Annotated in this window: 206 protein-coding genes and 1 tRNA gene (2 of these 207 running past the window's edge); 103 read left to right on the forward strand and 104 right to left on the reverse strand. The window is 63.5% G+C overall.

The genetic code is table 11. From position 1 onward, the window contains the following. A protein-coding gene (locus tag Q8L25_RS22910) for a LysR family transcriptional regulator (RefSeq protein WP_308921595.1) crosses the window boundary here: on the forward strand, positions 1–435 show its 3' end. 489 nt of this gene lie to the left of the window's left edge; only the last 435 of its 924 coding nucleotides appear in the window; its start codon lies beyond the left edge, outside the window; it ends in the stop codon at positions 433–435. Positions 436–456: 21 nt separating this feature from the next. On the opposite strand, the gene Q8L25_RS22915 is transcribed toward Q8L25_RS22910, so the two are convergent. After that, positions 457–2880: a DNA internalization-related competence protein ComEC/Rec2 gene (locus Q8L25_RS22915; protein WP_308925779.1), complete on the reverse strand. Its 2424-nt coding sequence runs from the start codon at positions 2878–2880 to the stop codon at positions 457–459. 126 nt (positions 2881–3006) lie between these two features. On the opposite strand from Q8L25_RS22915, the gene Q8L25_RS22920 reads away from it, so the two are divergent. Next, positions 3007–4995: a helicase-related protein gene (locus tag Q8L25_RS22920; protein ID WP_308921596.1), complete on the forward strand. Its 1989-nt coding sequence runs from the start codon at positions 3007–3009 to the stop codon at positions 4993–4995. On the opposite strand, the gene Q8L25_RS22925 is transcribed toward Q8L25_RS22920, so the two are convergent. Further along, a complete protein-coding gene (locus Q8L25_RS22925; protein WP_308921597.1) occupies positions 4992–5465 on the reverse strand; it encodes a T6SS effector amidase Tae4 family protein in 474 nt (157 codons plus the stop codon). The two genes, Q8L25_RS22920 and Q8L25_RS22925, sit on opposite strands and share 4 nt — an antisense overlap. Next, positions 5462–5797, reverse strand: a complete 336-nt coding sequence (locus Q8L25_RS22930; RefSeq protein WP_308921598.1) for a Rap1a/Tai family immunity protein — start codon at positions 5795–5797, stop codon at positions 5462–5464. Before Q8L25_RS22930 ends, Q8L25_RS22925 begins: the two co-directional genes overlap by 4 nt. Positions 5798–6006: 209 nt before the next feature. Between Q8L25_RS22930 and Q8L25_RS22935 the strand changes: the two genes are divergently transcribed. From Q8L25_RS22935 to Q8L25_RS22945, 3 genes are all read left to right on the forward strand, one after another. Beyond that, complete coding sequence (locus Q8L25_RS22935) at positions 6007–6534, forward strand: sigma-70 family RNA polymerase sigma factor (protein ID WP_308921599.1); 528 nt, start codon at positions 6007–6009, stop codon at positions 6532–6534. A gap of 7 nt (positions 6535–6541) precedes the next feature. Further along, positions 6542–7585 (forward strand): FecR domain-containing protein, encoded by a 1044-nt coding sequence (locus Q8L25_RS22940; protein WP_308921600.1) that lies wholly within the window; start codon positions 6542–6544, stop codon positions 7583–7585. Positions 7586–7672: 87 nt separating this feature from the next. Then, complete coding sequence (locus Q8L25_RS22945; protein WP_308921601.1) at positions 7673–10111, forward strand: TonB-dependent siderophore receptor; 2439 nt, start codon at positions 7673–7675, stop codon at positions 10109–10111. 3 nt (positions 10112–10114) lie between these two features. Here the strand turns inward: Q8L25_RS22945 and Q8L25_RS22950 are convergent, their stop codons facing one another. The 5 genes from Q8L25_RS22950 to Q8L25_RS22970 are packed head-to-tail and all read right to left on the reverse strand — an operon-like array spanning position 10115 to position 15460. Next, on the reverse strand, positions 10115–11335 hold the full coding sequence (locus Q8L25_RS22950; RefSeq protein ID WP_308921602.1) for a PQQ-dependent sugar dehydrogenase: 1221 nt from the start codon (positions 11333–11335) through the stop codon (positions 10115–10117). Continuing rightward, entirely contained in the window at positions 11328–12137 is an 810-nt protein-coding gene (locus Q8L25_RS22955; protein ID WP_308925780.1) for a TatD family hydrolase, read from the reverse strand. The genes Q8L25_RS22950 and Q8L25_RS22955 overlap by 8 nt, the downstream gene beginning before the upstream one ends. Positions 12138–12149: 12 nt before the next feature. Continuing rightward, positions 12150–12869 (reverse strand): lipoprotein-releasing ABC transporter ATP-binding protein LolD, encoded by a 720-nt coding sequence (gene lolD, locus Q8L25_RS22960; RefSeq protein WP_308921603.1) that lies wholly within the window; start codon positions 12867–12869, stop codon positions 12150–12152. A 16-nt stretch (positions 12870–12885) separates the two neighbouring features. Then, positions 12886–14145, reverse strand: coding sequence for a lipoprotein-releasing ABC transporter permease subunit (locus Q8L25_RS22965; RefSeq protein ID WP_308921604.1), 1260 nt, complete (start codon positions 14143–14145; stop codon positions 12886–12888). A gap of 37 nt (positions 14146–14182) precedes the next feature. Then, entirely contained in the window at positions 14183–15460 is a 1278-nt protein-coding gene (locus tag Q8L25_RS22970) for a lipoprotein-releasing ABC transporter permease subunit (RefSeq protein WP_308921605.1), read from the reverse strand. Positions 15461–15630: 170 nt separating this feature from the next. Here Q8L25_RS22970 and Q8L25_RS22975 point away from each other — a divergent pair, with 170 nt between their 5' ends. From Q8L25_RS22975 to Q8L25_RS22995, 5 genes are all read left to right on the forward strand, one after another. Beyond that, positions 15631–16683 (forward strand): hypothetical protein, encoded by a 1053-nt coding sequence (locus tag Q8L25_RS22975; RefSeq protein WP_308921606.1) that lies wholly within the window; start codon positions 15631–15633, stop codon positions 16681–16683. Continuing rightward, on the forward strand, positions 16680–18380 hold the full coding sequence (gene recJ / locus Q8L25_RS22980; protein ID WP_308921607.1) for a single-stranded-DNA-specific exonuclease RecJ: 1701 nt from the start codon (positions 16680–16682) through the stop codon (positions 18378–18380). Before Q8L25_RS22975 ends, recJ begins: the two co-directional genes overlap by 4 nt. A 269-nt stretch (positions 18381–18649) precedes the next feature. Continuing rightward, the gene (locus Q8L25_RS22985) at positions 18650–19087 is read left to right on the forward strand and encodes an MbcA/ParS/Xre antitoxin family protein (RefSeq protein ID WP_308921608.1); all 438 of its coding nucleotides are present in this window, start codon (positions 18650–18652) and stop codon (positions 19085–19087) included. Between the two features lie 2 nt (positions 19088–19089). After that, positions 19090–19788, forward strand: a complete 699-nt coding sequence (locus Q8L25_RS22990) for an RES family NAD+ phosphorylase (RefSeq protein WP_374694194.1) — start codon at positions 19090–19092, stop codon at positions 19786–19788. A gap of 196 nt (positions 19789–19984) precedes the next feature. Then, positions 19985–20305: a DUF2288 domain-containing protein gene (locus Q8L25_RS22995; RefSeq protein ID WP_308921609.1), complete on the forward strand. Its 321-nt coding sequence runs from the start codon at positions 19985–19987 to the stop codon at positions 20303–20305. A gap of 6 nt (positions 20306–20311) precedes the next feature. Here the strand turns inward: Q8L25_RS22995 and Q8L25_RS23000 are convergent, their stop codons facing one another. After that, complete coding sequence (locus Q8L25_RS23000) at positions 20312–22441, reverse strand: TonB-dependent receptor domain-containing protein (protein WP_308921610.1); 2130 nt, start codon at positions 22439–22441, stop codon at positions 20312–20314. Between the two features lie 157 nt (positions 22442–22598). Between Q8L25_RS23000 and Q8L25_RS23005 the strand changes: the two genes are divergently transcribed. Further along, a complete protein-coding gene (locus tag Q8L25_RS23005; protein WP_308921611.1) occupies positions 22599–23273 on the forward strand; it encodes a hypothetical protein in 675 nt (224 codons plus the stop codon). Here the strand turns inward: Q8L25_RS23005 and Q8L25_RS23010 are convergent. The 4 genes from Q8L25_RS23010 to Q8L25_RS23025 all read right to left on the reverse strand — a co-directional run bounded on the left by Q8L25_RS23010 (position 23252) and on the right by Q8L25_RS23025 (position 28101). After that, positions 23252–23974 (reverse strand): ABC transporter ATP-binding protein, encoded by a 723-nt coding sequence (locus Q8L25_RS23010; protein WP_308921612.1) that lies wholly within the window; start codon positions 23972–23974, stop codon positions 23252–23254. The two genes, Q8L25_RS23005 and Q8L25_RS23010, sit on opposite strands and share 22 nt — an antisense overlap. Positions 23975–23984: 10 nt before the next feature. Next, positions 23985–25925: a branched-chain amino acid ABC transporter ATP-binding protein/permease gene (locus Q8L25_RS23015; RefSeq protein ID WP_308921613.1), complete on the reverse strand. Its 1941-nt coding sequence runs from the start codon at positions 25923–25925 to the stop codon at positions 23985–23987. A 7-nt stretch (positions 25926–25932) separates the two neighbouring features. Further along, positions 25933–26823, reverse strand: coding sequence for a branched-chain amino acid ABC transporter permease (locus Q8L25_RS23020; protein ID WP_308921614.1), 891 nt, complete (start codon positions 26821–26823; stop codon positions 25933–25935). 120 nt (positions 26824–26943) lie between these two features. Continuing rightward, the gene (locus tag Q8L25_RS23025) at positions 26944–28101 is read right to left on the reverse strand and encodes an ABC transporter substrate-binding protein (RefSeq protein WP_308921615.1); all 1158 of its coding nucleotides are present in this window, start codon (positions 28099–28101) and stop codon (positions 26944–26946) included. A gap of 312 nt (positions 28102–28413) precedes the next feature. On the opposite strand from Q8L25_RS23025, the gene Q8L25_RS23030 reads away from it, so the two are divergent. Next, entirely contained in the window at positions 28414–29322 is a 909-nt protein-coding gene (locus tag Q8L25_RS23030; RefSeq protein WP_308921616.1) for a hypothetical protein, read from the forward strand. Positions 29323–29338: 16 nt separating this feature from the next. Continuing rightward, a complete protein-coding gene (locus Q8L25_RS23035; protein ID WP_308921617.1) occupies positions 29339–29755 on the forward strand; it encodes a hypothetical protein in 417 nt (138 codons plus the stop codon). Here the strand turns inward: Q8L25_RS23035 and Q8L25_RS23040 are convergent, their stop codons facing one another. Both Q8L25_RS23040 and Q8L25_RS23045 read right to left on the reverse strand, forming a co-directional pair. Next, positions 29756–30247, reverse strand: a complete 492-nt coding sequence (locus Q8L25_RS23040) for a hypothetical protein (RefSeq protein ID WP_308921618.1) — start codon at positions 30245–30247, stop codon at positions 29756–29758. 23 nt (positions 30248–30270) lie between these two features. Beyond that, on the reverse strand, positions 30271–32283 hold the full coding sequence (locus tag Q8L25_RS23045; protein WP_308921619.1) for a bifunctional 2',3'-cyclic-nucleotide 2'-phosphodiesterase/3'-nucleotidase: 2013 nt from the start codon (positions 32281–32283) through the stop codon (positions 30271–30273). A 103-nt stretch (positions 32284–32386) separates the two neighbouring features. On the opposite strand from Q8L25_RS23045, the gene Q8L25_RS23050 reads away from it, so the two are divergent. From Q8L25_RS23050 to lysS, 4 genes are all read left to right on the forward strand, one after another. Then, complete coding sequence (locus Q8L25_RS23050) at positions 32387–33337, forward strand: hypothetical protein (protein WP_308921620.1); 951 nt, start codon at positions 32387–32389, stop codon at positions 33335–33337. Positions 33338–33653: 316 nt separating this feature from the next. Continuing rightward, positions 33654–34758 (forward strand): peptide chain release factor 2 gene (gene prfB, locus Q8L25_RS23055; RefSeq protein ID WP_308921621.1). Its coding sequence is split into 2 segments (ribosomal slippage): positions 33654–33734 and positions 33736–34758, totalling 1104 coding nucleotides; the frame shifts between segments, so codons are not numbered across the junction. Between the two features lie 2 nt (positions 34759–34760). Further along, positions 34761–35441, forward strand: coding sequence for an HAD family phosphatase (locus tag Q8L25_RS23060; RefSeq protein ID WP_308921622.1), 681 nt, complete (start codon positions 34761–34763; stop codon positions 35439–35441). 22 nt (positions 35442–35463) lie between these two features. Then, entirely contained in the window at positions 35464–36993 is a 1530-nt protein-coding gene (gene lysS / locus Q8L25_RS23065) for a lysine--tRNA ligase (protein ID WP_308921623.1), read from the forward strand. Between the two features lie 206 nt (positions 36994–37199). On the opposite strand, the gene ppnN is transcribed toward lysS, so the two are convergent. Beyond that, a complete protein-coding gene (ppnN, locus tag Q8L25_RS23070; protein WP_308921624.1) occupies positions 37200–38570 on the reverse strand; it encodes a nucleotide 5'-monophosphate nucleosidase PpnN in 1371 nt (456 codons plus the stop codon). A 311-nt stretch (positions 38571–38881) separates the two neighbouring features. On the opposite strand from ppnN, the gene Q8L25_RS23075 reads away from it, so the two are divergent. The 4 genes from Q8L25_RS23075 to Q8L25_RS23090 all read left to right on the forward strand — a co-directional run bounded on the left by Q8L25_RS23075 (position 38882) and on the right by Q8L25_RS23090 (position 43481). Then, positions 38882–40387, forward strand: coding sequence for an oligopeptide:H+ symporter (locus Q8L25_RS23075; protein WP_308921625.1), 1506 nt, complete (start codon positions 38882–38884; stop codon positions 40385–40387). 102 nt (positions 40388–40489) lie between these two features. Then, positions 40490–41167: a UPF0149 family protein gene (locus tag Q8L25_RS23080; protein WP_308921626.1), complete on the forward strand. Its 678-nt coding sequence runs from the start codon at positions 40490–40492 to the stop codon at positions 41165–41167. Positions 41168–41317: 150 nt separating this feature from the next. Further along, entirely contained in the window at positions 41318–41677 is a 360-nt protein-coding gene (locus Q8L25_RS23085) for a DUF6232 family protein (protein ID WP_308921627.1), read from the forward strand. Positions 41678–41789: 112 nt separating this feature from the next. Then, positions 41790–43481 carry a hypothetical protein gene (locus tag Q8L25_RS23090; RefSeq protein ID WP_308921628.1) on the forward strand — a complete coding sequence of 564 codons (1692 nt, stop codon included), beginning with the start codon at positions 41790–41792 and terminating at the stop codon, positions 43479–43481. Between the two features lie 98 nt (positions 43482–43579). On the opposite strand, the gene Q8L25_RS23095 is transcribed toward Q8L25_RS23090, so the two are convergent. Beyond that, positions 43580–45844, reverse strand: a complete 2265-nt coding sequence (locus Q8L25_RS23095) for an OPT family oligopeptide transporter (RefSeq protein WP_308921629.1) — start codon at positions 45842–45844, stop codon at positions 43580–43582. A 187-nt stretch (positions 45845–46031) separates the two neighbouring features. Between Q8L25_RS23095 and Q8L25_RS23100 the strand changes: the two genes are divergently transcribed. After that, on the forward strand, positions 46032–48359 hold the full coding sequence (locus Q8L25_RS23100; protein WP_308921630.1) for a PBP1A family penicillin-binding protein: 2328 nt from the start codon (positions 46032–46034) through the stop codon (positions 48357–48359). Between the two features lie 47 nt (positions 48360–48406). Here Q8L25_RS23100 and Q8L25_RS23105 read toward each other — a convergent pair whose 3' ends face one another. Continuing rightward, positions 48407–49099: a TetR family transcriptional regulator gene (locus Q8L25_RS23105; RefSeq protein WP_308921631.1), complete on the reverse strand. Its 693-nt coding sequence runs from the start codon at positions 49097–49099 to the stop codon at positions 48407–48409. A 317-nt stretch (positions 49100–49416) separates the two neighbouring features. On the opposite strand from Q8L25_RS23105, the gene Q8L25_RS23110 reads away from it, so the two are divergent. Together Q8L25_RS23110 and Q8L25_RS23115 are read left to right on the forward strand one after the other, a co-directional pair. Next, positions 49417–50334 (forward strand): triacylglycerol lipase, encoded by a 918-nt coding sequence (locus Q8L25_RS23110; protein WP_308921632.1) that lies wholly within the window; start codon positions 49417–49419, stop codon positions 50332–50334. A gap of 10 nt (positions 50335–50344) precedes the next feature. Beyond that, positions 50345–51253 (forward strand): lipase secretion chaperone, encoded by a 909-nt coding sequence (locus tag Q8L25_RS23115; protein ID WP_308921633.1) that lies wholly within the window; start codon positions 50345–50347, stop codon positions 51251–51253. Positions 51254–51261: 8 nt separating this feature from the next. Here Q8L25_RS23115 and Q8L25_RS23120 read toward each other — a convergent pair whose 3' ends face one another. The 4 genes from Q8L25_RS23120 to Q8L25_RS23135 all read right to left on the reverse strand — a co-directional run bounded on the left by Q8L25_RS23120 (position 51262) and on the right by Q8L25_RS23135 (position 58563). After that, positions 51262–54024, reverse strand: coding sequence for a winged helix-turn-helix domain-containing protein (locus tag Q8L25_RS23120; RefSeq protein ID WP_308921634.1), 2763 nt, complete (start codon positions 54022–54024; stop codon positions 51262–51264). 95 nt (positions 54025–54119) lie between these two features. Further along, positions 54120–54896: an EAL domain-containing protein gene (locus Q8L25_RS23125; RefSeq protein ID WP_308921635.1), complete on the reverse strand. Its 777-nt coding sequence runs from the start codon at positions 54894–54896 to the stop codon at positions 54120–54122. After that, positions 54896–56536, reverse strand: coding sequence for a methyl-accepting chemotaxis protein (locus Q8L25_RS23130; protein ID WP_308921636.1), 1641 nt, complete (start codon positions 56534–56536; stop codon positions 54896–54898). Before Q8L25_RS23130 ends, Q8L25_RS23125 begins: the two co-directional genes overlap by 1 nt. A gap of 314 nt (positions 56537–56850) precedes the next feature. Then, a complete protein-coding gene (locus Q8L25_RS23135; RefSeq protein WP_308921637.1) occupies positions 56851–58563 on the reverse strand; it encodes a methyl-accepting chemotaxis protein in 1713 nt (570 codons plus the stop codon). Positions 58564–58902: 339 nt separating this feature from the next. Here Q8L25_RS23135 and Q8L25_RS23140 point away from each other — a divergent pair, with 339 nt between their 5' ends. From Q8L25_RS23140 to serB, 3 genes are all read left to right on the forward strand, one after another. Then, positions 58903–59835: a 5'-nucleotidase gene (locus Q8L25_RS23140; RefSeq protein WP_308921638.1), complete on the forward strand. Its 933-nt coding sequence runs from the start codon at positions 58903–58905 to the stop codon at positions 59833–59835. A 255-nt stretch (positions 59836–60090) separates the two neighbouring features. Continuing rightward, a complete protein-coding gene (gene mfd / locus Q8L25_RS23145; RefSeq protein ID WP_308921639.1) occupies positions 60091–63534 on the forward strand; it encodes a transcription-repair coupling factor in 3444 nt (1147 codons plus the stop codon). Between the two features lie 43 nt (positions 63535–63577). Then, entirely contained in the window at positions 63578–64420 is an 843-nt protein-coding gene (serB, locus tag Q8L25_RS23150; RefSeq protein ID WP_308925782.1) for a phosphoserine phosphatase SerB, read from the forward strand. Positions 64421–64429: 9 nt separating this feature from the next. Here the strand turns inward: serB and Q8L25_RS23155 are convergent, their stop codons facing one another. Continuing rightward, positions 64430–65887, reverse strand: a complete 1458-nt coding sequence (locus Q8L25_RS23155) for a mechanosensitive ion channel family protein (RefSeq protein ID WP_308921640.1) — start codon at positions 65885–65887, stop codon at positions 64430–64432. 174 nt (positions 65888–66061) lie between these two features. Here Q8L25_RS23155 and Q8L25_RS23160 point away from each other — a divergent pair, with 174 nt between their 5' ends. From Q8L25_RS23160 to Q8L25_RS23175, 4 genes are read left to right on the forward strand one after another with little or no spacing between them, the layout of a single operon-like run. Continuing rightward, a complete protein-coding gene (locus Q8L25_RS23160) occupies positions 66062–66790 on the forward strand; it encodes a hypothetical protein (RefSeq protein ID WP_308921641.1) in 729 nt (242 codons plus the stop codon). Beyond that, the gene (locus Q8L25_RS23165) at positions 66787–67704 is read left to right on the forward strand and encodes a TIGR04222 domain-containing membrane protein (protein WP_308921642.1); all 918 of its coding nucleotides are present in this window, start codon (positions 66787–66789) and stop codon (positions 67702–67704) included. The genes Q8L25_RS23160 and Q8L25_RS23165 overlap by 4 nt, the downstream gene beginning before the upstream one ends. Beyond that, positions 67694–68533: a DUF692 family multinuclear iron-containing protein gene (locus tag Q8L25_RS23170; RefSeq protein ID WP_308921643.1), complete on the forward strand. Its 840-nt coding sequence runs from the start codon at positions 67694–67696 to the stop codon at positions 68531–68533. Before Q8L25_RS23165 ends, Q8L25_RS23170 begins: the two co-directional genes overlap by 11 nt. Beyond that, the gene (locus Q8L25_RS23175) at positions 68530–68787 is read left to right on the forward strand and encodes a hypothetical protein (protein ID WP_308921644.1); all 258 of its coding nucleotides are present in this window, start codon (positions 68530–68532) and stop codon (positions 68785–68787) included. The genes Q8L25_RS23170 and Q8L25_RS23175 overlap by 4 nt, the downstream gene beginning before the upstream one ends. Positions 68788–68798: 11 nt before the next feature. Here the strand turns inward: Q8L25_RS23175 and Q8L25_RS23180 are convergent, their stop codons facing one another. After that, positions 68799–70655 carry a serine hydrolase domain-containing protein gene (locus Q8L25_RS23180; protein WP_308921645.1) on the reverse strand — a complete coding sequence of 619 codons (1857 nt, stop codon included), beginning with the start codon at positions 70653–70655 and terminating at the stop codon, positions 68799–68801. A gap of 85 nt (positions 70656–70740) precedes the next feature. On the opposite strand from Q8L25_RS23180, the gene Q8L25_RS23185 reads away from it, so the two are divergent. After that, positions 70741–71100 carry a hypothetical protein gene (locus Q8L25_RS23185; protein ID WP_308921646.1) on the forward strand — a complete coding sequence of 120 codons (360 nt, stop codon included), beginning with the start codon at positions 70741–70743 and terminating at the stop codon, positions 71098–71100. Between the two features lie 45 nt (positions 71101–71145). Here the strand turns inward: Q8L25_RS23185 and Q8L25_RS23190 are convergent, their stop codons facing one another. From Q8L25_RS23190 to phaC, 4 genes are all read right to left on the reverse strand, one after another. After that, a complete protein-coding gene (locus tag Q8L25_RS23190; RefSeq protein ID WP_308921647.1) occupies positions 71146–72312 on the reverse strand; it encodes a cystathionine beta-lyase in 1167 nt (388 codons plus the stop codon). A gap of 96 nt (positions 72313–72408) precedes the next feature. Then, a complete protein-coding gene (rimO, locus tag Q8L25_RS23195; protein ID WP_308925783.1) occupies positions 72409–73764 on the reverse strand; it encodes a 30S ribosomal protein S12 methylthiotransferase RimO in 1356 nt (451 codons plus the stop codon). A 172-nt stretch (positions 73765–73936) separates the two neighbouring features. Continuing rightward, on the reverse strand, positions 73937–74503 hold the full coding sequence (gene phaR / locus Q8L25_RS23200) for a polyhydroxyalkanoate synthesis repressor PhaR (RefSeq protein WP_094445143.1): 567 nt from the start codon (positions 74501–74503) through the stop codon (positions 73937–73939). A 223-nt stretch (positions 74504–74726) separates the two neighbouring features. Beyond that, positions 74727–76469 carry a class I poly(R)-hydroxyalkanoic acid synthase gene (gene phaC / locus Q8L25_RS23205; RefSeq protein WP_308921648.1) on the reverse strand — a complete coding sequence of 581 codons (1743 nt, stop codon included), beginning with the start codon at positions 76467–76469 and terminating at the stop codon, positions 74727–74729. An 80-nt stretch (positions 76470–76549) separates the two neighbouring features. Here phaC and Q8L25_RS23210 point away from each other — a divergent pair, with 80 nt between their 5' ends. Further along, positions 76550–76759, forward strand: a complete 210-nt coding sequence (locus Q8L25_RS23210; protein ID WP_374694195.1) for a hypothetical protein — start codon at positions 76550–76552, stop codon at positions 76757–76759. Positions 76760–76785: 26 nt separating this feature from the next. On the opposite strand, the gene pgeF is transcribed toward Q8L25_RS23210, so the two are convergent. Together pgeF and Q8L25_RS23220 are read right to left on the reverse strand one after the other, a co-directional pair. Further along, positions 76786–77568, reverse strand: coding sequence for a peptidoglycan editing factor PgeF (gene pgeF, locus Q8L25_RS23215; protein WP_308921649.1), 783 nt, complete (start codon positions 77566–77568; stop codon positions 76786–76788). Continuing rightward, on the reverse strand, positions 77568–78581 hold the full coding sequence (locus Q8L25_RS23220; protein WP_308921650.1) for an RluA family pseudouridine synthase: 1014 nt from the start codon (positions 78579–78581) through the stop codon (positions 77568–77570). Before Q8L25_RS23220 ends, pgeF begins: the two co-directional genes overlap by 1 nt. Positions 78582–78682: 101 nt before the next feature. Between Q8L25_RS23220 and Q8L25_RS23225 the strand changes: the two genes are divergently transcribed. Then, positions 78683–79486 carry an outer membrane protein assembly factor BamD gene (locus tag Q8L25_RS23225; protein WP_308921651.1) on the forward strand — a complete coding sequence of 268 codons (804 nt, stop codon included), beginning with the start codon at positions 78683–78685 and terminating at the stop codon, positions 79484–79486. Between the two features lie 38 nt (positions 79487–79524). Here the strand turns inward: Q8L25_RS23225 and yaaA are convergent, their stop codons facing one another. After that, on the reverse strand, positions 79525–80295 hold the full coding sequence (yaaA, locus tag Q8L25_RS23230; RefSeq protein WP_308921652.1) for a peroxide stress protein YaaA: 771 nt from the start codon (positions 80293–80295) through the stop codon (positions 79525–79527). Positions 80296–80324: 29 nt separating this feature from the next. On the opposite strand from yaaA, the gene Q8L25_RS23235 reads away from it, so the two are divergent. The 5 genes from Q8L25_RS23235 to Q8L25_RS23255 all read left to right on the forward strand — a co-directional run bounded on the left by Q8L25_RS23235 (position 80325) and on the right by Q8L25_RS23255 (position 83723). Next, the gene (locus Q8L25_RS23235; RefSeq protein ID WP_308921653.1) at positions 80325–80762 is read left to right on the forward strand and encodes a putative toxin-antitoxin system toxin component, PIN family; all 438 of its coding nucleotides are present in this window, start codon (positions 80325–80327) and stop codon (positions 80760–80762) included. A 25-nt stretch (positions 80763–80787) separates the two neighbouring features. Continuing rightward, entirely contained in the window at positions 80788–81966 is a 1179-nt protein-coding gene (locus Q8L25_RS23240) for a pyridoxal phosphate-dependent aminotransferase (protein ID WP_308921654.1), read from the forward strand. A 101-nt stretch (positions 81967–82067) separates the two neighbouring features. Next, positions 82068–82643 (forward strand): hypothetical protein, encoded by a 576-nt coding sequence (locus Q8L25_RS23245; RefSeq protein WP_308921655.1) that lies wholly within the window; start codon positions 82068–82070, stop codon positions 82641–82643. Further along, positions 82633–83256 (forward strand): type II toxin-antitoxin system MqsA family antitoxin, encoded by a 624-nt coding sequence (locus Q8L25_RS23250; RefSeq protein ID WP_308921656.1) that lies wholly within the window; start codon positions 82633–82635, stop codon positions 83254–83256. Before Q8L25_RS23245 ends, Q8L25_RS23250 begins: the two co-directional genes overlap by 11 nt. A 2-nt stretch (positions 83257–83258) precedes the next feature. Beyond that, on the forward strand, positions 83259–83723 hold the full coding sequence (locus Q8L25_RS23255; protein ID WP_308921657.1) for a hypothetical protein: 465 nt from the start codon (positions 83259–83261) through the stop codon (positions 83721–83723). A 240-nt stretch (positions 83724–83963) separates the two neighbouring features. Here the strand turns inward: Q8L25_RS23255 and Q8L25_RS23260 are convergent, their stop codons facing one another. Further along, positions 83964–85070 (reverse strand): AAA family ATPase, encoded by a 1107-nt coding sequence (locus Q8L25_RS23260; protein ID WP_308921658.1) that lies wholly within the window; start codon positions 85068–85070, stop codon positions 83964–83966. 125 nt (positions 85071–85195) lie between these two features. Here Q8L25_RS23260 and Q8L25_RS23265 point away from each other — a divergent pair, with 125 nt between their 5' ends. Both Q8L25_RS23265 and Q8L25_RS23270 read left to right on the forward strand, forming a co-directional pair. Next, entirely contained in the window at positions 85196–86041 is an 846-nt protein-coding gene (locus tag Q8L25_RS23265; protein ID WP_308921659.1) for a histidine kinase, read from the forward strand. 106 nt (positions 86042–86147) lie between these two features. Then, a complete protein-coding gene (locus Q8L25_RS23270; protein ID WP_308921660.1) occupies positions 86148–86945 on the forward strand; it encodes an alpha/beta hydrolase in 798 nt (265 codons plus the stop codon). Between the two features lie 7 nt (positions 86946–86952). Here the strand turns inward: Q8L25_RS23270 and Q8L25_RS23275 are convergent, their stop codons facing one another. From Q8L25_RS23275 to Q8L25_RS23355, 17 genes are all read right to left on the reverse strand, one after another. Beyond that, the gene (locus Q8L25_RS23275; protein ID WP_308921661.1) at positions 86953–87291 is read right to left on the reverse strand and encodes a hypothetical protein; all 339 of its coding nucleotides are present in this window, start codon (positions 87289–87291) and stop codon (positions 86953–86955) included. 50 nt (positions 87292–87341) lie between these two features. After that, complete coding sequence (locus Q8L25_RS23280) at positions 87342–87509, reverse strand: hypothetical protein (RefSeq protein ID WP_308921662.1); 168 nt, start codon at positions 87507–87509, stop codon at positions 87342–87344. Positions 87510–87660: 151 nt separating this feature from the next. Next, a complete protein-coding gene (locus Q8L25_RS23285; protein ID WP_308921663.1) occupies positions 87661–88755 on the reverse strand; it encodes a tetratricopeptide repeat protein in 1095 nt (364 codons plus the stop codon). 14 nt (positions 88756–88769) lie between these two features. Continuing rightward, positions 88770–89669 (reverse strand): AAA family ATPase, encoded by a 900-nt coding sequence (locus Q8L25_RS23290; protein ID WP_308921664.1) that lies wholly within the window; start codon positions 89667–89669, stop codon positions 88770–88772. Continuing rightward, positions 89670–91445 carry a pilus (MSHA type) biogenesis protein MshL gene (mshL, locus tag Q8L25_RS23295; RefSeq protein WP_308921665.1) on the reverse strand — a complete coding sequence of 592 codons (1776 nt, stop codon included), beginning with the start codon at positions 91443–91445 and terminating at the stop codon, positions 89670–89672. Between the two features lie 16 nt (positions 91446–91461). Continuing rightward, positions 91462–91821, reverse strand: coding sequence for an MSHA biogenesis protein MshK (locus Q8L25_RS23300; RefSeq protein ID WP_308921666.1), 360 nt, complete (start codon positions 91819–91821; stop codon positions 91462–91464). Next, positions 91818–92555, reverse strand: coding sequence for a hypothetical protein (locus Q8L25_RS23305; protein WP_308921667.1), 738 nt, complete (start codon positions 92553–92555; stop codon positions 91818–91820). Before Q8L25_RS23305 ends, Q8L25_RS23300 begins: the two co-directional genes overlap by 4 nt. Next, positions 92552–93361, reverse strand: a complete 810-nt coding sequence (locus Q8L25_RS23310; protein WP_308921668.1) for an MSHA biogenesis protein MshA — start codon at positions 93359–93361, stop codon at positions 92552–92554. The genes Q8L25_RS23305 and Q8L25_RS23310 overlap by 4 nt, the downstream gene beginning before the upstream one ends. Next, positions 93358–94299: an agglutinin biogenesis protein MshI gene (locus Q8L25_RS23315; RefSeq protein WP_308921669.1), complete on the reverse strand. Its 942-nt coding sequence runs from the start codon at positions 94297–94299 to the stop codon at positions 93358–93360. Before Q8L25_RS23315 ends, Q8L25_RS23310 begins: the two co-directional genes overlap by 4 nt. Before the next feature lie 169 nt (positions 94300–94468). Next, positions 94469–94906 carry a PilX N-terminal domain-containing pilus assembly protein gene (locus Q8L25_RS23320; protein ID WP_308921670.1) on the reverse strand — a complete coding sequence of 146 codons (438 nt, stop codon included), beginning with the start codon at positions 94904–94906 and terminating at the stop codon, positions 94469–94471. Then, positions 94903–95802 carry a prepilin-type N-terminal cleavage/methylation domain-containing protein gene (locus tag Q8L25_RS23325; protein ID WP_308921671.1) on the reverse strand — a complete coding sequence of 300 codons (900 nt, stop codon included), beginning with the start codon at positions 95800–95802 and terminating at the stop codon, positions 94903–94905. The genes Q8L25_RS23320 and Q8L25_RS23325 overlap by 4 nt, the downstream gene beginning before the upstream one ends. Beyond that, entirely contained in the window at positions 95799–96389 is a 591-nt protein-coding gene (locus Q8L25_RS23330) for a prepilin-type N-terminal cleavage/methylation domain-containing protein (protein WP_308921672.1), read from the reverse strand. The genes Q8L25_RS23325 and Q8L25_RS23330 overlap by 4 nt, the downstream gene beginning before the upstream one ends. Next, positions 96379–96882, reverse strand: a complete 504-nt coding sequence (locus Q8L25_RS23335) for a Tfp pilus assembly protein FimT/FimU (protein ID WP_374694196.1) — start codon at positions 96880–96882, stop codon at positions 96379–96381. The genes Q8L25_RS23330 and Q8L25_RS23335 overlap by 11 nt, the downstream gene beginning before the upstream one ends. A 222-nt stretch (positions 96883–97104) precedes the next feature. Then, on the reverse strand, positions 97105–97557 hold the full coding sequence (locus Q8L25_RS23340; protein WP_308921674.1) for a type II secretion system protein: 453 nt from the start codon (positions 97555–97557) through the stop codon (positions 97105–97107). 75 nt (positions 97558–97632) lie between these two features. Continuing rightward, on the reverse strand, positions 97633–98157 hold the full coding sequence (locus tag Q8L25_RS23345; RefSeq protein WP_308921675.1) for a type II secretion system protein: 525 nt from the start codon (positions 98155–98157) through the stop codon (positions 97633–97635). Between the two features lie 8 nt (positions 98158–98165). Then, entirely contained in the window at positions 98166–99398 is a 1233-nt protein-coding gene (locus Q8L25_RS23350; RefSeq protein ID WP_308921676.1) for a type II secretion system F family protein, read from the reverse strand. A gap of 1 nt (position 99399) precedes the next feature. Further along, entirely contained in the window at positions 99400–101103 is a 1704-nt protein-coding gene (locus Q8L25_RS23355) for a GspE/PulE family protein (protein WP_308921677.1), read from the reverse strand. Positions 101104–101310: 207 nt separating this feature from the next. Here Q8L25_RS23355 and Q8L25_RS23360 point away from each other — a divergent pair, with 207 nt between their 5' ends. The 14 genes from Q8L25_RS23360 to Q8L25_RS23425 all read left to right on the forward strand — a co-directional run bounded on the left by Q8L25_RS23360 (position 101311) and on the right by Q8L25_RS23425 (position 115573). Continuing rightward, positions 101311–102039, forward strand: a complete 729-nt coding sequence (locus tag Q8L25_RS23360; protein WP_308921678.1) for an ABC transporter ATP-binding protein — start codon at positions 101311–101313, stop codon at positions 102037–102039. Further along, positions 102036–102965: an AAA family ATPase gene (locus tag Q8L25_RS23365; protein WP_308921679.1), complete on the forward strand. Its 930-nt coding sequence runs from the start codon at positions 102036–102038 to the stop codon at positions 102963–102965. Before Q8L25_RS23360 ends, Q8L25_RS23365 begins: the two co-directional genes overlap by 4 nt. Before the next feature lie 198 nt (positions 102966–103163). Next, positions 103164–105113 carry a pilus (MSHA type) biogenesis protein MshL gene (gene mshL, locus Q8L25_RS23370; protein ID WP_308921680.1) on the forward strand — a complete coding sequence of 650 codons (1950 nt, stop codon included), beginning with the start codon at positions 103164–103166 and terminating at the stop codon, positions 105111–105113. Next, positions 105110–106480: a tetratricopeptide repeat protein gene (locus Q8L25_RS23375; protein ID WP_308921681.1), complete on the forward strand. Its 1371-nt coding sequence runs from the start codon at positions 105110–105112 to the stop codon at positions 106478–106480. The genes mshL (Q8L25_RS23370) and Q8L25_RS23375 overlap by 4 nt, the downstream gene beginning before the upstream one ends. 6 nt (positions 106481–106486) lie before the next feature. Then, entirely contained in the window at positions 106487–108190 is a 1704-nt protein-coding gene (locus Q8L25_RS23380; protein WP_308921682.1) for an ATPase, T2SS/T4P/T4SS family, read from the forward strand. Continuing rightward, positions 108190–109395 (forward strand): type II secretion system F family protein, encoded by a 1206-nt coding sequence (locus Q8L25_RS23385; RefSeq protein ID WP_308921683.1) that lies wholly within the window; start codon positions 108190–108192, stop codon positions 109393–109395. The genes Q8L25_RS23380 and Q8L25_RS23385 overlap by 1 nt, the downstream gene beginning before the upstream one ends. 7 nt (positions 109396–109402) lie before the next feature. Beyond that, positions 109403–110977, forward strand: coding sequence for a hypothetical protein (locus Q8L25_RS23390; protein ID WP_308921684.1), 1575 nt, complete (start codon positions 109403–109405; stop codon positions 110975–110977). Next, complete coding sequence (locus Q8L25_RS23395; RefSeq protein ID WP_308921685.1) at positions 110974–111651, forward strand: hypothetical protein; 678 nt, start codon at positions 110974–110976, stop codon at positions 111649–111651. Before Q8L25_RS23390 ends, Q8L25_RS23395 begins: the two co-directional genes overlap by 4 nt. Further along, complete coding sequence (locus tag Q8L25_RS23400) at positions 111648–112040, forward strand: hypothetical protein (protein WP_308921686.1); 393 nt, start codon at positions 111648–111650, stop codon at positions 112038–112040. Before Q8L25_RS23395 ends, Q8L25_RS23400 begins: the two co-directional genes overlap by 4 nt. Beyond that, a complete protein-coding gene (locus tag Q8L25_RS23405; protein WP_308921687.1) occupies positions 112037–112732 on the forward strand; it encodes a hypothetical protein in 696 nt (231 codons plus the stop codon). The genes Q8L25_RS23400 and Q8L25_RS23405 overlap by 4 nt, the downstream gene beginning before the upstream one ends. Beyond that, positions 112729–113442 carry a type II secretion system protein gene (locus Q8L25_RS23410; RefSeq protein WP_308921688.1) on the forward strand — a complete coding sequence of 238 codons (714 nt, stop codon included), beginning with the start codon at positions 112729–112731 and terminating at the stop codon, positions 113440–113442. Before Q8L25_RS23405 ends, Q8L25_RS23410 begins: the two co-directional genes overlap by 4 nt. Further along, positions 113442–114209, forward strand: coding sequence for an ABC transporter permease (locus Q8L25_RS23415; protein ID WP_308921689.1), 768 nt, complete (start codon positions 113442–113444; stop codon positions 114207–114209). Before Q8L25_RS23410 ends, Q8L25_RS23415 begins: the two co-directional genes overlap by 1 nt. Further along, positions 114209–114943, forward strand: a complete 735-nt coding sequence (locus tag Q8L25_RS23420; RefSeq protein ID WP_308921690.1) for a hypothetical protein — start codon at positions 114209–114211, stop codon at positions 114941–114943. Before Q8L25_RS23415 ends, Q8L25_RS23420 begins: the two co-directional genes overlap by 1 nt. 57 nt (positions 114944–115000) lie before the next feature. Next, on the forward strand, positions 115001–115573 hold the full coding sequence (locus Q8L25_RS23425; RefSeq protein WP_308921691.1) for a prepilin-type N-terminal cleavage/methylation domain-containing protein: 573 nt from the start codon (positions 115001–115003) through the stop codon (positions 115571–115573). 30 nt (positions 115574–115603) lie between these two features. Here the strand turns inward: Q8L25_RS23425 and Q8L25_RS23430 are convergent, their stop codons facing one another. From Q8L25_RS23430 to Q8L25_RS23460, 7 genes are all read right to left on the reverse strand, one after another. Beyond that, on the reverse strand, positions 115604–116071 hold the full coding sequence (locus Q8L25_RS23430) for a hypothetical protein (protein WP_308921692.1): 468 nt from the start codon (positions 116069–116071) through the stop codon (positions 115604–115606). Positions 116072–116153: 82 nt separating this feature from the next. Continuing rightward, on the reverse strand, positions 116154–116609 hold the full coding sequence (locus Q8L25_RS23435; RefSeq protein ID WP_308921693.1) for a MaoC family dehydratase: 456 nt from the start codon (positions 116607–116609) through the stop codon (positions 116154–116156). Continuing rightward, positions 116602–117084, reverse strand: a complete 483-nt coding sequence (locus tag Q8L25_RS23440) for a MaoC family dehydratase (RefSeq protein WP_308921694.1) — start codon at positions 117082–117084, stop codon at positions 116602–116604. Before Q8L25_RS23440 ends, Q8L25_RS23435 begins: the two co-directional genes overlap by 8 nt. Then, on the reverse strand, positions 117081–118226 hold the full coding sequence (locus Q8L25_RS23445; protein WP_308921695.1) for an acyl-CoA dehydrogenase family protein: 1146 nt from the start codon (positions 118224–118226) through the stop codon (positions 117081–117083). The genes Q8L25_RS23440 and Q8L25_RS23445 overlap by 4 nt, the downstream gene beginning before the upstream one ends. 25 nt (positions 118227–118251) lie before the next feature. Further along, entirely contained in the window at positions 118252–119442 is a 1191-nt protein-coding gene (locus tag Q8L25_RS23450) for an acyl-CoA dehydrogenase family protein (RefSeq protein WP_308921696.1), read from the reverse strand. A 142-nt stretch (positions 119443–119584) separates the two neighbouring features. Next, positions 119585–121174 carry a TrkA C-terminal domain-containing protein gene (locus tag Q8L25_RS23455; RefSeq protein ID WP_308921697.1) on the reverse strand — a complete coding sequence of 530 codons (1590 nt, stop codon included), beginning with the start codon at positions 121172–121174 and terminating at the stop codon, positions 119585–119587. Positions 121175–121623: 449 nt separating this feature from the next. Then, on the reverse strand, positions 121624–122658 hold the full coding sequence (locus Q8L25_RS23460) for a LacI family DNA-binding transcriptional regulator (RefSeq protein ID WP_308921698.1): 1035 nt from the start codon (positions 122656–122658) through the stop codon (positions 121624–121626). A gap of 354 nt (positions 122659–123012) precedes the next feature. Between Q8L25_RS23460 and araD the strand changes: the two genes are divergently transcribed. From araD to Q8L25_RS23545, 17 genes are all read left to right on the forward strand, one after another. Next, entirely contained in the window at positions 123013–124680 is a 1668-nt protein-coding gene (gene araD, locus Q8L25_RS23465) for an L-arabinonate dehydratase (protein ID WP_374694325.1), read from the forward strand. Between the two features lie 43 nt (positions 124681–124723). Continuing rightward, a complete protein-coding gene (locus Q8L25_RS23470; protein ID WP_308921700.1) occupies positions 124724–125536 on the forward strand; it encodes an aldolase/citrate lyase family protein in 813 nt (270 codons plus the stop codon). A gap of 62 nt (positions 125537–125598) precedes the next feature. Further along, a complete protein-coding gene (locus Q8L25_RS23475; protein WP_308921701.1) occupies positions 125599–126702 on the forward strand; it encodes a sn-glycerol-3-phosphate ABC transporter ATP-binding protein UgpC in 1104 nt (367 codons plus the stop codon). Between the two features lie 43 nt (positions 126703–126745). Then, complete coding sequence (locus tag Q8L25_RS23480; RefSeq protein ID WP_308921702.1) at positions 126746–127993, forward strand: ABC transporter substrate-binding protein; 1248 nt, start codon at positions 126746–126748, stop codon at positions 127991–127993. An 80-nt stretch (positions 127994–128073) separates the two neighbouring features. Continuing rightward, a complete protein-coding gene (locus Q8L25_RS23485) occupies positions 128074–128988 on the forward strand; it encodes a sugar ABC transporter permease (RefSeq protein WP_308921703.1) in 915 nt (304 codons plus the stop codon). Continuing rightward, positions 128985–129815 (forward strand): carbohydrate ABC transporter permease, encoded by an 831-nt coding sequence (locus Q8L25_RS23490; protein ID WP_308921704.1) that lies wholly within the window; start codon positions 128985–128987, stop codon positions 129813–129815. The genes Q8L25_RS23485 and Q8L25_RS23490 overlap by 4 nt, the downstream gene beginning before the upstream one ends. A gap of 3 nt (positions 129816–129818) precedes the next feature. Beyond that, positions 129819–130706, forward strand: a complete 888-nt coding sequence (locus tag Q8L25_RS23495) for an aldose 1-epimerase (protein ID WP_308921705.1) — start codon at positions 129819–129821, stop codon at positions 130704–130706. Continuing rightward, entirely contained in the window at positions 130699–131631 is a 933-nt protein-coding gene (locus Q8L25_RS23500) for an SMP-30/gluconolactonase/LRE family protein (RefSeq protein ID WP_308921706.1), read from the forward strand. Before Q8L25_RS23495 ends, Q8L25_RS23500 begins: the two co-directional genes overlap by 8 nt. Next, a complete protein-coding gene (locus Q8L25_RS23505; RefSeq protein WP_308921707.1) occupies positions 131628–132413 on the forward strand; it encodes an SDR family oxidoreductase in 786 nt (261 codons plus the stop codon). Before Q8L25_RS23500 ends, Q8L25_RS23505 begins: the two co-directional genes overlap by 4 nt. Before the next feature lie 27 nt (positions 132414–132440). Then, on the forward strand, positions 132441–133895 hold the full coding sequence (locus Q8L25_RS23510) for an NAD-dependent succinate-semialdehyde dehydrogenase (protein WP_308921708.1): 1455 nt from the start codon (positions 132441–132443) through the stop codon (positions 133893–133895). Between the two features lie 88 nt (positions 133896–133983). After that, on the forward strand, positions 133984–135402 hold the full coding sequence (locus tag Q8L25_RS23515) for a porin (RefSeq protein ID WP_308921709.1): 1419 nt from the start codon (positions 133984–133986) through the stop codon (positions 135400–135402). A gap of 19 nt (positions 135403–135421) precedes the next feature. Then, positions 135422–137443, forward strand: coding sequence for an alpha-glucosidase (locus Q8L25_RS23520; RefSeq protein ID WP_308921710.1), 2022 nt, complete (start codon positions 135422–135424; stop codon positions 137441–137443). A gap of 7 nt (positions 137444–137450) precedes the next feature. Next, positions 137451–138212 carry a TSUP family transporter gene (locus tag Q8L25_RS23525; RefSeq protein ID WP_308921711.1) on the forward strand — a complete coding sequence of 254 codons (762 nt, stop codon included), beginning with the start codon at positions 137451–137453 and terminating at the stop codon, positions 138210–138212. 30 nt (positions 138213–138242) lie between these two features. After that, positions 138243–139802: a glycerol-3-phosphate dehydrogenase gene (gene glpD / locus Q8L25_RS23530; protein WP_308921712.1), complete on the forward strand. Its 1560-nt coding sequence runs from the start codon at positions 138243–138245 to the stop codon at positions 139800–139802. After that, positions 139799–141289: a glycerol kinase GlpK gene (gene glpK, locus Q8L25_RS23535; protein ID WP_308921713.1), complete on the forward strand. Its 1491-nt coding sequence runs from the start codon at positions 139799–139801 to the stop codon at positions 141287–141289. Before glpD ends, glpK begins: the two co-directional genes overlap by 4 nt. 171 nt (positions 141290–141460) lie before the next feature. After that, on the forward strand, positions 141461–141886 hold the full coding sequence (locus Q8L25_RS23540; RefSeq protein WP_308921714.1) for a DUF6088 family protein: 426 nt from the start codon (positions 141461–141463) through the stop codon (positions 141884–141886). After that, a complete protein-coding gene (locus Q8L25_RS23545) occupies positions 141849–142901 on the forward strand; it encodes a nucleotidyl transferase AbiEii/AbiGii toxin family protein (RefSeq protein ID WP_308921715.1) in 1053 nt (350 codons plus the stop codon). The genes Q8L25_RS23540 and Q8L25_RS23545 overlap by 38 nt, the downstream gene beginning before the upstream one ends. Before the next feature lie 168 nt (positions 142902–143069). Here the strand turns inward: Q8L25_RS23545 and alaC are convergent, their stop codons facing one another. After that, on the reverse strand, positions 143070–144290 hold the full coding sequence (alaC, locus tag Q8L25_RS23550; protein ID WP_308921716.1) for an alanine transaminase: 1221 nt from the start codon (positions 144288–144290) through the stop codon (positions 143070–143072). A gap of 301 nt (positions 144291–144591) precedes the next feature. Between alaC and Q8L25_RS23555 the strand changes: the two genes are divergently transcribed. Further along, positions 144592–145275, forward strand: coding sequence for a pentapeptide repeat-containing protein (locus tag Q8L25_RS23555; RefSeq protein ID WP_308921717.1), 684 nt, complete (start codon positions 144592–144594; stop codon positions 145273–145275). Between the two features lie 167 nt (positions 145276–145442). On the opposite strand, the gene Q8L25_RS23560 is transcribed toward Q8L25_RS23555, so the two are convergent. Further along, complete coding sequence (locus Q8L25_RS23560) at positions 145443–146672, reverse strand: MFS transporter (protein WP_308921718.1); 1230 nt, start codon at positions 146670–146672, stop codon at positions 145443–145445. Positions 146673–146794: 122 nt separating this feature from the next. Between Q8L25_RS23560 and Q8L25_RS23565 the strand changes: the two genes are divergently transcribed. Next, positions 146795–147718: a LysR family transcriptional regulator gene (locus Q8L25_RS23565; protein WP_308921719.1), complete on the forward strand. Its 924-nt coding sequence runs from the start codon at positions 146795–146797 to the stop codon at positions 147716–147718. A gap of 1 nt (position 147719) precedes the next feature. Here the strand turns inward: Q8L25_RS23565 and Q8L25_RS23570 are convergent, their stop codons facing one another. The 3 genes from Q8L25_RS23570 to Q8L25_RS23580 all read right to left on the reverse strand — a co-directional run bounded on the left by Q8L25_RS23570 (position 147720) and on the right by Q8L25_RS23580 (position 151370). Further along, entirely contained in the window at positions 147720–147953 is a 234-nt protein-coding gene (locus Q8L25_RS23570; protein ID WP_308921720.1) for a hypothetical protein, read from the reverse strand. Between the two features lie 9 nt (positions 147954–147962). Beyond that, positions 147963–148811, reverse strand: coding sequence for a hypothetical protein (locus Q8L25_RS23575; RefSeq protein WP_308921721.1), 849 nt, complete (start codon positions 148809–148811; stop codon positions 147963–147965). A 291-nt stretch (positions 148812–149102) separates the two neighbouring features. Then, positions 149103–151370: a carboxy terminal-processing peptidase gene (locus Q8L25_RS23580; protein ID WP_308921722.1), complete on the reverse strand. Its 2268-nt coding sequence runs from the start codon at positions 151368–151370 to the stop codon at positions 149103–149105. A 548-nt stretch (positions 151371–151918) separates the two neighbouring features. Between Q8L25_RS23580 and Q8L25_RS23585 the strand changes: the two genes are divergently transcribed. From Q8L25_RS23585 to Q8L25_RS23600, 4 genes are all read left to right on the forward strand, one after another. Then, the gene (locus tag Q8L25_RS23585; protein WP_308921723.1) at positions 151919–153889 is read left to right on the forward strand and encodes a Cache 3/Cache 2 fusion domain-containing protein; all 1971 of its coding nucleotides are present in this window, start codon (positions 151919–151921) and stop codon (positions 153887–153889) included. Between the two features lie 57 nt (positions 153890–153946). Next, on the forward strand, positions 153947–154219 hold the full coding sequence (locus Q8L25_RS23590; protein WP_308921724.1) for a putative signal transducing protein: 273 nt from the start codon (positions 153947–153949) through the stop codon (positions 154217–154219). A 40-nt stretch (positions 154220–154259) separates the two neighbouring features. Next, positions 154260–154496: a hypothetical protein gene (locus Q8L25_RS23595; RefSeq protein ID WP_308921725.1), complete on the forward strand. Its 237-nt coding sequence runs from the start codon at positions 154260–154262 to the stop codon at positions 154494–154496. Positions 154497–154564: 68 nt separating this feature from the next. Beyond that, positions 154565–155713, forward strand: coding sequence for an IS5 family transposase (locus Q8L25_RS23600; RefSeq protein WP_308921726.1), 1149 nt, complete (start codon positions 154565–154567; stop codon positions 155711–155713). 137 nt (positions 155714–155850) lie between these two features. Here Q8L25_RS23600 and Q8L25_RS23605 read toward each other — a convergent pair whose 3' ends face one another. Both Q8L25_RS23605 and Q8L25_RS23610 read right to left on the reverse strand, forming a co-directional pair. Then, complete coding sequence (locus tag Q8L25_RS23605; RefSeq protein ID WP_308921727.1) at positions 155851–156081, reverse strand: hypothetical protein; 231 nt, start codon at positions 156079–156081, stop codon at positions 155851–155853. A 114-nt stretch (positions 156082–156195) separates the two neighbouring features. Further along, the gene (locus Q8L25_RS23610; RefSeq protein ID WP_308921728.1) at positions 156196–156600 is read right to left on the reverse strand and encodes a transposase; all 405 of its coding nucleotides are present in this window, start codon (positions 156598–156600) and stop codon (positions 156196–156198) included. Between the two features lie 738 nt (positions 156601–157338). On the opposite strand from Q8L25_RS23610, the gene Q8L25_RS23620 reads away from it, so the two are divergent. Together Q8L25_RS23620 and Q8L25_RS23625 are read left to right on the forward strand one after the other, a co-directional pair. Next, positions 157339–157947 (forward strand): hypothetical protein, encoded by a 609-nt coding sequence (locus Q8L25_RS23620; protein ID WP_308921729.1) that lies wholly within the window; start codon positions 157339–157341, stop codon positions 157945–157947. Then, positions 157947–159422, forward strand: coding sequence for an NAD(P)-binding protein (locus Q8L25_RS23625; RefSeq protein WP_308921730.1), 1476 nt, complete (start codon positions 157947–157949; stop codon positions 159420–159422). The genes Q8L25_RS23620 and Q8L25_RS23625 overlap by 1 nt, the downstream gene beginning before the upstream one ends. A gap of 147 nt (positions 159423–159569) precedes the next feature. Here Q8L25_RS23625 and Q8L25_RS23630 read toward each other — a convergent pair whose 3' ends face one another. Then, on the reverse strand, positions 159570–160088 hold the full coding sequence (locus Q8L25_RS23630) for a thymidine kinase (protein ID WP_374694197.1): 519 nt from the start codon (positions 160086–160088) through the stop codon (positions 159570–159572). A gap of 291 nt (positions 160089–160379) precedes the next feature. Between Q8L25_RS23630 and Q8L25_RS23635 the strand changes: the two genes are divergently transcribed. Beyond that, entirely contained in the window at positions 160380–161774 is a 1395-nt protein-coding gene (locus Q8L25_RS23635; protein ID WP_308921732.1) for a cystathionine beta-synthase, read from the forward strand. After that, positions 161771–162952, forward strand: a complete 1182-nt coding sequence (locus Q8L25_RS23640; RefSeq protein ID WP_308921733.1) for a PLP-dependent aspartate aminotransferase family protein — start codon at positions 161771–161773, stop codon at positions 162950–162952. The genes Q8L25_RS23635 and Q8L25_RS23640 overlap by 4 nt, the downstream gene beginning before the upstream one ends. Before the next feature lie 6 nt (positions 162953–162958). Here the strand turns inward: Q8L25_RS23640 and Q8L25_RS23645 are convergent, their stop codons facing one another. Next, entirely contained in the window at positions 162959–165163 is a 2205-nt protein-coding gene (locus tag Q8L25_RS23645) for a penicillin acylase family protein (RefSeq protein WP_308921734.1), read from the reverse strand. Positions 165164–165179: 16 nt separating this feature from the next. After that, entirely contained in the window at positions 165180–166019 is an 840-nt protein-coding gene (locus tag Q8L25_RS23650; protein WP_308921735.1) for a hypothetical protein, read from the reverse strand. Between the two features lie 111 nt (positions 166020–166130). Between Q8L25_RS23650 and Q8L25_RS23655 the strand changes: the two genes are divergently transcribed. The 3 genes from Q8L25_RS23655 to Q8L25_RS23665 all read left to right on the forward strand — a co-directional run bounded on the left by Q8L25_RS23655 (position 166131) and on the right by Q8L25_RS23665 (position 167488). Then, entirely contained in the window at positions 166131–166574 is a 444-nt protein-coding gene (locus Q8L25_RS23655) for a DUF2939 domain-containing protein (RefSeq protein WP_308921736.1), read from the forward strand. A 140-nt stretch (positions 166575–166714) separates the two neighbouring features. Beyond that, positions 166715–167224, forward strand: coding sequence for a DUF2939 domain-containing protein (locus Q8L25_RS23660; RefSeq protein WP_308921737.1), 510 nt, complete (start codon positions 166715–166717; stop codon positions 167222–167224). A gap of 51 nt (positions 167225–167275) precedes the next feature. Then, positions 167276–167488: a hypothetical protein gene (locus Q8L25_RS23665; RefSeq protein ID WP_308921738.1), complete on the forward strand. Its 213-nt coding sequence runs from the start codon at positions 167276–167278 to the stop codon at positions 167486–167488. Between the two features lie 7 nt (positions 167489–167495). Here the strand turns inward: Q8L25_RS23665 and Q8L25_RS23670 are convergent, their stop codons facing one another. Beyond that, the gene (locus Q8L25_RS23670; RefSeq protein ID WP_308921739.1) at positions 167496–168926 is read right to left on the reverse strand and encodes an HD domain-containing phosphohydrolase; all 1431 of its coding nucleotides are present in this window, start codon (positions 168924–168926) and stop codon (positions 167496–167498) included. Between Q8L25_RS23670 and Q8L25_RS23675 the strand changes: the two genes are divergently transcribed. After that, a complete protein-coding gene (locus Q8L25_RS23675) occupies positions 168925–169308 on the forward strand; it encodes a hypothetical protein (protein ID WP_308921740.1) in 384 nt (127 codons plus the stop codon). The two genes, Q8L25_RS23670 and Q8L25_RS23675, sit on opposite strands and share 2 nt — an antisense overlap. Positions 169309–169419: 111 nt before the next feature. Beyond that, positions 169420–171693 (forward strand): TonB-dependent receptor domain-containing protein, encoded by a 2274-nt coding sequence (locus Q8L25_RS23680; RefSeq protein ID WP_308921741.1) that lies wholly within the window; start codon positions 169420–169422, stop codon positions 171691–171693. A 57-nt stretch (positions 171694–171750) separates the two neighbouring features. On the opposite strand, the gene Q8L25_RS23685 is transcribed toward Q8L25_RS23680, so the two are convergent. Beyond that, the gene (locus Q8L25_RS23685) at positions 171751–171903 is read right to left on the reverse strand and encodes a hypothetical protein (RefSeq protein WP_308921742.1); all 153 of its coding nucleotides are present in this window, start codon (positions 171901–171903) and stop codon (positions 171751–171753) included. A gap of 360 nt (positions 171904–172263) precedes the next feature. On the opposite strand from Q8L25_RS23685, the gene Q8L25_RS23690 reads away from it, so the two are divergent. Next, positions 172264–172464 carry a hypothetical protein gene (locus Q8L25_RS23690; protein WP_308921743.1) on the forward strand — a complete coding sequence of 67 codons (201 nt, stop codon included), beginning with the start codon at positions 172264–172266 and terminating at the stop codon, positions 172462–172464. Positions 172465–172933: 469 nt separating this feature from the next. Here Q8L25_RS23690 and Q8L25_RS23695 read toward each other — a convergent pair. After that, positions 172934–173020 (reverse strand) — tRNA-Leu (locus Q8L25_RS23695). Positions 173021–173242: 222 nt separating this feature from the next. On the opposite strand from Q8L25_RS23695, the gene Q8L25_RS23700 reads away from it, so the two are divergent. Both Q8L25_RS23700 and Q8L25_RS23705 read left to right on the forward strand, forming a co-directional pair. Continuing rightward, complete coding sequence (locus Q8L25_RS23700) at positions 173243–173554, forward strand: hypothetical protein (RefSeq protein WP_308921744.1); 312 nt, start codon at positions 173243–173245, stop codon at positions 173552–173554. Positions 173555–173661: 107 nt separating this feature from the next. Beyond that, a complete protein-coding gene (locus Q8L25_RS23705; protein ID WP_308921745.1) occupies positions 173662–174084 on the forward strand; it encodes a hypothetical protein in 423 nt (140 codons plus the stop codon). 16 nt (positions 174085–174100) lie between these two features. Here the strand turns inward: Q8L25_RS23705 and Q8L25_RS23710 are convergent, their stop codons facing one another. From Q8L25_RS23710 to Q8L25_RS23790, 17 genes are all read right to left on the reverse strand, one after another. Continuing rightward, positions 174101–175492, reverse strand: coding sequence for a nucleobase:cation symporter-2 family protein (locus tag Q8L25_RS23710; protein ID WP_308925785.1), 1392 nt, complete (start codon positions 175490–175492; stop codon positions 174101–174103). Positions 175493–175762: 270 nt separating this feature from the next. Beyond that, on the reverse strand, positions 175763–175993 hold the full coding sequence (locus tag Q8L25_RS23715) for a hypothetical protein (RefSeq protein WP_308921746.1): 231 nt from the start codon (positions 175991–175993) through the stop codon (positions 175763–175765). Then, positions 175990–176295 carry a hypothetical protein gene (locus Q8L25_RS23720; protein WP_308921747.1) on the reverse strand — a complete coding sequence of 102 codons (306 nt, stop codon included), beginning with the start codon at positions 176293–176295 and terminating at the stop codon, positions 175990–175992. The genes Q8L25_RS23715 and Q8L25_RS23720 overlap by 4 nt, the downstream gene beginning before the upstream one ends. Further along, positions 176292–176792 (reverse strand): glycoside hydrolase family 19 protein, encoded by a 501-nt coding sequence (locus Q8L25_RS23725; RefSeq protein WP_308921748.1) that lies wholly within the window; start codon positions 176790–176792, stop codon positions 176292–176294. Before Q8L25_RS23725 ends, Q8L25_RS23720 begins: the two co-directional genes overlap by 4 nt. Before the next feature lie 11 nt (positions 176793–176803). Next, the gene (locus Q8L25_RS23730; protein ID WP_308921749.1) at positions 176804–177232 is read right to left on the reverse strand and encodes a hypothetical protein; all 429 of its coding nucleotides are present in this window, start codon (positions 177230–177232) and stop codon (positions 176804–176806) included. 67 nt (positions 177233–177299) lie between these two features. After that, entirely contained in the window at positions 177300–178592 is a 1293-nt protein-coding gene (locus Q8L25_RS23735; protein WP_308921750.1) for a hypothetical protein, read from the reverse strand. A gap of 4 nt (positions 178593–178596) precedes the next feature. Further along, a complete protein-coding gene (locus Q8L25_RS23740) occupies positions 178597–179169 on the reverse strand; it encodes a hypothetical protein (protein ID WP_308921751.1) in 573 nt (190 codons plus the stop codon). Continuing rightward, positions 179166–179447: a hypothetical protein gene (locus Q8L25_RS23745; protein ID WP_308921752.1), complete on the reverse strand. Its 282-nt coding sequence runs from the start codon at positions 179445–179447 to the stop codon at positions 179166–179168. The genes Q8L25_RS23740 and Q8L25_RS23745 overlap by 4 nt, the downstream gene beginning before the upstream one ends. 7 nt (positions 179448–179454) lie before the next feature. Continuing rightward, the gene (locus Q8L25_RS23750; RefSeq protein ID WP_308921753.1) at positions 179455–180171 is read right to left on the reverse strand and encodes a hypothetical protein; all 717 of its coding nucleotides are present in this window, start codon (positions 180169–180171) and stop codon (positions 179455–179457) included. A gap of 280 nt (positions 180172–180451) precedes the next feature. Beyond that, positions 180452–183178, reverse strand: a complete 2727-nt coding sequence (locus Q8L25_RS23755) for a hypothetical protein (protein WP_308921754.1) — start codon at positions 183176–183178, stop codon at positions 180452–180454. Continuing rightward, on the reverse strand, positions 183175–184650 hold the full coding sequence (locus Q8L25_RS23760; protein WP_308921755.1) for a hypothetical protein: 1476 nt from the start codon (positions 184648–184650) through the stop codon (positions 183175–183177). Before Q8L25_RS23760 ends, Q8L25_RS23755 begins: the two co-directional genes overlap by 4 nt. Then, positions 184647–187853: a hypothetical protein gene (locus Q8L25_RS23765; protein WP_308921756.1), complete on the reverse strand. Its 3207-nt coding sequence runs from the start codon at positions 187851–187853 to the stop codon at positions 184647–184649. The genes Q8L25_RS23760 and Q8L25_RS23765 overlap by 4 nt, the downstream gene beginning before the upstream one ends. Before the next feature lie 50 nt (positions 187854–187903). Continuing rightward, complete coding sequence (locus Q8L25_RS23770; protein WP_308921757.1) at positions 187904–188071, reverse strand: hypothetical protein; 168 nt, start codon at positions 188069–188071, stop codon at positions 187904–187906. Between the two features lie 176 nt (positions 188072–188247). Continuing rightward, positions 188248–188691 (reverse strand): hypothetical protein, encoded by a 444-nt coding sequence (locus tag Q8L25_RS23775; protein ID WP_308921758.1) that lies wholly within the window; start codon positions 188689–188691, stop codon positions 188248–188250. Positions 188692–188765: 74 nt separating this feature from the next. Further along, positions 188766–189971 (reverse strand): phage tail tube protein, encoded by a 1206-nt coding sequence (locus Q8L25_RS23780; protein ID WP_308921759.1) that lies wholly within the window; start codon positions 189969–189971, stop codon positions 188766–188768. Positions 189972–190316: 345 nt separating this feature from the next. After that, positions 190317–190859, reverse strand: a complete 543-nt coding sequence (locus Q8L25_RS23785) for a hypothetical protein (protein WP_308921760.1) — start codon at positions 190857–190859, stop codon at positions 190317–190319. A gap of 16 nt (positions 190860–190875) precedes the next feature. After that, the gene (locus Q8L25_RS23790; RefSeq protein ID WP_308921761.1) at positions 190876–191295 is read right to left on the reverse strand and encodes a helix-turn-helix domain-containing protein; all 420 of its coding nucleotides are present in this window, start codon (positions 191293–191295) and stop codon (positions 190876–190878) included. A 147-nt stretch (positions 191296–191442) separates the two neighbouring features. Between Q8L25_RS23790 and Q8L25_RS23795 the strand changes: the two genes are divergently transcribed. Next, on the forward strand, positions 191443–192156 hold the full coding sequence (locus Q8L25_RS23795; RefSeq protein WP_308921762.1) for a S24 family peptidase: 714 nt from the start codon (positions 191443–191445) through the stop codon (positions 192154–192156). Positions 192157–192159: 3 nt separating this feature from the next. Here the strand turns inward: Q8L25_RS23795 and Q8L25_RS23800 are convergent, their stop codons facing one another. The 12 genes from Q8L25_RS23800 to Q8L25_RS23855 form a co-directional block, all read right to left on the reverse strand. After that, positions 192160–192735 (reverse strand): hypothetical protein, encoded by a 576-nt coding sequence (locus Q8L25_RS23800; protein ID WP_308921763.1) that lies wholly within the window; start codon positions 192733–192735, stop codon positions 192160–192162. Further along, positions 192732–195146: a caspase family protein gene (locus Q8L25_RS23805; protein ID WP_308921764.1), complete on the reverse strand. Its 2415-nt coding sequence runs from the start codon at positions 195144–195146 to the stop codon at positions 192732–192734. The genes Q8L25_RS23800 and Q8L25_RS23805 overlap by 4 nt, the downstream gene beginning before the upstream one ends. 13 nt (positions 195147–195159) lie before the next feature. Beyond that, positions 195160–195864 (reverse strand): M12 family metallopeptidase, encoded by a 705-nt coding sequence (locus tag Q8L25_RS23810; RefSeq protein ID WP_308921765.1) that lies wholly within the window; start codon positions 195862–195864, stop codon positions 195160–195162. Between the two features lie 175 nt (positions 195865–196039). Further along, positions 196040–197929, reverse strand: a complete 1890-nt coding sequence (locus Q8L25_RS23815) for a propionate--CoA ligase (RefSeq protein ID WP_308921766.1) — start codon at positions 197927–197929, stop codon at positions 196040–196042. A 29-nt stretch (positions 197930–197958) separates the two neighbouring features. After that, on the reverse strand, positions 197959–199170 hold the full coding sequence (locus Q8L25_RS23820) for a hypothetical protein (protein WP_308921767.1): 1212 nt from the start codon (positions 199168–199170) through the stop codon (positions 197959–197961). Between the two features lie 9 nt (positions 199171–199179). Continuing rightward, positions 199180–200703, reverse strand: a complete 1524-nt coding sequence (locus tag Q8L25_RS23825; RefSeq protein WP_308921768.1) for an MBOAT family protein — start codon at positions 200701–200703, stop codon at positions 199180–199182. A 134-nt stretch (positions 200704–200837) separates the two neighbouring features. Further along, positions 200838–202019, reverse strand: coding sequence for a 2-methylaconitate cis-trans isomerase PrpF (prpF, locus tag Q8L25_RS23830; protein ID WP_308921769.1), 1182 nt, complete (start codon positions 202017–202019; stop codon positions 200838–200840). Positions 202020–202131: 112 nt separating this feature from the next. Next, the gene (acnD, locus tag Q8L25_RS23835; RefSeq protein ID WP_308925786.1) at positions 202132–204726 is read right to left on the reverse strand and encodes a Fe/S-dependent 2-methylisocitrate dehydratase AcnD; all 2595 of its coding nucleotides are present in this window, start codon (positions 204724–204726) and stop codon (positions 202132–202134) included. 11 nt (positions 204727–204737) lie between these two features. Beyond that, on the reverse strand, positions 204738–205892 hold the full coding sequence (prpC, locus tag Q8L25_RS23840) for a 2-methylcitrate synthase (protein WP_308921770.1): 1155 nt from the start codon (positions 205890–205892) through the stop codon (positions 204738–204740). A 19-nt stretch (positions 205893–205911) separates the two neighbouring features. Then, a complete protein-coding gene (gene prpB / locus Q8L25_RS23845) occupies positions 205912–206802 on the reverse strand; it encodes a methylisocitrate lyase (RefSeq protein WP_308921771.1) in 891 nt (296 codons plus the stop codon). A 324-nt stretch (positions 206803–207126) separates the two neighbouring features. Beyond that, positions 207127–207375 (reverse strand): hypothetical protein, encoded by a 249-nt coding sequence (locus Q8L25_RS23850; protein WP_094444960.1) that lies wholly within the window; start codon positions 207373–207375, stop codon positions 207127–207129. Positions 207376–207491: 116 nt separating this feature from the next. Next, positions 207492–207734: a hypothetical protein gene (locus tag Q8L25_RS23855; RefSeq protein WP_308921772.1), complete on the reverse strand. Its 243-nt coding sequence runs from the start codon at positions 207732–207734 to the stop codon at positions 207492–207494. A gap of 173 nt (positions 207735–207907) precedes the next feature. On the opposite strand from Q8L25_RS23855, the gene Q8L25_RS23860 reads away from it, so the two are divergent. The 3 genes from Q8L25_RS23860 (at position 207908) to Q8L25_RS23870 (ending at position 212486) form a co-directional block, all read left to right on the forward strand. Then, complete coding sequence (locus tag Q8L25_RS23860) at positions 207908–208765, forward strand: MBL fold metallo-hydrolase (RefSeq protein WP_308925787.1); 858 nt, start codon at positions 207908–207910, stop codon at positions 208763–208765. Positions 208766–208882: 117 nt separating this feature from the next. Next, positions 208883–211021, forward strand: a complete 2139-nt coding sequence (locus Q8L25_RS23865) for a hypothetical protein (RefSeq protein ID WP_308921773.1) — start codon at positions 208883–208885, stop codon at positions 211019–211021. Beyond that, positions 211014–212486, forward strand: a complete 1473-nt coding sequence (locus Q8L25_RS23870; RefSeq protein WP_308921774.1) for a virulence factor — start codon at positions 211014–211016, stop codon at positions 212484–212486. Before Q8L25_RS23865 ends, Q8L25_RS23870 begins: the two co-directional genes overlap by 8 nt. An 11-nt stretch (positions 212487–212497) precedes the next feature. Here Q8L25_RS23870 and Q8L25_RS23875 read toward each other — a convergent pair whose 3' ends face one another. After that, positions 212498–213931: a M20/M25/M40 family metallo-hydrolase gene (locus Q8L25_RS23875; RefSeq protein WP_308921775.1), complete on the reverse strand. Its 1434-nt coding sequence runs from the start codon at positions 213929–213931 to the stop codon at positions 212498–212500. A 168-nt stretch (positions 213932–214099) separates the two neighbouring features. Between Q8L25_RS23875 and Q8L25_RS23880 the strand changes: the two genes are divergently transcribed. The 9 genes from Q8L25_RS23880 (at position 214100) to Q8L25_RS23920 (ending at position 224096) form a co-directional block, all read left to right on the forward strand. Next, entirely contained in the window at positions 214100–214639 is a 540-nt protein-coding gene (locus Q8L25_RS23880; protein ID WP_308921776.1) for a GNAT family protein, read from the forward strand. Between the two features lie 119 nt (positions 214640–214758). After that, positions 214759–215217: a glycine zipper 2TM domain-containing protein gene (locus Q8L25_RS23885; protein ID WP_308921777.1), complete on the forward strand. Its 459-nt coding sequence runs from the start codon at positions 214759–214761 to the stop codon at positions 215215–215217. Between the two features lie 164 nt (positions 215218–215381). Further along, the gene (locus Q8L25_RS23890) at positions 215382–216311 is read left to right on the forward strand and encodes a protein phosphatase 2C domain-containing protein (RefSeq protein ID WP_308921778.1); all 930 of its coding nucleotides are present in this window, start codon (positions 215382–215384) and stop codon (positions 216309–216311) included. A 97-nt stretch (positions 216312–216408) separates the two neighbouring features. Next, positions 216409–217266 carry a class I SAM-dependent methyltransferase gene (locus Q8L25_RS23895; protein WP_308921779.1) on the forward strand — a complete coding sequence of 286 codons (858 nt, stop codon included), beginning with the start codon at positions 216409–216411 and terminating at the stop codon, positions 217264–217266. A gap of 228 nt (positions 217267–217494) precedes the next feature. Then, positions 217495–219069, forward strand: a complete 1575-nt coding sequence (locus tag Q8L25_RS23900; protein ID WP_308921780.1) for an FHA domain-containing protein — start codon at positions 217495–217497, stop codon at positions 219067–219069. 359 nt (positions 219070–219428) lie between these two features. Next, entirely contained in the window at positions 219429–220028 is a 600-nt protein-coding gene (locus tag Q8L25_RS23905; protein WP_308921781.1) for a metal-dependent hydrolase, read from the forward strand. Positions 220029–220093: 65 nt separating this feature from the next. Then, the gene (locus Q8L25_RS23910; RefSeq protein WP_308921782.1) at positions 220094–220603 is read left to right on the forward strand and encodes a sigma-70 family RNA polymerase sigma factor; all 510 of its coding nucleotides are present in this window, start codon (positions 220094–220096) and stop codon (positions 220601–220603) included. Beyond that, positions 220600–221553 carry a FecR domain-containing protein gene (locus tag Q8L25_RS23915; protein ID WP_308921783.1) on the forward strand — a complete coding sequence of 318 codons (954 nt, stop codon included), beginning with the start codon at positions 220600–220602 and terminating at the stop codon, positions 221551–221553. Before Q8L25_RS23910 ends, Q8L25_RS23915 begins: the two co-directional genes overlap by 4 nt. 110 nt (positions 221554–221663) lie before the next feature. Next, a complete protein-coding gene (locus Q8L25_RS23920; RefSeq protein ID WP_308921784.1) occupies positions 221664–224096 on the forward strand; it encodes a TonB-dependent siderophore receptor in 2433 nt (810 codons plus the stop codon). Positions 224097–224099: 3 nt separating this feature from the next. Here the strand turns inward: Q8L25_RS23920 and Q8L25_RS23925 are convergent, their stop codons facing one another. From Q8L25_RS23925 to Q8L25_RS23945, 5 genes are all read right to left on the reverse strand, one after another. Continuing rightward, complete coding sequence (locus tag Q8L25_RS23925) at positions 224100–224996, reverse strand: pirin family protein (protein WP_308921785.1); 897 nt, start codon at positions 224994–224996, stop codon at positions 224100–224102. Further along, positions 224993–225391, reverse strand: coding sequence for an OsmC family protein (locus Q8L25_RS23930; protein WP_308921786.1), 399 nt, complete (start codon positions 225389–225391; stop codon positions 224993–224995). Before Q8L25_RS23930 ends, Q8L25_RS23925 begins: the two co-directional genes overlap by 4 nt. Positions 225392–225473: 82 nt before the next feature. Continuing rightward, positions 225474–226199, reverse strand: a complete 726-nt coding sequence (locus tag Q8L25_RS23935; RefSeq protein ID WP_308921787.1) for an SIMPL domain-containing protein — start codon at positions 226197–226199, stop codon at positions 225474–225476. A gap of 46 nt (positions 226200–226245) precedes the next feature. Further along, complete coding sequence (locus tag Q8L25_RS23940; protein WP_308921788.1) at positions 226246–228585, reverse strand: SUMF1/EgtB/PvdO family nonheme iron enzyme; 2340 nt, start codon at positions 228583–228585, stop codon at positions 226246–226248. Positions 228586–228604: 19 nt separating this feature from the next. Next, a protein-coding gene (locus Q8L25_RS23945) for a hypothetical protein (protein ID WP_308921789.1) crosses the window boundary here: on the reverse strand, positions 228605–229963 show its 3' portion. 942 nt of this gene lie beyond the right edge of the window; the window shows 1359 of its 2301 coding nt (coding positions 943–2301); its start codon lies beyond the right edge, outside the window; its stop codon occupies positions 228605–228607.

Here is a 229963-nt window from a genome sequence, read left to right on the forward strand (position 1 = left end):
CGCCGCCACATGTACGCCGCGCCGGACTACGTGGCCCGCATGGACGCGCCAAGCGAGCCGGAAGAGCTGGCCGGCCACGACATCATCATGCACTCCGCCCCGCGCATCCTGCGCGACTGGCACTTTGTTTCCGGTGAACGCAATGTGCGCTACCAGGTCCAGCCGCGCTTTCGCTTTACCTCCGGCATCGCCACCTTCCAGGCCGCGCTGGAAGGCGCCGGCATCGCCCGCCTGGCCAGCTGGCTGGCCGAGCCGGCGGTGGCCAGCGGCAAGCTGATACGCGTGTGCCCCGCTTACCGCCTGACTTCGTCAAAAGAACTCGATCCCAGCATGCATGCGGTGTATGGCACGTCGAGGATGGCCAAGGGGGCGCGGTTGTTTCTCGAGTATGTGAAGAAGAAGGGGTTGGAGATTCCGGATGAGCGGGTGGCATGAAGCACATCGTCATGACACGATTCAGTGCCGCTGCCAGTACCGACGGTGCGTGCTGCGATACTTGTCAGCACCGAATTCGGCGCCAAATTTCATCATCACCGCCCCCTCCACATCCGTGCGCAGCCGCGTGATCCCCATCGTGCCATAGCGCTCGTACACCTCCGCCTTCGGATGCCGATACCGGTTCCGGTGCCCCACCTGGAAAATCGCCAGCGACGGATGGACGGCATTCAGGAATGCCTGCGTCGACGAGGTGCCGCTGCCATGGTGGGGCGCCAGCAGCACGTCGGCCGCCAGCGACTCGCGCGCGCGCACGAACAGCTCGCCCTCCTGCGCCGCTTCGATATCGCCGGCCAGCAGAATCGCGTGCTTGCCGGCCGTGATTTTCACGGTGCAGCTGCGGGCATTCGGTTTCAGGGTGATGTCGTGATGGGCTTCGGCCAGCGGATGCAGCATCTCGAAATGCACGCCTTCCCAGCTCCAGCGCTGGCCCGCCACGCAGCGCAGGTAAGGCTGGCCAAGCTTGCGCTGGAAGTCGACGGCCGGGTGGCCATCGGGCAAGGACGATGACAGCCAGCCCACCGGCACGTTTTCCAGCAAGGAGATGGCGCCGCCCGCGTGGTCGGTATCGCTGTGCGAGATGATCAGACCATCGAGCTTGCCGATGCCGCGTGCACGCAGATACGGCACGATGACCCTGCTGGCGCCGTCGGAATCGAGGCCGTAGGCCGGGCCCGTGTCGTACAGCAAGCGGTGCCGGTGCGTTTCCACCAGCAGGGCCATGCCCTGGCCCACGTCGAAGGCCGTGACCCACAGCTGGCCCGGTGGCGGGCTCGACGGCATGGCCGTCAGCAGCGGAATCCAGCTCAGCATGCCAGCCCAGCGGTGCGGCCAGCCGCGCGGCGCCAGCAGCCACAGGGTGCCGACAGCCGCCCAGCAAAAGCTCCAGGCCGGCGGTACGGGCGCGGTCCAGACGGCAAAGCGGCGCGCACCGAGCCAGTCCAGCACCTGCGCCAGCACCTGCACCAGGAAATGCGCCAGCAGCAGGATCCAGTCGCACAAGGGCGCGGGCAGCACGCTGCCCAGCAAGGACAAGGGCGTGACCAGCAGGCTGATGACGGGTATCGCCAGCGCATTGGCCACCGGTGACACCAGGGACACCTGCGCGAACAGCAGCATGGTGAGCGGCACCAGACCCACCGTCACCACATATTGCGTATGCGCCCCCAGCGCAATGGCGGCCCTGGCCCGCTGCCAGCGGCTGGCATCCACTTCCGGATGACTGGCCATGCGGCCGACGGTCGCATACAGAATCGTGGCGACCGCGCCGAACGACAGCCAGAAACCGGGCCACAGCACGGCCCACGGGTCGAGCAGCACCACCACGCCCAGCGCAAGGCACAGCACGTGGGTAATGCTGGTGATGCGGCCCAGACACAGGGCCAGCGCCACCACGATCAGCATATACAGGGTGCGCTGGGCCGGCACGCCGAAGCCGGCCAGCAGCACATACAGCAAGGCGGCCAAGGCGCCGGCCAGCGCGGCCACTTTTTGCGCCGGCAGGAACAAGGGCAGCTGGCGGTCGGTGAAAAAGGAGCGCCGCCACAAGGCGCCCGCGCCCAGCGCGAACATGCCGGCGATCATCGTGATATGCAAACCCGAAATGGAAATCAGGTGGCTGACACCGGTGCGGTTGAACACCTGCCAGTCCGACTGGGGAATCGCGCGCTGGTCGCCCACCACCAGCGCCACGATCACGCCCGCATACTCCTTGCCCCGCAGGCTGCGCAGGATGCGCGCGCGCAGTGCCGCGCGGCTGGCCTGCACCACATTGCCGAAGCCGGGTGCAAAGCTGTCCAGCCGCAGGTTCGGTGTATCCACTCTCGGCGCCGGCCGCACATAGCCGGTGGCGCGCACGCCCTGCTCCAGCAGCCACACCTCGTAATCGAAACCGTGCGGATTCGCGTTGCCGTGCGGCCGTTGCAGGCGCACCGTCAGCTGCCAGCGCTCGCCCGGCTGCACGTCACCCACCTCATTGGTGACTTCATCGCGAAAGCCGGCATACCAGGACAAGGCGATCAGCGGCGGCACCACGTCGCCGCCGGCGCTTTCGACGGCAAAATTGAAGCGCACGCCCTGCTGGAATCGATACGGCAGGCTGGCGACGGTGCCGATTATCGTGATGTCGCGGCCCTCGTCGGCCAGCGCCAGCTGGGGTGCGAGCGCCAGTTGCGCCAGCCACGCGGCCCAGTAAAAACCCAGCGCCAGGCCGCAGGCCAGCGCAGCCACCGCCTTCACGGCCAGGTGGCGCCGCCGCAGCAACAGCAGCGCGCCCAGGCAGACTGGCAGCAGCAATATCAGCACCAGCCCCGGGTGCCGCGGCAGGCTCGCTTGCATCTGCAGCCATGCGGCGCCAAAGGCAAAGGCAAGGAGGACGATGCGCATATCGGTGGGCGGCAGTTGCATGGCAAGTCGTTCAATATAGCCTTGCCGGACAAGCCTGGTTTGCGCCAGATCATCCCTGCCCGGCACGGTATAATCGGTGCTGCATCCTCCACACCCAGGCATTCCATGACTTCCTCCGCACCACCCGCCAGCACTCCTGCCGACAGCAACGACCTCGCCGAAGACAATAACGACGCCACCCTGGTGGCGGAACTGGGCGAACTGGCCGAGCATGTGCGGCTGGTGAAGATGGAAGGCCGCGTGTTCGTGCGCTTTTCGGGCGAAGTTCGCGCGGGCGGCTTGCGCGTGCCGTATGCGCTGGTGCCGAGCCAGGGCGTGCTGGCGCGGCCGGCCAAGTGGCGCAAGATGGACCGCGAGGCCAAGCTGGCGCTGGTGCGCGAACGGGCCGGGCAAGCCGTGTTTGACGAGCTGCGCCAGCATGTGATCGATTTCGTGGCCGATATCGCCGGCCAGAGCGAGGACGTCGACGCCGACCCGATGCTGTTCCTGCATACCCTGGCCGACATGCAGACGTCGGAGCCGGCCGGCATGGTGTTCGACCGCATCCGCCAGCGCTTCAACCACGCCATCGAGCGCCAGCAGGAAGAACAGCATGCGGCGCGCACGCGCCAGAGCATCAACCTGGCCGAATATCCGGCCTCGTTCGAGATGGCGCGCCGGCTGCCGCGCCGCTTTGTCGCGCTGCTGGGTCCCACCAATTCCGGCAAGACGCACCGCGCGATGGAAGCGCTGGTAAAAGCGAAAAACGGCGTCTACCTGGCGCCACTGCGCCTGCTGGCGCTGGAAAACTACGAGCGCCTGCAGGAGGCACGGCCACACGGCAAACCGCTGGCGGTCAACCTGATCACGGGCGAAGAGCGCCGCACGGTGGACAACGCCACCCACGTGGCCAGCACGGTGGAGATGCTGGACACGAAAACCGTGGTCGAGGTGGCCGTCATCGACGAGATCCAGATGCTGGCCGATCCGGACCGGGGTGCGGCCTGGACGGCGGCCGTCTGCGGCGCGCCGGCCCACACCGTCTACCTGGTGGGCGCACCGGAAGCGCGGCGCGCGATCGAGGCGCTGGCCGAACGGCTGGAGTGTCCGCTGGAGGTGCATGTGCTGAAACGCATGGCGCCGCTGTCGATGGAGCCCACCGCCGTGCGCAAGGTGCGCAACCTGCGCCGTGGCGACGCGGTGATCGCGTTTTCGCGCCGCGAAGTGCTGATGTGGCGCGACATGATCACGGAAACCGGGCTGTCGGTGGCCACCGTCTACGGCAATCTGTCGCCCGAAGTGCGGCGCGCGCAGGCGCAGCGTTTTCGCGACGGCACAGCCGATATCGTGGTCGGCACCGATGCGCTGGCGATGGGCCTGAACATGCCGATCGCGCGCATCGTGATGACCACCAGCGTCAAGTACAACGGGCGCGAAGAGGAAGAGATTTCGGCCGCGCTGGCGCGCCAGATCGCCGGGCGCGCGGGCCGCTATGGCGTGCATGAAGAAGGACTGGTGGCCGGCTACGACAACGAGACGCATGAAGTGATGCGCGCCCTGCTCAAGGAAAAGCTGCACCCGCTGAATACCAGCGGCTTTGCCGTGGCGCCGTCGCTGGAACACTTGCACCGGATTTCGTCGGTGACGGGCGAGCAGTCGCTATCAAAACTGCTGCGCCGCTTTATCCACAATATCGACGTGCCGGACGGCTTTTTCTTCCCGCGCATTACCGAAGACCAGAAGGAACGCGCGCTGTGGCTCGACACCCTGCCCTTGTCCGTGGCCGACAAGTTCACCCTGTCGCTGGTGCCGATCTCGAGCAAGGTGCCGTCCTTGCAGACGGCGTGGGAACACTGGTCGAAGAATCTGTCGCTCGGCAAGACCAGTACCTTGCGCCAGCATGCCTACGGCGGCGGCACGCAGAATTTGCAGCAGGTGGAAGACACCTGCCGCTACTACTCGGCATATGCCTGGCTCAGTTACCGCCTGCCGGAATTTTTCCCCGATATTGCGGTGGCGCAGAATCTGTCGCGCGATGCGTCGGAACGGGTCGACTCCATCCTGCGCGCACACAATGCCGCCTCGCGCGGAAAATCGAAGAAATTCCGCAGTTAACGCAGCTCCCAGAACCAGACTTCACCGCAGGTCCAGTAGCATTCCGAGCCGCACACCTTGACGCCGGTGGACGGCAGCAGGATGTCGATATGGCCGCCGGCGCCGCCCAGGTAGCCGGGAATGCGAAAAAACGCCACGATGCCCTTGCGGTTGCCGATGCCGTCGATGGCCGCGTCCCTGGCGAATTTTTCGGGCGCACCCAACAGCGAGGGGCTGGCGAGCATATGCGCCAGCTTGGCCTGGCCCGGCTCGATCAGCGCGCCCTTGAACGGGCCCTTGTTGATCGCCATGCGGCCCTTGAGCTTGATACCGGACTTGATCAGGGCCAGGCTGATGCGGATGGCGCAGGTGTTGATGAAGCTGTCCTTGCCGATCAGGTCTTCCCAGCCGATTTCGCCGAACAGGGCCGCCTGGTCGACGGCCGCCACGCTGTAGTAGTTTTCACGCAGCTTGATGAATGCAGGTTTCATCTCAACCTCCCGTTTTTTGGTGGATGGGGACAGGGGAAACGGCTGGCCAGGATGGCCACGGCCAGGCGCGCCGCGTCGCCCTGGCGTGCCGGCTCAGGCAGCGCCTTGATGCCGGCGATCACGATGCCGTCGAGCTCCACAGATTTGACACGGCCCGTGTCGCACCACAGCCGGCCTTGCGCGGCATCGGCCACGCCGGCCAGGTAGCCTTTGGCGTAGCGCGGGTCCTGCTGGGACTGGGCCAGCAGCTGCGCGCCGCTCAGGCGCGGCGCCGTGGGAAAGGCGTGGGCGCACGATAAAGAGAGGACGAAAAGGAAGAAAAGTGGGCGCATGGCGGGCCTGGCAAAGGGGCATCCGCCGATTGTAGGCGGCGCCCATCACCCCGCACTGAGCGAGGTCAAGCATGGACGGGATGGTCTTGCAGCCTGTAGAATCAGGGCCGCCGCAAAAAACAAGGGGGTATTCCCGCGCCCCCGGGTCAGCCAACGTAGCAAAGCCAGCCTGCAAGTTACATGCGCCCTACCCCCGGCTTTGGATATTTGTGCTCACACGCTATTACCGAGAACTGTTGAATTTCCTGTCGCGCGCGGTCAACGACCGCCATGCGGCGGCCGACCTGGCGCAGGAAAGCTATGTGCGCGTGCTGGCCCTGCAGCAGTCGGGCGAGCACGTGGCCGAACCGCGCGCCCTGCTGTACCGCACCGCGCGCAACCTGGTGATCGACCGGCACCGGCGCGGCGCCGTGCGCGGCCAGGCGATTGATACGGACCCTGGCGATGAAGCCGGCGCCGATTTCGACACCCTGTCCGCGCCCGCCGCCAGCGAACCGGAAACGGCCGCCATGTCGGCGCAAGGCGTCGAGGCCATGCTGGCCGTGATCGGTGAACTGCCGCTGCGCTGCCGGGAAGCGTTTATCCTGCATAAATTCGACGGCCTGCCGCAAGCGGAAGTGGCGCGCCGGATGGGCATTTCCGTCACCATGGTGGAACGCCATATCAAGCTGGCCATGCAGGCCTGCCGCCGCTGCCAGGACGCCCAGGATGGCGCGTCCCCACCTTCGAGCCCGTGAGCCAGACATGAACCAGCCATCGCCATCCGACCAATCCCTCAGCGACCTTGAGCAGCAGGCGCTGGACTGGTTCGCGCGCCGCGAGCGCAGCTTGAGCACAGCGGAAGCGGCACAGTTCAATGCCTGGCTGGCGGCCAATCCCGCCCATGGCGAGGCCTATGCGCGCTGGCATGGCGACTGGGCCCGCCTGGACGCCTTGCCGGCCGCCGGCGTCGACCAGCTGCGCCGCCGGCTGGCCGCCGACAAGGCCATCGCCGCGGCGCCGCCGTCGCCGGCGCGCCGCCACTGGCTGGCCGCGCTGGCGCCAAGGGCGGCGCTGGCCACCCTGGCGCTGTCGGCGTCGGGCGGCGGCATCCTGGCCTGGCAACACTGGCGGCATCTGCCCGTGTACGAGGCCAGCTTTGCCACCGCGCGTGGCCAGCAGCAATCCGTTACCCTGCCCGACGGCAGCGTGCTGCGGCTCGACACCGCCACGCGCGTGGCCGTCACCCTGTACCGCGAGCGCCGCGTCGTGCGGCTGCTCGATGGCCAGGCCGTGTTCCAGGTGCAGGGTGATGCAAAACGCCCGTTCGACGTGCTGGCCGGCGCCGTGCGCATCACGGTGATCGGCACACGTTTTTCGGTACGCCATACCCCTGGCATGGCCTGCAAGGACGATGTGCGGGTCGAAGTCGAGGAAGGCCGGGTCAGCGTGGTGCGCAACGCGGCGCCCGATGGCGCGCCGGCCATGCTGCTCACCGCCGGCCAGCGCATCGGTGCCGACAACAGCGGGCGCCTGGGGGCCATCGGCCAGGTGGCGGCCCGGGGCATCGCGCCGTGGCGCGAGGGCCGCGTCAGTTTCGACGACACGCCGCTGGCGCAGGTGCTGGCCGAATTCGAGCGCTATGGCGCGACCAGGCTGGTGGTGCGCGACGCGCAGGTGGCGCAACTGGGCGTGACGGGCACGTTTGACCCGCTGCGGCTCGATAATTTCATGCGCGTGCTGCCGCGCGTGCTGCCGGTGGCGCTGCGGCGCGACGGCGCCGTGACGGAAATCGTCGCGGCGCGCTGAAAATAATTTTACGAACAGGGTTGGGGATCGCTACCGGCCATGCGTCTGCATGAGAAGGATTCTTGTTTACACCTCTCTGGAGATTGCATGTCACGCTTTCGCTTTATCCCCGCCCCCTTGATCATGGCCATGGCCGTCGCCCTGGCGTTTGCACCGGTCGTCCAGGCCCAGGTCATCAGCGCCGCCACACCTTCCATCGAGATCCGCATCGCCGCCCAGCCGCTGGCGCAGGCGCTCGACGCGTTGGCGCGCCAGAGCCGGCTTGACCTGATGGTGCAGCCATCGCTGGTGGCCGGCAAGACGGCGCCCGCCGTGACGGGCCGCATGACGCCGCGCGACGCGCTCGAGCGCCTGCTGGCCGGCAGCGGCCTCGCGGCCGAGATCGAGGGCACGGCCGTCACGGTGCGTCCCCGGGGTCCCGAGCAGGCCGCCGAACAGACCATGGCCCCGGTAACCGTCAGCGCCGCGCCCGTGATCGGCGCCACCACCGAAGGCAGCGGCGCCTACACGACGCGCGCGGTTACCATCGGCAAGGGCGAACAGGCATTGAAAGATATACCGCAATCGGTCAGCGTGGTCACGCGCCAGCTGCTCGACGAGCAGAACCTGACCACCGTCTATGACACCCTGGCCAGCACCACCGGCATGACCATCCAGCAAAGCCCGCAGGGCGGAAAATATATTTATGCGCGCGGCTTCGACCTGACCACGGTGCAGTATGACGGCGTGCCGCTCAATCGCGGCATGTACGGCCGCGCCAGCAATTTCTCGGCCGGCACGGCCATTTACGACCGGGTGGAAGTGCTGCGCGGCGCAGCCGGCCTGCTGCAAGGCGCGGGCAATCCGGGCGGCGCCGTCAACCTGGTGCGCAAGCGCCCGCTGGCCGACAACGCCACCACCGTGATCGCCAAGGCCGGCTCGTGGGACAGCTACGGCTTGCAGCTGGACGCCAGCCGCGTGCTGAACGACGCCGGCACCCTGCGCGGCCGCGTGGTGGCCGACTACGAAGACAAGCATTCCTTTATCGATTACGTGGAACGCCGCAGCCCGACCCTGTTCGCCACCCTGGAATACGACCTGTCGCCGCAAACCCAGGTCAACCTGGCCATGAGTTCCGAACAGGTCAAGGGCCTGCCCTTCCTGAACGGCCTGCCGCGCTACAGCAATGCGCGCGACCTGGACCTGCCGCGTTCCACCTTTCTCGGCGCGAGCTGGAACCGCCAGGATAACTCCAACCGCGGTGCCTACCTGGACCTGTCGCACCACTTCAACGACGACTGGACGCTCAAGGTCAGCAGCGCTTATGTCAAGGAAAAGAACGACATGAAGTATGCCGGCTCGGGCCTGGCCATCAACCCGCTCACCAACCGGGGCGCCTTGCGCGCGTCGACCACGGTGGCCGAGAACGAGCTGTCCGGCATCGACGCCAATATCACCGGCAAGTTCGACGCGATCGGGCGCCAGCATGAAGTGGTGTTTGGCGTCAACCATGCGCGCGCCACGGCCCGCACCGTATATGGCGTCAGCAGCAATTACCATACCTTCGACATCAACAACTTCAGCGCCGATTTTCCCGAGCCGACCGATGCCTTTATCAACAGCAACCTGCGCGAAGCGCGGGTCGGCAGGTCGCGCGAAACCGGGGCTTACGGCACCGTGCGCATGCAACTGAGCGACCCGCTCAAGCTGATCGTCGGCGGCCGCCTGGGCTGGTCGCGCACCGTCTGGGATACCGACACCACCGGCCGCAGCCCGTCGGTGTCGACCACCAATCAGGGCGAACACGCCAAGCTGACGCCGTACGCGGGCCTGGTGTATGCCATCAATCCGCAATGGTCGGCCTACGCCAGCTATGCCGAGATTTTCTCGCCACAGTACGAACAGAAGGAATCGGGCGAGGCCCTGAAACCGCTGACGGGCGCGAATATTGAATTGGGCGTGAAGGGTGAACTGATGGACGGCCGCGTCAATACAGCGCTGGCGCTGTTCCGCGTTGACCAGAAAAACCGCGCGCAGGAAGACTACAACAGCAGCGACACCTGCCGCAGCGACTACTACTGCTATATCGATACGGGCAAGGTGCGCAGCGAAGGCGTCGACCTTGAACTAAGCGGCAAGCTGGCCACGGGCTGGAATGTGTTTTCCGGCTATACCTTCAACCGCACCAGATATGTGGCAGACGTCAACAGCGGCGGTCTGTCGTTCAACACCTACACGCCCAAGCACATGCTGCGCATCTGGAGCACGTACCAGCTGCGGGGCGCGCTGCGCGATGTCACCTTGGGCGGCGGCGTCAACAGCCAGAGTTCGAGCTACCGGACGGTGGGCCTGCTGACGGCCGATGTGAGCGGGCGCGCGGTGTGGAACGCCATGCTCAAGTACCAGATCAATCCGCGCTGGTCGGCCACCCTGAACGTCAACAATGTATTCGACAAGCGCTACTACAGCACCCTGTCGAGCTTTGTAAACGCCAACTACTATGGCGACCCGCGCAATGTGGTGCTGACACTGCGCGGTTCACTGTAAAACTTACCTGGCCGGCGCCTCGTAATGGAGCTTGAGCACCAGTCCATTGTGATCGTCGGCCAGGTAGATGTCGCCGTCCTGGCCCTGCTTGACATCGACCGGTGCGCCCCTGCCCTGCTTGCCCTTGCGCTCCCAGCCGCCGATCAGCTCGACCGACTTGCCCAGCGGCGCGCCGGCAGCATCGGGCAATAGCGCCACCAGGCGGTGGCCGTTGGCACGGTAGCCGTGGTAGCCGATGATCAGGCTGTTTTTATAGGTGGCCGGGAAGCGGCTGGCCGTATAAAAGGTCATGCCCAGCGGCGCGGCGTGACCGGGCAGCAGGCGCTGTGGCGCCGTGTATTTGGCGGCGCAATCGGTCTTCGGGTATTCGGGGCTGGCGACATTGCTGTCGTAGCAGTAGGGCCAGCCGTAATGCTGGCCGGCCTTGATCAGGTTCAGTTCTTCATGCGGCAGGTTCTCGTCGCTTTTCAGCTGCGGCATGGCGGCCTGGATCGCGTCGCGCGCATTTTCCGCCTGCCACAGGGCGCCGGTGGCCGGGTGAAACGCCAGCGCCATCGAATTGCGCAAGCCGTGCGCATGGGTGCTCCAGCTGGTGACCGTGCCGGCCGGCCAGGCCATCTTGTATTCGCGGATGGCGCCCAGCGCTTCCTTGCCTTCGGCCGTGGCGCACGGTTTGCCCGCGTCCGGCGCCTTGCCGTCCTTGCCTTCGCAATGGTCGGTGCTGGACCCCACGTTGACATACAGGTCGCCTGCGGGACTGAAGCGCATGGTGGTCAAGAGATGCAGGCCCAGGCCCGGCAGGCCCGGCGTTTTCGCGGTGCCGCCGATCACGTCGGTGAGGGAGGCCGGGTCGCGCAGGTCGAAGCGGAAGATGCGCCCCACCACGCCCACGTAGACCATGCCGTCCGGCCCCTGCACGATGCCGTTCGGGCGATCGAGCTTGTCGAGCAGCAGCTTGCGTTCGAACTTGCCACCGGCCTGGCGCTTGAGCAGCCACAGCTTGCCCTGGTTCGCCGTCCAGCCGGCCATGTCGGTGACCAGCACGTCGCCATTGGTCAGCGGCAGCACGCCACGCGGAAATTTCATGCCGTCGCCCAGCACGCCGACGCAAAAGCCGGCCGGCGTGGTGACGTTCAGGCGGGGCAAGCCGTCACACAGGTCGGCCGCCATGGCGGGTGCCGCCAGGGAGCTGAGCAGCGCGGCAACGAGTATCTTCTTATTCATGTGGGCTTTCCATCAAGGGTAGACGCGGCATCACCGCGCGGGCGTTGGCGCTGGTCTGCGCCGCCACGTCGGCAAGGTCGATGCCGCGCAGTTCGGCCAGCACGGCGCCGATGCGGGGCAGCTGTTCCGGGCTGTTGCGGCCAGGGTGGATCCAGGCAGGGGAAATATCGGGCGCATCGGTTTCCAGCACGATGGAACTCAAGGGCAAATCGGTGGCCATGCGGCGTATCTGCAAGGCGCGCGTAAACGTCATGGCGCCGCCGAAGCCGAGCTTGAAACCGAGGTCGATATAGCCCTGCGCCTGTTGAAAACTGCCGTTGAAGGCGTGCGCGATGCCGCCGTTCGGGCGGATCTGGCGCGCATGTTTCAGGACGATGTCCTGCGAACGGCGCACATGGGCCAGCACCGGCAGGTCGAAATCACGCGCGATTTTCAGCTGCTCGCGCAGGAAGTGTTCCTGCTTGGCGCGCATGGCCGGTTCCGCCAGCATGGGAATAAAGAAATCCAGGCCGATCTCGCCGATGGCGACAAAGCGCGGGTCCGTCATCGCCACGGCCACAGCCTCGCGCAGCGCCAGCAGATCGTCCTCGGTGGCGTGCGGCACGTAGATCGGGTGGATGCCCAGCGCATAGCAGCCGTTGGGCGCGCCGTGCGCCAGCTCGCGCACGATGGAAAAATTCGCCTTTTCGACGGCGGGAATGACGATCATGGCCACGCCCAGTTCCCCGGCGCGCTGCGCCACCGGCAGCGATTCGTTACCGAATTCGTGGGCGTCCAGGTGGCAGTGCGTATCGATCCACAGCATGGCGAGACCTCAGTACTGGTAGGGTTGCAGCCCTTCGTCGGTCAGGCGCAGCACGCGGTCGCAGCGCCTGGCCAGTTCGATATCGTGGGTAACGATGACGAAAGCCGTGCCCAGGGTGCGCGACAGTTCCAGCATCAGGTCAAAAATCTGTTCAGCCGTGGCGTGATCGAGATTGCCGGTCGGTTCGTCGGCCAGCACGCAGGCCGGCTGCGTGACGAGGGCGCGGGCCAGGGCCACGCGCTGGCGCTCGCCGCCCGACAGTTCGCCGGGCGTGTGCGTGACGCGCTTGGCCAGGTTGACGCGCGCCAGGATCTGCTGCGCCAGGTCGGTGGCCGGCGCGCGCTTCATGCGCCGTATCATCAAAGGCATGGCGACGTTGTCCAGCGCCGAAAATTCCGGCAGCAGATGGTGGAACTGGTAGACAAAACCGAGCGAGGCATTGCGCAAGTCGCCGCGCGCCTTTTCGCTGAGGGTGGCGAAGTCTTTCCCCAGCAAGGTGACGCTGCCGGTGGTCGGCGTATCGAGGCCGCCCAGCAGGTGCAGCAGGGTCGACTTGCCGGAACCGGAAGCGCCGACGATGGCCACGCGCTCGCCGCGATGGATGTCGATATCGATGCCGGCCAGTACCTGCACCTTGTAGCTGCCCTGGGTGAAAGTCTTGCCCAGGCCACGGCAGGACAGCACGGCGGCGGTGGTGGATGTGGCGGCGTTTTTATTCAGATCGGTCATGGTCATGGTCTAATGATTATTCGTAGCGCAGGGCTTCGGCCGGCTTCACGCGCGCGGCCCACCAGCTTGGATACAGGGTCGCCAGAAAGGCGAGGATCACGGCCAGCACGCCGATTCTGGTGACGTCGGGCCAGCGCAGGTCGGACGGCACGGTGCTGATGAAATAGATGTCCTTGGACAGGAACTGCACGCCCAGCAGGTGTTCGATAAACGGCACGATGACGTCGATATTCATCGCCACCAGCACGCCGCCGCCAACGCCGAGAATGGTGCCGAGAATGCCGACCAAAGCGCCCTGGATCATGAAGATTTTCATGATGGAGCCAGGCGAGGCGCCCAGGGTGCGCAGGATGGCGATATCGGCCTGCTTGTCGGTCACCGTCATCACCAGGGTCGACACCAGGTTGAAGGCGGCCACCGCGATGATCAGGGTCAGGATAATGAACATCATGCGCTTTTCGGTCTGCACGGCGGCAAACCAGTTGGCGTTCAATTGCGACCAGTCGCGCAGGCGCAGGTCGCCCGGCATGGATTTTTTCAGTTCTGCCGCCACCTGCGGCGCGCGGTTCATGTCGACCAGGCGCAGGCGCAGGCCGGACGGGCCTTCCAGGCGCAGCAGCCGCTGGCCGTCCTCGATATTGATGAACGCCAGGCCGGCGTCGAATTCGTTGTGGCCGGCCTGGAAGATCCCGCTGACGGTAAAACTGCGCATGCGCGGCAGCACGCCGGCCGGCGTGACCTGGCCCTGGGCCAGCATCAGCGTGACTTTTTCGCCGAGATTGACGCGCAGCGCGCGCGCCAGCTCGATGCCCAGCACGATATTGTAGGTGCCCGGCTGCAGCGCCTTGAAGCTGCCCATGCGCGTCTGGCCGGCCACGTCGGACACGTTCGGTTCTTCTTCCGGCAGCACGCCGCGCACAATGGCCGGGCGCAGCGCATCGTCGCGCAGCAGCATGCCCTGGGTTTCGACGAAAGGCGCCGCGCCCTTGACGGCTGGATTCTTGAAGGCCTGGGCCTTTTCCGCGCGCCAGTCGGGCATGCTGCCGCTGTTGTCGAATACCTCGACGTGGGCCAGCACCGACAGCATGCGGTCGGTGACTTCCTTCTGGAAGCCGTTCATCACCGACAGCACGACGATCAGCGCCGCCACGCCCAGGCCGATGCCGGCCATGGAAATGAGCGAGATAAACGAGATAAAACTGTTGCGGCCACTGCGCTTGCCGGCCCGCGTGTAGCGCAGGCCGACCAGCCATTCAAAAGGCAAATTCTTTAACATTCTTGTGCTTCCGGCGGATTTAATCGGTATTTCGTTTTTACTCGTAGCGCAGCGCTTCGGCCGGCTTCACGCGCGCCGCGCGCCAGCTCGGATAGATGGTCGCCACCAGCGCCAGGCCAAAGGCGATCAGGCCGATCTGCGCCACGTCCAGCCAGTGCAGGTCGGACGGCACGGCGCTGATCTGGTAGATCTCTTTCGAGATGAAGTGCAGGCCGAAAATGCCTTCGATAAAGGGCACGATCACGCCCACGTTCAGCGCCAGCAGCACGCCGCCGGCCACGCCCAGGGCGCTGCCCAAGAGGCCCACCAGCGCACCCTGGATCATGAAGATCTTCATGATGGAAAACGGCGAGGCGCCCAGGGTGCGCAGGATCGCGATATCGGCCTGCTTGTCGGTGACCGACATCACCAGGGTCGAGACCAGGTTGAAGGCGGCCACCGCGATGATCATGCTGAGAATAATGAACATCATGTTCTTCTGGCTTTGCACCAGCGCGTACCAGCTGGCACTGGCGCGCGACCAGTCGCGCATCCACAATTCGCCCGGCATCGAGGCCTTGAGTTCCCGCGCCACCTGCGGCGCCTGGTTCATGTCATGCAGGCGCAGACGCAGGCCGGACGGGCCGTCGAGCATCAGCAGCTGTTCGGCGTCCTGCATGTTGACAAACGCCAGGCTGGCGTCGAGTTCATTGTGGCCCGCCTCAAAAATGCCCGAGACCTTCAGCGCCCGCATGCGCGGCATGACCATGCTGTTGAGGGAATCGCCGGCGCGCGGTTCGCGTTCCAGCATCAGGGTCACGTTCTGGCCCACCGTGACGCCCAGCGCCTTGGCCAGGTCGATGCCCAGCACGATATGGTAGGAGTCCGGCGTCAGGGACGCGAACTGGCCCTCTTTCATCTGCCCTGCCACGCTGGAGACCTTGGCTTCCTGCTGCGGCAGCACGCCACGCACCACGGACGGGCGCATGGTTTCGTCGTTGAGCAGCATGCCCTGGGTTTCCACGAACGGTGCGACGGCCTTGACTTGCGGGTTGGCGTAGGCGGCCTTTTCCTGCTCCTGCCAGTTCGGCATGGCGCCGCGCGTGTCGAACACTTCCACGTGGGCCAGCACCGACATCAGGCGGTCGGTGACTTCCTTCTGGAAGCCGTTCATGACGGACAGCACGACGATCAGCGCCGCCACGCCCAGCGCGATGCCGGCCACGGAAATCATGGAGATAAAGGAAATGAAACTGTTACGACCGCTGCGTTTGCCGGCGCGCGTGTAGCGCACGCCGACCTGCCACTCGTAAGGAAATTGTTTGATGATGCTCATTTGATACTTATGCGCTCCCGCGACAACGATGATAGGCGAGCGCGCAGTGTGCCACATAATCATCATTTCATGCGTGAAACACGCCACGCTGGCGTCAGATAGATAGGCAAGATCCCACGGAAGGCGCCGTATCCTGTTCGCACCTGGCCACAATGGCCTACAATCTCGGCATGAATCAACTTACCCTCGTTCTTCCCTATGCCCTGCCGCATTCAGCGCTGGCCGGCGACCTGATCAAGGCGCTGCAGACTCCGGCGCTGGCGGCGCTGATATCGCGCACGTCGACCTCCACCTTGCATGAGTTTGACGGCACCACCCGCTTGCTGCCGCACGAAGCCTGGCTGGCGCATGCGCTCGAACTGGCGCCGCCGGCCGGCAGCGATGACGCCGCGGCACCGTTTGCGGCGGCGGCCATGCGCGGCTTTGGCCTGACGCCGGAGCCTGGTGCGCGCTATTTCCTGATCCACCCCGTGCATATTGAAATTACGCGCAAGCACCTGACGATGGACGACTTGCGCCAGCTGCAACTGAGCGAGGCCGACAGCCGCACCCTGTTCGAGCTGGCCCGGCCCTATTTCGACGAGCTGGGCCAGCCCCTGTATTACGGCGACGCCCATACCTGGTTCATGCGCGCCGATGGCTGGACCGATCTGCGCTGCGCATCACCGGACGCGGCCGCCAGCCAGAACCTGGCCGACTGGATGCCCGAGGGCGAGCATGCGCGCGCCTCGCGCCGGCTGCAAAATGAAGTGCAGATGCTGTGGCATGAACACCCGGTCAACGCCGCGCGCGAGGCGCGCGGCCTGAAAACCATCAATGGCTACTGGTTGTGGGGCGCGAACGACGCCAAGGCCAGAGCGCCTGCCTGCGCCGACGCCCTGCATGTGAGCGCCGCGCCCGGCTGGCTGTCGGCGCTGGCCGAACCGTCGCGGCGCGATGCCGCCCCGGCCAGCATCATCGCCGGCCAGTCCGATGCGCTGGTGGTGTATGCCGGCCTGGTCGAATCGGCCATGGCGCAGGACTGGGGCACCTGGCTGGCGCAGCTGCAGGAACTGGAGCAGCACTGGTTTGCGCCGCTGCTGGCGGCCATCAAGGAAGGCCGCCTGGGCCAGTTGCGCCTGGTGCTGAGCCACCGCGACGCCTGGCTGGACTGCGCCACCAGCAAGAATGCGCAGCGCAAATTCTGGCGCGCCCACACCCTGAACACATTGAGCTCATCATGACACGCACCCGTATCGCCACCCGCCCCTGTCCGTACCGCGAATCCGAACTGCTGCGCCAGGGCGGCATTCACCCCGTGCTGGCCCGGTTGTACGCGTCGCGCGGCCTGTCCAATGCGGCCGAACTGTCGATTGAGGCGAAAGACCTGATTCCGCCAGCCGGCCTGCTGCACGTCGATGCGGCAGGCGTATTCCTGGCCGATGCGATTGCCGCCAACAAACGCCTGGTGATCGTCGCCGACTACGATTGCGACGGCGCCACCGCCTGCGCCGTGGCCCTGCGCGGCTTGCGCGCGATGGGGGCGAATGTCGACTTTATCGTGCCGAACCGTTTTGAATACGGCTATGGCCTGACACCCGAGATCGTCGAGCTGACGGCGCGCGAAAAGTCCCCGGACATCATCATTACGGTCGACAACGGCATCGCCAGCATCGACGGCGTGGCCGAAGCGAACCGGCGCGGCATCCAAGTGGTGGTCACCGACCATCACTTGCCGGCCGACACCCTGCCCGACGCGGCCGTCATCGTCAACCCGAACCAGCCCGCCTGCGGCTTTCCGTCGAAGCACCTGGCCGGCGTGGGCGTCATGTTTTACGTCTTGCTGGCCTTGCGCGCGGAAATGCGCCGGCGCGGCGCCTACGAGACGCAGCCGCAACCCAAGCTGGACAATCTGCTCGACCTGGTGGCGCTGGGCACCGTGGCCGATGTGGTGCGCCTCGACACCAACAACCGCATCCTGGTGGCGCAGGGCCTCAAGCGCATGCGCAAGGGCAATATGCACACGGGCGTGGCTGCCCTGTTCCGCGTGGCCGGCCGCGAAGCGCGCAGCGCCACGCCATTCGACCTGGGTTTTGCGCTGGGGCCGCGCCTGAATGCGGCCGGGCGCCTGCAGGACATGTCGCTCGGCATCGAATGCCTGATCACCGACGACGAAGGCCGCGCCTGGGCGCTGGCCCAGCAATTGAACGACATCAACCTGAAACGGCGCGAGATCGAGGCGGAAATGCAGGATACGGCCCTGCTGCACCTCGATCATTTCGAGCCGGCCAACAGCAGCACCATCAGCGTGTTCGACGAGTCCTGGCATCAGGGCGTGATCGGCATCGTGGCCTCGCGCCTGAAGGAAAAATTCTACCGCCCGACGATTACCTTCGCACCGGGCGCCGACGGCTGGATCAAGGGTTCCGGACGGTCGATCCCCGGTTTTCATTTGCGCGACGCGCTCGACCTGGTCTCGAAACGCGCCCCCAGCCTGATCGACAAGTTCGGCGGCCACGCGATGGCGGCCGGCCTCACCATCCGCGCCGACGCCTTTGACGCCTTTTCGCAGGCATTCGAAGCGGTGGGACAAGCCTGGCTGAGCCAGCAGCAGCTGGAAAGAGTGGTGGAAACGGACGGCCCGCTGGAAGACGCCTACTACACCACCGCCTTTATCGAGCTGATGGACGGCCAGGTATGGGGCCAGGGCTTTGCGCCGCCCGTGTTCTGCGATGAATTCCGCGTCGTCAGCCAGCGTATTCTGAAGGAACGCCACCTGAAACTGCTGCTGGAAAAGAACGGCGTGCGCTTCGATGCGATCTGGTTCGGGCATACGGATGCGCTCGGTGAACGCACGCGGGTGGCGTTCCGGCTCGACGCGAATGAATACAATGGCACGACCAAGGTGCAACTGATGGTGGAGCATGCGGAGCCGGCGTGATAGCCGCAGATTATTGCCGCATCTCAATCCCTGTTTCGATAGCCAACATTTCCCCTGAGTAAAGGTGTATCAATCAAGTAAGTCGCGGCCAGCAAGATTCATGGCAGGCACCATCGTTGTGAAGGCGAAGTCGGTGGCGGCTCGGGAGGTTCCCATAGCCAGCCCCATGCCCTGACCGCCCCAATTGCAGCAGCACGCCGCACACCATTGCCACGCGCCCTGTTAATTTTCCAAAAATGGAGTAATATTAATCCATATAAGGAGCGATCATGAATCTTGCCTATGCTTATCCGAAGAGCCGCTTTGAACCGGCTGTCCTTGTCGACCTGAACGCCAGGGCCGAGCGCGAGCGCTTGTCGCAGGCGGCGCTGAAAGGGTTTTTCAAGCTGGCCACCGCCTGGAAACTGCGCGACGACGATGCACGCGAATTGCTGGGCGGTTTGTCGAGCAGCGCCTGGTACGAGTGGAAAAAGAATCCGGACCGGGTGCTGGAAGTGGATCGCATCACGCGCATTTCCTATCTGCTCGGTATCTACAAGGCGCTACATATTCTTTACGGCGACCAGCTTGCCGATGAATGGGTCAACCTGCCGAACAAGAACGCCATCTTTGGCGGGCGCACGCCCCTGTCCCAGATGCTGGCCGGTGGCCTGCTGGCGATGCAGACGGTCAGGAAGCTGCTCGACGCGCGGCGCGGCGGGTTGTAAGCGTGACGCGCCTGCTGCCTGACGGCCTGCCGCCGCGCTCGGCGCTTCGGCAGATCGATACCTGCCGCCTGATCCCCTCGCGCTTTGCCGACATGGAAGACTCCGTGCTGGCGCCGCTGGCCGACAACGACGACCACCTGGCCCAGCTGTTCGAACTCGACAACGCCACCAATGCGCGCCTCATCGCCGAGTACGGTGGCACGCCAGGAATTGGCGTGGACGAGCTGGTTTTTGGCGTACCCCATTTCCGCATCATCAACGCCGCCTACACCTATGCGCGGCCGGAAGGGGCGCGTTTCAACGATGGCGAACGAGGCGCGTGGTATTGCGCCTTTGACATGGAAACGGCGCTGGCCGAGATCATCTTCCACAAGACGGTGGAGTACCAGGAGATCGATTACTTCACCGACAGCGTCAGCTACCAGTCGCTGCTGGCGGACTTTTCCGCCACCTTTCACGACCTGCGCGGCCAGCCCCGTTTCGAGGCTTGCCTGGACCCGGTCAGCTATATCGCCTCGCAGGAACTGGCGGCCACCCTGCTCGACGCGGGATCGATGGGCGTGATCTTTCCCAGCACGCGGCGCGCCGAGGGCACCAACCTGGCCTGCTTTCGCCCCGCCCTGGTGGGCAATGTTCGCAAAGGCGCGGCCTATCGGTTAACATGGCGGGGTACGCCCGTGCCAAATGTCGAAACGCTTTAAGTAACCCCCAATAAATTCTTGTGATTTCTGACTTCCATAACCGGCGCTCTGCTGTGTTGCCAACTGCTAGCAGTGCTCGCACTGCGTCGCAGTTGGCGCCTTGCATAGCATCCGGTTCTGTTCGTCATAACTTCACAATAATTTCCTGACGATTACTTAGCGGCCAGGCATCTTCCCTATCAAACAGATTATTCGCATGCAAACCAACCCTGAAAAAGACACCGACCTGCGCCTCAAAGTGAACAGCGAAACGGCCCGCCTGCCCTGGCGCGAGCTGGAAAAGCATTTCGCGCAAGGCAATGTGGTGTGGATCGCCAATGAGCTCGACCTGGTCGAGGTCGCCGTGCGCATCTCGCACGACGACAAATCGACCATCACGCAATGGATGGCCGATGGCCAGCTGGCCAAGGTATCGGACCAGCAGGCGCTGGACTGGCAGGCGGCCGATGCCTCGCTGTGGGCGGTGGTGGTCAGCCCGTTTATCCTGGTGCAGCAGGACAAGCCCACCAAGCACTGACCTGCGCTACAAGCTGTGCTCCAGCATCAGCCGCAGCGATGAGCTACCCGGCGTGGCGGTCATGCTGTCGCGGCGACCTTCCTCATCGGCATACGACAAGCCCTGCGTTTGCCGCTGATGCAGCAGATTGGCCAGCGACAGCCGTAGGCGCGTCTTGCCATCGGGCTGCCACAGGGCGTAGGCGTCCAAGGTGCGGCGCACACCGGTGTAACTGCCGGCCTGCGCATCCTGCCGCGCCCAGCCACCCGTTTGCAGATGCACATTGCCGCCCACGCTCGCCAGGGCCGACAGGCGGTAGTCCACTCCCAGGTTCAGGGTGGCCGGCACCTGGCTGGCCAGGCGGTTGCCCGGTCCCGGCACCGCCTCGACCGTCGACCAGTTGCGCGCGGCATTGGCGCGAAGGTCGATCTCGGGCGCGCCGATAAACCAGGTACGCAAGGGAAACTTCAGGTCCATCTCGATGCCGCGCACCTGCGCCACGCCGTTGTTGAAGGGGCTGGTGATCCATACACCATCCTGTAAATACAGATACTGCACAGTGACGTCGCCGATACGCCGCGCGAACGCCGACATGCTGGCCACGCCGCTCTTGCCAAAATAATGTTCATAGGCCACGTCGAGCCCCCACGCCAGTTCCGGGCGCAAGGCGGGGTTGCCCTGGAAATCCGGATTGGTGGCGCTGTTGGCATTGTTGACGGTATAGCGGCGCGGCACCAGGCTGCGCGTGGTGGGCGCCTTGTAGCTGCGCGCCAGCGCCAGGCGCAACTGGTCGCGCGCGGTGCCGGGCAGCTTCCACAGCAGCTGCGCCACCGGACTCCAGACGCTGGAGCGCGTTTGTACTTCGCGCAAGGTGCGCCCTGCGGTGGCGGTGCGCAGCCCTTCCCAGCGCACGCCCGCATACATTTGTACCTGCGTCGTCATCTCCCACTCATCCTGCGCAAACACGGCCAGCCGAGCCACGTCGGCCGTATAGTCCTCGTCGAGCGCATACGGTGGCGTGCTATCAAAGAAGGTGTCGCGCTGGCGGCGTGCTTCGCTGCGGCGGATCGCGCTGCCATCCCAGCCCACGCTCAAGGCATGGCCTGCCGCCAGGCGTGCCAGGTATTTGCCGGTGCTCGTCACGCTGTCATCGATGGCGTCGGACACCACGGCGCGCAGCAGCAGCGGCGCATTATCACCGCCATTGCCGTGAAAGGCGTAGTCCGTGTCGCGCCGGTTGTGGTTCACGCCCAGCTTGGTCGTCAGCTTGCCGGCCGCGCCGAACGCATGCACCCAGCTGATATCGCTGCGCGCCGAAAAAATGCGCGCCTGCGACGTGATGCGGTTGCGTGGATAGTCGCTTCCTGGCCCCTGCGTTACGGTTTCAAACGAGGCGCCGTCGAAACCGGTGCGATACCAGTCCAGCAAACTCAGCCAGGTAAGCGTGTCGCCATTATCCAGCGTCCAGTTCAGGCGCGGCGTGAGGCTGGCCTTGTTGACGAAAGAGGCATTGCGCGACTGCATGCGGCGCAAGGCCAGCACTTCGCCCTGTGGACCAACCGCGCGCTCGGTCGTCAAGGGTGAGGTATCGTCCGCCGTGCGGTCCAGCGCGCTAGTGACCGCATACGCAAACCCGGGCGACTTGTCGGCCAGGCGCAGCGAGGCGGACGGGTTCCAGCGATCATCGACCCGGCCGGTGCCCAGCTTCCACTCGCGCTCGGTGCGGCTGGCGCCCTTGCGCAATACCAGATTGATGCTGCCGGCCACCGCCTGCATGCTGTATTCGGCCGTCGCGCTGCGCATGATCTCGATGCGCTCGATCATCTCGGGCGCCATAGCCTCGATGGAAAAGCCGGGTGGCGCCGGGTCGCCATTGATCAGGATCTGCGTATAGCCGGCGCCCAAGCCCCGCATGCGCACTTCATTGCCGACGACCGATACGCCCGGCTGGCGTTTCAGGACAGCGGCGAGATTGTTGTCGCCATACTGGCCGATATCATCGCGGCCGATAATGATTTTGGCCGCCGTATCGGCTTCGCGCTGCGCCGTGCCGCTGGCGGCGGACACTTCCACTTTTTGCAGCGCGTTATCGTCGGCGCAAGCCATGCCGGAGAGCAGCAATAACGCTAGGGGGCAATACCTGAAGTTGCTGCGCATAAGGCCTGTTCTACACGACGTGAGGGAGCGCGCAGTGTAGAGGATTTGACAAGACTAAGCCAGCTTGTTATTCGAGCTTGCTGGCGGACAGTGTATTCAAAATGTGTGGCCTATCGGCTAACATGGCAGACACTCACTGATAAGCAACTGATTTCGCATGCAAACCAAACCGGATATTCCAACTCTACAACTGCGCACGCTGATCGACGCGGCCGCCCTCGAACGCATGGCGCCCGAGCTGGAAGAGGTGTTCCTCGCCAGGCTGCTGGCGAACCGGGTGCGCGGCGGCGTCGAGCAACGGCTGCAGGCCAGCGAGCGGCAGATGCACGAGGCGTTTGCGCGGTCGCCCAGGCTGCACGCCTTGACCGTATGGGCCAGCGGGCTTGGCCTGTTGATCGCACTGGCCTTTGCAGCGCGTGGCGGCCTGGTTCTGCGCGGCCATCGGCTCGATATCATTTTTCTGGGGTTCTTCGGCGTGATTCTGGCCCTGCTGGTGCTGCTGCCGCGCGTGATCGTCTGGCAACGGCAGCCGTGGGAAAAACTATGGCGAGCGATCGCGCGGCGCATCGTCAACAAACAGCTGAAAAGCGCGCGGGCGCTGGCGCCGTTCGAAGCGCAATACGATTTTGACGGCAGGCAGGTCACCTATACGCGCATCACCAGGGCGTCCAGCATGGTCAGATGGACCCGCATCCTGGCGGAACCAGGAATTTTCGGCAACGGTTACACCCTGTTCCTTGATCCCGCCCCTTCGCTGAAGTGCGTGCTGCTGTTGCACGCACCCGATGCGCGCCTTGAGCAACTGTTCGCTCAGTGCCCGCCGCCCAGGTAGGCCGCAATCACCTTCGGATCGGTTTTGAGGCTCTCGGCCGGTCCGTGCACGGAAATGCTGCCGTTTTCCAGCACATAGCCATAATCGGCCACGTTCAGGGCGGCGGCGGCAAACTGCTCCACCAGCAGCATGGTCACGCCCTCGCCTTTCAGGCGCGTGATGATGCGGAATACTTCCTCGACCAGGATGGGCGCCAGGCCCATCGACGGTTCGTCCAGCAAGATCACTTCCGGGTTCAGCATCACGGCGCGCGCCATCGCCAGCATCTGTTGCTCGCCGCCGGACAGGGTGCCGGCCAGCTGGTGCTGGCGTTCCTTCAGGCGCGGAAACAGTTCCAGCGCTTTTTCCAGGTCGCGCTTGATATCGCCCTTCGGCCGCGCCCGCGTAAAGCGGGGAAACGCGCCCAGCAGCAGGTTGTCGGTGACCGACATCGAGGCGAACACGCGCCGCCCTTCCGGCGAATGGGCCAGGCCGGCGCGGGCGATCTTGTGCGAATCGAGGCCCGTCACGTCCTTGCCGCCCAGGGTGACGCTGCCCGACTTGGGTTTGATCATGCCGGAAATGGCGCGCATGGTGGTGGTCTTGCCGGCGCCGTTCGAGCCGATCAGGGTCACCAGCTTGCCCTTCGGCACCTCCAGCGAAATGCCGTGCAGGACTTCGACTTTGCCGTAGGCGGCGTGCAGGTTATTGATGGTCAGCATGGTGTTCCTCTCAGTGCGCCACAGGCGCCAGGGTTTCGTCGCTGCCGCCCAGGTAGGCTTCGATCACTTTCGGATCGCTCTGCACCGCGCTCGGGATGCCTTCGGCAATCTTCTGGCCGAAGTCCAGCACGGTCACCACGTCGGACAAGGCCATCACCACGTCCATATGGTGCTCGATCAGGATAATGGTGATGCCGTGCTCGCGGATCTTGCGGATAATCGCCATCAGCTCCTTGATATCGGGCGCGGTGAGTCCGGCGGCCGGCTCGTCGAGCAGCAGCAGGCGCGGATTGAGGCCCAGCGCGCGGCCGATTTCCAGCAGCCGTTGCTTGCCGTACGGCAGGTTGCGCGCCTCCTCGTTGGCCAGGTCCGCCAGGCCAACGAATTCCAGGATGCTGGCCGCCCGCGCGCGCGCCGCCTTTTCCTCACGCCTGTAGCGCGGCGTCTGCAGCATCACGTCCAGCACGTTCGACTGGAAAGTATTGTGCAGGCCCACCAGCACGTTTTCGGTGGCCGTCATTTCGCCGAACAACTGCACATTCTGGAAGGTGCGCGCCACGCCGCCCAGGGCGATTTCGGAAGGCGTGCGCCCGGAAATCACGGCGCCGGCGAATTCCACCTTGCCGGCGGTCGGCTTGTAGATGCCGGTCAGCACATTCATCATGGTGCTCTTGCCCGAGCCGTTGGGACCGATCAGGCCGTGGACAGAACCCTGCGTGACGTTCAGGTCGACCTGGTTCAGTGCTTTCAGGCCGCCGAACTGCATCAGCGCCTGGTCAACCCGCAGCAAGGTGGCGCCCTGCTGTCCACCCTGGGCATGGTCGAACGGCGCCACGCCACTGGCAGCCACCGCTTGCACATGGCGCCGGCCCTTGCCGACAAAGCTCATCAAAAAGCCGACGATGCCGTCCTGCAGGTAATACACGACGAACAGGGTCATCAGGCCGAAGATGGTCAGCCGCCAGTCGACCATATTGTCGAGCTTGTAGGAAAACGCGGCCAGGCCGATGGTGGCGATCACCGGCACGATCACGCCGCGCACGGTGGTGCGCTTCCTGGCCAGCATGAAGATGGATCCGATCACACCCAGCACGGCGGCGGCCACCGCAATCTTGCGGAAGAGCTCAATATCGGACAGCAGGCTGGGCAGCATCACGACGATCAGCGCGCCGATCAGCGAACCGGAGCGCGTCTTGCGCCCGCCCATGATCACGGCCAGCAGGAACAGAATGGTCAGCTCGAAGTTGTAGGTATTGGGCGAGATATATTCTTCCGAATACGCATACAGACTGCCGGCCAGGCCGGCGAAACCGGCGCTGATCACGAAGGCATACACCTTGTAGCGGTAGACCGACACGCCCATGCAGTCGGAGGCGATCGGGCTGTCGCGCAGCGCCTCGAAGGCGCGCCCCAGGTTCGATTTCAGGATGCGGTGCACGACGATCAGCGAGATCACCATCAGCGCCGCCACCATATAGTAGTACTCGACCTCGGACAGTTTATGGCCGAACATCGACGGCTTGTGGATCTTGATGCCCATCGGGCCTTCCGTCAGGAAGCTCATTTCATTGATCAGGATTTGCACGATGGTGCCGAAGGCCAGAGTCACCATCGCCAGGTAGGGCCCGGTCACGCGCAGGGCCGGCAGGGCCAGGATGGCGCCGAACACGGCCGCACCCACGATGCTGGCGGGCATGGCCAGCCAGAACGGCAGGCCCAGCTTGAACACCAGCACGCCGGTGGCGTACGAGCCGATGCCGAACAGGCCGGCGTGGCCCAGCGACACCTGGCCCGTGTAGCCGACCACGATATCGAGGCCGAACAGCAGAATGGCGTAGATCAATATGGTTTCGGCCAGGTGGATATAGTAGGGATTCGGGATAACGACCGGGAACAGCGCGAGCACGGCCAATCCCGCCGCGCACAGCGCCAGCTTGGTGAGTTTGTTCATGGTTCCCTCAGACTTTCTTGATCGCGGCTTTGCCGAACAGGCCGGACGGCTTGATGGCCAGTACCAGCAGCAGCAACAGCAGGCCCGGCACTTCCTTGTAGCCGGTGGAGATGTAATAACCGGTGGTGGTCTCGGCAATGCCCAGGATCAGGCCGCCGACGATGGCGCCCACGCCCGAGGTCAGGCCGCCGATAATCGCCACCGCAAACGCCTTCAGGCCCAGCGAGGCGCCCATGGTGGCGCCGGTCAGGGTCAGGGGCGCGACCAGCACGCCGGCAAACGCGGCCGTGGCGGACGACAGCGCATACGAAAACGTGATCACCATGCCGGTGTTGATGCCCATCAGCCCGGCCGCGTCGCGGTCGTTGGCGGTGGCGACCACGGCCTTGCCGTAGATCGACTTGCGGTTGAACAGCTCGACCGCCAGCATGATGGCCAGCGCGCCGATGATCACGGCCACCTGCATCTGCTGCACATTGGCGCCAAATAGCTGGAACGGCGCGGAACTGAGTGGCGAGGGAAACATCAGGTCATCCTTGCCCCAGATGTTTTCCGCCACATTCTTGAAGATGATGGCCAGCGCGATGGTCGACATGATCCAGCCGAATTCGGACTTGATCTTGATCGCGGGGCGCACGCCGATCCACTCGACGAACACGCCCTGCAGCGCGCCGAAGGCGATCACGATGGGGATCATCAGCAGGTAACTCATGTAGGGGCCGCCGTGGATGCTGCCCACCAGGGACAGGCCGACGAGCGCGCCCAGCATCAGGGATTCGCCCTGGCCGAAATTGAGCGTGCCGGAAGTGGCAAAGGTGAGTTGGTAGCCAAAGGCGATGACGGCGTAAATCATGCCCAGTGCTACGCCGCTGAAGACTAGCTGCAGGAAGATTTCCATGGTATTCCCCGTGTGGCGGCAGGGAGCTCACTGCCGACGGACGATAAAAGAATGGCCAGGCTTGAGTCACTCGGGAGAGTTACTCAGGGCTGGCCACAGGGCAAGTCAAGCGCGGCGTGCTTATTTCGCCTGCACCACCTTGCCATCCTTGACTTCGCCAAACACGGTCAGGTCGGCGGTGATCGCCTCATGGTCGGTCTTGCTGAACGGTTTATCGTAGGTGGTGACGGCGCCTTCCACTTTTTCCGTCAGGTTTTCCAGCGCGGCGCGCACTTTCGGGCCGTCCGTGCCGCCGGCCTGCTTGAAGGCGGCGGCCAGCAGGTAGATGGAATCGTAGCCTTGCGCCGCCGACACGGCCGACGGCATGCGGCCGCCCGACGGTTTGTAGGTGGCCACATAGGCGTCGATAAAGGCCTTGCGCTTGGGCGTGCTGGCATCCTGGATAAAGGTTTGTGGCATGCGCGTGCCGTTGCCGTTCTTGCCGGCGTTATCGATGAAGTTGCCCATGGCCAAGGTCCAGCTGCCGATCAGCGGCACTTTCCAGCCCAGTTTTTCCATGCCGTTGGCGATCTGCGCCAGTTCAGGGCCGATGCCGTAGGTCAGCACCACTTCCGCGCCCGCCTGTTTCGCCTTCAGCAATTGGGCCGTCATGTCGACGTCCTTGATATTGTATTTCTCGACCACCACCGCTTTCAGGCCTTTTTTATCGAGCGCTTTTTCCAGGTCTTCGCGGCCCAGCTGGCCGTAGTTGGTGGAGTCGGCCAGGATTGCCACTTTCTTGAAGTTGCGGCGCGTGACGGCTTCCTCGACGATCATGTGCGACTGGATCTGGTCGTTGGCGGCGTTGCGGAAGATATAATTTTCAGGCTGGTCGGCAAACTGCTTGGTGACGATGGAGCCGGTGGCCACATTGTTCATCACGGGGATCTTGGCTTCCTGGTAGAAGCGCTGCGAGGCCAGCGCCACGCCCGTGTTGATGTAACCGACGGTGGCGGCGACTTTTTCCTTGTTGATCAGTTCCTGGGCGATCTGCACGCCGCGTTCGTTCTTCGCTTCGTCGTCGCGCTCGATCAACAGCAGCGAGCGGCCCAGCACGCCGCCCTTGGCATTGATTTCCGCCACGGCCAGCTTGACGCCGTCGCGCATCGACACGCCCATCGGCGCGGAACCGCCGGTAAACGGACCGGACACGCCGATCTTGATGGGGTCGGCTGCCACGGCCGCTTGCGAGAAACCCAATACCAAACTTGCCACGAGCAATTTCTGTTTGAACTTCATTTTGTCATCTCCTCTGATACAACGTTTTTGAGCCACTTATTTTTATAGTCGTACGCTGGATAACCGCCCCATCGATAAATCATTGTAGGGTAGTAATGTGGCACCAGCAACAACTACATATGACGCGTCGCAACATATCAAAAACAACATATTTCGCCGTTGGCTGTCAGTATTCTGTAAGGAATCTATGGCGCAAACCAGGCGGACCGGAGCTCTCGAAACGATCTGATCTGGCGCAAAGTCACGCCATGCGGCCATGCTAAGGTCAGCCATGCCAGCGCCCGTGCGCGGGCTTGTCCACCTGGAGGCCGTATGCAATCCCCTTCATTTTCAACGTCACGCCCCGCGTCGGCCGGCCTGCTGGCGGCCTTGCTGCTGAGCGGCTGCGCCAGCAATCTCGCGCCGGTGCGCAGCGTCGGCGAGCAGACGCAAAAACTGTCCGCCGCGGCCCACCCCATGCTGGCCGGCGCCGCCGACAGCTGCATGGCCAAGGCCATGCGCCAGCAACTGATCATGGCAACCCGTTTCGACGCGCAAGGCAGCGAACTGGCGGCGCGCCAGCGCTGTATCCTGGAAGAGGAAATGAGTCCGCGCCTGCTGGCGCTGAACGAGGTACTGATCGCCTATGGCAAGGTACTGGTCGACACTGCCGACGGCAAAGTGTCATCGTACCAGGAACAATTCAAGGGCCTGGGCGATGCGCTGGGTGGACTGGAACAGCCGGGCGCAGGCGCGCCTGTGCTGGACGCGGGGCAGCTGTCGGTGGTAATGAAACTGGCGCAATACCTGAGTACGCTGGCAACCCGGCGCATGCAAAAAGCCAACCTGCGCGAGCTGCTGGCGCACCAGCAAGCCGTCGACATCACCAGCAACGCGCTCAAGAATTACGCGCTCAATATCCACCTGCCCAATCTGCGCGAGGAGGCGCGCGAAGTGGACCAGTTGCGCGGCGCCGTCGGGGCCATGTCAGGCGCGGAACCGTTGGCGGCCAACTATGTCGGCACCCATCTGTACCAGGAGCGCAAGCTGCTGGCGCAGCGGCAGGCGGCCGCCACCGCCTATGCGCAGGCGATCGACGCCATGCAGCAAAGCCTGGCCGGCCTGGCCACCCACCTCGACCATCCGCAGGATGCGCAATGGCAGGCGCAGGTCGACGCGTTTGCGCAGCGCGTCGCGGTGATGGAACGCGAGGCCGCCCTGCCCTCGCCCGCGCGCTGGTAACTGACAGGAGAACCCCATGGCCACGCCCCTAGCCTTGACGAAAGAAGAAACCTATATGATCGCCGACAGCCTGGCCCAGGCCTCGAGCCTGGTGCTGGACTTGCGCATCCGCCAGCGCGCCACCTTGTCGCAGGAAGAACAGCAACTACTGGAAAAACATGAAAATCACCTGGACATGCTGGTCTCGCTGTTTCGCGCCTACGGCATTTATCTGATCACCGAGGATGCCCGGCAAGCCAGCGGCGAGCTGATGCAGGCGATCGACAAGGGCAAGGCCAGGCTCAAGCGCATTACCGACATCAAGGCCGGCATCGAGACGGCGGCCAGGCTGGTCGACCTGGGTGCCGCCATCCTGTCGCGCGATCCCGTGGCGCTGGTGGAAGCGGCCGCCAGTCTGCGCAGCAAGCCGAAGAAAGACGACGCGCCAGCCTGATTAAGGCTCCGGCTGGCGGTGCCCCATCGCGTGTTCCGCCATCTTGAAGTACAAGGCGGCCTGCTTCTGGTCGCGCGCATGGCCCATCGTTCCCTCCTGCAAGGCGATGGCCTTTTGCATCAAGGCCTCCGGGTATTCCAGCGCGCAGGCAGCGTCGAGCCAGTGGCGCGCCTGGTCCATATCACTGCTGGCCAGCATGTTTGCCGCGATAAACATGGCCGGCGCCACCTGCCGCCGCGCCGCCAGCTCCAGCCAGCGCAAGGCGGCAACGCTGTCCGGTTCGCCGCCCATGCCGTTCTTGCGCATCAGCCCCAGATAGTAGGCGGCCACACCGCTGCCCTCGCCAGCCGCCTGTTCGAACAGCAGCCGTGCCTGCGCTGCGCCCGCCTCGCCCGAACGCATCAGCACTTTCGCCTGCGCCACCGTTTCGGTGATGCTGTCCGGCGCTTGCGCACCGCATGCGCCGGACAGCGTCACCGCGGCAAATATCACCGAGGCAAGCGATGCCTTGAACCTCACTTCGACAGATCGAGCTGGTACAACGCAAAGCCCTTGCCCGCGCCATCATCTGCTTTCAACAAGGTCACATTGTCGATGCCGGCCGCTTGCGCCAGCTCCAGCACCTTGGGCGCCGTATGGAACACCACCGGGCCCCTGGTGGCGGCCTTGGCAAAGCGCCAGCTGCGCGCCGCGCCGTTTTTCGCGCGCGTCAGCTGCTTTTCCTGCGTGATATAGGCGATCAGCAATTCGCGGTTGTTGTCGGGCGAAGCGAGCACCGTCTTGCTGCCGTCCAGGCCGGGAAAATTGCCGCCGCCGCTGGCGCGGTAGTTATTGGTGGCGATCAAGAATTCCTGTTGCAGGTCCACCGGTTTGCCTTGGTAAGTCAAGCGCTTGATGCGCTGGCCGGGCGTCTGCGTCACGTCGATCTCGTAGCTGATATCTTTGCTCGTGATGGTATCGAAGTTGTAGCTGGGATGGGCTGTATTGATCAGCTCCTGCGGCCCCATCTTGTTGGGGTCGATGGTATTGAAACGCTGGGCCGAATGTTCCAGCCAGGCCTTCAGTTCCGCGCCCGTCATCTTGACGCCGTACAGGGCGTTCGGATACAGGTACAGGTCAGCCGCGTTATTGAGCGCCACATTGCCGGCCTTCACATCGGTAAAATCGGAGACGCCGGCCGAGCCGCTCTTGAACGGCGACGACATCGACAGCACCGGCAAGTTCGCGTATTGCGGCAGATTGGCTTTGACATAGGCGGCCAGATAGCTTGTTTGCGCCTGGTTGACCACTTCGATGGCGCTGATATCGCCCACGTCGGCGAAATAGGTCGACATGCGGAAGTCGGTCGAGCCGACCGGCGTCTGCACATAGGCGATGGTGGCCGCGTGTTCGACGGCGACCAGTTTGGCGATCGCCGGATCGGCCTGGACATAACTCTTGTCGGCGTTCTGGATGCCGCGCGCCTCGACCGTCGTTTGGGTTTTGTCGATCACCCACTGCTTGCCATCGTGCCGCAGGCGCAGGCCGATCACGCCCAGGTGCTTGCCCCACAGATTGGCCATCACGGTCGGCACGCCATTGACCAGGCCACGGGCCTTGTCAACGCCAGGCAGATTGAATTGCGGCACGGTGCTGCTGGCGTTCGGGAACAGCTGGTGCGAGTGGCCGATCAGCATGGCGTCCACGCCCGGTACCTGCGACAGATAATAATTGCCGTTTTCCATAGTCGGCGAGTAGGGGCTGTTGTCCAGGCCGCCGTGCGAAATGGCCACCACCAACTCGGCGCCCTTGGCGCGCATTTCCGGGATGAATTTTTCCGCCGTTTCGCGCACGCCCTGGGTATATACGCGCCCTTCCAGCCAGCGCTTGTCCCACGACATGATGGTCGGCGGCGCAAAGCTGATGATGCCCACTTTCACCGTGCTGGTAATCAGCTTGCCATCGGCGCCCATCGCCGTGATTTTCTTGTCGATAATGTGAAATGGCGCGAACAACGGCTTGCCGCTTTTCACGCTGTAGACATTGGCCAGCACTTGCGGAAACTGCGGCCCCGCGCAGCGCGGCTTGGCCGCATCGACGCTGTCGACGTCGAACTGGTTGCCCGTCACCTGGCTCAGGAAGGCCAGGCCGTAATTGAATTCATGGTTGCCGATGCCGCCGCCATCGACCTTCAGCAAATTCATGGCCTTGTAAATGGCCAGGGTCTGGTCGCAGGCCAACGGCTTTACCAGCGCCTGGTAGTCGGCCAGCGCCGTGCCCTGGATGGTGTCGCCGTTGTCAAGCAGCAGGTTGTTCGGAAACTCGCTGCGCGCCTGCGCGATCAGGGCCGCCGTGCGTTCCAGGCCGATCGACGGCTCATCCTGCAGCTTGTAATAGTCATAACTGAGCACGTTGGCGTGCAAATCCGTCGTTTCCAGCAGGGCCAGGGTGGCGGTGCTGCCGACCGGGGTGGAGGCCGGCAAGGTGCCGCAGGCAGCCAGCAGGACGGGAGCGATCGGGAGTATGATCAGGCGCAAGGCAGTCGACATGGGCAGGGTCAGAATAAGTAAAACTGGCCATCATACGCGCCGCTCCCCTGGCACGCAATCGATGCGCCCAAGCATGGCGAACCGGCGCGCCGCAGGAAGGCAGATGGTGGATCTCTATCGGAAGTTCATCGATACGGCACTCGTCAAGGCCATCAGCGGCAATCCGGCGCTGGCCTTCCTGGTGCTGGGCAGCTTGCTGTTCTTTGCCAGCACGCGCGAACTCGTCATCTTCAATGTCGATATCGCCCCCTATCTGACCGATCTGGGCCGCACCATCGTGATTGCCGGCGTGTTTTCCGTGATTCTCAAGTCGGTGCAGTTTTCGGCCGTGTTTCGCGACATTATCATGGCCGCCATTTACAACCCGGCCCATATCGATGATGAACCCTTGCTGCTGAAAAACTGGCGGCTGATTACCGACGCGATTTTCTCCAGGTGGCTGCCAGCGCACTACCCGCGGCCGACCAGCTTGCTGAACAGCCGCTATATCGACAGCAAGGCGGACTACCACTTTACCGACTTCCAGATCCAGTACGACATCGATGTCCAGGCCGATGGCAAGGGCAGCGTGAGCAATACCTTGAAAGCCGACATCTTGCTTGCCCCCAAGCGCAAACAGCCGGTATTTGTGCAGACCATCGAAGGTGATGGCCCCACCAAACTGCTGTGGCTGCGCATCAATGACAAGACCTTCGAAACCTATGATTTCCAGGTCCTGCCGAATGATACCCGTACCAGGAAACTAACCCTGGACCTCGCCGAGCACATCAATCCGCATACCGGCAGCGCGCGCCTGGAACGCGCCTTCAAGACCGAGCAGAACGTGCACAGCGAACCGTTCATCAACGCCACGCTCACGCGTTTCATCAATGGCGCGGTGATCAAGACGCGCATCAGCAAGGGGTATCATATCCGCTTTATCAATGACAGCATCGAAATGGCCAATGACGATCCGGTGGCCGATACCGACGGCTATCTGCGCTGGGTGCTGGCGGTACCGGGCAAATTGCTTTTGCCCGGACAGGGGTATACACTGGTGATCGTCAAGGAATAAATCTCAAGGAGCTTGTCATGAAACTGGCGACCAAAGAAACCATCTGAACCTGGCACAGGATGCCCGCCAACATGGCAAGGCGGTTCTGTCGCATCAGCTTGATTGCCCCGGTGCTACGCGCATCGGGCAAAACGCGGCCCGCATGTCTTGCAGGCGGGCGCCGCGCCTCTCCGTGCCCCCTCCGTGTACCGATCCCATCGCCAGTATCGGCATTATCACCCACCATTAATTCTTGCGCGCCGCAGTGCGACGGCCGGCTTGTGTCCGCTCTAGCGTATAATGTGAGGTTTGATTACACTACTAAAAGACCAAAATCATGGAAGCCGAACGCATCAATATCATCTCCGCCCTGCTCTCCGACCTGACGGTCCGCGAAGCCGAACTTCGGAGGTATCTTTGACTTCACTGTCAAGTCGGAGAAACTAGAGCAAGTCAACGAAGAACTGGAAGACCCCACCGTCTGGAACGATCCCAAGCGCGCCCAGGATCTTGGTAAAGAGAAGAAGGCGCTGGAAGCCATCGTCTTTACTTTGACCCGCGCCGACGCAGACCTCAGCGATACCAAAGACCTGTTCGCCATGGCGCGCGAAGAAGGCGACGACGAGACGCTCGAAGCGATCGAAGGCGACGTGCAGGACATCCTCAAGGTCATCGAAAGCATGGAGTTCCGCCGGATGTTCAACAATCCGATGGACCCGAACAACTGCTTCATCGACATCCAGGCCGGCGCCGGCGGCACCGAAGCCCAGGACTGGGCCTCGATGCTGCTGCGCCAGTACCTGCGCTATTGCGAACGCAAGGGCTTCAAGGTTGAAATCCTGGAGCAATCCGACGGCGAGGTCGCCGGCATCAAGACCGCCACCCTGAAGGTCGAGGGCGATCACGCCTATGGCTTCCTGCGCACGGAAACCGGCGTGCACCGCCTGGTGCGCAAGTCGCCGTTCGACTCGGCCAATGGCCGCCATACCTCGTTCACGTCGCTGTTCGTGTATCCGGAAGTCGATGATTCGATCGAGATCGATGTCAACCCGGCCGATATCCGCGTCGACACCTACCGCGCATCGGGCGCTGGTGGTCAGCACATCAATAAAACCGACTCCGCCGTCCGCATGACGCACGCGCCGACCGGCATCGTGGTGCAGTGCCAGAACGACCGTTCGCAGCACCGCAACCGCGCCGAAGCGATGGAAATGCTGAAAGCCAAGCTGTACGAACACGAACTGCGCAAGCGCATGAGCGAACAGCAGAAGCTGGAAGACTCGAAGACCGACGTGGGCTGGGGCCACCAGATCCGCTCCTACGTGCTGGACCAGTCCCGCATCAAGGACTTGCGCACCGGTTTCGAGACGGGCAACACCAAGGGCGTGCTCGATGGCGACATCGACGAGTTCATTTCCGCTTCCCTGAAACAAGGCGTTTAAGAATGACTGCTTCTCAGCGTGCTCTGATCTTTGACATGGATGGCACCATCGTCGACAACATGGCTTTTCACACCAAGTCGTGGCTGGAATTTTTCCAGCGCCGCGGCCAGGTGATCGACCCGGATGCGTTTTTCCTGGCCACGGCAGGACGGCAAGGCCATGAAATCATGCGCAGCTACCTGGGCGAAGATGTCGACCATGTCAGCCTGAACGCCGAGAAGGAAGCACTGTACCGCGAGCTGTACGCGCCACACCTGGCCACCGTGCCGGGTTTCGACGCGCTGATCGCCAAGGCCGCCGCCGCTGGCGTCAAGCTGGTGGTGGGCACCGCCGCGCCGAACGAGAACATCGCCTTCACGCTCGATGGCCTGGACCTGCGCAGCAAGTTCGACGCCATCGTCGGCGCCGCCGATGTTGCGCGCGGCAAGCCGAACCCGGACGTGTTCCTGGCCGGCGCGGCAAAAGTGAACGTACTGCCGGAAAACTGCATCGTCTTCGAAGACGCGCCGCTGGGCGTGGAAGCGGCGCGCCGCGCCGGCATGCGCGCGGTGGTGCTGACCACCACCCTGCCCGCCTCGGCATTTGCCGAATTCGACAATGTGATCCGCATCGCCGCCGATTTTTCCCAACTCGATCTCGACGCATTGTTCGCCAGCACGCCTGCCATGGCAACCCCCATTTAATCAACAAGAACAGACCACAATCATGACCACGGACATCCAAGAACAAGCCGCCGCCCCCGATGAAAACAAAATCATCGCCGAGCGCCGCGTCAAGCTGGCCGCCCTGCGCGAACAAGGCATCGCCTTCCCGAACGATTTCCGCCCTGAACACAAGGCGGCCGATCTGCACGCGCAATACGGCACCAAGACGCGCGAAGAGCTGGAAGCCGAACCTGTCACCGTGGTGCTGGCCGGCCGCATGATGCTCAAGCGCGAAGCGGGCAAGAAAGCCGCGTTCGCCACCCTGCAGGACGCCTCCGGCGCCAAGGCCGATGGCCGCATCCAGATCTACGCCACCCTGGACCTGACCGGTGAAGCGGCCATGGCCGCCCTGCACCACTACGACCTGGGCGATATCCTGGGCGTGACGGGCACGCTGTTCAAGACCAAGACCGACGAACTGACCATCAAAGTCAGCGAACTGCGTTTGATCACCAAGTCGCTGCGTCCACTGCCGGACAAATTCCACGGCCTGGCCGACCAGGAAACGAAATATCGCCAGCGCTACGTCGACCTGATCATGAACGAAGAGACGCGCCGCACCTTCAAGGCCCGTACCGCCGCCATCTCGTCGATCCGCCGCTTCATGGAAAAGAACGAGTTCATGGAAGTGGAAACGCCGATGCTGCACACCATCCCCGGCGGCGCGGCGGCCAAGCCGTTCGTCACGCACCACAATGCGCTGGACATGGAAATGTATCTGCGCATCGCGCCCGAGCTGTACCTGAAGCGACTGGTGGTGGGCGGCTTTGACCGCGTGTTCGAAATCAACCGCAACTTCCGCAACGAAGGCGTGTCGATCCGTCACAACCCGGAATTCACGATGATGGAATTCTACGCGGCCTATACCGACTACAAATGGCTGATGGACTTCACCGAAGCGGTGATCCGCCAGGCCGCCATCGACGCCCACGGCACCGCCACCCTGACCTATGGCGGCCGCGAGCTGGACCTGGCAAAACCGTTCCACCGCCTGACCATCGTCGGCGCCATCAACAAGTACGCGCCGCACTACTCGACGGAGCAACTGGCTGACGCGGCCTTCATCAAGGAAGAGCTGAAGAAATTCGGCGTGAAGCCGTTCGCCACCGCCGGCCTGGGCGCGCTGCAACTGGCGCTGTTCGAAGAAACGGCCGAGGCCCAGCTGTGGGAACCGACCTACATCATCGACTATCCGGTCGAAGTGTCGCCGCTGGCGCGCGCCTCCGACACGGTGGCCGGTATCACCGAGCGCTTCGAACTGTTCATGGTCGGCCGCGAAATCGCCAACGGCTTCTCCGAGCTGAACGACGCCGAAGACCAGTCGGCCCGCTTCCTGGCGCAAGTGGCCGCCAAGGACGCCGGCGATGAAGAAGCGATGTTCTACGACGCCGACTATATCCGCGCGCTCGAATACGGCATGCCGCCAGCCGGCGGCTGCGGCATCGGCATCGACCGCCTGATGATGATCATCACGGACTCGCCGAATATCCGTGACGTGCTGCTGTTCCCGCACCTGCGCCGCGAAGAATGATGATGAACACCTGAAAAATCTACTGCGCGTCGCGATTTGCGGCCTGCGATGCTCACTGTGCTATAGCACAGCTGCGCTTCTTAGCCGCAACTCCCATCCGCTCGCTACGATTTTTCAGGCGTTCGATACTTCACTGCAAAAAAGCCGCCTGATCTTGCGATCAGGCGGCTTTTTTTACCCCAACAGCCATATCAGGATCATCGGGTTTATTGAATCACGGTATAGCACGGCACATACGCCGTGCCCGCCAGCTTCATGCGGTGCTGCGCCACGAACGAGGCCAGCAGCGAGTCCATCGGGCCCATGATGTCCTTGTCGCCGTGGATCTCGAAGTTGCCATGTTTTTCGATGGAGCGGATGCCGTCGTCCTTGACGTTGCCGGCCACCACGCCCGAGAACGCGCGGCGCAGCTGGGCGGCCAGCAAGTGCGTGGCCTGGTTCTTGTGCAGGCTCAGGTTGCGCATGTTTTCATGGGTCGGATGGAACGGCTTCTGGAACTCGTGATCGATTCTCAAGAGCCAATTGAAATAATAGGCGTCGCTGTGCGCCTTGCGGAATTCGCGCACCTGCTTGATGCCTTCGAGCATTTCGCGCGCCACCAGTTCCGGGTCGTCGATAATGATCTTGTAGCGCTGCTGCGCTTCCGGGCCCAGCGTGTCATGGATGAACTGGTTGATCTGCACAAAATATTCGCGCGAGGTTTCCGGCCCCGTGAAAATCAGCGGGAAAGGAATCTCGGCGTTTTCCGGGTGCAGCAAGATGCCCAGGATATACAGGATTTCTTCGGCCGTGCCGGCGCCGCCCGGGAACACGACGATGCCATGGCCGGCGCGCACGAACGCTTCCAGGCGCTTTTCGATGTCCGGCATGATCACCAGGTCGTTGACGATGGGGTTCGGCGATTCGGCGGCGATGATGCCCGGCTCGGTGATGCCCAAGTAGCGGCCGTTGTGCAGGCGCTGCTTGGCGTGGCCGATGGTGGCGCCCTTCATCGGACCCTTCATGGCGCCCGGACCGCAGCCGGTGCAGATATCGAGGCCGCGCAGGCCCAGCTGGTAGCCCACTTCCTTCGAATAATTGTATTCGGCGCGGTTGATCGAATGGCCGCCCCAGCACACCACCAGGTTCGGGTTGAGCTGGGTCTGCAGCACATTGGCGTTGCGCAGGATGTGGAACACGGCGTCGGTCACGCCTTCCGTGCTGTGCAGGTCGAATTTCGGATTGCCCGTCACTTCATCGCTGACGAAGATAATGTCGCGCAACACGGCAAACAGATGCTCGTGGATGCCCTTGATCATCTTGCCGTCGACAAAGGCGATCACCGGCGCGCCCTTGATGTCGAGCTTGATGCCGCGCTCGCGCTGGATGATGGAAATCTCGAACGATTCATAGCGTTCCAGCAAGGCGCGGCCATCGTCGATGGTGCTGCCGCAGTTCAGTACCGCCAGCGCGCAGCGGCGGAAGGTGTTGTACAGGCCGCCCTGGCTGGTGTCGAGCAGTTTGTTGACTTCGGTCTTGGAGAGCACGTCCAGGCGGCCTTCCGGTGAAACCAGAGCATCGATAACGTCGTGTTCCATAATGCGAAAAATCCCTTTAAAAATCGATCCTCGGATGTGTTGCAGCCTCAATATACGACAAGTCAGCCCGCTTGTGCTGCACCTTGAAAAAAACGCCGGCGTGCTTGCTTGTCCGCAAACCGGTTTGACCAATATGAAACAGTCATTCTTGCTAATGCAAATCGAAACCTTCGCTCAGCGCAATTTGTAGATTAGAATGCGTGCCTATTGGAATTCCCGTGCGGCTGCTACTTCACAAGAGTGTGGTGCGCATGCCGTCTTCCATATGGTTGTTTTATCGATTGACTATAATAATTTTCAGGAGGAACCGCATGAGCGGTGCGACTACGCCCAACAAGGAAGCCGTAATTCCCGAGTTCAAGCAGATCATGGGCCATCCTAGCCCACTGTGGATGTTGTTCATGACTGAATTCTGGGAGCGCTTCGCGTTCTACGGAGTTCGCTGGGCGCTGGTCCTGTATATCGTTGCCCAGTTCCATGGTGGCGATGCGTCGGGACAGGCTGCGGCCAACCTTACCTATGGTTCCTTCCTCGCGCTGGTGTATGCCGGCGCCCTGTTCGGCGGCTATATCGCCGACCGCGTGATCGGCTACCAGCGTTCCATCCTGCTGGGCGCCGTGTTCATGGCCGCCGGCCTGTTCTGCATCGCCGTGCCGAACCAGGATGTCTTCAACCTGGGCCTGGCCACCATGATTGTCGGTAACGGCATGTTCAAGCCGAACATCTCGACCATGGTCGGCAAGCTGTACACGACCGCCGATCCGCGCCGCGACAGTGGCTTCACGATCTTCTACATGGGCATCAACATGGGCGCCATGGTCGCTCCCGTGTTCACGCAATGGCTGGCCGAATCGATCTTTGGCACCGGCGGCATGCCGTCGTACAAGGTGGTGTTCATGGCAGCCGGCGTCGGCATGCTGATCAGCCTGGTTTGGTTCTATATCGGCCGCAACGCACTCAAGGGCATCGGCGCGCCGGAAGCGCAAGCGGCCAACCCGATGCGCGTGGTATACGTGGCGCTCGGTTGCCTGTGCGTGATACCCGTGATGTACTTCCTGCTGACCGTTGGCGCCGCCAACCTGCAGATCGTGCTGACCGTGCTGTTTGTTGGCCTGGCCATCATGCTGATGGTCGAAGGCATCCGCAACGGCAAGGTCGCGCGTGACAAGACCATCGCCATGCTGGTGATTTTCGCCTTCAACATCCTGTTCTGGATGTTCTTCGAACAGGCTGGCAGCTCGTTTACCTTCTTGGCCGAGAACATCGTCAACCGCGACCTGGGCTTCTGGATCTTCCCGACCGCCTACTTCCAGAGCGTCAATTCGGTGGCCATCATCGTCTTCGCACCGATCATCGCCGCCGTCTGGGTGTTCCTGGCGCGCCACAACGTCAACCCCTCGATCCCGCGCAAGTTCGGCCTGGGTTTGCTGGGCAATGCAATCGCCTTCGGCCTGCTGATCTTCGCACTGTCGAGCCTGGTTGGCGCCGACAACAAGATCCCGTTCTGGACCCTGTTCATGGTCTACGTGATCCAGTCGATCGGCGAGCTGTGCCTGTCGCCGATCGGCCTGTCGATGGTCACCAAGCTGGCCCCGGTACGCCTGGTCGGCATGGGCATGGGCGGCTGGTTCCTGTCGACCGGCATCGGCAACAACCTGTCGGGCATCTTCGCCAGCCACGTCAGCGGCGATAGCGGCATGACCGCCAATTCGGCACTGGCCGGCTACACCTTCGGCTTCTGGTCCCTGCTGGGCGCCGGCGTGCTGCTGTTCCTGATCGCACCGCTGATCAACAAACTGATGCACGGCGTGAAATAATCACGCAACGCCTCAACCGGACGGCGGCCTGCGGGCCGCCGTTTTTTATTGCCGGGTACAATACCCGCTCCCGGCCCCGTCCAACAAACACCATCGAAACCTATGTCCAGCATCTCCACCACCTCCCCTCTTTCCGACGACGAATACACCGAACTCGATACCCTGCTGGCCAGGCCAGAACTTGCAGGACGCGCGATGGACGTGTCGATGCTGGAGGGTTTCATCACCGCCGTGGCCCTCAGCCCGAACCAGCTTGCCAGCACCGTCTGGCTGCCGTGGATCTGGGACCATACCGGCGGCAACACCGCCTCCGCGCTGGATGACGCGGCCACCGCGCGCGCCGAAGCGCTGGCGCAGCGCCACTTCGAGTACATGGTCGAATGGCTGGCAAAAGACCCCGACAGTTTCGAGCCGATCTATGAATGCGGCCCCGAATGGAGCGTGCCCGGCTGGTGCGCCGGCTTCCTGCTCGGCACGGCGCTGGACAAGGCGCAATGGGCGTCGCTGGCCGTCAGCCACCCGGACTACCTGGCGCCCTTCAGGCACCTGGCCGTGGCCGCCGAGTTGGACGATGAAGCGGCCGAAGCGGCAATGGATGGCGTGACTCCTTCGGTGATCGCCATCAATGCAGCCTGGGCCCGCCAGCGCCATTTGAAAAGCCAGGCCCACAGCCAGGCCGGCAGCACGGTCTTGCGCGACGTGCCGAAGACGGGCCGCAACGACCCTTGCCACTGCGGCAGCGGCAAGAAATACAAGAAGTGCTGCGCCGACGGCGCGTGAGGCGTGTAAAGGCCCAAGCCAGAGGGACAACTAAAATGTTCCATGCGCGCCTTTTGTGACAATGTGTGAGTATTTATACTTTGCAACTGTGTATAGTAAAAAGATTGTTGAAATGCAACAATAATCATTTTTTATTACGACAGGAATCCCATGGAAGAGCGCACTTTTTTTGAACAAGGCGATGTCAAGGTCACCAATGCCCGCTTCATCAGCAAAGGCCAGACCTACGCGATGCGCAACGTTACCTCGGTCAAGCCGTTCGAGCAGAAACCGCCACGCGCACTGGGCGTGATCGTTGCCTTGATCGGTTTGGGCATCATGTTTGCCAGTCCTTTCTTCGGCCTGCTGGTGGTGGCGGCCGGCCTGGCTGTCCTGTTCCTGATGAAACCGATCTACCATGTGCTGCTGGCCACTTCCTCGGGCGAAACGCGGGCCCTCAAGACCAAGGACCGCAACTACGTCAACCAGGTGATCCAGGCGATCAACGACGCCATGGTGCACCGCGCCTGAACACCGGCGTGAGCGTGACCGCTACAACGCCGCCGCTGTTGTAGAATCGGGGAACGCTCCATGTGGAGCGTTCCCCGAGCCACTTTCAGGCGCTGCCGCCCTCCGTCGACCATTGCGCACTCTACTCTCTTCCCTGCTGCGCTTTCTCGGCCGCCACCTGCTCCAGTTCCTGTTGTTCGTCGCCCTGCTCGCCACCGGCCACGTGCTGCTGGAACAGGCGCGCCAGCTCAAGGCCGACCAGGTCCGGCTCGACACCATGCGTGGCGCCGAACGCCAGACTGGCGCGGCAAGGCAAACGCTGGTCCTGGCTGGGCAGGCGCGCATCAACGGCCTGCGCCGTGCCTCGGACGACGCCATCCTGGCCCGCCTGGCCCGGATCGACCTCGACCTGCGGCAAGCGCCCCCTTCTTTTTCCTTCGGACTGGCGCTGTCCGATACTGCCGGGCTGGGCAATGCCATTGCCGGGCAGGCGGAACGCCGCATCGAGATCGAACTGCTGAAACAGGAACGCGCTTACCTGCAAACGCTGCGCGCCGCGCTGGGCGCGGAAAACGCACGCCAGGCTTTGGGGCGCCTGCATCGCGAACACCACCGCGCGTATCGGCAACTGATGGATAACCTGGCACGGCAGGAGCGGCTGCGGCAGGCCCATCCATTGCGGGTCCATCTGCCGGGCAGCGCAGAGCAGGCGGCGATGGCCGCCCTGCAGACGGACGAAACAGGCTTGCGGGCCGCCAATCTCGACGCCTACCGGCGCCACGCGGCACAACAGGCACGCGTGCTGGCGCTACCGGCCGGCACCACCCCCGGCCCCTTCCAGCCCGACCAGCAAGGTCTCGACGCCGCGCTGCAGGACCTGGCAGGCGAAATCGCCCGCCTCGATGGCAAGCTGCGCAACAATATATGGCGCGCTGCGCGTCAATTACTGTCCGACTACGGCCCCACGGCTTCCCTGCTGGTGCTGTCCGCCATCCTGACACCGCTCGCCATCAAGGCCTTTTTTTACTTTGTACTGGCGCCACTGGCGTCGCGCCTGAAACCGCTGGCCATCGCGCCCGGGCTGCGTCCCGGCGCAGCCAGCGTGCCTCCGCCGCCAGCCGGCCAGCCGCGCATCTCCGGCGTCTCGCTGGCCTTGCCCCTGCATCCCGGCGACACCATGGTGATTCACCCCGCTTATCTACAATCGTCGCCGATCGGCACGCGCAAGCGCACGCAGTGGCTGCTGGACTGGTCCTATCCCTTCACCAGCCTGGCCGCCGGCATGGCGGCGCTGACCCGCATCACCAGCACGCAACCGGCGTCGGTGACGCTGTCGGCCAGCGACGACCCCTTGATGGAAGTGGCGGTGCTGACCCTGCCCGAAGGCGCGGCGCTGGTGCTGCAACCGCGCGCTCTGGTGGGCCTGGTCTATCATGGCGCCCGGCAGCCCGCCATCAGCAGCCACTGGCGCCTGGCCAGCCTGCATGCCTGGCTGACCTTGCATTTGCGTTTTATCGTCTTTCGCGGCCCCGTCACCCTGATCGTGCGCGGCACGCGCGGCGTGCGCGTGGAGCCGGCCGGCCAGGGCCGCAACATCAGCCAGGCCGCCACCCTGGGCTTTTCCACCGGCGTACTGTATTCGACCACGCGCAGCGAAACCTTCATCCCCTACCTGCGCGGCCAGCAGGCACTGCTGAACGACCGCTTCGATGGCGACGGCATCTACCTGTACGAAGAAACCCCGCGCCACGGCAAGCAGCCGGGCAAGGTGGGCAGCTGGTTCGAGGGGTTCACGGATGCGATTTTAAAAGTATTCGGGATCTGAATACCGCTGTCCGGTTTTGAGCGGGATGAAAAAAACCGCCCGTATCAAACAATGATGCGGACGGTTTTCGTGACAGCAGCAATGATTCAATTAACCCATCAATCCTGCACGCCCTTCTTCTTCTCGCGCGCCACCACATACAGCAACACGATCATCACCGCATACGGCAGCAGCGACAGCGCGTCCGAACTGCTACCCGCGTAGAACGGGTTGCCATGCTCGGCCCAGTCGGCCATCATCTGGTCGAAATGCGTCAGCACGCCAGCGGTAATGGCGATAATGATACCGGCCAGGGCGCCGCCGGCGATATAGCCGGAAGCGAGCAGCACGCCCGAGCTGCGGTCGCCGGCCAGCTGGCGCTCTTCCTCGTTCAGCTTCGCGTTGTGTTCCAGCTTGTTGTTGCGGCGGTCGGCCAGCCAGCGGATCACGCCGCCGACCATGATCGGCAGGGTCGACGACAGCGGCAGGTAGACGCCGACCGAGAACGCCAGCGAGGCGATGCCGGCCATCTCCAGCACCACGGCGATCATCACGCCGAACAGCACCAGGGTCCAGGGCAGCTGCTGGTCGAGGATGCCCTTGATAATGTAGGACATCAGCACGGCCTTCGGCGCATCGTATTTCTTCACTTCCGAACCGTCCGGGCGCTTGTTGTAGGCGCCGTTGATGCCCGGGTCGACCAGGTAGGCCAACTGGCCGTCGTCCGTGACGAAGTACTTGCCGGCCGGGCCGCCGACGGTATCGGTCTTCTGCCAGACTTTATAGGTGTTGTGGTCGGTTTCCGCTTGCGGGCCATGCAGCTCGCCCGTCACCGTCAGTTTGGAGGCATCGACCGTGAGGCCGGGCGCCACCTGCGCGGCTGGCACGTAGACGGTGCTGGCCTCGTTCAGTTTCAGCAGGATCGGGCCCAGGATCAATGCCGACGACAGGGCGCCTGCCAGGATCGCGTACTGCTGCAGGCGCGGCGTGGCACCGATCAGGTAGCCGGTCTTCAGGTCCTGCGAGGTGGTGCCGGCGTTGCTGGCGGCGATACAGACGATGGCACCGACCGACAAGGCGGTGACGTAATAGCGGCCACCCGTCCAGCCCATCAGCAAAAAGATCAAACAGGTAAACAGCAAGGTGGCCACCGCCATGCCCGAGATCGGATTCGACGAGGAACCGATCTCGCCGGTCAGGCGCGACGACACGGTGGCGAACAGAAAGCCGAATACCAGGATCAGCAGCGCACCGAGCAAATTCATGTGCAGCGGGGTGGCGAAGGTGATCACGGCGATAATCGCCAGGCAGCCGATCATCACCCATTTCAGGGGAATATCCTGCTCGGTGCGCAAGGTCGCATTGGCCTTGCTGCCCTTGCCGATGCCGGCCAGGCCGGCCGACAGGCTGCGCCAGATCATCGGCATGGCGCGCACCAGCGAAATCAGGCCGCCGGCGGCGACGGCGCCGGCGCCGATATACAGCACATAGGCGCTGCGGATATCGTCGGCGCCCATCGCGCTGATCAATTTGGTACCGGGCGACAGCACGGTGGTGAGGTTATCGCCGAAAAATTTGATCATCGGGATCAAGAGCAGATACGACAGCACGCCGCCGGCCGCCATGGTGGCGGCGATGCGCGGGCCGATGATGTAGCCGACGCCCAGCAGTTCGGGCGAAATCTCGGCGCCGATCGAGCCGGCCTTCAGCGGTGCGCCGAATTCCACGCCCGGCGTATCCTTCCAGCCCTTGAACGAGATATTGAACACTTTATACAAGAGGCCGACGGCGAAGCCGCCGAAGATGATCTTGGCGCGGCGCTTGGCGTCCTTTGCGGCGGCCGAATCGGACGCTATGCTTTCGCCGGCGGCGATGCGCGATTCATCGGTGGCGGCCGCTTTCAGCACTTCGGCGCAGGCCGTGCCTTCGGGGAATTTGAGTTCCTTGTGCTGGTCGACGATCATGGTGCGGCGCATCGGGATCATCATCAGGATGCCCAGCAAGCCACCCAAAATACCCACCAGCATCACGCGCGAGATTTCCAGGTCGAAGCCCAGGATCAGGATCGCCGGCATGGTCACGCCCAGGCCGAAGGCCAGCGATTCGCCGGCCGAACCGGCCGTCTGCGTGATGCTGTTTTCCAGGATCGACGAATCCTTGCCACCCACCTTCTTGGCCAGGCCGAACAGGGTGATCGCGATCACGGCGACGGGTATCGAGGCGCTGACGGTCAAGCCCACCTTGAGCACCAGGTACAGCGACGACGCACCAAATACCATGCCCAGGATGACGCCCATCAGCAGCGCGCGGAAGGTCATCTCGGGGAGCTGCGCGTCGGCCGGAATATACGGTTTGACCGTGCCCGGGTTTGCATCTTTCGCCATAGGTTCCTCGTTATCTATAAACCAAAACAGCCCGGATTGGCGCCCGGGCTATTTTCTTGAAGCCGTGACTATCGCACAGCCGCGTTTCCCTGAAAAGGTTTTTTGCGTCGGCAGCCCGGCGCAAAGCCGCCGCTGTCATGGTCTATAATCGCTGCCACCGTGCCCTGCACGCTCATGCGAGACTGACTTGACTGCTAACCGATCCGGCTTCCCCTGGCCATCCCGACGCGCCGTGGTGCGCGGCCTGCTCCTCACCGGCTGCGCCGCCCTGGCTTGCGCCATCGGGCTGGCCGTCTACCTGTTCCTGTATGTGAAACCGCGCCTGCCCGCGCTGGACGTGATTACCGACTACCAGCCGAAAATACCGCTGCGCGTCTACACGGCCGACAATGTGCTGATCGGCGAATTCGGCGAGGAACACCGCGACTTCGTGCCGATCGCGCAAGTGCCGGAAATGATGAAAAAAGCCTTGATGGCCATCGAGGACAGCCGCTTCTACGAACACAACGGCATCGACTTCGTGCGCGTCGGCGGCGCCGTGATGTCCAACCTGCGCCACGGCTTCGGCCACGGCGGCGGCTCGACGCTCACCATGCAGGTGGCGCGCAACTTCTTCCTCACGCGCGACAAGGTCGCCTCGCGCAAGCTCAATGAAATCATGCTGGCCCTGAAGATCGAGGCGGCGCTGTCGAAGGACCAGATCCTCGAGCTGTACATGAACCAGGTCTACCTGGGCCAGCGTTCGTTCGGCTTCGGCAGCGCGGCGCAGACTTATTTCGGCAAACCGCTGGGCGAACTGTCGATCGCCGAAATGGCCATGCTGGCCGGTTTGCCGCAAAACCCGTCGCGCCATAACCCGATCAGCAACCCGAAGCGGGCGCACGCGCGCCAGCAACTGGTGTTGAAGCGCATGCGCGACCTCGATTACATCAGCGACGGCCAGTACCGGCAAGCGCTGGCGCAGCCGCTGCGCTACAACACGCGCGGCAGCCAGGGCTTCGACACGCACGCCGAATACGTGGCCGAACTGGCGCGCCAGGCGGTGTTCGCGCAGTACAAGGAAGACAGCTACACCAAGGGCATCAGCGTCTACACCACCATCCTGAAAGCCGACCAGGATGCGGCCTATGCGTCCACCCGCCGCAACGTGATCGCCTACGACCAGCGCCACGGCTACCGCGGCCCGGAGACCTTTATCGAGCTGCCGCCGGAGCAGGAATTGCGCGACGACGCCATCGACGCGGCGCTGCAGAAACGCCCCGACAGCGACGGCCTGATCGCCGCCGTCGTGACCGATGTCGGGAATGGCAAGGTGACGGTCGACACCGGCGACGGCGAAGCAAAAGTCATCAGCGGCGCCGGCCTGCGCTTTGCCGCCCCTGCCCTGTCCGCCAAGGCGGCGGCCGGCATCAAGCTGCGCCCGGGCGCCGTGATCAGGGTCAGCAAGGATGCGAAAGACAACTGGGCCATCACCCAAGTGCCGCTGGTGGCCGCCGCTTTCGTCTCGCTCGACGCCGACACCGGCGCCTACCATGCCATGGTGGGCGGCTTCGACTACAACCTGCAAAAGTTCAATCACGTCACGCAGGCGTGGCGCCAGCCCGGTTCGGCCATGAAGCCCTTCGTCTATTCGGCGGCGCTGGAAAAAGGCTTTTCGCCGGCCACCCTGATCAATGACGTGCCCCTGGAACTGCCGGCCGGCGGCAAGATCTGGTCGCCGCAGAATGACGACTTCAAGTTCGACGGCCCGATCACCATGCGCTATGCGCTGGCGCAGTCGAAGAACGTGGCCTCGGTGCGCATCCTGCGCGCGCTGGGCGTGTCGTACACCCACGACTTCATGGAAAAATTCGGTTTCGATCCGGCGCGCCAGCCGAACAATCTGACCATGGCGCTCGGTACCGGTTCGGTCACGCCGGTACAGATGGCTGGCGCCTATGCGCTGTTCGCCAACGGCGGCCACCAGGTCGAACCGTATCTGATCGACCGCATCGTCGACGCCAAGGGCGTGGTGCTGATGCAGACCAAGCCGCCGGCGCCTGGCGACGACAAGACCCTGGCGCTCGATCCGCGCAATGCCTTCGTGATGGACAGCATGCTGCGCGAAGTGGCCCGCTCGGGCACGGGCGCGGGCGCCACCCGCAAACTGGGGCGCAGCGATATCGCCGGCAAGACCGGCACCACCAGCGACGCCGTTGACGGCTGGTTCGCCGGCTACAGCGGCGGCATCGTGGCGGTGGCGTGGATGGGCTACGACGAACCGAAGTCGCTGGGCGGCCGCGAATTCGGCGCCACCCTGGCCATGCCGATCTGGATCGACTACATGCAGACGGCCCTGGCCAGCCGGCCGCAAATCACGCGCGCCGTGCCGGCCGGCCTGAGCCAGATCGATGGCGAATGGATGTATGACGAATTCATCGACATGAACGCCGTCAGGACGCTGGACATGGACACCGAAACGCCAACCGATCCGGCGGCGGTGCCGGATGCGCTGCCGGTGGAAACGACGCAATAAATAAAAAGGCCGGGATCGCTCCCGGCCTTTTCAATGGCGCGCGCCGATTACGCCGCCACGCTCAGATATCCGCGCACCGTGCGCACCGTGCTGTCGGCAAAATCATCGACGCTGACCTTGGCCGCGCGGTACTTCCAGCGTTTGACATACCAGTCCTGGAACAGCGCCAGGCAGTGCGAGGCGAGCAAGGTCGCATCGCCCTGCGGCCGCGGGCTGATTTCAAGAATGGTATTGGCCAGCAAGGTCTGCACGTACAATTCGGACTGCTTGGCCATGCTGCGCTGCTCGACCTGCAGCACGCGCGAATCCATGTAGACAAAATAAAACCAGGGCTGCAGGATTTCGGACAGGTAGATCGACGAGCGTATCATCGCCTCTAACCGGTCCAGCGGCAACTTGACGTCGACGAACAGCTGCGGCAAGGCTTGCGTGGCGTGGCGCACCACGTCTTCGATCATTTCGGCCAGTTGATCCTTGCCGGTGATATAGCCATACAGGCCGCCCATCGACAGCCCCGTCTCGCGGCACAGGTCGCGCAAGCTCATGGCGCGAAAGCCCACGTCGTTGGCCAGCCTGAAGGTGGCGCCAAAGATGCGTTCCAGGTTTTCCAGCGCGGGCTTGCGGCGCTTGACGCCGATGCGGCCCGCATGGTGGTCGAGGATGTATTCCCAGATATTGACGCCATTCAAAGGCGTCATCTGCTGGAACTGTTCAAAGTTGAAATGGGTCGACAAGTGCATTCCCAAAAGACAGTGTAAAAACGGCGCCGCCTGGTACTGCAACCATGGCGGGTGCGCAAAGCGGCCCTGATTATAGCGCAGCAAAATCGCCCTTGGCCGTTTCAATCCGGCCACGCCGATGAATCGCAACATCCCGGCAACAACCGTGCTCGTCATATTGCACTGCAATATGGAATTGACAAGCTCTTCAGCCACGGCGGTGCTACATTTCAAAAACCGAGCGCTCGCTATATTAGCTGTAACACAGATTGCGGCGGATGGCGGCGCCGGTACCGCTACAGCATCGACATTTCCCATTAAAAAATAACGGAGACAAAATGAAGACTCGCTTCTGGCAATTGCTGTCCACCCTCGTCCTGGCCTGCTGCATCGGCCTGCCTGCCACCGCCGGCGCCGCCGGCTATACGCAAACCAAATATCCCATCGTGCTGGTGCATGGCCTGTTCGGCTTCGACAAGCTGGGCCCTGTCGAGTACTTTTACGGCATTCCCGCCGCCCTGCGCAGCGGCGGCGCCAATGTCTACCTGACCACCGTCTCGGCGGCCAACAGCACCGAAGTGCGCGGCGAGCAACTGCTGTCGCAGGTGCGGCAAATCCTGGCCGCCACCGGCGCAGCCAAGGTCAACCTGATCGGCCACAGCCACGGCGGCCCCACGGCGCGCTATGTGGCCTCCGTGCGGCCCGACCTGGTGGCCTCGGTGACCAGCGTGGCGGGCGTCAACAAGGGCTCGAAGGTGGCCGATATCCTGGCCGGCACGATACCCAATACCAGCGGCGCGCTGGGCACCGCCCTCGCCTCGCTGATCGGCATTATCTCCGGCAACCAGGGCGTGCCGCAAAACGCCGGCGCGGCGCTGGCCTCGCTGTCGAGCGCCGGTTCGCTGGCCTTCAACAGCCGCCATCCGCAGGGCGTGCCGACAACCGCCTGCGGCGAAGGCGCCTACCAGGAACGGGGCGTCCACTATTTTTCGTGGAGCGGCGCCCAGCCCTACACCAATGCGCTCGACGTGGGCGACCCGGCGCTGGCCGCCATCAGCCTGGCCTTTGGCGGCGCGAAAAACGATGGCCTGGTCAGCAGCTGCTCCAGCCACCTGGGCAAGGTAATCCGCGACGACTACGCCATGAACCACCTCGATGAAGTCAACCAGTTCATCGGCATCGTCAACCTGTTCGAAACGTCGCCGGTCACCGTGTTCCGCCAGCAGGCCAACCGCCTGCAGGGCCTGGGCCTGTAAGGGAGAGGCCATGCGTACGCACACGACCCTGATCGCGGCCGGCGCACTGGCCGCCCTGGCGCTGTACTGGTCGCTGGCGCCCGGTGAGGCGCCGGCGCCGCCACCGCAAAAGGAAGACCCCGACCTGTTCGCGTTCGTGCGCTCGATGGAAGGCACGCGGCCCGACGGCAATCTCGTGGCCGCCGGCGAGACGCTGGTGGTCGATGCGGAACTGGGCCACCTGTTCGACTATTACCTGGCGGGCCTGGGCGAAAAGCCGCTGGCCGCGATCCGCAGCCAGATCGAGCTGGAACTGGAGCGGCGCCTGGCGCCGGCGCCGGCGCGCGAAGCGAAGCGCCTGCTGGGGGCGTATCTGGCCTACAAGCAGGCGCTGGCCGGCATCGAGCAAGCCCTGGCGCCGTCTGGCGATGCGCTGCAGGCGGCGCAAGCGCGGCTGCAGGCCATGCGCGCGCTGCGCCCCACCTACTTCACGGCGCAGGAAAGCGCCGGCCTGTTCGGCCTGGACGACGCGCGCGATGACGACGCCGTGGCGCGCATGGCGGTACTGGCCGATGGCACATTGGGCGAAGAGGACCGGCGGCGCAAGCTGGCCGCGCTTGATGCGGCCCTGTCGCCGGCCCAGCGTTTTGAGCGCGACGCGCCGCTGCAGGTCAGCGCGCTCGACGACGCGGTGCGCGCCCTGCGCGCGCAGGGCGGTGGCGACAACGAAGTCTACCGCCTGCGAGCGGCCACCTTCACGCCCGAGGCGGCGGCGCGGCTGGCCGAACTGGACCGCGAAGAATCGCACTGGCAGCAGCGCATCATCGCCTGGCGCGCGCAAAAGGCGACGCTGGGCGCCGGCGATGCGGCGACCCTGCAGCAATTGACCAATACGCTATTTTCGCCGGACGAGCAACGCCGCCTCGGGGCCTATGAGTAGTCGAGCGTTCATGCCAGCGCCGCCAGCAAGGCCGTCGCCGTCATCACGTCAGCGCTGGCGTGGCCCTGCGTGTAGCGGCCATGCACCGGCAGCAGCAGCGCGCGTGCTTCGCCGCTTCGCCCCTGCGCGCGCATGACGGCCGCCAGGCTGGTGGCGCAGCGCAGCTCCCAGCCCAGCGCGCGCTGCGTGCCGGCCAGCCGCAAAGCCTCGTCCAGCAGCCGGCGCACCAGTTCCAGGCCTTCCGCGTCGCCGGCGCGCAGGCCCTGCCAGCGGCGCAGCGCGGCGCGGCGCAGCACTTCGGGCGCGCTCCATGGCGCCTCGCCGGCGCGTGCGCGCCGCAGCGCTTCGCCGCTGGCCGCCGCGTCGAACAAGGTGGCCATCACATCGGCCTGCAGCGGCCAGGCCGAGGCCGCGCCTGACTGGCCGCCGCCGTCAAGCGCCGCCTGGTAGCTGCCGCCCCAGCCATGCCAATACAGCAAGCCGTGACGCGCCGCGTGCTCGCACAGCACGCAGGTCCAGGTGCGCGCCAGCGCGTGCTGGCCGCACCACAGGGCGACGGGGATGGCGCTGAAGGCCAGCGCCACGCACAGCGACACGCCGTTGTGGGCAAAGCCCAGTTCGACCGCCTCGCGGGCAATCTCCAGCGCATCGTCAGGGCGGCCCATCAGCCACAGGCAGCGCGCCAGGTTGCCGCGCAGGCAGACCTGGTGATCGGCCAGCAAGGCGTTGTTCAGGCTGCGCTGGCCGGCGCCATCGGGGTGATCGAGCACCAGGCGCGACAGCACCGCCGCCTCCGCATGCCGACCCTGCAAGTGTTCGCCGGCCGCCAGCATGCGCGCGCGCACCAGCTGCATGGCGGTATCGCCGTCGCGCTCGCACAGCGCCGCAAACTGCGCCGCGCAGGCGTCGGCGGCACGAAAGTCCGCCAGCGCCATCTGCGCGATCCACAGGCCGCACAGGGCTTCGGCGCACCCGCCAGATTCGCCCGCCGCCGGCGCCAGCCTGCTGGCGCGCTGGAATTGCGCCAGCATGGCGCCGCTCACGCCTTCGGTATGCAGCAGCAGATGGCCGAGCGACACGCGCAGCCGCAGCTCGCTGCCCGCGTCGTCGACGCCCTGAGCGGCCATGCGCGCCAGCGCATGCTCGACCCGCAAGCGGTATTCATCCATCAGCGACAGCTGGTAAAACAGGGTATGCGTGGCCAGGGTCAGCGCCACGCCCAGCGCCAGGTCGCCGTGCGCGCCGAAGGCCCAGTCGATGGCGGCGCGCATGTCGTCCACATGCCGCCGGTACGAGGCGCTCCAGCTGGCGGCCGGCAGGCGTTCCCAGTCGGCCGCGATGCAGCGTGCCAATGCGAGGCAATGCAGTGCGTGGCGGCGAAACACGGCCGCCTGTTCGCCGGCCAGCGCCAGGTGCGCGCAAGCATAGGCGCGCGTGGTTTCCAGCAGCCGGTAATACACGCGCTCGCAGCAGGTCTCGACGCTGACCAGCGACTTCGACGCCAGGTCGGCCACCGTGTCATACACGTCGCGGCCGGCCACGGCGATGGCCGATTCGAGCCGGAAGCGGTTCTTGAACACGCTCAGCGCCTGCAGCACGCTGCGCTCTTCCGCGTCGAGCAGGCCATAGCTCCAGTCCAGCGTGGCGCGCAGGGTCTGGTGGCGCAGCGGCGCGTTGCGCGGACCGCGCACCAGCAGGCGAAAACGGTCATCGAGCTGGCGCCGCAAGCCGTGCAGGCCGAAATGGCCGATGCGCCCGGCCGCCAGTTCCAGCGCCAGCGGAATGCCGTCGAGACGGCGGCAGATCTCGGCCACCACCGGCAGGTCGGCGTCGGCCAGCACGAAGCTGGCGTCGACGGCGGCGCAGCGTTCGGCGAACAGCTGCACCGCCGCGTAATGGCGCAGCGCCGCATCGGGCGCCGCATCGAGCGGCGGCAATTCCAGCACGGGCAGGCGCAACAACTGCTCGCACGAGATGCGCAGCGGTTCGCGGCTGGTGGCCAGCACCTGCAGTGCCGGCGCGCCCTTGAGCAGCATGTCGGCCAGGGCGGCGGCGGCGGCGATCACATGTTCGCAATTGTCAAACACGATCAGCATCTGGCGCTGGCGCAGATAGGCCAGCAAGGCCGGCATCGGGTCATGCGCCGGTACCGCCACGCCCAGCGCCGTGGCCAGCGCCAGCGGCGCCAGCTGGCCCTCGGCCACCGGCGCCAGGTCGACAAAGCAGACGCCATCGGCATGGCGGCGCAGCACGCGCATGGCCAGCGCCACGGCCACGGTGGTCTTGCCGATGCCGCCCGGGCCGACGATGCTCAGCAGGCGCACCTGCAGCAGCTGGCCGGCCATCGCCTGCACGATGTCGCCGCGCCCCATCATGCGCGTCAGCAGCACCGGCAGGTTATGGCGCACCTCGGCGACGGCCGTGCCGGCGGCGGCGGCCTCGCCCGCGCGCGCCACCGGTGCCAGGAAGCCGTAGCCGCGGCCGGCCACGGTGGTGATATAGCGCTGGCCGTCGCGCCCGTCGCCCAGCACCTTGCGCAGCGCCGCCAGGTGCACGCGCAAGGTGGCATCGTCGACCACCGCATTGGGCCAGACGAGGGCCAGCAATTCATGCTTGTCGACGATGTCGCCGGCGCGCTCCAGCAAGGCCAGCAACAAGTCCATGGCGCGGCTCCCCAGCCTTACCGCACGTTCGCCTTCCAGCAGCCGGCGTTCGAGCGGCAATAGGCGAAACGGGCCGAAGACATAGGCCGGGACAGAGCTGTTCATCATGGTGCTTGGTGGAGAATGGTCTCAGGACATGCGGTGTGCCAGGCATTTTACGGAAATTCTGCGCGCCGCCGGCATGGCGCCATGTATGACCGCTGTTACATATGGCAATCAGGCGAAGCGCGCGCGGCGTCCAGCAAGTCCCGCACCTGCGCCTCCGGCGCGGGCCGGTGCAGATAGTAGCCCTGCACCTGCCGGCAGCCCAGGCTGCGCAGCATGGCCAGCTGCACGCCATCTTCGACGCCTTCGGCCAGCACCTGCAGGTCCAGGCTGCGCGCCAGCGCGATGGTCGAGGCGACGATGATGGCGTCCTTGCCATCGCTGCCGATGTCGGTAATGAAACAGCGGTCGATCTTGACCGTGTCAACCGGCAGCATCTTGAGGTGATGCAGGCCCGCATAGCCGGTGCCATAGTCATCGAGCGCAATGCGCACTCCCAGCGCGCGCAGTTGCGACAGCACCGCGCACGCTTGCGCCGTGTCGTCGATCTGGCCGCTTTCCGTCACTTCCAGTTCCAGCAAGGTGGCCGGCACATCATGCTGGCGCAAACAGCGCTGCACGGTGGCCAGCAGGCGCGGATCGCTCAGCTGCTGCACCGACAGATTGACCGCCACCGGCACCAGCGCCAGCCCGGCGGCGCGCCACTGCGCCAGTTGCCGACAGGCGGTGGCGATGCCCCAGTTGCCCAGCTCGACGACGGTGCCGCGCCGCTCGGCCAGGGCGATGAACTCCTGCGGAAACGTCAGGCCGCGCCCGGGCTGCTGCCAGCGCAGCAGCGCTTCCAGGCCCACCAGGCGCAATTGCGCCGTATCGAACTTGCCCTGGTAGTGAAAGCAGAATTCATTATTGCGCAGGGCGCTGGCCAGGCCAGCCACTAGGCGGACAGCCGCAGCACGGACTGCGCGCCGGACTGCCGTGCGGGCGGCAGGCGGGCAGGCTCCTGGTGCAGGCGAAAGACGCTGACCACCTGCTGCAGCCGCGCCGCCTCGCTTTCGAGCGACTGCGAAGCGGCCGCCGCCTCTTCCACCAGCGCGGCATTCTGCTGCGTCACCTGGTCCATCTGCACCACCGCCTCGCTGATCTGGCCGATGCCGGTGCCCTGCTCGGCGCTGGCGGTGGTGATGTCGCCGACCATGCGGCTGACCCGTTCCACCGCCCGCACCACGTCCTGCATGGTGGCGCCGGCCCGCGTGACGAGCGCCGAACCGGTTGACACCTGCTCGCTGGAGGTGGCGATCAGGGCGCGGATATCGCGCGCGGCCGACGCGCTGCGCTGCGCCAGGTTGCGCACCTCCGTCGCCACCACGGCAAAGCCGCGTCCCTGCTCGCCGGCGCGCGCCGCTTCCACCGCCGCATTCAGGGCCAGGATATTGGTCTGGAAGGCCAGCATGTCGATCACGCCGATGATGTCGGCGATCTGCGCCGAGGAACTGCTGATCGCCTCCATCGTGTCGATCACCTGCCCGACCGCCTCGCCGCCGCGGTTGGCGATCTGCGCCGCTTCCAGTGCCAGGGTGCTGGCCTCGCGCGCATTGTCGACATTCTGCTGCACCGTGGAGCTCAGTTCCTCCATCGCCGACGCCGTCTGTTCCAGCGAACTGGCCTGCTCCTCGGTGCGGGCCGACAAGTCCACATTGCCGGCCGCGATCTGGGTCGAGGCGGTGGCGATGGTATCGGTACCGCTGCGCACCTGCCGCACGATATCCTGCAGGTTGCCATTCATGATAGCCAGCGCGTCGAGCAGCCTGCCGGTTTCATCGGTGGCATGGCGGCCGAAGGTGGAGCTGAGGTCGCCGGCGGCCACCGTCTGCGCCACGCCCAGCGCATGCTGCAAGGGACGCACGATGCTGCGCGTGACCAGCCAGGCCGTGATGATGGAAAACACGATGGCCGCCGCGCTCAGCGCCAGCACCATGGCGCGCGCCGCCAGGTATTCCTCGCGCACGCGCTCCCCCGCTTCCACCATCAGCTGGTGCTGGTGGTTGATCAGCGTTTCCAGCGCGGCCATGTAGCGCAGCTGGTCGGCGCGCACGGTTTGCAGCAGCAGGGCCGACGCTTCGTCGCGCGCGCCGTCGTGCAGCAGCGCCAGCACCTTGTCGCGGCCCGCATTGAAGACGCCGCGCGCCTCTTTTACAGCCAGCATCATTTCCTTGCCTTTGACGGAATCGACCATCTTGTCCAGCTCGCCCAGCTTCCGCTCGGTCGTGGCGCTGGCCCTGGCGATGGTATCGCGCTCCTGCGCCACCTGGTCCAGCTCGTACATCAGGAACAGATTGCGCGACGAACGCGCGATCACGTTGACCTGCTTGATGATGTCATTGGCCAGCACGGTTTTCGGATACTCGCTGTCGACCACGCCGCGCATGCGCTCGTCCAGCGAGGACAGGCGCAGCAAGCCCAGCGCGGCGGTGGCCAGCAACAGCACGGTCAGCACCGCGAACGACCAGCGCAAGCGCGTTCCGATATTCATATTCGCCATATTTTTCGCATTCTTCAAGGTGAGGCTGATCGCCATGGCTGCCGCCGCCCGCCGTGCGGGACGACAGGACGAAACAGGCTGCAGGGTCGGCCGGGAGTGGGCAAAGGCAGGAGCGAAGATGGCATGCGCCGTCATCCGCGCCAGGGCGCATGATGCTACGGCGGCCAGTGTGAGTTATCCGACAAGCAATGTCGCGTTAATTTTTGCAAAATTTTGCTTAGATAACAAAACATTCATTTTAATAACACTGTTTTCCTGGCAAGGGCCGGCATCGCCGGCTTGGCGTGCGGCCATGCAAAACGGCCGCACAAGGCGGCCGTCCGGTTCGACAACAGGGCGATGTCGGCCGCTTAAAACTCTTCCCACTCGTCGTGCGACGGCGCGGCCTTGCGCGCGGCGGGCGCCGCTTTCAAGGCCGGACGCGCAGGGACAGCGGCGGCAGCGGCACGCACCACGGCGCGCACCGGCGCAGCCTGCACGCCATCGAGCCTGAACACGCTGACCACCTGCGACAAGGTGCCCGCCTGTTCCTGCAGCGAGGCGGCCGCCGCCGCGGCTTCTTCCACCAGCGCCGCGTTCTGCTGGGTCACCTGGTCCATCTGGCCGATGGCCTGGTTGATCTGGTCGATGCCCGAGCTTTGCTCCTGCGTGGCCAGGCTGATCTCGGCCATGATATCGGTCACGCGCTGCACGCTCGAGACGATGTCGGCCATGGTGCCGCCCGCCTCCGCCACCAGCTTGCTGCCGGCGTCCACCGCCACCACCGAGTCGCCGATCAGGGTCTTGATTTCCTTGGCGGCAGCCGCGCTGCGCTGCGCCAGGTTGCGCACCTCGGTGGCGACCACCGCAAAGCCGCGCCCCTGCTCGCCGGCGCGCGCCGCTTCCACGGCCGCATTCAGGGCCAGGATATTGGTCTGGAAGGCGATGCCGTCGATCACGCTGATGATGTCGACGATCTTGCGCGAGGCATCGTTGATGGCGTCCATGGTGCGCACCACTTCCCCCACCACGACGCCGCCCTTGACCGCCACGCCGGAGGCGGTGCGCGCCAGCGCATTGGCCTGCTGGGCGTTGTCGGCGTTCTGGCGCACGGTCGACGTCAGTTCTTCCATCGACGACGCGGTTTCCTCCAGCGAGCTGGCTTGCTCTTCCGTGCGCGAGGAGAGGTCCAGGTTGCCGCTGGCGATCTGGGTCGAGGCCGTGGCGATGGTTTCCGTGCCGCCGCGCACCTGGCCGACGATGGACACCAGGCTGGCGTTCATGTCGTGCAGGGCCTGCAGCAGCTGGCCTGTTTCTTCGGTGGTGGTGGCGACGATGCGGCTGGTCAGGTCGCCGGAGGCCACCGTCTGCGCCACCTTCACGGCCTCGATGATGGGCCGCGTGATGGCGCGCGTGATGAAGGCGGCGCAGGCGATGCCGGCCACCGCGGCCAGCAAGCCGAGGATCACCATCAGGCTTTCCGAGCGCACCACCGCGGCGCCGCCAGCCCTGACGCTGGCGTCGGCGATCTGGTTATTGAGCGCGATAATCTGGTTCAGCGAGGCTTCGGCCTTGCCGAACAGGCCGCGCGAGTCCAGATACTGTTTGTAGAAGTCGACAAACAGGTCTTTCTGCTTTTGCTCATCGGCGTTTTTCGCCAGCGCGTCGAGCACGCTGCCGACCTTGTCGTCGCTGCTTTTCCAGGCCGCCCATTCGCCCTGGAAGCGCTGCCACAGCACGGCCTCCTCGGGCGTCTGCGGCAGCGGCTCGTACAGCTTGCGGCCGGTTTCGATACTGGCCCAGGCCCTGGCCCGCAACTGCTGCGCTTCGCGGAACTTGTCCTGCGCCTGGTAATTCGTTTCATAGATGGCGGCGCTCAGGGTACCGGCCGCCACCGCCGTCTGGCCTTCGCTCATTTGCAGCAGGCCCTGGATCGACGGCAGGCGCACCACGCCGATTTCATTGACGGAATTGCCCACAGTGGCGATGCCGGCATAGCCGCTGATGCCGACGACGATCAGCGCCGCCATCATGACGGCCACCAGAACCGCCAGTTTCCATTTGATCAGTAGATTCTTGAACATGTTATTACCCCTAATTGAGACCGATACAAGCCAGGCAAGTTCGTGCTGGCGGGTTCGGATGGAACGGCTGGCGCTTGCAGAACGCTTGCGGGGATGGGGCAAACACGTCGTGACATTTGGCGAGATTTATATGTCGCCAGCATAGAGGAAAAGTCGCGCCCTGGCAGTGTCATACCTGATACAAATTAACTTTTAATCGTTGCCTGTGGCGTATCAGAAACAGCTGTGCCCTCGAATGGTGCAGAAATAAAATTCTGTAAATATTTTCCCGGAAAGGGATGGCTGGTCGCGCAATTGATATTCGTCTAAGATGGCCGACAAGACCACAGCGGAACCACCATGGCTTATCTTATCGAACAAAAACTGGTGATCGGCGTCGCTTCGAGCGCACTGTTCGACCTGTCCGAATCGCACCAGGTGTACCTGGACAGCGGCCCCGAGGAATACCGCAAGTACCAGGAAACCCACCTGGACACGGTGCTGGGCCGCGGCGTGGCCTTCCCCTTCATCCGGCGCTTTTTGAACATCAACAAGCACCATCCGCACGAGGCGCCGGTGGAAGTGGTGCTGTTTTCGCGCAATTCGCCGGAAACGGGCCTGCGCGTGATGCATTCGATTGCCCATTATGGCCTCGATATTTCGCGCGCCGCCTTCATGACCGGCAAGTCGCCCTACCCCTACCTGCCGGCGTTCAACGCCTCGCTGTTCCTGAGTGCGAATGAAGACGATGTGCGCGGTGCGCTGGCCTGCAATTTTCCCGCCGGCCTGGTGCTGCCGTCACGCACCGAGGACGACGAGGCCGACGACGAGCTGCGCGTCGCCTTCGACTTCGACGGCGTGATCGCCGACGACGAGGCGGAAACCGTCTTCAAGCGCAATAACGACGTCGACGAATTCCACGCCCATGAAACCCTGAACGTGGGCACGCCGCACCGCCCTGGCCCGCTGGCCGCCTTGTTCCAGAAACTGGCCACCATGCAGCGGCTGGAAGAGCGCGCGCAAAAACGCGACCCCGCCTATAAAAAAATCCTGCGCATCGCCATCATCACCGCGCGCAACGCGCCCTCGCACGAACGGGTGGTCACCACCCTGAAAAGCTGGGGCGTGGCGGCCGACGAGACCTTCTTCCTGGGCGGCATGGACAAATCGCGCGTGCTGGCCGTGTTCAGGCCGCATATCTTTTTCGATGACCAGCTCAGTCATCTGAAGTCAAGCGGCGGCACGATACCGATGGTGCATGTTCCGTTCGGCATCGCCAATGTGCGCGCATGATCAAACCTACTGCGCGTCGCGCTTTGCGGCCTGCGATGCTCACCGTGCTCAAGCACGGCTGCGCTTCTCGGCCACAAATCACTGCCGCTCGCTACGGTTTTATCATGCGCGACTATATGCGTTCTGAAGAGAGGCACTGACGTGCCAATATGGGGGGATGGTCTATAATCGTGCCTGCTGGCGCCGTCATGAAGGGCGCCGCGCGCAATACAGTCTTTCCTGTCAACTGCCTCTGTCACCAGTGTCATCGCCTGCATGTCCTTAGCCCTGAAAAAATCGCTCCCCAAGCCCGGCAACCGCTACGCGCTGCCCGCCCTGTATGGTTCATCCGACGCCTATGCGCTGGCACTGGCCGCTTTGGAATTGAAGTCGCGCGGCCAGATGCTGGCCGTGGTGGTGGCACAGGCCAGCGACGGCCAGCGCCTGCTCGATGAAATACCGTGGTTCGGCGGCAAGGAACTGCGCTGCCATCTGCTGCCGGACTGGGAAACCCTGCCCTACGACGCGTTTTCGCCGCACCAGGACCTGGTCTCCGAGCGCCTGGCCACGCTGCACGAAATCCGCAGCCGCCAGTGCGACGTGCTGATCGTGCCGGCCACCACCGCGCTGGTGCGCCTGGCGCCGCCCTCGTTCCTGGCGGCCTACACCTTCTTTTTCAAGAAGGGTGAAATCCTCGATGAAGCGCGCCTGAAGTCGCAGCTGACCCTGGCCGGCTACAGCCATGTGTCGCAGGTGATGTCGCCCGGCGAATACTCGGTGCGCGGCGGCCTGCTCGACCTGTTCCCGATGGGCTCAGCCCTGCCCTACCGGCTCGACCTGTTCGGCGACACCATCGAAACCATCCGCACCTTTGACGCCGACACCCAGCGTTCACTCTACCCCGTGCACGAAGTGCGTTTGCTGCCGGGCCGCGAATTTCCGATGGACGAAGCGGCGCGCACCACCTTCCGCAGCCGCTGGCGCGAACAGTTCGAAGGCGATCCATCGCGCTCGGTGGTCTACAAGGACATCAGCAGCGGCATCGCCTCGGCCGGCATCGAATACTACCTGCCGCTGTTTTTCGAGGAGACGGCGACCCTGTTCGACTACCTGCCGCCGGACGCCTCGCTGGCCCTGGTGGGCGAGATCGACGCGGCCATCGGCCGCTTCTGGACCGACACGCAGTCGCGCTACCGCTTCCTGAAGGCGGACCGCGAGCGCCCGATCCTGCCACCCGAGTCGCTCTTCCTCGGCGACGAGCAGTTCTTCGCGCTGGCCAAGCCGAATGCGCGCCTGGCCATTACCAAGTCGAACGATGCGCTGGCGTCCGAACTGTCGGCGCCCTTGCCCAACATCGCCGTGAACCGCCGCGCCGACGACCCGCTGGCGAACTTGCGCAGCTTTTTGCTGCAGCCGGGCCGCAGGGTGATGGTCTGCGCCGAATCGAACGGCCGGCGCGAAACGCTGCAGCAGTACTTTGCCGAATACGACCTTCACCTCACGCCGGTGGAAGGCAGCGACGGCTTCCTGCAGTCCGACGCGAAACTGATGCTGGGCGTGGCGCCGCTGCATGCGGGCTTCGAGCTGTACACGGACGAAGGCAACCTGGCGTTCATCACCGAGACCGAGCTGTATGCGGGCTCGGGGCGCCGCGTCGGCAAGAAGAAACAGGAAGGCGTGACCCAGGTCGAATCGATGGTGCGCGACCTGTCGGAGCTGAAGATCGGCGACCCGGTGGTCCACATCAACCACGGCATCGGCCGCTACATGGGCCTGACCAGCATGGACCTGGGCGAAGGCGAGACGGAGTTTTTGCATCTCGAATACGCGAAAGACACCAAGCTGTATGTACCCGTGTCGCAGCTGCACGTGATCTCGCGCTATTCGGGCGCCTCCCCCGAAGACGCACCGCTGCATTCGCTCGGTTCGGGCCAGTGGGAAAAAGCCAAGAAACGCGCGGCCGACCAGGTGCGCGACACGGCCGCCGAGCTGCTCAACCTGTATGCGCGCCGCGCGCTGCGCCAGGGCCATGCCTTCGAGTATTCCTCGCACGACTACGAGCGCTTTGCCGACAGCTTCGGCTTCGATGAGACACCGGACCAGGCCGAGGCCATCCACAACGTCATCAAGGACATGACCTCGGGCAAACCGATGGACCGCCTGGTATGCGGCGACGTCGGCTTCGGCAAGACCGAAGTGGCGCTGCGCGCGGCCTTTATCGCCGTCATGGGCGGCAAGCAGGTGGCCATCCTGGCGCCCACCACCCTGCTGGCCGAACAGCACGCGCAGACCTTTGCCGACCGCTTCGCCGACTGGCCGGTGCGCATTGCGGAATTGTCGCGTTTCAGGAGCGGCAAGGAGATCACGCAGGCGTTCAAGGGCATGGCCGACGGCACGCTGGACATCATTATCGGCACCCACAAGCTGCTGTCCGACGACGTGAAATTTACGCGCCTTGGCCTGGTCATCATCGACGAGGAACACCGGTTCGGCGTGCGCCAGAAAGAAGCATTGAAAGCCTTGCGCGCGGAAGTCGATGTGCTGACCCTGACGGCCACGCCGATTCCGCGCACCCTGGGCATGGCGCTGGAAGGCCTGCGCGACTTTTCGATCATCGCCACGGCGCCGCAAAAGCGCCTGGCCATCAAGACATTCGTGCGCAGCGAAGGCGAAGCGATCATCCGCGAAGCCTGCCTGCGCGAGCTGAAACGGGGCGGCCAGATCTACTTCCTGCACAACGAGGTGGAGACCATCCAGAATCGCCTGGCGATGCTGACCGAGCTGCTGCCCGAGGCGCGCATCGCCGTGGCACACGGCCAGATGCACGAGCGCGACCTGGAAAAAGTGATGCGCGACTTCGTCGCCCAGCGCTTCAATATTTTGCTGTGCACCACCATCATCGAGACCGGCATCGACGTGCCGACGGCGAACACCATCATCATGCACCGCGCCGACAAGTTCGGCCTGGCGCAGCTGCACCAGTTGCGCGGCCGCGTGGGCCGTTCGCACCACCAGGCCTATGCCTATCTGCTGGTGCACGATGTGCAGGGCCTGACCAAGCTGGCGCAGCGCCGGCTGGACGCGATCCAGCAGATGGAAGAGCTGGGCAGCGGTTTTTATCTCGCCATGCACGACCTGGAAATCCGCGGCGCCGGCGAAGTGCTGGGCGAGAGCCAGTCCGGCGAAATGACGGAGATCGGCTTCCAGCTGTATTCGGACATGCTCAACGAGGCCGTGCGTTCGCTGAAAGCCGGCAAGGAACCCGACCTGGCCGCGCCGCTGGCCTCGACCACCGAGATCAACCTGCACGTGCCGGCGCTGCTGCCGGCGGACTTCTGCGGCGACGTGCACGAACGCCTGTCGATCTACAAGCGGCTGGCCAACTGCGCCACGCAGGACAAGATCGACGATATCCAGGAGGAGCTGATCGACCGTTTCGGCAAGCTGCCCGACCCGGTGAAAGCGCTGATCGAGACGCACCGCCTGCGCATCGCGGCGAAAACCGTGGGCATCGTCAAGATCGACGTGCATGGCGAAGCGGCCACCCTGCAATTCATGGCACAGCCGCCGATCGACCCGATGCGCATCATCGAACTGATACAGAAGAACCGCCATATCAAGCTGCACGGCCAGGACAAGCTGAAGATCAGCGCCGCCATGCCGGACCTGGCGGCGCGCGTGACGCAAATCAAGACCACCATCAAGCAATTGACCGTTTAGACTTTTACCGCAGGCTACCATGACCAATACCTCTTCCATGACCATGAATCTGATACTGCAGGGCGTCGACGGCGACCCGGCGCGCCTCGAGCGCATCGCCGCGCTGGCCGCGCCGACCGGTATCACGCGCCTGGGACCGCATGCGCTGCGCTGCGAAAAAATCAGCTACTCCAAGGCGTTGCTGCCGACCATCGAGGTGGCGGCGCAGGCGGCGCAGCTGGACGCCACCTACCTCATGGGCCGGCGCACGCTGAGCGAATTCAAGCTCGTCGCAATGGACATGGATTCGACCGTGATCACCATCGAGTGCATCGATGAAATCGCCGACATGCAGGGCCTCAAACCGCAGGTGGCGGCGATCACCGAAGCGGCCATGCGCGGCGAACTCGATTTCGCGGCCAGCCTGACCCAGCGCGTGGCGCTGCTCGAAGGCCTGGACGCCTCCGCCCTGCAGCGCGTCTACGACGAACGCCTGAAACTGTCGCCGGGCGCCGAAAAAATGCTGGCGGCCGTGAAAGCGGCCGGCCTGAAAACCTTGCTGGTGTCGGGCGGCTTCACCTTCTTCACCGAACGCCTGAAGGAACGCCTGGGCCTGGACTATACGCACGCGAATGAACTGGAAATCGTCGACGGCAAGCTGACCGGCAAGGTCATCGGCGGCATCGTCGATGCGGAAGAAAAACAGCGCACCGTCGAACGGGTCTGCAAGGAACTGGGCATCTCGCCGGCGCAGGCCATCGTCATGGGCGACGGCGCCAACGACCTGAAAATGATGGGCATCGCCGGCCTGTCGGTGGCCTTCCGCGCCAAGCCCGTGGTGCGGGCCCAGGCCGACGTGGCGCTCAATTTCGTCGGCCTGGACGGCATCCTGAACGTGCTGTCCTGATGCCGGGAATCAGCCGCGCCCGAGCCTGAAAAACTCGCGGATGCGGTCCAGCATGCCCGGCGTTTCCGGCACGCCCGCAGGCGTGCCGGCCGGCCGCTGCAAGGCATCGTCGTTGATGCCGCGGCGGGCCTCGATCAATGCGGCAATTTGCCCGGCCAGCGCGGGATTGCACTGGAAGATGCCGGCCATGGTATGTTTGGCAACCTCGAATGTCACGCTCGCTTCTCGGGCGCGCACATGGGCCGAACGCGGCTCGCCGGTAAACAGCGACATCTCGCCCACGCAGTCGCCCGGCCACAGGCGCGCCACCTCAAGCGGGCCATGCGGCCCATCGATGACGACGTCAAGACTGCCTTCCAGTACCACGAACATGCTGTCGCCAGGGTCGCCCGCTGTCAGCAGCGCCTGGCCTGCGGCAAGGCGCGCCGTGACGGTATCGGCCGCAATCACGGCCAGCTCCGCCGGCGACAGCGCCGACAGGTAGCGCGCGCTGCCCAGCACGCCCATGCGCACCGCGGGCTGGTCCAAATGATGCTGGGCGGGGCCGCCATGGCGGCTCCACTCCACGTGCTCGCTGCGCGTGAGCGCAATGCCGGCCGCCTTCAGGAACTGCGCGCCATAGTGCAGCGCCATGTGGCTGTAGCTGCCTGGCGACCTGGCGCCCACTTCGACGAAATACACCATGCGGTAAGCGGCCACGCCGTCCTTCAGCGACGCCACCTGCACATACGGCGGCGGCTGCGCGGCCAGCACGCCATCGTGCACGGCGCGCTCCAGGGCGTTGCCCAGGATCGCCAGCACCCGCGCGGTATCGTGTTCGGCGCCCAGCTCCAGCACGCAATCGTATTTGGACAAGGCATTGGGGCGAGAACGGTTGGTCACCATCACGCCGGCGAATTCGCCGTTCGGTATCAGCACGATATTGTCGGCGCGGTCGGCCAGCACCACGGTGCGCCAGGCGAAATCGAGCACCTTGCCCGACATGTCGCGGCCACGATATTGCAGGTCGACCCAGTCGCCGACATTGATCGACGCGTCCAGGTGCAGCGCGATGCCGGAAAACACGTCGGCCACCAGGCCACGCAGGCCGAAACCCAGAATCAGGCCGATCACGCCCGAAGCGCCCAGCATGGCCGCCATCGAGACCCCGAACACCTGGTTCAGCACACCGCAAAAAAGCAGCCCATAGATCAGGAAGGTGACGATCTGCAGCGCCAGGCGCGGGATCCGCGTCGCTGGTCCCGCGCCTGAACGGCGCGCGGCCAACGCCCACATCAGCTGATCGGTGAGCATCGCCAGCGCAATCAGTTGCAGCAGCGGAATGCCGTGACCAACGAGCAGGCCAGCCGCCTCGCGCCCCGGCGCGCTCCAGCCGAACGGCGCGCCCAGTAATTCATTCGACACCAGCACCAGCAACACGCTGGCCACGACCAGCAATCCGCTCCTTGCCCAATACCTGTCCACCATGATGCTCCGTCGTTGACAACCGCAGGCACGAATTTGCCTATCATCCATCGTAACAGCCGATCATGACGCCCTCATGACAGTGCGGTAGCAGGCCGCGCGCGCCCGAATTATTATATTCTTGCTATATTGCAAAATACCAAATCAGCCAGCCAGACCACCGTGAAAGACGCCCCCATGCCGCCATCGCTCCCGCCCGATATCGAACGCCATCTGCAGTTGTTTGTCGCCGCCGCACAAAACGCCTTCGGTTCCGATCTCGCCGCCGTGGTGCTGTTCGGTTCGGCCGCCGACGGCCAGCTGCGCGCCACTTCCGATGTCAACCTGCTGCTCCTGCTCAAGCACTTCGCGCCTGCATCGGCCGATGCCCTGCGCGCGCCGCTGCGCATGGCGCATGCCGCCATCGACCTGCAGGTGATGTTCCTGCTCGAGAGCGAACTGGCCGACGCCGCCGACGCGTTTGCCGTCAAGTTCAGCGATATCGTCGCGCGTCACAGGGTGCTGCTGGGTAGCGATCCGTTCGCCAGCCTGCACACCAGCCGCGAGGCCGTGCTGCGGCGCTTGCGCCAGGTGCTGCTGAACCAGCAGCTGCGCATGCGCGAACGGTATCTACTGGTCAGCCTGCATGAAGAGCAACTGGCCGCCGCCATTGCCGATGCGGCCGGCCCCCTGCGCTCGGCCGCCGCCTCGCTGGCGCAGCTGGACGGCCACCCGCCGCTACCCGGCAAGCAGGCGCTCGAAGCATTTGTCGATACCTTGCAGGACCCGGCCCTGCACACCGCCTTGCAGACCATGTCGGCGGCACGGGAAACGGCGCGCCTGGCGCCGGGTCTGGCCCTGCCGGCGTTCACCGGCCTGATGACGATTACCGAACGTTTGCGCGACCATGCGGAGCAGCTGCGGTGACCGGCGCCAATCCCTTTTACTGGACCGGGCCATGGTTCCTGGCCGCCTACCTGGCCTTCGGCCTTGTCGTGTACTACGGCGTGCGCGAACTGCTGCTGCGCCAGGAGCTGCGCAATCCGCATGCGCAGCTGACCCTGGCCGACGACCCGTACCGCATCGCCTTTTTGCGCGGCGGCGCGCTCGAAGCGGTCAAAATCGCCGCCATCGTGCTGGTCGACCGCGGCCTGCTGCGCGCCGATGGGCCGCTGCTGGAAACCACCAGCGCCGACAGCCTGCGCTTTGCCGGCCATGACATCGAACGCGACGTGCTGCGGCTGTACCTGGGCCGTCAGGGCCACAGCAAGGAACTGGCGGTGCAGGCCGACGCTTTCCCGTCCTGCCAGGCTTATTTGCAATCGTTGACGCAGCAGGAGCTGCTGGTCGGCGCGCCGCTGCTGCGCCGACGCGAACGGGTCACCTGGGTCGCGCATTATGTGCTGCTGACGGTGGCCCTGGTCAAGGCCATCATCGCGGTCAGCACCGGGCATTACAACCTGCTGTTCCTGGCGATCATGACGGCCGTATTTCTGCTGAAGCTGCGCGGCCTGCGCACCCGCAACACCAGCTTCGCGGCGCAGCGGCTGCTGTCCGACCTGCGCATGCTGTTCAGCCGCCTGAACATGCGCTCGTCACGCCTGCAGGCCGGCAACGGCAGCGCGGACATGGCGCTGCTGGCCGCCATTTTCGGCATCGGCGCGCTGCCGCTGTCCGTCTATGCGTATGTGGCCGAGCTGTACCCGCTACCGCGCCAGACGTACAGCGGCGATTCGTCGTCCGGCAGCTCGGGCGACTCTTCGTCCGGTGGTGACAGCGGGGGTTCGTCCTGCGGCAGCGGCTGCGGTGGTTGCGGCGGTGGTGGCGGCTGTGGCAGCTGACCGCGTCGGGCTTGGCTGGCGCGGCGAACTGGCGGCGGGCATCCTGTCCAACCTGGCACAGATCGATGTGCTGGAAGTGATCGCCGACGATTATTACCGCGCCTCGCGCGCCGGCATGGATGCCCTGTGCAGCCTGGCGCGCCAGGTGCCAGTCAGCCTGCATGGAGTCGGCATGGGACTGGCGTCGACCATCCCGGCCGAGCCGCGCCGGCTGCACGCGATGGCGCGCCTGATGCAAACCGTGCAGGCAGAATCGTGGTCAGAACACCTGAGTTTCGTGCGCGCTGGCGGGATCGAGATCGGCCACCTGGCCGCGCCGCCGCGCACGCCAGCCAGCGCGACCGGCGCCGTGGCCAATATCGCGCTGGCCAGCCGCATCGTCGGCAGCGCGCCGCTGATGGAAAATATCGCCACCCTGGTCGAACCGCCGGCCAGCACCCTGGACGAAGCCGAATGGCTGGCGCAGATCATCGAGGGTGCGCAAGTGCCGCTGCTGCTCGACCTGCACAATCTGTATGCGAACGCCGTCAATGGCGGCCAGGACCCGCAAGCACTGCTGCTGCGCTTGCCGCTGGCCACGGTGGGCGCCGTGCACCTCAGCGGCGGCCACTGGATAGACGAACCGGGCGGCACGGGCCGTCGCCTGCTGGACGACCATCTGCACGACGTGCCGGCCGAAGTGTTTGAGTTACTGACGCTGCTGGCGCGCCATGCACCGCAGCCGCTGACGGTCATCCTTGAGCGCGACGGCAATTATCCGTCGTTCGAGCACGTGCTTGAGCAGCTGGCACTGGCGCGCGCCGCCTTGCGCGCAGGCAGAGCGGCATGAGTTCGCCGGCGCTGGAAGCCTACCTGGCGAAACTGTACACGGACGACGCGCTGCGCCAGGCGTTCCTGGACGCCCCGCAGACGCAGTCCGTGCTGCATGGTTTGTCGCCGCAGGAAGCCGAGGCGATGGCGGCGATCGACCGCATCGGGCTGCAGATGGCGGCCGCCAGTTTTCAGCACAAGCGCGCCGCGCATGGCGCACACGCCAAGCAACAGCAAGGCTGGTGGCGCCGGCTGCTGGAACGCTGGCGCTGAGCTGACCTCGACTACAACTGCCACATGCGCAGCGGCAGCAGCCCCCACCAGGCCAGCACCAGCAGCAATTGCAGCGCCGCCAGCAAAGGTATCCAGTCCAGTTTTTCCACCGTGCCGGTGCCGCGCGTGCGCCAGCAGCGGGCCAGGCCAAAGGCGATGGCCAGCGGCAGCGCGCCCGTCGCGATGGCGGCCAGCACGCTGGCAACCGTCACGTCGCCGAGGCGCATGAACGACTGCCACCAGAAGAACGGCAGCGGCAGCAACAGCGCCAGCAAGGACAGGAGCGGCGCGAACAAATGGTCGCGCCGGCCCAGCTTGCGGCCGGCGGCGCGCCACAGGCCCACCAGCAGCACGTACAGCAAGCCGATCACGCCCAGCGCCAGGCTGCCCCACAGCACCAGCATGCGCAACATCGACGCGCGTTCATAGCTGTGCAGGCCATCGCTGAGCACATGGCGGCCATCGGCCTGCAGCAGCACATGCGAGGGCGCGCTGCGGTCGCTGGCGCGAAACAGGAAGCCGCCGACCGGTTCGAGTTCCTTCGGTTCGCCCTGGAACGGGATCAGGAACAGCGAATCGCCATCCCATTTCACGCGCACGAAACCGAATACCGCGTCGAGCCAGGCCATGCTGGCCATCGGGCTCGGCGCCGGCACATACACGCCCTGCCAGTTTTCCACCGTCGGCGCCGGCGTGCCGTGCGCGGCCGGCGGGCGCAGCGGCAGCTCCAGGTCGCGCATCAGCAGGCGGTTGAAGCGCTCATAGTCGGCGCTTTCGGCATCGGTATTGAAGCCGATGAAGAACGCGCTTTTCTGCTCGGGATAAATGCACAGCATGGCGCGAAAACCGGCGGTGGTGCCGGGGTGGCATTCACCGACCACATTGTGGCGGTCGCGCACGGCCAGTACCAGGCCATGGCCGGTATCGAGCCCCGCTTGCGAGGCCTCGGTACCGTTTGGCCGCGACAGCATCTGCATCAGGGCCGGTGCGATGAATGGCGCCCCCTGCGCGCCGCCGTCGCCCAGCAGGAATTGCGCCAGCTTGCCCATGTCGTGCGCGGTGGTGGTCAGCTGGCCGGCCGGGCGCAAGTACATTGGCGTGGCCGCATGCGTGACGCCGTGCTCGAAGTGGCCCATGGCCAGGCGATCGTCCGCGCCAGGCTTCGCGCCGCTTTGCGTGACGAAGGCAAAGGTGCTGTCCTGCATGCCCAACGGCGCCAGCACCTGGGCATCCAGGTAGCGCTCATAGGGCTGGCCGGTGATTTTTTCGATCACCATGCCGAGGATGCCATAGCCCATGTTCGAATACGCATAGCGGCTGCCCGGACGGTCGCGCACGCGCAACAGATTGCCGCTGCCCTGGAAGGCTTGCGCCAGCGGCGTATCGGCCGCGGCATTGCTGCTGAAGGCCTGCCAGAAACGCACATTGTCCAGCCCCGAAGTATGGTCGAGCAAATGGCGGATGCGCACCGGATCGCTGCCCTGCCAGGGATTCTTGAGCTTGAGTTCGGGCAGCACCTGTGCCAGCGGCGTATCGAGCGCCAGCCTGTTTTCCGTCACCAGGCGCAGCACGCCCAGCGCCACGCCGACCTTGGCCACCGAGCCCACTTGCACTTTGCTGTCGGCCTGCATGGCGGCCTTGCTGGCGGCATTTTTGAGGCCAGCGGCACCGGTGCTGATCGCGCCATCGTCGCGCACCTCGCTCCACACGGCGCCGGCCAGCCCTTCTTCCTGCAGGCTGGCACCGATATCGCCGGCCAGGGCATCACCTGCGGCATGGGCCGAATGCGCCACGGCGCACAGCAGCAGCGCCTGGCAAGCGCGGCGCAGATAGCGCCCCAGGGTGCTCGAATTGTTTATATATTGCACTGATCGCACTCTCTTTCTTTGCATGGCGTACCTCCCTGGTCACTAGCTTGCTACAATCAAAACCTTTGCAAGCGAGGGAGCACACATGTCACAACAACTTATTCTGGATAACAATGTCCAACAAGCCAAGACCCTGGCCTGGTGGTTGTACCTGGTGCATGGCGCCAGCTTCGTGTTTTCGCTGGGCGCCTTGTCCTTCATTCCGCTGATCGTCAATTACCTGAAACAGGGCGAGTCGGCCGGCACTTTTGTACACAGCCATCACAGCTGGCAGATCCGCTCGTTCTGGTGGTACGTGTTCTGGGTCGTGGTCGGCGCCATCATGTGGGTCACCCTGATCGGCATCCCGGTGGCCCTGCTTGTGTGGGGCCTGGCCTGGCTGTGGAAGGCCTACCGGCTGGTGCGCGGCTTTATCGACCTGAACAACAATAATCCGATGCCGTAATCGTTTGCGCGGCAGGCCAGCCGGCCTGCCGCCGTCCATCGCCACCTACATCGCCGCGAACGCCTGTTCGATATCGGCAATCAGATCCTGCGGCGCTTCCAGTCCCACATTGAATCGTACCAACTGCCCAGCCGCTTGCCAGCCCTTGCGCATGGCGGCCATGCGATACGGCATCACGAGGCTGTTGGCACCACCCCAGCTGTAGCCGATCTTGAACAATTTCAAGGCGTCGACAAAGCGGTCGGTCTGCTGTTCCGTATAGCTGGCGTCGAACAGCACGGAAAACAAGCCACCCGCGCCCGTAAAGTCGCGTTGCCAGATGGCGTGGCCAGGGCAATCCTCGACAGCCGGGTGCAGCACGGTGGCAATTTCGCGGCGATCCTTGAGCCAGCCGGCCACCTTGCGCGCGCCCGCATCGTGCGCATCGAAACGCAGCTTCATGGTGGGCAGGCCGCGCAGCACCAGGTAGGCGTCGTCCGCCCCCACGCCCATGCCAAGGCGCATGTGGGCCAGCGCCAGCCGGTCGTGCAGGACCCGGTCGCGCGTGATCAAGGCGCCCATCAGCACGTCCGAGCCGCCGGACTGGTATTTGGTCAGCGCCTGCATGACGATGTCGGCGCCGAGGTCAAAACCACGCAAGGCCAGGCCGGCCGACCAGGTATTGTCCAGCGCCACCAGCACGCCGCGCGCATGGGCGGCGGCGCAAATGGCCGGCAAGTCCGGCACTTCCATGGTCACGGAACCGGGCGCTTCGGTCCAGATCAGTTTGGTATTCGGCTGTATCAGGCCGGCAATCCCGGCACCGACCAGCGGATCGTAATAGCGCGTGCTGATGCCAAAATCCTGCGACAGCCAGCGCCCCAGTTCACTATTCGGGTAATACACGTTTTCCGGCAGCAGCACGTCGTCGCCGCTTTTCAGCAGGGCAAAGTCGGCCATGGCGATCGCCGCCAGGCCCGACGGCGCCAGCAGGCAAAAATTGCCACCTTCGATGTCGGCCAGCCGCGCTTCCAGCGTAAAAGTGGTGGGCGTGCCGTGCAAGCCATAGGTATAGGCGTTCTTGTCCTTCCAGTTGCCCGAACGCATGGCCGCCACATCCTTGAACAGCACGGTGGACGCATGGTGGATGGCGTTGGGAAAGGCGGCAAAGCCTGGCGGCGCCTGGTAGTCGCTGTGGATCAGCGCGGTCTGCACGGATTTTTTTGTCGTCATGGCATGGGCAATAAAAAAAGGCGGCCCCGCACATTGCGAGTCCGCCTTGATTGTAAGGGCTAGCGCCCTTGCCTGCCGTACTGTTGTTACACCTGCTTACTCGGCCGCACCCCAGAGGTCGTGTGCATCGGCAGAAGTAATTTTGACATCAACGAACTGACCCACCGCCAGCTTGCGGTGCGGCTCATACGGCGGCTTGACATACACCACGCCATCGATTTCCGGCGCATCGGCGCTGGAACGGCCCACACCGCCGGTGCGGGTGACTTCGTCGATCAGCACGCGTACGGTCTTGCCGACCTTGGCTTGCAGGCGTTTTTTCGAGATTTCTTCCTGCAACAGCATCACGCGGCCACGGCGCTCTTCGCGCAGCTCTTCCGGCACAGGATTGGCGATGGCGTTGGCGGTCGCGCCTTCCACCGGCGAATAGGCGAAGCAGCCCAGGCGATCGATCTGCGCCTCCTTCAGGAAGTCCAGCAGGTATTCGAATTCCGCGTCCGTTTCGCCAGGGAAACCGGCGATAAAGGTCGAGCGGATGGTCAGGTCCGGGTTGATGGCGCGCCAAGCCTGGATGCGGTCCAGGTTTTTCTCGCCGCTGGCCGGGCGCTTCATGCGCTTGAGCACATCGGGATGCGCGTGCTGCATCGGAATGTCGAGGTAAGGCAGGATATGGCCGCCGCTCATCATCGGAATGATCTGGTCCACATGCGGGTATGGATAGACATAGTGCAGGCGCACCCAGGCGCCGTAGGACTTGGCCAGCTCGCCCAGCGCTTCGGTCAGCTGCGTCATATGGGTTTTCACGGGACGGCCGTTCCAGAAACCGGAGCGGAATTTCACGTCCACGCCATAGGCCGAGGTATCTTGCGAAATCACCAGCAATTCCTTGACGCCGGACTTGAACAGGTTTTCCGCTTCGATCATCAGCTCGCCGATCGGACGCGACACCAGGTCGCCGCGCATCGATGGAATGATGCAGAAGCTGCAACGGTGATTGCAGCCTTCGGAAATTTTCAGGTAGGCATAGTGCTTGGGCGTCAGCTTGACGCCTTGCGGCGGCACGAGGTCGAGGAAAGGCGCGTGCGGCTTTGGCAGGTGCAAGTGCACCGAATCCATCACTTCGGCCAGCGCGTGCGGGCCCGTCACGGACAACACTTTCGGGTGCACCTTCATGATGATGTCGTCGCCGGCAGCATCTTTCTTGGCGCCCAGGCAACCGGTGACGATCACTTTGCCGTTTTCGGCCAGCGCTTCGCCGATGGCGTCGAGCGACTCTTGCACGGCGGCATCGATAAAACCGCAGGTATTGACGATCACCAGATCGGCGCCCGCATAGGATTTCGCCGTTTCGTAGCCTTCGGCGCGCAGTTGGGTCAGGATTTGTTCGGAATCGACCAGCGCTTTCGGGCAGCCGAGCGAGACAAAGCCCACTTTCGGCGCCGCACCTGGCATGGCCAGCATGGCCTCTGGCTTGGCGGAAGGAACAGGAATACGGTGAATTTCAGACATAGTTGGCAGCTGGGAAATGGTGAGGCGAATCGGCTATTGTACCCCGAGCCGCCCCTTGCCTGCACAACTATGCTGCGAATACAACTACAAGGCGGCACAAACCGCCCTGGCCAGCCTATTTCTTGTCGGTCGGCGGCACCACCGGCGGCACGAACGGGAAGTTGCCGAACAGGCTTTTGCTCTGGTTTTGCATTTGCTCCTGCATCTGCACGAACAGGCTCTTGCTCTGGTCGATATAGTTATTCATCATGCCTTGCATCATGGGGCCCTGCACGTTCATGAACTGGGTCCACATTTCAGGGCTGAACGGCTTGCCTTCGAAGCTGCCGGCCGAGGTGCCTGTGAACTTGTGCTGGATATCGGTGAACGCTTGCACGTTCTTTTCCAGGTAGGAACCCATCATGCCCTGCATGGCGTGGCCATAGTAGCGGATGATTTGCGACAGCACGCCGCTCGAGAACATCGGCACGCCACTGGCCTCTTCTTCCAAGATGATCTGCAGCAGGATGCTGCGCGTCAGGTCTTCGCTGGATTTGGCATCGACCACCGTGAATTCTTCATTGTCCAGCACCAGCTGCTTGACGTCCGTCAGCGTGATGTAGGAACTGGTTTGGGTGTCGTACAGCCGGCGGTTAGGGTATTTTTTAATCAGGCGGTCTATACTTTTTTTTGCACTGCTCATCAGAAGTTCCACTTATTGCGCCGCAACGCATACTGAGTTGATCCGAAAAAAAAGCGAACGCGAGGTTCGCTTTCGCACCTGCCTACTTTTTGCATTATAGAGTGGAAAACGGCGACATTGCACATTCGGGCCGAAGTTTCCGGGTTTTATTGCAACGCAACTAAAAGTAGGTTCTTGACAAGGCCGGCGTCCATCCCGGCCTTACAGCCCCCGTGGCAGCCGCTCAGTCCGCCCTGACTTTCACGTAGCGGCCCGGCGCCGACTCGATCGACGGATAGCGCTTGTTGCCGGGCTTGGCGGGCGCTTTCACGTCCGCGCCGCCATGCTGAGCCAGGAAGGCGGCCCATTCCGGCCACCAGCTGCCCGCGTGTTCGGTCGCGCCGTCCATCCATTGCTCGGCGCTCAGGACCTTGGCCTTGGCGCGCGCCGAGGTCGGCTGGTCATTGCTCCAGTAGCTGCGTTTTTTCTTCGAGGCCGGATTGATCACGCCGGCGATATGGCCCGAGGCGCCCAGGATAAAGCGGTTGGCCTTCGGTTTTTTCGGGTTCAGCAGCGCCGTGCTGGCGTAAGCCGCGCCCCAGGGCACGATATGGTCTTCGCGCGAACCGTAGATGAAGGCCGGCGCGTCAATGCTGGAGAGGTCGACCTTTTCACCGGCTACCGTCAGCTTGCCCGGCACCTTCAGGCTGTTTTCCAGGTAGGTATTGCGCAAGTACCAGCAGAACATGGGGCCGGGCAAGCTGGTGCCGTCGCCATTCCAGTACAGCAAGTCAAACGCCGGTGGCTCCTTGCCTTTCAGATAGTTCGATTGCACGTAGTTCCATACCAGGTCGTTCGGACGCAGGCTGGAAAAGGTGCTGCCCAGGTCGCGTCCCGACATCAGCCCGCCCTTGGCCAGGGTCTGCTCGCGCAGCGCCACCTGCGGCTCGTCGATGAACACTTCCAGCGCGCCCGTGTCGCAGAAATCGAGGAAGGTCGTCAGCAGGGTCAGGCTGGCGGCCGGATCCTGCCCGCGCGCCTTCAGCACAGCCAGCGCGGTCGAGACGATGGTGCCGCCCACGCAAAAACCGAACATGTTCAGCTTTTCCTGGCCCGAGATATCCTGCGTGACCCCGATCGCCTCGATCACGCCCTGCTCCACGTAATCGTCCCAGGTGACGTGCTGCATGCTCATGTCGGCATTGCGCCACGACATCAAAAACACGGTATTGCCCTGCTCCACGGCATAGCGCACCAGCGAATTTTCAGGCTGCAAGTCAAGGATATAGAATTTATTGATGCATGGCGGCACCATCAGCAGCGGGCGCTGGTGTACTGTGGCGGTCGTCGGCGTGTACTGGATCAGCTGGAACAAGTCGTTTTCAAACACCACCGTGCCGGGGGTGGTGGCCACGTTGCGGCCCACCTCGAACGCCTTTTCGTCGGACTGCGAAATACGGCCCTTCTGCATGTCGGCCAGCATGTTCGTCAAGCCCTTGGCCAGGCTTTCGCCCTTGGTTTCGATCAGGGTTTGCTGCGCGTCCGGGTTGGTGGCCAGGAAATTGGCCGGCGACATGGCGTCGACGATCTGCTGCACCGCGAAGCGCAGCTTCTGTTTCTGGTGCGGCGTCGCGTCCACCGCTTCGGCCATCGAGGTCAGGAATTCGCCATTGAGCAGGTAGGCGGCGGCATTGAAGGCCGACAGCGGGCTGGCGTGCCAGGCCGGCGCGGCAAAACGGCGGTCCTTCACTTCGGGTACCTTGCCAGCCATAAAGTCGGTCCACAAGCCCGTCAATTTGGCCATATAGGCGTTTTTCAGTTGCTCGATCACTTCCGGCTTGATGCTGGCGCCCGCATCCTGCAAAATGCCGGCAAGCGGATTGCTTGCCGGCTGCGGCACCATGTTGAACCACGTCTTCCAATGGTTCGGGTCGCTGATCTGCGCCATCCACTCCTTGGTCATTGCTTGAGGATCGGGCATATTCATATGGTTAAGTCCATTCAAGAATTTAAAAAGTCGTCGCTACCTGGGCCCTGCATGCAAACTTTTACGGATAATCTTTACTGATGATGCTGATGACCGCCATCGCCTGGATCTACGTCGTCGGCCTGATGGCGCTGACGGAACCGTCGGTCGTCGCCGGCCTGATGACGTTTTTGCTGTACTGCGTGGTGCCGCTGTCGATCCTATTCTATCTGACGGGTTCGCGGCGGCGCAAACGCAAGGCACAGCGACTGGCAGAGACAGACGATAAAACAAAAACGGCAGACACATAAGTGTCTGCCGCTCTGGTGCGTCAAGCTTATTTGCGCCAGATCAAACTGGCCTGCCGTCCCGTGACGCCGTCGCGCCGGTACGAGTAAAACCGCGCGGCATCGCTGACGGTGCAATATTCGCCGCCCGCCACCTGCGTCACGCCCTCGCGCGCCAGCATCAAACGCCCCAGCGCGTAGAGATCGGCCAGGTATTTGTCCGGCTTGCCGGCGATCGCCTTGAACGCGTTTTGCAAGGCTTGCCGTTCCGCCGCATTCACGGCGCCATCGAGGAACGTTTGCAGCACATCCTGCCCCACTTCAAATTGCCGTGGACCGATGGCGGGCCCCAGCCAGGCCAGGATCTCGGTCGCGCCCCGCTCGCGCATGGTTTGCACCGTGCGCTGCAACACGCCGTTCGCCAGGCCGCGCCAGCCCGCATGGGCGGCGGCCACCACCTGGCCGTCGTTTGAACTGAACAGCACCGGCAGGCAATCGGCCGTCATCACCAGGCAGACCACGCCAGGCTCGGAAGCCACGCTGGCGTCGGCGTCCGGCACCCTCCCGGCCAGGCTGGCGGCATCCGCCACCGCCACACCATGCACCTGGTTCAGCCAGGCAGGCTGCGCCGGCAGCATTGACGCCAGCCGTGCCCGGTTCTGCGCCACGTGCGCGGCATCGTCGGCCACATGCACGCCCAGGTTCAGGCCGCCACCACCCTGCCCGTCATCATATGGCGCCAGGCTGACGCCGCGCGCGCGCGTGGTCGACAAGGCGCCCACGTTGGCGGGCAGGCCGGGCCAGTGCGGAACGATGGCGGGCAAGGCAGCCATCAGACCTGTTCCGGCTCGGGTATGCCGGCCGTGGCCAGCAGCTCGGCAAAGTCGTCGGCCACCGGCACGATCCACTCGCACGGCTTGCCGCTGCCCGGATGCACCAGGCCCAGGCGGCGCGCCTGCAGCGCCTGGCGCGGGAAGACCGACACCAGGTGCTGCTTGCCGTAGACGGCGTCGCCGACCAGCGCAAAGCCCAGGTGCTGCATGTGCACGCGGATCTGGTGGGTGCGGCCCGTTTCCAGACGGCACTGCATCAGGCTGACAGGACGGCGGTCCAGCTCACCGGTGTTCAGCAGCTCGTAGTGGGTGATCGCCGGCTTGGCCGTGAAATTTTCGGACACGGCCATCTTCACGCGGTCGCGCGGGTGGCGCGCGATTGAGGCGTCGATGGTGCCGGCCGGTTTCGGCGTGCCCCACACCAGCGCAAAATATTCGCGCTTGACGGTGCGCGCCTGCAACTGGCGCACCAGGTCGGTCTGCGAGGCCAGCGTTTTGCCGACCACCATCAGGCCGCTGGTATCCTTGTCCAGGCGGTGCACGATGCCGGCGCGCGGCACGCCGGCCAGTTGCGGGCAATGGTGCAGCAGGCCGTTGAGCAAGGTGCCCGACCAGTTGCCTGGTCCCGGATGCACCACCAGTCCGGCCGGTTTGTTGATGACGATGATATGCTCGTCTTCGTGCACGATGTTCAATTCCATCGCTTCAGGCTTAAAAGCCTCGTCTTCCGGCGCGCTTTGCGGCAGAATGACGATCTTTTCATCGCCATAGGCGGTCATATTGCGCTTGGCAACTTTTCCATCGACGGTGACGAATCCAGCCTCCACCCACAGCTGCAAGCGGCTGCGCGAGTACTGCGGCACCAGCTTGGAAATGACTTTGTCGAGGCGTTGGCCACAGGCGTCCGGCGTCAGTTCCAGTTCGATCGGGGCCATGTCGTCGATGATCTCGTCGGCGGCAAAATCACCGTCGAAGACGTCTTCGGCGTCATGTTCAGAAAGGGAGTCAAACACGGGGTCAGCCAAATTAGGCTTCGGAGTTAATATCACAGCATTCCCATCGGCTATAATCAGCCTATTGTAAAATCTTGGTTAAAACCTTCTTGCAAAACGTCATGCAAAAAAAATTATCGTTGGTAGTCGCTTCAGTCGTTCTGCTCGGCATGTCCGCTTGCAGCTTGTTGCCGGAAAAAGTGGATGAGACCAAAAACTGGTCTGTTACGAAATTATACTCGGAGGCGCGTGAAGAAATGTCCGGTCAGCACTATGAGGCTGCAATCGGACTGTTCCAGAAGCTGGAGGCTAACTACCCTTTCGGCAACTACGCTCTGCAAGCGCAGATGGAGATCGCTTACGCGTATTATAAGTCGGGAGACCAGGCGCAGGCACTGGCCGCTGTCGAACGCTTCATCAAGTTGCATCCTAACCACGCCAATGTGGATTATATGTACTACTTGCGGGGCCTGATCAGCTTTAATGACCAGATCGGTTTCCTGAACTTCCTGTACGAGCAGGATCCGACCGAACGCGATCCGAAAGCCACGCGCGAAGCGTTTGCGGCCTTCAAGCAGCTGGTCGACAAGTTCCCGAACAGCCAGTACACGCCCGATTCGCTGGCGCGCATGAACTACCTGATCGACGCCATGGCCAAGTACGAAGTCCATGTGGCGCGCTATTACTACCGCCGCGGCGCCTACCTGGCAGCGGCAAATCGCGCGCAAACCACCGTCAGCGACTTTGCCGCCTCGCCGGCGATCGAAGAAGCGCTGTTCATCATGTACCGCTCGTACGACAAGCTGGGCCTGACCGACCTGCGCGACGACACCCTGCGCGTGCTGACCAAGAACTACCCGACCACCGCCTTCCTCAGCCCTGAAGGGGTGAACAAGGAACGCAAGTGGTGGAAGTTCTGGCAGTAAGCAGCATCAAAAAAACCGGGCTCGCCCGGTTTTTTTTCTTACTCGGCAACTTTGCGCCGGAACACCCAGCTGCTGTCGTTGGACGCCTCCGGCACATAGGCATAGCCATCGACATCGAACTGCTTCAGTTGCTCGGGATCACGGATCTGATGCACGGCCGCGTAGCGCGCCAGCATGCCGCGCGCGCGCTTGGCGTAGAACGAGATGATTTTATACTTGCCGTTCTTCCAGTCCTCGAACACGGGCGCGATCACCGGCACCGTGAGCTGGCGCGGCCTGACCGATTTGAAGTATTCTTCCGACGCCAGGTTGACCAGCACCCTGGCTTTATTCTCGCTGGCGGTGCGGTTCAGGGCGTCGGTGATGGTGTCGCCCCAGAACGCGTACAGGTCCTTGCCGCGCACGGTCGACAGGCGCGTGCCCATTTCCAGCCGGTGCGGGTGAATCAGGTCCAGCGGACGCAGCAGGCCGTACAGGCCCGACAGAATGCGCACCTGCGACTGGGCATAGTCGAGCTGCGCAGGCTGCAGGGTGCGCGCCTCGAAACCGGCGTAGACGTCGCCATTGAAGGCCATGATGGCCTGGCGCGCTTCGGTCAGTTCTGGCGTCCACGAGGCGTAGCGCGCCACGTTGAGGCTGGACAAGGCGTCGGAAATGCCCATCAGGCTGCCCACCTCACTGGGCGAAAACTGGCGCATGCGCTCGATCAGCTGCGCGGAATGGTCGAGAAAATCGGGGGTGCTGTGCAACGAGGTGGTTGGCGGCGTCTCCAGGTCGAGACTCTTGGCGGGCGAAAGCACGATCAACATAATGTTCACTACAAAATAGAATTGCCGACATGATACCTGCTCCACAAAAACTCGTCCTCGACACCAATGTCTGCCTGGACCTGTTCGTCTTCAACGATCCACGCTGGGCCGGCTTGCTGGCCGCCATGGAAAGCGGCGCGGTGCAAGCCATCACGCGCGAAGATTGCCGCGCCGAATACCTGGTGGTCCTGCACTACAAGCACCTGCCGCTCGATGAAGCCAGCCGCGCGGTGGCCGCCGCCCGTTTCGACGCCCTGATCACGGTGGTGGCGCCAGCGGTGTCCGGCGTGCGCCTGCCGGTCTGCACCGACAAGGATGACCAGAAATTCCTGGAACTGGCGCGCGACGCCAGCGCGGATGTCTTGATCACCAAGGACAAGGCGCTGCTGAAACTGGCGCGCAAGACGGCCAGGGCCGGCATGTTCAAGATCATGGTGCCGGAAGGCTGGCATGCTGCGCTAGAATAAGCAACGTTTCCACTTCCGCACAACCATGAATCCATCTTCGCATCCCATCCTGACCCCGGTCCTGCAAACCCGCCTGCCCGCTGTCGGCACGACCGTATTTACCCGCATGTCGGCCCTGGCGGCCCAGCACGGCGCCGTCAACCTGGGCCAGGGCTTTCCCGACTTCGCCTGCGAACCGGCACTGGTCGAGGCCGTCAGCGAGGCTATGCGCGCCGGCCACAACCAGTACCCGCCGATGACGGGCGCGGCGCCCTTGCGCGAGGCGATTGCCGCCAAGATCGCCAGCCTGTACGGCCATGAATACGACGCCGCCACCGAGATCACGGTCACGGCCGGCGCCACCCAGGCGCTGACCACGGCCATTCTGTGCTGCGTGCACCCGGGCGACGAAGTCATCGTCATCGAACCGGCCTACGATAGTTACCTGCCGGCCATCGCGCTGGCCGGCGGCATACCGGTACTGGTCGCCATGGAAGTGGACGAGCGCGGCTACAGCGTGCCGTGGGACAAGCTGGCGGCGGCCGTCAGCGCGCAAACGCGCCTGATCATCATCAACACGCCGCACAACCCCACCGGTACCATTTTGCGCGCCGCCGACATCGAGAAACTGGCCGAGATCGTGCGCGGCACGCAGATTTTATTGCTGTCCGATGAAGTGTATGAACACATGGTGTACGACGGCGTGCCGCACGCCTCCTTGAGCCGCCACGCGGAACTGGCGGCGCGCGCGTTTATCGTTTCCAGCTTCGGCAAGACCTATCACGTGACGGGCTGGAAGGTCGGCTATGTGGCCGCGCCGTCGACCATGACGGCGGAGTTCCGCAAGGTGCACCAGTACAATGTATTTACCGTCAATACGCCGATGCAGCACGGCCTGGCCAGCTACATGATGGATCCGCAGCCGTATCTGCAACTGCCCGCGTTCTACCAGCGCAAGCGCGACCTGTTCCGCGCCGGCCTGGCCGGCAGCCGCTTCGAACTGTTGCCAGCCGACGGCACCTACTTTCAATGCGTGAAATATGCCGCCATCTCGCAGGACAGCGAGGCGCAGTTCGCCGAGTGGCTTACCACCGAACTGAAGGTGGCGGCGATTCCCGTCTCGGCGTTCTACGCGCAGGCAAAAGAGTCGGGCATCGTGCGCTTCTGCTTTGCCAAGAAGGACGAGACGCTGAACCTGGCTTTGGAGCGGCTGCGGACGATTTGAGCTAGTAGCAACAAGCAACGACGAGAATGTAATCATAGCGGATGTGTCACAATGCAGAGCAAGCAAAGCTCGATCCTTGCCCATCATTATCAAGCTGATTGTTGAAATCCACACAATCCCGTGAATTCGTCAAGCAAATTGTAAAAAACCTTGCGGGAACTACCTTAATGGTAAATACTAGCCTTCTCATGCACGAAAATCCATACGTCCGAGCACGCCCCAAACTTCCTTGGCCACCACCACAGCATGGCGACGATCAGATGCATACACGTTTGATCGATGGGAAAATCTGGGATTTGATGTCTATACGGCAACTAGCTCAGCAGGTTATCAACGGGGATGGCTCTTCGCTTAAAGCGATTACCAAAGATTGCAGAAGCGATATGCAGCGATTGCAGATGGACGATCAGTACGCGGCTAGGTTGTTGCTTTTACTTAATGAAAAAGATCATTATATAAACTCCAGATGGTGCCATACTGGCGCAAACATACCGAACAAGCCTGCCGTGGGATGGGTACCATGTGACGCTTATAAAGTAGCTGTTGAGGACGATTACGACAGCGGCGAGACACTAACAATTACCTATTACATCAAGTTCTGTTTGAGCCCATCTGGCTTGATGGTATTACTGATATCACTCCATGAATCCGATAAGGACACCCCATATGACTGTTAATGAAATTTGCCCGATTTGCTGCGAAGGGCATCTTATCAAGTCAAAAACCTCGACTCAACTTACCGTCAAGTCCACGGAGATAAATGTTGAGCAATCCGGCCACGCTTGTAATGTTTGCGGAACTGAAATCGCAACTGCCGATGATTTGAGATTTAATGCACGCGTTTGCAGGGAAGCCCAGTTACATGCGACTGGACGCATGACCGGCACTGACATCAAAGCATTGCGGTCAAAATTGCATATCTCCCACAAACTGGCTGGACAACTTTTTGGCGGCGGTCCAGTAGCCTTTTGCAAATACGAAAACCACGAGATTTCGCCAACTGATGCGATGGATAATCTTTTGTGGATCGCTGATATGTTTCCTTCTGTTGTTAATGCCTTAGCTGAACGACATCAAATTACCATTCCCAATGTACAACCCGCAGCTCCGCAAATAAAATTGGATATAAGTGCACTTGATGAAAAAATTGTGCCTGAATACATGGCAAATGCTGCCGTGAGAACTAATAGTGGCTACAAAATGTGGGAGCATGTCCCCATCAATATGCATCAATTCCAGCATGCATCAAATGAAATGACCGTTAACTTTGAATCTGCGATCGCAGCCTGATTATGAATATTGCCCCCCTGCAACCAAGAGGAATTATCTTCGAAGAAGTATCAATAAAAGTTGCACCCGACCAAAATAACAACCTTTTCTTCGCTGATCAATTTGATTTTGGTGGAGTAAATATTAGATGCGATGTTGGTCATGTACAAGTAAAAGACGATCATGGTAATGTTTCCGAAAACAGTTTTTTAGTGGGAGTCGATCTTTTCATCACTAATGAAATAGGAAAAAGAGCACCTTACTCCATTCATGTTGGCGCGAAGGGTTTCTTTGATTGGGTTGGGGTCAAGAAGGAGCCTGCAGAGATGTTAGATCTCATTGTGGTGAATGGTGCAAGCATGATCTACGGTTCAATCCGAGAAATGATCTCAAACGTGACATCACGTTCGATGGCGGGCCCGCTCCTTTTGCCAAGCCTCAGCTTTATTGACAGTAAACCCTCACTGCAGAAATCAGGGCGCAGTTAGCTGGGCAGTGAATGAAAGCTTTGTCGGGCATGGCCAGATATCCGAATGATCTGATAGACAGACATACTACATAGCAAAACACAAGGGACAAAAACAAACCCAAGCAGTTACATTTAATTTTTCGTGACTGTTCAGTTGCTATGGTAGCTGTACTAAGGCTGGGCGGCTGCTTCGCGGTTAGCCCTTCATGGCCGCAAGAATACGTTTCGAAGGGCGCTCTGCGCACTATCGTTGATATTTTCAGGCGCTGCGGTACTGCGTGCCTCCCAACAAATTCTTCTTCCACAACTCTCCCAGGCTGTAGTCGCTCAGCCATTCAGAAAATGCGTTGCCGTCCGGCCGATTGAAGGCAGAGGCTCCACCGCGCTTGTCGACCACGATCAGGTCTTCGACGTCAAATTCGTTGACCAATTCCACGGATTGTGTCGATACGATCAACTGATGATGCTGGGTTGCCGACTTGATCAGGCCGGCGAGCACCGTGATGGCAAACGGATGCAGGCCCAGCTCCGGCTCGTCGATCAGGACGGCCTTGGGCATGAATTCCTCCGGCTGCAACAAGACGGTCGCCAGGCAGATGAAGCGCAGCGTGCCATCGGACAAGGCGCTGGCTGAAAACGGTTCATCTTGTCCTTGCTCCGTCCATTCAAGCTGTATCCGCTCTTTGTTATCGACCGTGGGACGCAGCAGAAAGTCGCCGAAAAACGGTGCGACCAGGCGGATCGCCTTGACGATGCGTAAGTAGTGTTCGGCATGATGATTCTTCAACCGCCACAAAAATGCCGCGAGATTACGGGCATCGTCGCGCAGGAATGCATTGTCGCTGATGCCGTGAATCTGCTTGACCAAGGCGGTACTGCTGGTGTCATGGAAATGGTACAGGCGCCAGCTGAGCATCGCCGGAACAACGTGTCCCCAGATGGGGCCGTGTATGCCACGCTCCTTGTACAGCGTTTCAAAATGGCCAGAACCGGGATGCCAGTCGCCGTGCTGATTCCACCAGAGTGCCTCGGTATAAAACATCAGGCGGTTATCCTGGGTTGGCCGCAGGCTGAAACGATAGACATTGTTACCAAAATACAGCTCCGCCCGAAGCTCTTCGGTTTTCTTGCGTCCGAAGTGCAATACGGCGTCCGGTCCACCGGCCTGTCCCACAGCAACCTGCAATTGCTGCTCCAGAATACGATTAATCAAGCGGAAGAAACCGATGAAATTGGATTTGCCGGCACCATTGGCGCCAATCAGCACATTCAGGCGCCCCAGTTCCAGATCGCATTCCGCGATGGACTTGTAGCCGCGCAGGACCAGGCGAGAAATCTGGTCGGTATCGTTGACTTTTTTTATCATGTTCCTATCCCGTTCATGATGACAGTATAGCCGTTACCCGCACGCCGACAACAGGACGCCGCGGCCAGGTCAATCCGCGATCATAATTGCTCGCCAGTAAAGCAACTGGTCGCTACACTACGCCCATGACCGGAAAAACCACCTTGCTCCAGGGCTGGCGCTCGCTATGGGAGCTGCGCCCGCATCATGATGTTTCGCTTGCCGCGCGCCTGCTGGTGGCGTCGCTGATCGCCATCGCCCTGGCGCTGGGCCTGATGGCCTTTGTCGCGATTTTCGGCCGGGTCGACCGGCCGGGCTGGTGGTGGGCTTCCCTGCTGCCCAATATCGGCATCTGCCTGTGCATCGTGCATACCCTGTTCGGCGTGCTGCGTCTGGCCGAGCGGGTGCTGCCGGCGCCGCTGGTCGCACGCATGTCGGAGGTGCGCGATATCCGCGCCGGCATGGCCTTGAGTTCCCTGTCACTGGCGGCGATCATCCTCGGCATGACCATCGGCTTTACCATCGTGCCCGCGCTGGTGGGCTTCAATGTGTGGGGCATGTTCATCTCGCTGCCGGCCGCGCTGACCAAGTTTGCCGTCTTTATCCTGTTCGTGCTGGGCGTCAACTGGGCCTGGTGGCGTTCGCGCCTGCGCCAGCAGCAACTGCTGGGCGAAGTGACGCAGGCCCGCTTGCGCCTGCTGCAGGGACAGATCGAGCCGCACCTGCTGTTCAACACCCTGGCCAATATCCAGAGCCTGATGGACTACGATCCGCCGCGCGCCAAGCGGATGCTCGAAACCTTTTCCAGCTATCTGCGCAGCAGCCTGTCGCAGCTGCGCCAGGGCGACAGCACACTGGAGGCGGAACTCGATATGGCGGGACAATACCTGTCGCTGCTGCAGATCCGCATGGAAGACCGGCTGCGCATGCGCGGCCACGCCGGCGAGTTGCCGGTCAGCCGCGCTTTCGTGCATCTGTTCAAGGCCATGTAGACGGCGCCGGCTTACCATCCGTCGCGCTGGCTGTCGATTCGTCGCACGGCGGCTGCGCGCGTCGATGCCGTCGGCGATGCTGGCGTTTTCATTGCTGGAGACGCCCATGTTCAAATTCCTCACGATCGCCCTGGTCTGCATCGGCGCCGCCGGCGCCGCACACTGCGCGCCGCAGATCGACACCATCGCCGGCCGCCAGGTGGAATCAATGACCGTGCTCCATCCCTCGTCGCAGAACATCGTCGTGTTCGAAGGCGGCTCGCGCGGCACCATCGCCAAGTGGGGCACGGTGCCGGAACGGCTTGCTGCCGAGACGTCGGTGTTCGTGTATAACCGGCCCGGCTATGGCAACAGCGAGGCGGCCACCACGCCGCGCGACGGCCTGACCATCGTCGAGGAACTGCGCGCCCTGCTGCGCCACCAGGGCTTGCCGCCGCCCTATGTGCTGGTCGGCCATTCCCTGGGCGGCCTGTACATGCAGCTGTTCGCCAGGGCCTATCCGCAGGAGGTAAAAGGGCTGGTGCTGATCGATTCGCTCTACCCTCGCATGATCAAGAAGACGCAGGATTTCCCCTTATGGAGCCGCCTCGCCGGCCAGCTGGCGTTTTCGCGCCCGGTGTGGCGCGAAATCGAGCAGATCGACGAGACGGGCGAGATGATCTTGCGCCTGCCCGGCATCGACGACAAGCCGATCGTGCGGCTGGTGAATCAACCGGCATCGAACACCGCGATCGCGGTCGACTTCGGCGCCTTCCGGATGGACCAGGCAACGCGGGACGCGGTGCGCTCCCTGTATCCGAAGGCCACCAGGATCGTCGCCGATTCCAGCCACCAGATGCCTTTGACCTCGCCCGAGATCGTGCTCGACGCGATACGGCGGGTGCTGCCGGCGGCCGGCCAATGAGCTGCCGTCAAGCGCAGGCAGACTGGTAGCACTCCGGCTGCCGGCCATGCAGTTCGGCATAGCGGCGCATGATTTCGTCGCGTGGCAGCGGTGTGCCTTGCGCCAGGCGCTCGATATGAGGGATCAGCCAGGATGACTGCGTGATGTCGAAATGCGCCCGCCATGCCGGCAGCAGCGCGTCGACGGCGGATACGGCACAGCCGGCGGCGCCATGGCCGACGCCTTCGCTGAACGTGACGGGATGCGGCACCGGCTCGAAACAGAGGTCGATATCGAATGGCCAGGGAAAGTTCGCCGCATGCGGCAGCGGCTTGGTGCCATGCGCCAGATTGAAGTACAGGGCCATGGCTAATCGATCAGTTTGTTGTGTTTTGAGGTCGCTGCCAGGCGCAGCGGCTACGAACGATCCGGCTTGCGCGCCACCGGCACCCTGCTTTGTTTCGCCAGCAAATATAGCCCAAGAAGCTCAAGCCCGAAACAGGCGCCCAGCCAGAGGCCGTGCACCAGATCGCTGTCGATCAGGGCTGGATGCTGCACATGCAGCATGATCTGATAAGCGGACATGCCGAGCAGGCCGCCGAAGACCAGGATGCGGGCGCGCAGTTGCGGGGAGGTTTTTCATGGGATGCCCTGTCAAGTATCAGTCGGTGACTGCCAGAATACACGCTATCGACGCCTCTTTACAATATCTCTCGACACACCGTGCAGCTTGTCTTTACTTGCCAGCCGCCAGCTGCACCAGCTTGCGCTCGACAAAGGCCTGCAACTGCGGCGACAGGGTCTGCAAACCTTTCGCCCGCTCGAATGCCGCGCGCGCCGGCGCCGGTTGATTATCGGCCTGCAAGGCGATCCCCAGGCCCATCCACCAGACGCTGTTGTCGGGCGCCGCCTGCAAGGCCAGTTGGTATTGTTCGGCCGCTTCGCGGTAGCGCTGTTCGCGCTGCAGCACGCCGGCCAGGAAGGCGCGGTAATCGAGATGGTCGCCCGCGAACGGCAGGCTGCGCTTGAGGGTGTCGAGCGCGGCCGCGCCGCCACCGTTTTTATCGAGCTGCAAACGGGCCAGCATCATCGCCTGCGCCGGCTGTTTCGGGTCCAGCGCCAGGCTTTGCTGCAACTGGCGCATGGCTTCATCGGGCCGCTGCGCTTCGAGCAGCAGGCGCACCAGCGTTTCGCGCGCGCCCTGGTGGCGCGGATCGCGCTGCAAGGTGCGCTGCAAGCCGTTCATCGCGTCGTCCAGGCGGCCATCCTGCAAGTCGCCAAGTGCGCGGCGATAAGTATTGTCGATGCTTTGCTGGGGCGTGACCTGCTTGCCCTCGATGATTTTTTCTCTGGCGGCCGGGACCGGGACCGGCTTGACGGCGCGCGCCGGCGCCGCCTCGGCCATGCGGCGCAATTCATGCTGGCGCAACTTTTCCACTGCCTTTTTCTCATGGACGACGGGCGGCGCGGCGGGCGCCGCCACGAATGCAGGCTCAGGTTCGGCAACCGCCGCCGCGACAGGAACGGCCACCGGTTCAGGAACCGGCGCCGGAACCGGGACCGGCGCAGCAACTGGCACAGCAACCGGGACCGGGACCGGAACCGGGGCCTGCGCCACATTCACCAGCACCGGCGGCACGTCCGGCCGCTTCAGGTAGAGCCAGCCCAGGGCAATGGCGATCGCCGTCAGGCCGGCCGCGCCGCCGAACACCGCCGCGCGCGGCAGGCCGCGCTCGCGTTCCGGCACCGAGCGGATGCCGCCCGTGTCAGGGCCCTGGCCGGGTGTGCTGCGGGCATCGAGATCTTGCAACATCTTGTTAATCAGGCTCATCTACAATCTCGTCTTCATCGGTTCAGTAAGGTCCAGCTCAGGGTGCAGGCGGCGGCCAGTACGCCGGCGCCGGCCAGCCACGGCCAGCGCGCGCGCCAGGGTGTTCTGCTGGCCACCGTATCGCTGGCGGCCAGCGTCACGTGGCCGCGGCTGACCTGCTGGCGCCCTTCGCCATACGCCACCATCAGCGACTTGTGCGCCATGATATTGACCAGGCGCGGAATGCCGCCGCTGGCGCCGTACAGCCGCGCCACCGCGCCCCGGCTGAACAGGCGCGCACCGTCGAAACCGGCCACGCGCAGGCGGTGCGCCACATAGAACTCGACATCATCGCGCGACAGCGGTCCCAGGTGGTAGTGAAAGGTGATGCGCTGGGCCAATTGCCGGATTTCCGGCCGCGCCAGCTTGTCGTCGAGTTCCGGCTGGCCGAACAGCACGATCTGCAGCAGCTTGCGCTTTTCCGTTTCCAGGTTGGTCAACAGGCGCAGCGCCTCCAGGCTGTCGACCGGAATCGCCTGCGCTTCATCGAGGCACAGCAGCACCTGCTTGCCCTGCGCCGCCAGGTTCAGCAAACGCAGGTTGATCGATTTCAACAGCTGGTGCTGGTCTGCCTCTTTCGGCAACAGCACCGCCAGTTCGTCGGCCAGCGCCAGGATCAGGGCATGCGGCGGCAGGTTGGGATTCGGAATATAGGCGGTGACAAAGCCGGGCCCGAGCGACTGCATGAACTTGCGGCATAAAAACGTCTTGCCGGTACCCACTTCGCCGGTAATCTTGATAAAGCCCTCGCCATTGCGCGCCGCCACCAGCAGGGTGTTGAGCGCCTTTTGCGACTGCGGGCCATTGAAAAAGAAACTGGTATCGGGCGTGAGGCCGAACGGCGCCTCGCGCAAGCCGAAATGGGCCTGGTACATTTAGCGCCGCTCCGCCGGCCGGCGCGGGTCGAGCGCCTCGATGCGCTTGCCCGAATCGAGCAGATCCTCGTTCCAGCTGTTGGCGCCTTCGACGATGGTCGGCTTGATCAGCACCACCAGTTCGCGCTTCTGGACGGTCTGGCCGGTATTGCGGAACAGCGCGCCGAGCAGCGGCACATTGCCGGCGCCCGGCACTTGCGAGCGGTCATTGGTGGTCGACTGGCGCATCAGGCCGCCGATCGCCACGATGCGGCCGTCCTGGCTGCGCACCATGCTGTCCATCTCGGAGGTGCTGGAGGCTGCCAGCGGCAGTTTCAACGATCCCGCGCTGCCCAGGTCGACATCCTTGGTGACGGTGGTGACCTGGCTGACGGACGGGTGCACATGCAGGATGATATTGCCGCTTTCGTCGATCTGCGGCGTCACGTCGAGCACCACGCCGGAAAAGAAGGGCTGCAAGGTGACATTCGGGCTGGAGGTGTTGCCGCCGGTGGTGCCGGTCGAGGTGACGGTGGTGCTGACACCGGTGACGAAAAACTCGTCGGTGCCGATCTTCAGTACGGCTTTCTGGTTGTTCATGGTGGCGATGCGCGGGCTCGACAGCACATGCACGCTGCCTTGCGATTCCAGGAAGGAAATCATGGCGGCGAAATTGCTGGTCTGCAGCGCCAGGCCGAACATCGAGCCGGCCGCGTTGGCAGCCGAACTGAGGCCGAAGCCGGTGCTGGCCGCAAGACCGCTGGCGCCATTGGTGATCGTCGGCGGCTGGCCGCCGGCGAATGGCAGCGGCGCCAGGCTGCTGCCCGGCGCCAGGAAACCGGTCGAAATGCGGTTCGTGTGGCCGCTCTTGATGGAGGCGAACGAGGCCCAGTTCACACCCGTCTGGAAGTTGTCGTTCAGTTCCACTTCGATGATCTTCGCTTCCAGGATCACCTGGCGGTCGACCGACAACTGGGTCGCCTTCAGATACGCGTCGACATTGCGCAACTCTTCCGGCATGGCGCGCACCACCACCACGCCCGACTGCGGGCTCAGCACCACCTTGCGGCCATCGGCGTTGCCGCCGACGATGGCGACCAGCGACTCCTTGAGTTCCTTCCAGAAATCGCTGTCGGAACTCATGCTGACGTTGGCGCTGTCCTGCACCTGCCCGCCCTGTCCCGGCTGGCCCGGTTGCGGCTGGGGCTGCGACTGGCTGTTGCCGCTGCCCGAACTCTGGCCGCTGGTGCTGGTGCCGGCACTGTTGACGGACGTCGACGAAACGCGCAGGTTGGAGCTGCCCTTGCGGTTGCCGGTCAGGTAATTGACCTGGAACATGCGCGTCTGCATGGTCAGCGGGCGGATCGAAATGCGCGTGCCCTCGACCTTGTAATCGTAGCCATACATCTCGCGCACGGCGTCGAGCGCCTCGAACAGGGTCACGTCCTTCAGGTTGGCCGAGACATTGCCCTGCACATCAGGGTGGACCAGAATGTTGTAGCGGGTACCGGTGGCGATCGAATTATAGAACTGGCGCGCCGAGACATTGTTGAAAGCCACGTTGAAGCGTTCGTCGAGCACCGCGCGCGCTTTCGGCAACTGGGTGGCCAGGGTGGCGACGGGCGGCAGCAGGGCGTTGTCGACCGCCTCCGATTGGGTAGCGGCGTTGGTGGTGGCGCTGGCGGTCGCCACTTGCGCCTTGATCGCGTCATAGGTATCGCGCTGGGCCGGTGCGACACAGGCGCACAGGCTGGCGGACAGGCCCAGCGCCGCGGCCATTCTGGTTAACTTGAGCATGCTCGCCTTGTCTTGATTAATGTGCATATGCTTGCTTCTTCCCTGCATTGTTTCGCTCTGCGGCTTTCGGATACAGCCTGATGGTTTCCAATGTCTTGCCACGGCGCAGCGTGACCGTCGTCTCGCCGATGCCGTCCACGCTGGCCCCGCCTATCTTGTCGCCCACGCGCACCGTGCGCCCGTCGATCACCGCCACCCGGCGCCCGCTGCTGGCCACCAGCACCGATTGCAGTTGCGGCACGGCGCGCTCGGCAATGACGCCGGCATCATTGCCGGGCAGCGGCGCATCGGGCGGCCGGGTCGGATCGACCAGTCCTTGCGCACTCGCCGGCGCCGACAGCAGGGCCACCAGCAGCGCCAGGACACCCGCCTTCATAATGAAATCCATTTGTCGTCCAGGCTCAGGGTAAACAGGGTCAGGCGCAGGCTGGCGTTGGGATACTGTTCCACTACCAGGCTGGCGTCGCCCCAAAAAACACGCGTCGGCATCGCTTCGAGCGCTTCCATGTAGTTGACCATATCGATATAGCTGCCGCGCAGCACCACTTCCACGCCATGGCGGTACAGCAGCGGCGAGGTCTTGATGGCGGGCGCCGGCGGCACGGCCACGGCCGGCGCGGCTGCCGGCGGTACTGCCGCCAGGGCAGGCGCAGCAGCGGGGGCGGCGCCGCCCATCGGTGCGGACGGCAAGGTCTTGAGCGACTCCACGCGCAGCCTGGCGTGCTGGCGCAGCAGGCGTTCGAGCAGGAATACGATACGGTCCGGCGACACCAGCCCACTCTGGGCGGTGCGCAAGGTCGTGCTCAGGCCCGCCATTTCCTGGCGCAGGCGATCGAGCGCCTGGCGGTCCTGGGCATCCGGGTCGACGCCATTGCCGCGCATTTTCAGCACGATCTCGGCGTCGATGGTGATCATCGTCTGTTGCTGCTGCGCGATGGAGTCGTTGAGCATCTTCTGTTTGGCAAACAGCGGATTGAGCAGCAAGGAAAACAGCAGAAAAACCAGCAGCGCGGCGCAGGCGCCAAACGCCATCACGCGCTCGCGCAAGGTCAAGGCATCGATCTTGGCGGCCAGCTTGTGCCAGCCCTGTTTCAAGCTTTCGTCTTTCATGGTGTCGGCGCTCCCGCTTCGGCTGGCGTGGCCATCGATTGCAAGTCAAATTCCACATACGACAAGGGCAGCCGCCGCGCGGCCGGCGCCACCGGGGCCGCTGGCGTGGCAGTGGCCTGGTTGCCGGACGAACCCAGCGCCTGCAACAGCTCCGGCGGCAAACCGGCCAGCGCCGGCAGCGCCGACAGCGGCGCCGACGGTGCGGCAGGAGCAGAAACAGGTGCAGGCTGGGCAACGGCCGGGTCCGGTGTTTTCGGCACGCCGGCGGCGATATCGAGCCGCGCAAACGATTTGCCGCGCAAGACAGGATCCTTGCCCAGCGCATTGATATACGCCGGCACCAGCGCCGGCTGCAAGGCCCTGCCCTGCAAGCCGATATGACCGCCCGCGCCAGCGATACTGGCGCCGGTCAGCCACAAGCCGTCGACACGGGCCCGGGCAAAGGCGCGAAAATAGGGGGAATAACCTTGCGTATTGCCCAGGCTGCCGCCGGAGAGAATTTTTTGCGCTTCCAGCAAGGCGGACCGGTCGGCCTCGCCCTGCGCCAGCGCCTGGCCCACGGCCGGGTCCTTGACGCGCACCGGATACTCGGCCAGCACCGTGGTACGGCGCGCCTCGCGCGAAGCCAGCAGTTCGGTCGATTGCGCCGCCGCGTCTTCCAGCAAGCGCACCTGGCGCGCGCCATACCAGTACAGGCCGGCGCCTGTCAGCGCGATCAGCAGCAGGCCCTGGGCCATGGTGGCGGCCGCCAGCACCTGCTTGCGTTTCTCGAAAGCGGGATTGAACAGATTGATCTGCTGGCTCATGGCGCGGCCGCTTCCTGGCGCAACGCGGCGCCCAGGGTCAGGAAAAAGCGCGCCTGGCCGGCCGCATCCTGCAATGGCGGCAGGTCGGCGAAGTCGAACACGGTGACCAGGTCCAGCACCTCGACCGGCATGTACAGATTGTCGGCCAGGTAGCCGTGCAGGCCGTCCGTACCGGTGGGCGCCAGCACCAGCTTGATCACATTAATGAAGTGAAACTGACGGTCGAAATGGTCGAACGAGCGCTGCAGTTCAAGCGTGATCTTGTCGTAATACTGGTGTTTCTGATCGTCGCTGCCTTCGGCCAGCTGGGCCAGCTTGACGTCGATGCGGCGCGACAGATACAGCTCCGCATTGAAATTGACCGTCAGCAGGCCGCCATCGCCGTCGAACGACAGCATGGCCAGGCCGCGCCCCGGCGTTTCCAGCAGGGCGGCAATATTACGCTGGGCCATTTCAGGAATATCGATCACCGCCAGGCTGATCTTGGCGGCCGCATAGATGCCCTGGCGCTGGGCCACGGCGCTGTTTCTCGCCGCCACGGCAAACACCGACTGGCCGCGCACCGGCGCATTCTGGTCGGGCCGGATATCGAACACGTCGATGGTGGCATCGGCCAGCGGAAAGTCCAGCATGTCCTTCAGGCGCCAGCCCACCGCCGTCTTCAATTCCTCGGGCGGCACATTGGGCGCCTCCAGCGACAGCAACTGGTAGTCGGCCGCGCCCAGCAAGGTGGCGCAGCGGTAAGACGACGCCTGCATTTCCTTGCCCAGCTTTTCCATGGCCGGTGCCGCCGCTTTTGCGCCGGCATGCCACATGACGGCCTTCACTTGCGGCTTGTCGCCGGTGCGCGGCTGGACGAGCGCGGCGCACACTCCCTCGTTCGTCCATGCCGTGGCCAGCAATCCTTCCCGTTTTTTTGCTCTTGCGAATAAACCCATGCGACCAATCCACGATGAAAAGTACCGGCGGCGATGTTGCCACCAGAATAATGCATTGAATCAATTTTAATTCATCGCACCGCGTTGCAGTCTAAAAAATTAACAATTGACAATAAATATTCCAAAAACACCAAGCAAAATCAAGCGCTTGCGCAACATGCGCCCTGCGCTAGAACTCCGCCTGCAACCTGCGCCGCACATAATCCGTGCTGTTGCTGGTCGCCGCCGCCGTGCATGCGCCATTGACCGGCTGGTTGCACGCGACGGCCACCACCTGATAGCGCTTCAAGGCGCCGGGCCCGACGGTCAGGATGCATTGCACCGTCACCGTGAAGCCATTGGCCGGCACCACGAAGCTGCTGGGCGCCGCGCAACTATTGTTGCGCAGCTGGCGGTACAAGCCCCATTCGATGCCGGCGCGCGCCGCCTGGTAGGCGCGCGCACCCTGGATATCGAGCGAGGACGTGGTCTGCTGCACCGTGGTCAGGTTGACCAGCGCGGCGCCCAGCCCGGTCAGCACCACCAGCAGGAACACGGCGGTGACGATGCCGAAACCGCGGGCGGGCCGGCAGATGCGCTGGCGGTGGGGATGAAATCTGGTCTTCATGGCGTGTTGTTGACCTGTGCTTGCTGCTGCAAGGTGATCAGGCCGCCGCCGCTGCCGGCCTTGCCCAGCACCAGATTGATGGACACCAGGCCGCGCTGGACGTTGGCCAGTTCGGTGAAAATAAATCGGCAGTCGCTTACCTGGCCCGCCAGCAAGGCGCCGACGGGGGCATTGGCGAGGGGCTCGGCGCCCGCATTGACCGGTTGTGCTGGCTGGATCGCATAGCCCGAAAAGCGCCGCAAGGTGCCGCCGCCGTTGCCATCGGGTGCGCAAAAATAGGTGACGGGCGTGGTCACCACCTGGAAGCGGTTGCCTGGCGACGGTATCGACAGCGTGCTGGCATCGCTGACCAGGAAAGGATTGTCCGCCAGGGTGATATTGTTGCCGTTGACGGCAGTCACCGTGCCCCGGTTGCATTTGGTATTGCAATAATAGGCATCGACCGGCGAGGTGCCGCCACCGAGATTGTTGACCACGATAAAGTCACCGGGCACGATGGCTTGCGCACCGGTGGGCGCGGCGCCGACGATGGTGAAGACATTGGCGGGGGGTGGCGGCAAGGGATCGGTATCGAAGGCGAGCACATTGCCGGCCGTGTTGTCGTTGACGGACAGGTAGCGCCCGCCGGTCTTGGTCAGCAGCAGCTCCAGGTAACGGCCGCTGGGATCGACGCGCACGCTGTTGGGCAGCGCCAGGCGTACGTCGCGCGCGATGCGGCGCGTGGCCGTATCGGCGATATCGGCCAGCTCGACACGCGCGGCCGTATCGATATAGCTGCGCACCGGCACGGTGACAAACACCGCCACCATGCTGGACACGATGCCGAGGATGACGATCACCACCACCAGTTCGACCAGGGTAAAGCCGCGTGCGCGGCGCAAATGCAGGCGGCTCATATCAGGTTGGGCGCATAGCGCGTGCGGTAGCCGACCAGGGTAATAGACTGGTTGCCATACTTGACGACCACCGTGATGCGCAGCGCATTCATGTTGGCCGGCGTGGCGTCGGCCGGCGAGATTTGGGCGCCGGCGGGGCCCAGCGCCGCTTCGGGCGCCACGGCCACAGTCACCTTATATTGGGTCGGAAATTTGATATTCGAGGCATCCCGGTCATACTCCAGCGGCGTATTGAACGCGCGTACATAGTCAGTCACATTGTAATAAGGACGACCTATCGTCGATGACGCAGCGCCAACATTCTGCGGCACGGTGCAATCAGCCACACTGGCGGCCGTCTCCACCGCCGGGTCTTGAATCGGGTTGCAAAAAGTGTAGCGCGCCAGTTGCACTTCTTCCAGCATGGATTCGGCCAACACCAGCGCCTGCTTGCGCAGCTGCGGATCGGCGCTGTTGGCGGTGGTAAAACTGATCACCCGCAGCACGCCCAGCACGGCCACGCTGACAATCACGATAAACACCGTCAGCTCGATCAACGTGAAGCCGCTTTGCGCACCGGCCAACGCTCGCTTGCAGCTAGTGGACATAGCCGGTCTCCGCTTCGACCACCACGGTGCGCGTATTGCCGCCACCGGCAATCGCGATGGTCAGGCCCGCGAACGTCGACACCGGATCGACATTTCCGCTCAGGAAGGGCCGTCCGAGGGCATTGAAATACATCACCGGATTGACCGGCTGCATGGTGTAGCTGACGTTATTCGGCCGGCCTTCGCAAAACCAGGTGGCTGCCGTGCCGCATTGCGCCACAGTCGCGCTGCTGCGCGAATTGGCGCCGGCCGGCGCCAGCACGAGGTTGGCCTCATCGCAGGCGGCGTTGAAACACAGGGCGATGCGGTTGGCGCCGAGCACGGCAAACACGGGCCGGCCCTGTGCGATCGCCAGCTTTTGCGCATAGCGCAGCATGTTCAGGTTTTGATCGGTAAAGGTGCGCGCGTCGAAGGATTCATTCTGCACGAAACGCGGCGCGGCAAAGGCGGCCAGTATGCCGACGAGCACGATCACGGCCACCAGCTCGATCAAGGTGAAGCCGCGCGCATGAGCATGCGTAATTACAATCCGATCTCGCAAGGCCGTAGGATACGCCATCATGCAACCCGTAACGATTCAGCGGCGGCCGCCGGGCCAAGCCGGCGGCGCCCATAAAAAAGCCCAACAGACACATAGCGTGTTGGGCTCCATCTGCACCGCACCCGCATCACGCAGGCGGCGCGCATCCATTCTCAGGACGCGCGCAAGGCGCCATTAACAGCCACTCTCATTTTTCGCAAAGCCTGGCATGCCAGTCGTCGCTCCTGTGGCATTCGACGCTGCCGTATATGTGATGCTGCAATTAGTACGGCCGTCCACCAGATACAAGCCAGGCGTCGTGTTTGTGTAGCCGGACATGTTCACTGCCTTACCGATCGTGTCGACAGTCGGGTAACCTGCCGTGATATCAACGTCTTCGCCTTCCATCTTGATCGGCGAGACGTTGCTGCCCAACGCCAGCCACTGCGCGTGGGCCAGCGAAGCGCCACTACGCAATGCGCCTTCTGCCGCATTCAGGCTGGCGACACGCGCTTGCTTGCCCATGTCGATAAACTTGGGAATGGCGGTAGCGGCCAGAATGCCCAGGATCACAATCACAACGATCAGTTCGATCAACGTAAAACCCGCTTGGGCACCTTGTTTGAAACTGCGTAACGACTTATTCATGCGGATCTCCAAAATCAATGTAAATGTTTCACCCACAAACAGAAAGCTGCTTGCATTTAAGTACTAATTACCACTTTACGGCACGTTCCTGCTGACCAGCGGCACCAATTCGACCCTTGCGGTGTCCCGGGCATGCGTGATTTCCGCTCCCTGCGACAAGCTTACCTTGAATTGCAGCAAGTCGAAACCCTGAGCATCAAAAGTATTGCTCTTATTTAACAAATATACCAATTTTCCATCACTCCTGTCAAAAAACCAATTGCCTGAGACAAGTTTTTTTACATCGGGGGAATAAATTTCTCCCAGATAATTGGGCGGCTTCTGCGCCAGCCAGTTCATGGGATTCTGGCCGGCCAGCGCGGGAATCTCCTTCTGCCGGCCGGCGATCATCAAGGCATACGTCTGCAACTGCACTTCCGTGCGCAGGGCCGTCAGCGTTTGCTCATAGGCCAGCCGCTCGGCCTCGTCGCGGTAAAAAGCCATTCGGCTCAGCAGTACCACGATGAGGATGCCTATCACCGACACCACCACCGCCAGTTCGAACAGCGTAAAACCCCGCCCTGCCCGGCGGCCACGTACCACCTTTTCCGAGATCGGCATACACCCCGTCATTTGTTCATGGCCACGCGACCCAGATCCCAGATCGGCAGGAAGATGCCCAGCGCCAGCACCAGCACCATGGCGCCCAAAAATGTGATCAGGATGGGTTCGATCTGCGCCGACAAGGTTTTCAACTCATAATCCACTTCGCGCTCGTACATGGCGGCGATTTCATCCATCAGCTCATCGAGCGACCCCGACTCCTCGCCGATGGCGATCATCTGCAGCACCACCGGCGTGAAGACGCCGGCCGCCACCGAGGTACGCAAAATGCTTTCGCCCCGTTCGACGCCATCGCGCATCTGCTCCACGCGCGCGCACAGGTAGGCGTTGTCCACCGTCTGCGACACCACCGTCAGCGCCTGCACGATGGGCACGCCGCTGGAGCTGGACAGGGCAAAGCTGCGCGCGAAGCGGGCCATGGTGCCCTTGAGCAAAATCTTTCCGGCGAGAGGAAAACGCAGTTTCAAGCGATCCCAGTTATAGCGGCCAGGCACCGTGCGCAGCCATGCCTTGAAGCCGGCCACCCCGGCCACCATCACGGCCAGCATGGCTGGCCAGTAATTGACGGTAAGCGACGAGGTGCCGATCAGGATGCGCGTCATCGGCGGCAGCTCGGCCTTGAAGCTGGCAAACACCTGTTGAAACTGGGGAATCACGAAGATATTGACGACCGCCATCGCCAGTATCATGGCGACAATCACAAAGGTCGGGTAGCGCGTGGCCGACTTGACGCGGGCGCGCATGTCGCGGTCGAACTCCAGGTGGTCGAACAGGCGCAGGAAGACGTCATCGAGGCGGCCCGTCATTTCGCCCACGCGCACCATCGACAGGTAAAACGGCGTAAAGACGGCCGGGTGGCGCGCCATGGCGGCCGACAGTTCGCGCCCGGCGTCGAGCGACTCGCGCACGTCCTTGATGACGCGGCCAAATGCGGGACTGACGGCCGACTCCTGCAGACCGGCCAGGCCGCGCATGATGGGCACGCCGGCTTTCAGCAGGGTGTACATCTGGCGGCTGAACAGTTGCACGTCCATCGAGGTGACTTTTTTCTCGGAAAAGCGCTGCCACAGGCTGATATCGCTGCTGGCCGTCACCGCCTTTTTGGTCTGCACGATATCGACCGGCGTGGCGCCGGTGGCGAACAGCTGGTTGGCCACCGCGCCGCTGTCGGCGCCCTCCATCACGCCCTGCAGCAGTTCGCCGCTGGCGTTACGGGCTTTGTAGGCGAAAAACGGCACGTTACTCCTCGTTCTGGTTGCTGATGCGCATCGCTTCGGAAATCGTCGTGCGTCCCTGCACCACCAGTTGCACCGCGTGGCGGCGCAGGGTTTCGCCGGCCATCTCGGCGTTGGCCGCTTTCAGGAAGTGCGAAGGGTCGGCATGGTTGGCGGCGTCGACCACTTCGCGCGTCATTTCCAGCAGTTCATACACGCCGGTACGGCCGCGGTACCCCATGCCGTTGCAGTGCGAACAGCCCTTGCCGTGGTGATACTGGGTGCGGTCGACCAGCTCGCCGAGCTCCATGCGCAGCCATTCAGCCTCGGTTGGCGTCGGCACATAGGGCGTGGTGCAGCTTTCGCAGATCACGCGCACCAGGCGCTGCGCCAGCACGGCCTGCAGCGAGCTGCCCACCATATAGCGCGGCACGCCCATGTCCATCAGGCGCAGCGGGGTGCTGGCCGCGTCGTTGGTGTGGAGTGTGGACAACACCAGGTGACCGGTCATCGCGGCGCGCAGGCCGATCTGCGCCGTTTCCTGGTCGCGCATCTCGCCCACCAGCACGATGTCCGGGTCTTGCCGCAGGGCAGAACGCAGCACGCGCGCAAAGTTCAGCTCGATCTTGTCGTTGACCTGCACCTGGTTGATGCCGGCCAGCCGGTATTCGACGGGGTCTTCCACCGTGATCAGCTTTTTTTCCACCGAATTGAGCTCGGCCAGCGCGCAATACAGGGTGGTGGTCTTGCCGCTACCGGTCGGCCCCGTTACCAGCACCAGGCCGTTCGGGCGCTGCACGATGGCGCGGAATTTCTTGACCAGCGCCGGCGGCATGCCGATCGCGTCCAGGCGCAGCGAGGTGCCGCCCTGGTTCAGCAGCCGCATCACCACCGATTCGCCATATTGCGTCGGCATGGTGGAAATACGCACGTCGATGCGCTGGTTTTTTACGCGGATGGCGAAACGGCCGTCCTGCGGCAGGCGCTTTTCGGAAATATCGAGGTCCGACATCAATTTGAGGCGCAGCGCCAGCGAGGGCGCGATCTTGATGTCCGCTTCCGTCTGCAGATGCAGCACGCCGTCGATGCGGAAACGGATCTGCAGCCGGCTTTCCTGCGGTTCGATATGGATGTCCGAGGCGCGCACCTGGGTCGCATCGTCGAACACCGATTGCAGCAGCTTGACGATCGGCGCTTCTTCCAGGCCCGGATTGGCGGCCAGCGCGCCGAAGTCGACCGAGACGTCGCCCAGGTCCTGCTCCAGCTCGCGCGTCAGGGTGGAAATATCTTCGGTACGGCGATAGATGCGGTCGATCGCCGCCAGCACTTCGGTTTCGTTGACCACCGCCAATTCGATATTGCGCTTGACCAGGCGCGCGATCTCGTCGTAGGCGAACAGGTCGGTCGGGTCGGACATGCCGACCAGCAAGCCTTCGCGGCGGTCTTCCAGCACCAGCGCGCGGAAGCGGCGGGCCTGGGTTTCCGGCAGCAAGCGCACCAGTTCCGCATTGATGTTGAAAAACTTCAGATTGATATAGGGAATATCGAGCTGGCGCGCCAGGGCGCCCGAGATCTGTTCTTCCGTGACATAGCCATGCTCGATGAACACCCGGCCCAGCTTGCGGCCCGAACGTTTCTGCTCCGTCAAGGCCATGCCCAACTGTTCTTCCGTCAGCAACTTCTGCTGCACCAAAATTTCACCGAGCCGGACTTTCTCTGGCCTTGCCATGCTTGCTCCTCAACAGGTTCGACAGCGCACGCGCGTGACGGCGTGCATGCGCATTTTATTCCAGAACATGTTGTTTCTTAAAGAAAATATATTGCCCGGCTTGATATCCCGATTTACGGCGCCCCTGCAAGTAAACACTTGCCGTGCATACGCCCCCATGGCAATAATAGTGGTCGATCACTGATTTTTACTGACATTCCTGCCTTCATGAGCGACTGCGCCATCCGCTACCACAACGTGCATAAACAGTTGAAAGGCAACCCTGTGCTGCGCGGCGTCGACCTGTCGCTCAGGCCCGGTGAACTGTTCGGCCTGGCCGGCGTGAACGGCGCCGGCAAGACCACCCTGCTGCATTGCCTGTTCGATTTCTGCACGCCCGACGCGGGCGAGATCAGCATCTTCGGCCAGGGCCACCGGCACAGCGCGGCGCGCGCGCCGCTGTCGTTCCTGCCCGAGCGCTTCCAGGCGCCGTATTACCTGAGCGGGCGCGATTTCCTGCGGTACCTGCTGGGCTTGCAGCAAGTACCGTGGGACGAGGCCGCCGCCAGGCGGGCGGCCGACGCGCTGGAACTGGCGCCGGAAGCCTTGCAGCGCCAGGCGCGCAGCTATTCCAAGGGCATGATGCAAAAGCTGGGGCTGCTTGCATGTTTGCTGTCGGGCAAGCGGCAACTGGTGCTCGACGAACCGATGAGCGGGCTGGACCCGAAGGCGCGCGCCTTGTTCAAGCAGGCGCTGCGTGAATTGCGCGCGCAGGGACGCGGCGTGTTTCTCACCTCGCATGCGCTGGCCGACATCGACGAGTTGTGCGACCGCATGGCCATCCTGCATGCGGGACGCATGGTGTTTGTCGGCACGCCGGCGGAATGCCGCCAGCGCCACGGCGGCGGCCCGCAGGCGAGCCTGGAGCAGGCTTTTCTCAATTGCATCGCCGCATGAACAGCCAAGTGACGCCGCGCGGCATGTACCTTGAGCATTTCGGCTTGCGCGCGGCGCCGTTCGGCATCACGCCCGATCCGCTGTTCTTTTACCCGGGCAACACGCGCGGCGAGCTGCTGGCCGCGCTGCTGTACGCCGTGCTGCAGGGCGAAGGCATCATCAAGCTGTCCGGCGAAGTGGGCAGCGGCAAGACCATGCTGTGCCGCATGCTGGCCGAACGCCTGCCGCCGCAGGTCGACGTGCTGTATTTGCTGAACCCGCGCCTGGAGCCGGACGAGGTATTGCGCGCCATCGGCAGCGAACTGGGCCTGGACATGGATGGTTGCCGGCCCGATGCCGTGCTGCGCGCCCTGCATGGCGAACTGATCGCCCGCCATGCGGCAGGCCGCTCGGTGGTGCTGCTGGCCGAGGAAGCGCAAGGCATGCCGGTCGATACTCTCGAAGCGGTGCGCCTGTTGACCAACCTGGAAACGGCCAGCCACAAGCTGCTGCAGATCGTGCTGTTCGGCCAGCCCGAGCTGGACCGCACGCTGGACTTGCCGCAGCTGCGGCAATTAAAGGAGCGCATCACGCACAGCTTCACCATGCCGCGCCTGCCGATGGCCTTGCTGCCCGACTACCTGGCCTGCCGCCTGGCCGCCGCCGGGCGCGCCTCGCCGCTGCGCTTCGAGCGCGGCGCCCTGCGCCTCCTGGCGCGCGCCTCGCAGGGCACCGTGCGCCGTGTCAATATCCTGGCAGACAAGGCCTTGCTGGCCGCCTATGCCGACGACGCACAGCACGTCGCCACGCGCCATCTGCGCCTGGCGCTGGCCGATGCGCCATTTCACGACGGCAAGCCCTGGTACCAGGGCCGTGTGCTGGCGGCGGCGCTGCTGCTGCTGGCGATGCTGGCGCTGGCGGCGCTACTGCTGTGGCAAGCGGCATAAATCGCCTGAAAAATTACCTTAAAGAATTAATTATATCCACGTAGAAATTTAATGATTTATTTGGCAACCCACTTGGCGTGGCGGCAATGCACTTTATTTTTCCAACTCGCCGGCTACGGCTGGCGGCAGGCCGGATTTTAGGGGATCATGATGGGTAAAATTGCAAAAGCACAACATGACTTCACGGGCGACCGCTGCATGAACAAACCCTCTCTTCTTGTGCTCGCTTCCTGCGTCACCGCTGTCTGCTCTACCCTGCTTGCCGGTTGTGCCGCGCCGCAACTGCCGCTGTCGGCCTCGCATGTCGATGAGGCGCCGCGCGTGACCGGGGCGATACCCGAACCGGTACGGCAAAGCGCCGCCCTGCCCGCGCCATCGGCCGCGCCGAAAGTCGAGACCTACAGCGTCACGGTGCACAAGGTGCCGGTGCAATCCTTGCTGTTCGCGCTGGCGCGCGACGCCGGCATGAATGTCGATATCCACCCGGATATTGCGGGCAACGTCACGCTCAACGCCCTGAACCAGACCCTGCCTCAATTGCTGTCGCGCATCGCCAACCAGGTCGACATGCGCTACGAGATCGACGGCAAAAATTTGCTGGTGATGCCGGACGCGCCCGTCTGGCGCAATTACAAGGTCGATTATGTGAACATGGCGCGCAGCACCAACAGCAGCGTCAATATCGCCACGCAGATTTCCACCGCCGGCGGCGGTGCCGGCAACAGCGGCGCCACGTCCACCAGCGGCAACCAGGGCAGCAGCGGCAATGGCAACAACAATTCCACCACCCTGGTGGTGAATCGCTCGGAAAACAATTTCTGGTACAGCCTGGAAAAGAATATCCGCGACCTGCTGCGCGAGACCACGCTCAACGATCCGCTGGCCGACCCGCTGGCGCAGCTGAACCAGCAGCTGACGGCGCTGCAGGGACAAGGGCAAGCACAGGCCCAGGGTCAGCAGGGCAACCCGAACCAGGGCGGCAATCCCGCGGCGCAGCCCTATGCCGGCCAGAACCCGGCATCTGCGGGCCAGTACGGCACGCAGATGCCGCAAGTGCCACAGAACCAGGCGCCCAATGCGAACAACACGGCCAATAACAATAACGCGGCGGCGCTCGATGCGAATGGCTTGCCGCTATTAAAACTGGCCAACAAGGGTGGCGCGTCGTCGGTGGTGGTCAATACCGAAGGTGGCCTGATCGCGGTGCGCGCCACCGGGCGCCAGCATGAAAAGATCCGCGAATTCCTCGACCTGGTCACCAGCAGCGCCAAGCGGCAAGTGCTGATCGAGGCCACCATCATGGAAGTGCGCCTGAACCGCGAATACCAGCAGGGCATCAACTGGTCGCGCCTGACGGGCAGCCTGCGCCTGAACCAGGGCCAGGTCGGCACGCTGGCCCTGCCGTCCGCCGCCGCCCCGAATGCCTCGCCCGGCATCTTCCTGCTCAATTACATGAAGGACAGTTTTACCACCACCATCCAGCTGCTCGAATCGTTCGGCAAGGTGAAAGTGCTGTCCAGCCCCAAGATCAGCGTGCTGAACAACCAGACGGCGATGCTGAAAGTGGTCGACAACAACGTCTTCTTTACCATCAAGGTGACGCCCGCCGTGACCAGCTCGACCGGCACCATCATCACGCCGGCCACCTATGAATCGAAGCTGGAAACGGTGCCGGTCGGCTTCGTGATGAGCGTGACGCCGCAAATTTCCGACAGCGACGTCGTCACTCTCAATGTACGCCCCACCATCACGCGCATCGTCGGCTATGTGCAGGACCCGAATCCGGCCCTGGCCAATGTGCAAAGCCGGGTACCGGTGATCCAGGCGCGCGAACTGGAATCGATCATGAAGGTCGACAGCGGCCAGATCGCCGTGATGGGTGGCCTGATGCAGGATTCCATCGACAACACGAAAGATGGCGTGCCGGGCCTGTCCAGCCTGCCCGTGGTCGGCAATCTGTTCACCTACCGCAATGAAGCGAGCACCAAGACGGAACTGGTGATCTTCATGCGCCCGGTGGTGGTCAAGGACGCCAGCATCGAGGGCGATTTCCGCGACTACCGCTACCTGCTGCCCGGCCAGGCGCCGCTGAACAGCCAACCCTATACGGAAACGCCGGTGGCACGCGGGCAAGGAGAAACCCCATGAGTTTGCTGATGCAGGCGCTCAAGAAGGCCGAGCGCGCAAAACAGAACAGTCTGCACGAAGAGGAACTGGACAAACCGTCCGAGGCCTACGACCAGGTACTGGAACTGGCGCCGGCCGACGCACCGCTGGCGCCATCCGCGCCGCTGCCGCCGGTGCCGGAATTTACGTCAGGGCTGAGCCTGGAACCGTTGCATGGCGCGCCGGCGGCCGCGCCGGAGCCGCCAGCCACGCCGCCCCCGCCGCAGGCCGAAGCGCCGCAGCCCAAGCCCCGCCCTGCCCCGGCTCAGGCGCCGCCACCTTCCGGCGCCAGCCGCAAGCGCACGCCGCCGCGCGCGCCCGTCAGTGTCGACCCGGCCACCGTGCGCCTGGGCGTGCTGCTGGGCATCTTGCTGCTGGTGGTGTGCGCCATGGCCTACTGGTACTGGCGCGCCAGCAGCAGCCCCGGCGCGGGCGCCAACCTGCCCGGCGTGCCGATGCCGCTGACCGACGCGCCTGGCACGGCCGGCAATGCCGGGCCGATGGTGATCGTGCCGCCGGCCAACAACGCACCGGCGTCGGAGGCGTTCAACGACGCGCCTGCGCAGACGCAAAATGATGCCCGCCAGGGTGCCAGCGCGGCCGAACAGCAGGCGATGATACAGTCGGCCGTGCAGCAGGCGGTGGCGGCCCAGCTGGCGCAGATGCCGCCGCCCGCGCTGCCACCCGTGATGGCGCCGAACAACCAGCAGATCCAGGTGCTGCGCAACGATACGGCGCCGCAGATCAATCCCGGCGTGCAGCAAGGCTACCAGGCGCTGGCCAGCGGCCAGCTGGGCGCCGCCCGCCAGCAATATGAAGCCGTGCTGCAGCAGGACCCCGTCAACCGCGACGCCCTGCTGGGCCTGGCGGCCGTGGCGCAGCAGGGCAACCAGGGGCCGCAGGCGGCCGCGCTGTATTTGCGCTTGCTGGAAATGAATCCGGACGACGGCGTGGCCCTGGCCGGCCTGATCGGCCTGCGCCAGGGCGACCTGGTGCAAAGCGAATCGCGCCTGAAAGCGATCCTCGCGCGCACGCCCGAAAGCGGCCCGGTGCTGTTTGCGCTGGGCAATGTGTACGCGCAGCAGCGCCGCTGGCCGGAAGCCCAGCAGCAATTCTTCCGTGCCTACAGCGCCGTGCCCGGCAATGCCGACTATGCCTACAACCTGGCGATCGGCCTGGACCGGCTGAACCAGCCGAAACTGGCCGCGACATATTACCAGCGCGCCCTGACCCTGGCGCAGACCACGCCGTCGGCCTTCGATCGCGCCGCGGCGCAGCAACGGCTGGGTGAACTGGGCGGGCCGGCCAGCTCGGCCACGCCGGGCATCGTGATTACGCGTCAGGAATAAAGCCGCATGCCAGAACAAACCAAACTTCCGCTGGGCAAATTGCTGATCAAGAAAGGCGTGATCAGCGAAGACCAGCTGCGCATCGCGCTGATCGAGCAAAAACGCAGCAGCGAGCCGCTGGGCAAACTGCTGATCACGCTCGGTTTCGTGACGGAAGCGACCGTGCGCATGGCGCTCAGCGAAAACCTGAAGCAGGAAAGCGCGGACCTGGCCAGCCTGGTGGTCGATGCCATCGCCTTGAAGCTGATCCCGAAGGAAGTGGCCAAGCGTTATCGCGTGTTTCCCATCGTCTATGAGCGGCAGACGGACAACCTGATACTGGCCATGGCCGACACCAGCAATATCGTCGCGCTCGACCAGATCAGCGCCATGCTGGTCAAGGGCATCACGATTTCCACCGTGCTGGTCAATGAATCCGATATCTCGCGCGCCATCGACCAGTACTATGGTTTCGAACTGTCGATCGACGGCATCCTGCACGAGATCGAAACGGGCGAAGTCAATTACCAGAGCATGGCCTCGCCGTCGGACGAATACAGCCAGCCCATGGTGCGCCTGATCGATGCCCTGCTGGCCGACGCGGTGCAGAACGGCGCCTCGGACATCCATTTCGAACCGGAACAGTCGTTCCTGCGCATCCGCTACCGCATCGACGGCATCCTGCGCCAGATCCGCAGCCTGCACAAATCGTACTGGCCGGCCATGGCCGTGCGCCTGAAGGTGATCTCGAACATGAATATCGCCGAGGCGCGCGCGCCGCAGGACGGCCGCATCACGATCCGCTTTTCAGGCCGGCAAATCGACTTTCGCGCCTCGGCGCAACCGACCACGCATGGCGAAAACTTCGTGCTGCGCGTGCTGGACCGGCAAAAAGGCATTGTCCCGCTCGACTCGCTGGGGCTGGCCGAGCGCGAGCTGAACTTGCTGAAACTGATGATCGCGCGCCCCGACGGCGTGATCCTGGTGACGGGCCCGACCGGTAGCGGCAAGACCACCACCTTGTATTCCATCATCAACCATATCAATACGGAAAGCGTCAACATCATGACGCTGGAGGACCCGGTTGAGTATCCGATGAACATGATACGGCAGACTTCGGTCAACGAATCCGTGAAACTGGGCTTTGCCGACGGCATCCGCTCGATGATGCGGCAGGACCCCGACATCATCCTGGTGGGCGAGATCCGCGACCGCGAAACGGCCGAGATGGCGTTTGCGGCCGCCATGACGGGCCACCAGGTGTATTCCACCCTGCACACCAATTCAGCCATCGGTTCGCTGCCGCGCCTGCTCGATATCGGCATCCTGCCCGACATTATGGCCGGCAATATCATCGGCATCATCGCCCAGCGCCTGGTACGCAAACTGTGTCCGCATTGCAAGGAAACCGTGGTGGCCGACGATGTCGAGCGGCGCTTGCTGGGCCTGCAGCCGGAAGACCCGCCGGCCAGCATCTGCCACTCCGTGGGATGCGAACGCTGCGCGCACCAGGGCTACAAGGGCCGCCTGGCGATCATGGAATTGCTGAAAATGACGCCCGAGCTGGACGAACTGACGTCGCGCCGCGCCAGCTTGCGCGAGCTGAAAAGCACGGCGCGCGCGGGCGGTTTTCACTCGCTGGTCGACGATGGCCTGCGCCGCGTGCGCGACGGCACCACCACCCTGGAAGAAGTGGCGCGCGTGGTCGACCTGACGGACAGGCTGTCCTGATGGCGCAATATGTCTACCGCGCCATGGATGCCGCCGGCGAGCTCATTCCCGGCAGCATGGAAGCGGCCAATGTGCCCGACCTGGAGGCGCGCCTGCACCGCATGCAACTGGACCTGATCGACTGCAAGCTGACGGGCCAGCATCTGGTGCTGTTTGGCAAGCGCGTGATCCAGCGGCGCGACCTGATCAACTTCTGTTTCCATATGGAGCAGCTGACGGGCGCGGGCGTGCCCATCCTCGACGGCCTGAATGATTTGCGGGAAAGCACAGACCATCCGCGCTTGCGCGAAGTGGTGACCGATTTGATCGAAAGCATCGAAGGCGGCTTGCCGCTGTCCGGCGCGCTGGCCCAGCATGATGATATTTTTGACGCCACATTTACCAGCCTGATCCTTGCTGGCGAGCAGAGCGGCAAGATCGCCGAGGTCTTCAAGAACCTGTCGGAAAGCCTGAAGTGGCAGGATGAACTCGCTTCGCAGACGCGCAAGATCGTCATGTATCCGGTGGTGGTCGCCATCGTGGTGGCCGCCGTGACGTTTTTCCTGATGATCTACCTGGTGCCGCAACTGACGGCGTTTATCCGCAATATGGGTGGCGAGTTGCCGCTGCATACGCGCGCGCTGATTGTCGTGTCGAATATCTTTATCGATTACTGGGCCGTGCTGCTGGCCCTGCCCGTGCTGGTTTTTTTCGGCCTGCGCGCCTGGCTCAAGCGCAGCGAAACGGCGCGTTATCTGTTCGACGGCCTCAAATTACGGCTGTGGCTGGTCGGCCCGGTGCTGCACAAGATCATTCTGGCCCGTTTCGCCACCTTTTTTGCGCTGATGTACGCCTCGGGCATCACCATCCTCGAATGCATCCGCTTGTCGGAAGGCATCGCCGGCAACCGCGTGGTGGCGGCAGGCCTGCGCCGCGCCGCCCAGCTGATCGCCGAAGGCCACGGCGTGACCAGCGCTTTCCAGCACACGGGCATCTTCCCGCCGCTGGTGATCCGCATGCTGAAGGTGGGCGAAGCGACCGGCTCGCTCGACACGGCCTTGCGCAACGTCAGCTATTTCTATAATCGCGAAGTAAAGGAATTGATCGAGAAAGTGCAAGCCATGATAGAGCCGGCCATGACGGTGATCCTGGGCCTGTTGCTGGGCTGGATCATGCTGTCGGTGCTGGGGCCGATTTACGACACGATCAGCACTATCAAAACCTGAGGCCGCCTTGTTCCGCAAACAACTGTTTTATATCACCAGCGACCATCTGTGCGCCTACGACTGGCGCCACGGCGAGCTGGGCGCGGGCCAGGCATTTGAAGCGAGCGCGGCAGGGCTGGAGGCGTTTGCCGCCTGGCTGGAAGACCCGCTTGAACAGCGCCTGGACGTGCCCGCCTATCTGCTGGTCGACCTGATCGAGGAAGACTTCCAGCGCCAGCTGCTGCCCCATGTGCGCGGCAAGGCCGGCCGCGCCCTGCTGGCGCGCCGGCTAAGCCAGCTGTACCGCGACACGCCGTACCGGGGCAGCACCGTGCTGGGCCGCGACAGCGCCGGCCGCCAGGATGACCAGATGCTTTTCTTTGCATTGACCAATCCTTCCCTGCTGCAAACGTGGACGGCGCTGCTGGAACAGTTGCAGGTGCCGGTGGCGGGCCTGTATTCGGCCAGCCTGCTCAGTATCGCGCTGGTGAAACAGCTGGCGCTCGCGCATGGCCATTTGCTGCTGGTGACGCAACAGTCGGGCGGCTTGCGGCAAAGCTATTATGAAGGCGGCCAGCTGCGCTTTTCGCGCCAGACCGCGGCCATCGCGCTCGACGGCGTGGCCGTCAATATTGCGCTGGAGACGGAAAAAACCCGGCAGTTTCTCACCAGCACGCGCATGCTGGAGCGCGGCGACGTGCTCAACACCGTGATCCTGGCGCCGCAGGCGCAGATCGCCAAGCTGGAATTGCTGTGCGATAACGGCGTGGAAGTGGCGTATCACTTTATCGACATGCAGTTCGCCAGCGAGCGCGTGGGCCTGCCGCATACGCCACAGCTGGCCGACCAATTGCTGCTGACCCTGCTGGCGAAACATCCACCCGCCAGCCATTATCCGCCCGGCCCGCTTGCCCGCTACTACCACTACCAGCGCGCGCGCAAGGCCCTGTATGGCTCCAGCCTGCTGATCGGCGCCTCGGCCCTGCTATGGTGCGCCGCCATGCTGCTGGGCGGGCTGGACGACGAAGCCGGCATGGCGCAATTGCGGCAGGAAACCGCATCCTACCAGCAGCGCTACCGTAACGTGATGGCCAGCCTGCCGCCGGCGCCGGCGAAAACCCAGAACATGAAGGCCGCCGTGACCCTGGAACACATGATCGCCAGCCAGGCGCCCGAGCCGGGCCGCTTGCTGGCCATGCTGAGCGCCGCGCTCGACCAGGCGCCGCAAGTCAGGCTGGCCCAGCTGCACTGGAACGCGGGTCCGCCACCGGCCCGCGGCAGCGGCTCGCAGCCGCCACCGCAAAACCAGGCCGGCCAGGGCAAGGGGCCGGTGCCCACCAGCGTTGACGCCGGCATCCCGGCCGCGCCGCCGCAGGCGCTGCGCCTGGAGGCCGATGTCGATATGCCGGGCAATGATTACCGTGGCGCCTTGGCCGCCATCACGGCGTTTGCGCAAGCGCTGGCGCGCCATCCGCGCCTGGTGGTGGCGATCGAGGAAGCGCCGCTGGACCTGCGCCCCAGCGCGACCCTTTCCGGCAAGAGCGAGTCGCCGGCGCAAGACGCCCAGGCCCGCTTCACCGTGCTGCTGGTGTGGCAGCCATGAGCGCCTCCATGAAGCCGCCATTTACGCCGGGCATGAAAAAGCCCGCCGCCACCACGCGCCCCTTGCCGCCGTGGCTGGGCGAACTGCATCTGGTACGGCGCGCCCTGCTGTGCTGCGTGGCCACCGTGGTGCTCAGCCTGCTCGCCTTGCACCTGGCCAGCGATTACCGCGACCGGCAAGCCTTGCGGCTGGACCTGGCGCAAAAAGAACGCCGGGCCGCCGCCGCCCGCTTCAACCAGGTTGAAACGGAAAAACTGGAAATCCGCGCCTTTGCACCGCGCTTCCAGGCGCTGCGGCAACGCGGCCTGATCGGCGAGGAAAACCGCCTGGCCTGGATCGATGCGATAAGGCTGAGCCAGCAGCGCCGCCATCTGCTGCCGCTCAGCTATGAGATCAGCGCCCAGCAGGTGCTCAAGGTACCCTCGCCCCTGACCATGGGCCAGTACCAGTTGCGTGGCAGTAAAATGCAGCTCCACATGGATTTGCTGCACGAAATGGATTTGCTGAACTTTTTTGACGACTTGCGTCAGTCCGGCTATTTTGCCGTGCAGGACTGCGCGCTCAAGCGCGGCGGCGCCGCCAGCACCGGCCAGACCGCCAGCCTGAGCGCCGATTGCAGCCTGCTGTGGCTGACCCTCGGTGACCGCCCGCTTGCCGTGCCGGGGCTGCCATGAAACGCACCTTGCTCATCGCCTGCTGCGCCGTGACGGCCCTTGCCCAGGCGCAGCCGCCCCAGCTGGGACGGCTGTTTTCCTCGCCCGAAGAAAGGGCCCAGCTCGACGCCAGCCGCAGTGGCACGCCACCGGCCGGGACGGCACAGGCGCCGCCATCGCCGCCTCCGCCCCCACCACCCGGCCCGCCGATGGAACTCAATGGCCTGGTCCAGCGCAGCAGCGGCCGTTCAACCGTCTGGCTGAACCAGACGCCGCAGCAAGAGCCACATAACCAGGTCTCTGGCGCCGGCCAGCTGACCTTGCGCCTGAGCAATGGCCAGGTGGTGGTACTGAAACCGGGCCAGCAATATGATGCGGCCAGCGGCACCGTCATGGAAACGCGGCCATGATGCACAGGAGCACTCTCAAAACGCAAGGCGGCGCAGCCCTGCTGTTGCTGGTGGCCGTGCTGGGCCTGGGCGCGGCGTCGCTGTTGATGAACGCTTTCAGCCGCAATGGCGCGGAAAGCCAGCGCCAGCAGCGCACGCTGGCCATCCTGGCGCAGGCGCGCGACGCCTTGACCGGCTTTGCCGCCGCCAATGGCCGCCTGCCGCGCCCGGCCACTTCGGCCACCGATGGCCGCGAGCGGCCGGCCGAGTGCGCCAGCGACGCCGACTGCAGCGGTTTTTTACCTTGGGTGGCGCTGGGCGTGCCGGGCCTCGATGCCTGGGGCAAGGTCGTGCGCTACAGCGTGACGCCGGAAATGTCGCGTGCGCCCATCGCCTCGGTCTCCGCCGTGGCCAACCGGGTGGTTCTGCAGCGCAAGGCGGACGGTGGCCTGGCGTATGTGGCAGGCCAGGAACAATGCGATGTCAGCGCACAATGCCTGCCCGCCATCGTCTTTTCACAAGGCAAGGAAGGCTACGGCACGGCGGCCAGCGGCACCAGGCTGGCGCCCACCTTGCGCGGCAATGTCGACGAGGCGGCCAATGAGCTTGCCAGCACGTCGTTTGTCACGGGAAACAGCGTCGATGACCTGCTGGCCTGGATCACCTTGCCTGCGCTATACCAGCGCATGCGCGCGGCGCGGACCCTGCCATGAAGCATCTCGCCTCGCCACGCCGGCAGGCCGGCTTCAGCCTGATCGAAATCGCCATCGTGCTGGTGATCGTCGGCCTGATGATAGGCGGCCTCGTCACACCCTTGGCAGTGCAATTCGAACAGCGCAAGGTGGCCGAGACACAAAAGGCGCTCGATGAAGCGAAAGAGGCGCTGACCGGTTTCGCCTTGCTGCACGGTTACCTGCCCTGCCCGGCGGTATCAAGCATGAACGGCCTGGAAGACCGGCGAGGCGCGCGCTGCAATGGCGAAAAGCGGGCCGGCATCCTGCCGTGGGCCACCCTGGGCTTGCGCAAGAGCGACAGCTGGAACAATCTGTTCCGCTACAGCGTGACGCCGGCCTTCAGCGACAGCGAGCAATTGTTTGCCCTCAACACGCCGCGCGACATCAGCATCGTCACGCGCAACGGCGGCGCGCTGGTGCAAGCTACCGCACTGAATGATATTCCCGCGATGATCATGTCGCATGGCAAAAACGGCCTTGGCGCCATCAGCGAACAGGGCCAGCGCCAGGCTGGCGCGCAGGGAAATAATGTCGACGAGCGCAGCAATGCGGTGAGCAACAATATCTATATCAGCCGTGCCGCCAGCGACGGCCAGCAGGCCGGCGGCAGCTATGACGATATCGTTACCTGGCTGTCGCCCAATATCCTGTTCAACCGCATGGTGGCCGCGCAAAGGTTGCCGCGCTGATGTGGCGCCCCGGCCTGCTTATCGCGCGCTACACGCTGGTGGAAGCCTTGCGCAGCCGCCTGCCCTGGCTGTTCGTGCTGGCCGCCGCCGCCGCGCTGGCGCTGGCCGGTTTCCTGCAGCAATTGGCGCTGACGGAAAGCGGCGCCACGCAGGCGGCCATCGTGTCGGCCCTGCTGCGCCCGGTGGCCGTGTTCCTGCTGGTCGGCTTTGTCGTCACCAGCCTGGCGCGCGAAGCGGCCGACAAGGGCCAGGAACTGTTGCTGGCGCTGCCCATGCCGCGCGCCGTGTATGTGCTGGGCAAGCTGGCCGGCTTTGGCGCGCTGGCCCTGCTGCCTGCGCTGCTGTTCGGCCTGCTGACGTGCATGTGGGCGGCGCCCGCGCAAAGCGCGCTGTGGGCGGTTTCCCTGCTCGGTGAACTGTGGATCATGGCCGCCTTCAGCCTGCTGTGCGCGCTGGGCTTGCCGCATGCGCTGCCGGCCCTGGCCGCCAGCGGCGGCTTCTATGTGCTGGCGCGCAGCGTGGGCAGCCTGCAATTGCTGGCGCATGGCAGCACCGCCGCGCACGATGGCAGCCGGCAAGCCATCGCGTATGCCATCGATACGCTGGCCCTGCTGCTGCCCAATCTCGACCATTTCACGCGCAGTGAATGGCTGCTGTACGCCACTGGCGACTGGCAGGCGCTGGGCCTGGTGGCCGCGCAGACGGCGATCTATGTCGGCCTGCTGGCCGCCTGCGCCTTGTGCGACTTTTATCGCAAGAGTTTTTGATGCAGCAAAAGCCGCTGTCATCCGTGCCGCGATCACTGTGGCTGGCCCTGGTCCTCGCCCTGCTGCTGCAACTGGGCTGGCAGCTGGCGCAGCGGACCGCGCCGCCGCAGGCGCGACCCTTGCCGCCGCCCCCCTCCGCCGCCATGGCGCGGCTGGCCAGCCTGGGCGAACCGCTGGCAATGTCGAAAGCCATGCTGCTGTATCTGCAATCGTTTGAAGACCAGGACGGCGTCAGCCTGCCCTGGCGCGCGCTTGACTACGACCATCTGGCGCTCTGGCTGGACACGGCGCAAACACTCGACCCACGCAGCCGCTACGCGCTGGTGGCCGCCAGCGAAATCTATGCGGCCGTGGCCGATCCGGTCCGCGCGCGCCGCATGCTGGCCTTTGTCAGCGCCAGCTTTGCGCTGGACCCGGCGCGCCGCTGGCCTGCCATGGCGCAAGCCGCCCTGGTCGCCAAACACCAGCTGCACGACATGCCGCTGGCCTTGAGCCTGGCGCGACAGCTGCGGCGGCAAGCCACCGGCCCTGACGTGCCGGCCTGGGTGCGGCAGATGGAGGCCTTTATTCTGGAAGACATGGACCAGTTCGACAGCGCGCAAATCGTCCTGGGCGGCCTGATCGCCAGCGGGCAGATCACCGATCCGCACGAGCTGGCTTTCATGGCCCGCAAACTCGACGAGATTGCGGCAAAAAAGAAACACGCGATTCCCGGTAACACGCATTTACAGTAAACTTCACCATCAGCCACCCGACACACGACCGGATGGCGCAACGACAAGGATCACCCCATGCCACCACGCCGCCAGCAAGGCTTCACGCTCGTAGAAATCGCCATCGTCCTGGTCATCATCGGCCTGCTGCTGGGCGGCGTACTGAAAGGCCAGGGCCTGATCGACAGCGCCAAGGTCAAGAACATCATCCAGCAATCGAACTCGCTGACGGCCGCCGTCAACGCCTACCAGGATAAATTCCGCGCCCTGCCCGGCGACGACCTGCAAGGCACCCTGCACGTACCGAACTCGGCCGGCAACGGCAATGGCGACGGCCAGATCGGCGACGGACAGCCGCGCGAATTCACGCTGGCGCCCCAGCACCTGGCACTCGGTGGTTTCATTACCGGCTCATTCAACGGCACCAGCCAGTTCATGACCAGCGCCCAGGGCGGCGCCGTCTACCTGTACAACGACGAAGTGGCCGGCCGCGCCGGCAACGGTATCCGCTTCGACAACCTGCCCGAAGGCTATGCCGAACAGATCGACAGCAAGCTCGACGATGGCATCGCCACCACGGGTTCCGTGCGGGCAACCCAACCGTACGGCAATACGGGGGCGATTATCCCGCGTACGGCGGTGTTCTTCTGAAACGGGGCGCTGTCCCGGTTTCTTGCGGCATTAACCTGAACTCGCGATTGCGTTCAATCCTGCTTCCACCTCGGACAGCAATGGAGACAGTTGCCGGGGCACGGCAGTATCGACATATGCCTGGGCGACTTCAGCCGGATCAACCATCAGATTCTGATTACTGAATCCAGCAAATTTCCCGACGACATAACGGCCAGAAAAACGCGACCCGGGGATATCGTTAACATACCAGCAGCCACCATGCTTCTGGGCGAAATATTCGCCAATAAAGTACATCATGCGTGTCAACAGCCAGGACCTGTCCTCCTCGGCAACCGTCATTTCTCGCAGCGCAAGTTCCAAATAAGGAAGGTATTGGTCAGCCTGGGTCAGTACGGTGTGAGCGGGCTTGATGCCAATCCCATCAATAAACTCCACCAGCGCAGGCAAGAGTTCCTGATAGAACTGCCCGAAATCCGCTTTTCTACTTTCAATCAAAGCATCTTCTTGAAATGACATGAGTAAATCCTTGACGGCAAACTTGAATCGATTGACTTGACAGCATTACCGCCGGTTCATCAAGGAGGTAATGAAATTCGGATCACGCATGGCAGCGCATCAAAAACTCCGCCACGCAGACTGGCTTGGCATCCCCTTCCCGCTCCATGGTCACCGCCCAGTTTACCTGGGCGCCTTCGGCCAATTCCTCCACAGACAGAATATCGAGCCGTGCCCGCAAGCGGCTGCCGACCGGCACCGGCGCGGGAAAGCGCACCTTGTTCAGGCCGTAGTTGATGGCCATGCGGATGCCGGCCATGTGCAGGGCGTTCTGCAGCATGGCCGGCAACAGCGATAGCGTCAGAAAGCCGTGCGCCACGGTGCAGCCGTACGGCGACTCCTTCGCGCAGCGCTCGGTATCGACATGGATCCACTGATGGTCGTCGGTGGCGTCGGCAAAGGTGTCGATGCGCTGCTGGGTAATGGTGATCCATTCGGAAATGGCCACATGCTGGCCGGAAAGCGCCCGGAAGCCGGCGATGCCGTCGATATCACGCATCAGCCAGCTCCCCGGCGGGACGGCGGCCGAACATGCCCATGCCTTCGACGGTGGTCACCACTTCGCCATGCTGGTTGCTGACGCACCAGACGGAAATGACGATGCCGCGGTCGGGCTTGGAGGTCGAGGGGCGCACTTCCTTGACCTGGTAAGTGAGGTTCAGGGTGTCGCCGGCGCGCACGGGTTTGAGCCAGCGGATGCTGTCCAGGCCAGGCGAACCCATGCTGGACGAGTGTTTCAGCAGATTGTCGACCACCAGCCTCATCATCATGCTGCAGGTATGCCAGCCACTGGCGATCACGCCCTTGAAGATGGTCTGTGCCGCCGCTTCATGGTCGATATGAAACGGTTGCGGGTCGAAATCCGTGGCGAAGGCGATAATTTCGTCTTCCGTCACATGGCGCTGGCCCAGGTCGATTTCCAGGCCGGCCGTGAAGTCCTCGAAGTACCAGTGTTTTGGGGTAGTCACAGTCATGCATGCTCCGATGGCAGGAAGCCCGGCTGGGCGATAAAGCGCTCGACATGATGCCCGGCGTCGCCGAGGGTCAAGCCGATCATGGTCAGGCGCTTGAAGTGGTGGGCGGCAGGCACTTCGTCGGTCACGCCCATGCCGCCATGTAATTGGACGGCTTGCTGGCCGACAAACGTCGCCGCCTGCCCCACCCTGGCCTTGGCGGCCGAGACGATGCGGCGCCGTTCCACGGGCTCTGCGGTATCGACCTTGGCGGCCGCCAGCATGGCCATCGAACGTGCTTGCTCCAGGTGGATGAACATGTCGGCCATGCGGTGCTGCAGAGCCTGGAACTTGCCGATCGGCGCGCCGAACTGCTGGCGCGTTTTCAGGTACTCCAGGGTGGCCGCGAAGATGGCGTCCATCGCGCCCACCGCTTCCGCGCACAACAGCGTCGTGCCGTAGTCGGTGGCCGCATCGAGCGGCTCCCAGCCCTTGCCAGCGTCGCCGATCAGCGCATCGCCGCCCAGCACCACTTGCACCAGGGTCACGGTGGCGGCGCGCTGGCCGTCGATGGTGCGGTAGTCGCGCATGCTGACGCCGGGCGCGTCACTCGGCACCAGGAACAGCGAAATGCCCTCCGTATCGCGCTGCTCGCCCGCGCTGCGTGCCGAGACGATCAGATAATTTGCCTGCGCGCCATGGATCACCACGGTTTTCGTGCCGTCCAGTACAAAGCCGTCGCCGCCGCCGGTGGCCGTGGTGGCGATATCGTGCAAGTCGTGGCGCGACTGCGCTTCGCCGAGCGCGCAGGCAAGCTTGACGCCGCCTTGCGCTACCTGCTCCAGCACAGCCTCATGGCCGCCGGCCAGTTTCAGAAATTGCGCGCCGAACACGGTGGCAAAGTACGGCTCGACCACCAGCGCGCGGCCCAGTTCCTGCATCACCAGCAGCATGTCGACGGCCGTGCCGTCAAAGCCGCCCTGCCCGCCCGGCAGCGGCAAGGCCGTCATGCCCAATTCCGTCAATGTGGCCCAGGCGGCGTCCGAGGTGCCGCTGTCGGAATGAATGATCGCCTGGCGCGCGTCGAAGCGGTAATCCTTGTCGGCCCAGCGCCGCAGCGCATCGGCGAACTGCTGCTGTTCCTGGTTGAAAGTAAAGTCCATGTCGTCTCCTTTTGCCTTGTCTGCCTTACAGGCCCAGGATCATCTGCGTGATGATATTTTTTTGAATTTCGTTCGAGCCGCCATAGATCGACGTCTTGCGGTAATTGAAGTAATAGGCCGCCAGCGGCGCCGCCAGGTCATTGCCTGCCGCGCTGTGCTCCTGTTCACCATCGAGATAGGCGGGATCGAAGGGCAGCGCTTGCGGCCCCAGCGCCTCGACCATCAGTTCCGTCAGCTGCTGCTGGATTTCCGAGCCGCGCACCTTCAGCATCGAGGCCTGCGGGCCCGGTCCCTTGCCCTCTTCGCTGATCACGCGCAGCACCGTCATTTCCAGCGCCATCAGTTCGATTTCCATATCGGCCACCTTTGCCGCGAAGGCCGGGTCGCGCAGCAGCGGTTCGCCCTTTTTCAGTTGCTGCATCGCCAGTTGCTTCAGAAAGGCCAGTTCGCGCTTCGAACGGCCCACGGCGGCAATGCCGGTGCGCTCATGGCCCAGCAGATACTTGGCGTAGGTCCAGCCACGGTTTTCCTGGCCCACCAGGTTGCTCACCGGCACGCGCACATTGTCGAAAAACACTTCGTTGATCTCGTGGTCTTCGTCGAGCATGATAATGGGGCGCACGGTAATGCCGGGCGTTTTCATGTCGATCAGCAAGAAACTGATGCCTTCCTGCTTGCGCACGCCCGTATCCGTGCGCACCAGGCAGAAGATCATGTCGGCGTGCTGGCCCAGGGTGGTCCAGGTTTTTTGGCCGTTGACGATATAGTCGTCGCCATCGCGCACGGCCGTGGTTTTCAATGAGGCCAGGTCGGAGCCGGCGCCCGGCTCGGAATAGCCCTGGCACCACCAGTCGTCACAGTTGAGGATGCGTGGCAAATAATGGGCTTTTTGTGCTTCGGTGGCAAACGCCATGATGACGGGCGCCACCATGTTGATGCCGAACGGCAAAATCGGTGGCGTGGCGGCGCGCGCGCATTCGTCTTCCCAGATATGACGCTGCACGGACGTCCAGCCGGTGCCGCCATGTTCGACCGGCCAGGCCGGCGCGGCCCAGCCTTGCTGCGCGACGATCTTGTGCCAGCGCACATAGTCATCCTTGGTGAGCCGCAGGTGGCCGCGCACCTTGCGCTGCAGGTCCGCTGGCAAGTGGCTGTCGAGAAAGGCGCGCACCGTGTCGCGAAACGCCGTCTCGTCGCTTGAATAATTCAAATCCATGTCTGTCTCCTCCTTGTTATCAGTCGCATGGTGTGTGCGCGCAAGAGAGCTCAGCGCACAAAAAAGCACGACCGTTCTCAAGGATTGTACAACAGAATGTGCGCGGCGCCAGCGGTTTTCAGGCCGCCGGCGCGAGGAGCACTTAACCGTACAGATGCAGCAGGATCTGCACGGCGATGATCTTGACGATGGTCATGCTGGGAAAGATCATGGCATAGCCCAGGTTGGGCCGGTCGGACTTGGCCAGGCGGTTGGCAAACACCAGCACGGCCGGGTTGCCGGTGGCGCCGGCGGCGATGCCCAGCAACTCAGGAAACGGCAGGCGCAGGAAGAACTTGCCCAGCAACACCACGAGCGCCACCACCACCAGCACCGTGACGGCGCCCAGTGCCAGCATCGGCAAGCCGTCGGCGCCGGCCTGCTGCAGGAAGGGCAAGCCGGACGCCATGCCGACCGAGGCCAGGAAGATCGTCAGGCCATAGTTGCGCATGACCAGGTTGGCCGACAGCGGCAAGCGCCAGCTGACCTTGCCGACACGGCCCAGCCGTCCCAGGATCAGCGCCATCACCAGCGGCCCGCCCGCCAGGCCCAGGCTGAACGAGCCTATCCATGGCAAGGGTATCGGCACAAGGCCCAGCAGCACACCGAGCACCATGCCCATGCCCAGCGAGACATAGCTGAACTCGGCCGTGGCCGTGATCGAATTGCCGAACAGCTTGCGCACGTCCGCCGCATGGCTGGCCGGCGCGATGACCGTTACCCGGTCGCCAAATTCCAGCGTCAAAAAGGGCTGCGGCAATATCATGGCGTCGCCACGGCGGATAAACGCGAGCCTGGCGGGAAAATCCTTGAACAGGTTCAATTCACCGAGCGGCACGCCGACGATTTCGGCGTCCGAAACGAACACTTCGATGCCGTCGTAGTCGCGCCTGTCCTTCATCAGCCGCCCCGGGTCCAGATGGCCGAGCGCGGCGCGCGCGGCGTCGACCCCAGCCACCGTGCCGGCCACCATCAGCGCGTCGCCGGCACCGATCACCAGGCCGGGATCTGGCAAGCTGTTCTGGTGCCCATGGCGCACGCCGATCACCTGTACGCCGGCCAGCGGGCCGTCGGCCAGCTCGGACAAGGTGGCGCCCGCCAGCGCATCGCGGTCGATGGCGATTTCGGAGACGATGATCGGCACCGGCGGCGGCGCCAGCACGGGTTTCAGTACGCGACCGGCCAGGTACAGGCCCAGCATGGGGCCGACCACGCCGAACGGATACGCCACCGCGTAGCCGACAGCCGCATCGCGGTTGCCATGCGACGCTTCCAGCGCAGCCTGCAGCGCGGCCGTGCTGGTCATGGCGCCGGCGAACACGCCGCTGGCCATGCGGATGGAAATATCGATCCACTGCCCGCCCCAGATCGACACGGCCAACCCGCCCATCACGGCGACGAAGGCGATCAGGTTATGTTTCTGCCCCGCACCACGCAAGCCCGCAAAAAACTGCGTGCCATACTGCACGCCGATGCCGTACAGGAACAGCAGCAGGCCGATCGAGCCGACGATAGGCGGCGGCACCGAGCCCGGCGCAAACGCGCCCAGCGCCAGCCCCGCAAACAGCACGCCACCGACGCCCAGCGAAAAACCGAACACGCTGACACGCCCCAGCGCATAGCCCAGGCCGATCACCAGGAACAGCGCCAGGATAGGCGTCGATTCCAGCGTATGACGCAGCAATTCCATCATCTTGGCAGTTCCTCACGGTTAAAAGTTAGCAGTGTAGCACTCATGCAAGCCTGGCAATGCCAGCTTGGCAAGCGGCGAAAAAATGGCCAAAAAAAAGCCCGCTGCGGGAGCGGGCTGAATCTAATTCCTGTGAGGAGTTAGAGGAGACAGGTGAATGATGCCGCATCGCAGCACGCAATGCCAATGATCAGTTGTGATGATAGAAATATGAATTATCTATATCTGAACAGCAAGCTATATTGGGGGCAGGCAGAACGATAATCTGGACAATCAGGCCATGCCGTCACATCACGCCGGGCAAAAAAAAGCCCGCTGCGGGAGCGGGCTGAATCTAATTCCTGTGAGGAAGTAGAGGAGACAGGTGAATGATGCCGCATCGCAGCATATTTAGCCAATCATCTTTTCCTATGATGTCGATATGCAAAACCTATATCTGTTTTTGAGCCGCATCAAGCGCTGGCGCGCGCGATCAGTTCGTACTGCAAGGGCTCCGGCGCCAGCGGGGCGCTGCCCTCTTCCAGCTCGCCCAGCCGCAATAGAATCGCTTGCGCCGCGAGGCAGCCGATGTCGTAGCGCGGCACGCGGATGGTGGTCAGCGCGGGCGTGAGTTTTTCGGAAAACGGAAAGTCGCCAAAGCCGGCCACCGCGCACTGCTCGGGAATGCGGATGCCGGCGCGCGCCGCCTCGTAGATGGCACCGGCGGCCATATTGTCGTTGGCAAAAAACAAGGCATCGGGCCGGTCGGCGCGCGCCATCTGCGCGCTGAACACTTCCGCGCCCGCGTCCAGCGGCGCAATGGCGATGGCTTGCACGATCCGTGGCGCCAGGCCCAGTTCGCGCATGGTTTCCTCATAGCCCTCGGCCCGCTTGCGGGCGCGGAAGTCGCTGCCGATGCCGCTGTCGACATAGACGATGTTGCGGTAGCCCCGGCCATGCAGGTACAAGGTCATGTCGCGCCCGGTGGCCCGGTGCGAAAAGCCGATCTGCGGATACGGCCGCTCGGGGCGCACGTCCCAGGTTTCGATCACGGGGATGTGCAGGCCGGCCAGCAGGGTTTCGGTGGCGGCGCTATGATCGGCGCCTGTCAGCACCAGCGCGCGCGGCGACCAGCCGAGAAAGGCGCGCACCACTTTTTCTTCCGTTTCGACCGAGTAATCGTGGGTTGCCAACAACAACTGGTAATTATGTTTCGACAAGGTTGTCGACAGGCCCTGGATGGTTTCGGCAAAGATGGAATTCGACACGCTGGGCACGATGGCGCCGACGATGCGCCCTTGCGTGGACGCCAGGCCGCCGGCCGCCTCGTTGCGGATATAGCCGAGCTGGTCGATGGCGCTCTTGATGCGCTCGCGCGTTTCCTGCGACACGCGGTCCGGTTCCTTGAAGTAGCGCGAGACGGAAATGGCCGACGTCTGCGCCAGCTTGGCCACGTCGAACACGGTGCTGCGGCCCAGGCCGCGGCGCTTGCGTACGGGATCGTTCATGGGTACTGCCTGCTCTGGCGTGTGAGCGCCGGGTTTTGCATGTGCATAAATTCCCATATGGAAATTAGTTAAAAGAAATCATGCCGATAGTGTAATGCCAGTGTGCTTGCGGCGGCACACGGCGCGCATTGTAGCGTCATTAAATCGGTTGACAACGGGGATCGATTCAAATTATATTTCGCTGTGCTTGCAATGTTAGCGCTAACAAAGACGACATGCAAGACCCGAGACAGCGCCACTGGACAGCCATACGCAGCTGGCCAGGCACACGATAAAGGACACACATTGAGCTCCGCCACCTCCCGCCGCACGCTGGAATCGCTGCGCAGCCAGCGCTGGCTGGCCCCCGACGACATGCGTTCGTTCGCCCACCGCCAGCGCCTGCAGCAAATGGGCTTGCGCCGCGAAGAATTCCTCGACCGCCCCGTGATCGCCATCATCAACACCTGGAGCGACCTGTCGCCCTGCCATTCGCATCTGCGCGAGCGGGCCGAAGCCGTCAAGCGCGGCATCCTGCTGGCCGGCGGCTTTCCGGTCGAACTGCCGGCCCTGTCGCTGGGCGAAGTGATGGTCAAGCCGACCACCATGATCTACCGCAACTTCCTGGCGATGGAAACGGAAGAGCTGCTGCGCTCGCTGCCGATCGACGGCGCGGTGCTGCTGGGCGGCTGCGACAAGACCACGCCGGGCATGCTGATGGGGGCCATCAGCATGGATATTCCCGCCATCTTCTGCCCCGCCGGCCCCATGCTCAACGACCGCTACCGTGGCCAGAGCGTGGGCGCGGGCACGCATACCAAGAAATTCTGGGACGACTACGTGGCCGGCGACATCGCCAAACCCGAGTGGATCAAGCTCGAAGCGAAGATGACGCGCTCGCCCGGCACCTGCAACACCATGGGCACGGCCTCGACCATGACGTCCATCGTCGAAGCCATGGGTTTTACCTTGCCCGGCGCGACCAGCATCCCGGCGATGGACGCCAACCATGTGCGCATGGCCTCGCAATGCGGCGAGCGCATCGTCGGCATGGTGTGGGAAGACCTGAAGCCGTCGCGCTTTTTCACCCGTGCTTCGCTGTCGAACGGCGTGGCGGCCTATATGGCGCTCGGTGGCTCGACCAATGCGGCGATCCACCTGATCGCGATTGCCGGACGCGCCGGCATGACGCTGTCGCTCGAGGAAATGGATGCGATGGCGCACAAGGTGCCGGTGATCGCCAACCTGTTCCCGTCCGGCGACAAACTGATGGAGGATTTTTTCTATGCGGGCGGCATGCCGGCCCTGCTCAAGGAAATCACGCCCCAGCTGGATTTGTCGGCGCTGACCGTCACCGGCCGCAGCCTGGGCGACAATATCGCCGACGCCGTCTGCCTGGACGACAGCGTGATCCGCAAGGTGTCGCAGCCGGTGGCCGATGGCGCGGCGCTGGCCGTCTTGCGCGGCAACCTGTGCCCGGGCGGCGCCGTGATCAAGCCGTCGGCCGCCAATCCGAAATTTGCCAAACACCGTGGCCGCGCGCTGGTGTTCGATTCGAACGCCGAGATGCTGGCGCAGATCCACGCGCCCGACCTCGACATCGATGAAAACACGGTGCTGATCCTGCGCAACGGCGGCCCGATCGGCGCGCCCGGCATGCCGGAGTGGGGCAATCTGCCGGTGCCGAAAAAACTGCTGCAGCAAGGCGTGCGCGACATGGTGCGCATTTCCGACGCGCGCATGAGCGGCACCCACTACGGCACCTGCGTGCTGCACGTCACGCCCGAAGCGGCCGTCGGCGGCCCGCTGGCCCTGGTGCGCAACGGCGACATGATAGTCCTGGACATCGCCGCGCGCAGCCTGAACATGGACGTGCCGGAAGAGGAACTGGCGCGCCGCCGCGCCGCATGGCTGCCGCCGGCGCAGAAATATGCGCGCGGCTATACGCGGCTGTACATGGAGCACGTGACCCAGGCCGACCAGGGCTGCGACCTCGACTTCCTGCTGGGCAATGCGGCCACGCCCGAGCCGCCGATTTTCTGATTGCCGCCTTACTACATATATATAGAGAGAGCACAGGATCACCATGGATATATTGAACAACCCCTTCCGCGCCCTGCTGGCGGACCACACGGTACCGCTGGGCAGTTGGCTGATGGCCGGCACGCCCGTCACGGCCGAAGCCATGGGCTGCGCCGGCTTCGACTGGCTGGTGCTGGACATGGAACACGTGCCCATCGACTACCAGGACGCCTACCAGATCCTGCAGGCGCTGGGCGGCACGCCGGCCGCTCCCGTGGTGCGCCTGGCCTGGAACGACCTGGTGCAGATCAAGCGCGCGCTCGATATCGGCGCCCAGACATTGATGTTCCCGTTCGTGGAAAACGCGGAGGAGGCGCGCAGCGCCGTGGCCGCCACCCGCTACCCGATGCCGGGCCAGGCCGTACCCGGCACGCGTGGTTTTGCCGCCGTGCACCGCGCCAGCCGCTATGGCACCGTGGCCGGCTATGCGGCGCGCGCCAACGATGCCGTGTTTTCCATCATTCAGCTGGAAACCCCGGCCGCGCTGGCACAATTGGAAGAGATCGCCAGCGTGGAAGGCGTCGACGCCCTGTTCGTGGGGCCGGGCGACCTGTCGGCCAATATGGGCCATATCGGCAATATCGGCCACCCGGAGGTGCAGGCGGCGATTGCCGACGCGGCGCGGCGCGCACGCGCCATCGGCAAGCCGATCGGCATCGTCGGCCCCACGCCGGAAATGCTGCAAACCTTTATCGGCTACGGCTACGACTTTGTCGCCGTCGCCTCGGACCTGGGCATGATGATGCGCCAGGCGAATGCCTTTATCGCGGCACTCAAACCGTCATTGGCGAAAACCGTCGAGACGGGCGTGTACTGATTTTTTTGCAACAGCATATGGAGCGCGCTCAGACGCGTCATTCGCATTCTTTGGAGACGAGCATGTCAGGTGTAAAACTGGAAAAGGTTGTCAAAAAATATGACAACGGCGTCGAAGTCATTCATGGCATCGACCTGGAAATCAAGAAGGGCGAATTCGTCGTCTTTGTGGGCCCCTCGGGCTGCGGCAAATCGACGCTGATGCGCATGGTGGCGGGCCTGGAATCGATCACCGGCGGCACCATCTCGATCGAGGGCCAGGTGGTGAACGACCTGCCGCCGCGCGAACGCGACATCGCCATGGTGTTCCAGGACTATGCGCTGTACCCGCATAAATCCGTGTTCGACAACCTCGGTTTTGGTTTGAAACTGCGCAATTTTCCGAAGGCGGAAATCGAGCAGCGCGTGCGGGCCGCCGCCGCCATTCTGAAGATCGAGCACTTGCTGGACCGCAAACCGCGCGCCCTGTCCGGCGGCCAGCGCCAGCGCGTGGCCATGGGCCGCGCCATCGTGCGCCAGGCGCGGCTGTTCCTGTTCGACGAACCGCTGTCGAATCTGGACGCCCTGCTGCGTTCGGAAATGCGCACGGAAATCAAGAAGCTGCACCAGCGCATCGGCGCCACCACCATTTATGTCACGCATGACCAGGTCGAGGCCATGACCCTGGCCGAGCGCATCGTGGTGCTGTCGGGCGGCAAGATCATGCAGGTCGGCACGCCAGACCAGATCTACAACGAACCGGTGTCGAAATTCGTCGCCGGTTTCACGGGGTCGCCGCCGATGAATTTTCTTGGAGCAAAGGTCGCGCGCGGCAGCGATGGCCAGGCAGAAATCGTGCTGGGCACGGCGCGCCTGGACCTGCCGCCCGCCGCGCAAGCCGCTTGTGGCAAGCTCGACGGCCGGCAAGTGGAATTCGGCATCCGCCCGGAAGACATCACGCTCGACGCGGCCGGCCCGGCCAGCGCGCCGCTGACGGCCACCGTGGTGGTGGTCGAGCCGCTGGGCGCCGAAACCCTGGTGATCTTCCAGTGCCAGGGCGGCGAGCTGACGGCCCGTTTGCCGCCCACCTTTGCGCTGGCGCCCGGCCAGCAGGTAACGGTACACCTGGACATGGAAAAATTCCATCTGTTCGACCCGCAGGGCGGCGCGGTGCTGCCATCAAAATAAGCTCGGCACAGTCCGGCATACAAACTCAACAGGAGACACAACCATGCGTATCAAATCCCTCGTGCTGGCGCTCGGCGCCACTTTTGTTCTGGCCACCGCCGCCCACGCGCAAACCGTGAAGGTCTTTGTCGGCGGCCAGGAGCGTCCCGAAGTCATGCGCGAACTGTTCGCCAAGTTCATGGCCGCCAATCCCGGCGTCAAGATCGACCTGGAAACGGGCGGCGCCACCTCGGAATTGCAACAGAAATACCTGAACACGGTGCTGTCGGCCGGCGACTCGACCCTGGACGTGTTCCTGATCGACATCATCCGCCCTGCCCAGTACGCCTCGGCCGGCTGGATCGAAAGCCTGGACAAATACCTGGGCGCCGACCGCGACAAGATCATGGGCCAGTACCTGCCCGCCTACAAGCAGGCCAATATGGTCGACAACAAGGTCGTCGCCCTGCCCGCATTTGCCGACGCCATGTTCCTGTACTACCGCAAGGACTTGCTGGCCAAATACAAGCTGTCGCCGCCGAAAACCTGGGATGAGCTGGCCACCGTGGCGCGCACCATCCAGGCCGGCGAAAAGAATCCTGAACTGCAGGGCATCAGCTTCCAGGGCAAGGCCATTGAAGGCGCCGTCTGCACCTTCCTGCTGCCGTACTGGAGCCAGGGCGGCGAGCTGATCACCAATGGCAAGCTGAGCCTGGACAAGCCCAAGGCCGAAGCGGGCCTGGCCATGTGGCGCAAGCTGGTCGACCAGGGCGTGGCGAAAAAGAATATCGCCGAAGTGGCCACCGACGACACGCGCAAAGAATTCCAGGCCGGCAATGTGCTGTTCGCCGTCAACTGGGGCTATGCCTGGAACCACTTTCAGGAAGGCGACAGCGGCGTCAAGGACAAGGTCGGCGTGGTCAGCCTGCCGGCCATGGCGGGCGGCAAACCGGCTTCCTGCATCGGCGGCTGGCAGTGGGCCGTGTCCTCGTACTCGAAAAACAAGGAAGCGTCGGCCAAGCTGGTGCGCTGGCTGTCCAGCCCCGAAGTATCGAAACAGCTGGCGCTGAAGGCGTCCAACCTGCCCGTCTATCCGTCGGTCTACCAGGACAAGGAAGTGCTGGCCGTCAATGGCTGGTTCGCCGATGCGCTGCCGGTGGTGCAAAGCGCCCGCTCGCGCCCCGTCACGCCGCGCTACAGCGAAGTGTCGGAAGCGATCCGCGTCAATACCAATGCGGTGATGGCGGGCGTGAAAACCCCGGCGGCCGGCGTGGCCGAGATCGAAAACCGGGTCAAGCGCATCCTGCGCTAACCGGCTCCAGCCGGGCCGCCATCAATACGGCCCGGGCTGGACATTGGACACGCATACGCACCGCAACAGTCGAGGAAAACATGAGGCAACGCACCCTGAAAAGCCGCATCACGGACCCCAGCGAAACCACGCTGGCCTGGGTCCTGCTGACGCCGGCGATTCTCTTTTTACTGCTGATCGTGGCCTACCCGGTCAGCAAACTGATCTACAACAGCTTTTTCGATATCCGCCTGTCCGGCGGCGGCTTGCCCGCCTTTGTCGGGCTGGACAACTACAAGCTGGCGCTGGAAGACAGCCTGTTCTGGAAGTCGCTGAAAAACACCCTCATCATCACGGTGGTGACGGTGCCCGGCGCGCTGGTGGCGGGCCTGGGCCTGGCCATGCTGGCCAATATGCCGTTCAAATACCGCTGGCCGGTGCGCCTGGCGCTGCTGCTGCCGTGGGCGCTGCCGCTGGCCTTTGTCGGCCTGATCTTCGCGTGGTTCTTCCACAGCGAATACGGCCTGGTGAACGACATCATCCGCCGCATCGACCTGCTGTTCCCGGCCCTGGGCTGGCAGCCGCAGATCTGGTTCAATTCGCCGGCGCTGACGATGGCCGCCATCTGCATCACCACCATCTGGAAAACCTCGTCGTTCATGGCGCTGATTTTGCTCGCCGGCCTGCAGACCATCCCCGCCTCGCTCTATGAAGCGGCCGAAGTGGATGGCGCCAGCAAGTGGAAGCAATTCACGGAAGTGACCCTGCCGCTCCTGGTGCCGTCGATGCTGGTGGCGCTGATCTTCCGCACCCTGACGGCCATCCAGTCGTTCGACATTCCCTACAACATGCCCGGCCCTGGCGACGAGACCAAGACCCTGGCCATGTATATCCAGTCCAATACCGTCGACTACCTCGACGTGGGCTATGGCTCGACCCTGGCCGTCTTCATGTTCCTGCTGTCGATGGCCACCACGTTCGTGTACTTGAAATATGTCAGAGGAGACAAAGAATGAGCGGCCTGTTTTCATCGAAGCGCCTGCGCTGGTTCGCCGCCGCGATCGTCATCCTGAACGGCGTCTTCCCCGCCCTGTGGATCTTGTTTACCTCGCTGAAAACCGAGAGCGAACTGACGCAAAAGCCGATCACCTACTGGCCGCACGAACCGACCATCGCCAATTTCATCTCGGCCTTCCAGGACCAGCCGCTGCTGACGTTCCTCACCAACAGCCTGATCGTGGCCGGCCTGTCGACCCTGCTCAGCCTGTTCATCAGCGCGCTGGCCGCGTATGCGATCGCCCGCCTGCGCCTGCGTTTCCGTGGCCTGATCCTCACCGCCATTATCGGCGTGTCGATGTTCCCGCTGGTGACCCTGATGGTGCCGCTGTTCGAGATCATGCGCAGCCTGGGCTTGTTGAATTCGTACTGGGCGCTGGTGCTGCCCTACACGGTGCTCAACCTGCCGATCTGCACCCTGATGATGGTCAGCTTTTTCCAGGATATTCCGCGCGATATCGAAAACGCGGCCATGCTCGACGGCTGCACCCGCATCAGCGCCCTGTGGCGCATCGTGCTGCCGCTGGCCGCACCGGGCGTGGCGACGGCCGCCATCCTGGCGTTCGTGAACTCCTGGGATGAATTCCTGCTGGCGCTGTCGATGAATTCGGCCGTGGCCTACCGCACCCTGCCGGTCGGCATCCAGCTGTACCAGGGCGAGTTCGCCTTCCCGTGGCCGATCATTTCGGCGGCGCTGGTGGTGGCCATCGTGCCCATCGTCGTGCTGATCGTGATCTTCCAGGAAAAGGTCGTCAGCGGCCTGACCTCGGGCGGCTTGAAGGGGTAATGCATGGATCACCCTTCTTCCATCGTGCTGGTGCACGGCGACAGCCGCGCCGAACTGCGGCCGGCGACAGGCGGCGCGCTGGCCGGCTGGCGCTGGCGTGGGCGCGAGCTGCTGCGCCCGGCGCCCGCCGGCGCCTCGGTGCGGCAGATGGCCTGCTATCCGCTGGCGCCGTATTCGAACCGCATCGGCCACGCGGTGCTGCACGCGCCCGAGCAACACCACACCCTGCGCGCCAACTTCGCGCCCGAGCCGCACAGCATCCACGGCTTCGGCTGGCAGCGCGCCTGGCAGGTGGCAAACCACACCAGCGACAGCGCCGAACTGTTCCTGGCGCACGCGGCCGACGCCGACTGGCCGTATGCCTGCACGGTGCGGCAGACCGTGGCGCTGGATGACGCCGGCTTGCGATTGAGCCTGTCGGTCACCAACGACGACACGCGCGCCATGCCGGCCGGCCTGGGATTCCACCCCTACTTTCCGCTGACGCCCGGCCTGCGGCTGGCAACGCAGTGGGACGGCCTCTGGCGCGCCGGCGGCGACCGCCTGCCTTTGGACCTGGCGCCGCAGCCGCAAAGCGCTCCCTTTGCAACGCCGCAGCCGGTGGCCGGCTGGCAGGCGGACGACTGTTACAGCGGCTGGCGCGGTGAAGCCAGCCTGCACTACCCGGACTACGTGCTGCGCATGTCGGCCAGCGACAACTGCCGCCATCTGGTGTGCTTTGCGCCGAACGATGAACGCAATTTTATTGCCATCGAACCGGTCACGCAGGCGAATGACGCGTTTGCGCTGGCCGCGCGCGGCGCCCGGGACACCGGCATGCGCCTGCTGGCGCCCGGCGAGAGCCTGTCGATCGCCATGGTCCTCGCCGTCGAGGAGGTGCAGCATGCGTGAATGGCAAGCCACACTGGTGCTCGACGCGCGCGCCGAACTGGCCGAATGCCCGTTGTGGAGCGTGGCCGAGCAGTGCCTGTACTGGATCGATATCGCCGGGCGCCGCCTGCACCGCTACGACCCGGCAACAAGCCTCGATCGCCTCTGGTGGATGCCGTGCGAGCCGGGCTGCATCGCGCTGGCGGACGGCGGCGGCCTGGTGGCGGCCCTGCGCGACGGCTTCTACCGTTTTTATCCCGAGCAGTCGCGTTTGCACAAGCTGGCCGGCGCGCCGTATGACACCACCAACATGCGCTTTAACGACGGCCGCTGCGATGCGTCGGGCCGCTTCTGGGCCGGCGCCATGTACCAGCCGCGCACCAGCGAACAGGCGGCCATGTTCTGCCTGGAGCGTGGCGCGGTGCGGCCGGGCTGGGGCCCTCGGGATGGCCTGGGCGTAAAAGTGAGCAACGGCCTGGCGTTCGCGTCGGATGGCCAGTCGTTGTTCCAGTCCGATACGCCCAATCACGTGATCTACCGTTTCGGCTTCGACGCCGCGACCGGCCAGGTGGGCGAGCGCAGCGTGTTCGCGCGCCTGCCGGTGAAAGGCGAGGAAGCCGTGTATGGCGGCCGGCCGGACGGCGCCGCGATCGATGCCGAAGGCTGCTACTGGAGCGCCCAATACGAAGGGGGACGCGTGCTGCGTTTTTCGCCGCAGGGCGAGATTATCGGCATCGTGCACGTACCGGTCGCGCGCCCGACCATGGTCGCCTTTGGCGGCGCCGACCTGCGCACCCTGTATGTCACCAGCGCGCGCGAAGGCGCGGCTGACGAAGAACTGGCGCGCCAGCCCCAGGCCGGCGGCATCTTTGCCGTGCGCCTGGACGTGGCGGGCCGCCCCGAACCGCTGTACCGCGATGCGGATACGCACAAGGAACCATCATGAACACCATCACTCTCTACCCCAGCCTGCAGGACCGCGTGGTCTTTGTCTCGGGCGGCGGCTCCGGCATCGGGGCATCTTTGGTCGAGCACTTCGCGCTGCAGGGCGCGCAGGTCGCTTTCTGCGATATCGACCGCGAGGCCAGCGAGGCTCTCTCTGCGCGCCTGGCGCCTTTGTCGCGCCATGCGCCGCATTTTGTCTACAGCGATATCCGCGATATTCCCGCCTACCAGGCCAGCCTGGCGGAGGTGGAAGCGCGCTTCGGCGCTATCCGCGTGCTGGTCAACAATGCGGGCCGCGACGACCGCCACACCCTGGCCGAACTGACGCCCGATTACTGGGACAACTGCCTGGCCTTGAATTTGAAACACCATGTGTTCGCGATCCAGCAGGTGGCGCCCGGCATGGCGGCGGCCGGCGGCGGCGCCATCATCAATCTCGGCTCGATTTCGTGGCTGCGCGGGCGGCCCAACCTGGTCGGCTACACCACGGCCAAGGCGGGCATCGCCGGCCTGTCGCGCACCCTGGCGCGCGAACTGGGCGAGCACAATATCCGCGTCAACGCGCTGGCGCCAGGCGCCATCGTCACCGAACGCCAGGCCGAGCTGTGGCGCGATCCCGAGGAAGACCGGCGTTTCATCGAACTGCAATGCCTGAAGTACCGGCTCGATCCCGGCCACGTGGCGCGCACGGCGCTGTTCCTGGCGGCCGACGATTCGAACGGCATCACCGGCCAGCATATCGTCGTCGATGCGGGACTGGCGCAAACATCGGTCGCCGGCTGACCCCTTTCACTCTATTAGGAGCACCCCATGTTGAACCTGCAAGACGCAAGCCTGTTGAAACAGCAATGCCTGATCGATGGCGTCTGGTGCGATGCCGATGACGGCGCCACCATCGCCGTCACCAACCCGGCCACCGGCGACATCATCGCCACCGTGCCGCGCATGGGCGCGCTGGAGACGCGGCGCGCCATCGCCGCTTCGCACACCGCGTTCAAAGCGTGGCGCAAACAGACCGTCAAGGCGCGCGCCAGCGTGCTGCGCGCCTGGCACGCGCTGATCCTGCAACACGCCGACGACCTGGCGCTGATACTCACCAGCGAACAGGGCAAGTCGCTGGCGGAAGCGAAGGGCGAGATCGTCTCGAACGCGGCCTACCTGGAATGGTTTGCCGAGGAAGGCAAGCGCGCCTATGGCGACGTGATCGCGCCGCCGTCCAGCGACAAGCGCATCGTCGTCATCAAGCAGCCGATCGGTGTGTGCGCGGCCATCACGCCGTGGAATTTCCCGAACGGCATGATCACGCGCAAGGCCGGGCCGGCCCTGGCCGCCGGCTGCGCCATGGTCCTGAAACCGGCCTCGCAAACGCCTCTGTCGGCCCTGGCCCTCGGTGAACTGGCGCTGCGCGCCGGCGTGCCACCGGGCGTATTCAATGTGGTGACGGGCGCCGCTCAGGCGATCGGCACGGAACTGTGCCACAACAACCTGGTGCGCAAGATCACGTTTACCGGCTCGACCGAAGTGGGCGCCTGGCTGTCGCGCGAGGCGGCCGGCACCATCAAGAAGCTGTCGCTGGAACTGGGCGGCAACGCGCCGTTCATCGTGTTCGAGGACGCCGATATCGATGCGGCCGTCGACGGCGTCTTGATGTCGAAATACCGCAACAGCGGCCAGACCTGTGTCTGCGCCAACCGCATCTACGTCCAGGACGGCATCTACGACGATTTTGCGGCCCGTTTGGTGGCCAAGGTGGAACAGCTGAAACTGGGCAACGGGCTTGAAGCGGGCGTGACGCAAGGCCCGCTGATCGACGAGAACGCCGTGCGCAAGATCGAGCAGCATGTGGCCGACGCGCTGGCCAAGGGCGGCAAGCTGGCTATCGGCGGCAAGCGCCATGCGCTGGGCGGCAGCTTTTTCGAGCCGACCGTGGTGCTGGACGCGAACAGCACCATGCTGGTGGCGCGCGAGGAAACCTTCGCCCCACTGGCGCCGCTGTTCCGCTTCAGCACTGAAGAGGAAGTGATCGCGCTGGCCAACGACACCGAATTCGGCCTGGCCGGCTATTTCTACAGCCGCGACCTGGGCCGCGTCTGGCGCGTGGCGGAGGAACTGGAAGTGGGCATGGTCGGCATCAACACGGGCATGATCGCCAATGAAATGGCGCCGTTCGGCGGCGTCAAGCATTCCGGCATGGGCCGCGAAGGGTCGCATTACGGCATGGACGACTTCCTCGATATCAAATATCTGTGCATGGGAGGCATCTGAATTCAAGCCGCCCGCGAGGGCGGCCGCAGCACCGCAGCAAGCAGGGATCACCAGGACTATCCATATAAAAAATACAGGAGACAAGATCATGCAAACCACCATCCGCAAGACCACCATGGCCCGCGCCATCACCGCCCTCTTCTTTGCGGCGCCATTTGTTAGCGCTAACGTGCGCGCCGACGAGCTCAGCGACATGAAGGCCATGCTGGCCCAATTGCAGGAAAGAGTGGCACAGATGGAAGCCAGGGCGGCCCAGCCGGCGCCGGAGCCAGCTGCGGCCACCACCGCCATGGCGCCGGCCACCGCAGCGGCGGCACCGGCGGCGCCGGCAAAGTCAAACACCGGTTTCAACTGGAAACTGTATGGCCGTGGCGATATCGGCTACACGGTCTCGCGCGGCAAGGACGCCAGCGGCCGCCAGCTGACCAACCACCGTTTGAACCAGGGCGAGATGGCCAGCCGCCTCGGTCTCACCGGTTCCTGGGTCTTCAGCGACGAATACAAGGCCATCTTCGGCGTCGAAACCGGCCTCAATCTGTTCAACGGCAACGCCGGCGGCGGCACGCAGAACAACACCAGTTCGTCCGTGCTGTTCAACCGCGGCTCGACCGTCGGCTTTGCCTCGACCACCTGGGGTTCGATCGAAGGCGGCACCATGTACATGGCGCCGTTCTGGGTCTCGCTGGGGGCCGACCTGGCCTCGGCCCACAACTACGGCGCGAATGACTTCAGCGCCCTGTTTTCGCTGACGCGCCCCGAGTCCCTGGGCCGCTACCTGAAGGACCCCGTCACCGGCAACGCCAGCAAGACCACCAGCCTGGCCGGCAACAACTCGGGCACGGCCCTGTTCTACGGCAACGCGCTGCGCTACCGCAGCCCGACCTACAACAACTTCTCGGCCGAAGTGTCGTATTCGGCCGGCCAGCAGGCGTCTTCCGCCACGGCGCTCGAAGACGACGGTCGCAGCTGGGCCGCCAATGTGCTGTACAAGAAGGACAATCTGTTCCTCGGCTACGCCCATATGGACTACCAGCAAAGCAACGATATCAGCACGGCCGCAAGCAGCAACTTCGTCAAGCGCAACCAGGTCACGGACATCGTCGGCGCGCGCTACAAGTGGAACGACTTTACATTGGGCGGCTCCTACACCTCGTACCGCGTGTCGAACGCGGGCGGCTACGGCGCCGACGCGTTCGGCGTCTCGGGCGCCTATGACCTGGGCAAGCACCGCATCGAAGGCAGCCTGGCGCAGATCAGCTACGACGGCGCCAACAGCCGCGGCGCGTTCGGCGCCAACACGGGCGACGGCGTGGGCAAGCCGAAGTCGACCGCCTACTCGCTGGGCTATCTGTACAACTTCCAGCCGACCCTGTCGTTCTATGCCTACGCCACCCGCATCAAGAATAATGAGCATGCCAAGCTGGGCGTATTGCAGTTCCGCGGGGACAATAACTATTTTGGCTACAGCCCGGTCGAACTGACCGCCGGCATGTTCCTCGTCTTTTAATCATCAGGAGTAGCTCGACATGCAGTTCACACTAGATCAGGAAAACGACGGCCTTGCGCTGCGCTGCGCGGGCCGCCTGCTGCTGCGCCACGACACGCAGGCGCCGTGCCTGTTCGTCGGCCAGGGCCGCGAACGGATGGATATGTACCGCGGCAATTTCGACATCGAAGATTACGTTGAAGAACGCACCGCCCTGCGCCATCTGGCGATCACGCAAGACGAAGGGGTCGCGCTGCTGGCCTTTGCGCGCCATCCTGGCGATGCGCCGCAGCTGGTGCTGCGTGTGCAGGCGCAGCAGCATGGCGTGCACCTGGTGCTGCAGCACGCGGCGCCGGGCTGGAACCGGCTGTGGCTGCGCCTGCCCGCCGAACACGATGAGCACGTGTGGGGCTGCGGCGAGCAGATGTCCTACTTCGACCTGCGCGGGCGCCACTTTCCGCTGTGGACCTCGGAGCCGGGCGTGGGCCGCGACAAGTCGACCCACCTGACCTGGCAGGCCGACGTGACGGCCAAGTCGGGCGGCGACTACTATCACACCAACTACCCGCAACCGAGCTTCATTTCCTCGCAGCGCTACTGCCTGCATGCCGAAACGACGGCCTATGCCGACTTCGATTTCCGCCATGCCGACTTCCACGAGCTGCAATTCTGGGCCATGCCCGAGCGCCTGGAATTCATGCTGGCCGATTCCTTCGTCGACCTGGTCGGCGTGGTGTCGCAACGCTTCGGCCGCCAGCCCAAGCTGCCGGCCTGGCTGCAGAACGGCGCCATGCTGGGCCTGAAAGGCGGCGAAGACCACGCGCGCGCCATCCTCGCGCAGGCGAAGGAACACGGCCTGGCCGTCAGCGCCCTGTGGTGCGAAGACTGGGTGGGACTGCGCCAGACCTCGTTCGGCAAGCGCCTGTTCTGGGACTGGCGCTGGCAGCCGCAGCGCTATCCGGACCTGAAGCAATGGATCGCCGACCTGGCCAGGGAAGACATCCGCTTCCTCGGCTACGTCAATCCCTACCTGTGCAATGACGGCACCCTGTACCAGGAAGCGCTGCAGCAAGGCTTTTTGGCCACCGCGATGGATGGCGGCACCTATCTGGTCGACTTCGGCGAATTCGATTGCGGCGTGGTCGACTTCACCAACCCGGCCGCCGCGCAGTGGTTCGAGGACCGCGTGCTGCGACAGGAAATGCTGGACTTCGGTTTGTCCGGCTGGATGGCCGATTTCGGCGAATACCTGCCGATCGACCTGCGCCTGCACAATGGCGTCGACGCACGCCTGATGCACAACGCCTGGCCGACCCTGTGGGCCGAAGTCAACGCACGCGCCATCGCAGCGGCCGGCAAGACCGGCGACGCCACCTTCTTCATGCGTGCCGGCTATACCGGCGTGCAGGCGCACTGCCCTTTGCTGTGGGCCGGCGACCAGTCGGTCGACTTCAGCCGCCACGACGGCTTGCAGACGGTGATCTGCGGCGCGCTGTCGTCCGGTTTGCTGGGCAACGCCTACCACCACAGCGATATCGGCGGCTACACGAGCTTGTTCGGCAACCTGCGCACGGCCGAGCTGTTCCAGCGCTGGACCGAGATGGCGGTATTTACTTCGATGATGCGCACGCATGAAGGCAACCGCCCGGACGAGAACTTCCAGTTCTACCAGGATGAACAGGTGTTCGCCCACTTCGCCCGCATGACGCGCCTGCACGTGGCGCTGGCGCCCGTCATCGCCGCCCTGGCCGACGACGCCGTGCGGCATGGCCTGCCGCTGCAGCGCCCCCTGTTCCTGCACTACGAGCAGGACCGCGCCACCTACGCCATCCAGGACCAGTACCTGTTCGGCCCCGACCTGCTGGTGGCGCCCGTGCATGCGGCCGGCGCCACGCGCTGGGGCGCCTACCTGCCGCAGGGCGACGCCTGGGTCCATCTGTGGAGCGGCGCCGTGTTCGACGGCGGCCTGCGCGTGGAAGTGGCGGCGCCACTGGGCCAGCCACCCGTGTTCGTGCGCCAGGGCTGCGCGCAGCAGGTGTTTTTACTGTCGCTGGCGGCATGAGCCTGACATGAGCATCGGGTCGCACCTGTTGTTCCTGGCCTGCGTGGCGCTGGCCAGCTACGCGCAGAACCTGACCGGTTTTGCGTTCGGGCTGATCCTGCTGGGCCTGACGGCGGTGCTGCACCTGGCCAGTCTGGGCGACGTGGCCAATGTGGTCAGCGTGCTGGTGCTGGTGAATGCGGCCATCACCTTTGGCCGTCACAAGCCGCAGCTGGTGTGGCCGGTGTTCGGGCCGTCGCTGGCCTGCAGCCTGGTCGGCGTGGGCGCCGGCGTGGCGCTGCTGGGCTGGTTCAGCGCGCAGCAGGTCAGCCTGCTGCGTTTTTTGCTCGGCTGCGCCATCATCGTCTGCGCATTCCTGCTGGTGCTGCGCGCCAGCACGCGCGCAAAACAGTCCGGCCTGCCCTCGTTCCTGTTCTTCAGTGGGGTCTCCGGCGTGATGGGCGGCCTGTTCGCCAGCGCCGGCCCGCCCATGGTGTATCACCTGTACCGCCAGCCGTGGCCGGCCGACATGGTCCGCCATTCGCTGATCGTGCTGTTTGCCGCCAACGCCGTGCTGCGCCTGGCGCTGGTGCTGGCGCACGGCCAGTTCAGCATGACGGCGGTGTGGCTGACCGTCGAAGCGCTGCCGGTGGTGATGGGCCTGACCTGGCTGGCCCGCCGCTACCCGTCCCGCCTGCCGTTACAGCACGTGCGGCGCGCCGTGTTCGTGCTGCTGCTGGCCGCCGGCCTGGCGCTGGTGCTGCCGCCGGTGCTGGCACTGCTCCATTGAGTCATCTCTCTTTTAATAAATCGAGTCCTTATGTCCGCATCCCGCTTTACCTCCCTGCCCCCTGATTGCGACCTGCTGGTCGTCGGCGGCGGCATCAATGGCGCCGGCATCGCGCGCGACGCGGCCGGCCGTGGCCTGCGCGTGGTGCTGTGCGAACAGCACGACCTGGCGCAGCATACCTCGTCGGCCTCCACCAAGCTGATACACGGTGGCCTGCGCTACCTCGAATACTATGAATTCAAGCTGGTGCGCAAGGCGCTGCAGGAACGCGAAGTGCTGCTGCGCGCCGCTCCCCACATCATGTGGCCGATGCGTTTCGTGATGCCGCATGACGCTGCCCAGCGCCCGGCCTGGCTGATACGCGCCGGCCTGTTCCTGTACGACCACCTGGCCAAACGCGCCTTTTTGCCCGCCTCGCAGGCGATCACCCTGGCCAGGCACGCGGCCGGCGCGCCGCTCAAGCCCGGCTACCGCAAGGGCTTCGTGTATTCAGACGGCTGGGTCGACGACGCCAGGCTGGTGGTGCTCAATGCGCTAGCCGCGCAGGAACGCGGCGCGCACATCCTCACGCGCACCGCCTGCGTCGACGCGCACCGCGATGGCGATGGCTGGCAGGCCACCCTGCAAGGTCCCGACGGCCAACGCCGCAGCCTGCGGGCGCGCGCCATCGTCAATGCGGCCGGGCCGTGGACGGCGCAGTTTGCCGGCGCGGCCGGCGGCGGCAGGACGCAGGGACTGCGCCTGATCAAGGGCAGCCATATCATCGTGCCGCGCCTGTTCGAGCATCCGAACGCGTATATTTTCCAGAACCCGGACCAGCGCATCATCTTCGCGATTCCCTACCAGGACGACTACACCCTGATCGGCACCACCGACGAGGAATACAAGGGCGACGTGGCGCAGGTCAAAATCAGCGGCGATGAAATCGCCTATCTGTGCCAGGCCGCCAACCGCTATTTCCGGCGCGAGATCGGCCCGTCCGACGTGGTGTGGACCTATTCCGGCGTGCGCCCGCTGCTCGACGACAGCGCCCGGGACGCGTCGGCCGTCACGCGCGACTATCTGCTGGAAGTGGCGCGCGGCGACACGGGCACGGGCGCACCGCTGCTCAATATCTGGGGTGGCAAGATCACCACCTACCGCAAACTGGCCGAGGAGGCGATGGCGCTGCTGGCGCCCTTGCTGGCCAACACCCGGCCCGCCTGGACCGCCGATGCGCCGCTGCCGGGCGGCGACCTGCAGCGGCCGGGCCAGCTGGTGGACAGCCATGATTTCGACGGCTTCCTGGCCCGCTTCCAGCAGGCGCATCCCTGGTTGCCCCCCAAGCTGGCGCACCGCTACGCACGCGCCTATGGCAGCCGCGCCACGCGCGTGCTGGCGGGCGCGAACTCGATGGCGGGCCTGGGCGCGGAACTGGCGCCCGGCCTGCACGAGGCCGAAGCGCGCTACCTGGTCGACGTGGAATGGGCGAGGAGCTGCGACGACATATTATGGCGGCGCAGCAAACTGGGCCTGCGCTGCCAGCCGGCCGACGTGGCGCGCCTGCAGCTGTGGCTTGAAGCCTGCCTGGCGCAGCAGGTGGCGGCATGAGCTATCTGCTGGCCCTCGACCAGGGCACCTCCAGCTCGCGCAGCATGGTCTTCGACGAAGCGGGCGCCATCGTCGCCGTGGCGCAGCGCGAATTTCGCCAGCTGTTTCCGCAGCCGGGCTGGATCGAACACGATCCGATCGAAATCTGGCACAGCCAGCTCGCCACCAGCCGCGAAGTGCTGCTGAAAGCCGGCTTGACGGCGGCGGACCTGGGCGCGCTGGGCATCACCAACCAGCGCGAAACGACGGTGGTGTGGGACCGCGCCACGGGCGAGCCCGTCTACAATGCCATCGTCTGGCAGGACCGGCGCACCGAGGCGCTGTGCGACAGCCTGCGCGAGCGGGGACTGGCCGGCGCCATCCATGCCAGGACGGGGCTGGTGCTCGATCCCTATTTTTCCGGCACCAAGCTGCGCTGGATACTCGACGAAGTGCCGGGCGTGCGCGCACGCGCCATGCGCGGCGAGCTGGCCTTCGGCACCATCGACGCCTGGCTGGCCTGGCAGATGACGGGCGGGCGCCTGCACGTGACCGACGTGACGAACGCCTCGCGCACCATGCTGTGGAATATCCATGAAGGCTGCTGGGACGCTCAGCTGCTCGACTGGCTGGGCATCCCCGCCAGCCTGCTGCCCACCGTCCATCCGTCCAGCCATGTGTACGGCGAAACCGACGCCGAGGTGCTGGGCAGCCCGGTCATCATCGGCGGCATCGCCGGCGACCAGCAAGCGGCGCTGTTCGGCCAGACCTGCTTCAAGCCCGGCATGGCCAAGAATACCTATGGTACGGGCTGCTTCCTGCTGCTCAACACGGGCGAGCAGTGTGCGCAATCGCGGCATGGCCTGATCAGCACGGCCGCCTGTCAGGTGGGTGCGCAGCCGGCCTATGCGCTCGAAGGCAGCGTGTTTATCGGCGGCGCCGTGGTGCAGTGGCTGCGCGACGGCCTGGGCGCCATCGGCCACGCCAGCGAAGCGGAAAGCCTGGCCGCCTCGGTGCCCGATTCGGGCGGCGTGGTGTTCGTGCCCTCGTTTACGGGGCTGGGCGCACCCTACTGGGTACCGTCGGCCAAGGGCGCCATCCTGGGCCTGAGCCGCGGCAGCACGGTGGGCCATATCGCGCGCGCGGCGCTCGAAGCGATCGCCTTCCAGAGCGCGGCCCTGCTGCAGGCCATGACCCTCGACGCACAGGCGCCGATCACCGAACTGCGCGTGGACGGCGGCGCCTGCGCCAACAACCTGCTGCTGCAATTCCAGGCCGACCTGCTGGGCATCCCCGTAGTGCGCCCGCAAGTGATCGAAACGACGGCCCTGGGCGCGGCCTACCTGGCCGGCCTGGCGATCGGCCAGTATCGCGGCACCGAGGAACTGGCAGCGCAATGGCGTGTGGAAAGGACCTTCCTGCCCACCATCGGCCGCGACCAGGCGGCCGAGCTGATGCGGCAATGGGAAACGGCGGTGCGGCGGTTTGCGGGCAACGGGGAAAACTGAAGAACCGCATTTGGCCACTTCGACAGTACGGCCGCGCGGCGGATCCTCCTATAAATATTGTTCAACGTCCGGCAATGTGTGTCAACGTAAGTCATTGTTATATAAGGATTAGTCTTGACAATGAGCGAGAGGTTGCTATCATCTTTGATGTATACCCCTGAAGGAGCGAAGATGAAACTTGAAGACCGTATGCTTCGGTCCGTGAAGCAGCGAGCCGGCAATGTTATATTGCGGGCCGACATTGCTCGCTTGGGTAGTGCCTCGCAGGTCACCGAAGCGCTCAAATCGTTGCAAGCCAAGGGCGTTCTGATTCGAATCGGGACTGGAGTCTACGCCAAAACACGCAAGAGTTCGGTTACAGGGGCGACCATCCCGGCCGGCAGTCTTGAGACCTTGGCGACCGAGACCCTGAAAAAACTGGGTGTCACAGTGCGCACGAGTAAAGCAGCTGCTGCATACAATTCCGGTAAAACAACCCAACTTCCAGGGGCCTTCGTTGCCAATACTGGTAGTCAACGTATTCGCAGGAAAATTTCTGTGGGAGGCCGCTCGGTAGTTTATGAGAACGATTACAGACCAGCAACAGCGAGCGCTTGAAGACCTCGCTGCAGAAGGTCTCCTTCGAGGACTTCCCGTACAGACCGCCGAAAAAGATATCCACGTCACCGAGCTTCTCAAGGGATTGAGTGAACTCAAGGTTTCGCATGATCATTTCAGCGACCTCGACACACGCCAAGGAGAGCTCACTCGCCATGATGCAGGCATCAAGTTGATCTTCTCGGGTGGGACGTGCCTCTCCAAGGCACATGGGCTAATCAATCGAATGTCGGAAGACATCGACATTAAAGTTCTGCTTTCCCCACCACCCAAGCCTTTGAAGAAAGGGCGCGGAGACCGTGTAAGACTAATCGCTTTGCACAAAGCACTGCCTCCGCTCCTGGAGTCGCTTGGATTTCCGTTGCTCAATAGCCCTGACGGAGACAACCCGCACATACGCAATAAGCACCGGTATTGCGAGGTAGGTGCCGGCTACAAATCTGCTTATCCCCAACTTCCAAGCCTCCGTCCCGAGCTTAGGCTGGAACTGATGCAACGCCAACCGCTCCTGCCGCTTGAAAATCTTGAGTTTGGCTATCTTTACGAGACATTGGCGGGGCTAAAGCCGAGCACGACGTTGTCAATTTCTTGCATTTCGGTGGCAGAGACTACGGCAGAAAAGGTATTGTCCTTGCTACGTCGTTGTGCTTGCAATTCGGATGGCCGCCAAACCAAGGGGGACCTTGACCCCGCATTGGTCCGCCATGTTTACGACGTTGCTCGAATCGCGGAACTATCCACCGAATCACTTGTAGCTGCGAAGAGTATTTTTCCGCAATTGGTCATGAACGACCGCGATGAGTACAAGGGGCAACATCCCGAGTTCGACGCAGACCCGGTAAGTGTTCTCAAAAGGACCTTGATAGCGGCAAAAGAAAATGGCGAGCTGAAAGAGCGATACGCCCAAAATCTGATACCGCTGGTTTACGACATGAATCCGCCCACGTTCGAAAAATCTTTCGCTTCGTTTGAAGCAGTGGCGCAAGACTTCCTGGCAGCCTGCAAACCATGCTGAGCGCACAAAAAAAAGCCCGCTACAGGAGCGGGCTGAATCTATTTCCTGTGAGGAAGTAGAGGAGACAGAAGCATGATGCCGGATCGCAAGCTATAAAACCACTTTATATTGATGATATGGGAAATACGCTTGCGTGATAACAGTGGCAATTATTGATTCCTTACGGCACTATTTTGCCGCCTCCCCTTCCACCACTACCGGCGTGCGCAGCATGTTCTTGATGCCGCGCAGTGCCTGGCGCACGCGCGCCTCGTTCTCGATCAGGGCAAAGCGCACATAGTCGTCGCCGTATTCGCCGAAACCGATGCCCGGCGACACACTGACCCTGGCTTTCTCCAGCAGCAGCTTGGCGAATTCCAGCGAACCCAGGTGGCGATATGCTTCCGGGATATGGGCCCAGATATACATCGACGCCTTCGGTTTTTCCACCATCCAGCCCGCTTCGTGCAAGCCTTTGACCAGCACGTCGCGGCGGCGCTGGTATTGCGCGCAGATTTCCGTCACGCAGCTTTGATCGCCTTCCAGCGCGGCGATCGCCGCCACCTGCACCGGCGTGAAACTGCCGTAGTCGTGATAGCTCTTGATGCGCGCCAACGCCGCCACCAGTTCGGCATTGCCGACCATGAAGCCGATGCGCCAGCCGGCCATATTGTAGCTTTTCGACATGGTGAAGAATTCGACGGCCACGTCGCGCGCGCCGGGCACCTGCATGATGGACGGCGCTTTCCAGCCGTCAAACGTGATGTCGGCATAGGCCAGGTCGTGCACCACCAGAATGTCATGCTGTTTCGCCAGCGCCACCACGCGCTCGAAAAACTCCAGCTCCACGCATTGCGCGGTGGGGTTCGATGGAAAACCCAGCACCATCATCTTGGGCTTCGGATAGCTTTCGCGGATCGCCCGCTCCAGCTCGGCAAAAAAGTCTACGCCAGGGCCCATGCGCACTGAGCGGATATCGGCGCCGGCGATCACCGCGCCCCAGATATGGATCGGGTAGCTGGGGTTGGGCACCAGCACCGTGTCACCCCGGTCCAGGGTGGCCAGCATCAGATGGGCCAGGCCTTCTTTCGAGCCGATGGTGACGATGGCTTCGCTGTCGGGGTCGATGTCGACCTCGTAGCGCTGCTTGTACCAATGTGAAATGGCCCGGCGCAGGCGCGGGATGCCCTTCGAGGCGGAGTACCCATGGGTGTCGGGCCGCTTCACCGTATCGATCAGCTTGTCGACGATATGGCTGGGCGTGGCGCCGTCGGGATTACCCATCGACATGTCGATAATGTCCTCGCCACGGCGGCGCGCGGCCATCTTGAGTTCGGCGGTGATATTGAAAACGTAGGGGGGAAGACGATTGATGCGCGAAAAGCTGCGCGGAGTTTGGCTGTCGGTCATGATATCTCTGTACGTAAGCGCCCGGATCCGTCCGAGCGACGTTGGCGCAATGGGTGCGCCTGCAGCCATACTAACCCGGCGCCGTTCAGGCTGGCAAGAGCGCGGTTGAAACGCTACAATGGATGCCTGGTCGAAAATGAGCAAACCAGTTGGTAACCCGGTAAGTGTTGAACAACATGCTCCCGCCCCACGCGGACCCACGGCGCTGATCTCGGCTGTTACACCAGTCGGGGGCGGTGTCATGGTTCGTGCACGCTTCCCGCCGCGCCATCCCTCCCCCGCTTTACAAGGAAATAAACGGATGGCAATACACAACACCACGGCAACTGATCTCACACTGGACCGCGGCGAACTGGAACAACTGCTGGCGCAATCGGTGCGCACCTTCGAGGGCTGCGCCTTTGACGACGCCGACCTGGCCCGGCTCGACCTGCAGGGCTGTACCTTTGAACGCTGCACCTTTGCGGGCGCCAACCTGTTCGCCTGCAAGCTGGCACGCACGACCTGGCGCCGCTGCCGCGCCGGCGGCGCCGATTTCGAGTCCGTCGACGCGGTCGACGCCAGCTTCGAAGGCTGCGACCTGAACAACACCAAATGGCGGCGCGCCAAGCTCGCGTCCGCGTCCTGGCGCGGCTGCAAGCTGACCGGCGCCTCGTTCGAGGAAGTGGCGCACCTGGGCGCCAGCTTCGAAGACAGCCTGCTGATCGGCGCCGACCTGCGCGGCTTTTCGTTTCGCAAGGCGACCCTGAAACAACTCGATTTTTCCGAAGCCTACCTGGCCGGCTGCGATTTCCGCGACGCCGTCTTCGAAGGCGGCAGCCTGCGCAACGCCGTCTTGAAGCTGGCCAAGTTCCAGGGCGCCGACCTGCGCGGCGCCGATATCGACGGCTTCAAGCTGACGGAAGCGGCGCTGTTCAAGGGCGCGGTGATTACCCATGCGCAGGCGGCCAATTTCGTGCGCGAGCTGGGTATTTCTGTGGTGTAAGCAAAAACCCGGGCAAAAAAAAGCCCGCTGCGGGAGCGGGCTGAATCTAATTCCGTTGAGGAGTTAGAGGAGACAAGTGCATGATGCTGCATCGCGGCATATAAAACCAATTTTTATTGATGATGATAGAAATGCGTTTTCATGATAACCGTGCGAACGCTCGCTTTTCAGGCCGTGCGGCGCGACAAGCTGGGCAGGAATTCTCCCAGCCACACCAGCAGCGCCAGCGCCGGAAACGCCATGCCGGTCAATAACGTCGCTTGCCAGCCATAACTGGCATAGACCCAGGCGCCGACGGCCGAACCGGCGGCGCCACCGGCAAAGAACAGCGCGAAATACAGGCCATTCAAGCGGCCCCGCACTTCCGGCGCCAGGCTGAAGATGGCGCGCTGGCCCAGTACCAGGTTGGCGGCCACGCCCATGTCGAGCACGATGGAGGCGATGACCAGCAAGCCCAGCGCCAGATGTTGCGATTGCGGTACGAACATCGGCAAGGCAAACGCCACCATGCCCAGGATCAAGGCGACGGCCGTGGCCGGCAAGGTATGGCCCGCATCGGCCAGGCGGCCGGCGATCGGCGAAGCAACGGCGCCGGCCATGCCGACCAGGGCGAAGATGGCAATCCCCGTTTGCGACAGGCCGAAGGCGGGGCTGGCCAGCACCAGCGGCGTGACGGTCCAGAACAGGCTGAAGGCGCCAAACAGGCCGGCGTGATAAGCGGCGCGGCGGCGCAGCACGGGCGTGCCCAGCAGCAAGTGCCACAGCGAGGCCATCAGCGCTGGATAACGGATGTTCGATACCGGCTGGCGCAGCGGCAAGGCGCGGCGCAAGACAAAGGCCAGCGCCAGCATCAGCACGGCGGCGCCGCCAAACACCACATGCCAGCTGGCATGGGCCGCCACCAGCGAGGCGGCCGGACGGGCCAGCATAATGCCCAGCAACAAACCGCTGACCACCTTGCCCACCGCCTGGCCGCGCGTCGATTCTTTCGACAAATGGGCGGCAAACGGCACGATCACCTGCGCCGCCACCGAACCCAGGCCGATCGCCAGCGCGGCGGCCAGGAACACGATGGCGCCGGTGCTGAGGGCGGCGGCGACCAGCGCGGCGGCCGTGACCAGCAGGCCGGTAATGATCAGGCGGCGGTTTTCCAGCAAGTCGCCCAGCGGCACCACGAACAGCAGGCCCAGGGTATAGCCGATCTGCGTCAGCGTGACGATCAGGCCGGCCGCCTTGGCCGACAGGCCGGTCGAGGCGCTGATGGGGCCGACCAGGGTTTGCGCGTAATACAGATTGGCGACGATCAGGCCGGAAGCGATCGCCAGCAGCAGCACCATGCCGGACGAAATATCGGGCACGTCGCCGGCGATCGGCTGTTTGATGGAGGCCTTGTTCATGTTATTTCCTCGTTTAAAAATAAAGTAGGGCCATTGTAGGGAGTTTGGTGACGAAGATAATTAGTGCATAATCACTCCATACATTTCACATTAGATGAACAATCAAGGAGCAATGCCCCATCATGGACAAGATCAAGGCCATGCAAACCTTTGTGCGCATCGTGGAAGCAAACAGTTTTTCCAAGGCCGCCGAAACCCTGAACCTGCCGCGTGCGGCCTTGACCGCCACCTTGCAGAAGCTGGAAGCCTATCTGGGCACGCAGCTGCTGCAACGCACCACGCGCCGGCTGTCGCTGACGCCCGATGGCGCCGAGTATTTCAACCATTGCCTGGCGATTTTGGGCGCCGTCGATGCGGCCGAACTGGCGTTTCGCGGCCCCGACGCCAACAAGCCGCGTGGCATGCTGCGCGTCAACCTGCCCGGCACCGTGGGGCGCACCTTGGTGATGCCGTATATCGGCCAATTCCATGCCGCCTACCCCGCCGTGCAACTGCACCTGAGCCTGACGGACCGGCTGGTCGACTTGACCGAGGAAGGCATCGATTGCGCGCTGCGCGTGGGGCAGCTGCAGGACTCCGCCTTTATCGGCAAGCGCATCGGCAATATGCGTTTTGTGACCTGCGCGGCGCCCGCCTACCTGGAACGCCATGGCCGGCCGCAGACCTTGGCCGACCTGGTCCGCCACCGTGGCGTGATGCATTTTTCAGGCCGCACCGGGCGCGCATTCGACTGGGATTTCGTGCAGAAAGGCGAAGTGGTGCGCGTGCAGATGACGGGCATGGTCGCCGTCAACGACGCCGAGGCCAACCTGGCGTGCGTGCTGCAGGGCATGGGGCTGGGCCAGCTGGCCGTCTACCAGGCGCGCGAGCACCTGGCCTGCGGCGCACTGGTGCCGGTGCTGGACGATTGTCCACCGACACCGATGCCGATGTCGCTGCTGGCGCCCCAGGGCCGGCTGGCCGTGCCCAAGGTACAGGCGTTTGCGGCCTGGCTGACCGCCCTGCTGGCGCAAAACGAGGATGTGCAGCAGCCGGACCAGCGCTGATTCAGGCGTCCGCCGGTTTGCGGAAATGCTCGCGGTCCGGGTCGAGTTCCGGGTACTGGCGCACCACCGGAAGCTGCAGCTTGTACCATATCTGCATGACCGTGTCGGCCAGGCCGCTCAAGTGCTCATGGCGCTCGGCATCGGGCAAGGTGCGGATCACGGTATCGGCTTGGTTCAAGGTCAGACCGATCTCCTGGTACAGCGCCATCAGTTTTTGTGCGGTGGCTTGATCCATCCCGGCCTCTCAATTCTCGGCGGTACAAAAATGCGTGCTTTCCTGCTTGTCGCGCGCCTGCACGTTGACCAGCTTGCCCGCGCCGTCATACGCGACGTTGATGCTTTTTTCCTGCGGCATCACCACGTTCAGCATCAGGGAGCCGCCGCCATCCATCACCGTAAAGCCTTCGCTGACGGCCGTCTTCATGTCGAAAACGTCGTCGCCGATCTTGATCACGCCGTCGGCCACCTCGACGTCGACCTTGCGCCGCACCAGCAGGTTCTTGGTGTCGAGGCAGCCTATGCTCTGCTTCTTGCCGTTCAATAGCTTTGCCGCAGTCAGGAACAGCGCCTGATTGTTGAAGCTGCCAACGCCGCTGTTATTACTGCACATCAGGCCGATATCCCCGCTCGACAGGCTGATGGTGCTTTCCTTGCCAGCCGGACTGGACATCAGCGACAGCATGCCGGTCTTGCCATCGTCGATACCGAGCGTGCCCAGGGTGCTGTACTGACCCTTCTCGTCGCGCGAGCGCATCATCATGGCCATTTTCGCGGCATGAAAATCGAGCTGCATGTCGCCCGACGCGACCTTGCCGTCGGCGCCTATCGTGACCAGCGCATCCATCTTGCGCCCGTCCGGCATGCGCAGGCAGTTGCCGTTGTAGCTGCCGGCCAGCAAGGGCCCCAGCGCTTTCCAGTAATCGAGCTTGCGTTCGGGCGCGGGCTCGGCGGCGGGCGCTTCGGCTGCCTGCGCGTCCGCAGTGGCCTGCGCCTGCTTGCCCTCGTCGGCCGCAGCCGAATCCTCCTTCTTGCCGCAAGCGCCCAGCAGCAGGGTCAGGGTAATGGTGGACAACAAGGCGGTGCGACGGATCATGGAGTGCCTCCAGGGAAAGGGAACCGTACGCTAGCATGGGAATTATATTTTTCGCAAGAGCGATTCAATTGAAAATGAAACGGGCAAAAAAAAGCCCGCTGCGGGAGCGGGCTGAATCTATTTTCTTGGAGGAGAATAGAGGAGACAAATGAAGTATGCTGCATCGCGGCATATTATTCCAATTATTTGTGGCAATGATAGAAATACGCCAGGACTATAACTGCCGCATGACCATGAAAAACGGGGCCGGTCCCCTGCGGTTCCGGCCCCGTTTGGCGATAGCGCCTTACTTTACTTTGCTGCCGCCACCGGCGTCGCCTTGGTATCGGCGCCATATGGCAGCACCTTGGCCGCCAGGCGGGTATCGGCCTTGATCAGCGCCACTTCGTCGGCCAGGATGCGCACGGTTTCGTTCAGCAGCACGTCTTTCGCGCTCTTGGCGGCCGATTCCGCGTCGAGTTCGGCGCTCAAGGCGCGCTCGTCGCCCTGCAAGCCGTCATCGGTACGCAGGGCGCCCTTGACTGCGGCAATCTGCTTGGCGGTCTTGGCGGTCGCCTTCGCGCCCTTCAGGATGTCTTTCGGATCCTGGATCACCACCAGATCTTCGGCCGGATTCGAAATCTGCGCGATCAGGCGTTTTTCACGGGCCTTGGCGCGCGCTTCCTGGGCGTCGCGCTCCTTGCGGCGCACGGTCTCGTTCAGCGACAGCTGGTTTTCCTTGCGCTGCTTGACGACCAGGGCGATGTCATCCTGCAGGTACTGGAAGTCCTTGTCCTTGGCCACGCGCGCTTCATGCTTTTTGTCCAGCAAGGGCACGATTTCCTTCAGGTCGCCGGTCGGCACATACGGCGCCGGCTTGATGGCCACCCATGGCAGGGCGTTGTCGTAGCTCGATTCGCCGAAGTTTTCGGTGTCCGACATGGCCGGCAGCTTGATATCGGGCGTGACGCCACGCAACTGCGTGGTGCCGCCATTGATGCGGAAGAACTGCGCCACCGTCATCTTCAGCTCGCCCAGGCGCGCTTTCTCGCTGCCGCCAAAACGGTCGAGGTTGATCAGGGTCTGCACGGTGCCCTTGCCGAAGCTGCCCTCGCCGATCACCAGGCCACGGCCGTAGTCCTGGATGGCGGCGGCGAAAATTTCCGAAGCCGAGGCCGAACCGCGGTTGATCAGCACGCCCATCGGGCCATCCCAGGCCAGGCCTGCGTTGGTGTCGCTTTCGATATCGACCTTGCCTTCGGCGCTGCGCTGCATTACCACCGGGCCCTTGTCGATGAACAGGCCGGTCAGTTCGACGGCTTCATTCAGGGAGCCGCCACCATTGTTGCGCAAGTCGATCAGCACATTGTCGACCTTCTCCTTTTTCAGCTCGCCCAGCAAACGGGTCACGTCGCGCGTGGCGCTCTTGAAATCCTTGTCGCCGCGGCGGCGCGCTTCGAAATCCTGGTAGAAGGTCGGCAAGGCGATCACGCCGATGCGGCGCTTGACGCCGTTTTCACGCACTTCGATGATCGATTTCTTGGCGGCCTGCTCTTCCATGCTGATCTTCTTGCGCACCAGCGGCAGGATGGTGTGCTTGGCGTCCGGGCCGGCGTCGGCCGGCAGGATGTCCAGGCGCACCACGGAATCCTTGGTGCCGCGGATCAGCTGCACCACGTCGTCGATGCGCATGCCCAGCACTTCGGTGATGGGGCCGCTTTCGCCCTGCCCCACGCCGATGATGCGGTCGCCCACTTTCAGCTTGCCCGACAGGCCGGCCGGGCTGCCCGGCACCACTTCGCGCACCACCGTGTATTCGTCGCGCGTCTGCAGCACGGCGCCGATGCCTTCCAGCGACAAGCGCATGGCGATATCGAAGTTTTCCGAGGCGCGCGGGCCCAGGTAATTGGTATGCGGCTCGATCGACATGGCGTAGGCGTTCATGAAGATCTGGAACACGTCTTCATTGTTCAGCTTGCGCGAGCGTGTGGTGTAGCTTTCATAGCGCTTGTCGAGCGTGTCGCGGATGGCCTTGTCTTCCTTGCCGGCCAGTTTCAGGCGCAGCCAGTCGTTCTTGACGCGCTTGCGCCACAGGTCGCGCACTTCTTCTTCGTTTTTCGGCCAGGCGGCTTTTTCGCGGTCGAGCTGATAGCTTTCATCGGCCGAGAAATCGAATTTGGTCTTCAGCAGTTCGCGCGCATAGGCCATGCGGTCGTCGAAACGCTGCTGGTACAGATTGTAGATGGCGAATGGCGCCGTCAGGTCTTCGCCATTGATGGCATCGTCGAGCTTGGTGCGCAAGGGGGCGAAACGGTCGATATCGGCCTGCACGAAAAACAGCTTTTCGGCATCGAGCGACTTGAAATAGCGGTCGAAGGTTTTTTCCGACATCGCATCGTCGAGCGGGGTTGCCTTGTAGTGATAGCGCGACAGCACGCGCGAGGCCCACAGCGCGGCTTGCGTCTGCTGGGCCATGGGCTTCATGATGGGCGGAGGAGCGGCGCTCTTGTCGGCCTGGGCTGCGCCAGCGTGGGCTGACAGGGCAAGCGCCAGGGTGACCAGGATTAATTGCTTCTTCATCGGCTTCTCCGAAAATTGGTTAAATCATTTACTGGCGGCGCCGTTGATCGTTGATGCTTCGTCGATATTCGTCGATCGATCACGCGCCAGCCACTACGACAGTAAGGGGATATCACGACTGGTCTGCCTGTAATTCTACAGGATACACAGAGGCAGTCTCCGATGGAATATCAGTTTCTTCCCGGAAGCTTAAGCCCGCGTTAAACACGATGTCGGATTCATTACAAACTGAAACATTCGTAAGCGGATGTCGCCTGCCCAAAGACCAGTAGAGCGCGGAAAAACGGCATGGCAAGCTCGCCAATATTTATCACAAGTTATTGTATTCATTGACTTTTATCATTGCGCAAAGAAACAAAATGTGCGCAACGTGATATCATCGCACCTTGTTCGCCGGCCTGTCCACACAGCCACCGGCCAGCCCCACCCCCTATTCAGCGCCACTTGTACCTGCGTTTCATCCGCTCGCCATTGCCTGCTTTTCAAGCGGCAAGGCGCATTGCGCGTGCGCCGCGCGCAGCCATTTTGACTTTTTGAAACCACAATTTATGCAGAAATTTTCTTTTCATCCCCGCCACTGGAGTGTCGGCGGCAAGATCACCGTGTTTACGTTTGCGCTGGTGAGCCTGATCCTGGCCAGCCTGACGACCATGATGAGCATGCGCACCTCGCACGTGCTGGAACAGCGGGCGGAAGCGGCCGTCATCAGTGAGCTCGACAGCGTCATGACCACCACCGAAGTGTTCCATACGGCGATGGTGAATGAAGCGGCCAGCTTTGCGCGCCTGTTCGCGGCCGAGTTTCCCGGCCCGTTTACGGTCGATGCCGGCAATATGGTGGCGGTCGCCGGCAAGGCCACGCCGCAGCTGTCGAATGGCGACAAGATACTCAACCTCGATACCGCCCTGGTCGACCGCTACACCACGCAAACCGGTGTGATCGCCACCATTTTCGCCGCCAACGGCGATGAATTCGTGCGCATCAGCACCTCGCTGAAAAAGCAGGACGGCGAACGGGCCGTGGGCACCGAACTCGACCACAGCCACCCCAGCTACGCGCCGCTGCGCGCCGGCCAGAGCTTCGTCGGCATGGCGACCCTGTTCGGCAAGCAATACATCACCCAATACGACCCCGTGCGCGATGCGGCCGGCAAGGTGGTGGGCGTGCTGTTCATCGGGCTCGACATCACGAAAAACCTGACGATGCTGAAAGAAAAAATCCGCCAGGTCAAAATCGGCCAGACCGGCTACATCTATATCGTCGACACGGCGCCCGGCGCCAATTACGGCCAGCTGGTGCTGCATCCGAACAGCGAAGGCAAGAGCGCGCTCGACTTCAAGGCCAGCGACGGCCGCCTGTTTATCCAGGACATGATCAAGCAGAAGAACGGCGCCATGCGCTATACCTGGACCGCACCGGGCCAGACCGCCAGCACCGCGCGCGAAAAGCAGCTGTATTACCGCGAATTCAAGGACTGGCGCTGGATCATCGCTGGCGGCACTTTTACCGATGAAATCACGCTTGAAGCGCGCCAGATGCGCAACCAGCTGGCCATCTCGGGCCTGGTCGCCATGCTGGTCTTTGCCGTGCTGCTGTACTTGCTGGTGCGCAAGCTTGTCTCGCGACCGCTGGCGCATGCCGAAGCGGCCGCCGAACAGATCGCCGGCGGCGACCTGACGGTGCACCTGGACACCACCAGCCAGGATGAAATCGGCCGCCTGCTGCGCGCGCTGAACCATATCAGCGACAACCTGTCCAAAGTGGTGGGCCAGGTGCGCGGCAGCGCCGGCCAGATCGCCACCGCCTCCGGTGAAATCGCCAGCGGCAACCTGGACCTGTCGAGCCGCACCGAACAGCAGGCCAGCTCGCTGGAAGAAACCGCCGCCTCGATGGAAGAGCTGAGCTCGACCGTGCGCCAGAACGTCGACCACGTGCGGCAGGCCAGCAGCCTGGCGCAAACCTCGTCCGAACTGGCGGCCCAGGGCGGCGCGGCCGTGGCGCAGGTGACCAGTACCATGGAAGCGATCCGCAGTTCCTCGGGCAAGATCACCGACATTATCGGCGTGATCGACGGCATCGCCTTTCAAACCAATATCCTGGCCCTGAACGCGGCCGTGGAAGCGGCGCGCGCCGGCGAGCAGGGCCGCGGCTTTGCCGTGGTGGCGACCGAAGTGCGCAACCTGGCGCACCGCTCAAGCGCAGCGGCGAAAGAAATCAAGGATCTGATCCAGGCCTCGACCACCACGGTCGACCTGGGCCATGCGCAAGTGAGCCAGGCCGGTGCCACCATCGACAAGGTAGTCGACAGCGTGCACAAGGCCAGCGCCCTGATGGCGGAAGTGGCGCAAGCAAGCGACGAGCAGCGCAGCGGCATCGACCAGGTCAACCAGGCCATCGCGCAGATGGACCAGGTGACCCAGCAGAACGCGGCGCTGGTGGAAGAAGCGGCGGCGGCCGCCGATGCGCTGCAGGAACAGGCGCATGAAATGGAAAGAGTGGTGGGCGTGTTCAAGCTGTAAGCGCAAGCGTGGCCCGGCGGTGCTAAGATGAATCAACAGCCACCGCCGGGAGACCCCATGCACGACGACTACGTTCTGATTGCCCGTTTGATGATCCCCACCGACGCCCACGTCATCCGCGGCTGCCTGGCCGCCGCCGGCATCGACGTGCTGCTGGCGGACGACCAGCACATGCAGGCCGACATGCTGTTGGCTGCGGCCATCGGCGGCGCGCGCATCCTGGTGCGCGAACACGATGTGGCGCGCGCCAATGAAATTTTGGCGGCGTTCGAGCGCGGCGACCTGGCCTTGTCGGATGATGCCGATGTGGGCATGCCGGTCGCCGACTGATATCCGATCAACCGCAATCCTATAATTTACCCTCAAAAAAATGGCAGCAGGCGGACCGGGCGATCACCCCTTGAAAGACATCCTTCATTTTGACATGCATGTTTTTGATGACGAATGTGACGCCATCATCAGGGAACTTTCAACCTATCTGTCTGAAAATGACATGTACGACAGCATCGACTGGTTTTCCACGTTCAGCATGACTGCGGCGCAACTGGATGATTTCAAGGAAAAGCTTTCCCAGAAACTGGCGGCATTGAAAAATCGCGGAAGATAATTGAGAGAGTGTAGACAAAATCAACAACGAAGTTGTGGCATGCTATCTCAATGTGGAGGGAGCATGCCATGGCAACCAAACACTCACTCGGCAGCACTGAGCCGTCAAGCGGCGCCGGCGGCAGACCACCAGCGTTGAAGCCTGAGCATATCGCAGTTTTGCACGAAATCGTCATGGAGCGCGCTCAGGCCAGCTTGCAGGAAATCGCCGACGAGCTGCATCACCGCTGCGCTCTGCGCGTGTGCGCAGCAACGATTCGTCGAGCCCTACGCGCGTTAGGCATCGTACGGCTCAAGCCACTACGCCGTACGGGCGCGGTGTGCGCCGAGGGCGCCAAGCGGTATGGCTACACGGCAGCCCACAGGCGCGAGGCCATCTTGCCATACAGCACCAACCTGACAGATGCTGAATGGGAGCTCGTTGCTGACCTGTTCGAGCGTACGCCGGGACAGCGAGGCACGCCCGTGCGTTACAGCCGCCGCGATCTCGTTAACGCGTGTTCTTACGTGCTGCGCACCGGCTGCGCATGGCGGCTGCTACCCGAGACGTTTCCACCCTGGCAGGCGGTCTACGAGGCGTTTTCACGCTGGGTTGACGCAGGTGTATTCGAACAGATGCAAGACCGGCTGCGCGAACAATGGCGTGTACGTACGGGGCGAGCAAGTACGCCAAGTGCTGCAGTAATTGATGCACAGTCCACCCGTATTTCGCCGCAAGGTGGCGCAAGCGGATTTGATGCAGGCAAGAAGGTCAGAGGGCGCAAACGTCATCTCGTGGTCGATACCATGGGGCTGATCATCGCAGTGTCCGTCACCGCTGCAAGCGTGCAAGACCGGGATGCGGCAGCAACCGTGATAACGCAAGCGTGCAGCAAGAGCCCTCGCCTCGAAAAGCTCTATACCGACGGCGCCTATGGCGGGAAATGCGCGCATGCCATCGAGCAGGCGCACCATATTCGAGTTGAAGTGGTGCGTCATCTAGCCAATGGTACGACTGGAACGCTGCACGATCCCAAGATCACCCCTGAGCATGCCGCAGGTACAAATGCCGGGTTCACGATCCTTCCCATGCGCTGGGTGGTCGAAAGAACCCATGCGTGGACTGAACGCTGGCGCCGCACGGTGATGCATCACGACCGCAAACTCGACGTCTCGGCAGCTTGGGTTTGGTTGGCAGAAGCGCGTATGCTACTCAACAGACTAGCTTATAAGAGTTGATTTTTTCTGGCCCCTCTAAGCTTGGCTTTATTCATTCAGGCGGCGTAACGGACGGTCTCCGTCAGGCGCTCAAATAGTGTGCGGGGGATTCTCATGATATCGGTTTCTGACTGCGACCCGCAAAAAATACCCGCGCTTCATATCGACCGGCGTACCAAGGCGACCGTGTCGGAGAAGGTCGGGCTGTCCTTGGCGTACCAGGCAGAGTGACGCATCATCATGGCTTGTCCCGCCAACAGCTCGTTGGCTACCAGCGTGACGATCGAATACAGTCCCAGAATCGCCGGCGTCGTGCGCGAGATGGCCTGTGCGGACCACTGGCGTTGTGTCTCCATGCCCAGATGGACACGCGTCTCCTCAAACGTCACTTCGATCTGCCAACGACGGATGAACCATGCCAGTATCTGCTCCGGTCCGGCTTCCAGGTCGGTACACAGGAATGCCTACGCCTGGAAGGTGCCGCGCGGATCGCGCACCAGTACTCAGCGCAGCGGCACGACTGGCAAGGTGGCGCGGTACCAGATAGCTGTGCCGGTGGCGAACTCGACTGTTTTATCTCCTTCTTCATACCATTGGGAAAGCATGGCTTCATGCCAAAGCGTGGTGGCGGAAGCGAGTGTCTGGGTGAACATTGGTTGGAGGGCTCCTTTCAGTTGTGATCGTCCCTTCGTGTCGGATGCCCGAGCAGGCGCAGGATCGTACAGGGCGGCATTGAGGCGCGGGCGGGTGACGATGCACACTGTGTCGCGCGCGGCGGCAAGCAGTTTCAATACCGCAAAACTGCTGTCGGCAACGACAACAGACCGATTTGGCAGCCAACGCTGGATCATCAGCAGTAATTGAAGTGCACGATCGGTGAACTTGTTGGGGCGCAGGTGGCGGTCCAAGTAGTAGCGCTCCGACGGCGCCAGTACCGAATAGAACAGCAATGACCAGTGGCGCCGGGCCTAGGGGATTGGCGCCAGTAACATCAAGCACAGCCAACGCAAGCCACTGGCCCTGACGAAATGAATGTGACTCGATCGCACCGGATCGCGGTAGATTCCCTTGGCGGCAATCTTGGGTCCGCGCCGCCGTTCGATCGTGTCGTCCAGGGCCATGAGCAGGGGGGCTCTGCGGAACGAACACGGCGATCAGCATGCACAGAAGACGCCGGCCGGTGGCCAGCGGCGACCATTGGATACGATTCAGCATTCGGTGGTACTGCTGAAATTGCCGCTCTATGACCATGCCCATGACACGCAGCACGGCGGCGACCGTTCGCGGGCCAACGGCCACAATTGCGCCCGCAAGCAACACCGGCACCAGAGGCCAGGCTCGCTTGGAAAACAGATCGGAAAATCCTACAATAACCTTCGTAATCCCGAATGGTAACGTTGCCATGATTGACCTCTTGTCCAAGAGTGGATCAATGACTGACAATACATTCCGGGCATACGTTCCCTCCGTCATTCGCTCACCAATGGACAAAGTCAAGCTAAGCCCCGCCCATATATTATCTTTCCAAAAATTATTTATTCAAAAAATATTTAATTAACTGCAAACACATTTGAAGAATAATAGGCTATCATTCATATATCACATTTCTTCGCGGTCGACCTGTTGGTTGGATCGCTAACCTCGTTATGATATTTTTAGGCCCAGACTATCCCGAAGTTAGAGATTTATCTTCGCTACTTTTACGCATGCGCGGACGTTTATCTTATAGAGCACGTGTGGAGCACTGCCACACGGCTGCAGTCAGTATATATGGATTAATTGATCATCGTTTATCCATCGACTATCAAGATGTTACTTTTATGGGTCGAGTGGTTGAATTGCACCTAAGGTTCAGCAATCAACCCATCACACTTCGCGACGTTAACTGTCATCTATTAGTCATTCGTTGGCGTGGAAATGGTTTCATTGAAATTTTCAATGGCCCGGCCCCAAAGATGAAACGAGACGATTTTACCAAAACAATATCTATCGATGAATTAAAAGAAATTGGCACTTACCCAGAGACACGTTTTCGTGAACAGCCTCCTGAAATGCCGCGGGCTTATCTTGGAAACAAAGAAACGGATAATATAGCTCGGCGCAACAATGGTGGCAATGGTAATGGTGCGGATGGAAATGGAGGTAATAATGGCGACGGAAACTCAGGAGCCGGTGGTTTAACTGAGGTTGTCGGTCACCCTGTCTTGTTTTCAGTAGAGCTGAATGCATACCGTCGCCTGTTGGAGGAGTATTGATGTTAGAAGTTCACAATGCATTTCTTGCACTCATCGCGCATAAAATTGCTCCATTCCAATTTGATATCGGATTTGGAGTAGTTAACGCTAGTATTCGGGATCAGATCGTGCGCGCGCAAATGATAGTACGAGCACTTGCGCAATTGAACGAATCGCATCGAACCCGCCCTCTCCTGATCTGCGGTGCAGGTATCGCCGGGCTTGCTGCTGCGACGGAGGCTAAGAGGATTGGCCTCGGGTTTGTGCTTATCGACAAAGAAGAGTTTCCAAGCGGAGCCTTAGCAGGTGCGGGTACACGCTACCTCAGCCCAACTATGTACGAATGGCCTGCGCATTTATTCGATGAGCATCGGCATCCACCAGCGGACGGGACTTTTCTCGCTGCTGATAAAAAGACTGGGTTCCTAATGAATTTCACAGCGCCAGTCAGCATGGAAAAACTGCGTTTAGATCTTGAAGCTAAGTTAGGAAGAAATCTGATCACATTAAAAAACAATGCGAAGCAATTTAAAAAGAAGAATTGGTACCTACCAAATATTCGCATCGATGATTCTAGTAAAAAAGACTTGCAATCCCTTTTAACACCAGTTGACCCAATTCCCACGCTGCCCATTGGCTTACCACCGATCATCTTGACCGATGCGCTAAGTGGCGTGATAAATCGCACTATAGAAGTTGACTGGATTATTTTTGCCGGTGGATTTTCCGCCGAGGAAACGAATTATGCAGGAATCGATTTCGATACCCCTCCATTCTGGTCCTCAGATGATTTAACTCACCTTTACTTTGGAATTACTGGGATCAGTCACGTGTCAGCCTTAATCGTCGGTTCCGGCGACGGCGCCATCCAAGATGCCATACGCTGCCTGATCGATAAAAAAGTTCCACACCCAGTTGCAATTTGGAAAGAAATTATCAAGGATATCACGCCAAATATTACTCACAACCCTCGCAACCTGGATGTGATTTTAAAAGAAATCTTATCGCTCGATCAGTATTCGAACACATCATATATGTGGAGCGGAAAAAAAGAGATCTTCCAATCAGTTGATGCAGCCCATGTCAGGCTTGCCAATGAACTGTTAGCACTACAGCCTTCGATAGGTAACAATATCCGTTCTATCCTGCGGTCCGATGTCTCTCTGGTACGCATCCAGCGTAACCGCAAATATTTCACACGCTGCTATGCGCTTAACCGTTTCTTGATTCATTTGATCAAAATCGTTCTCGATATTAAACAAATCCTACGCAAATGCCCGAAGCTCGTTTTTGGGCATGGAAACATTGAAGAAAGCGCCATCTCCCTTGCCCCTGACAAAAAAACCTATACTTGGAAGAGTCATACTTTCCACCGGGTTGTGATCCGTATCGGCGGCAAGTACAAGGACTATCAAACCATTGGGCTCAGTGGCATAGATGCCGCCCGCGTCCAATTTGGGCGCATCCCACCACCCTTCGTCCCCACCAAGAGCTGAGCAGCGCGACTCGTGGATTTTTAAGCAGATTGTCGATACCTTAAGTACTTCGTTCGCGCAATAGTCCAAAGCCAATGACGGCACTGACGTCGTGCCTACCATAGCTGAAGACTTATCACGCGATGAAAACGTGAATCGATCGGAACATCAGGAATAAAAACACCGTCCGCAAGCCTGCCGATAAGACTCATTCCCGCCAATACTGATCTGCTCGCCTTCCTTGATGCGGCGGCCCTGCTCGTCGACGCGGATATTCATGGTGGCCTTCTTGCCGCAGGTGCAGATGTTCTTCAATTCTTCGATATCGTCGGCCAGCGCCAGCAGATAGGCCGAGCCGGGGAAGGGTTCGCCCTTGAAGTCGGTGCGCAGGCCGTAGCAGATGACGGGCACGCCCTTGACTTGCGCCAGCTGATGCAGCTGCTGCACTTGCTGCGTGCTGAGGAACTGCGCTTCATCGACCAGCAAACAAGCGACTTGCGGGATATCAAGCAGGAAGTTGGTATCGGCGTCGAAAATATCGACGACTCGTTGCGGCCCCAGCCGTGAAGTGACGCGGCCCACGCCGTAGCGGCTGTCGATGGCGGCCGTGTACAGGCGCACCTGCTGGCCCTGCTCTTCGTAGTTGTGCGCGACTTGCAACAAGGCCGTCGACTTGCCCGCGTTCATTGCGGAATACCGGAAATAAAGTTTTGCCACTGCCGCCTGCCTGTCTTTGTCTTGTCTGGATACGGTTTATCACATTCCGCGAGGACGCCATTATAAGTCGCCTGACAGCGTTGCGACAGCCTGTATTGAAGCGGCGCATACTGGCGTGGCAAGCCTGGCGGATAGATGAAATGCGCATAAGCTAGCATTAAAACATTCGTTCGCAGCACCCGGACCCGCGCCTACACTGCGCGGCACGAAAGGCGGCCCTGGACACAATCCGGTGCGGCTGTTTCGCTGACAGGAGCCATCATGAATGATCGTACGATTTTTTCGCCATCCCAACCGCCGGCGCTCTACAAGCTGATCGGCAATACCCCGCTGGTCGAAGTGACCAGGCTGGACACTGGCCCCTGCCAACTGCTCCTGAAACTCGAATCGCAAAACCCCGGCGGCTCCATCAAGGACCGCATCGGCCTGTCCATCATTGAGGCGGCCGAAGCCGACGGCAGCCTGCAGCCGGGCGGCATCATCATCGAGGCGACGGCCGGCAATACCGGCATCGGCCTGGCGCTGGTCGGCCGCATCAAGGGCTACCGCGTGATCCTGGTGGTGCCGGACAAGATGTCGACCGAAAAAGTGCTGCATTTGAAGGCCCTGGGCGCCGAAGTGCACACCACTCGCTCGGACGTCGGCAAGGGCCACCCCGAGTACTACCAGGATTACGCGGCGCGCCTGGCGCGCGAACTGCCGGGCGCCTTCTTTGCCGACCAGTTCAACAATCCCGCCAATCCGCTCGCGCATGAAACCACCACCGGCCCGGAAATCTGGGAGCAGAGCGGCCATGACGTAGACGCCATCGTGGTCGGTGTCGGCTCGTCCGGCACCCTGACGGGCTTGACGCGTTATTTCCGCAAGGCGCAGCCGCAGCTGGAATTCGTGCTGGCCGATCCGCAAGGTTCCATCCTCACCGAATATATCGAGTCGGGCAGGGTCAGCGACACCAGCGGTTCATGGGCGGTGGAAGGCATCGGCGAAGACTTCATCCCCTCGATCGCCGACATGGACAGCGTGAAACATGCCTACACGATTACTGACCAGGAAAGCTTCGACAGCGCGCGCGCCCTGCTGCTGGCCGAGGGCATCCTCGGCGGCTCGTCGACCGGCACCCTGCTGGCGGCGGCCCTCAAGTACTGCCGCGAACAGACCACGCCGAAACGGGTCGTCACGTTCGTGTGCGACACCGGCACGCGCTACCTGTCCAAGGTCTATAACGATGGCTGGATGCGCGACCAGGGTCTGTTGCAGCGGGCACTGTCGGGCGACCTGCGCGACCTGATCGGACGCCGCTACGACGAAGGCGACGTGGTCAGCGTGGCGCCCGGCGACACCCTGCTCACCGCCTTCAACCGCATGCGCGCCAGCGACCTGGCGCAGCTGCCGGTGCTCGATGCGGGCAAGCTGGTGGGCATACTCGACGAGTCGGACCTGCTGCTGCATGTCTCTGGCGACGCGGCCCACTTTGCCGGCCTGGTGGGCGACACCATGACCACCCAGATCGAAACCCTGGCGCCCTCGGCAGGTATTGCGGCCCTGCGCGCCACCCTGGAGCGGGGCCTGACGGCGGTGGTCGCCGACGACGCCCTGTTCTACGGCCTGATCACGCGCTTCGACCTTCTCAACCACTTACGCAGGACACTATCTTGAACGATAAAACCACCCGCAAGAGCCATCTCGCCACGCGCGTGATCCACGCCGGCCAGTCGCCCGACCCGTCGACGGGCGCCATCATGCCGCCGATTTACGCCACCTCCACTTTCGTGCAGGAAAGCCCCGGCGTGCACAAGGGCCTGGACTACGGCCGCTCGCACAATCCCACGCGCTGGGCGCTGGAACGCTGCGTGGCCGACCTCGAAGGCGGCAGCGCCGCGTTTGCGTTTGCCTCGGGCCTGGCCGCGATTTCGTCGGTGCTGGAACTGCTGGACGCGGGCAGCCATATCGTTGCCGGCGACGATATGTACGGCGGCACGTATCGTTTGTTCGAGCGCGTGCGGCGCCGTTCGGCCGGCCATGAGTTTACATATGTGGATCTGACCAATCCGGAAAACCTGCTGGCCGCGCTGCGCCCGGAAACGAAGATGGTGTGGGTGGAAACGCCCACCAACCCGATGCTGAAACTGGCGGACCTGCGCGCGATCGCCAACATCTGCCGTGAACGCGGCATTATCGCCGTGGCCGACAATACTTTTGCCAGCCCGCTGGTACAGCGCCCGCTGGAGCACGGTTTCGATATCGTGGTGCATTCCACCACCAAGTACCTGAACGGCCACTCGGACATTATCGGCGGCATCGCCATCGTCGGCGCCGAGGAGCGCCAGGCGGAATGGCGCGAGCAGCTGGGCTTCCTGCAGAACTCGGTGGGCGCGATTGCAGGCCCGTTCGACAGCTTCCTGGCGCTGCGCGGCGTGAAAACGCTGGCGATCCGCATGGAGCGTCATTGCAAGAGCGCACTGGCGCTGGCGCAGTGGCTGGAGCAGCAGAAGGAAGTAAAAAAAGTATTTTATCCGGGCCTGGCGTCGCACCCGCAGCATGCGCTGGCGCAGCGCCAGATGGATGGCTACGGAGGCATCATTTCGATCGATTTGGACACCGACCTGGCCGGCGCACGCCGCTTTCTGGAGCGCTGTGCAGTGTTTGCCCTGGCCGAAAGCCTGGGTGGCGTGGAAAGCCTGATCGAGCACCCTGCCCTGATGACGCATGCCAGCATACCGGCCGAACAGCGGGCCAGGCTGGGCATAGGCGACGGCCTGATCCGTTTGTCGGTGGGCATCGAAGACCTGGAAGACCTGCGTCACGATCTGCGCACGGCGCTCGACGCGATCTGAGCGGTGCTATTGCCCCGGGTGGTAGCGGCGCTCCAGGTGCCGCGCCACCTCTTCCGGGTAGAACAGCACGTCCTTGAATTCGCCGCGCGCATACATGGCCGCCTGGTCCTGGAAGTGCGGCGAGGCCGGGTCGCCACTCTGGCCGCCCGCCAGAATGCTTTTTGCCCTGATCCTGGGTCCGAACTCCACCGCCGCCACGAAGCTGTTGCCGCGCTCGCCGTAAATCCGCCTGGTCGTGCTCTTGCTGGTCTGGCCATAGGCCGCCAGCGCGCCCCAGTTGCCCGAGGCATACGGCACCGGCAGGCTGGGCTGATTGTCGTCGAACGGCTGCACCACGTCGCCGGTCAGGCGCTGGTAGCGGTTGATCTCGCCCCACGGCGTTTGCCAGGAGCCAAAATCGCGCTCCAGCCTGGCCGCAGCAGCCGACAGCGCCGCCAGCCGCTGCGCGGCGCTTACTTGTCCGGTCGCCATGAAGTCGACCACCGGCACGCCGGCGGCACGCGCCGCCTTGCCCGCCGTCTCGGCCAGCCCTTGGCCCCAGAACACGGCCAGCGAGGTGGCGGTGGACGCCAGCCCGTAGCGCCAGTCCCAGCCGCGCAGCAAGGCGATCTTGCCGGCCAGCGCCAGCTTGTCGGCCGCATCTGCGGGCAGCGCATCGTATGCCGCAAACAGCGGCGGCAGCAAGGTCTCGAAGGCCGTCAGTTCGCTGTCGTAGGAGGCGGCGATCAGGCTGTCTAGCGTAAAGCCGCTGCGCTGGCTGAACACCTTGACCGCATGCAGGCCGCGTGCATTTTCCCCATACACCGACATATAGGCCGGGTAGTCCTGCTGGCGAGGGCTGTGCGGCCCAGCGGCCGAGTACGGCCAGTTGTTGGTGTTCTGGATCCAGCCATTTTTCGGGTTGAGCAGCGTGATCGTCTCGCCCACCTCATGCAGGCCGCGCCATTCGGTGGCCGGGTCGCTGCCGTCGACCGGCTGCTTCCAGTTGAAACGGGGATCGCGCACGGGGATGAAGTTGCCGTGAAAGTAAGCGATATTGCCATCGGCATCCGCATACACGGTGTTGTTCGAGGAATTGGTGCGCAGTTCCATGGTGCGGTAAAAAGACGCGTAATCGCGCGCCTTGGTGCGCGTGTAGGACTGCGTCAGGGCCGTCAAAGGTTCGTTCATCAGGCGCACCGCCACCCAGCGCCCGTCCTGCGCACGCACGATGGGGCCGTGGTGGCTGTAGTAGGCGGTGATGGTGCGGCTGGCCATGCCGCCACCGGCCAGTTTGTAGGGCAAGCTGATCGGCACGGCTTTCAGGGGCCGCAGCGCGCCGCCGTAGCGGTAGTGCCAGGCGCCGTCGTGCTCGACGATGGTTTCCAGGTACTCGTCGATCACGTCGCCGCCGCCCGAGGTATGCATCCAGCCGATGCGCTCGTTGAAGCCCTGGTAGACAAAGAACTGGCCCCAGGTCACCGCGCCATAGGCGTTCAGGCCTTCGCCGCTGGTGACCTGCACTTCGGGCCGGAAGTAGAACGAGGTGTGCGGATTGATCATCAACAGCGCATGGCCGTTTTGGGTGATGGCCGGCGCGATGGCAAAGCCGTTCGAGCCGCTCGGTTCCGCGTCCAGGCCGCTGGCGGAAACGGCCAGCGCCGGTGCCGGCACAGGCAGCGCCGCCTGGCCATAAAAGGCTTCCAGCTGCGCCAGGTTGACCGATTCGATATCGCCGCCGATGCTGCCTTCGCTGAAGCTCAAGGCCATCCACGGCTCGAAATGCGTGATCAGGCGCGGTGTGACTTGGGGGTGGGTGGCCAGGTAAAAATTGAGCCCATCGGCAAACGCATCCATCAGTTGCCGCAGCCAGGGCGGGCTGGCGCGGTACTGCGCCTGCAGTTCGGCCGGATCGATGAACAGCTTCATGCGCAGGTCGCGGTACAGCTCGCGCTCGCCCTCCACTTCCGCCAGGCGCCCCATGGCGTTGATGTAATTGAGTTCGATGCGGGCAAAATCGTCTTCGGCCTGCGCATACATCAGGCCGAAGACGGCGTCCGCATCGCTCTTGCCCGTCACATGGGGGATGCCCCAGGTGTCGCGCGCGATCGATACATTGGCGGCCTGCGCCTGCCAGCGCGCCAAGTCGGTGGCGGGAGCAGCGGTAACTGCATGGGGCGCGGCGCACGCAGCGCAAAGGGCGGCGGCATGCAGCCAGCGGCGGGTGGACATGGCTCTACTCCGGGGTTCAGGATGCGTCGATCAGCGCCGCGATGCGCTGGTTCAATTCCGTGTTTTCCGCCTGCAGCTGCGCCACGCGCTGCTTCAGGCCGGCCAGCTCGCCGCGCAGGCGTTCCACCTCGCTGGGCGCCTGGGCGGCATTCTCCGCCCATGGCTCGTTGCCGGTCTCGGGCGTATCCTGCGACACGTGCGGCATCTTTGGTTCGCGCGGCGTGCGTGTGGCGGCGCGCTGTTCGCGGATCTCCTTGGCCGCCTGGCGCAACAGCTTCTTGCCGCCGGCCACGGCCGCCACCTGCTCGTCCTGCGGCAGCGAGGCCACGGTGGCCGCCGCATTGATGGAGATCGTGCCCGCACGCACCGCTTCGACCAGCTCCGGCGTGGCCGCCTTCTGGATCTTTTCGATCTGGCTGATCTGGTTGCTGGAGAGGCGCGCGGCCTTGGCCACGTCTTCGCGCGTGCTCATGGCCGGCTTCGGCGCGCTCTCGCCTTCCGCCGCCTCGTCGGCAGCGGCCGGCGCCGGGCTGCGCGCGGCGACGATTTCCTTTTTCCTCAGCGCCAGCACGCCGCGCTGGAAATCCGAGACGCTGCGACGCGCCAGGTGATTGTCGATCATCCACAGCATCACGTCGTCGAGCGACTCGAAGCTGCTGTTCTGGATGGTCCTGAAGTCGATATGATGTTTGCGGCAGATGGCGTAGCGGTTGTGGCCGTCGATCAGCACGTCGTTCCACAGCACCAGCGCGTCGCGGCAGCCTTCGGCCAGCAGGCTGCGCTCGAGCGCCGCGTATTCGCTCTCGGTCAGCGGGTCGACATACGACTGCAGCACCTGATTGATAATGATATTCATGGTTGTCCTCTGTAGTACGGCGCGATGGTGCGCGCCGGCACGCATGCTACACCATCTGCCCTGCCTCACCGGGTAAAATCACGGCCACTCCCATTATCCCGGCATCGAGACATGAAAAGAAAGCACGCCGTCGCGGCGATTTTTACCATTGCCGCTGTCGGCTTCACGTATGTCAGCCCGTATATCGCCATGTACCGCATCAGCATGGCCGCCAGGTCGGTGCGCACGGCCAATCTGGCCCACTACGCCGACCTGCCGGCCCTGCGCGCCAGCGTGGCCCGCCAGCTGCGCGCGGCCGGCGAAGCTGGCAGCGAGGACGAACTGCGGCAGTTGCTCGACAGGATCGTCTCGCCGCCCGGCCTGACGGTGCTGATCCTGCACGGCAAGCATGGGGCGAATGGCGAACGCCGCGATTTCCGCATGTCCTACCGCTCCTGGAACGAGGTGGTGCTGCGGCGCGCCGGCGCCGGCGACGCGGCCAGCGCCTTCGTGCTGCGCCGGCGCGACATGTGGGACTGGCAGCTGGCGGACCTGGCCTTGCCGGCCGACTTGTGATCATGTCACGCAGACAAGGCGAATACGCGCTGACTTGATCCAGAGCAAACAATTACCATAATATCTAGATTTATTTAAGGAAACATTATGTAAGATGCCATCACTTCGGGCGCAACGGCGCCGGCAAACGAGAGATTGCGATGAAAAAAGCCCTCTTTTTCGGCATCGTGGCGCTGGCGGTGCTGGCCGGCCTGTTCTATGGCACGCCGTATTTCGCGATGAACCAGCTCCGCGCCGCCAGCATCACGCAAGATGCCGACGCGCTGGCCGCCCATGTCGATAGCAACCGCCTGCGCGCCAACCTCGGACGCCAGCTGCGCGCCCTGTTCGCCGCGCCGGAAGTCGCCAGCGACATCAACCCCGACATCGTTGACCCGTTGCTCGACACCATGCTGATGCCGGAGGGTATCGTGGCCCTGCTCAAGCTGAACGCCCATTATGAAACCGCGGCCGGCCGGCGCAGCGACATCAGCGGCTTGCGGCGCAACACCGCGCCGGCCTACTCGCTGAACTATATTTCCTGGAATAGCGTCGTGGTGCAGCGCGCCCACAGCAAGAGCCGCGTCGGCGAGCTGACCTTGAGCCGCGATGGCCTGTGGCACTGGAAGCTGACCTCGGTGGCCTTGCCGAAAAACCTGGCCGACGCATGAAATGACGGCGCGCTGCTATGATCTGATTTTCAACCTTCTATCGGAGGCAGCATGTCGGATCTGGTACAACAAGCACTGGCCCACGCGGGCAAGTCGGCGGGCACGCCGTGGGTGGTGACCCTGGTCAATGGCGAAAAACTCACCGGGCCGATCTCGCCCTTGGCCGAGGGCTGCTACGCCATCGGCCTCGGTCAGATCAAGTATTTTTCCAGCGACAAGGTGGCCTGCCTGAATGTGTCGGGCGCCGGCGCGTTTCCGATCTAGACCATCCTCAGGCCGCCAGCGCCACGCCGGCCGGTGCGGGCGTGGCTGGCGCCGCCGGGACGGCAATCGCCGCAACGCCGGCGGTCGCCAGTTCCGGCAAGCGCGCCAGCGCCGCCTTGAGCGCGTCGAAGCACTGTGCGTCGATGGCCGTGCCAACCGTTTCGGCCATGATGTCGAGCGCCTTCGGGATCGGGATCGGGCCGCGATACGGCCGGTCGGCCGTGATGGCGTCAAAAATGTCGGCGGTGGTGATGATGCGCGTTTCCAGCGAAATGGCGTCCGCCAGCAGGCCGTGCGGATAGCCCTTGCCATCGAGCCGCTCATGGTGGGCCGCGGCCACGATGGCCAGCTCGGCAAAGGCGTCGATGCGCGACAGGATTTTTTGCGTATAGCCGGCATGCAGTTGCACCGCCAGCCACTCGTCGGTATCAAGCTTGCCAGCCTTGTCGAGCACGCTGTTGCTGACGCCCAGCTTGCCCACGTCATGCAGCAAGGCGCCGCGCTTGAGCCAGCGCCGCCGTTCCAGCGACAGGCCCATGGCCTCGCCGATCATGTCGGTGTACAGCGCCACCCGCTCGCTGTGGCCGCTGGTGTACGGACTCTTTGAATCGACCACCTGGCCAAAGGCCGCAGCGATATCGTCCAGGTAGTCTTCGTCGACCGGCACGATGCGCGCGGCCGGTTCCAGCGCCGCCACCGCCGCGCCGATATGTTCCGAGCGCAACATCGACCAGAACGCGCCCGATTCGGCCACCCGCTCGAACGCGTCCACCAGCAGCGGATCGAACCAGCTGCCGGCGCGGTGGCGCACTTCGGCGCGCGCCGCCCTGGCGCCGTCGGCCGTATGAAACACATCGATCACCTGCGCCATCAGCGCGATGCGCGAGAACATGGGAATCGCCTCGCCGGCCACTCTGTCCGGCTTGCCCTGGCCGTTGTAATGCTCGTCGAGGCTGTAGATGCCGGCCGCCACGCTTTCCGGGAAGCGCAGCAGGCGCGCGATATCGGCCCCGCGCTGGCAGCGCGTGGCGACCAGCTCGCGGGCGATGCGCGGTCCGTCGCGCAGAATCGTCATGACGGCGCGAAACCGTTCGGCCAGCCCGGCTTTCAGCCCGGTGTGCTTGAGCACGAACTTCAGCACTTGCGGCAGGCTGTCGCCCACCGCCTTGTAATCCTGCTTGAAGGCCAGGTCGTCGGTCAGGTACAGCTCGCAGATGCGCGCGGCGTTGCTGCTGCAGCCCAGGTCCTTCAGCAGCAAGGTGTAATACAAATCCCACAACTCATCGTCACTCATGCCGATCTCGCGGCCCACATGCATGCCGATCCAGCAGCAGCGGATGCAGTGCCCCTCCGGCTGGCCTTCGGTAATGTCCAGCGCCTGGCTCAGGGCGGCAATCAGTTCGGACAGCTTGATGCTGCTGGCGGGGAGCGGGGTCATGGTTGAAATTGGCATGATAGAAATAAAAATTTCTTTGGTGAAATTAATTAATATTCTACGCGAAGCCTCAGCCGTCTGCAGGAGGGGCAAATACTTAGCCGGGAAGGCGGCACGGCAGAGTGAGCGTGCCGCGCGGGGCGACTTGCATGACGGGAGCATGTGGCATTGCAACAACATGGCACGGCGCCAGGCTCATGCAGGGAAGTTGTTGTTTTTTTGCCGAAGGCTTGCCAGCCCTGGCCTGGGTACGCAGCGCCGCAGGGGCAAGCACGCCGTTTTTCGCGACCGGCGCGAACGCCCCGGCTCCCCACTATGCATCACCGCCCTGGTGACGACAAATACGATTTTATTGGTGGATTCAGAGGAAATTGATATGAATTAGTCACCGTGAAAACTGGTCCGAATGGCAAAACTTTCCGTGATAGCATGACTTTCACTGACGGCAAAAGCCGGCCTTTCCATTCCCCAAAACCAGACCGATAGGAGTCGTTTCATGATCACACAGCATGCAGGCATGGTGCGCCGCACCTTGATCGCCCTGGCAATTACCGCCGCCTTCCCGCTGCAGGCCATGGCCCAGGAGACCTCGCCGGCAGCTACCGAGACGCCCGCCGCCAGCACCGCCGGCCAATTGGAAACCGTGATCGTCACCGCCCAGCGCCGCGCGGAAAACATCAAGGACGTGCCGATGTCGATCGCCACGCTGAAGGGCGAAAAACTCGACGTGCTGACCGCCGGCGGCGCCGACATCCGCTTCCTGAACAGCCGCTCGCCCAGCGTGTCGGTCGAGTCCGACTATGGCCGCACCTTCCCCCGCTTCTATATCCGTGGCCTGGGCAATACCGACTTCGACCTGAACGCCTCGCAGCCGGTCGGCCTGGTGATGGACGACGTGGTGATGGAAAACGCCATGCTGAAAGGCTTTCCCGTGTTCGACGTCGACCAGGTGGAAGTGCTGCGCGGCCCGCAAGGCACCTTGTTCGGCCGCAACTCGCCGGCCGGCGTGATCAAGTTCGACTCGGCCAAGCCCGTGTTCAAGACCGAAGGCTACCTGAGCGGCGGCTTCGGCAAGGATGGCATGAAAAACGTGGAAGGCGCGTTCAACGTGCCCGTCAGCGACACCGTGGCCTTGCGCTTTTCGGGCCAGACCCAGCGCCGCGACGACCGCGTGCACAATCCGCGCCCGACCGGCACGCGCGACTTCGAAGGCTATGAAGACAGCGCCGGCCGCCTGCAGGTACTGGTCAAGCCCACGCGCGACTTCAGCGCCCTGTTCAATGTGCATGCGCGCAACCTCGACGGCACCGCCACCCTGTTTCGCGCCAATATCCTCAAGCAAGGCACCAATGACCTGGTCGACGGTTTTGACTACGACAACTACCCGACCGACGGCATCAACCGCCAGCACCTGAAGACCAAGGGTGGCAGCATGCGCCTGAAATGGGACTTGCCGGGCGTCACCCTGCACTCGATCACCGGCTACGAAAAGCTCGATTTCTTCAGCCGCGCCGACGTCGACGGCGGCTACGGCGCCGTGTATGCGCCGCCGATGGGGCCCGGCTTCATCCCCTTCGTGGTCGAGACGGCCGACGTGATCCCGAACCACAAGCAGATCTCGCAGGAGTTCCGCGCCGAATCGTCTGCGCGCGGCCCGCTGCAATGGATAGGCGGCCTGTTCTACTTCAAGGAAGACATCCAGATCGACAGCATCGCGTTTGACAGCCTGGCGCCAGGCAATCCCCAAAGCCCGAACTACGCCACGCAGAACCAGAGTTCGAAATCGTACGCGGCCTTCGGCTCGCTCAACTACACCGTCTCGGACGCGCTGAAACTGCGCGCCGGCGTGCGCTACACGCGCGACGAAAAAGACTTTTCGGCCAAGCGGGTGGAAGCGACCACGGCCGGCCCGTTCTACCTGAACGACACCTCGCACAATATCAGCTGGGACCTGAGCGGCACCTATGTGCTGACGCCGTCGACCAACGCCTACGCCCGCGTCGCCACCGGCTACCGCGCGCCATCGATGCAGGGCCGCCTGAACGGCCTGGCCGACCGTCCGTCGTTTGCCGGTTCGGAAAAAGCCCTGTCGGTCGAGGCCGGCATCAAGCAGGACCTGTTCGACAAACGCGCCCGCCTGAGCCTGGCCGTGTTCCAGTACCGTGTCAAAGACAAGCAGCTGACCGCCGGCAGCGGCGCCGTCAACATGAACCAGCTGATCAACGCCGACAAGGCCATCGGCCGCGGCGTGGAACTGGACTTCCAGGCCAACCTCAGCGATGCGCTCAGCATGACCCTGGGCGGCAGCTACAACCACACGGAAATCCAGGACAAGAGCCTGTTCGTGCAAAGCTGCGGCAACGCCAGCAACAACGCCGCCAGCGGCTGCACCGTCACCGACCCGCGCGGCCCGTTCGCCGGCACCGCCTATATCGACGGCAACCCGCTGCCGCGCGCCCCCGAATGGCAGGGCAACTTCACGCTGAAATACAGCATCCCGCTCGCCAACGGCGAGTTCTACGCCTACACCGACTGGGCCTACCGCACCAGCTACAACTTCTTCCTGTACGAAGCCAAGGAATACAAGGCCAAGGAACTGCTGGAAGGCGGCCTGCGCGTGGGCTACAAATGGGACCGCTACGAACTCTCCGCGTACGGCCGCAACATCACCAACCAGATCCAGTCACTGGGCGCGATCGACTTTGATAACTTGACGGGGATTATCAACGAGCCACGCACGTATGGGGTGCAGTTCAAGGCGACGTTCTGACCGCTCGCTACGCATGCAGGCAAGCAAGTCATGCCGTCCGGTGCAAGCCGGGCGGCATTACTCCTGGCGCCCCCATTGTTCCGCCATCAGCAGCGCGGCAATGCCCTCTGCCTTGACCGGCCGGCTGTGCAGATAGCCCTGCATCTCGTCGCAGCCGTTGTCCAGCAAAAAGTCGCGCTGCTCGATCGTCTCGACGCCTTCCGCGATCACCCGCAGCTGATCTGGTGCGCCATGGCGATCACGGCGCGCACGATGGCCTGGTCCTGCACCCTTCCACCCAGGTGCCGAAGAGATCGGCGCCGGCACGCTTGCCATTCAACTCGATGTGACGGATGCACGGACCTGTCCCGCATCGAAGAGGGCACTCGGCGCCATCGCCCTGGCGCTTGCCATCGAACTCGAAGACGCTCCTGTCAAAGTGCGTGTGGGAGGTGGTTCGCATGCAGCGGACGCAGGCTTTGCGGGCAGGCGAATCAGCTGGTGCGGCCTGATTCGCCAGCGGTGGCGCGTCGTGCTGGCGGGATTAATGATCATGCTATGATTAAATTTTACTAACGCTGGAGATTGATTATGACTGTAGAGCCATGGGATTCGGACGTCGAACTTGAGGTTCAAGAAAGAGCGCGCGAAATTGAAGCGGTTGGCGGAGCCCTGCTTAACAATGCGCGGACTTTGGTGGGCATTCATTTCGACAGCGCGTTTCAAAATGACCCCGCCGTGATAGCCGCGGTCTTCCAGGGCCTGGTGGCATTGCATGGGCCGGTAAAGTAAGTTTTCAATACCTGAAGTGGTCATCATGCCAACCGCGCAAAACTGGCGGCCGAGCCAGAGGAAATTTAACACGGCCCAGCTGTGACCGATGGCCTTATAACGTGGTCCGTCAACTGCTGCGCGTACGACATGATCGCGTGTCAATATTCCGGCCGTGAAAATCTTTCAGATGATGGTGTGGGTAATACTCCCGACAGTACGGCGATAGCTGTTTCAACTCCCAGGAAAAGTGAGACTGTATTTTTCATACGTCGGATATGACAAATCCGCCGAAGCGGGTAGTTCGTCCATATTTTTCCATGCTTAACCGAAGTTCCATTTTGGTAAATTCGTTGGTAAATTTTGGCAAAGGTAGCAGTAGTCCGTGCCATGACGCATCATTTTGCACTTTCGACAGACGAAAAAAAACCTGCTTTCCCCTATGAAAAGGGGGAAAGCAGGTTTTTTCGCACTATGCGATGTATGTTCGTGGTGCCCGGAGCCGGAATCGAACCGGCACGCCCTTACAGGCGGGAGATTTTAAGTCTCCAGTGTCTACCAGTTTCACCATCCGGGCAGCGGCGAGATTCTAGCACAAGAGTTACCGTTTATACTATCGACAGTCGACCGGCGTCGGCGGCAATGGATACTTTTCCATCAACGACAACGGCAGTGCGATTCTTATGGAAATAACTTCAAGATGAAAATCCGGTGTGCCGCTTTATTGGTTTTTGTGCTGAGCTGGTCCGCACAAGCCACTGCCCAGGACGAACGATGCCCTACCGCAGAAGGCAAGGCAGTGACCTCACTGGATGAATTGCCTGCGCAGGTGCTGGACTTGTTGGACCGGGCCAGGGCCGGGACGGCTGGTATTGCAGATATCGGTGGAAAATTCAACCCGACTGACGTCATCGTCGATAATTCTGTGCCGATGCGCAGGCTGGTCACGGGTGTTGCCGGCCCTCAATGCATCTGGTTGACAGTCGAATACGGTGGCATAGGGCATTATCAAAAACAGCTGGAGTACCGGCTGGACAAGAATCAGTGGGTACAAACCAGGTTCGCGAATGTGGAACGCGCTCCGCTTCTCGCCCCTCCTTCCCGTCACTGATCATGCCTCATAATAAGAAGGCAGTTGCCGCTGCCAGTAACATTTCCATCTACAAAACAGTGCCTGTCTTCTTGCCGGGTCAGGCGCGCCAGAATAGTGATTGATTCATGCAAAAACAAGTCGTACGTTACTTACATCTCACCCCCGACAGCGATTTCCCCGCGCTGGAAGGCCTGTCGCCATTCAAAGCCATCGTGATCCTCGACGCCGACGTGGCGGAAATGACGATGTGGGAAACCAGCCGTGCGCTGGTCGCGGCCGGTTGCCTGTACGCGTCCGTCTGGGGCAAGCAGTGCGAAGCCTGGCATGACGCCATCGACGATGCGTACCTGGAAGCGACCAATTACGAAGACGTCGAACCCGAAAAAGCACTGGCGACGACCTGGCATGAAGACGAGGAATTGAGCGAGGTGTTCTGGTTCGCCAAGCATCGCGCCGTGCACCCTGCCGAACTGCGCGAGACGCTGATCCTGCATATCGCCGAAGCGCCGCGCCGGGATGAACTCGAAGCGGCGTACCGCGACGCCTGACCAGCTGTTCTACAATTTATTCGCTGCCATGGCTGCTGTCGCGCGCCCTGGCTTTTGCCTCTTCCTGCGACCCCATCCCGTTGAAGAACAGGTTCAGCAGCACGGCCGCGATCGCCGCCAGCAGGATGCCGCTGTGCAGCAGTGGCGACAAAGCCTTGGGCATATGCTGGGCATATTGCTCGGCGACCAGCGGCAGCATGCCGAAACCGATCGCCAGCGCGACGATGAACAGGTTGTTGCGGTTGCTCTTGTAGTCGACGCCGGCCAGGATGCGGATGCCGGTGGCGGCCACCATGCCGAACATCACCAGGCCCGCGCCGCCCAGCACAAAGGCCGGCACGGCTTCGGCCGCCTGGGCGATTTTCGGCAGCACGCCCATTACCAGCAAGATCAGGCCGGCGGCCACGCAGACCCAGCGGCTGCGCACGCCCGTCACGCCGACCAGGCCGACGTTCTGCGAGAACGAGGTGTAGGGAAAGGTGTTGAAGATGCCGCCGATCAGGGTGCCCAGGCCGTCCACGCGCAGGCCGCGGCTGATGTCGGCCTGATTGATGCGCTTGCCCGTCATGTCGCCCAGCGCCAAAAACATGCCCAGGGATTCGATCATGACGACGATCATCACCAGGCTCATGGTGAGTATCGCCACCGCGTCAAAGGTCGGCATGCCGAACTGGAACGGCGTGACAATGGCGAACGCCTTGGCGCCGGCGACCTTGGCGAAATCCGTCTTGCCCAGCGCAAAGGCCAGTGCCGTGCCGGCGATGATGCCGGTCAGCACGGCGATATTGGCCAGAAAACCGCGGCCATACTTGGCCACCAGCAAAATGACCACCAGCACGAACAGCGCGATGCCCATGTTGTCCAGCGCGCCATAGGCGGGGTTGGCGATCATCGGTGCGGGGCCGCTGCCCGCCGCCGCCACAAATGCCGGATCGGGAATTTTCGCCATCGATGGCGGCCCGCCCATGGCCCAGTTCACGCCGACGCGCATCAGCGACACGCCGATCACGGCGATGATGCTGCCCGTCACCACCGGTGGAAACAGGCCCAGCATGCGGCCGATAAACGGCGCGATCAGCATGGAAACGATGCCGGCGCCGATCACCGCGCCAAAGATGCCCGTGATGCCCAGCTCGGGGTTGTTCGCCATCGCCAGCATCGGGCTGACGGCGGCAAAGGTGACACCCATCATCACCGGCAGGCGGATGCCGAAGTATTTGCCCAGGCCCAGCGACTGGATCAGGGTGACCAGGCCGCAGCAGAACAGGTCGGCGCTGATCAGCGCGGCCACCTGCTCGGGCGGCAGCTTGAGCGCGCGGCCGACGATCAGCGGCACGGCGATGGCGCCCGCATACATCACCAGCACATGCTGCAGGCCCAGGGTGAACAATTTACCAGGTGGCAACATTTCATCGACGGGCGACGGACTGTCGCCGACAGGCGGTGCGATGATGCGGGGGATGGCTGTCAGATGAGGTTTTGCCACATTACGCTCCATTTCCGGTAAGCCTGCCGCAGCCGGGGCGGCAAGTGAGAGACAAGGGGAACAACTCTCTCACTGCAATGCATGCATCGTGCCAACCCACCTTCCTCGCCATGGTGCAAAAAAGACCATGCATTCATCATGACAACGCCGGCCTGCACTGTTTTCTGGCGCAACTCACCAAAAGGCGGCGCGCTAACGGCAAGCCTCCAGCAGTGCTTCGAGCTGCCGCACATGCGCCGCTTGCAATTTATCGCGCGCCAACAAGGCTTGTGCCTGCGCAAAGATGCCGCGTGGCGGTACCAGCGGCAAGGACGGCGCGGCTGGCAGCGCGGTGACGCAGGGCATGGCGGGCGGTGGCGGCATGCCTGCACAGGCCGACAGCAGGCACAGCAAGACAGGCAGCAGCAGGCGGCGCTGCCTCATGGCATTTCGCTGGCGATCAGCTTTTCGGCCGCCAGGCAGGCGTCGCCATCGTGGCGCAGCGCCAGGATGCGCGCCGCTTCCGCTTGCGCGCCGGCCTGCCCTGCTTGCGCGGTGGCCAGGGCCTGCCTGGCGCGGGCGGCACGCCGCGCAACGTCCTGGCGCACGCTGTCCAGCGCGGCTTCGGATTTGGCCAGCTGCACGCCACAGTCCATGCGCCCCGCCTGGTAGCCCCAGCGCTGTGCGCAGAGCACCAGGGCGCCCACCAGCGCCAGCGCCGCCAGCACGAGCATGGGCGGCCTCATGACAGCACCTTGCGCGTCACCTGGAACAGGGCCAAGCGGTCGGCCAGTCCGTTCAGGCCGCCGTTGATACGGCGCGTGATCCGTTCCTGATCTCCCGCGTCGGCCAGCCGGTTCAGGCCGCGCGAGTGCCAGAACCAGGCCGCAGAACGGCAGGCGGCGCCTGGCTGCTCCAGCAATTGTGGCGCGGCCAGCAAGTTGATGCCCAGCGCCACGCCACAGGCCGCATAGTTGGCGCGCCCCGTCACCTGCAGCAGGCCGCGCCCCTTGAAGCGCACGCCGTCGCCCGCCATCACATTGCCGAGGTCGCCACGCCCTTCATAGGCGGCGCCGCTGGCCAGTTCGCGCACATGGCGCAACTGCGCCGACTCGTGGCCGACCTGGGCCAGGAACGACGCCTGGCGCGCCGGCGTATCGATGCCGAATTCCTGCATGGCATTATTCAAGGGCGCCAGGTACAGCGCGGCGCGCTGGCCGGCAAACGGCATGATGGCCAACAATTGCGCGCCCGTCACAGCCCACCCCGCACGTCCTTGACCACGGCGGCGGCATCGGCCGCGAGTTCGCCGATATCCTTGCCGCGCCGTCTGTCGAACCAGCGCACGCAGGCGCCCAGCACCCACCACGCGGGCAGGCCGGCCGCCACCATCAGCGGCGCGGCGATAAACAAAAAACCCGTGGCCGGGTCGCCGCCATACAGGCCGGCCACGGTTTTCGCGCTGTCGAACAGGCTGGGCCACCACGACAGCACGGCCGCCACCAGCGCCGGGCCGATAAAGGTGGAAATGATAATGCTGGAAAAAAAGCGGATGAACGCCTCCCTGGTCGACTGCGGCCACATGAACATGAAGCCCAGCGACGTGGCGGCGGCGCCGGCCAGCACCGGCACGCCAAACAGTTTGATCAGTGCGCCGCCGGCGGCGGTGGTTTCGATGGCCATGATTGCCTCTCTTGTGGTTGAAATAAAAAAACCCGCCGTGGCGGGTTGGTATTGGCTTGCTGATCTGTCACACGGCCTTGACCATCACGTAGGCGCGGCCATCCGGTTCGATCGAGATAACGCGCCCGACCGCCCGCCGATATTGCGCCATGGTGATGTCGTCCGCATGCACGGCGATGCCCGCAATGCCCTCGCCATCCTGCACCGGCACAATGTAATCGCCAGGCCGGGCGCCCATCACGTTGACCGGCACGCGGCCGGCGATCGCGATGCGGTCGACTTTCTGGCGCTCGACTTCCAGGGCGGCCTCGAACGTGGCCATGGCCTCGGCATCGTGCTGCGCAGCGGCAGCGTGCGCAGCCAGGGCGGCAGCGTAGGCTGTCTGTTTTTCCGACCACTCGGCATCGGTATCGCCAGGCGTTACCACGTCCAGGTATTCCTGCGGCTCGGTGCCCGGCAGCGGCTGCTGCTCAATCACATCATCGCGCCGAGCCGGCGGCGTCGGCACCGAGCCAGCCTGCGGCTGCGGGCGGGGTCCGAGGCCGCTTGACCATGTGTCACCCCCGACGAATGACGGCGCCGTCGATTTAATGGCAAACATAACCGCCGGCGACCATTGATCGGCGATCGTGTTTTCAGCGGTGATGCCGACGATCTGCCCCTTGGCCACAGCCGCGCAGCAAGCACTTTTGGGAATGTACTCGGCATAATCGTTCCCGCCGGTATTGACCGTTCCATTTGCGGATATGCTCCGGGCAGTCACCTCGGCTTTCGTCAGGTACATCACAGCGCTTGGCTGATTAAATGTACCGCCGTCACCACCATACAGCAGAAAACTGGGGGAATTCCTGTAACCTGCAGCCATGATGAATGCACCAGATGAGACTGGTGACGAAATGCGCATCGGCCCGTGAACCTGCAGCAAATCCAACTGCCCGGAATTCTCGAGCGTTTTTGCACCGATCAACACGGCACCCGTTTCAGTGATTCGGGCCACCTCCCGGTAGCCAGATGCGCCTCCACCTGTGCCAGTCTCAAATGCGGTGTATCCGGCAGAGCTCCCGGTAGGATCTCCTGCACCAACAATGCGGCTGCCGTATCCATTCGTGCCGGGATAGCCGAATCGGATAGCCGTCCCGGAAATACCTGCACCGCCCGAGTTGGTGAGCAGGGCGAGCTGCTCGATGATGCCTGCCGTTCCGGTGCGGGTTACTGTGATGGTCGAGGTCGACGTCAGCGGTCCGGTGAGCGCCCCACCCGTGAGCGGCAACGCATTGAACGGGCCGGCCGCAAACGCGTCCCACATTTGATTGAGCACCTCGACAACATTTTTCATACCGGCTGTAAATTTGCTGGCCATATTTTTAAATCCCTTCTATTTGGAGTGGTGCTGCATAAATTTCGTAATACGGCGTGCTGACCGCGTCGAGATTGGCCACGCGGCCGTATAGCATGTGGTCCTGCTCCAGCAGCGAGTCAGGATTTTCCGGAAACAGGCTGAACAGCAGCGGCCGGACCGGGCCGCATTCACGCAGGATGCGCATCAGGCGCGCTCGATCTGGCGCTGTCAGGTGCGCCAGGCTGATTGCCAGTTTGTCGCTGGCGGTACCGACTGCCGTTTTGGCAGTGCCGGCGGCCGTGCGGTAGACCTCGGTGCTGTCTTGCAGCTGCACGCTGGCGCCGTATTCGGCATTGTTCTCGGGCGACCAGTAATTGCCGGCTACCAGGCGCGATATCTCGATGTAGCCGGCAGGCAGGTCCGGGCAATACACATCGATCACCAGGCGGCGCACGAATACCGGCGCGAACCAGGCCACGGCATCCGCGCCACCACCGCGTGCCCAGGTGTTCGTGCCGCCCCAGGCATCGGCGTTCCAGCCCAGCGGCAGCTCGCCGAACGGGTAACTGCCCAGCGGCGCCTCGGGGCACGGCATCATCCAGCCCGTGTCGATCGCTGGAGCCGCGTCATTCGGCCATAGCCGCGCACACGCATGCGGGCGCTGCTGGTCACGTTGGTCAATATCAGTGCCACGCAGGCGACGCACTCCTGCGTGGGCCACGTGGCGGTAATGGTCTGCGTCGTGCCGACGGCGCGCAGCACGGCAGATTTGCGGTCCAGCTGCAGGTTGGCCGGGCCCAGCGTGCCGGCCTGGCTCGATGCGGCCAGTCCCGCGCGGTCGGCGGCGTTGTCGTGGATTATGCGTAAATTGGGCATGGCGCTCCTATGGCAAATTGGTGCCGTCGACGATGAAAAACGGCGACGGTTCGGAATACACGGTATCGGGTGGCAGCGCGCCGCTCATGATTCCGGAGCGCAGCACGAGCGTTGGGGCGTAGGCGATCGCGCCGCTCACCCGGCGTACCAGGAACCGGCGGTAATCGGTTTTGATGTATTGCCCGCCAGTGCCTGGCTCATAGGTCGCCTCGTAATAAGGGCTGGCGCCGAGCGCTACCGGGCGCGCCACCGAATTGACGACCACGCCGCTATCGAGTCCACCCAGGGCCAGCGGGAACGTGAGGGCCGGCGCGCCGAAATCGTGCGTCACCTGGTTTGTAACGCTGTGGCGCAGCAGCAGACCGGCATCAGCAATCCGCTCCGTGATGGTGGTGAACGCCCAGATGGTGACCTGTTCCTGCTGGTCGAAATCACCATTTTCGGCGCCGCTGTATCCACAATATGCGGTCAGCGTATGCACCCCATTTGCATAATCGGTTTTGAGAATGCCGACACGCCGGTCGACGGGCAGATCGATCGCCCACAGAATCGAGCGCGTGCTGGCGAATTGATAGGTCGACGAACCGGACACGGTGCCGCCACCCGAGCCATGGTGCTGCTGCAGCGATACGAATGTCGCGCGGCCGATGCAGTGTGTGCCATAGGTGTCGCTGTCGACCACCAGTTCATTGTGCTGGTTACGAATTCTGAGGCGTTTCGTCATTTTAAAAACACCCCCACGCATGGCTGCCGGCCACTAGACGACGCTGGCCAAACCCCAAACTGAAATCTGGGGTAGCCCAGCGACTCATCGTAGGTGTGCGGGATTACCTGAAACCCATCTCCGTAGATCACCACTGGAATGTGGCCGACACCAGCCTCTGGAAATGTAATCGTCCGCCCCCCCGCAGGAATCGGGAAAATTCCCATGCACACGCCGGCGGCGGCCAACCATGCATCAAACACCACCACGCCGGCACGCCGTATTTTCAATCCTCGGGCCATCAGAGATACTCCCCCAGTTCGATATAGGGCAACGCGTTCACCCCATCATAGAAATACAGACCGGTGCCAGTCTGGTCGTATCCTGCGCCACTGCCCGCATTGCCGGCCGGGCCAGAACGCCCTGGACTACGGACCAGTTGGAATGTGCCGGTAACGGCGCTGAGCACCCCGCCAAACGTGGCGGCCCCGTTGATGATGGTCAGGCCGGGCGCGTATATCTGACCGTCAGCCGAAACGTGGAAGTATTTCCCGCTGCCGATGTCGCCCAGGCGCAGCCCCTCAGGCCCCAGGTAGAACCCTGCCCCGGTCGGCCATGCAAATTCCGTGAACGCGCCCCCAGTGATTGCGCCACGCAGACGCACGCTATTGGCGTAGAAATCCCCTGCGCGATTCAGGTACCATCCCGCCTGGCCAGGTGAATAATTGGACGACCAAATATCGCCGCCGATTTTGGCATTGGTAATGCTGGCGTTCTGGATGAAGGCATTGGCGATATACACACCGATCGGGATGGTCACACCGCCGACCACCGTTTCCGTCGTGCGCACGATGAACGGCACTGCCGCAGCGATGCCACTCCCGGCCGGCGCCGCGATCGAGAAGATGCTGGCGTGTACAGCGAAGTCGATGACATCACCACCTCCCAGCAACTCCAGGCCACCGACAATGCCACCCACATCCATCTTGATGGAATACTTGGCCTTGAGTCCCTCCACGCTATCGGCTGTCGCCTCGCCGGAGGCCTTGACCGCCGCGACACCTGTCACCAAACCTGTGATCGGATCTTTAAGGGTGGCCTGAGCTTGCAGCAGATACGACGCCGCAGCCTGCGCGCTACCGTCGGCATTGGTGGCCGATTGCGCGACCTGCTGCAGATACGACCCGGCCTGACCAGCTGCCGTGCCAGCAGTGGTGGCGGCGTTGTTGGCGGCCGTGGCACTCTGGCCGGCGACTGTTGCACGCGCGTCGGCTGTCTGCGCCGAGCCACTGGCGGCCAGTGCAGCGCCGGCGGCCTGGTTATATGCAGCCTCGGCGGAGATGCGGTCCACCCTGGCGGCCTCCGCGCTGCTGCCGGCATCCGTTGCCTTGCCAGCGGCACTTTGAGCCGACAGTGATGCCGCATTGGCGCTTGCGCCAGCTTGCCCGGCAGATTGCCCGGCAGCTGTGGCGGCATCACCAGCGGCCCCGGCCGCTGCGCCCGCATTGAGCAGTGCCTGGGATGCAGCAGTTGCTGCCTGCCCCGCCTCCGTCGATTTCGTGCCGGCCGTGCTGGCCGAACCAGCAGCCGCAGCCGCCGACCCGCCAGCCGCAGTATTTGATGCCGCCGCCAGCTGCGCGCTGCTGGCAGCCTGGCTTGCCGAGCCGGCGGCGTTGGTCTCGGCAGTGCCCGCTGCGCCAGCCGACTGCGATGCAGAGGCGGCCGCGCCGGTGGCGGTGTTTTTGGCGCCCACCGCCAGCTCGGCACTGGTGGCGGCCTGACTGGCGGCGCCGCCGGCGGCCGTCGATGAGGCACTGGCCGAACCGGCGGATTGCAGCGCGGCGCTGGCTGAACCGCTGGCCGCGTCGCGCGCCGCCTTTGCCTCGATCGCCGATTGCGAGGATGCGGCGGCCTGCACGCCGGCAGCGGTTGCCGAGCCGGCGGCAGTGTCCTTGCTGGTCGACGCTGCGCTGGCACTGGCGCCAGCCGCGCCCGCGGCATTGGCTGCCGTGCTGGCCGCGCTTTCCGCCGCCGCCGCGCTGCCGCCAGCAGCGGTAGCCGCCTGCGATGACTGACCAGCCGACGTCGACGCAGCGCCGGCGGCGGTACTGGCAGTGGTCGCCGACAGGTTCGCCTGGCTGGCGTACTGGCTGGCACCGCCGGCGGCGGCATCGGCTGCCGCTGCCTTGAGCGCGGCATCGGCGGCGGCCTGCACGGCCTGAGCCGCTGATGCCGCAGCCGATGCCGTATCACCGTAGATCACTTCCAGATCGGCGACCGCATCCCGCGTCGGCTCGATCAGATCAATTTTGGCGCCCAGGTCTGCATGCAACTGCGATCGGGTGATCTCGTCCGTCAGCACCTGCAGCAGATGCTCGACCTCGGCATCCGACGCGCCCACCGTGCCGCTGCTGGCGTTATATGGGCCAGGGATGGCCGCGCGCGAGACGTAGCGAATCCAGTAATAGCGGAATGCGCCAGGCCCGACCGGATCGGTATATTCACGGCCATCGGCGCGGCCGGCCAGCACCGCCTGGGCGAAATTATTCACTGGTGCGCGCCACACCTCGGTGTGCGACAGATTGTTGTAATTGGCCACCACAGCATGCCACGCCAGGGTGATGGTCGCCGGGTGGCCGGTCGCGACCAGACCCGTCGGCGTCGGAGGCGGCGTCAGGTCCAGCGCCTGCTGCTTGGCCACCGTCTGGCGGGCGCGATAGGTTACGCCCTCGATCACGGTGGTGGCGGTCACCGTCACAATGCTGGGTGCCATGTCGGCGTAGCTCAGCACAGCGTTGCCGTTGGTCACCGTCAGCGGTACCGCCGGCTCGCTGGAAAACGTGATCGCGCCGACGGCGCCCAGCATCAGCGCCGAGAAAGTGATTGTTTCCGGAATTGGCACGCCGCCCACAGATACCTCGAACATCGTGGCGCTGGGCGTGAGCATCAGCGCGCGGTCGAGCGGCGTCGAATAGCGCGGCACCGTGCCCTGGATCAGCACGTCCCGATCATTGATTAATGCACTCATACCATCACCCCCACGGTGCAGCGGCCGGTGATCCAGTCAGGGCCCAGCGAGACCACCACCGCCGGTACGCCCTGCTCCAGGCCGAAACGCGGATAGGTGATGGTGACGTCCTGGCCCAGTTCAAGTAGCAGCATTTCGGGTTCTCCATCGAATTCATAAATAGTGCGCGGCGCGCGGCCCAGCGCTAGGCGACGTGCTGCTTCCGTCGCCGCGTCGACGCGGCGCAGCAGGCAGGTGTCGATCTGCACCGGCTCCGTATCGAGGCGGTAGGTGACGCGCACAACCTCGTCTGTCGCCGTTTCTGTTAGCCACTCGCTGGAGTACAGGCTCTTGTGCTCGACAGGCAGCGAGGTTTGCAGGTCTGGCTGCACGATGTAGTTGCGGCAAAAGCCGATCTTGACGGCCGCCAGCACCTCCTGGCGCGCTACCGGCCGCAATGTGCGCTCGCGCATGTGCTCCGGCGTGATGTACATCGTCGGCGTGCCCACGCCAGGCAAGCGCAGCTGGATCAGCCGCAGCAGGCCGGCGCGCGACAAGATCAGTTGCGCACCTACGCTGGCCGCCAATTGCTGGCACGCCACCAGCACGTTGGTGCGATCGGTCACTGACAGGCCTACTGGCTGCGAGTGCGCGGCATCGAAAATGGCGAAGTTAGCCGCGTCCAGGTCCTCGGCCGTGAAACGCGTCGACGCTTTGCCATAGCCGGTGACAATGCGCTGCACCAGTGGGCCGATGCGGTTGCTATAACCGCCGGCGCTGTCGCCGTGGGCGCTGACCGTGACGGCGCCGGTGCCGACGGCATCGCGGAAGCGGAATGCGCCGCGCTCTGGGTAAAAATCCACCTCGCGCGGTTTGCCGTTGGTGCGCACCTCGGCACCAGGTTCGACCTGGCCCGCGTGGAACTGGTACTCCTGCAACGCCGGGTCGGTCAGCAGCGGTGCCAGGTTGTGGCCCTCGCCGAACAGTAGCGGTAGCAGCGCGCCTTTGTTGGCGGTGACGCCACCCAGAAGCTGCTCGGTCAGCGGCGTGTTCAGCCGCTGCAACTTGTCGCGCAGCTTGATGTTGACGCTATCGCGGCTGGCACTGTCGATATCGGCGATGACACCGTTGAAAATCGGCTGGAACTGCCCGCGCGGCCAGCTTGGATCGCCTACCCAGGCCCGGATAGTACGGTTCACCCACACTTCACCCAGCCAGCCATCGAGCTCGCCGTCGACGTTTGACAGTTCGATATCGCCACTCGACAGCGATGCCTCGGCCGTCAACGAGACCTGCTCGCTCAGGCCGATGCCGCCCACGATCAGCGGCTCATACAGCGTATTGGCTGGAACGTCGGCCGGGCCGGTCAAGAACGGGCGCGAGGCCAGATAACGGGTGACCTCGACGCCGGCCACATGGACCAGCGCCTCGACCAGCACCATACGCACTGCCGCAGGATCCTGCAGCCATACTAAAAATTGCTCATTTGTCATGCTAGTTCCGCTTTCGATTCATTGGTCCAGACGGACTGTTTGGCTGATTTCTCGACGCCGGCCACTACCGTTTTAGCGGCGATGGCGTTCGACTCGAACGTGGCCTGGATGGTGGCGCCGGTGTGTTTTTTCTGATCGTCACGCAGGCCCTTGATTTCAGCGGTTTGAGCATCCAGGCGAGCATTTAGGGCGCGGACCTCGGCGACCAGCACTTCGGAACTCGCACTTGACCCGGCCGAATAGCGCGTGGCATCGAATACCACCGGCACAGGCTCGCTGGTCATGGCGGCCTGCACGGCGACGGCTGGTGCATTCGTGAATTCCACGCCCAGCCCACTCGACACGCCCATGGCAACCTGCAGGTTGGAAATCGCCTGCGCCACCGTCAGCACGCTGTCGTTGATGGTGATCAGGCCGGATACCTGGGCATTCAAGGCGTCGAGGCTGGCCTGCTGCACGTCGACCTGTGCCGCCGCCCATTTCAAGGCGTCTTCGTTGGCAGCCACCACCCGGGCATAGTCGGCCGCATAACGGCCATCGGCCGCATTGACCACTTGCGATGCGGTGAGGAAAGCCTGCTCGGCGGCTGACAGGCCCGACTGCGCTGAGGCGTCGCCTGCATTGGCTGCCGCCAGGGTCTTCTCGAACTGGGCGCGCGCCTCGGCATACTTTTGCTCCGGCGTCAGCGTCGATTGGGCACCCAGCGCCATGCTGGCGTTCAGGCCATTCAGGGTGGTCACCCAGGACCTGGATTTATCGAGCGCCGATTTGGCTGCCGCCGATTCGGTTTCGTAGGCTTTGGATAGCGCGTCCTTGGCCGTCACCACCGCCTTGGCCGCCTGCACCTGATCGAACAGTGCGCGGTTGACGTCGGCCAGGCCATCGCGCTGTGCCGCCAACAGCGCGGTGTCGCTTTTGGTCAGCTCGTTCAGCTGCTGCTGCAAATCTTGCCGTTCGCTGACAATCTCGCTGGCGCTCTTGTTTGCCGCAGCCACCGCACCGGTGGCCGCGGCCAGGTCGGCCGCGTAATCGGCGGCCGTCTTGAACGGCTCGGCCAGGGCCAGCAGCGATGCATACAGCTGCGCCGCCCCATCCTGGCCCAGCGCCACGCCATCGGCCGCGCTCAATACGGCAGCCTTGAAGCCGTCCATGGTGGTCACACCGGCCAGGCCCAGTTTGCCCATGGCGTCGTTGACGGATTCCGTGATCGGCGCCATGCGTTCGGCTTCGGTCAGGAAATTGTCGACAAAAAAGCTGGTGCCGCTGGTCAGCGCATCGAGATCGCCGGCGGCGGTGATCAGATTCTCGCTGAGCGCCACGGCACCCAGGCCGGTCACCTGGAAGGACTTGCCCAGCACGGCCAGCACGTCCGACACTTGCATATAGTTGTTGGCGACGCGGGCCAGCGTTTCCAGGTAGCCCTCGCCCACCTGCTGGTATTTTTCCAGGCCACCGACGCCGAATTTGGCCATGTCGTCGCCCAGCTTGGAAAACGCGGCTTCCAGGGCTTTCTGCAGCTCCTCGCCCTTCAGGTCTTTCAGGCTGATCTTGCCCAGATTGACGACAAAGGTATTCAATTTATTGGCAAAGGCGTCGCCGCCCAGGCCCAGCGTATCGGAGGCGGCGACGATGGTGTCGCGCAGGCCCAGAATGATCTTGCTGAACTGGTCGTCGGTTTCGGCGCCAAGACCCGTCAGCGCCGTGCGGTATTTGTCGCTGGAGAACCAGCCGCCGGACTTCTTGGTGTCGACATAGGAACTGACGCTGATGCCCGATTGTTCCAGATTGCCCAGGCTCGCCTGGCTGGTCACGATCCCGGTATCGATGACGCTGGTCTTGCCGCCGAAAATGCTGCTGGCGATATTGCCCAGCATGCCACCACTGGAGCCGCTTTTGGTCGCCAAGGTGGCGGTCAGCGAGTCGGAGCGCACCAGCAGGCTGCCCAGTCCGCCGATACCGGACACGATCTGCTTGAGCGACAGCACCATGGACGACGAATACGCCAGGCCCAGGCCGGAATTTTTCTCCATGATGGCCAGGCTGTTGGCGATCGATTCCGACTTGGCCGACGAGTCGCCCAGCACCGTGCCAGTGCCATTAGCGGACTGGCGGTCCTTGGCGGTGGTGTCGGCGCCGCCACCGCCGGAAACGGCGACACCGATCGCCATCAGCATGCCAGCCACCATCGCAAAGGCGCCGATATTGGCTGGAAAAGGTGTCGCCAGGGCGGATGCCAGCGCAGTCGTTCCGTAGGCGCTCGACTTGGCCGCCTCGGCGGCGGCTACGGGAGCGACTGCTGTCGCGGCGCCCGCTATTTCGGCGGTAGTGACCGCAGTTTTCGCCGTGGTGACCACGGTGATATTGGTCAGCTTCTCAAACAGGGCTTTGGCATTCATGGCGAATTCATAGGCACGGAACCCCTTCTCCACCTTTTCCATCACCTCGTAACCAGTCGTATGCTCCTTGAAGAAGCCCTTGGCGGCGCCTGCCAGTTCCCTGTATTGCTTGACGCCCGCCATATGCGCCTTGTCGCGCGCTTTGGTCTCTTCCGGTTCAGACTTTGCCGCAGCAAGATCCTTCGCCAGGTTGAAATCGATATCGTCCTGCGTCTTCCTGAAGTTGAGCAAGGCAGTGGTCATCTTGCCGATGGTGGTGCCGACACCACCGAAAGCATGTTCCAGTTTTTTTCCGAGCTCGGTGGCGAAGTCTCCCGCCTCCTTCCATTCCGCCTCGCTATATTTGCGCGTTGGCGCCACAGGCGCCGCAGCCGTCTTGGCCTTGGCATCGGCAGCTTCCTTGCCGGCGCCATCCAGATTAATCTGGCGCTGTTCGTCCGAGGCAAAGGCAATGTATTTGTCACCAGTCTTGGTCGCGACACCCTTGCCGGCACCGATTCCTTCAGTGGCGCCGGCGCGCATGGCGGCTAACCGGGTATAGGCATCGCCCAGGCTGGCCACCTTGTAGGCGTCAGCCAGCGCCTTGGCTTCGGCGACGTTGACGGCTCCCAGCGCCTTTGCTGCCGCAGCGCTGTCCCGCGCCTGCTCTGCCTGCGCGCGCAGCAGCAGCACGGACAATTCCATCTGTGTATTGACCTCCTTGAGGCTGGCGGCAGCGGCGCTGCTGGCTTCGTCGAGTGCCTTGAGCGCCTCTGCGCCCGCCTTCGACGTGTCTAAGGCGTTTTTTAACTCCGTTATCTCTGGCATGGTTGGCCTGTAAAAAAGGCCGCACATGGCGGCCGGGTTGAAAAAGACGGTCAAGCTGGCGCATGCTGATGCGACAAAAACAGCGCATCGAGACTATCGAGCAACTGGTGCTCGAACGGCTCCACGGCGAGCCGGTGGCGCGCCTGCCACGCCAGGATCTCGGTGCTGGCGATGGGATTGACGGCCATGCCGTTCTGACGCTTGCGGTTCAGCTGCACGAACCACTCCCAGACGTGGGCCAGCTCGAACGGCAGCGGCGGCGCTTCGGCTTCCGGCGGCGCGCGGTAGAGCGGATGACGGCGGGCGGCATCGAGGTGCTCGCCCTTGGCATGGCCGTCGGCGGCGCGCGCGCCGCGCTCGAACTGGTGGCCCGCGTAGCGCAGCAGGCTGGCCGTCAGAGTTTCAAAAAATTCGACTCGTTTTCCAGCGCGGTGGTGACTTTTTCCTGCCAGGTCGGATATTTTTCAAACGCCGCTTCCAGCAAGGCCGGGTCCAGCGGCACCGGCGCGCCATTGCTGGTGAAGCCATACCAGCCGGTGACCACGGCCAGCGCCAGGCGCTTCTGGTTGCCGTCGATCGCCTGCACCAGCAGTTCGGCGCCTTCGTCGGTGGAGGCGTCGATGGCGGTCTTGCGGCGCGCGGATTTCTTGTAGCCTTCGGCGCGCACGGCGTTGTTGGCGATGCGGTATTGCTCGCTGTTCTTGCCGACAATGGTCAGGCCGGCCACCGCTTCGCCGTCGGCGTCGAAGATGACGGGCACGTCGAAGGTGACGGGCGCGGCGGCCGCGTTGAGGTTGCCGATATCAAAACCTGCCTGGATTTTTTGTGCGTTGTTCATGTGTGCTGCTTTCTGTAGAAAGTAAAAGATAAAAAAAGGCCGCCACGCGGGCGGCCCTGGCAACCGTGGAATGCTTACAGCGCGCTGTCCTGGATGCTCAGGGTGGTCGCTTCATGCTGCGCGTCGGCACCCTGGTAGCGCAGGATGTCGAAGGCGCAGGTGACGATCTTGTTTTTCTCGCCGTCGTCGATCTTGGCCGAGGTGATCTTGACGCGGCCCATGGCCAGCGCCAGCACGTCGGCGTCCGGGGCGGTACCGGACGCCATGGCGTAGGCCAGGGCGATTTCCGTCTCGTCCTTGAAGTAGTCGAGATAGACGGCATCCTGCAGCAGCACCGTGAACTGGCCCGAGCCCAGCACCTTGCCGCGCGAGGCGGCGGTGGCGAACTTCGAGCCGATCACCGGATCGACCTTGACCTGGCCGTCGAGCGAGACCGACATGCCGGTGCAGATCTGCGACGGGATGCCGTTCACCGACAGCATCGCCGTGGCGCCCGAGAACTTGCCGCTGCCCGCGGCCGCAGCCGGTGTGACGAAATGCGGCGCAGCCGTGGTCGGGCCTTCCGCCTTGCCCATCAGTGTGAAGTCCAGGCTGGTGATGCCGTTCGGCTGCACCGCGATATCCATCTTGCTGACCAGCTGGTCGACAAAGCTGCGATGCACGCCGATGTTCGGGTCCTGCACTTCGGCCGTGAACCAGTCGGTGGTGTGGCCGGTCAACGGCGTGAAACTGCGCTTGCCCACGGCGCTTACTGCGACCGAATCGCCGGCCGCCTTGACGACCATCGCCGAGCCGTCCATGAACTGGCCGTTCAGGTTGGTGGCCGTAACGGCGGTGACGAAAAAGTTTTTTGCGTTGTTGGCGGTGGCCGGCGCCGTCATGCCGCTGATGCGCACCACGCTGCCGGCGCGGAAACCGTCGGCCAGCCAGGAACCCGCACTGCGCACCAGTCCGTTGGCGGCGGCAGCGATGTTGGTCTGGGCGGCGGCCACGCCACCGGCCGTGAAGTCGCGGCGCAGCAGCGCGGCCATCAGCGGCGCATAGGTACCGCAGGCCGCTTCGGCCTTGATGGCACCGGTCGTGCGGAAGTTGCCCAGGCGGGTGTCGCCCTGCTGCTGGCTGGCGTCGATTTCGCTGCTGGCGTATTTGTCCGCTTCGGTGTCGAAGGTGGCCGTGACACGCGGGTAGACCTGGCCGCCGCCGGCCGCCGCCTTGACGCCTTCGGCGCCTTGTTTGCTGATGACGATCACGCTGTCGATGCCGTTTGCTGTCGATGCCATGGGTAATGCCTTTCATGAGATAAAAAAAAGACCGCCGGGCGGTCTGGGTGGATGTGCTGGAAAAACGGGAAAGCAATGGAAACAGCCCGCAGGCGGCAAGGCTCTGCGGGCTGAAAAGTTCGGACGGCGCGAGGCCGCGCCGAACGGGAGGTGTGCGTAGTATTGCCGGGAAGGCGTGGGCGCTGGAGATTATCCTATCGGTGTCGCGCCGGAAGCGCGTCTATTACGAGTGGACAAGCATGTGGTGTTGCGGTTCTGCTGTGCTGCGTTCGCTTTGTTTGCTGCTTGAGCGAGACTCTATTCTAGGGGCGTTTTTTTCAGTACCAGGCTTCTTGCACAATTATTTTATCTGCCCAGACGGCGCATGGCGCGCCGGCCGTGCGACTGGAAAATCGCTTCCAGTTCGCTGACCATGTCCTTGATACGCTCCAGTTCAAAGCCGCCGGAACAGGTGATCGCCGCTACACCGGCGCCGTGGCAAGCCTTGCAGACGAGCGGTGCGCCCGCCGTGCCGGCGCTGACGACACCGGTGCCGTGGCAGACCTTGCATTTGCTGTCGAGCCAATGGGCCAGCGACGCTTCGGCCACGCGCCGGTACAGGGTATTGGCCGCCTGCGCGTCCCAGGCGGTGCGCGCCTTGACCCAGCGCCGCGCCTGGCCCTTTTTTGCCACGGCCGCGGTCCAGGCGCGCAGCAGCTGCGCCAGGTTGCCGGCATTGCCCTCGAACACGCGGCTGACGGTGCCGTCCGCGTACTTGACGCGGCACAGCAAGGCACCCATGTCGCCGGCCAGCGCGGCGGCGGCGATCACGTCGAGGTCGTGGTGCACCGCGTCGTCCCGCAAATTACGCGACGACAGCGAGGCGATGAATTGTTCTGCAAACCCCATGATGTTCTCCTCGTTGTTACTGTGTTGATGAGCGGGCCGGGCCGAACAGGGCCGCCACCAGCGGATCGCGGCTGGCCGTGCCGCACGGCCAGCTGGCCATGCGGCGCACCTGCGGCGGTAATTCGGCCCAGGCTTCGCCTTCGTCGTCCGCCTCGCCCGGCGCATACAGGGCGGGCCGCTGGCGCCCCGGCTCGGTGCAATGGCGCTGCGCCAGGTGGATCAGTCCGGCGCCGCACATATGGCGCAGGTAGCGGCTCATGGTGCCGGCGTCCAGGCCCAGCAGGGCCGACAACTGCGCCGCGCTGGCCTGGCCGTGCGCGGCGATATGCTGCGCGATATCGGCGATATGCAGCTGCGATTTCTTGCTGCGCCCCAGTATCCTGCGCCCTGTTTGCGGTGGCGCTCCGCGACGGACCACCTGACTGCTGTTCAACATCTCCATCCTCCCTGTACCTGCCTGCCGGGCAACGCTGTGTGCGAATTTGCGACAGGCAACAAGTGGACTTTATCAATCGCTAATGTTAAAGTCAAGCATTTGGTAATTTATCAAACGGTAAATTTCGGGTTTAATGCGGAGATGAACATGTATCAATACAGACGCGACCGACTGCTGGCACTGATCAGCGAGCACTACGAGCACACGCGCAAGAAAATATCCGACGCCAGCGGCTGGAGCGAAGCGCGCATTTCGCAGATCCTGTCGCCCACCTACCGCGAAGGGCGCGCCTTCAGCGAAAAGATTGCGCGCAAGCTGGAAGCGGACCTGCAGTTGGACAGCATGTATTTCGACCAGGGTGCGGCACCGGACCAGGCGGCCCTGGCGGCACGTGCCTTGGCCGGCGTCAAGCCGGTCTTTGTCAACGATGGCGAGGACGAGCGCTTCTACGATATCCGCAAGGTGAAATTGCGCTTGTCGGCCGGTATCACCGGCTTTGCGATCGAGCCGGAAACGCATGACGGCAGCACCATCAGCGTGCCGCGCGGCTGGGTCGACCGCCATGGCTATCACCCTGAAAAACTGGTGGCGATCAAGGTCAAGGGCGAGAGCATGGAGCCGGCCCTGTATGAAGACGACGTGGTGATCATCAACACAGCCGATATCCGGCCCATCGACGGCGTGGTGTATGCCATCAATTACGAAGGCGAACCGGTGGTCAAGCGCCTGGCGCGCGATGTCGGCGAATGGTGGCTGACCTCGGACAACCCCGACCAGCGCAAATACCACCGCAAGATGTGCCGTGGCATGGAGTGCATTATTGTCGGGCGGGTGGTGCGCAAGGAGAGTGAGCGCATCTGAGATTCATGGCAAACGCCATCCTTTGTAGGCCGCATCGGCCTCCATGGGCGCCGGTGGCCGGATGCCGGTCTCGCTGAAAAAACGCGCGTAGTTGACCAGTTCCAGCCGCGTCGCCATGCCCGCGCCGTGATCGCCGCGCGCGCGCAGGCGAAAGGTCAGCGAGATACAGCGCTGCGCCGCCGGCACCAGGCTGCTGTTGGAAAATACCGTCCACAATGGCCCGCTGCCAGGCTGGCGCAGGCCGGCCAGCCACGCTGTGCCCGGCAGCGCCAGTTCGCCGGCATCACGCGCGTCCCACGGCTGGCCCGTGACGGCGTCAACCAGCGCCGCATCGCCCAGCTCGGCCCGGACCGCCAGCATCGCCGGCGCCAGCTCCCTGTTTTCGCTCATGCCGATCCAGAAACACTCGTCGTCGGCCAATGGCAGCAGCCACGCGCCCAGCGCATTGCGCCCGACCGGCAACGCGCCGAGGCTGGCCGGTGGCTGGTCCACGCTGCCCCCGGTGGGATAAAAGAAGCGCTGGAACGTCAGGCTGACGCCACGGCCCAGCGGCAGGCGCACCGGCCTGACATTGTTCATGGCGGCGCAGCTGCCAGCGAGGGCAGCGCCGAGGGCGGTACTTGCCACTTCTGCGCCCGCGCCAGCAAGGAACCGGCATGCGGCCCTGTTGCATTTCCCGGCACCATGCTCATCGCCATTGCCGGGGCGGCGGATGGCGGCCCCGCCAGCGCCTGGCGCAAGGCGTCCCGCGCCGCCAGCCGGACGTCGTCATCGATGCTCCATGCCATAAATGGCGGCAAGGAAGACAGCGCCTGTACCCGTTCCCACATGACCGCCGGCAGGTCGATACGCCCCTCGTGCGCGGCCCGCACCAGCATCGGCCAGCTGCGGGCGAACATGGGCGGGCCATCGAGCACGATATCGGGCGGCACGAGGTCGGCCTTGCATTGCAGCGCCAGCGCCACCCAGTCAGGGTGGCTGGTGCCCAGTTGCGGCTTTAAATGCGCGACGATGATGTCGAGATTGCCGATATCGCGGTGCTGGTCGCGCTGGCGTTCCAGCAGCAGCAGGTGACCGCCGGTCAGCCCCACGATCGGGTTGTCAAGCGGCAGCGTCAGCAAGTTTTCAAGATCGGCATTCAGGATGCGGCGTTCATCGGCCAGCGCCAGGCGCAGGCTCTCGGCCAAGTTGTCTTCGGCCGGCTCCAGGCTGGCGCCCTGCTCCATCCTGCGCATGAGCAGCGACACGCGCGGGCGCGCGGAGAGCACGTCCTTGCCAGGCATGCCGCGGCGCAACAAATACACTTCCAGCCGCCAGCCCCTGCGCACCAGCAGGCTTTGCTCGATGACGACGCCATCGCTCAACTGCTGGCGCAGGAAGTAGTTGCCGGGCTCCAGTTGCCGGCTGGCGATGGCATACGGGTCCCTGGCATGATGTTTTTGCGTATCGTGCTCGCCATCGAGTACCGTGGCGCCTTGGGCGTCGACGATGCTCACGCCCCGCCAAGGTTCGCTGTGCCGCAGCGAGGTAGCCGGTGCGCTATACGCACGCGCCATCAGCATCAGCGCCGCCCCGCCCGCATCGGCGCCGCCAGCCTGCCGGCTGCTGGCATTGATGGCGTCTGCCCGGCCCTCGGTATGCGCGTCCACCGACGAGGTGGTGCCTGGCAAGGGCACCACCGACGACGGCGGGCGCGTGATGCTGGCGGTATCGCCGATCGCGGTGTCGCGGTCAAGCAGGATGACGCGCTGGCTGGTGCCGCGCCCCAGGCGCGTCTTGATCTTGAACAGGCCGAATGGCAAAGGCGCCGAAAGGCGTCCGCCATCCCGGTCGACCAGCGACAGGCGCTGGTCAATCACAAAGATTTCGGTGCTGAGATTACCGGGATCGATATCGAGCGTGAAAATCTTGCCCGCCGCCGCAGGATCGGCTGGCAGTCCGGTTTCGCGCACCTGGACCAGCATGTCGCCCAGCACTTCAAACCCTTGCGACAGCTCGAGGCCAGGCACTTGCACCAGGTACAGGCCAGGTGTCAGCAGCAGTTCCTGAGTGCCGGCGCTGAATTGCCGCGCGGCCGGCGGGATGCCACTCCACAGGCTGGCTGCGTGGCCCTGCGCCTCGGGCGGAAAATCAAGCGTGACGCGATAGCGCAACGGTGCGATTCCCCGGCAAAAGATCAGTCCGCTATCTTCCTGGATGATTTCGGGGTCGAGCGCGACCTCGCTGTTGTTGCGCTGCTCATCCGTCATCAGGGCGGACTGCGCATTGCGCAGCCAGTCGGCCAGGCTGCGCCCGGTGACGCGTCCGTTCTGGTCGGCCGCCGCGCCGCGCAAGCCTTGCAGCAGGGCCCAGGTAAATACGCCATGCACCTTGCCGCCGTCGGCATCAATGGCATGCTCAACCGCCTTCAAGGGGCGCTGCGCCGCAAACGCAATAAAGCTGGCGCGAGGAGGAATGCGGGCGTCGATCACGTTCATCAGGGGATCGCGTACCGGACCGGATGCCATGCGGTCCATGCAGCAATCCATCCACAGCACGAATTCATGAAAGTAGGCCCCGTCCTGCAGCCAGTTGAGCCATCCGGTCGCATGGATATGGGCATTGAACCGTCTCGTCGCATTCGCCGTGAACAGGCAGCCGCTGTTGCGCTCGGGCGAAAAACCATGCCCTGCCATGAACAGGTACAGGCGATCGCCCACCCGCATGTCCTTGCCGGCGGCACGGTTGGCTTCCGCCAGGTCAGCGATTTCCACCAGCACCTGTTCCAGCTCGTCCACCGTCGGCTTCGCCTTGCCGGCCATTTCCGCCGCGCTGGCGGAAAGGATGACGTGGATAACGTCCTGGTCGGTAAACGCGCCACCTTGCGGGGCGCGCAGCCACGCCTCGATGGCCCTGACATCGTTGACAGGGCCGTCCAGCCTGGCGGGACTGTCGTCGTCGCCCAATGCCGGATAGTTGCCGATGCCGATTAATATCGCATGATCTGGCATGGGGGCCTCCTGCTTACCTGTAATTATCCTTGATGAATTTTTTGTCGGTGTCGGACAGGTTCACATTGAAACCGACTTCGGTCCCATCCAGCGTCCAGGCCTTGGGTATCGGATACATCATGATCGAATCGCGATCAAGCTTGGTAGCAACTATCTGCTTTGCCTCGTATTTCTGGAACATATTGCGTTCGATCGTATCGTGGTCCCAATTGTTGGGCGGCCCGCTCAGGTCGCGGATCACGGCATCGCGGTTCCACTGGATGCCACCGCCGGTGGGGTTCATGTGTTCATGCGTCAAGCCGAGCATATGGCCGAATTCGTGCAGTACCACGCGACGCACCTCCTCATCGCCGGTGCCGGTATTCAGCCAGCCGAAATTCATGGTCGGCTGCGGTTCCGGGATGCTCTTGCACATGGTGCCCAGGTAAGACCAGGAACCGTTACCGGGCTTGAAGGCGATACGGACATCGGTCGGGCCATGCTCGACGAACGAGAACGTCAGGTTGGCCAGCTTGTCCCATTCATCGGCCACCTTGCGCACGCGCCGCTGCAACTCGGGTTCGCCGTCGAGGAAACGTATCTTGATGATGCTGCGGTCGGGCCACTTCGCGCTCTTCAGCAGCACGCCCCGCACCTGCTCCTGCAATACTTTACGCACCTCCGGTGCGAGGTCTTCGATGGTCAGACAACTGCAATAATGCTGTTCATTCGCCGACATGGCCGTCTCCCGTCATGGTGGAAGGGTGGATGATGGATGCGGCCGGCAGCACCGTCCGCTGGCGCAGACCACGGTGCCGCCACCGCTCCTTCCAATAAGACGGATCAAAACAGGAACAAGTTCAGTCCTTGCCCGGGCATGGTTTGATCGCGCGCATACAGACCGGCAAGAGCGCTCAAGCCGCCATCACGCTCTCGATCTGCTGCAAGGCCAGCGGATCGTCCATCGACGTCAGGTCGCCCGGATGGCGCCCTTCGCACACGGCCTGGATGGCGCGCCGCAGCAACTTGCCCGAACGCGTCTTCGGCAATTGCGGCACGAACAGCACACGCGCCGGCCGCGCCACGGCGCCCAGCTGGCGGTCGACCACCGCCATCACTTCGCGCTCCAGCAGCGCCCTGCCCTGCTCGCTTTCCGCCGCCCGCGGGTCTTTCAGGATCACGAAGGCCATCGCCACCTGGCCCTTGAGCTTGTCCTCCATGCCGACCACCGCCACTTCCGACACATTCGGGTGGCTGGAAATGCTCTCCTCGATCTCGCGCGTGCCCAGGCGATGGCCGGCCACATTGATCACGTCGTCGGTGCGGCCCAGGATAAAGTAATAGCCGTCGGCGTCGCGCAGCCCCCAGTCGAACGTCGAGTACACCTGTTTGTCGCCGAAGGTGGACCAGTAGGTGTCGACAAACCGCTGGTCGTCGCCATACACGGTTTGCAGACAGCCCGGCGGCAGCGGCCCTTCCAGCACCAGCACGCCCTTTTCATTCGCGCCGCACTCCTCGCCGGTCGATTCATCGAGCAGTTTCACCTTGTAGCCGTACATGGCCAGGCCCGGGCTGCCCAGGCGCGTCGGCGTATCGGCCACGCCCCTGGCCACCGACAGGATGGGCCAGCCAGTCTCGGTCTGCCAGTAGTTGTCGATGATGTCGACCTTGAGCTCCCCGGCGATCCACTGCGAGGTGGTTTCGTCCAGCGGTTCGCCCGCCAGATACAGCGCCTTCAGCGACGACAGATCGTGCTTGCGCATCAGCTCCACCGGGTGCTTGCGCAGCACGCGAATGGCCGTCGGCGCCGAGAACATGCGCGTGACCCGGTATTTTTCAACGATGCTCCACCAGATGCCCGCGTCGGGGCAGATCGGCAGGCCTTCGTACAATATCGTCGCCATGCCGGCGATCAGAGGGCCATACACGATATACGAGTGGCCGACCACCCAGCCGATGTCGGAGGTGGCGAAAAAGGTCTCGCCAGGCTGGCCGCAGAACGTATATTGCATCGACGACGCCAGCGCCACCGCATAGCCGCCCACGTCGCGCTGCACGCCTTTCGGCTTGCCGGTGGTGCCCGAGGTGTACAGCACATACGAGACCTGGTTCGATTCGAGCCAGGTGATGGGTACCTGCGCCTCGAGATGCTGCTCGCGCAGGGCGGCGTAGTCGACATCGCGCCCGGCCACCAGTGCCATCGGCACCAGCCGACGGTCGACCAGCAGCACGTGTTCGGGCTGGTGCGCAGCGATGCGGATCGCTTCGTCCAGCAGCGGCTTGTAGGCAATCGGCTTGCCGTTGCGCGAGCCCGCATCGCTGGAAAACACCAGTTTCGGCTGCGCGTCGTCGATGCGGCTGGCCAGGCTGTTGGAAGCGAAGCCGCCGAACACCACCGAGTGGATGGCGCCGATGCGCGCGCAGGCCAGCATGGCAAACGCCGCTTCGGCGATCATCGGCATATAGATCAGCACACGGTCGCCCTGGCCCACGCCCAGCGACAGCAGGATCGCCGCGCAGCGCTCCACCTCGCGCTGCAGTTCGCGATAGCTATATGTGCGCTCGGTATTGGTTTCGGTGGAAATGGCGATCAGCGCCGGTGCGTCGCCACGGGCGCCGACCCAGCGGTCGACGGCGTTATGGCACAGATTCGTCGTGCCGCCGACGAACCACTTCGTGAATGGCGGCCGGCTGTCGTCGAGCACCTGTGAAAACGGCGTATGCCAGTCTATCTTCTTGGCTTCCTCGCGCCAGAACGCTTCGGGGTGGTCAATTGAATGCTGGTAAAACTGGGCAAAACTCATGTCTCCTCCTTGGGGTTTTTATGGTGTCATTACATCGGTTTTTCGCCGCGCGGTCTGTCACGCGGGTCAAACATTTTTGTTGCGGTTAAAAATACATCCGGCTGGGCCGCCATGCATTCCAGCCGTTCGGCGGCGATGCGCCGCGTGTTGGCCGCCAGCGAGCTTGAGTCAAGGCCCGGGCCAGGCGACTGTGATGCCGGCAACAGCAGCCGCTCCAGCACCACGTCGCCCAGCGCCTTCTTGAAATGCCCGGCTTCCCAATACCACTGCGTGACGGCGCCGCGCTCGCCGGCAGCGGGAATACGCTCGCAGTTGTACGGGCCAAAGCCGCTGAAATCGTGCAGGGAAATCGAGGCGCCGGGGTGGCTGGCCTTGATGGCGGCAATCTCGCGCACCAGCTGCGCCTTCCACTGTTCGAACAGCGGCCACAGGCCGGCCGCTTCCAGCATCGCCAGCCACTGCGCGTGATACGGATAGATCACCAGCTTGATCTGCGCGTCAGTGGTGGACGCCTGCACCAGCAAGGTCCGCAATAGCCGGAAATCGGCCGTGTCCAGCGCGGTGGTGGATTTTCTTTTCAGGCTGGCGGCATTTTCACGCGCACGCTGGGTGAACATCTTGTGATAGCCGTCGTTGCGCACATGCGCGCCATAGTCGCGCAAGGGGTTGAAACCGTCGGCTGACAAGATCGCCGCTTCCGCATCATCCTGTATGCGCAAGGTGTTGAGCGCATCCTTGACGGAAGCGAGCGAAAACAGCGCGTCGAATTGCCAGTAAGTTAAGCCGACCGGTTTTGCGGCGCTGCGAGCCGGTGATTTCAACGCCAGAAAATCCATGAATTCGACAGCGAGTATCACGGTCGCCGGCTTGACGCCGGCGGCCAGCAATTGCGTCAGCTGGTACGCCGAGGTGCCCAGGCCCGTACCCGGTATGGCCAGGTTGTACACCGTGCCATGCGCCGCCGCAAACGCCGGCGCGGCCGGATCGAAGCCGATTTCGGCGCGCGAGTTACCGAGTATCAGCACCTGCGGCCGCAGGCGCAGCGCGTGGGCCTGCTTGATCTGCACCTGGTAGCGAGTCAAGCCCGGCTTGACGGCATTGAAGCCGGGGCGATCGACCACCTTGTACAGGCCATACGGGTCGACGATCACCACCAGCGCGATGGCGGCCAATACGCCGAGGATCAAGCAGGCGCACAAGGCCAGCAGAAAGCGTGGATAGTCGCGGGAGCTCGTTTTCATTGCCGCTCCCTAGAATTGAAAATACAGGAATTCGGCGGGGCGGTTCAAGGACAGCATGCTGGCCAGCGCCAGGCAGGCGATCGCCGCCGCCCAGCGGCGCGTCGGCTGCCAGACCAGATAACTGCCGACAGGTTTGGCATCGAGCGCGGGCGCCACCAGGCGCATGATCTGCTGGGTATTCGGACAGGCAAACGCCAGCAGCGCGGCCAGGCAGATCCAGCGCCAGCCGTCGATAAAGGCGCTGCCGCCGCCGAGATAAAACGAGACGTTCATGGCCGCCAGAAGCGGCTGCACGGGTAGCAGAAACCGGGCCAGCGCATCGGGCAAGGCGACGCCATTGCCGCCATACAGGCCATCGACGATGGCCAGCGCGCTGGCCAGGTCGGGCGCGCGAAAGAAGACCCAGGCGGTGCAGACGGCCACAAAGGTCAGCGCGGTGGAGAAAATCCTCCAGGCGGCCGATGTCGTGGAAAAACGCAGGCGAGCGGCCAGCGGACCCCATGCGCCATGGACGCCCAGGAACACGCCGTGCAGGGCACCCCAGACCAGGAAATTCCAGCCGGCGCCATGCCATAGTCCGCCCAGCACCATGGTGATCATCAGGTTCAGGTAGCGGCGCGCACCGCCATGGCGGTTGCCGCCCAGCGGAATATACAGATAATCGCGCAGGAAGCGCGACAAAGTCATGTGCCAGCGGCGCCAGAATTCGGCGATATTGGCCGCCTTGTAGGGCGAATCGAAATTCAGGGGCAGCTTGACGCCGAACAGGCGCGACAGGCCGATGGCCATGTCGGAATAGCCGGAAAAATCGAAATACAGCTGAAACGCATACGCCAGCACACCGCTCCAGGCGATCAGCAGCGACGGTTCGCCGGGCTGGTTGAACAGCGCGCCGGCAAACGGCGCCAGGTTATCGGCAATCAGCACTTTCTTGGCCAGGCCGATAAAGAAAATGCTGGCGCCGGCGGCGATGTTTTCCTGCGATAGCCGAAAGATGCCGCGGTCGGCGAACTGCGGCATCATCTCCTTGTGATGCAGCACCGGGCCAGCGATCAGGTGCGGGAAATAGGTGACGAACAGCAGGTAATGGACGAAGCGCCGCTCCCGCACTTGTCCCCTGTACGTATCGACCAAAAAGGCGATCTGGGTAAAAGTGAAAAACGAGATACCGACCGGCAGGATCACGTGCAGCGCAGGCAGTGGCCGGGCCAGCAGTTCCGCAATGCCGGCAACCAGGAAGCCCGCATATTTGTAGTAGCCGAGCAGCGCCAGGTTGGCTGCGATGGCGGCAATCAGCAGCGCCTTGCGGCGCCTGGCCGGCCCGCTAGCCAGCACGGTGGAACAGCCATAATTGACGCAGATGGACGCCAGCAGCAGCGGCACATAGCGCAGATCCCACCAGCCATAGAAAAACAGCGAGGCGCCGGCCAGCCAGGCCGCCCCCATGACAGGGCTGCGCCGGCCCAGCAGAAAAAAGCCGGCGAGCGTGACTGGCAAAAAGCCCAGCAGGAAAATCCAGGAATTAAATAGCATGGCGGCCCCAGGAAGGATGGAAATACACGGACTTGATGGCAAGGACTTCACCACTGCGTCCACGCCATTTTCCTTCGCTGCCGAGCTTGCGATCCTGCAAAAAATCAAGCCTGCCGGCTATCCGTCTTTCCTCTTTACCCTGGCACGCGCACAAAGCCTTCCATCAGCACGCGCGCGCTGCGGCTCATGATGGCCTTGGTGACGCTCCAGTCGCCGTTGATCTGCGTTGCCTCGGCGCCCACCATCAGGGTGCCGGACGGGTGGCCGAAACGCACGCTGGTCTTTTCTCCGCCACCGGCCGCCAGATTGACCAGGGTGCCGGGAATCGCCGCCGCCGTGCCGATGGCCACCGCCGCCGTGCCCATCATCGCGTGATGCAGCTTGCCCATCGACATGGCGCGCACCAGCAGGTCGATATCCTCCGCTTCTACCCGCTTGCCGCTCGACGACACATAACCGGCCGGTCTGGCGACAAACGCCACCTTCGGCGTATGCTGGCGCTTGGCCGCTTCGTCCAGGTGGCTGATCAACCCCATGCGCAGGGCACCGTGGGCGCGGATGGTTTCAAAGCGGGCCAGGGCGGCCGGATCGCCATTGATCGCATCCTGCAGCTCGGTGCCGGCATAGCCGATGGCATCGGCGTCGACAAAGATGGTCGGGATGCCGGCATTAATCATCGTGACGCGCAAGGTGCCGATGCCGGGTACCTCCAGGTCATCGACCAGCTGGCCGGTGGGGAACATCGAGCCGCCTGCGCCCTCTTCTTCGGCCGCAGGATCGAGAAACTCGAGTTTCACTTCGGCGGCCGGAAAGGTCACGCCATCGAGTTCGAAGTCGCCCGTCTCCTGCACTTCGCCATTCGTCACGGACACGTGGGCGATAATGGTCTTGCCGATATTGGCCTGCCACACGCGCACCACAGCCACGCCGTTGTGCGGGATGCGCGCCGCGTCGACCAGGCCATTGGCGATCGCGAACGAGCCGACGGCCGCCGACAGGTTGCCGCAGTTGCCGCTCCAGTCGACAAACGGCTTGTCGATGGCGACCTGGCCGAACAGGTAATCGACATCGTGATCTGGCCTGGCACTTTTGGACAGGATCACCGTCTTGCTGGTGCTCGACGTGGCGCCGCCCATGCCGTCGATCTGCTTGCCATACGGGTCGGGGCTGCCGATCACGCGCAGCAGCAAGGCGTCGCGCGCCGCGCCCGGCACCTGGGCATCGGCTGGCAGATCCTGCAGGCGGAAGAACACGCCTTTGCTGGTGCCGCCACGCATATAGGTGGCGGGGATTTTGATTTGGGGGGGATGGGTCATTGAAGTTCCTGCTTTGAATGTATGATTGAACCCGAATGCAAGAGCTGGGATCAGACGGGGACGCCGAGTTCCGGCGGGTCTGACCCCGGATTTACGCTGCGTTCCCAGTAAATTACGCGGCTTTCGACGACTCCAGGAAATCCTGCGCAAACCGCTGCAGCACGCCACCGGCCTCATAGATCGACACCTCTTCCGCCGTATCGAGGCGGCAGGTGACCGGCACTTCCTCGGTGTCGCCATTGGCGCGGTGGATCAGCAAGGTCAATGTGGAGCGCGGCGTGCGCTCGCCCACCACGTCGTAGGTTTCGCTGCCGTCCAGGCCCAGGGTCTTGCGCGTGACGCCTGTCAAAAACTCCAGCGGCAGCACGCCCATGCCGACCAGGTTGGTGCGATGGATGCGCTCGAAACCTTCGGCGACAATCGCTTCCACGCCGGCCAGGCGCACGCCTTTGGCGGCCCAGTCGCGCGAGGAACCCTGGCCATAGTCGGCGCCGGCGATGATGATCAGGGGCTGCTTGCGCTCCATGTAGATCTCGATCGCTTCCCACATGCGCGAAATCGTGCCGTCCGGCTCGATGCGCGTGAGCGAACCCGCTTTCACCTTGCCGTCCTCGACGACCATCTCGTTTTTCAGGGTCGGATTGGCAAAAGTGGCGCGCTGCGCCGTCAGATGGTCGCCACGATGGGTGGCATAGGAATTGAAGTCCTCCTCGGGCAAGCCCATCTTCGCCAGGTATTCGCCGGCCGCGCTGTCAAGCATGATGGCGTTCGACGGCGACAGGTGGTCGGTGGTGATATTGTCGCCCAACACGGCCAGCGGACGCATGCCTTTCAAGGGGCGCGCGCCGGCCAGCGCGCCTTCCCAGTAAGGCGGGCGGCGGATATACGTGGTTTGAGGACGCCAGTCATACAGCGGGCTGACCTTGATGCCGTCGTCCGCCTGTTTGGCGAACATGGGGATATACACCTTGCGGAACTGCTCGGGCTTGACGCTGGCGGCGACAATCGCGTCGATCTCTTCGTCCGAAGGCCAGATATCCGCGAGCAAGATCGGCTGGCCGTCGGGGCCGATGCCCAGCACGTCTTTTTCGATATCGAAGCGGATGGTGCCGGCGATGGCATACGCCACCACCAGCGGCGGCGACGCCAGGAAAGCCTGTTTCGCATACGGGTGGATGCGGCCGTCGAAGTTGCGGTTGCCGGACAAGACGGCGGTGGCGTACAGGTCGCGCGCCACCACCTCGTCCTGGATCACCGGGTCGAGCGCGCCCGACATGCCGTTGCACGAAGTGCAGGCAAACGCCACCACGCCAAAGCCCAGCTTTTCGAGTTCGTCCATCAGCCCTGCTTCCTGCAGGTACAGTTCCACCGTTTTCGAACCGGGCGCCAGCGACGACTTGACCCATGGTTTGCGCAGCAAACCGAGGCGATTGGCGTTGCGGGCGATCAGACCGGCCGCGATCATGTTGCGCGGATTATTCGTGTTGGTGCAGCTGGTGATCGCCGCGATGATCACGGCGCCGTCCGGCATCTTGCCCGGCTCGTTTTCCACCACGCCGGAGATGCCGCGCGCGGCCAGTTCAGAGGTCGGCACGCGGTTGTGCGGGTTCGACGGGCCGGCGATATTGCGCACCACCGACGACAGGTCGAAGCTCAACACGCGCTCGTACTCGGCGTCCGCCAGGCTGTCGGCCCACAGTCCCGTTTCTTTCGCATAGGTTTCCACCAGCGCCACCTGCGCGTCTTCGCGCCCGGTCAGTTTCAGATACTTGATGGTCTGTTCGTCGATATAGAACATGGCGGCGGTGGCGCCGAATTCCGGCGCCATGTTGGAAATCGTGGCGCGGTCGCCCAGGGTCAGGTGCGAGGCGCCTTCGCCGTAGAACTCCAGGTATGACGAGACGACCTTCTGCTTGCGCAGGAATTCCGTCAGTGCCAGCACGGTGTCGGTGGCGGTGATGCCCGGCTGCGGCTTGCCGGTCAGCTTGACGCCGATAATGTCCGGCAGGCGCATCCACGAAGCGCGGCCCAGCATCACGCTTTCCGCTTCCAGGCCGCCGACGCCGATGGCGATCACGCCCAGGGCGTCGACCATGGGGGTGTGCGAATCGGTGCCGACCAGGGTGTCCGGGTAAGCCACGCCGTCCTGCACCTGGATCACGGGCGACATACGCTCGAGGTTGATCTGGTGCAGGATGCCGTTGCCGGGCGGGATCACGTCGACGTTCTTGAACGCTTTCTTGGTCCAGTCGATAAAGTCGAAACGGTCTTCGTTGCGGCGGTCTTCGATGGCGCGGTTCTTGGCAAAGGCGTCGGGATCGAAACCGCCGCATTCGACGGCCAGCGAGTGGTCGACCACCAGCTGGGTCGGCACCACGGGGTTGACCAGGGCCGGGTCGCCGCCCTGGGCCGCGATGGCGTCGCGCAGGCCGGCCAGGTCGACCAGGGCCGTCTGGCCCAGGATGTCATGGCAGACCACGCGCGCAGGAAACCACGGAAAGTCCAGGTCGCGGCGGCGTTCGATAAACTGGCGCAGCGAGGCGTTCAGGCTCTCGGGGTCGCAGCGGCGCACCAGGTTTTCGGCCAGCACGCGCGAGGTATAAGGCAAGGTGGCATAGGCGCCGGGTTGAATCGCGTCGACGGCGGCGCGCGTGTCGAAGAAATCGAGCTGGGTGCCCGGCAAAAGCTTGCGGTGCAAGGTGTTCATCGTGATGCTCATTATTTGCGGTCCTTGATCGGCACGAATTGCAGGTCTTCCGGGCCCACGTAGTTGGCGCTAGGACGGATGATCTTGTTGTCGATGCGCTGTTCGATGATGTGGGCGGCCCAACCCGAGGTGCGCGAGATGACGAACAGCGGGGTGAACATCGCCGTCGGCACGCCCATCATGTGGTAGGACACGGCCGAGAACCAGTCCAGGTTCGGGAACATGTTCTTGATCTCCCACATCACCGTTTCCAGGCGTTCGGCGATATCGAACATCTTGGTCGAACCCGCTTCCTGAGACAGCGAGCGGGCCACTTCCTTGATGACCACATTGCGCGGGTCGGAAATCGTGTAGACGGGATGGCCGAAGCCGATCACCACTTCCTTGTTGGCGACACGCTCGCGGATGTCCGCTTCGGCTTCGTCGGCGTTGTCGTAGCGTTTTTGAATGTCGAGCGCCACTTCATTGGCGCCGCCGTGTTTCGGGCCGCGCAGCGCGCCGATGGCGCCGGTGATGGCCGAGTGGATGTCCGAACCCGTGCCGGCGATCACGCGGCTGGTAAAGGTGGAGGCATTGAACTCGTGTTCCGCATACAGGATCAGCGAGGTGTGCATGGCTTTTTCCCACGACGCCGACGGCTTTTCGCCATGCAGCAGGTGCAGGAAATGGCCGCCGATCGAGTCGTCGTCGGTTTCCACTTCGATGCGCTTGCCGTTATGGCTGTAGTGGTACCAGTACAGCAGCATCGAGCCGAACGAGGCCATCAGGCGGTCGGCGATATCGCGCGCGCCCGGTGCGTTATGGTCGTCCTTTTCCGGCAGGGTGCAACCCAGCACCGACACGCCGGTGCGCATCACGTCCATCGGATGGGCGGCGGCCGGCAGCGCTTCCAGTGCCGCTTTCACGGCGGACGGCAAGCCGCGCAGGGATTTCAGCTTGGCCTTGTAGCCTTTCAGTTCCGCCGTGGTCGGCAGCTTGCCGTGCACCAGCAGGAAGGCGATTTCTTCGAACTCGCAGCTGTCGGCCACGTCCAGGATGTCATAGCCGCGGTAGTGCAAATCGTTGCCGGTCTTGCCGACCGAGCACAGGGCAGTATTGCCGGCGGTAACGCCAGACAGGGCGACGGATTTTTTAGGCTTGAAAGTGGTGGCTTGTGGTGCGGTCATTGTCTTCTCCGGATAATAATTATTTGGTTTTCTGCGCTGCAAAGAGGGCATCGAGCTTCTGTTCGAAGTCGTGGTAATTGATCGATTCATACAGCTCCATGCGCGTCTGCATGGTGTCCAGCACATTCTGTTGCGTGCCGTCGCGGCGCAGTGCCGTGTAGACGTTTTCGGCCGCCTTGTTCATGGCGCGGAAGGCCGACAGCGGATACAGCACCAGGCCGACATCGGCGCCGCGCAGCTGGTCCACCGTGAACAGGGGCGTGGCGCCGAATTCGGTGATATTGGCCAGCACCGGCACCTTCACGGCGTTGGCAAACGTGGTGTACATCGACAGATCCGTGATCGCTTCCGGGAAGATCATGTCGGCGCCCGCCTCGACGCAGGCCACCGCGCGTTCCAGCGCCGCTTCCAGGCCATCGACGGCCAGCGCATCGGTGCGCGCCATGATGACGAAGTTCGGGTCGGTGCGCGCGTCGACGGCCGCCTTGATGCGGTCGACCATTTCTTCCTTGCTGACGATTTCCTTGCCCGGGCGATGACCGCAGCGCTTGGCGCCCACCTGGTCTTCGATATGCAGGGCGGCCGCGCCGGCCTTGATCATTGATTTGACGGTGCGCGCCACATTGAAGGCGGACGAGCCGAAACCGGTGTCGGCATCGACCAGCAGCGGCAGGTCGCACACGTCGGTGATGCGGCGGATATCGGTCAGCACATCGTCGAGGTTGGAAATACCCAGGTCAGGCAAGCCCAGCGAGCCGGCAGCGACGCCGCCACCGGACAGGTAGATGGCCTTGAAGCCGGCGCGCTTGGCCAGCAAGGCGTGATTGGCATTGATCGTACCGACCACTTGCAACGGGGATTCTTCCTGGACGGCCTTGCGGAACGCGGCACCTGCGGAGTAAAGACTCATGTGTTCACCTTATGGGTTCGAATGTTTCATGGACCTGCTATGAACACGGGTATTGCAAGTGCCGTGCCAGGCGACTGCCACAGCGTTGCATATGACCCTCGCCAGAGGGGAAACGACCGTAGTGCGGTGTCTTGCGGGTGGTATGGGGCGATGGATGGTGGAACAGCGGGTGTGACAGTGGTTCACCATGATGTTTCATTTTTGTTTCAATATTTCATAATGAAACATTTATTGAAACATCGATGAAACGCGGATGAAAGCAATGGTGTCAAGGAAAGCAGCTGGCGGGCGCCAGCTGCAGGGAATGGCGATGCGTGGCTGGCCTCAGGCGAGGCGCACCAGCGGATTGGCGATGATATTGTCGATCTGGCGTACGGCTTCTTCGCAGGCGGCGGCAATCGCGCCGTCTTCGTCGTCGCGCACGAACTGCATGGTCGAGCCTTCGAACACTTCCAGGCCTTCGACCGTGGCGCGTTCTATATCGCAACTGGCCGACCATTTGCCATCGCTGGTCGGCACGGCCAGGGGAACGATTTCCCAGCCTTTATAGTGAATCTTGGAACTGCTGTTCATGGGCTACCTCCTTGCGCAATAAAGGAAATCGTAGCATGAAGCGCCGTGCGCCGCGATCAGTTTCGGCGGCGCCGCGCATTCACACTAAACGATTTACGGTGGATCAAATCGGGGCGTCAGGGACGCAGCAGATTGTCCACTTCCGTCTTGGCCACTTCCAGGCCGGCCACGCGGGCGGTCTCGGGCGTGGCATAGCCGCCCAGGGTGCGGCTGCGCTCGATGTCCTTGGCGTCGCCTTCCGCGCCGGCTTCGCGCTGCAGGCGGTAGGTGAAATCCCACAGGTCGTCATTGTCCTTTTGCGGCGTCACGGAGATCGTGAAACCGCGGTACTGTTCGCTGCGTGCAGTGGTATCGTTCATGGACTTCCTCCTTGTGGCAACGAGATTAGCACGAAGCAAGTCCAGACGCGCGCACCTTGCAGCGGCAAGCCCCAGACGATATGCGTTTTTTACATATCAAATCGCGATTCGAGATATTTTTCAAGCGATCACGGCGATATAATGAGCATCCTTGCCAGCACCACGCCACCATGATGACGCCCCAAATACACGCCTTTTTCGACCCCGCCACCGCCACCGTCACCTATGTGGTGTACGAGGGCGAAGGCGGCGCCTGCGCCATTATCGATTCCGTGCTCGACTACGATCCGAAGGCGGGCCGCACCGCCACCACCTCGGCCGACAAGGTGATCGCCTTTGTGCGCGAACACGGCTTGCAGTGCCGCTGGCTGCTGGAAACCCATGCCCACGCCGACCACCTGTCGGCCGCGCCCTACCTGCAGCGGCAGCTGGGCGGCGAAGTGGCCATCGGCGCGGCGATCCAGGCGGTGCAGCAGGCGTTTGCCGATATCTATCACCAGCATGGCGCAACAAGCGACGGCTCGCAATTCGACCAGCTGTTCGCGCCCGACCAGGTGTTTCATATCGGCGCGCTCGAGGTGCGCGCGCTGCATGTGCCGGGCCACACGCCGGCCGATCTGGCCTACCAGATCGGCGACGCCGTATTTGTCGGCGACACCCTGTTCATGCCCGACGTCGGCTCGGCCCGCTGCGATTTTCCCGGCGGCTCGGCCGCCCTGCTGTACCGCTCGGCGCAGCGCGTGCTGGCGCTGCCGCCGGCAACCCGCCTCTTCATGTGCCACGACTACCCGCCGGCCGGCCGCGAGCCGCGCTGGGAAACCACGGTGGCCGCCCAGCGCGCCGCCAATATCCACCTGCGCGACGGCATCACGGAAGACCAGTTCGTGGCCCTGCGCACGGGCCGTGACGCCACCCTGGAGATGCCGACCCTGATACTGCCGGCGATCCAGGTCAATATCAACGCCGGCAAGCTGCCCGAGCCGGAAGAGAATGGCGTGCGCTACCTGAAAATACCGCTGGACGCGCTGTAACTATCCTTCCTTGATCCTCCGCAATTCCTGTCCCGGCGTATCCACCTAGAGTGCAGATTGCCCGGGATTGCCTTGGCGCAATTTCTCGATTCGTTCAATACTTGACGGAGCGCCCGCATGTGGACCGACTACAAGCCTGATGCCGATTGCATTCTGCTGGCCGAACCGGAAGGCCACGCGCTGTTCAGCCACAGTCCGCTCGAAGGGGTGCTGCGTCTGCAGCGGCCCGGCATCATCATCTTCGTGCACGGCGTCAACTCCGATGGCGAATGGTATGAACAGGCTGAAGCGGGCTTGTGCGAAGGCTTGAACCAGCGCCTGAAACGCCGCGACAAAGACTTGGCGATACCGGGCCCGGCCGGCGGACAAATGAAGCCGGCGCACTACGAACGCGAATTGAGCGACGATGGCTTTCTCAATCCCAAGCGCAACGCCAGCACCTTCCTGCAGGCGGATGAGTCCAATTCTCCCGTGATCCGTTTCCGCTGGGGTTATAAAGCCAGCAGCGAGGAGTTGCAGGAGTTCGGCGCAGGCATCTACCTGAACGAAAAAAACTACTGGGGCGGCGGCCCGTTCGCCAATGGCTGCAGCGCCCTGCCCGACTTGTGGCGCCAGGGCCTGTCGGAAGAACTGTTCTTGTGGATGCATATCCAGCACATGAACCCGACCAATGACCGGCAAGTGTATGCCTGTCCACCTCGCCCTTATTTCGTGTTCGCCGCCTGGCGCCTGGCGCGGCTGGTGCAATCGATACGCGCCTGTCAGAAAGATGCACCCGTCACCATCGTCTGCCACAGCCAGGGGAATATGGTGGCGATGGCGGCCGCCTTCCTGGGCGACACCTTGGGTGCTGACGCCGTGGCCGACAGCTATGTGCTGTGCAATCCGCCATACAGCCTGCTGGACAGGAATTTTACGGAAAACTGGGTCAGCGGCCATTTGAAAGATGAGCACGGCAATACGGGGCGGCAAAAGTATGAAGCGCGCACCAAAACCTTGAAGGCATTCTTCGATATCCTGCGCACGCGCCAGGCAATGCAGCAGGATGCCGCGCTGGTCGACAAGTACACGGCCAACAAGAAAGCCAGGCCTGAGGATGGTTATGAAGCGGCGCTTGACCGGGCCGCCTACGGCTTGAACGGTTCCACTTATGGCAGGGTAACCCTGTACTTCAATCCCCATGACCAGGTAATTTCTGCCACCCCCGTGCAAGGGATCGGCTGGCGCGGCATGTCGGGCCAGGAAATTGCCGATACGGGTGGCGAAGGCGTATTTACCCAGCGCGTGTTCGCACAAAATCATCCAGTCGGCCAGGAGAATGAAACGGATTACGACATCTGGCAGCGCAATGGCGCGCCACTGGCGCCGGGCAGCCTAGATTTCTGGCACCCGCGTTCACTGGTCGCCGAGTATTCGATCGAGAAAGGCTTGCGCTCCAGTCAAGGCATCGGGCGCAAAATACTGACTTTTATGTTTGCGCCCGTCATGATCGTGCTGATGAAACTGGCGCGTACGCGCATCAATGCCTTGCCGCCCGAGTCCTGGCTGCTGCCGATGAAAGCGCCCAGGCTGCCCGAAACCTTTTTGCCCCACGCCAATCGCGATGGCAAGCTGAGCGACCAGTTTGACGAAGGCAGCGATGCCCCCTCAGACGCCTTGAACAGGCAGCGCCCCGCCGAACCCGATGACGCGTATGCCGCGCACCGCGCGCAAGGCCACGGCGACGCGGCAACGGAAGCGGCGCTGCGCTATGAACAGAACGGCATGCTGCGCATGCAGGCCAGGCGCGATGACTGGGTTAAAAAGGGAAAACCGGTCACGGCGGTGGACCAGCCTCAAGAGGCATCCGACGAGTTCAAGGCCTGGCGCGCAAAAGAAATCCAGAACTACCTGGTAGCCAATATCGACACCCATGCCACCGATCACTCGACCATCATGACCAATCCCGAGCACGCGGAAAAGGCGCTGGCATATGACGTGGCGCTGGGGGTGTGCACGATCAGGCAGGATGAGCTTCGTACACTGAAAGTAGCGGCGGATTGGACTTTACTGGAACGTTTGAATGACACCGCGGGCAGCGCGGAGTTTTCTGAATATTTCGAAAGTGGCAGATTCAAGAATGTATCTCTATTTGAATGGGCCAATGATGAGAAAAATCCTGCCAGAAAGCCGACAAAGATAATGGATGAACGCCAGAACAGTGCTGCCCGTGCGGCCCCAACGGGCATCTCCGCTCTGGGAACTGATCATGCCTAAGGTGAACAGATTCCCTGGCAAACGCCTTTTGTTCTGTTTGATTGTTGCCCTGCTGATTGTCGCCGCGCTGTGGCTGTCATGGCAAGGCAGAGCAGGAGATTCGGGCATCTTATCGAATGGAGAAATCATGAAACGCTTTATTGCCCTGCCCCTGTTTGCCGGCCTGGCGCTTTTCTCTCTATTGAGCGCCTGCGCGAGCACTGAAAAGCCAGCTCAAACTGCAACAGTCTCCGTAGTGCCAACAATACCAAAGCAACCATTCCGGGCGCAGGTGGTGGGCCTGCAATGGCTGAATCCCTTGCAGCGGCTCGATTATCCGACGGAATGGCAATTGCTGTGGACGTTAGGAATTGCCAAGCCCAACAAGAACGACGACATGGTCAGAACGGATCCCCGGGGGTTCAGTACCCTGCAGGCAGTGGCGCCGATTGCCTACGATCTGGATGGCACAGAGACATTCGAGGGTTATCACTACAAATATGTGCGAAAGCTGACCGTTTTATTTCACGATATTTACTTTTCCAGTCCCACTTATTTTTATCGGGTTTATCCCCGAGGAACACAGAAAAGCTGGCGCGAACTGGCTGGGATACGCGTTGAATATGCGCTGCCTGCGGGTAAGCTGGATGCAGAGATAACGCGGGACAGGGTCCGCGACCGCATCATCAACACCTTCGATATCGGCAACCCGAGTTTCCCTACCGTCTGGTCCCGCTCCACCCCGCCCGACGTTCGCCTTACCATGGGCGGCAACAATGCCGGCTTTACTTCCCTGACAGCCGCGCTTGCCTATCTCGAAGCACATCCGGACGAAACCGTGTGGGTGATGAACTGGGATGCGCCCAGCCGCCCCAAACATACGCAGATCAATGAAAACCTGGTACTGCTGGTACTAGCCGGCCCCAACTACAACACCGAGCGCGCGGCGCTGGCGTGGATAGGCTATCCATCGCTTAAAAATGCCGCCGACTTCGCCTTGGCCAAGGACCTGCCGCCACGCGTCGTGCAGGCCTGGCAATCGGTGTTTGCGCAAGCGGCGCGCAATGGCGGCAAGGTCGAACAGGACATCGGCTATGTGATCCACGACGCCAACAATATCCTGCCGACCTCATCCGACCGGATCGGCCTGCTGGCACACGCGCTGACACTGGAAGTGCCCGAGTTTGACTTTTTGCCGCAGACCTTCAATACGCCCGCCCTGCTGGGCGAAATGGGCGCCGGCACGGCGCTGACCAATGTGGCGCTGGCGATCGCCTACGCCAATCACACGGGCAGGCCGGTGCTGGTGGCCGGCACCAGCGACAGCGCCAGCCTGACCGGCGTGCTGGTGTCGCCGCCGGCCAGGGTGCGGCCCATCGATCAAAGCAAGCCCTGGTTCCGCGCGCGTGGCGAGCACCACGCCTACCTGCCCTGGTGGGGCATCCGCCATGACGTCGCCGACAATCTCCAGGGCTGGTCGCAATAAGGCGCTGCCGCTTACTCCTGCTCGGGCGCCCTGCCGATCTCGCCATCCAGATTGGCCAGGTACCAGGCCAGCGACGACATCAGCGCCACGTTGCGCTTCAGGTTATCCGGATCGACCTTGTCCAGGGTATCGGCCGGCGTGTGGTGGTAGTGAAAATAGCTGTGGCTGTCGACCAGCGGCTCGAAGCTGGGCACGCCGCCCTTTTCCAGGCGGTGCAGGTCGCCCGTGCCCAGCGCGTCGCGGCGGGTGAAGGCGTGGGCGCCGATCGGCTGCAGGGCGGCGCGCAAGGGCGCAAACAGTTTTTCCGATTTCGGGCCGACGCTGGCCAGGATGCCGAACGGGCGGCCGGCGCCGCTGTCCATTTCGATGGCGGCGTACTGCTTGGCCAGCGCCTGCTTGTTCGCCTCGAAATAGGCCTGGCCGCCACGGCCGCCGTTTTCCTCGTTCATCCAGGCGATCACGCGGATGGTGCGGCGCGGGCGGTAGTCGAGTTTTTTCAGGGTTTCGATCACGCCCATCGCCGCCACCACGCCGGCGCCGTCGTCATGCGCGCCGGTGGCCAGGTCCCAGGAATCGAGGTGGCCGGACACGATCACCACTTCGCCTGCCTTGTCGGTGCCCGGCCAGTCGGCGATCACGTTGTAGCTGTCGGCCTCGGGCAGGTTTTGCGGCGTCAGCGTCAAATGCATTTTCATCGGGCCGCGCGCGGCCAGGCGTTTGATCAGCAGCGCGTCTTCCACCGTCACGGCGGCGGCCGGGATGCGCCTGCAGTCTTCCAGGCCGGTCGCGCCGGCGTGCGGAATGCGGAAATCGGCGCCGCCGATCGAGCGCACCAGCGCGGCGGCGGCGCCCAGTTCGGCCGCCGCTTTCGGGCCGCCGAAGCGGAAGCGCGAACCCTGGCCATAGGTGACGCCGGCCAGGCCGCGTTCCGCCATCTCCTGGTCGAACGGGGTATCGATCAGCACGATGGCGCCTTTCACTTCGGCCGCGCGCGCCTTGAGTTCCTCGAAGCTGCTGACGATGATCAGCGGCGCCGTCAGGCCGGCGGCCGGCGTCGCGCCCGAACCGCCCAGGGCGGTCAGCACCACGCGCTGCGAGACGCCGTTCGGACGGCCCGCATAGTCGACGATTTCCGCCGTTTCCACGCCGCGCACCCAGTGCGGCACCTTGACCGGCTGCAAGGTGACGGTGGCGCCCAGGCCGCGCAGGGTGGCGGCCACCTGCTCGACGGCGGCGGCGGCGCCGGCCGAACCGGACAGGCGTGGGCCGATCAGGTCGGTCATGTCGGCCAGGCGCGCATAGGCCCAGTCGCTGTGCAGCGCGGTGTCGCGCACTTGCGCCAGCGCGGCCGGATCATTTCCCGGCGCGGCGGCCAGTGCGCCGGCGCTGACGACGCTGCCCAGCAGCACGGAAACCAGGGAACGGTGAAATTGTACGGAAGGCATGCGAGTCCTGTGAAAGTGGATGGGGCCGGCGCACCCCGCATGAACCACGGAGTGCAGCCCGGCACGATAGCGTATTTGATCTTTGTTTGCAGCAACTTTGACGCCCGGCGATTGCCGGGCGCGGCCGCTATCGCTTACCATGGGGCCTGCCTTGCTACGGGAAATATCATGATCAAAGGAACACTGTGCAGCTTGCGCCATCTGCAGGCCGCCGACCTGGCCACCTATATCGCGCTGGTCAACGACCTGCCCTCGCGCGGCGCGTTCTTTTCGCCGCAACTCAAGTCGCCCGAGGCGATCCGGCGCGACTTCATGCAAACCGGCTTCGTCACCGAAGACAGCGAGCTGTTCATCATTGAAGACCAGCACCAGGCCATGATCGGCACGATTACCCACTTCAAAAGCCGCACCCCGAGCAGCCGCGAGATCGGCTACCGCCTGTTCGACCCGCAACGCAACGGACGCGGCTATACCAGCGAGGCGACCCAGCTGCTGGTCGACTATCTGTTCAAGGCCTACCCGTATCACCGGCTGGAGTTGCTGATGGACCCGCTCAATACCGGTTCCGAGCGGATTGCGCAAAAATGCGGTTTTACGCAGGAGGGCGTGCTGCGCCAGGCCTTCTTTATCAACGGCGTGATGCGCGACGTCAAGATGTATGGCCTGCTGCGGCCCGAGTGGCAAGCGGCCCGGAGTACGCCCGGCTGACTTGTTACCGCCCGGTTCGGATTGTAATAAGTTGTATTAGACATGGATCAAGTTTTGTGCGGCCGCTATAGTTCATTCATGCAGATCATTGTGATCTCGCCGGATTGGAAGGAAATGCCATGTTGAACAAGAAACTCCTGGGTGCGGTAATGGTAGCGGCTGTAGCTGTCTCATCGGCAGCAACGGCCGCCGGTGACCGCGACTTCAATACCGTTGCCGGCGCCGTCGTCGGAGCGGCGATCGGCAACAACACTGGCGGCACCAACGGCGCGATCGTTGGCGGCGTGATCGGTGCCGCCGTCGGCAACAGCCTGCGCACGGGCGACCGTGGCTATGATCGCGGCTACAACCGCGGTTATGACCGTGGCTACCGCGGCACGTACTACCAGAGCCCGCCGCCCGTGTACTACCAGCCCGCGCCGCGCCCCGTGTACTACGCGCCGCCACCGCGCTACTACGGCCCGCCACCGGTCGTGTACGTGCAACCGGGCCGTGGCTACTACCGCGATCACGACCGCTGGGATGACCGCCGTGGCTACCGCGACGACCGTGGCCATGGCTGGGGACATCGCCGCTAAGCGCATCCGCGCCTGAACACAACCTGCGCCAGCAACGCTGCCGCAGGTTTTTTACATTTATTTATACAAACGCAAGGTATCGTCCTTCGCCAAGATCGGCTAAGCTGTGTCAGTCAAGCTATATTAATTATTAACATCGATACCCGCCAGGGCCGCCATCACCGATGCACTTTATCAAAGACGAACTCGATTTCGGCCCGGGACTGGATGCCGCCGCCGGCAGCAGCGTGGGCGCCGGTCCCATGGCGCGGCGCGAGAACCAGGACAATTTCCTGCTGATCGACGCCACCGGCCACGCCGCCTGCCTGGTCGGTCAGACACCCTGGCGTGGCCAGGTGGCGGGCTGGCCGGCCGGCCATGTGCGCCTGGCCGTGCTCGATGGCATGGGCGGCCATGGCCATGGCCGCGAGGCGGCCGAGGCCACGGTGCAGGGGTTGCTGGCGATGCCGGCCTGCCTGGACGCGGTCACGCTGGCGCATGAGCTGGACCAATTGCACGCGCGCCTGCAAGCCGCGTTCGATACCGGCCCCGAGGCCCGCTCGCGCCCGCCCGGCACCACCTTGACCCTGCTGGAAATTGCGCCGCAACAAGCGCCGCTGCTGTATCACGTGGGCGATTCGCGCCTGTATGAAGTGGCCGATGGCACCGTTACGGCCCTGACGGTCGACCATGTGCCGGCCACCGTGTACGCCATGCATGGCGTGATCGGCGAGCAGCAATGGCGCGGCCGGGTGTATGGCGAACACCAGCCGCAGATTTCCCAAGCTTTTATATTAGGTAACGTCATCGTCGATCCGCAGGTGCTGGGCGCCACGCTGCATGCGCTGGACGAGGGCAACCTGCCGCCCTTCCTGTCGCACCTGGGCGACCGCCGTGCGCTGCGGCTGCGCCGCGACGCCGTGTATCTGCTGGCCAGCGACGGCTTCTGGTCCTGCCAGGACCCTGCCAGCGTCCTCGCCCGCTGGCCGGCCCTGTGCGCTGGCCGCACGGCGGCGCAGGCCAGCGAGGCGCTGTTCGACGATTTCCTGTCGCACCCCCCGGCAGGCATGCACAGCGACAATCTCACCCTGCTGGCGCTGCGCATCAAGCCTTAGCGTACTGGCACCCGGCAGCGTGCGGGCGTCCCGGCGGCGAACCAAGTGCGCGCCATGTGGTCTGACCAGAACCGCAACAGACCACCAGGAGACCATCATGAGCACTCCCACCTCCTCGACGCCAGCCGCTGCCGCCCCTGCCGGCGCACCCGACATGGCCGCCATTCGCCAGCGCCAGCAAGCCACCTGGGCCAGCGGCGACTTCGCCATTATCGGCGTCACCTTGCAAATCGTCGGCGAATCGCTGGCCGAAGCGGCCGATATCCGCGCCCGCGAAGAGGTGATCGATATTGCCGCCGGCAATGGCAACGCCACCCTGGCCGCCGCCCGCCGCTTTGCGCGCGTCACCTCCACCGATTATGTACCGGCCCTGCTGCAACGGGGCCGCGAGCGGGCCGATGCCGAAGGCCTGCAAGTGAGCTTCCGCGTGGCCGACGCCGATGCGCTGCCGTTTCCCGACGCCAGTTTCGATGTGGCGGTCTCGACTTTCGGCGTGATGTTCGCGCCCGACCACCCGCGCGCGGCGCAGGAAATGCTGCGCGTGGTGCGCGATGGCGGGCGCATCGCCATGGCCAACTGGACGCCGGAAGGCCTGGTCGGCCAGTTGTTCAAGCTGATCGGCAAGCACGTGCCGCCGCCCGCAGGCCTGAAATCGCCCGCGCTGTGGGGTACCACCGGCTATCTGCAAGAACTGTTCGGCGTGGCGCCCGGGCAACTCCAGGCGCAGCGCAAGCTGTTCAATTTCCGCTACGCCAGCGCACAGCACTGGATACAGGTATTCCGCGACTACTACGGCCCCGTGCACAAGGCGTTTGCCGCGCTGTCGCCAGAGGGCGCGCGGGCGCTGGAGCAGGACCTGACCAGCTTGCTCGACAGCCTGAACATGGCCGGACCCAATTCGCTGGTGGTGCCGGCGGAATACCTGGAAGTGGTCATAGCCAAGCGCAGGAACTGAGCATGAGTGGAACGATACTATTGCAATAAATAACTATCTTTAAATCCATAAAATATTATTTTAGGCAATGGTTTCCGGGGATACCGGGCGGGACGTTGGCCAGACTGCACATCTGCCGAAAAAACAGGCGGTGACGCAATCATGCTTGTTGCCAAGCAAGGTCAAAAGGGCGTAAGCTCTCATGTATACAGAGGGCGCCACGCTCCCACCCGGTCGAGTTTCCACCACATGAAAAAATGCAGCAACCCGGAGCACCCGCACTGTACGTTCTGGGTCTTGCCTGGTGAGCAGGTCTGCGCGGGCAACCACCCGCAGCCAGTCCAGGCTCCCACCAGCTATGACCTGCTGAACGCCATGCGCAGCGCCCGTTCCGAGCAATCGGCGACGGCGGGCGTACTTGCGTCCGTGGTTTCCCTGCCCCTGGCTGTCTCGCCGCCCGTCAATTCCGTCAGCATGCCTGTCATGCGCCCCGCAGTGGCTCCCGCCTTGGCGCCCGCTGTCGTCCCGGCCACGCCGGTGGCTACCCATCTGCATATCAGCGGTTTCGATCCGCGCGCGGCAGGCGGGCGGCAAACCCTGAAAATGGAATTGCGCGGCATGGACACCACATGCGACCCGCAGCTGAGCCTGCGCCTGCGCTCGGACCTGATCGCGCGCGGCCAGGTGCAGCACGACGTGGTGCGCACCACGCGCGGCGACTGGCGCCCCGTGTTTGTCGAGTTTTCATCGCGCAACAAGGAACACGGGCAATACCAGATCGAGGTGGACGTACTGAGCCACGTGGACGGCGCGGTGGCGCAGAAATGGGTGTGCACCTTTGTCATCCTGGTGCCGCGCCGCGACGCCACCCTGACCGAAATCCACCAGATTTTCCTCAGCACCCATAAAAACGTGCGCGTGATGGCCGATGACGCCTCGATCGCGCGCGTGACGGGCGGCGACGGCTGCAATCTCGACGTCACCGCGCGCAATGCCGGCATCGCCCACGTGGACTTGTCTGCGCCGCAAGGCAAGATCGACATGGGTTTTACCACCATCGCCTGGGACGAGGAACTGATCGAGGTCGACGTGCCCGCCGCCAGCGAGTGCCACCCGCACCCCAGCGTGTCGGCCTGCATCGTCAACGCGGCGCCGGAAGCGGGCGAACAGCGCCAGATCCGCCTGTTTGCGCTGGAAGAATGCATGCTGGGCCGTTTCGAGCTGGTCGATCCGGAAGCCGATGTGCTGCTCAGCCATTTCAGCATCGATGGCCAGGACAACAACGGCCTGACGCGCCGGCTGTCCGGCCGCCACGCCGTGATCCGCCGTGGCGCGCAGGGCTTTGATATCGAAGACGTGTCGCGCTATGGCGTGCTGCTCGACGGCGTCTGGCCCGGCAAGCACAAGCCGGTGGCGCTGCGCCAGGGCATGCGCATCGAACTGACGGCCAGCATCAAGGGCATCGTGGTGCTGGGCGTGTCGGCCATATTGCAGCACGGCGTGATCCTGCACCGCCTCGACCAGGGCGCCCATGCGGAATGCTTTTACCTGCTGCTGCCCGAAGCGCGCCCGGTCGTCGTGCCGGCGCCGCACACCCTCGCGCCACAGGCGGCGGCGCTGCCGGTGCTGTTCCACCGCAACGGCGGCTTCTGGCACCTCGATTGTGCCAGCGGCAAGGAAACCGCGCTGGCGCCCGCCACCGCGCTCGACAAGCTCGCCGGCCTTGCCCGCCACCACCGCTTCGCCAGCGAAGCGTATCCCGAATGCTGGATCATCCGCACCGAAGGCGCCAGCCTGTGCGACAGCGCCGTGCTCACCGCCTAGTTCGGCACCAGCACCAGGAAGATCAGCGCCACACCGACGATAAAGATCGCCTCCAGGCTCAGCACGATGGCCGGGATCTGTATTTCGCGCGGAATTTTCATGGCGTCACCTGCCTCAGGATGGATCAGGATTCCAGCATAGCGCGTGCGCCGCGAAATGCATTATCAGCCGAATAACACTGTTTCCTGTCCAGCACGGCTGCCACGCCGGCTTAAGGCGAGCTGAAGCACAGATTATTTAACAAATAATTTAGTCATATTGTGCAAATTGCCTCGCATGACGCCCTTGCATACTGTATATTCATCCAGCAAATCTCCCCGACGTTTTACACAGCGCGCGCAACGTGTTTTACATTTCCTATGGCTTCAAATAAAGCGCACCATGCGACTGGCTGGGCGGCTGGCGTGATCGCCGCGGCGCTGGTCGCCCACGCTGACGCCGGTGGTCCGTACCAGGTGCTGAGCATGCTCGCATTCGTGATGGGCGCGCTGGGCGGCACCGCGCCCGACTGGCTGGAAGTGGCCTGGTGGGCGCCCACGCGCCGGCTGTGGATCACGCACCGCACCTGGACCCACTGGGGCCTGGCCTGGATCGCCCTGCTGGTCTACACCTATCTGCAACTGCCCCACCATGTGTGGGCGCCGCCGCTGTTCGGCTTTGCCGCCGGCGGCATCATGCATCTGCTGGCCGACTGGCCCAATCCGCTGGGCGTGCCGTGGATCATCCGCCGCCACTCGCTGCGCTGGTGGAAGAGCGGCCGCCACGACCTGATCGTGATTGCCGCCGCCTGGCTGGCCGCCACCATCGTGGCCGACCATGTGTTTTTCGACGGTATTCACTTGCGGCGCGCCACCGCCTTCGTGCAAGGCTGGCCGCTATGGTCGACCGAATGGATGGTCAAAGCGCTCGACACTTTCTGGCAATGGCTGCGGGAATGGCGGCTCGGCCCCGGGAATTGACGCGGCGGCCACGGCAATGTGATAATGAATGAGTATCATTCTCAATATCCAGCCTGGAGTCCGCAGTGAGCATCGTCAGCACCACCCACTTGCCGCAACTGAACACCCTGTACCGCGACCACCACGGCTGGCTGCATGGCTGGCTGCGCGGCAAGCTGGGCAATGCCGGCGACGCGGCCGACCTGGCGCAGGATACCTTTGTGCGCCTGCTGGGCAAACGCGAAGCGGGGCCGCTGCGCGAGCCGCGCGGCTACCTGGCGACGATCGCGCGCGGCCTGCTGGTGGACCGCTACCGCCGCCAGGCGCTGGAACAGGCCTACCTGGAAGCGCTGGCGCAGCAGGACCAGGCGCTGGCGATCTCGGCCGAAACCCACGCCATCATCATCGAAACCCTGCTGGCGGTCGACCGCCTGCTCGATCGCCTGGGCACGCGCACGCGCACCATCTTCCTGCTGGCGCAGGTCGAAGAACTGAGCTATGTGGACATCGGCAAGCGCCTGGGCGTATCCCTGCCCACGGTGAAAAAGCACCTGGTGCGCGCCTATACGGAATGCCTGGTGCTGGCGGCAGCATGACGCCGGCCGCACCGATCGCCCGCGCCGTGCTGGCCCAGGCCGCGCACTGGCATGTGGAACTGAGCTGCGGCGGCGCCGACCCGCAGGCGCTGGCGGCGTGGCTGGCCGAAAGCGGCGAACATGCGCGCGCCTGGGATCTGCTGCGGCAGATGGATGGCCAGATGAAATCGATTCCCGCCACCCTGGCGCTGCCGGCGCTGCAGGCCTCGCATTTGAGGCGCCGCGCGGCCGCCAAGCTGCTGGCCATGCTGGTGGCCACCGCCGGCGGCATCCGGCTGGGGCAGGTCGGCATGGAGTCCAACGCCTGGCAGTCCTGGACGGCGGCGCTGCGCACGGCGCCGGGCCAGCGCCGGCGCGTGCTGCTGGCCGATGGCGGCACCCTGGAGCTCAATACCGACAGCGCGGCCGACGTCGATTACAGTGCGACGCGCCGCCTGCTGCGCCTGCATCGCGGCGAAATCATGATCGCCACCGCGCCCGATACGCGCCCCTTCCTGGTCGACACCGTGCACGGCGTGATCCGTGCGCTGGGCACGCGCTTTGCCGTACGCTGTGACGCCGAAGCCAGCAGCGTGACCGTGTTCGAGCACGCGGTGGAAGTACGCAGCCATGCCATGCCCGGCAAAAGCTGCCGCGTCGAAGCGGGCCAGCAACTGCGGTTTACCCGCCTGGGCGACGGCGGCGTGATGCCGGCGCCGCGCCACCAGGACAGCTGGACGCGCGGCATGCTGGTGGCCACCGATTGGCCATTGTCGCGCCTGGTGGCCGAACTGACGCGCTACCGGCGCGGCCACCTCGCTTGCGACGCCAGGGTGGCGCGGCAGAGCGTCACGGGCACCTATCGCCTCGACGATATCGACGCCGCGCTGGAAAGCCTGTGCGCGTCGCACGGCTTGCAGGTGACTTACGTGACGCGCTTCTGGGGCACAGTCGGCCCGCTTGCCGGCTGATTTTTACTTTTTTTCTGTTTTGGGGTTGGTGTTTCGGGTTGCTGCTTCGGCTTACCAGACAAGCAGCCGATGTACGCCACCACCATCCCACCAACACAGAAAGCTCACGCATGAACCTGAACACCCCCGCCCTGCTCGCCATGAGCTGCGCCGTCTCCGCCGCCCTGATCGCCCTGCCGGCGCAGGCGCAAAGCCAGCGCGCCAGCGCCAGCTACGCGATCGCCGCCGGCCCGCTGTCGACCGCCCTGAACGACTTTGCCGTGGCGGCCAGTGTCAGCCTGTCGACCGACCCGGCGCAAACGCGCGGCCTGCAGTCGCCCGGCGTGCGCGGCGCCTACAGCGTGGCGCAAGGCTTTGCGCTGCTGCTGGCCGGCAGCGGCCTGGAAGCGGTGCAACTGCCCAACGGCGGCTATGTGCTGCGCCAGGCGGCAGCGGCGCAGGCGCAGGCCGGCGGCGAAAAGACCATGGCGCCCGTGACCATCAGCGCCAGCCTGGAACGCGACCCCGTCAGCGAACACGGTAATTCATATGCGGCGCGCGCCGTCACCGTCGGCAAGGGCGTGCAGACCCTGCGCGAAATCCCGCAATCGGTCAGCGTCATCACGCGCCAGAAGATGGACGACCAGAACCTGACCACGATCGACGCCGTGCTGGCCAATACCACCGGCATCACCATGTATGACAGCCCGATGGGCGGGCGCTATGTGTACTCGCGCGGCTTCATGGTCGAAACCTACCAGTTCGACGGCGTCAACCGCGCCATGTACTACCCGCAGGCGAACAGCTTTACCAGCAATACGGCCGTGCTGGACCGGGTGGAAGTGGTGCGCGGCGCCACCGGCCTGCTGCAGGGTACGGGCTCGCCCGGCGCCGCCATCAATATGGTGCGCAAGCGCCCGCTGGCGGAAAAGCAGGTGCAGCTGGCGGTGACGGGCGGGCGCTGGAACGCGCTGCGCGGCGAAGTCGACGCCACCGGCCCCTTGAACGAATCGGGCAGCATACGCGGCCGCGTGGTGGCCGCGCATGACCAGCGCGACTATTTTTATGACGTCGGCGACAGCCGCACCGACGTGCTGTACGGCGTGCTGGAATTCGACCTGGCGCCGGACAGCAAGCTGACGGCCGGCGCCAGCATGGAAAAACTGCGCTCCACGCCGTTCTTTTCCGGCCTGCCCCTGTACAGCAACGGCCGCGACGCGAAGCTGCCCCGCTCGACCTTTATCGGCGCCGACTGGAACCGCTGGAACAGCCGCCAGACGGCCGCCTTCGCCGAATTCGAGCACCGCTTCGACGCCGACTGGTCGCTGAAAGCCAGCGCGAATGTTACGCGCGAGCGGCATGACGTGAAATACATGTTCAACCTGGGCGCGATCAATCCGGTCACGCTGGCCGGCATGATGCGCTATGACGGCGTGTTCGACTACGGCGCCACCAACAAGGGTATCGACCTGTCGCTCGATGGCAAATTCAATGCCTTCGGCCGCCGCCACGGCTTCAGCGCCGGCGTCAACACCAACCGGCTGGAAGGCGACAGCGATTTCAGCCTGGCGATGCTGAACCAGGGCATCAATCCGCTGCAGCCCGATCATGGCGTGGAGGAGCCGAGCGACGCCTGGCTGCGTGAGCACAGCTACCGCGGCTCGCCCACCATCACCCGCATGCGCCAGACCGGCGCCTACGGCGTGGCCCGCTTCAGCGTCAGCGACCCGTTCACCGTGGTGGCCGGCGCGCGCGTCTCGAACTACAAATCGAGCAATATCAACCGCATCACGGGGGCGGCGGAAAGCGATCCGTACCAGGAAAACGGCGTCCTCACGCCCTACGGCGGCGTCCTCTATGCGTTCGACCCGCGCTGGTCCGGCTACGCCAGCGTCTCGGACATCTTCCAGCCGCAGAACTCGCGCGACGCCGCCGGCGCCCTGCTCGATCCGCTCAAGGGCCGCAACCTGGAAGCGGGCGTCAAGGGCGAACTGTTCGACGGCAAGGTCAATGCCTCGCTGGCCGTGTTCCGCATCGAGCAGCGCAACCGCGCCGAACTCGATCTGGTCAATACCTGTTCCAGCGGCACGGAATGCTATATCTCGGCCGGCAAGGTGCGCAGCCAGGGCGTGGATGCGGAAATCAGCGGCGAAGTGGCGCGCGGCTGGCAGCTGTTCGCCGGCTACACGCTGAACAATTTCAAATACCTGGACCAGACCTCGAGCGCCGGCGTGATGTTTGCCAGCACCTACTCGCCGCGCCATATGCTGCGCGTGTGGAGCGACTACCGTTTACGCGGTGCGCTGGCCGCGTGGAGCGTGGGTGGCGGCGTCAACTTCCAGACCGAGAGTTCACGCGTCACGCAGAACATCAAGGTGGCGCAGGCGGCCTACGCGCTGTGGAGCGCGCGCGCCGCGGTTCAGATCGACCGCAACTGGACGGCGTCCCTGAGCGTGACCAACCTGCTCGACAAGCGCTACTACCAGACCGTGGGCGCGCCTGCCTGGGGCAATTTCTATGGCGAGCCGCGCAAGGCTACGCTGACCTTGCGGGCGCGTTTTTAAGACCTAGAGAAACTGCGGTGCCGGGCGCACGGGCGGCTTGGGCAGCGGGATGAATTCCGTCTCGCCCGGCACCTTGCCCATGCGCTGCGCGCTCCAGTCCTCGCCCGCCTGCGCCAGGCGTTCCCTGCTTGACGAGACGAAGTTCCAGAAAATAAAACGCGGACCGTCGAGCGGCTCGCCGCCGATCACCACGAACTGCGCCGGGCCGGTGCCGGCAGCGAGCACTGGGACGGCGTTCGATTCCAGCAGCGCCATGGTGTGCGGCGCCAGCGCCACGCCGTCCACCAGCACTGTGCCGCTGATCGGGTAAATCGCTGCCTCCGCCGGCAAGCCGTCCAGGCGCAGTTCCTGGCCGGCTTGCAGCGCCACGTCCAGATACACGGTTTGCATATAGGTGCGCACCGGCGACGTCCGGCCGAAGGCGGTGCCGATCAGGACCTTCACCACCGCGCCATCGAGCGTCACCACCGGGATATCGGCTTGCGGCGTATGGGTAAAACTCGGTTCGTCTTCCTCGTTCGCCTTGGGTAGCGCGGCCCACAGCTGCAGGCCGTGCGTGCGGTGCGGCTGGCCGGCCAGGTCGGCCGGCGTGCGTTCGGAATGGACGATGCCGCGCCCGGCCGTCATCCAGTTGATGGCGCCCGGTTCGATGCGCTGGTACGAGCCGATGCTGTCGCGGTGGTCCATCGCGCCTTCGAACAGATAGGCGACGGTGGCCAGGCCGATATGCGGGTGCGGGCGCACGTCGTGGTTGGCGTCGGGCGCCACGTCGATCGGGCCGAAATGGTCGAAAAAGATAAAGGGGCCGACCGTCTGCTTGACGCTGGACGGCAGCAAACGGCGCACCACGAAACCGCCGCCCAGGTCTTTCTCGTGGCTTTTCAGGATGGCCGCACTCATGCCAGCACCGTCGTGATTTCAGTGGTGACGGCCGTCATCAGCTTGTGGATCGGGCACTTGGCGGCTGCACCCAGCAATTCCTCGCGCTGCGCGTCGGAGAGGTCGCCGGTCAGGTGCAGGCTGACGGCCAGGCGGTACACGCCCTTGCGTTCTTCGCTGGCGTCGCGCTCGGTCGACACTTCCACGTTTTCCAGCGGAATGCCCTTGTGCTTGGCGTACCAGACCACCGTCAGCGCCTTGCAGGCAGACAGCGCGGCGTCGTACAAATCGTGCGGCGACGGGCCGGAATCGCCGCCGCCTTCGGCCACCGAGCCGTCGGCGGAAATGATATGGTCGCGCACGTGCACGATATGGCGCATGGGTTGCGACTGGTCACGGATGGCTTTGATGGTCATGGCGTTCCTTGCGGCGTTTGGGAAAGCCACAATTTACACCGTTTGCCCGCTTTGCGCACCCGGCCATAGTAGTAGCCGGGGGCTATTTGATGCGGAACAGCGCATCGACCGTCTGCGCCATCTTGACGGCGCTGACCATCAGCATGTCTTCGGGATTTTGCCGCTCGCGGCTGTTGGCCCGGCTGTAGCGGTCGGCCGGCACCAAACCCACCGAGTTGCCCAGGTATTTCAGCTGGTCCGACGAGATGCCGGCCACCGCGCCGACGCGCTTGCCGAAGCCGCGCGCCATGGCGTCGGCGCGGCGCTGCGCATCCTTGACCGCCTCGCCCACCAGTTCTTCTTCCAGCCGCACGCGCTCGGTGAGGCCGAAGGTGACGGCGAAGGCGTCGAGGTTGGGCATGTCGAGCAAGGCGCGCATCACGACCGGCCACTTCGACAGGTCCGCCACGTTGATATGCACGCTGGCCTTGACGGTGTATTGCGGATTGGCCGGGTCCTGCTCGGCGCCCTTGCGGATTTCCTTGCGCACGTCGCGCACGTCGATGCCGGCCGCCGCGTCAGGCAAGCCCTGCTCGACCAGCAAGGCCTTGATGTGCGTGATGCGCGCCTGCACCTGCGTGGTGGCCGCCTCGGCCGACGGGTCGAACACCGCCACCTCGAAATCGATCTCGCCCAGGTCGGGCGTGACGAAGCTGAAGGCGGTGCCGGTGGCGTGAATGAAGGGATAAGAAGGCAGGTCGGCCGCCACGGCGGGCAAGGAAAAGCCGCTGACGGCCAGTACACAGGTGAACCAACAAGTCTTGAACACGGCATCTCCAGCGATGAAAGGAAGATGCAGTATCGGGCAAGATGACTTATTTGACAAGTTCGGGATCGAGCTGGCGCGCCACCCGGAAGCCGACGATATCGTTCGACAGCACGATGGAAAAGCCGTTGCGGATGGCCGAGCGCAGATAGCGCGGGTGGTACAGCCAGGAGCCGCCGCGCAGGATGCGCCGGCTGGTGTCGCCACCGTCTTCCCAGGCGCTGCCGTCGCATGGCGCGCCGTCGTAGTTGTCGTGCACGATGTCCTGCACCCATTCCCATACATTGCCGTGCATGTCGAACAGGCCCCAGGCATTCGGCGCGAAGGTATTCCTGGCGCTGGTGCCGCCCCGGTACTGGCCGCGCGCGCCGCCGTTGTACACATACAGGCCGTCGAAATTGGCCTGCTCGGTGCTGATGGTGTCGCCCACGTTGAAGGCGCCGCGGGTGCCGGCGCGGCAGGCGTATTCCCATTGCGCCTCGCTCGGCAGGCGATACACCTGGCCGGTTTTTTCGCTGAGCCAGGCCAGGTACAGCTGGGCGTCGTTCCAGCTCACGCCGACCACCGGATGCTGCTCGTTCTGCACGAAGCCGGGATTGTCCCAGTCGGTTTCCGCGCCGGCCCGTTCCCAGCCGGTCGCCTTGACAAAGGCGCGCCACTCGCCCACGCTGACCGGGTGGATCGCCAGCGCAAAGCCGCGCTCGATGCCGACCCAGTGCTGCGGCTTTTCGCGCTCCAGCCAGCCCTGCTGCGAGCCGGCCTGCAAGGCCGCCTTGTGCTCTTCGTCGCTCGCGCCCATCTGGAAACGGCCGCTGGGCAGGCATACCAGCTCCGGCCCCTGGCCGGAACCATCGAGGAAATCGTCGCGCAGCAGGCCGGTTGGCGCAGCCACCGGCGCGGGCGGCTGCGCCTCCGGTGTCTCGGTGACGGGGGCCGCCGCAGGCGCAGGCGCAGGAGCAGCCGCAGCCGGCGCGGCGGCGCGGCTGGCCTCTTCCTTGCGCGCCCGTTCCTGCTCGGCGCGGTAGGCCGCTTCGGCTTTCGCCTGGATCGCCTTGCGCTGCAGTTGCTGGTGCTCCTGCAGGGCGGTGGCGGCATCGGCTTCGCGCCGCGCGCGCAGCTGGCCGCGCAGCGCTTCCTTGCGCAGCTTGCGCGCCTCTTCCGCTTCGAACTGGCGCTGGGCTTCCTGCTCGCGGCGCAGCTTGTCCTGGCGCTGCTTTTCCAGCGCCGCGGCATGGGCTTCGGCCTTGCGGCGCTGCTCCTGTTCTTCCTCGCGCCGGCGCGCTTCCTCCTTGGCCTGCTCGGCGTCCAGCGCCGCCTGCTTCTGCCGCGCGGCCGCGCGCGCGCGTTCCTGGCGCGCCTGTTCGGCCAGCTCCTCGGGTGATGGCCCGGCCGCCCGTTCCAGCATTTCCAGCAAGGCCAGCACCGATTGCGGGCGCAGTTCCGGCGTCATCGAAAAGCCGTTCTGCAGCACCTGCCATTGGGCCGCCTTGAGTGCCTGCGGCGCCGACGGCAGTTGTTCCGCCGTGCGCGCGCCGTCGAACGGCATGCGCCCTTCGAGCATCTGGTAGATCATCACCGCCACCGCATACACGTCCAGGCGCGGGCTGGGCTGGCGCTGGTGGGCGCCCGCCTCGGGCGCGCGATAGCCTTCCGTACCCGCATTCGGCGTTTCCAGCCCCAGGCTGCTGCCCGCATTGCGCACGCGCGAGGCGATGCCATAGTCGAGCAGCTTGATGTCGCCCTTGCTCGTCAAAAAGACATTGCCCGGCTTGATATCGCGGTGCACCAGCTTGTGCTTTTCCCACGCATACGACAGCGCGTCGGCCACCGGCTGCAGCAGTTCCTGCACCGCGGCCAACGGCAGCGGCCCCTGGCGGGCCAGGTAGTGTTCCAGGTCTTCGCCATCGAGGCATTCCATGATGATGAAATAGCTCGAAGTGGCCGGGTCCTGCGCCCATTCATACACGCGCACGATGTTTTCATGCGCCAGTTTGCGCGCCTGCGTCGCTTCCTCGATCAGCAGCCGCGCGTGGGTGGCGCTTTGCGTCAGCTGCGGCGGCAGGATCTTCAGCGCCACCATTTCGCTGCTGCCCAATTCGGCGTGCGTGGCCAGGTCGGTGGCCTGCCATACCTGGCCCATGCCGCCGGTGCCGATCAGGCGCTCCAGGCGGTAGCGGCGGTTTTGCGGACCGATCTCCTGGCCCGTCATGAAACCCAGCTCGGTACCCTGGCGCACCGGCGGCGTGCCTGGCGCCGGCGCGGCGCCGGGCGGCGCGTATTCGGCGTCGAGGATGGCGTTCTTGCGGCGTTCGAATTCCTGCTCGCTGAGCAGGCCGTCGTCATGCAGGGCGCGCAGTTCTCGCAGCTTGTCTCGTGCTTTTTGCATCATCTGGCGTACGGGGCTTCCATCAAGGCTGCACTGCCACGCCGCAGGCGGCGCAGAATTTGTCTTCCGGATGGCCGGCCCGCAGCGCATGGCCATTGCTGCAGCAGCGCGCCGGCGCGCCGCCGGCAACCGCCTGCGCCACCGCCACGCCCAATTGCGCCTGCGCGCTCAAGCCATGGTTGTGTGCGGCGTTCTGCAAGGCGATCAGGTCCAGTTGCTGGCGCCGTTCGCGCTCGGCCTGCGCCTCGAGATACGCGCGCTCCTGCGCCACGCCCTCTTGCGCCATGCGCATGGCCTGTTCCGGCGCGATGCTGTTCTCGGCCGCCGCCAGCGCCGCCAGCGCGTGGATCTGCTCGGCGCTCATGCCGGCCTGCAGCTGGGTTTTCAGCACCTGCGCCAGCACGGCCGCATTCGGCCCGGCCGCCATCGCCACCTTGCCGGTGTCGCTCAGGGTGCCGATTTTTTCAATCCGGTCGATATCGATGCGCGCCAGTTCGGCCGCATGCGCCTGCTGCGCCACCAGCGCTTCGTAGTCGTTTTTCCAGCGCGCGTAATCGTGTTCGCGCTGCTGCGACATGGCCAGCAAATCACGCTGCCACTGCGCCTCCTGCTCCAGCTGGCGCAGCTGCTGGCGCTGTTCCTCGATCGCCAGCGCATCGAGCTGCGCCAAATGCGCCTGCTGGTGCAGCTGGCGCGCATGCACGCCGTCGGCCTCGATCGTGCGCAGCAGTTTTTCCTGCTGGGCGATGGCGTCCTCGCGCGCGCCGCCACGGCGCAGCACGGCCACTTTTTCGGCGATCTCGGCCGCCTGCACCTGCGCCGTCTCGTCCTTGTGCGCCTCGGCGCGCAGCAGTTCGCGCTGGCGCGCCAGCTGCATCTGGTCTTCCCATTCCTGCACCCGCTCCGCTTCGCGCTTGCGCGCGGCGGTGGCCAGCACGGCACCCTGCCAGGCCGCCTTGTGCTGTTCCGCTTCCAGCTGCGCTTCGCGCTGGGCCGCATCCTGTTCGGTCTTGTGCAGGCGCGCCAGCTGGGCGCGGCGGCCCGCCTCGTCGTCGATCAGCAGCGCGCTTTCCACCTGCTGGGCGATGGCCTGCAAATGCACCTGGTGCGTGAAGCGCTGCTGCGCCAGTTGCAGCTGTTCGCGCCCGCTCAGCTGCGACAATTCCAGTTCGCTGCGCATCTTGATGGCCGCCAGCGCGCGCACATGCTGCCATTCGGCCGCTTCATCGGCGTGCGTCGCGCCCTTTTTCGCCAGTTCCTGCTTGAGCTCCTGCAGCGCCACGGCGGCGCCATGGTCGAGCGCCTGGCGCTGCGATTTCGCTTCCAGGATACGGCCGTACAGGTCGATCTGGCGGCCGCGCAGCGCCTGCAGGCGTTCGGC

The sequence above is a fragment of the Janthinobacterium sp. J1-1 genome (assembly GCF_030944405.1).
Lineage (GTDB): Bacteria > Pseudomonadota > Gammaproteobacteria > Burkholderiales > Burkholderiaceae_D > Janthinobacterium.

Coding starts and splice junctions, on each gene's coding strand:
- Q8L25_RS22915 (WP_308925779.1), bottom strand. CDS start 2,880: ATGCGCATCGTCCTCCTTGCCTTTGCCTTTGGCGCCGCATGGCTGCAG.
- Q8L25_RS22920 (WP_308921596.1), top strand. CDS start 3,007: ATGACTTCCTCCGCACCACCCGCCAGCACTCCTGCCGACAGCAACGAC.
- Q8L25_RS22925 (WP_308921597.1), bottom strand. CDS start 5,465: ATGAAACCTGCATTCATCAAGCTGCGTGAAAACTACTACAGCGTGGCG.
- Q8L25_RS22930 (WP_308921598.1), bottom strand. CDS start 5,797: ATGCGCCCACTTTTCTTCCTTTTCGTCCTCTCTTTATCGTGCGCCCAC.
- Q8L25_RS22940 (WP_308921600.1), top strand. CDS start 6,542: ATGAACCAGCCATCGCCATCCGACCAATCCCTCAGCGACCTTGAGCAG.
- Q8L25_RS22945 (WP_308921601.1), top strand. CDS start 7,673: ATGTCACGCTTTCGCTTTATCCCCGCCCCCTTGATCATGGCCATGGCC.
- Q8L25_RS22950 (WP_308921602.1), bottom strand. CDS start 11,335: ATGAATAAGAAGATACTCGTTGCCGCGCTGCTCAGCTCCCTGGCGGCA.
- lolD (WP_308921603.1), bottom strand. CDS start 12,869: ATGACCGATCTGAATAAAAACGCCGCCACATCCACCACCGCCGCCGTG.
- Q8L25_RS22965 (WP_308921604.1), bottom strand. CDS start 14,145: ATGTTAAAGAATTTGCCTTTTGAATGGCTGGTCGGCCTGCGCTACACG.
- Q8L25_RS22970 (WP_308921605.1), bottom strand. CDS start 15,460: ATGAGCATCATCAAACAATTTCCTTACGAGTGGCAGGTCGGCGTGCGC.
- Q8L25_RS22975 (WP_308921606.1), top strand. CDS start 15,631: ATGAATCAACTTACCCTCGTTCTTCCCTATGCCCTGCCGCATTCAGCG.
- recJ (WP_308921607.1), top strand. CDS start 16,680: ATGACACGCACCCGTATCGCCACCCGCCCCTGTCCGTACCGCGAATCC.
- Q8L25_RS22985 (WP_308921608.1), top strand. CDS start 18,650: ATGAATCTTGCCTATGCTTATCCGAAGAGCCGCTTTGAACCGGCTGTC.
- Q8L25_RS22995 (WP_308921609.1), top strand. CDS start 19,985: ATGCAAACCAACCCTGAAAAAGACACCGACCTGCGCCTCAAAGTGAAC.
- Q8L25_RS23000 (WP_308921610.1), bottom strand. CDS start 22,441: ATGCGCAGCAACTTCAGGTATTGCCCCCTAGCGTTATTGCTGCTCTCC.
- Q8L25_RS23005 (WP_308921611.1), top strand. CDS start 22,599: ATGCAAACCAAACCGGATATTCCAACTCTACAACTGCGCACGCTGATC.
- Q8L25_RS23010 (WP_308921612.1), bottom strand. CDS start 23,974: ATGCTGACCATCAATAACCTGCACGCCGCCTACGGCAAAGTCGAAGTC.
- Q8L25_RS23015 (WP_308921613.1), bottom strand. CDS start 25,925: ATGAACAAACTCACCAAGCTGGCGCTGTGCGCGGCGGGATTGGCCGTG.
- Q8L25_RS23020 (WP_308921614.1), bottom strand. CDS start 26,823: ATGGAAATCTTCCTGCAGCTAGTCTTCAGCGGCGTAGCACTGGGCATG.
- Q8L25_RS23025 (WP_308921615.1), bottom strand. CDS start 28,101: ATGAAGTTCAAACAGAAATTGCTCGTGGCAAGTTTGGTATTGGGTTTC.
- Q8L25_RS23030 (WP_308921616.1), top strand. CDS start 28,414: ATGCAATCCCCTTCATTTTCAACGTCACGCCCCGCGTCGGCCGGCCTG.
- Q8L25_RS23035 (WP_308921617.1), top strand. CDS start 29,339: ATGGCCACGCCCCTAGCCTTGACGAAAGAAGAAACCTATATGATCGCC.
- Q8L25_RS23045 (WP_308921619.1), bottom strand. CDS start 32,283: ATGTCGACTGCCTTGCGCCTGATCATACTCCCGATCGCTCCCGTCCTG.
- Q8L25_RS23050 (WP_308921620.1), top strand. CDS start 32,387: ATGGTGGATCTCTATCGGAAGTTCATCGATACGGCACTCGTCAAGGCC.
- Q8L25_RS23060 (WP_308921622.1), top strand. CDS start 34,761: ATGACTGCTTCTCAGCGTGCTCTGATCTTTGACATGGATGGCACCATC.
- lysS (WP_308921623.1), top strand. CDS start 35,464: ATGACCACGGACATCCAAGAACAAGCCGCCGCCCCCGATGAAAACAAA.
- ppnN (WP_308921624.1), bottom strand. CDS start 38,570: ATGGAACACGACGTTATCGATGCTCTGGTTTCACCGGAAGGCCGCCTG.
- Q8L25_RS23075 (WP_308921625.1), top strand. CDS start 38,882: ATGAGCGGTGCGACTACGCCCAACAAGGAAGCCGTAATTCCCGAGTTC.
- Q8L25_RS23080 (WP_308921626.1), top strand. CDS start 40,490: ATGTCCAGCATCTCCACCACCTCCCCTCTTTCCGACGACGAATACACC.
- Q8L25_RS23085 (WP_308921627.1), top strand. CDS start 41,318: ATGGAAGAGCGCACTTTTTTTGAACAAGGCGATGTCAAGGTCACCAAT.
- Q8L25_RS23095 (WP_308921629.1), bottom strand. CDS start 45,844: ATGGCGAAAGATGCAAACCCGGGCACGGTCAAACCGTATATTCCGGCC.
- Q8L25_RS23105 (WP_308921631.1), bottom strand. CDS start 49,099: ATGCACTTGTCGACCCATTTCAACTTTGAACAGTTCCAGCAGATGACG.
- Q8L25_RS23110 (WP_308921632.1), top strand. CDS start 49,417: ATGAAGACTCGCTTCTGGCAATTGCTGTCCACCCTCGTCCTGGCCTGC.
- Q8L25_RS23115 (WP_308921633.1), top strand. CDS start 50,345: ATGCGTACGCACACGACCCTGATCGCGGCCGGCGCACTGGCCGCCCTG.
- Q8L25_RS23120 (WP_308921634.1), bottom strand. CDS start 54,024: ATGATGAACAGCTCTGTCCCGGCCTATGTCTTCGGCCCGTTTCGCCTA.
- Q8L25_RS23130 (WP_308921636.1), bottom strand. CDS start 56,536: ATGGCGATCAGCCTCACCTTGAAGAATGCGAAAAATATGGCGAATATG.
- Q8L25_RS23135 (WP_308921637.1), bottom strand. CDS start 58,563: ATGTTCAAGAATCTACTGATCAAATGGAAACTGGCGGTTCTGGTGGCC.
- Q8L25_RS23140 (WP_308921638.1), top strand. CDS start 58,903: ATGGCTTATCTTATCGAACAAAAACTGGTGATCGGCGTCGCTTCGAGC.
- mfd (WP_308921639.1), top strand. CDS start 60,091: ATGTCCTTAGCCCTGAAAAAATCGCTCCCCAAGCCCGGCAACCGCTAC.
- serB (WP_308925782.1), top strand. CDS start 63,578: ATGAATCTGATACTGCAGGGCGTCGACGGCGACCCGGCGCGCCTCGAG.
- Q8L25_RS23155 (WP_308921640.1), bottom strand. CDS start 65,887: ATGGTGGACAGGTATTGGGCAAGGAGCGGATTGCTGGTCGTGGCCAGC.
- Q8L25_RS23160 (WP_308921641.1), top strand. CDS start 66,062: ATGCCGCCATCGCTCCCGCCCGATATCGAACGCCATCTGCAGTTGTTT.
- Q8L25_RS23175 (WP_308921644.1), top strand. CDS start 68,530: ATGAGTTCGCCGGCGCTGGAAGCCTACCTGGCGAAACTGTACACGGAC.
- Q8L25_RS23185 (WP_308921646.1), top strand. CDS start 70,741: ATGTCACAACAACTTATTCTGGATAACAATGTCCAACAAGCCAAGACC.
- Q8L25_RS23190 (WP_308921647.1), bottom strand. CDS start 72,312: ATGACGACAAAAAAATCCGTGCAGACCGCGCTGATCCACAGCGACTAC.
- rimO (WP_308925783.1), bottom strand. CDS start 73,764: ATGCCAGGTGCGGCGCCGAAAGTGGGCTTTGTCTCGCTCGGCTGCCCG.
- phaR (WP_094445143.1), bottom strand. CDS start 74,503: ATGAGCAGTGCAAAAAAAAGTATAGACCGCCTGATTAAAAAATACCCT.
- phaC (WP_308921648.1), bottom strand. CDS start 76,469: ATGAATATGCCCGATCCTCAAGCAATGACCAAGGAGTGGATGGCGCAG.
- Q8L25_RS23210 (WP_374694195.1), top strand. CDS start 76,550: ATGATGCTGATGACCGCCATCGCCTGGATCTACGTCGTCGGCCTGATG.
- pgeF (WP_308921649.1), bottom strand. CDS start 77,568: ATGGCTGCCTTGCCCGCCATCGTTCCGCACTGGCCCGGCCTGCCCGCC.
- Q8L25_RS23225 (WP_308921651.1), top strand. CDS start 78,683: ATGCAAAAAAAATTATCGTTGGTAGTCGCTTCAGTCGTTCTGCTCGGC.
- yaaA (WP_308921652.1), bottom strand. CDS start 80,295: ATGTTGATCGTGCTTTCGCCCGCCAAGAGTCTCGACCTGGAGACGCCG.
- Q8L25_RS23235 (WP_308921653.1), top strand. CDS start 80,325: ATGATACCTGCTCCACAAAAACTCGTCCTCGACACCAATGTCTGCCTG.
- Q8L25_RS23240 (WP_308921654.1), top strand. CDS start 80,788: ATGAATCCATCTTCGCATCCCATCCTGACCCCGGTCCTGCAAACCCGC.
- Q8L25_RS23250 (WP_308921656.1), top strand. CDS start 82,633: ATGACTGTTAATGAAATTTGCCCGATTTGCTGCGAAGGGCATCTTATC.
- Q8L25_RS23255 (WP_308921657.1), top strand. CDS start 83,259: ATGAATATTGCCCCCCTGCAACCAAGAGGAATTATCTTCGAAGAAGTA.
- Q8L25_RS23260 (WP_308921658.1), bottom strand. CDS start 85,070: ATGATAAAAAAAGTCAACGATACCGACCAGATTTCTCGCCTGGTCCTG.
- Q8L25_RS23265 (WP_308921659.1), top strand. CDS start 85,196: ATGACCGGAAAAACCACCTTGCTCCAGGGCTGGCGCTCGCTATGGGAG.
- Q8L25_RS23270 (WP_308921660.1), top strand. CDS start 86,148: ATGTTCAAATTCCTCACGATCGCCCTGGTCTGCATCGGCGCCGCCGGC.
- Q8L25_RS23275 (WP_308921661.1), bottom strand. CDS start 87,291: ATGGCCCTGTACTTCAATCTGGCGCATGGCACCAAGCCGCTGCCGCAT.
- Q8L25_RS23280 (WP_308921662.1), bottom strand. CDS start 87,509: ATGTCCGCTTATCAGATCATGCTGCATGTGCAGCATCCAGCCCTGATC.
- Q8L25_RS23285 (WP_308921663.1), bottom strand. CDS start 88,755: ATGAGCCTGATTAACAAGATGTTGCAAGATCTCGATGCCCGCAGCACA.
- Q8L25_RS23290 (WP_308921664.1), bottom strand. CDS start 89,669: ATGTACCAGGCCCATTTCGGCTTGCGCGAGGCGCCGTTCGGCCTCACG.
- mshL (WP_308921665.1), bottom strand. CDS start 91,445: ATGCTCAAGTTAACCAGAATGGCCGCGGCGCTGGGCCTGTCCGCCAGC.
- Q8L25_RS23300 (WP_308921666.1), bottom strand. CDS start 91,821: ATGAAGGCGGGTGTCCTGGCGCTGCTGGTGGCCCTGCTGTCGGCGCCG.
- Q8L25_RS23305 (WP_308921667.1), bottom strand. CDS start 92,555: ATGAAAGACGAAAGCTTGAAACAGGGCTGGCACAAGCTGGCCGCCAAG.
- Q8L25_RS23310 (WP_308921668.1), bottom strand. CDS start 93,361: ATGAGCCAGCAGATCAATCTGTTCAATCCCGCTTTCGAGAAACGCAAG.
- Q8L25_RS23315 (WP_308921669.1), bottom strand. CDS start 94,299: ATGGGTTTATTCGCAAGAGCAAAAAAACGGGAAGGATTGCTGGCCACG.
- Q8L25_RS23320 (WP_308921670.1), bottom strand. CDS start 94,906: ATGAAGACCAGATTTCATCCCCACCGCCAGCGCATCTGCCGGCCCGCC.
- Q8L25_RS23325 (WP_308921671.1), bottom strand. CDS start 95,802: ATGAGCCGCCTGCATTTGCGCCGCGCACGCGGCTTTACCCTGGTCGAA.
- Q8L25_RS23330 (WP_308921672.1), bottom strand. CDS start 96,389: ATGTCCACTAGCTGCAAGCGAGCGTTGGCCGGTGCGCAAAGCGGCTTC.
- Q8L25_RS23340 (WP_308921674.1), bottom strand. CDS start 97,557: ATGAATAAGTCGTTACGCAGTTTCAAACAAGGTGCCCAAGCGGGTTTT.
- Q8L25_RS23345 (WP_308921675.1), bottom strand. CDS start 98,157: ATGCCGATCTCGGAAAAGGTGGTACGTGGCCGCCGGGCAGGGCGGGGT.
- Q8L25_RS23355 (WP_308921677.1), bottom strand. CDS start 101,103: ATGGCAAGGCCAGAGAAAGTCCGGCTCGGTGAAATTTTGGTGCAGCAG.
- Q8L25_RS23360 (WP_308921678.1), top strand. CDS start 101,311: ATGAGCGACTGCGCCATCCGCTACCACAACGTGCATAAACAGTTGAAA.
- Q8L25_RS23365 (WP_308921679.1), top strand. CDS start 102,036: ATGAACAGCCAAGTGACGCCGCGCGGCATGTACCTTGAGCATTTCGGC.
- mshL (WP_308921680.1), top strand. CDS start 103,164: ATGAACAAACCCTCTCTTCTTGTGCTCGCTTCCTGCGTCACCGCTGTC.
- Q8L25_RS23375 (WP_308921681.1), top strand. CDS start 105,110: ATGAGTTTGCTGATGCAGGCGCTCAAGAAGGCCGAGCGCGCAAAACAG.
- Q8L25_RS23380 (WP_308921682.1), top strand. CDS start 106,487: ATGCCAGAACAAACCAAACTTCCGCTGGGCAAATTGCTGATCAAGAAA.
- Q8L25_RS23385 (WP_308921683.1), top strand. CDS start 108,190: ATGGCGCAATATGTCTACCGCGCCATGGATGCCGCCGGCGAGCTCATT.
- Q8L25_RS23395 (WP_308921685.1), top strand. CDS start 110,974: ATGAGCGCCTCCATGAAGCCGCCATTTACGCCGGGCATGAAAAAGCCC.
- Q8L25_RS23400 (WP_308921686.1), top strand. CDS start 111,648: ATGAAACGCACCTTGCTCATCGCCTGCTGCGCCGTGACGGCCCTTGCC.
- Q8L25_RS23405 (WP_308921687.1), top strand. CDS start 112,037: ATGATGCACAGGAGCACTCTCAAAACGCAAGGCGGCGCAGCCCTGCTG.
- Q8L25_RS23410 (WP_308921688.1), top strand. CDS start 112,729: ATGAAGCATCTCGCCTCGCCACGCCGGCAGGCCGGCTTCAGCCTGATC.
- Q8L25_RS23415 (WP_308921689.1), top strand. CDS start 113,442: ATGTGGCGCCCCGGCCTGCTTATCGCGCGCTACACGCTGGTGGAAGCC.
- Q8L25_RS23420 (WP_308921690.1), top strand. CDS start 114,209: ATGCAGCAAAAGCCGCTGTCATCCGTGCCGCGATCACTGTGGCTGGCC.
- Q8L25_RS23425 (WP_308921691.1), top strand. CDS start 115,001: ATGCCACCACGCCGCCAGCAAGGCTTCACGCTCGTAGAAATCGCCATC.
- Q8L25_RS23430 (WP_308921692.1), bottom strand. CDS start 116,071: ATGTCATTTCAAGAAGATGCTTTGATTGAAAGTAGAAAAGCGGATTTC.
- Q8L25_RS23435 (WP_308921693.1), bottom strand. CDS start 116,609: ATGCGTGATATCGACGGCATCGCCGGCTTCCGGGCGCTTTCCGGCCAG.
- Q8L25_RS23440 (WP_308921694.1), bottom strand. CDS start 117,084: ATGACTGTGACTACCCCAAAACACTGGTACTTCGAGGACTTCACGGCC.
- Q8L25_RS23445 (WP_308921695.1), bottom strand. CDS start 118,226: ATGGACTTTACTTTCAACCAGGAACAGCAGCAGTTCGCCGATGCGCTG.
- Q8L25_RS23450 (WP_308921696.1), bottom strand. CDS start 119,442: ATGGATTTGAATTATTCAAGCGACGAGACGGCGTTTCGCGACACGGTG.
- Q8L25_RS23455 (WP_308921697.1), bottom strand. CDS start 121,174: ATGATGGAATTGCTGCGTCATACGCTGGAATCGACGCCTATCCTGGCG.
- Q8L25_RS23460 (WP_308921698.1), bottom strand. CDS start 122,658: ATGAACGATCCCGTACGCAAGCGCCGCGGCCTGGGCCGCAGCACCGTG.
- araD (WP_374694325.1), top strand. CDS start 123,013: ATGCGTTCGTTCGCCCACCGCCAGCGCCTGCAGCAAATGGGCTTGCGC.
- Q8L25_RS23470 (WP_308921700.1), top strand. CDS start 124,724: ATGGATATATTGAACAACCCCTTCCGCGCCCTGCTGGCGGACCACACG.
- Q8L25_RS23475 (WP_308921701.1), top strand. CDS start 125,599: ATGTCAGGTGTAAAACTGGAAAAGGTTGTCAAAAAATATGACAACGGC.
- Q8L25_RS23480 (WP_308921702.1), top strand. CDS start 126,746: ATGCGTATCAAATCCCTCGTGCTGGCGCTCGGCGCCACTTTTGTTCTG.
- Q8L25_RS23485 (WP_308921703.1), top strand. CDS start 128,074: ATGAGGCAACGCACCCTGAAAAGCCGCATCACGGACCCCAGCGAAACC.
- Q8L25_RS23490 (WP_308921704.1), top strand. CDS start 128,985: ATGAGCGGCCTGTTTTCATCGAAGCGCCTGCGCTGGTTCGCCGCCGCG.
- Q8L25_RS23495 (WP_308921705.1), top strand. CDS start 129,819: ATGGATCACCCTTCTTCCATCGTGCTGGTGCACGGCGACAGCCGCGCC.
- Q8L25_RS23500 (WP_308921706.1), top strand. CDS start 130,699: ATGCGTGAATGGCAAGCCACACTGGTGCTCGACGCGCGCGCCGAACTG.
- Q8L25_RS23505 (WP_308921707.1), top strand. CDS start 131,628: ATGAACACCATCACTCTCTACCCCAGCCTGCAGGACCGCGTGGTCTTT.
- Q8L25_RS23510 (WP_308921708.1), top strand. CDS start 132,441: ATGTTGAACCTGCAAGACGCAAGCCTGTTGAAACAGCAATGCCTGATC.
- Q8L25_RS23515 (WP_308921709.1), top strand. CDS start 133,984: ATGCAAACCACCATCCGCAAGACCACCATGGCCCGCGCCATCACCGCC.
- Q8L25_RS23520 (WP_308921710.1), top strand. CDS start 135,422: ATGCAGTTCACACTAGATCAGGAAAACGACGGCCTTGCGCTGCGCTGC.
- Q8L25_RS23525 (WP_308921711.1), top strand. CDS start 137,451: ATGAGCATCGGGTCGCACCTGTTGTTCCTGGCCTGCGTGGCGCTGGCC.
- glpD (WP_308921712.1), top strand. CDS start 138,243: ATGTCCGCATCCCGCTTTACCTCCCTGCCCCCTGATTGCGACCTGCTG.
- glpK (WP_308921713.1), top strand. CDS start 139,799: ATGAGCTATCTGCTGGCCCTCGACCAGGGCACCTCCAGCTCGCGCAGC.
- Q8L25_RS23540 (WP_308921714.1), top strand. CDS start 141,461: ATGAAACTTGAAGACCGTATGCTTCGGTCCGTGAAGCAGCGAGCCGGC.
- Q8L25_RS23545 (WP_308921715.1), top strand. CDS start 141,849: ATGAGAACGATTACAGACCAGCAACAGCGAGCGCTTGAAGACCTCGCT.
- alaC (WP_308921716.1), bottom strand. CDS start 144,290: ATGACCGACAGCCAAACTCCGCGCAGCTTTTCGCGCATCAATCGTCTT.
- Q8L25_RS23555 (WP_308921717.1), top strand. CDS start 144,592: ATGGCAATACACAACACCACGGCAACTGATCTCACACTGGACCGCGGC.
- Q8L25_RS23560 (WP_308921718.1), bottom strand. CDS start 146,672: ATGAACAAGGCCTCCATCAAACAGCCGATCGCCGGCGACGTGCCCGAT.
- Q8L25_RS23565 (WP_308921719.1), top strand. CDS start 146,795: ATGGACAAGATCAAGGCCATGCAAACCTTTGTGCGCATCGTGGAAGCA.
- Q8L25_RS23570 (WP_308921720.1), bottom strand. CDS start 147,953: ATGGATCAAGCCACCGCACAAAAACTGATGGCGCTGTACCAGGAGATC.
- Q8L25_RS23575 (WP_308921721.1), bottom strand. CDS start 148,811: ATGATCCGTCGCACCGCCTTGTTGTCCACCATTACCCTGACCCTGCTG.
- Q8L25_RS23580 (WP_308921722.1), bottom strand. CDS start 151,370: ATGAAGAAGCAATTAATCCTGGTCACCCTGGCGCTTGCCCTGTCAGCC.
- Q8L25_RS23585 (WP_308921723.1), top strand. CDS start 151,919: ATGCAGAAATTTTCTTTTCATCCCCGCCACTGGAGTGTCGGCGGCAAG.
- Q8L25_RS23590 (WP_308921724.1), top strand. CDS start 153,947: ATGCACGACGACTACGTTCTGATTGCCCGTTTGATGATCCCCACCGAC.
- Q8L25_RS23595 (WP_308921725.1), top strand. CDS start 154,260: ATGGCAGCAGGCGGACCGGGCGATCACCCCTTGAAAGACATCCTTCAT.
- Q8L25_RS23600 (WP_308921726.1), top strand. CDS start 154,565: ATGGCAACCAAACACTCACTCGGCAGCACTGAGCCGTCAAGCGGCGCC.
- Q8L25_RS23620 (WP_308921729.1), top strand. CDS start 157,339: ATGATATTTTTAGGCCCAGACTATCCCGAAGTTAGAGATTTATCTTCG.
- Q8L25_RS23625 (WP_308921730.1), top strand. CDS start 157,947: ATGTTAGAAGTTCACAATGCATTTCTTGCACTCATCGCGCATAAAATT.
- Q8L25_RS23630 (WP_374694197.1), bottom strand. CDS start 160,088: ATGAACGCGGGCAAGTCGACGGCCTTGTTGCAAGTCGCGCACAACTAC.
- Q8L25_RS23635 (WP_308921732.1), top strand. CDS start 160,380: ATGAATGATCGTACGATTTTTTCGCCATCCCAACCGCCGGCGCTCTAC.
- Q8L25_RS23645 (WP_308921734.1), bottom strand. CDS start 165,163: ATGTCCACCCGCCGCTGGCTGCATGCCGCCGCCCTTTGCGCTGCGTGC.
- Q8L25_RS23650 (WP_308921735.1), bottom strand. CDS start 166,019: ATGAATATCATTATCAATCAGGTGCTGCAGTCGTATGTCGACCCGCTG.
- Q8L25_RS23655 (WP_308921736.1), top strand. CDS start 166,131: ATGAAAAGAAAGCACGCCGTCGCGGCGATTTTTACCATTGCCGCTGTC.
- Q8L25_RS23660 (WP_308921737.1), top strand. CDS start 166,715: ATGAAAAAAGCCCTCTTTTTCGGCATCGTGGCGCTGGCGGTGCTGGCC.
- Q8L25_RS23665 (WP_308921738.1), top strand. CDS start 167,276: ATGTCGGATCTGGTACAACAAGCACTGGCCCACGCGGGCAAGTCGGCG.
- Q8L25_RS23675 (WP_308921740.1), top strand. CDS start 168,925: ATGGTTGAAATTGGCATGATAGAAATAAAAATTTCTTTGGTGAAATTA.
- Q8L25_RS23670 (WP_308921739.1), bottom strand. CDS start 168,926: ATGACCCCGCTCCCCGCCAGCAGCATCAAGCTGTCCGAACTGATTGCC.
- Q8L25_RS23680 (WP_308921741.1), top strand. CDS start 169,420: ATGATCACACAGCATGCAGGCATGGTGCGCCGCACCTTGATCGCCCTG.
- Q8L25_RS23690 (WP_308921743.1), top strand. CDS start 172,264: ATGACTGTAGAGCCATGGGATTCGGACGTCGAACTTGAGGTTCAAGAA.
- Q8L25_RS23705 (WP_308921745.1), top strand. CDS start 173,662: ATGCAAAAACAAGTCGTACGTTACTTACATCTCACCCCCGACAGCGAT.
- Q8L25_RS23710 (WP_308925785.1), bottom strand. CDS start 175,492: ATGTTGCCACCTGGTAAATTGTTCACCCTGGGCCTGCAGCATGTGCTG.
- Q8L25_RS23715 (WP_308921746.1), bottom strand. CDS start 175,993: ATGAGGCAGCGCCGCCTGCTGCTGCCTGTCTTGCTGTGCCTGCTGTCG.
- Q8L25_RS23720 (WP_308921747.1), bottom strand. CDS start 176,295: ATGAGGCCGCCCATGCTCGTGCTGGCGGCGCTGGCGCTGGTGGGCGCC.
- Q8L25_RS23730 (WP_308921749.1), bottom strand. CDS start 177,232: ATGGCCATCGAAACCACCGCCGCCGGCGGCGCACTGATCAAACTGTTT.
- Q8L25_RS23735 (WP_308921750.1), bottom strand. CDS start 178,592: ATGGCCAGCAAATTTACAGCCGGTATGAAAAATGTTGTCGAGGTGCTC.
- Q8L25_RS23740 (WP_308921751.1), bottom strand. CDS start 179,169: ATGATGCCGTGCCCCGAGGCGCCGCTGGGCAGTTACCCGTTCGGCGAG.
- Q8L25_RS23745 (WP_308921752.1), bottom strand. CDS start 179,447: ATGCCCAATTTACGCATAATCCACGACAACGCCGCCGACCGCGCGGGA.
- Q8L25_RS23750 (WP_308921753.1), bottom strand. CDS start 180,171: ATGACGAAACGCCTCAGAATTCGTAACCAGCACAATGAACTGGTGGTC.
- Q8L25_RS23755 (WP_308921754.1), bottom strand. CDS start 183,178: ATGAGTGCATTAATCAATGATCGGGACGTGCTGATCCAGGGCACGGTG.
- Q8L25_RS23760 (WP_308921755.1), bottom strand. CDS start 184,650: ATGACAAATGAGCAATTTTTAGTATGGCTGCAGGATCCTGCGGCAGTG.
- Q8L25_RS23765 (WP_308921756.1), bottom strand. CDS start 187,853: ATGCCAGAGATAACGGAGTTAAAAAACGCCTTAGACACGTCGAAGGCG.
- Q8L25_RS23775 (WP_308921758.1), bottom strand. CDS start 188,691: ATGAACAACGCACAAAAAATCCAGGCAGGTTTTGATATCGGCAACCTC.
- Q8L25_RS23780 (WP_308921759.1), bottom strand. CDS start 189,971: ATGGCATCGACAGCAAACGGCATCGACAGCGTGATCGTCATCAGCAAA.
- Q8L25_RS23785 (WP_308921760.1), bottom strand. CDS start 190,859: ATGGGGTTTGCAGAACAATTCATCGCCTCGCTGTCGTCGCGTAATTTG.
- Q8L25_RS23790 (WP_308921761.1), bottom strand. CDS start 191,295: ATGTTGAACAGCAGTCAGGTGGTCCGTCGCGGAGCGCCACCGCAAACA.
- Q8L25_RS23795 (WP_308921762.1), top strand. CDS start 191,443: ATGTATCAATACAGACGCGACCGACTGCTGGCACTGATCAGCGAGCAC.
- Q8L25_RS23800 (WP_308921763.1), bottom strand. CDS start 192,735: ATGAACAATGTCAGGCCGGTGCGCCTGCCGCTGGGCCGTGGCGTCAGC.
- Q8L25_RS23805 (WP_308921764.1), bottom strand. CDS start 195,146: ATGCCAGATCATGCGATATTAATCGGCATCGGCAACTATCCGGCATTG.
- Q8L25_RS23810 (WP_308921765.1), bottom strand. CDS start 195,864: ATGTCGGCGAATGAACAGCATTATTGCAGTTGTCTGACCATCGAAGAC.
- Q8L25_RS23815 (WP_308921766.1), bottom strand. CDS start 197,929: ATGAGTTTTGCCCAGTTTTACCAGCATTCAATTGACCACCCCGAAGCG.
- Q8L25_RS23820 (WP_308921767.1), bottom strand. CDS start 199,170: ATGAAAACGAGCTCCCGCGACTATCCACGCTTTCTGCTGGCCTTGTGC.
- Q8L25_RS23825 (WP_308921768.1), bottom strand. CDS start 200,703: ATGCTATTTAATTCCTGGATTTTCCTGCTGGGCTTTTTGCCAGTCACG.
- prpF (WP_308921769.1), bottom strand. CDS start 202,019: ATGACCCATCCCCCCCAAATCAAAATCCCCGCCACCTATATGCGTGGC.
- acnD (WP_308925786.1), bottom strand. CDS start 204,726: ATGAACACCTTGCACCGCAAGCTTTTGCCGGGCACCCAGCTCGATTTC.
- prpC (WP_308921770.1), bottom strand. CDS start 205,892: ATGACCGCACCACAAGCCACCACTTTCAAGCCTAAAAAATCCGTCGCC.
- prpB (WP_308921771.1), bottom strand. CDS start 206,802: ATGAGTCTTTACTCCGCAGGTGCCGCGTTCCGCAAGGCCGTCCAGGAA.
- Q8L25_RS23850 (WP_094444960.1), bottom strand. CDS start 207,375: ATGAACAGCAGTTCCAAGATTCACTATAAAGGCTGGGAAATCGTTCCC.
- Q8L25_RS23855 (WP_308921772.1), bottom strand. CDS start 207,734: ATGAACGATACCACTGCACGCAGCGAACAGTACCGCGGTTTCACGATC.
- Q8L25_RS23860 (WP_308925787.1), top strand. CDS start 207,908: ATGACGCCCCAAATACACGCCTTTTTCGACCCCGCCACCGCCACCGTC.
- Q8L25_RS23865 (WP_308921773.1), top strand. CDS start 208,883: ATGTGGACCGACTACAAGCCTGATGCCGATTGCATTCTGCTGGCCGAA.
- Q8L25_RS23870 (WP_308921774.1), top strand. CDS start 211,014: ATGCCTAAGGTGAACAGATTCCCTGGCAAACGCCTTTTGTTCTGTTTG.
- Q8L25_RS23875 (WP_308921775.1), bottom strand. CDS start 213,931: ATGCCTTCCGTACAATTTCACCGTTCCCTGGTTTCCGTGCTGCTGGGC.
- Q8L25_RS23880 (WP_308921776.1), top strand. CDS start 214,100: ATGATCAAAGGAACACTGTGCAGCTTGCGCCATCTGCAGGCCGCCGAC.
- Q8L25_RS23885 (WP_308921777.1), top strand. CDS start 214,759: ATGTTGAACAAGAAACTCCTGGGTGCGGTAATGGTAGCGGCTGTAGCT.
- Q8L25_RS23890 (WP_308921778.1), top strand. CDS start 215,382: ATGCACTTTATCAAAGACGAACTCGATTTCGGCCCGGGACTGGATGCC.
- Q8L25_RS23895 (WP_308921779.1), top strand. CDS start 216,409: ATGAGCACTCCCACCTCCTCGACGCCAGCCGCTGCCGCCCCTGCCGGC.
- Q8L25_RS23900 (WP_308921780.1), top strand. CDS start 217,495: ATGAAAAAATGCAGCAACCCGGAGCACCCGCACTGTACGTTCTGGGTC.
- Q8L25_RS23905 (WP_308921781.1), top strand. CDS start 219,429: ATGGCTTCAAATAAAGCGCACCATGCGACTGGCTGGGCGGCTGGCGTG.
- Q8L25_RS23915 (WP_308921783.1), top strand. CDS start 220,600: ATGACGCCGGCCGCACCGATCGCCCGCGCCGTGCTGGCCCAGGCCGCG.
- Q8L25_RS23920 (WP_308921784.1), top strand. CDS start 221,664: ATGAACCTGAACACCCCCGCCCTGCTCGCCATGAGCTGCGCCGTCTCC.
- Q8L25_RS23925 (WP_308921785.1), bottom strand. CDS start 224,996: ATGAGTGCGGCCATCCTGAAAAGCCACGAGAAAGACCTGGGCGGCGGT.
- Q8L25_RS23930 (WP_308921786.1), bottom strand. CDS start 225,391: ATGACCATCAAAGCCATCCGTGACCAGTCGCAACCCATGCGCCATATC.
- Q8L25_RS23940 (WP_308921788.1), bottom strand. CDS start 228,585: ATGATGCAAAAAGCACGAGACAAGCTGCGAGAACTGCGCGCCCTGCAT.